This window comes from Thermocatellispora tengchongensis (assembly GCF_014202315.1).
Taxonomy (GTDB): domain Bacteria; phylum Actinomycetota; class Actinomycetes; order Streptosporangiales; family Streptosporangiaceae; genus Thermocatellispora; species Thermocatellispora tengchongensis.
This window is the reverse complement of the sequence record NZ_JACHGN010000011.1, coordinates 1-230,686: the sequence shown is the minus strand read 5'-3', so window position 1 is coordinate 230,686 and position 230,686 is coordinate 1. Positions and strand designations below refer to the sequence as shown.

At 72.7% G+C, this 230,686-nt stretch carries 183 protein-coding genes (1 of these 183 cut by a window edge); 105 read left to right on the top strand and 78 right to left on the bottom strand.

The window, feature by feature from the left end:
* Both HNP84_RS25905 and HNP84_RS25900 read left to right on the top strand, forming a co-directional pair.
* Nucleotides 1-689, top strand: the 3' portion of a protein-coding gene (locus HNP84_RS25905; protein ID WP_185052501.1) for an NADP-dependent oxidoreductase. 343 nt of this gene lie to the left of the window's left edge; 689 of the gene's 1,032 nt are visible here — the last part of the coding sequence; the start codon falls outside the window, past its left edge; its stop codon occupies nt 687-689.
* Nucleotides 686-1,540 (top strand): NAD(P)H-binding protein, encoded by an 855-nt coding sequence (locus HNP84_RS25900; protein ID WP_185052500.1) that lies wholly within the window; start codon nt 686-688, stop codon nt 1,538-1,540. Before HNP84_RS25905 ends, HNP84_RS25900 begins: the two co-directional genes overlap by 4 nt.
* 67 nt (nt 1,541-1,607) lie before the next feature.
* Here HNP84_RS25900 and HNP84_RS25895 read toward each other — a convergent pair whose 3' ends face one another.
* The gene (locus HNP84_RS25895; protein WP_185052499.1) at nt 1,608-1,859 is read right to left on the bottom strand and encodes an Atu4866 domain-containing protein; all 252 of its coding nucleotides are present in this window, start codon (nt 1,857-1,859) and stop codon (nt 1,608-1,610) included.
* A 140-nt stretch (nt 1,860-1,999) separates the two neighbouring features.
* Between HNP84_RS25895 and HNP84_RS25890 the strand changes: the two genes are divergently transcribed.
* Nucleotides 2,000-2,842, top strand: coding sequence for a helix-turn-helix transcriptional regulator (locus HNP84_RS25890; RefSeq protein WP_185052498.1), 843 nt, complete (start codon nt 2,000-2,002; stop codon nt 2,840-2,842).
* A 52-nt stretch (nt 2,843-2,894) separates the two neighbouring features.
* Here HNP84_RS25890 and HNP84_RS25885 read toward each other — a convergent pair whose 3' ends face one another.
* Nucleotides 2,895-3,848 (bottom strand): LacI family DNA-binding transcriptional regulator, encoded by a 954-nt coding sequence (locus tag HNP84_RS25885; protein WP_185052497.1) that lies wholly within the window; start codon nt 3,846-3,848, stop codon nt 2,895-2,897.
* A gap of 122 nt (nt 3,849-3,970) precedes the next feature.
* On the opposite strand from HNP84_RS25885, the gene HNP84_RS25880 reads away from it, so the two are divergent.
* The 4 genes from HNP84_RS25880 to HNP84_RS51285 are packed head-to-tail and all read left to right on the top strand — an operon-like array spanning nt 3,971 to nt 7,789.
* Nucleotides 3,971-4,780, top strand: coding sequence for an MFS transporter (locus HNP84_RS25880; RefSeq protein WP_185052496.1), 810 nt, complete (start codon nt 3,971-3,973; stop codon nt 4,778-4,780).
* Nucleotides 4,759-4,986 carry a hypothetical protein gene (locus HNP84_RS25875; RefSeq protein WP_185052495.1) on the top strand — a complete coding sequence of 76 codons (228 nt, stop codon included), beginning with the start codon at nt 4,759-4,761 and terminating at the stop codon, nt 4,984-4,986. The genes HNP84_RS25880 and HNP84_RS25875 overlap by 22 nt, the downstream gene beginning before the upstream one ends.
* 26 nt (nt 4,987-5,012) lie before the next feature.
* Entirely contained in the window at nt 5,013-7,496 is a 2,484-nt protein-coding gene (locus tag HNP84_RS25870) for a glycoside hydrolase family 2 TIM barrel-domain containing protein (protein WP_185052494.1), read from the top strand.
* Complete coding sequence (locus tag HNP84_RS51285; RefSeq protein ID WP_221336744.1) at nt 7,493-7,789, top strand: hypothetical protein; 297 nt, start codon at nt 7,493-7,495, stop codon at nt 7,787-7,789. The genes HNP84_RS25870 and HNP84_RS51285 overlap by 4 nt, the downstream gene beginning before the upstream one ends.
* A 4-nt stretch (nt 7,790-7,793) precedes the next feature.
* Here the strand turns inward: HNP84_RS51285 and HNP84_RS25860 are convergent, their stop codons facing one another.
* From HNP84_RS25860 to HNP84_RS25850, 3 genes are all read right to left on the bottom strand, one after another.
* Complete coding sequence (locus tag HNP84_RS25860) at nt 7,794-8,306, bottom strand: DinB family protein (protein ID WP_185052493.1); 513 nt, start codon at nt 8,304-8,306, stop codon at nt 7,794-7,796.
* Between the two features lie 117 nt (nt 8,307-8,423).
* On the bottom strand, nt 8,424-10,253 hold the full coding sequence (locus tag HNP84_RS25855) for a carbohydrate-binding module family 20 domain-containing protein (protein WP_185052492.1): 1,830 nt from the start codon (nt 10,251-10,253) through the stop codon (nt 8,424-8,426).
* A 442-nt stretch (nt 10,254-10,695) separates the two neighbouring features.
* Complete coding sequence (locus tag HNP84_RS25850) at nt 10,696-11,259, bottom strand: dihydrofolate reductase family protein (RefSeq protein WP_185052491.1); 564 nt, start codon at nt 11,257-11,259, stop codon at nt 10,696-10,698.
* Between the two features lie 352 nt (nt 11,260-11,611).
* On the opposite strand from HNP84_RS25850, the gene HNP84_RS56200 reads away from it, so the two are divergent.
* From HNP84_RS56200 to HNP84_RS25835, 3 genes are read left to right on the top strand one after another with little or no spacing between them, the layout of a single operon-like run.
* Nucleotides 11,612-12,586, top strand: coding sequence for a 2Fe-2S iron-sulfur cluster-binding protein (locus HNP84_RS56200; protein ID WP_185052490.1), 975 nt, complete (start codon nt 11,612-11,614; stop codon nt 12,584-12,586).
* On the top strand, nt 12,583-13,566 hold the full coding sequence (locus tag HNP84_RS56195) for an FAD binding domain-containing protein (RefSeq protein ID WP_185052489.1): 984 nt from the start codon (nt 12,583-12,585) through the stop codon (nt 13,564-13,566). The genes HNP84_RS56200 and HNP84_RS56195 overlap by 4 nt, the downstream gene beginning before the upstream one ends.
* Nucleotides 13,563-15,737 (top strand): xanthine dehydrogenase family protein molybdopterin-binding subunit, encoded by a 2,175-nt coding sequence (locus HNP84_RS25835; protein WP_185052488.1) that lies wholly within the window; start codon nt 13,563-13,565, stop codon nt 15,735-15,737. The genes HNP84_RS56195 and HNP84_RS25835 overlap by 4 nt, the downstream gene beginning before the upstream one ends.
* 52 nt (nt 15,738-15,789) lie before the next feature.
* On the opposite strand, the gene HNP84_RS25830 is transcribed toward HNP84_RS25835, so the two are convergent.
* Nucleotides 15,790-16,491: a TetR/AcrR family transcriptional regulator gene (locus HNP84_RS25830; RefSeq protein WP_185052487.1), complete on the bottom strand. Its 702-nt coding sequence runs from the start codon at nt 16,489-16,491 to the stop codon at nt 15,790-15,792.
* Between the two features lie 48 nt (nt 16,492-16,539).
* Nucleotides 16,540-17,343, bottom strand: a complete 804-nt coding sequence (locus HNP84_RS25825; protein WP_221336743.1) for a helix-turn-helix domain-containing protein — start codon at nt 17,341-17,343, stop codon at nt 16,540-16,542.
* Between HNP84_RS25825 and HNP84_RS25820 the strand changes: the two genes are divergently transcribed.
* A complete protein-coding gene (locus HNP84_RS25820) occupies nt 17,312-18,244 on the top strand; it encodes an oxidoreductase (protein ID WP_185052486.1) in 933 nt (310 codons plus the stop codon). The two genes, HNP84_RS25825 and HNP84_RS25820, sit on opposite strands and share 32 nt — an antisense overlap.
* 113 nt (nt 18,245-18,357) lie before the next feature.
* On the opposite strand, the gene uidA is transcribed toward HNP84_RS25820, so the two are convergent.
* From uidA to HNP84_RS25795, 5 genes are all read right to left on the bottom strand, one after another.
* Nucleotides 18,358-20,145 carry a beta-glucuronidase gene (gene uidA, locus HNP84_RS25815; RefSeq protein ID WP_185052485.1) on the bottom strand — a complete coding sequence of 596 codons (1,788 nt, stop codon included), beginning with the start codon at nt 20,143-20,145 and terminating at the stop codon, nt 18,358-18,360.
* Nucleotides 20,145-21,344, bottom strand: coding sequence for a family 1 glycosylhydrolase (locus tag HNP84_RS25810; RefSeq protein WP_185052484.1), 1,200 nt, complete (start codon nt 21,342-21,344; stop codon nt 20,145-20,147). The genes uidA and HNP84_RS25810 overlap by 1 nt, the downstream gene beginning before the upstream one ends.
* Before the next feature lie 67 nt (nt 21,345-21,411).
* Nucleotides 21,412-22,221, bottom strand: coding sequence for an SDR family NAD(P)-dependent oxidoreductase (locus tag HNP84_RS25805; RefSeq protein WP_185052483.1), 810 nt, complete (start codon nt 22,219-22,221; stop codon nt 21,412-21,414).
* Nucleotides 22,222-22,241: 20 nt separating this feature from the next.
* Complete coding sequence (locus HNP84_RS25800; protein ID WP_185052482.1) at nt 22,242-24,929, bottom strand: alpha-L-rhamnosidase; 2,688 nt, start codon at nt 24,927-24,929, stop codon at nt 22,242-22,244.
* A gap of 2 nt (nt 24,930-24,931) precedes the next feature.
* Entirely contained in the window at nt 24,932-26,131 is a 1,200-nt protein-coding gene (locus tag HNP84_RS25795) for an MFS transporter (RefSeq protein ID WP_221336742.1), read from the bottom strand.
* Nucleotides 26,132-26,386: 255 nt separating this feature from the next.
* Here HNP84_RS25795 and HNP84_RS25790 point away from each other — a divergent pair, with 255 nt between their 5' ends.
* The gene (locus HNP84_RS25790; RefSeq protein WP_185052480.1) at nt 26,387-27,364 is read left to right on the top strand and encodes a LacI family DNA-binding transcriptional regulator; all 978 of its coding nucleotides are present in this window, start codon (nt 26,387-26,389) and stop codon (nt 27,362-27,364) included.
* A 34-nt stretch (nt 27,365-27,398) separates the two neighbouring features.
* On the opposite strand, the gene HNP84_RS25785 is transcribed toward HNP84_RS25790, so the two are convergent.
* The 4 genes from HNP84_RS25785 to HNP84_RS25770 all read right to left on the bottom strand — a co-directional run bounded on the left by HNP84_RS25785 (nt 27,399) and on the right by HNP84_RS25770 (nt 31,967).
* Complete coding sequence (locus HNP84_RS25785) at nt 27,399-28,139, bottom strand: aspartate/glutamate racemase family protein (RefSeq protein ID WP_185052479.1); 741 nt, start codon at nt 28,137-28,139, stop codon at nt 27,399-27,401.
* A gap of 94 nt (nt 28,140-28,233) precedes the next feature.
* Nucleotides 28,234-29,538, bottom strand: a complete 1,305-nt coding sequence (locus tag HNP84_RS25780; RefSeq protein ID WP_185052478.1) for an MFS transporter — start codon at nt 29,536-29,538, stop codon at nt 28,234-28,236.
* A gap of 14 nt (nt 29,539-29,552) precedes the next feature.
* Nucleotides 29,553-31,103, bottom strand: coding sequence for an acetate--CoA ligase (locus HNP84_RS25775; protein ID WP_185052477.1), 1,551 nt, complete (start codon nt 31,101-31,103; stop codon nt 29,553-29,555).
* Nucleotides 31,104-31,157: 54 nt separating this feature from the next.
* Nucleotides 31,158-31,967 (bottom strand): enoyl-CoA hydratase/isomerase family protein, encoded by an 810-nt coding sequence (locus HNP84_RS25770; protein WP_185052476.1) that lies wholly within the window; start codon nt 31,965-31,967, stop codon nt 31,158-31,160.
* Between the two features lie 155 nt (nt 31,968-32,122).
* Between HNP84_RS25770 and HNP84_RS25765 the strand changes: the two genes are divergently transcribed.
* Nucleotides 32,123-33,070 (top strand): LysR family transcriptional regulator, encoded by a 948-nt coding sequence (locus HNP84_RS25765; protein WP_185052475.1) that lies wholly within the window; start codon nt 32,123-32,125, stop codon nt 33,068-33,070.
* Nucleotides 33,071-33,127: 57 nt separating this feature from the next.
* On the opposite strand, the gene HNP84_RS25760 is transcribed toward HNP84_RS25765, so the two are convergent.
* Together HNP84_RS25760 and HNP84_RS51270 are read right to left on the bottom strand one after the other, a co-directional pair.
* The gene (locus HNP84_RS25760; protein WP_185052474.1) at nt 33,128-33,715 is read right to left on the bottom strand and encodes a transglutaminase-like domain-containing protein; all 588 of its coding nucleotides are present in this window, start codon (nt 33,713-33,715) and stop codon (nt 33,128-33,130) included.
* Nucleotides 33,709-33,864 carry a hypothetical protein gene (locus HNP84_RS51270; RefSeq protein WP_221336741.1) on the bottom strand — a complete coding sequence of 52 codons (156 nt, stop codon included), beginning with the start codon at nt 33,862-33,864 and terminating at the stop codon, nt 33,709-33,711. Before HNP84_RS51270 ends, HNP84_RS25760 begins: the two co-directional genes overlap by 7 nt.
* A gap of 275 nt (nt 33,865-34,139) precedes the next feature.
* Here HNP84_RS51270 and HNP84_RS25755 point away from each other — a divergent pair, with 275 nt between their 5' ends.
* Both HNP84_RS25755 and HNP84_RS25750 read left to right on the top strand, forming a co-directional pair.
* Nucleotides 34,140-34,547, top strand: coding sequence for a hypothetical protein (locus tag HNP84_RS25755; RefSeq protein WP_221336740.1), 408 nt, complete (start codon nt 34,140-34,142; stop codon nt 34,545-34,547).
* Nucleotides 34,544-38,989: a cation-translocating P-type ATPase gene (locus HNP84_RS25750; RefSeq protein WP_221336739.1), complete on the top strand. Its 4,446-nt coding sequence runs from the start codon at nt 34,544-34,546 to the stop codon at nt 38,987-38,989. Before HNP84_RS25755 ends, HNP84_RS25750 begins: the two co-directional genes overlap by 4 nt.
* A 77-nt stretch (nt 38,990-39,066) precedes the next feature.
* On the opposite strand, the gene HNP84_RS25745 is transcribed toward HNP84_RS25750, so the two are convergent.
* Nucleotides 39,067-40,428, bottom strand: a complete 1,362-nt coding sequence (locus tag HNP84_RS25745) for an ROK family protein (RefSeq protein ID WP_185052473.1) — start codon at nt 40,426-40,428, stop codon at nt 39,067-39,069.
* A 169-nt stretch (nt 40,429-40,597) separates the two neighbouring features.
* On the opposite strand from HNP84_RS25745, the gene HNP84_RS25740 reads away from it, so the two are divergent.
* Together HNP84_RS25740 and HNP84_RS25735 are read left to right on the top strand one after the other, a co-directional pair.
* Nucleotides 40,598-41,326, top strand: a complete 729-nt coding sequence (locus HNP84_RS25740) for a FadR/GntR family transcriptional regulator (RefSeq protein WP_185052472.1) — start codon at nt 40,598-40,600, stop codon at nt 41,324-41,326.
* 363 nt (nt 41,327-41,689) lie between these two features.
* Complete coding sequence (locus HNP84_RS25735) at nt 41,690-44,422, top strand: glycosyl hydrolase family 95 catalytic domain-containing protein (protein ID WP_185052471.1); 2,733 nt, start codon at nt 41,690-41,692, stop codon at nt 44,420-44,422.
* 665 nt (nt 44,423-45,087) lie between these two features.
* Here the strand turns inward: HNP84_RS25735 and HNP84_RS25730 are convergent.
* On the bottom strand, nt 45,088-45,474 hold the full coding sequence (locus HNP84_RS25730; RefSeq protein WP_185052470.1) for a tautomerase family protein: 387 nt from the start codon (nt 45,472-45,474) through the stop codon (nt 45,088-45,090).
* Nucleotides 45,475-45,536: 62 nt separating this feature from the next.
* On the opposite strand from HNP84_RS25730, the gene HNP84_RS25725 reads away from it, so the two are divergent.
* Complete coding sequence (locus HNP84_RS25725) at nt 45,537-45,800, top strand: hypothetical protein (protein WP_185052469.1); 264 nt, start codon at nt 45,537-45,539, stop codon at nt 45,798-45,800.
* 580 nt (nt 45,801-46,380) lie between these two features.
* Entirely contained in the window at nt 46,381-48,207 is a 1,827-nt protein-coding gene (locus HNP84_RS25720) for an AfsR/SARP family transcriptional regulator (RefSeq protein WP_185052468.1), read from the top strand.
* 204 nt (nt 48,208-48,411) lie between these two features.
* Here HNP84_RS25720 and HNP84_RS25715 read toward each other — a convergent pair whose 3' ends face one another.
* Together HNP84_RS25715 and HNP84_RS25710 are read right to left on the bottom strand one after the other, a co-directional pair.
* A complete protein-coding gene (locus HNP84_RS25715; protein ID WP_185052467.1) occupies nt 48,412-49,662 on the bottom strand; it encodes a serine hydrolase domain-containing protein in 1,251 nt (416 codons plus the stop codon).
* A 179-nt stretch (nt 49,663-49,841) separates the two neighbouring features.
* A complete protein-coding gene (locus HNP84_RS25710) occupies nt 49,842-50,504 on the bottom strand; it encodes a TetR/AcrR family transcriptional regulator (RefSeq protein WP_185052466.1) in 663 nt (220 codons plus the stop codon).
* A 98-nt stretch (nt 50,505-50,602) separates the two neighbouring features.
* Between HNP84_RS25710 and HNP84_RS25705 the strand changes: the two genes are divergently transcribed.
* Entirely contained in the window at nt 50,603-52,081 is a 1,479-nt protein-coding gene (locus HNP84_RS25705; RefSeq protein WP_221336738.1) for a carboxylesterase/lipase family protein, read from the top strand.
* Between the two features lie 216 nt (nt 52,082-52,297).
* On the opposite strand, the gene HNP84_RS25700 is transcribed toward HNP84_RS25705, so the two are convergent.
* A complete protein-coding gene (locus HNP84_RS25700) occupies nt 52,298-53,164 on the bottom strand; it encodes a TetR/AcrR family transcriptional regulator (RefSeq protein WP_185052464.1) in 867 nt (288 codons plus the stop codon).
* 64 nt (nt 53,165-53,228) lie between these two features.
* On the opposite strand from HNP84_RS25700, the gene HNP84_RS25695 reads away from it, so the two are divergent.
* Nucleotides 53,229-54,983, top strand: coding sequence for a right-handed parallel beta-helix repeat-containing protein (locus HNP84_RS25695; RefSeq protein ID WP_185052463.1), 1,755 nt, complete (start codon nt 53,229-53,231; stop codon nt 54,981-54,983).
* A gap of 118 nt (nt 54,984-55,101) precedes the next feature.
* On the opposite strand, the gene HNP84_RS25690 is transcribed toward HNP84_RS25695, so the two are convergent.
* The 4 genes from HNP84_RS25690 to HNP84_RS25675 form a co-directional block, all read right to left on the bottom strand.
* Nucleotides 55,102-55,485, bottom strand: coding sequence for a sensory rhodopsin transducer (locus HNP84_RS25690; RefSeq protein ID WP_185052462.1), 384 nt, complete (start codon nt 55,483-55,485; stop codon nt 55,102-55,104).
* A gap of 29 nt (nt 55,486-55,514) precedes the next feature.
* The gene (locus tag HNP84_RS25685) at nt 55,515-56,294 is read right to left on the bottom strand and encodes an SDR family NAD(P)-dependent oxidoreductase (RefSeq protein ID WP_221336737.1); all 780 of its coding nucleotides are present in this window, start codon (nt 56,292-56,294) and stop codon (nt 55,515-55,517) included.
* Between the two features lie 42 nt (nt 56,295-56,336).
* Nucleotides 56,337-57,791, bottom strand: a complete 1,455-nt coding sequence (locus tag HNP84_RS25680; protein ID WP_185052461.1) for a sugar porter family MFS transporter — start codon at nt 57,789-57,791, stop codon at nt 56,337-56,339.
* Between the two features lie 89 nt (nt 57,792-57,880).
* Nucleotides 57,881-59,017 (bottom strand): mandelate racemase/muconate lactonizing enzyme family protein, encoded by a 1,137-nt coding sequence (locus tag HNP84_RS25675; RefSeq protein WP_185052460.1) that lies wholly within the window; start codon nt 59,015-59,017, stop codon nt 57,881-57,883.
* Between the two features lie 355 nt (nt 59,018-59,372).
* Here HNP84_RS25675 and HNP84_RS25670 point away from each other — a divergent pair, with 355 nt between their 5' ends.
* The 3 genes from HNP84_RS25670 to HNP84_RS25660 all read left to right on the top strand — a co-directional run bounded on the left by HNP84_RS25670 (nt 59,373) and on the right by HNP84_RS25660 (nt 61,170).
* The gene (locus tag HNP84_RS25670) at nt 59,373-59,993 is read left to right on the top strand and encodes a GntR family transcriptional regulator (protein WP_221336736.1); all 621 of its coding nucleotides are present in this window, start codon (nt 59,373-59,375) and stop codon (nt 59,991-59,993) included.
* Between the two features lie 108 nt (nt 59,994-60,101).
* Entirely contained in the window at nt 60,102-60,923 is an 822-nt protein-coding gene (locus tag HNP84_RS25665) for an MOSC domain-containing protein (RefSeq protein WP_185052459.1), read from the top strand.
* 70 nt (nt 60,924-60,993) lie between these two features.
* Nucleotides 60,994-61,170, top strand: a complete 177-nt coding sequence (locus HNP84_RS25660; RefSeq protein ID WP_221336735.1) for a dihydrofolate reductase family protein — start codon at nt 60,994-60,996, stop codon at nt 61,168-61,170.
* Between the two features lie 168 nt (nt 61,171-61,338).
* Here the strand turns inward: HNP84_RS25660 and sbnB are convergent, their stop codons facing one another.
* From sbnB to sbnA, 10 genes are all read right to left on the bottom strand, one after another.
* Entirely contained in the window at nt 61,339-62,337 is a 999-nt protein-coding gene (gene sbnB / locus HNP84_RS25655; RefSeq protein ID WP_185052458.1) for a 2,3-diaminopropionate biosynthesis protein SbnB, read from the bottom strand.
* A 26-nt stretch (nt 62,338-62,363) separates the two neighbouring features.
* The gene (locus HNP84_RS25650; protein WP_185052457.1) at nt 62,364-63,050 is read right to left on the bottom strand and encodes a DUF6182 family protein; all 687 of its coding nucleotides are present in this window, start codon (nt 63,048-63,050) and stop codon (nt 62,364-62,366) included.
* Nucleotides 63,031-63,870, bottom strand: a complete 840-nt coding sequence (locus HNP84_RS25645; protein WP_185052456.1) for a hypothetical protein — start codon at nt 63,868-63,870, stop codon at nt 63,031-63,033. The genes HNP84_RS25650 and HNP84_RS25645 overlap by 20 nt, the downstream gene beginning before the upstream one ends.
* Complete coding sequence (locus tag HNP84_RS25640; RefSeq protein WP_185052455.1) at nt 63,851-66,262, bottom strand: hydroxymethylglutaryl-coenzyme A reductase family protein; 2,412 nt, start codon at nt 66,260-66,262, stop codon at nt 63,851-63,853. Before HNP84_RS25640 ends, HNP84_RS25645 begins: the two co-directional genes overlap by 20 nt.
* Nucleotides 66,255-68,030, bottom strand: coding sequence for a GH3 family acyl-acid amido synthetase (locus HNP84_RS25635; protein ID WP_185052454.1), 1,776 nt, complete (start codon nt 68,028-68,030; stop codon nt 66,255-66,257). The genes HNP84_RS25640 and HNP84_RS25635 overlap by 8 nt, the downstream gene beginning before the upstream one ends.
* A 22-nt stretch (nt 68,031-68,052) precedes the next feature.
* Complete coding sequence (locus tag HNP84_RS25630) at nt 68,053-69,195, bottom strand: hypothetical protein (RefSeq protein ID WP_185052453.1); 1,143 nt, start codon at nt 69,193-69,195, stop codon at nt 68,053-68,055.
* Nucleotides 69,192-71,840, bottom strand: coding sequence for a non-ribosomal peptide synthetase (locus tag HNP84_RS25625; protein WP_185052452.1), 2,649 nt, complete (start codon nt 71,838-71,840; stop codon nt 69,192-69,194). The genes HNP84_RS25630 and HNP84_RS25625 overlap by 4 nt, the downstream gene beginning before the upstream one ends.
* 22 nt (nt 71,841-71,862) lie before the next feature.
* On the bottom strand, nt 71,863-72,687 hold the full coding sequence (locus tag HNP84_RS25620) for a mycofactocin-coupled SDR family oxidoreductase (RefSeq protein ID WP_185052451.1): 825 nt from the start codon (nt 72,685-72,687) through the stop codon (nt 71,863-71,865).
* On the bottom strand, nt 72,678-73,391 hold the full coding sequence (locus tag HNP84_RS25615; RefSeq protein ID WP_185052450.1) for a thioesterase II family protein: 714 nt from the start codon (nt 73,389-73,391) through the stop codon (nt 72,678-72,680). Before HNP84_RS25615 ends, HNP84_RS25620 begins: the two co-directional genes overlap by 10 nt.
* 62 nt (nt 73,392-73,453) lie before the next feature.
* Complete coding sequence (gene sbnA / locus HNP84_RS25610; RefSeq protein ID WP_221336734.1) at nt 73,454-74,497, bottom strand: 2,3-diaminopropionate biosynthesis protein SbnA; 1,044 nt, start codon at nt 74,495-74,497, stop codon at nt 73,454-73,456.
* Nucleotides 74,498-75,041: 544 nt separating this feature from the next.
* Here sbnA and HNP84_RS53430 point away from each other — a divergent pair.
* From HNP84_RS53430 to HNP84_RS25575, 6 genes are read left to right on the top strand one after another with little or no spacing between them, the layout of a single operon-like run.
* Entirely contained in the window at nt 75,042-75,263 is a 222-nt protein-coding gene (locus HNP84_RS53430) for an MbtH family protein (protein WP_185052448.1), read from the top strand.
* Nucleotides 75,264-75,298: 35 nt separating this feature from the next.
* Complete coding sequence (locus tag HNP84_RS25600; protein WP_185052447.1) at nt 75,299-79,879, top strand: non-ribosomal peptide synthetase; 4,581 nt, start codon at nt 75,299-75,301, stop codon at nt 79,877-79,879.
* Nucleotides 79,876-86,229, top strand: coding sequence for a non-ribosomal peptide synthetase (locus HNP84_RS51260; RefSeq protein ID WP_221336732.1), 6,354 nt, complete (start codon nt 79,876-79,878; stop codon nt 86,227-86,229). The genes HNP84_RS25600 and HNP84_RS51260 overlap by 4 nt, the downstream gene beginning before the upstream one ends.
* Entirely contained in the window at nt 86,226-93,221 is a 6,996-nt protein-coding gene (locus HNP84_RS51255) for a non-ribosomal peptide synthetase (protein WP_221336731.1), read from the top strand. The genes HNP84_RS51260 and HNP84_RS51255 overlap by 4 nt, the downstream gene beginning before the upstream one ends.
* Nucleotides 93,222-93,232: 11 nt before the next feature.
* Nucleotides 93,233-94,030 carry a CPBP family intramembrane glutamic endopeptidase gene (locus HNP84_RS51250; RefSeq protein ID WP_221336730.1) on the top strand — a complete coding sequence of 266 codons (798 nt, stop codon included), beginning with the start codon at nt 93,233-93,235 and terminating at the stop codon, nt 94,028-94,030.
* Nucleotides 93,913-95,448: an MFS transporter gene (locus tag HNP84_RS25575; RefSeq protein ID WP_312925696.1), complete on the top strand. Its 1,536-nt coding sequence runs from the start codon at nt 93,913-93,915 to the stop codon at nt 95,446-95,448. The genes HNP84_RS51250 and HNP84_RS25575 overlap by 118 nt, the downstream gene beginning before the upstream one ends.
* 24 nt (nt 95,449-95,472) lie before the next feature.
* Here HNP84_RS25575 and HNP84_RS25570 read toward each other — a convergent pair whose 3' ends face one another.
* Genes HNP84_RS25570 through HNP84_RS25555 form a run of 4 tightly spaced genes read right to left on the bottom strand, consistent with a single transcriptional unit; the run spans nt 95,473 to nt 101,000 of the window.
* Nucleotides 95,473-98,205, bottom strand: a complete 2,733-nt coding sequence (locus HNP84_RS25570) for a family 78 glycoside hydrolase catalytic domain (protein ID WP_221336729.1) — start codon at nt 98,203-98,205, stop codon at nt 95,473-95,475.
* Nucleotides 98,202-99,110: an alpha/beta hydrolase gene (locus HNP84_RS25565; RefSeq protein ID WP_185052445.1), complete on the bottom strand. Its 909-nt coding sequence runs from the start codon at nt 99,108-99,110 to the stop codon at nt 98,202-98,204. The genes HNP84_RS25570 and HNP84_RS25565 overlap by 4 nt, the downstream gene beginning before the upstream one ends.
* A 34-nt stretch (nt 99,111-99,144) precedes the next feature.
* A complete protein-coding gene (gene cnbZ / locus HNP84_RS25560) occupies nt 99,145-99,924 on the bottom strand; it encodes a 2-amino-5-chloromuconate deaminase CnbZ (RefSeq protein ID WP_185052444.1) in 780 nt (259 codons plus the stop codon).
* The gene (locus HNP84_RS25555) at nt 99,921-101,000 is read right to left on the bottom strand and encodes an LLM class flavin-dependent oxidoreductase (RefSeq protein WP_312925694.1); all 1,080 of its coding nucleotides are present in this window, start codon (nt 100,998-101,000) and stop codon (nt 99,921-99,923) included. Before HNP84_RS25555 ends, cnbZ begins: the two co-directional genes overlap by 4 nt.
* 154 nt (nt 101,001-101,154) lie before the next feature.
* Here HNP84_RS25555 and HNP84_RS25550 point away from each other — a divergent pair, with 154 nt between their 5' ends.
* Together HNP84_RS25550 and HNP84_RS25545 are read left to right on the top strand one after the other, a co-directional pair.
* Entirely contained in the window at nt 101,155-101,685 is a 531-nt protein-coding gene (locus HNP84_RS25550; protein ID WP_246518615.1) for a MarR family winged helix-turn-helix transcriptional regulator, read from the top strand.
* Nucleotides 101,686-101,726: 41 nt separating this feature from the next.
* Nucleotides 101,727-102,128 carry a hypothetical protein gene (locus HNP84_RS25545; RefSeq protein WP_185052441.1) on the top strand — a complete coding sequence of 134 codons (402 nt, stop codon included), beginning with the start codon at nt 101,727-101,729 and terminating at the stop codon, nt 102,126-102,128.
* Nucleotides 102,129-102,164: 36 nt separating this feature from the next.
* Here HNP84_RS25545 and HNP84_RS25540 read toward each other — a convergent pair whose 3' ends face one another.
* Complete coding sequence (locus HNP84_RS25540) at nt 102,165-102,785, bottom strand: TetR-type transcription factor C-terminal domain-containing protein (RefSeq protein ID WP_221336728.1); 621 nt, start codon at nt 102,783-102,785, stop codon at nt 102,165-102,167.
* Nucleotides 102,786-102,988: 203 nt separating this feature from the next.
* Between HNP84_RS25540 and HNP84_RS25535 the strand changes: the two genes are divergently transcribed.
* Nucleotides 102,989-104,323, top strand: a complete 1,335-nt coding sequence (locus tag HNP84_RS25535) for an MFS transporter (protein ID WP_185052440.1) — start codon at nt 102,989-102,991, stop codon at nt 104,321-104,323.
* Nucleotides 104,324-104,360: 37 nt separating this feature from the next.
* Nucleotides 104,361-105,236, top strand: coding sequence for an SGNH/GDSL hydrolase family protein (locus HNP84_RS25530; RefSeq protein ID WP_185052439.1), 876 nt, complete (start codon nt 104,361-104,363; stop codon nt 105,234-105,236).
* A 61-nt stretch (nt 105,237-105,297) separates the two neighbouring features.
* Here the strand turns inward: HNP84_RS25530 and HNP84_RS25525 are convergent, their stop codons facing one another.
* Nucleotides 105,298-105,885 (bottom strand): TetR/AcrR family transcriptional regulator, encoded by a 588-nt coding sequence (locus tag HNP84_RS25525; protein WP_185052438.1) that lies wholly within the window; start codon nt 105,883-105,885, stop codon nt 105,298-105,300.
* A 148-nt stretch (nt 105,886-106,033) separates the two neighbouring features.
* Between HNP84_RS25525 and ureA the strand changes: the two genes are divergently transcribed.
* From ureA to HNP84_RS25490, 7 genes are all read left to right on the top strand, one after another.
* Complete coding sequence (ureA, locus tag HNP84_RS25520) at nt 106,034-106,711, top strand: urease subunit gamma (protein WP_185052437.1); 678 nt, start codon at nt 106,034-106,036, stop codon at nt 106,709-106,711.
* On the top strand, nt 106,711-108,354 hold the full coding sequence (locus HNP84_RS25515; RefSeq protein WP_185052436.1) for an urease subunit alpha: 1,644 nt from the start codon (nt 106,711-106,713) through the stop codon (nt 108,352-108,354). The genes ureA and HNP84_RS25515 overlap by 1 nt, the downstream gene beginning before the upstream one ends.
* A gap of 18 nt (nt 108,355-108,372) precedes the next feature.
* A complete protein-coding gene (locus tag HNP84_RS25510; protein ID WP_185052617.1) occupies nt 108,373-109,371 on the top strand; it encodes an agmatine deiminase family protein in 999 nt (332 codons plus the stop codon).
* Between the two features lie 27 nt (nt 109,372-109,398).
* A complete protein-coding gene (locus HNP84_RS25505; protein ID WP_185052435.1) occupies nt 109,399-109,932 on the top strand; it encodes a hypothetical protein in 534 nt (177 codons plus the stop codon).
* 121 nt (nt 109,933-110,053) lie between these two features.
* Nucleotides 110,054-111,319 (top strand): FAD-dependent monooxygenase, encoded by a 1,266-nt coding sequence (locus HNP84_RS25500; RefSeq protein WP_185052434.1) that lies wholly within the window; start codon nt 110,054-110,056, stop codon nt 111,317-111,319.
* A 196-nt stretch (nt 111,320-111,515) separates the two neighbouring features.
* Complete coding sequence (locus tag HNP84_RS25495) at nt 111,516-111,989, top strand: CHRD domain-containing protein (protein WP_185052433.1); 474 nt, start codon at nt 111,516-111,518, stop codon at nt 111,987-111,989.
* Between the two features lie 320 nt (nt 111,990-112,309).
* The gene (locus tag HNP84_RS25490) at nt 112,310-113,560 is read left to right on the top strand and encodes a serine hydrolase domain-containing protein (RefSeq protein WP_312925689.1); all 1,251 of its coding nucleotides are present in this window, start codon (nt 112,310-112,312) and stop codon (nt 113,558-113,560) included.
* A gap of 19 nt (nt 113,561-113,579) precedes the next feature.
* Here the strand turns inward: HNP84_RS25490 and HNP84_RS25485 are convergent, their stop codons facing one another.
* Together HNP84_RS25485 and HNP84_RS56735 are read right to left on the bottom strand one after the other, a co-directional pair.
* Nucleotides 113,580-114,206, bottom strand: coding sequence for a VOC family protein (locus tag HNP84_RS25485; RefSeq protein WP_185052432.1), 627 nt, complete (start codon nt 114,204-114,206; stop codon nt 113,580-113,582).
* Entirely contained in the window at nt 114,203-114,814 is a 612-nt protein-coding gene (locus tag HNP84_RS56735) for a thiolase family protein (RefSeq protein WP_376771954.1), read from the bottom strand. Before HNP84_RS56735 ends, HNP84_RS25485 begins: the two co-directional genes overlap by 4 nt.
* Before the next feature lie 95 nt (nt 114,815-114,909).
* Between HNP84_RS56735 and HNP84_RS25475 the strand changes: the two genes are divergently transcribed.
* The 6 genes from HNP84_RS25475 (at nt 114,910) to HNP84_RS25450 (ending at nt 118,589) form a co-directional block, all read left to right on the top strand.
* Nucleotides 114,910-115,380 (top strand): MaoC family dehydratase N-terminal domain-containing protein, encoded by a 471-nt coding sequence (locus HNP84_RS25475; protein WP_185052431.1) that lies wholly within the window; start codon nt 114,910-114,912, stop codon nt 115,378-115,380.
* Nucleotides 115,377-115,799 (top strand): MaoC/PaaZ C-terminal domain-containing protein, encoded by a 423-nt coding sequence (locus HNP84_RS25470; protein WP_185052430.1) that lies wholly within the window; start codon nt 115,377-115,379, stop codon nt 115,797-115,799. Before HNP84_RS25475 ends, HNP84_RS25470 begins: the two co-directional genes overlap by 4 nt.
* The gene (locus HNP84_RS25465) at nt 115,796-116,620 is read left to right on the top strand and encodes an SDR family NAD(P)-dependent oxidoreductase (protein WP_185052429.1); all 825 of its coding nucleotides are present in this window, start codon (nt 115,796-115,798) and stop codon (nt 116,618-116,620) included. The genes HNP84_RS25470 and HNP84_RS25465 overlap by 4 nt, the downstream gene beginning before the upstream one ends.
* Entirely contained in the window at nt 116,620-117,147 is a 528-nt protein-coding gene (locus tag HNP84_RS25460; protein ID WP_185052428.1) for a pyridoxamine 5'-phosphate oxidase family protein, read from the top strand. Before HNP84_RS25465 ends, HNP84_RS25460 begins: the two co-directional genes overlap by 1 nt.
* A 77-nt stretch (nt 117,148-117,224) precedes the next feature.
* Nucleotides 117,225-117,782, top strand: a complete 558-nt coding sequence (locus HNP84_RS25455) for a TetR/AcrR family transcriptional regulator (RefSeq protein ID WP_185052427.1) — start codon at nt 117,225-117,227, stop codon at nt 117,780-117,782.
* Between the two features lie 51 nt (nt 117,783-117,833).
* On the top strand, nt 117,834-118,589 hold the full coding sequence (locus HNP84_RS25450) for an enoyl-CoA hydratase/isomerase family protein (protein ID WP_185052426.1): 756 nt from the start codon (nt 117,834-117,836) through the stop codon (nt 118,587-118,589).
* A 39-nt stretch (nt 118,590-118,628) separates the two neighbouring features.
* On the opposite strand, the gene HNP84_RS25445 is transcribed toward HNP84_RS25450, so the two are convergent.
* Nucleotides 118,629-119,096, bottom strand: a complete 468-nt coding sequence (locus HNP84_RS25445; protein WP_221336726.1) for an SDR family NAD(P)-dependent oxidoreductase — start codon at nt 119,094-119,096, stop codon at nt 118,629-118,631.
* Between the two features lie 175 nt (nt 119,097-119,271).
* Here HNP84_RS25445 and HNP84_RS25440 point away from each other — a divergent pair, with 175 nt between their 5' ends.
* Entirely contained in the window at nt 119,272-119,874 is a 603-nt protein-coding gene (locus HNP84_RS25440) for a TetR/AcrR family transcriptional regulator (protein WP_185052425.1), read from the top strand.
* 58 nt (nt 119,875-119,932) lie between these two features.
* Here the strand turns inward: HNP84_RS25440 and HNP84_RS55200 are convergent, their stop codons facing one another.
* On the bottom strand, nt 119,933-120,952 hold the full coding sequence (locus tag HNP84_RS55200; RefSeq protein ID WP_185052424.1) for an Lrp/AsnC family transcriptional regulator: 1,020 nt from the start codon (nt 120,950-120,952) through the stop codon (nt 119,933-119,935).
* 135 nt (nt 120,953-121,087) lie between these two features.
* On the opposite strand from HNP84_RS55200, the gene HNP84_RS25430 reads away from it, so the two are divergent.
* From HNP84_RS25430 to HNP84_RS25400, 7 genes are all read left to right on the top strand, one after another.
* On the top strand, nt 121,088-122,362 hold the full coding sequence (locus HNP84_RS25430) for a metal-dependent hydrolase family protein (RefSeq protein WP_246518613.1): 1,275 nt from the start codon (nt 121,088-121,090) through the stop codon (nt 122,360-122,362).
* A 101-nt stretch (nt 122,363-122,463) separates the two neighbouring features.
* Entirely contained in the window at nt 122,464-124,041 is a 1,578-nt protein-coding gene (locus tag HNP84_RS25425) for an FAD-dependent monooxygenase (protein ID WP_185052422.1), read from the top strand.
* Between the two features lie 50 nt (nt 124,042-124,091).
* Entirely contained in the window at nt 124,092-125,546 is a 1,455-nt protein-coding gene (locus HNP84_RS25420) for an MFS transporter (RefSeq protein WP_185052421.1), read from the top strand.
* 388 nt (nt 125,547-125,934) lie between these two features.
* On the top strand, nt 125,935-126,489 hold the full coding sequence (locus HNP84_RS25415; protein ID WP_221336725.1) for a sigma-70 family RNA polymerase sigma factor: 555 nt from the start codon (nt 125,935-125,937) through the stop codon (nt 126,487-126,489).
* Entirely contained in the window at nt 126,473-127,576 is a 1,104-nt protein-coding gene (locus HNP84_RS25410) for a hypothetical protein (RefSeq protein ID WP_185052420.1), read from the top strand. Before HNP84_RS25415 ends, HNP84_RS25410 begins: the two co-directional genes overlap by 17 nt.
* Nucleotides 127,573-128,562: an ABC transporter ATP-binding protein gene (locus HNP84_RS25405; protein WP_185052419.1), complete on the top strand. Its 990-nt coding sequence runs from the start codon at nt 127,573-127,575 to the stop codon at nt 128,560-128,562. The genes HNP84_RS25410 and HNP84_RS25405 overlap by 4 nt, the downstream gene beginning before the upstream one ends.
* A complete protein-coding gene (locus HNP84_RS25400; RefSeq protein ID WP_185052418.1) occupies nt 128,559-129,416 on the top strand; it encodes an ABC transporter permease in 858 nt (285 codons plus the stop codon). The genes HNP84_RS25405 and HNP84_RS25400 overlap by 4 nt, the downstream gene beginning before the upstream one ends.
* Before the next feature lie 32 nt (nt 129,417-129,448).
* On the opposite strand, the gene HNP84_RS25395 is transcribed toward HNP84_RS25400, so the two are convergent.
* Nucleotides 129,449-129,850, bottom strand: coding sequence for a Fur family transcriptional regulator (locus HNP84_RS25395; protein WP_312925684.1), 402 nt, complete (start codon nt 129,848-129,850; stop codon nt 129,449-129,451).
* Between the two features lie 160 nt (nt 129,851-130,010).
* Here HNP84_RS25395 and HNP84_RS25390 point away from each other — a divergent pair, with 160 nt between their 5' ends.
* The 6 genes from HNP84_RS25390 to HNP84_RS25365 all read left to right on the top strand — a co-directional run bounded on the left by HNP84_RS25390 (nt 130,011) and on the right by HNP84_RS25365 (nt 135,961).
* Nucleotides 130,011-130,904: a class I SAM-dependent methyltransferase gene (locus HNP84_RS25390; protein WP_185052416.1), complete on the top strand. Its 894-nt coding sequence runs from the start codon at nt 130,011-130,013 to the stop codon at nt 130,902-130,904.
* Nucleotides 130,888-131,082, top strand: a complete 195-nt coding sequence (locus HNP84_RS25385; protein WP_185052415.1) for a ferredoxin — start codon at nt 130,888-130,890, stop codon at nt 131,080-131,082. The genes HNP84_RS25390 and HNP84_RS25385 overlap by 17 nt, the downstream gene beginning before the upstream one ends.
* Before the next feature lie 67 nt (nt 131,083-131,149).
* Complete coding sequence (locus HNP84_RS25380) at nt 131,150-132,715, top strand: ABC transporter substrate-binding protein (protein ID WP_185052414.1); 1,566 nt, start codon at nt 131,150-131,152, stop codon at nt 132,713-132,715.
* Nucleotides 132,712-133,665 carry an ABC transporter permease gene (locus HNP84_RS25375; RefSeq protein WP_185052413.1) on the top strand — a complete coding sequence of 318 codons (954 nt, stop codon included), beginning with the start codon at nt 132,712-132,714 and terminating at the stop codon, nt 133,663-133,665. The genes HNP84_RS25380 and HNP84_RS25375 overlap by 4 nt, the downstream gene beginning before the upstream one ends.
* On the top strand, nt 133,662-134,456 hold the full coding sequence (locus tag HNP84_RS25370) for an ABC transporter permease (RefSeq protein WP_185052412.1): 795 nt from the start codon (nt 133,662-133,664) through the stop codon (nt 134,454-134,456). Before HNP84_RS25375 ends, HNP84_RS25370 begins: the two co-directional genes overlap by 4 nt.
* A complete protein-coding gene (locus HNP84_RS25365) occupies nt 134,453-135,961 on the top strand; it encodes an ABC transporter ATP-binding protein (RefSeq protein WP_185052411.1) in 1,509 nt (502 codons plus the stop codon). The genes HNP84_RS25370 and HNP84_RS25365 overlap by 4 nt, the downstream gene beginning before the upstream one ends.
* On the opposite strand, the gene HNP84_RS25360 is transcribed toward HNP84_RS25365, so the two are convergent.
* From HNP84_RS25360 to HNP84_RS25340, 5 genes are read right to left on the bottom strand one after another with little or no spacing between them, the layout of a single operon-like run.
* A complete protein-coding gene (locus HNP84_RS25360; protein WP_185052410.1) occupies nt 135,962-137,704 on the bottom strand; it encodes an ABC transporter ATP-binding protein in 1,743 nt (580 codons plus the stop codon).
* Nucleotides 137,701-139,455, bottom strand: coding sequence for an ABC transporter ATP-binding protein (locus tag HNP84_RS25355; RefSeq protein ID WP_185052409.1), 1,755 nt, complete (start codon nt 139,453-139,455; stop codon nt 137,701-137,703). The genes HNP84_RS25360 and HNP84_RS25355 overlap by 4 nt, the downstream gene beginning before the upstream one ends.
* The gene (locus HNP84_RS25350; protein ID WP_185052408.1) at nt 139,452-146,039 is read right to left on the bottom strand and encodes a non-ribosomal peptide synthetase; all 6,588 of its coding nucleotides are present in this window, start codon (nt 146,037-146,039) and stop codon (nt 139,452-139,454) included. The genes HNP84_RS25355 and HNP84_RS25350 overlap by 4 nt, the downstream gene beginning before the upstream one ends.
* A gap of 40 nt (nt 146,040-146,079) precedes the next feature.
* Nucleotides 146,080-146,283 (bottom strand): tautomerase family protein, encoded by a 204-nt coding sequence (locus tag HNP84_RS25345; protein ID WP_185052407.1) that lies wholly within the window; start codon nt 146,281-146,283, stop codon nt 146,080-146,082.
* 21 nt (nt 146,284-146,304) lie between these two features.
* Nucleotides 146,305-147,534 (bottom strand): DegT/DnrJ/EryC1/StrS family aminotransferase, encoded by a 1,230-nt coding sequence (locus HNP84_RS25340; RefSeq protein ID WP_185052406.1) that lies wholly within the window; start codon nt 147,532-147,534, stop codon nt 146,305-146,307.
* Nucleotides 147,535-147,815: 281 nt separating this feature from the next.
* On the opposite strand from HNP84_RS25340, the gene HNP84_RS25335 reads away from it, so the two are divergent.
* Nucleotides 147,816-148,955: an LLM class flavin-dependent oxidoreductase gene (locus HNP84_RS25335; protein WP_185052405.1), complete on the top strand. Its 1,140-nt coding sequence runs from the start codon at nt 147,816-147,818 to the stop codon at nt 148,953-148,955.
* 76 nt (nt 148,956-149,031) lie between these two features.
* A complete protein-coding gene (gene solA, locus HNP84_RS25330; RefSeq protein WP_185052404.1) occupies nt 149,032-150,177 on the top strand; it encodes an N-methyl-L-tryptophan oxidase in 1,146 nt (381 codons plus the stop codon).
* Between the two features lie 7 nt (nt 150,178-150,184).
* On the opposite strand, the gene HNP84_RS25325 is transcribed toward solA, so the two are convergent.
* A complete protein-coding gene (locus HNP84_RS25325; RefSeq protein WP_185052403.1) occupies nt 150,185-151,771 on the bottom strand; it encodes a (2,3-dihydroxybenzoyl)adenylate synthase in 1,587 nt (528 codons plus the stop codon).
* 115 nt (nt 151,772-151,886) lie between these two features.
* Here HNP84_RS25325 and HNP84_RS25320 point away from each other — a divergent pair, with 115 nt between their 5' ends.
* Genes HNP84_RS25320 through HNP84_RS25290 form a run of 8 tightly spaced genes read left to right on the top strand, consistent with a single transcriptional unit; the run spans nt 151,887 to nt 165,063 of the window.
* Nucleotides 151,887-157,382, top strand: a complete 5,496-nt coding sequence (locus HNP84_RS25320; protein WP_185052402.1) for a non-ribosomal peptide synthetase — start codon at nt 151,887-151,889, stop codon at nt 157,380-157,382.
* A complete protein-coding gene (locus tag HNP84_RS25315; protein ID WP_221336724.1) occupies nt 157,379-158,461 on the top strand; it encodes a saccharopine dehydrogenase NADP-binding domain-containing protein in 1,083 nt (360 codons plus the stop codon). Before HNP84_RS25320 ends, HNP84_RS25315 begins: the two co-directional genes overlap by 4 nt.
* Nucleotides 158,461-160,344 carry a Gfo/Idh/MocA family oxidoreductase gene (locus HNP84_RS53415; protein ID WP_185052401.1) on the top strand — a complete coding sequence of 628 codons (1,884 nt, stop codon included), beginning with the start codon at nt 158,461-158,463 and terminating at the stop codon, nt 160,342-160,344. Before HNP84_RS25315 ends, HNP84_RS53415 begins: the two co-directional genes overlap by 1 nt.
* Nucleotides 160,341-161,534 (top strand): cytochrome P450, encoded by a 1,194-nt coding sequence (locus HNP84_RS51235; protein WP_221336723.1) that lies wholly within the window; start codon nt 160,341-160,343, stop codon nt 161,532-161,534. The genes HNP84_RS53415 and HNP84_RS51235 overlap by 4 nt, the downstream gene beginning before the upstream one ends.
* Nucleotides 161,531-162,301: a thioesterase II family protein gene (locus HNP84_RS51230; RefSeq protein ID WP_312925678.1), complete on the top strand. Its 771-nt coding sequence runs from the start codon at nt 161,531-161,533 to the stop codon at nt 162,299-162,301. Before HNP84_RS51235 ends, HNP84_RS51230 begins: the two co-directional genes overlap by 4 nt.
* Before the next feature lie 8 nt (nt 162,302-162,309).
* Nucleotides 162,310-163,038, top strand: coding sequence for a class I SAM-dependent methyltransferase (locus tag HNP84_RS25300; protein ID WP_185052400.1), 729 nt, complete (start codon nt 162,310-162,312; stop codon nt 163,036-163,038).
* Entirely contained in the window at nt 163,035-164,570 is a 1,536-nt protein-coding gene (locus HNP84_RS25295; protein WP_185052399.1) for an MFS transporter, read from the top strand. The genes HNP84_RS25300 and HNP84_RS25295 overlap by 4 nt, the downstream gene beginning before the upstream one ends.
* Nucleotides 164,551-165,063 (top strand): flavin reductase family protein, encoded by a 513-nt coding sequence (locus HNP84_RS25290; RefSeq protein WP_185052398.1) that lies wholly within the window; start codon nt 164,551-164,553, stop codon nt 165,061-165,063. Before HNP84_RS25295 ends, HNP84_RS25290 begins: the two co-directional genes overlap by 20 nt.
* 112 nt (nt 165,064-165,175) lie before the next feature.
* Here the strand turns inward: HNP84_RS25290 and HNP84_RS25285 are convergent, their stop codons facing one another.
* Nucleotides 165,176-165,898, bottom strand: a complete 723-nt coding sequence (locus HNP84_RS25285; RefSeq protein WP_185052397.1) for an SDR family NAD(P)-dependent oxidoreductase — start codon at nt 165,896-165,898, stop codon at nt 165,176-165,178.
* A gap of 342 nt (nt 165,899-166,240) precedes the next feature.
* Here HNP84_RS25285 and HNP84_RS25280 point away from each other — a divergent pair, with 342 nt between their 5' ends.
* The 11 genes from HNP84_RS25280 to HNP84_RS25230 all read left to right on the top strand — a co-directional run bounded on the left by HNP84_RS25280 (nt 166,241) and on the right by HNP84_RS25230 (nt 179,859).
* Nucleotides 166,241-167,626: an amidohydrolase family protein gene (locus tag HNP84_RS25280; protein ID WP_185052396.1), complete on the top strand. Its 1,386-nt coding sequence runs from the start codon at nt 166,241-166,243 to the stop codon at nt 167,624-167,626.
* Between the two features lie 47 nt (nt 167,627-167,673).
* Nucleotides 167,674-168,615: an allantoinase PuuE gene (gene puuE, locus HNP84_RS25275; protein WP_185052395.1), complete on the top strand. Its 942-nt coding sequence runs from the start codon at nt 167,674-167,676 to the stop codon at nt 168,613-168,615.
* A complete protein-coding gene (locus HNP84_RS25270) occupies nt 168,612-169,625 on the top strand; it encodes an NAD-dependent epimerase/dehydratase family protein (RefSeq protein ID WP_185052394.1) in 1,014 nt (337 codons plus the stop codon). The genes puuE and HNP84_RS25270 overlap by 4 nt, the downstream gene beginning before the upstream one ends.
* A 117-nt stretch (nt 169,626-169,742) precedes the next feature.
* On the top strand, nt 169,743-171,419 hold the full coding sequence (locus HNP84_RS25265) for a 5-guanidino-2-oxopentanoate decarboxylase (RefSeq protein WP_185052393.1): 1,677 nt from the start codon (nt 169,743-169,745) through the stop codon (nt 171,417-171,419).
* A complete protein-coding gene (locus HNP84_RS25260; RefSeq protein WP_185052392.1) occupies nt 171,416-172,843 on the top strand; it encodes an aminobutyraldehyde dehydrogenase in 1,428 nt (475 codons plus the stop codon). The genes HNP84_RS25265 and HNP84_RS25260 overlap by 4 nt, the downstream gene beginning before the upstream one ends.
* 91 nt (nt 172,844-172,934) lie before the next feature.
* The gene (locus tag HNP84_RS25255; protein ID WP_185052391.1) at nt 172,935-173,990 is read left to right on the top strand and encodes an extracellular solute-binding protein; all 1,056 of its coding nucleotides are present in this window, start codon (nt 172,935-172,937) and stop codon (nt 173,988-173,990) included.
* A 16-nt stretch (nt 173,991-174,006) separates the two neighbouring features.
* Nucleotides 174,007-174,960: an ABC transporter permease gene (locus tag HNP84_RS53410; protein WP_185052390.1), complete on the top strand. Its 954-nt coding sequence runs from the start codon at nt 174,007-174,009 to the stop codon at nt 174,958-174,960.
* Nucleotides 174,957-175,748 (top strand): ABC transporter permease, encoded by a 792-nt coding sequence (locus tag HNP84_RS25245; protein ID WP_185052389.1) that lies wholly within the window; start codon nt 174,957-174,959, stop codon nt 175,746-175,748. Before HNP84_RS53410 ends, HNP84_RS25245 begins: the two co-directional genes overlap by 4 nt.
* Complete coding sequence (locus HNP84_RS25240; RefSeq protein ID WP_221336722.1) at nt 175,745-176,893, top strand: ABC transporter ATP-binding protein; 1,149 nt, start codon at nt 175,745-175,747, stop codon at nt 176,891-176,893. Before HNP84_RS25245 ends, HNP84_RS25240 begins: the two co-directional genes overlap by 4 nt.
* 122 nt (nt 176,894-177,015) lie before the next feature.
* Nucleotides 177,016-178,611 (top strand): zinc-binding metallopeptidase family protein, encoded by a 1,596-nt coding sequence (locus tag HNP84_RS25235; RefSeq protein ID WP_185052388.1) that lies wholly within the window; start codon nt 177,016-177,018, stop codon nt 178,609-178,611.
* A 6-nt stretch (nt 178,612-178,617) separates the two neighbouring features.
* On the top strand, nt 178,618-179,859 hold the full coding sequence (locus HNP84_RS25230; protein WP_185052387.1) for an MFS transporter: 1,242 nt from the start codon (nt 178,618-178,620) through the stop codon (nt 179,857-179,859).
* Nucleotides 179,860-179,879: 20 nt separating this feature from the next.
* Here HNP84_RS25230 and HNP84_RS25225 read toward each other — a convergent pair whose 3' ends face one another.
* Nucleotides 179,880-180,815 (bottom strand): Lrp/AsnC family transcriptional regulator, encoded by a 936-nt coding sequence (locus tag HNP84_RS25225; protein WP_185052386.1) that lies wholly within the window; start codon nt 180,813-180,815, stop codon nt 179,880-179,882.
* A 400-nt stretch (nt 180,816-181,215) separates the two neighbouring features.
* Between HNP84_RS25225 and HNP84_RS25220 the strand changes: the two genes are divergently transcribed.
* From HNP84_RS25220 to HNP84_RS25180, 9 genes are all read left to right on the top strand, one after another.
* A complete protein-coding gene (locus tag HNP84_RS25220; RefSeq protein WP_185052385.1) occupies nt 181,216-182,373 on the top strand; it encodes an MFS transporter in 1,158 nt (385 codons plus the stop codon).
* A gap of 209 nt (nt 182,374-182,582) precedes the next feature.
* Nucleotides 182,583-183,365, top strand: coding sequence for an FCD domain-containing protein (locus HNP84_RS25215; protein WP_185052384.1), 783 nt, complete (start codon nt 182,583-182,585; stop codon nt 183,363-183,365).
* 53 nt (nt 183,366-183,418) lie between these two features.
* Nucleotides 183,419-184,348, top strand: a complete 930-nt coding sequence (locus HNP84_RS25210) for an amino acid ABC transporter permease (RefSeq protein ID WP_185052383.1) — start codon at nt 183,419-183,421, stop codon at nt 184,346-184,348.
* Nucleotides 184,345-185,163, top strand: a complete 819-nt coding sequence (locus HNP84_RS25205) for an amino acid ABC transporter ATP-binding protein (RefSeq protein WP_281396254.1) — start codon at nt 184,345-184,347, stop codon at nt 185,161-185,163. The genes HNP84_RS25210 and HNP84_RS25205 overlap by 4 nt, the downstream gene beginning before the upstream one ends.
* Before the next feature lie 37 nt (nt 185,164-185,200).
* Nucleotides 185,201-186,109 (top strand): transporter substrate-binding domain-containing protein, encoded by a 909-nt coding sequence (locus HNP84_RS25200; RefSeq protein WP_185052382.1) that lies wholly within the window; start codon nt 185,201-185,203, stop codon nt 186,107-186,109.
* Nucleotides 186,110-186,119: 10 nt separating this feature from the next.
* A complete protein-coding gene (locus tag HNP84_RS25195; RefSeq protein ID WP_185052381.1) occupies nt 186,120-186,926 on the top strand; it encodes an SDR family NAD(P)-dependent oxidoreductase in 807 nt (268 codons plus the stop codon).
* Nucleotides 186,927-186,952: 26 nt separating this feature from the next.
* Complete coding sequence (locus HNP84_RS25190; protein ID WP_185052380.1) at nt 186,953-187,795, top strand: polysaccharide deacetylase family protein; 843 nt, start codon at nt 186,953-186,955, stop codon at nt 187,793-187,795.
* A 13-nt stretch (nt 187,796-187,808) separates the two neighbouring features.
* Nucleotides 187,809-189,263, top strand: coding sequence for an amidohydrolase family protein (locus HNP84_RS25185; RefSeq protein ID WP_221336721.1), 1,455 nt, complete (start codon nt 187,809-187,811; stop codon nt 189,261-189,263).
* Nucleotides 189,260-189,727: a RidA family protein gene (locus HNP84_RS25180; protein WP_185052379.1), complete on the top strand. Its 468-nt coding sequence runs from the start codon at nt 189,260-189,262 to the stop codon at nt 189,725-189,727. Before HNP84_RS25185 ends, HNP84_RS25180 begins: the two co-directional genes overlap by 4 nt.
* A gap of 156 nt (nt 189,728-189,883) precedes the next feature.
* On the opposite strand, the gene HNP84_RS25175 is transcribed toward HNP84_RS25180, so the two are convergent.
* Together HNP84_RS25175 and HNP84_RS25170 are read right to left on the bottom strand one after the other, a co-directional pair.
* Complete coding sequence (locus tag HNP84_RS25175) at nt 189,884-190,621, bottom strand: SDR family NAD(P)-dependent oxidoreductase (RefSeq protein ID WP_185052378.1); 738 nt, start codon at nt 190,619-190,621, stop codon at nt 189,884-189,886.
* A gap of 34 nt (nt 190,622-190,655) precedes the next feature.
* Nucleotides 190,656-192,041, bottom strand: a complete 1,386-nt coding sequence (locus HNP84_RS25170; RefSeq protein WP_185052377.1) for an amidohydrolase family protein — start codon at nt 192,039-192,041, stop codon at nt 190,656-190,658.
* Nucleotides 192,042-192,194: 153 nt separating this feature from the next.
* Here HNP84_RS25170 and HNP84_RS25165 point away from each other — a divergent pair, with 153 nt between their 5' ends.
* A complete protein-coding gene (locus tag HNP84_RS25165; protein ID WP_185052376.1) occupies nt 192,195-192,851 on the top strand; it encodes an isochorismatase family protein in 657 nt (218 codons plus the stop codon).
* Between the two features lie 36 nt (nt 192,852-192,887).
* Here HNP84_RS25165 and HNP84_RS25160 read toward each other — a convergent pair whose 3' ends face one another.
* Nucleotides 192,888-193,703, bottom strand: coding sequence for an FCD domain-containing protein (locus HNP84_RS25160; RefSeq protein ID WP_221336720.1), 816 nt, complete (start codon nt 193,701-193,703; stop codon nt 192,888-192,890).
* A 196-nt stretch (nt 193,704-193,899) separates the two neighbouring features.
* Between HNP84_RS25160 and HNP84_RS25155 the strand changes: the two genes are divergently transcribed.
* Nucleotides 193,900-195,783 carry a DUF2339 domain-containing protein gene (locus tag HNP84_RS25155; protein ID WP_185052374.1) on the top strand — a complete coding sequence of 628 codons (1,884 nt, stop codon included), beginning with the start codon at nt 193,900-193,902 and terminating at the stop codon, nt 195,781-195,783.
* A 30-nt stretch (nt 195,784-195,813) separates the two neighbouring features.
* On the opposite strand, the gene HNP84_RS25150 is transcribed toward HNP84_RS25155, so the two are convergent.
* Nucleotides 195,814-196,389 (bottom strand): helix-turn-helix domain-containing protein, encoded by a 576-nt coding sequence (locus HNP84_RS25150; protein WP_185052373.1) that lies wholly within the window; start codon nt 196,387-196,389, stop codon nt 195,814-195,816.
* Between the two features lie 117 nt (nt 196,390-196,506).
* On the opposite strand from HNP84_RS25150, the gene HNP84_RS25145 reads away from it, so the two are divergent.
* The 4 genes from HNP84_RS25145 to HNP84_RS25130 all read left to right on the top strand — a co-directional run bounded on the left by HNP84_RS25145 (nt 196,507) and on the right by HNP84_RS25130 (nt 200,842).
* Entirely contained in the window at nt 196,507-197,343 is an 837-nt protein-coding gene (locus tag HNP84_RS25145; protein ID WP_185052372.1) for an EamA family transporter, read from the top strand.
* Nucleotides 197,344-197,387: 44 nt separating this feature from the next.
* Nucleotides 197,388-198,035, top strand: a complete 648-nt coding sequence (locus HNP84_RS25140; RefSeq protein WP_185052371.1) for an FMN-binding negative transcriptional regulator — start codon at nt 197,388-197,390, stop codon at nt 198,033-198,035.
* A gap of 171 nt (nt 198,036-198,206) precedes the next feature.
* The gene (locus tag HNP84_RS25135; RefSeq protein WP_185052370.1) at nt 198,207-200,090 is read left to right on the top strand and encodes a sensor histidine kinase; all 1,884 of its coding nucleotides are present in this window, start codon (nt 198,207-198,209) and stop codon (nt 200,088-200,090) included.
* Nucleotides 200,091-200,236: 146 nt separating this feature from the next.
* On the top strand, nt 200,237-200,842 hold the full coding sequence (locus tag HNP84_RS25130) for a response regulator transcription factor (protein ID WP_185052369.1): 606 nt from the start codon (nt 200,237-200,239) through the stop codon (nt 200,840-200,842).
* 38 nt (nt 200,843-200,880) lie between these two features.
* On the opposite strand, the gene HNP84_RS25125 is transcribed toward HNP84_RS25130, so the two are convergent.
* From HNP84_RS25125 to HNP84_RS25115, 3 genes are all read right to left on the bottom strand, one after another.
* A complete protein-coding gene (locus HNP84_RS25125; protein WP_185052368.1) occupies nt 200,881-202,725 on the bottom strand; it encodes a DJ-1/PfpI family protein in 1,845 nt (614 codons plus the stop codon).
* Between the two features lie 194 nt (nt 202,726-202,919).
* Nucleotides 202,920-203,645, bottom strand: a complete 726-nt coding sequence (locus HNP84_RS25120) for a methyltransferase (protein WP_221336718.1) — start codon at nt 203,643-203,645, stop codon at nt 202,920-202,922.
* 395 nt (nt 203,646-204,040) lie between these two features.
* On the bottom strand, nt 204,041-204,718 hold the full coding sequence (locus HNP84_RS25115; protein ID WP_185052367.1) for a DUF2306 domain-containing protein: 678 nt from the start codon (nt 204,716-204,718) through the stop codon (nt 204,041-204,043).
* Nucleotides 204,719-204,974: 256 nt separating this feature from the next.
* Here HNP84_RS25115 and HNP84_RS25110 point away from each other — a divergent pair, with 256 nt between their 5' ends.
* The gene (locus HNP84_RS25110; protein ID WP_185052366.1) at nt 204,975-206,015 is read left to right on the top strand and encodes an amidohydrolase family protein; all 1,041 of its coding nucleotides are present in this window, start codon (nt 204,975-204,977) and stop codon (nt 206,013-206,015) included.
* A gap of 45 nt (nt 206,016-206,060) precedes the next feature.
* On the opposite strand, the gene HNP84_RS25105 is transcribed toward HNP84_RS25110, so the two are convergent.
* Nucleotides 206,061-206,960, bottom strand: coding sequence for a helix-turn-helix transcriptional regulator (locus HNP84_RS25105; protein WP_185052365.1), 900 nt, complete (start codon nt 206,958-206,960; stop codon nt 206,061-206,063).
* A gap of 188 nt (nt 206,961-207,148) precedes the next feature.
* Between HNP84_RS25105 and HNP84_RS25100 the strand changes: the two genes are divergently transcribed.
* From HNP84_RS25100 to HNP84_RS25075, 6 genes are all read left to right on the top strand, one after another.
* On the top strand, nt 207,149-208,009 hold the full coding sequence (locus tag HNP84_RS25100) for an SDR family NAD(P)-dependent oxidoreductase (protein ID WP_185052364.1): 861 nt from the start codon (nt 207,149-207,151) through the stop codon (nt 208,007-208,009).
* Nucleotides 208,010-208,426: 417 nt separating this feature from the next.
* Nucleotides 208,427-209,875 (top strand): MFS transporter, encoded by a 1,449-nt coding sequence (locus HNP84_RS25095; RefSeq protein WP_312925668.1) that lies wholly within the window; start codon nt 208,427-208,429, stop codon nt 209,873-209,875.
* A complete protein-coding gene (locus HNP84_RS25090; RefSeq protein WP_185052363.1) occupies nt 209,872-210,705 on the top strand; it encodes a carbohydrate deacetylase in 834 nt (277 codons plus the stop codon). Before HNP84_RS25095 ends, HNP84_RS25090 begins: the two co-directional genes overlap by 4 nt.
* A 71-nt stretch (nt 210,706-210,776) precedes the next feature.
* Complete coding sequence (locus HNP84_RS25085; protein ID WP_246518610.1) at nt 210,777-211,166, top strand: YybH family protein; 390 nt, start codon at nt 210,777-210,779, stop codon at nt 211,164-211,166.
* Nucleotides 211,167-211,405: 239 nt separating this feature from the next.
* Complete coding sequence (locus HNP84_RS25080; protein ID WP_185052361.1) at nt 211,406-211,852, top strand: MarR family winged helix-turn-helix transcriptional regulator; 447 nt, start codon at nt 211,406-211,408, stop codon at nt 211,850-211,852.
* A gap of 169 nt (nt 211,853-212,021) precedes the next feature.
* Complete coding sequence (locus tag HNP84_RS25075; RefSeq protein ID WP_312925666.1) at nt 212,022-213,470, top strand: MDR family MFS transporter; 1,449 nt, start codon at nt 212,022-212,024, stop codon at nt 213,468-213,470.
* A gap of 73 nt (nt 213,471-213,543) precedes the next feature.
* Here the strand turns inward: HNP84_RS25075 and HNP84_RS25070 are convergent, their stop codons facing one another.
* The 12 genes from HNP84_RS25070 to HNP84_RS25015 all read right to left on the bottom strand — a co-directional run bounded on the left by HNP84_RS25070 (nt 213,544) and on the right by HNP84_RS25015 (nt 226,548).
* On the bottom strand, nt 213,544-214,353 hold the full coding sequence (locus tag HNP84_RS25070; protein WP_185052360.1) for an ABC transporter ATP-binding protein: 810 nt from the start codon (nt 214,351-214,353) through the stop codon (nt 213,544-213,546).
* On the bottom strand, nt 214,350-215,321 hold the full coding sequence (locus HNP84_RS25065; protein ID WP_312925664.1) for a FecCD family ABC transporter permease: 972 nt from the start codon (nt 215,319-215,321) through the stop codon (nt 214,350-214,352). The genes HNP84_RS25070 and HNP84_RS25065 overlap by 4 nt, the downstream gene beginning before the upstream one ends.
* Before the next feature lie 110 nt (nt 215,322-215,431).
* Nucleotides 215,432-216,199, bottom strand: coding sequence for a class I SAM-dependent methyltransferase (locus HNP84_RS25060; RefSeq protein ID WP_185052358.1), 768 nt, complete (start codon nt 216,197-216,199; stop codon nt 215,432-215,434).
* 82 nt (nt 216,200-216,281) lie between these two features.
* Nucleotides 216,282-217,283, bottom strand: coding sequence for an ABC transporter substrate-binding protein (locus HNP84_RS25055; protein ID WP_185052357.1), 1,002 nt, complete (start codon nt 217,281-217,283; stop codon nt 216,282-216,284).
* Nucleotides 217,284-217,616: 333 nt separating this feature from the next.
* Nucleotides 217,617-217,931, bottom strand: coding sequence for a sigma-70 family RNA polymerase sigma factor family protein (locus tag HNP84_RS25050; protein ID WP_185052356.1), 315 nt, complete (start codon nt 217,929-217,931; stop codon nt 217,617-217,619).
* Between the two features lie 262 nt (nt 217,932-218,193).
* The gene (locus HNP84_RS25045) at nt 218,194-221,193 is read right to left on the bottom strand and encodes a 3-keto-alpha-glucoside-1,2-lyase-like domain-containing protein (RefSeq protein WP_185052355.1); all 3,000 of its coding nucleotides are present in this window, start codon (nt 221,191-221,193) and stop codon (nt 218,194-218,196) included.
* Nucleotides 221,194-221,558: 365 nt separating this feature from the next.
* Nucleotides 221,559-222,716 carry an erythromycin esterase family protein gene (locus HNP84_RS25040; RefSeq protein ID WP_185052354.1) on the bottom strand — a complete coding sequence of 386 codons (1,158 nt, stop codon included), beginning with the start codon at nt 222,714-222,716 and terminating at the stop codon, nt 221,559-221,561.
* Nucleotides 222,717-222,824: 108 nt separating this feature from the next.
* A complete protein-coding gene (locus HNP84_RS25035; RefSeq protein WP_185052353.1) occupies nt 222,825-223,508 on the bottom strand; it encodes a DJ-1/PfpI family protein in 684 nt (227 codons plus the stop codon).
* 175 nt (nt 223,509-223,683) lie between these two features.
* Nucleotides 223,684-224,070 (bottom strand): VOC family protein, encoded by a 387-nt coding sequence (locus HNP84_RS25030; protein WP_185052352.1) that lies wholly within the window; start codon nt 224,068-224,070, stop codon nt 223,684-223,686.
* Entirely contained in the window at nt 224,036-224,359 is a 324-nt protein-coding gene (locus HNP84_RS25025; protein WP_185052351.1) for an ArsR/SmtB family transcription factor, read from the bottom strand. The genes HNP84_RS25030 and HNP84_RS25025 overlap by 35 nt, the downstream gene beginning before the upstream one ends.
* Before the next feature lie 54 nt (nt 224,360-224,413).
* Nucleotides 224,414-225,337 carry an RNA polymerase sigma-70 factor gene (locus HNP84_RS25020; RefSeq protein ID WP_185052350.1) on the bottom strand — a complete coding sequence of 308 codons (924 nt, stop codon included), beginning with the start codon at nt 225,335-225,337 and terminating at the stop codon, nt 224,414-224,416.
* A complete protein-coding gene (locus tag HNP84_RS25015) occupies nt 225,334-226,548 on the bottom strand; it encodes an NAD(P)/FAD-dependent oxidoreductase (RefSeq protein ID WP_221336717.1) in 1,215 nt (404 codons plus the stop codon). Before HNP84_RS25015 ends, HNP84_RS25020 begins: the two co-directional genes overlap by 4 nt.
* 279 nt (nt 226,549-226,827) lie before the next feature.
* On the opposite strand from HNP84_RS25015, the gene HNP84_RS25010 reads away from it, so the two are divergent.
* Entirely contained in the window at nt 226,828-228,219 is a 1,392-nt protein-coding gene (locus tag HNP84_RS25010; protein ID WP_185052348.1) for a cytochrome b, read from the top strand.
* Nucleotides 228,220-228,362: 143 nt separating this feature from the next.
* Here the strand turns inward: HNP84_RS25010 and HNP84_RS25005 are convergent, their stop codons facing one another.
* Together HNP84_RS25005 and HNP84_RS25000 are read right to left on the bottom strand one after the other, a co-directional pair.
* On the bottom strand, nt 228,363-229,184 hold the full coding sequence (locus HNP84_RS25005; protein ID WP_185052347.1) for a DeoR/GlpR family DNA-binding transcription regulator: 822 nt from the start codon (nt 229,182-229,184) through the stop codon (nt 228,363-228,365).
* Nucleotides 229,181-230,494: a family 4 glycosyl hydrolase gene (locus HNP84_RS25000; protein WP_185052346.1), complete on the bottom strand. Its 1,314-nt coding sequence runs from the start codon at nt 230,492-230,494 to the stop codon at nt 229,181-229,183. Before HNP84_RS25000 ends, HNP84_RS25005 begins: the two co-directional genes overlap by 4 nt.
* Nucleotides 230,495-230,686 lie beyond the last annotated feature (192 nt).

Genomic DNA, 230,686 nt, shown 5'->3' with positions numbered 1-230,686 from the left:
TCCCGATCGACACCGACGATCTGCCCGCCGAAATCCATCTCGGTGTGCTCGGCGCGACGGGCCTGACCGCATGGCTGGGCATCACCCAGGTGGCGTCGGTGCGACCCGGCGACACGGTGTTCGTCACGGGAGCGGCCGGGGCGGTCGGGAGCATCGCCGGTCAGATCGCCAGGCTGCGGGGCGCCAAGCGGGTGATCGGCAGCGCGGGGTCCACCGCCAAGGTGCGGCACCTGGTGGACGACCTCGGTTTCGATGCCGCCTTCGACTATCACGACGGCGCGATCGGTGAGCACCTCGCTCAGGCCGCGCCCGACGGCATCGACGTGGTGTTCGACAACGTCGGCGGCGTCCAGCTGGAGGCCGCGATCGACCACCTCCGGATCGGCGCCCGGCTTGCCCTGTGCGGGATGGCCAGCCAGTACGACGGCCGGGAACCACACGGCCTGCGGAACCTGTACCAGTTGGTCACCAAGCGGGCGACCGCGCGCGGCTTCCTGGTCACCGACCACCAGGACCAGATGCCCGCCTTCCGCGCCGAGGTGGGGCCCTGGGTACGCTCCGGCGAGATCCGTCACCGCCAGACGGTGCTGGACGGCATCGAGCGGGTGCCCGAAGCACTGCTGGGCCTGCTGAACAGCGCAGCGCCCACGGTCGGCAAGGTCGTCGTCCGGCTCCGGGAGCAGGCATGACCCGGACGGTGCTGGTGACCGGGGCCCGAGGCAAGACAGGACGCGAGGTGACCGCCCGGCTAGGCCGCTCCGGGATCCTCGTCCGCGCCGGGTCGTCGCAGCACGCCGCGACGCCGGCCACCGGGATCGATCCCGTCCGGTTCGACTGGCACGACCGGGCGACCTGGCGCGAAGCGGCAGCAGGCGTGGACGCGATCTACCTGATGCGTCCCGACCTTCCCGCCGCCCCCGAACTCGTCGCCGGTCTGATCGAGATGCATCCGGACGCGCATGTCGTCCTGCTGTCCGAGCAGGGAGCCGGAACGCTCGCACCGGACCACTGGGCGCGCCGGGTCGAGGACGCGGTCGTCACTCGGGCCGCTTCCTGGACACTGCTCCGTCCGTCCTGGTTCCACCAGGTCCTGACCGACCCTAGGTTCTACCGCGACGCCATACGGGACGACCACGTCCTGAGCCTGCCCTCGGGCGGCGCCCCGATCGCGTGGGTGGACGCGCGCGACATCGCCGAGGTCGCCGTGGCCGCCCTCATCGCGCCGGAAGGGCATCGCGACCAGGCGTACACGATCACCGGTCCGGAGCCGGTCACGGTCGCGTCCGTCGCGCAGGAGCTCTCCGCGCGCCTCGGCCACCGCATCCGCGCCGAGGACCCCGCCCCGCAGGAGACCCTCCATGGGCTCGACCCCTGGACAGCGGACATTCTCGACGACCTCTACCGTCGCGTCCGGCACGGCGGCTTCGGCGAACTCTCGGCGGCCGTGAAGCAGATCACCGGACGTGAGCCCACGTCGATACACGAGTTCATCGACGCCCACCTCGACCAGTGGAGGACAAGCCCGATGCCGGCCCCATAGCCGCGTGCCTGCCGGGCTGGTGATCCTCAGGGCGCCCGTAGGGCTCGCGCTGAGCCGCACGGCTTGTCTACTCCCGGTAGAGCACGAGGTGTTCGTGATAAAGCACGCCGTCGCGGATGTCGCCCGTCGCGGTGAACCCGGTGTCGTCTACATAGTCGATGTGGCTGCCGGTCACCGTGTAACGGCCGGTGTACGCGCTGCGCCGGTTGCCGCGGGCCTCGTCGTACCGGCCGTCCGGGCGCAACTCCTGGCGGATGTGACCGTCGGCGGTCACCCACATGCCCACCACATCGACAGCGTCCTCAGTGGTCTTCGCCATGCCGGACTCCTTCTAGGGGTACGTGCGGATCTGTCCTGCACCACCGAGTCTGCGCGGTTCGGTGACCGTCAACCAGGACGCGTGCTGCCTGGGTGAGATACACCCAGGCAGGATGCCGCTCCCACGGATAGCCTGCATGCATGCCTGACAACCAGCTGGGAGAGTTCCTTCGCGCGCGCCGGGCGGGGCTGCTCCCGCAGGACGTCGGTATGGCCGCCTACGGTACGCGCAGAGTCACCGGGCTGCGGCGTGAGGAGGTCGCCGTCCTGGCGGGTGTCAACGCCGACTACTACACCCGCCTCGAACAGGGGCGTGAACGCCACCCGTCACCGCAGGTCCTGGACGCGCTCAGCCGCGCCCTGCGACTCGACACCGACGCCCGCGCACACCTGTACCGGCTGGCCGGGACATCGCCGAGTGACCGGTTCACCCACACCACCGACCGGGTCAGCCCCGCCCTGCGCCAGCTGATGGACGGCTACCCGGGCGCCCCGGCCTTCGTCATCAACCTGACCTTGGACATCCTGGCGGTCAACACCCTCGCCGCCGCCCTGTACTCACCCTTCGAGCAGGCGGACAACCTGGCCCGCATGACCTTCCTCGACCCGGCAGGCCGGCAGTTCTACACCCAGTGGAGCTGGACGGCACAAGCCGTCGTGGCCAACCTGCGCCAGGCGGCCGGCCTCGATCCCGGCAGCCCGCGGCTGCGCGAACTCGTCCGTACGCTCACCGAGCACAGCGCGGACTTCGCCCGCCTGTGGAACACCCACACCGTCCGCGGCAAGACCCAGGACGCCAAGCACCTCCTCCACCCGGATGTCGGCCCCCTGACCCTCACGTACCAGGCCTTCGACGTACGGCACAGCCCCGGCCAGCAGCTCGTGATCTACCAGGCCGAACCCGGCAGCCCCAGCGCCCAGGCTCTCAACCTGCTCGGCTCCATCCACGCCACCTGGAACCAGACCGAACCTCGTCCCAGCTAGTGGCCGTCCGGTGCGTGCGCAAGCCCTTGCACACGCCGCTGCAACAGGGGCTTTATGTAGATTCGCCCTGAATGAGCCAGAACTCGCCTGTTTCGGCGAAGTCGGCGTCGGTGGGCTCGGGGTGCTGGAGGAGAACCCGGGCCAGGCGATCCCCGGCATCGGACAGGCCGAAGCCGATGGTGGTGAGCCGGGGACTGGTCTGGGTGGCCACCGGTGTGTCGTCAACGCCCACCACTCCCAGCTCCTGCGGCACCGTGCGGCCGATGACCCGCGCGGCCGCCAGCGCCGCCGCGGCGGTGTCGTCGTTGTAGCAGGCCAGGCCCGTACCGGCGGGCAGCGAGGCGACGGCGTCCAGGTCGGCGTCCGCGCGGAGCGCCACGGTGATCACCTGGGGCTCGTCCATGCCGGCGGCCCGGCACGCCTCGCGCACACCCTGCTCGCGGGCGCGCAGCAGCACGTCGTCGCGGGCTTCGATGAGGCGGGCATAGGCGATGCGCCGGTATCCGCGCTGCATCAGGTGCTCGGCCTGCATCCGTCCCACGGTCCAACTGTGCCCGCCGGGCTGGGAGATCGCGTGGGCGATGTCGAGGACGCGTACGCCGGCCGAACGCAGGACGGCTCGCTTGGCCTCGCTCAGCTCGGACAGTGCGATGACCGCTCGGGGCCGGGTGGTGGTGATGACCGCCGCGAAGGACTGCGGGGAGGCGGTGGCCGAGCACATGAGCAAGGACAGGCCGTGTTCGGCCAGCGCGTCGGTCAGGCGGTCGGCCATCTGGCTGAACTGGCCGTTCGGCGAGATCGGCAGTACGAGCAGCACCAGGTCGCTCTGCCCGCGCGCGAGCGCGCGACCGGCCGAATGCGGGCGATAGCCCAGTTCGGCCACCGCCCGTTCGACGGCCTCTCGGGTGGCCCGGCTGAAGCGGTCGCCGTGCCCGTTGAGGATGTAGCTCACCGTCGAGCGGGACACACCCGCGCGCTGGGCGACGTCTTCGCTGCTGACCCTCATCGGCACTCCCGTTCACATTCGGAGCTGTTCGCCCCGGATAGATGCTAGACGGGACGGCAGGCCAGAGCCTACGCTCTCCATTCACGCGCGTGAATCACGCGCGTGAACTGATGGGAGAACTCATGCCCGCCCAGGATCCAAAGGTCGCCCCCCACGAAAGCGACGCCCCCACGTTGCCGCCACCTGCTGCCGAACCGGCGATAGGACGCTGGCTGTGGGTGATCTACCCGCTCGCCATGGTCGCGATGAATGCCGTGTGGGGAGGTGTGATGCAGGTGCTGCTCGGCAAGCAGATCGCCGCGATCGTGCCGGAGCAGGCCGCCTCCGCCGCGGCGCTCGGGATGGCCCTGAGCGTCTCCGCCGTCTCAAGCGTGGCCTCACAGCCGATCGCAGGGCTGTTGTCGGATCGCACCCGCACCCGTTTCCTCGGCCGCCGCAACGTGTGGATCTTCGGCGCGGGCATCGTCGGTGCGCTGGGGCTGGTCGCCATGTCCCAGCTCACCTCGACGGCCGCGATCGCCATCGCGTGGGCGGCGATGATGTGGCCGCTCAACGCCACGCAGGCCAGCCTGACGGCGGTGCTCCCCGAGCGTGTGCCGCAGCGGCTGCGCGGAAGCATGTCCGGCGTGCTGGGGGCGGCCGGCATGATCGGGGCGTACGCCGGTGTCGCCCTGGCCGGGCTGTCGCAGGACCTCTTCATGGGCTACCTGCTGGTCGCAGGGCTCTTCCTGCTGCTGACCCAGATCTTCGCCCTGACCACCAAGGACCGCCCGGCGCCGGAACCGGACGCCCGGTCAACACGGAAGAACAAGGCCGTCGGCGCGATCTCCGGTCTGCGCGGCGCGCCGGACTACTGGTGGGCCTTCGCCGGGTGGCCACGGCCGTCTCCGGAGCGGCGTTCGGCGTCTACATGGCGGTCGACCAGGCACTGATCACGCGGGTCCTGCCGAACGTCGACAACGCCGGCCGGGACCTGGGAATCATGAACATCGCCAACGCCGGCCCGCAGATCATCGCCCCGAGTGTCGCCGGCGCCATAGTCGGCGTCACGGGCGACTACCGGCTGGTCTTCGTGATGCTGATCGCCTGCACCGCATTGGGCGCCCTGTCGGTGCGCCTCATCAAAGGCGTCCGCTGACGCCCCCCTGCGAGGAGAGGACAACCATGATCCGCGAACCCTTCAACGACGGCTGGCGCGTCTGCGGCCGCACGTCCATCTTCGAGCAGATGGCGACGGGCGGCGCAGCCGAGGCGGTCGCCGTCACGCTGCCCCATGACGCCATGCTCGCCGGCGGCAGGTCGCCCGACGGCTCGGACGGCTCGCACACCGGATACCACCGGCCCGGCGCCTGGCGCTACGACAAGGACTTCGAGGTGCCCGCCTCATGGGCGAGCAAGCGGGTCACCATCGAGTTCGAGGGCGTGTACCGCGACGCCATGGTGTACATCAACGACGCCTTCGCCGGTCAGTGGGCAGGCGGCTACTCCACCTTCCACATCGCCGCCGACCCCTACCTGCGCTACGGCCAGGCCAACACCATCAGGGTCGAGGCCCAGGCGCACAAGGACTCGCGATGGTACAGCGGCGGCGGCATCCACCGGCCGGTGCACCTGCTCATCGGCGACCTGCTGCACATCACCCCGACCGGCCTGCGGGTGACCACGCCGCAGATCGACGACGAGCTGGCCGTCGCCGCGGTCGCCGTCGAGGTGATCAACGAGGGCACCGGCACCCGCACCGTGGATGTGCTGGTGGAGGTGCGCGACGGCGACGGCGAGATCGTGGCCACCGACCACGCCCCGCTGACCGTACTGGCCGGGGAGCGCGCGACCGTGCGCAAGCGCGCCTACATCCGCCACCCCGCCCTGTGGAGCGTCGAGGAGCCGAACCTGTACACCGCGACGGTCCGGCTCACCGGCGCGGACGGGCAGGTCGACGAGGCCCGCACCACGTTCGGCATCCGCAGCGTGTCGGTGGACCCGATCCGGGGCCTGCGCATCAACGGCGCCACCGTCAAGCTGCGCGGCGCGTGCGTGCACCACGACAACGGCCCCCTCGGCTCGGCCGCCATCGCCCGCGCGGAGGAGCGGCGGGTGCAACTGCTCAAGGACGCCGGCTTCAACGCCATCCGCTCCGCGCACAACCCGCTCAGCACCGCCATGCTGGAGGCCTGCGACCGGCTCGGCATGCTCGTCATGGACGAGACGTTCGACATGTGGACGATCGGCAAGACCGACGACGACTACGCGCGCCGGTTCCCCCAGTGGTGGGAGCGGGACGTGGACGCCCTGGTGGCCAAGGACTTCAACCACCCCAGCGTGATCTTCTACTCCATCGGCAACGAGATCCTCGAAGCGGGCACCCCGCACGGCGCCCGCTGGGGACGCCTGCTCGCCGAGCGGATCCGGGCCCAGGACCCCACCCGCCTGGTCACCAACGCCCTCAACGGCATGATGGCGATCCTGGACCAGATCCCCGCGCTCATGGCACAGGCTCAGGTGAGCGGCGAACCGGCCGCCGAGGGCGGCTTCAACGACATGCTCGACGGCATGGGCGCGCTCATCGCCCTGCCCGAGGTGGGCGAGCGGATCGCCGAGTCGGCCGCGGTGCTGGACGTCGTCGGGCTCAACTACGGTGACTCCCGCTACCTCATCGACCAGGAGGCCTACCCCAACCGGGTCGTGGTCGGCTCGGAGACCTTCCCCACCCTCATCGACCGGTACTGGAAGCTCGTCACCGAGCACGGCCACATCATCGGCGACTTCACCTGGACCGGCTGGGACTACCTCGGCGAGAGCGGCATCGGCCGCCCCACCTACCCCGGTGAGCCTGCCTCCTTCGGCGCTCCCTATCCGTGGCTCACCGCCTCCACGGGCGACCTGGACATCACCGGCCGCCGCCGCCCCGTCTCCTACTACCGCGAGATCGTCTACGGCCTGCGCCCCACCCCCTACCTGGCCGTGCAACGCCCCGAGCACCGCGAGCACCCCTTCCAGCCCAAGGGATGGGCCTGGAGCGACTCCATCGCCAGTTGGACCTGGGACGTCCCGGCCGGCACCCCCGTCCGGGTGGAGGCCTACGCCGACGCCGACGAGATCGAGTTCGTGCTCAACGGCACCACCGCGGCCAAAGTGCCCGTCGGCACCGGCAAGGCGTTCCTGGCCACGGCCGACCTGCCGTACCAGCCCGGCACGCTGGAGGCGGTGGCCTATCGAGGCGGGGCCGAGAGCGGCCGCTGCCGGCTGCTCACCGCCGCAGAGCCCGCGCGGCTGCGGCTCACTCCCGACCGGCCGCACATCAGCACGGACCCGCAAGACCTGGCCTACATCGACATCTGCCTCGTCGACGAGCACGGGACGATCAACCCCATAAGCGACCGCACCGTGACCATCCACCTCGACGGCCCCGCCACCCTCCAAGCCCTGGGCACGGCCAGGCCATCCACCGAGGAACCCTTCCAAGCCGCCTCCCGCACCACCTACGAAGGCCACGCACTGGCCGTGCTGCGCCCCACCGGTGCCGAAGGCCCCGTCACGGTCACCGCCCGCGCCGACGGCCTCCCGCCGGCCACCGTCACCATCGACCTGCGTCACCCCGGCCACACCGTTTCCGCCACCACCACACGCCACGAACCGGCACGTTCATGAACCGTCACAGGGGCCTGCCGCTGCCGGACGCCGATCCATCGGCTGGGTGCTGCTCCCTCGCGGAGAGGGACGCCTCCGGGTCGGCCGGCCAGCGGGACGTGCCACGCCGGGGCCACGTCGATGACGAACCGTGCCTCGCCGGGCTCGGCGCCCGCGCCCTGGACACGGCCCCGACCGGCGGCCGGATCGACCGCGCCGACCAGCCCAGCCCCACCGGCGGCTCGCTGCCGGTCCTGATCGAGCTGACCGGCGACCCCGACCGCGTCCTCACCGTTGTCTATGAGCTGGGCTGATTCGTCAGGTGTGATGGGCGAGTGTGCGCTCGATGTCCCACTGGTGGTGGAAGACGTCGTGGGCGTTGGTCCGGGCGACCTGGGACCACGGTTGGGGGCCGCGTTCGGGATGAAGCAGGACGACGTCGGTTCGGGCCGCGAGTTCCATGGCTTGGCCCCACGCGGCGACGGCCAGCCTCAGTGACCAGAGGGCGCCCGAGATCGGCACCTGGTTGTAGGCGCGGGCGCGGGCGAGGAGGACGTCGTCGTAGCCGGTGATGTCTCTGTCGCCGGTCAGTGCGGCGCTGACGAGCCGCTCGGCCCAGATGCGCAGGTTGTCGGTGACGTGGCACACGTAACCGCCGGCGGTCCAGTCGAGATCGGGATGCCGGCGCCTGGCGTCGTTGCCGGTCAGCAGCTCGGTGTATCGCTGCGGGATGGCGGCCACCAGGTCGATGGCCTGTTCAGGTGTGATCGACCAGTTGTAACCGCACTCGCGGCACGGGTCCCCGTACCGGGTCGCACCCCAGTTGTTCACGGTGGGGGAGTCTAGAGCCACTCGCCTGCGCCGCGCGGGCGCGCCCGCCGATGCCCACGCCGCCGCCGGGGCGGCCGGACCCCGCCGGGTCCGGCCGCCGGTCTGGGCTACGGCCGGTCACCTCCAGGTGTCGTTGTTGGTACGGGTGCCGGTGGACGGGGTGGTGAAGGTGCGGTTGCCGCCGGATTCCCAGGTGACCGAGCCGTCGGGGTTCTTCTTGATGTACTTGTACTCGACGGCGGTGGCGGGCGGGAGGTTCACGGTGGCGCGCCAGATCGGGTAGTCGGCCGGGGACAGCGGGACCGCCGCGGCGGGGTTCCAGCCGCCGAGGGCGGCGATGTTCCCGACGACGTAGACGTTCTGGCCGTAGTAGGTGGTGACCGTGGCGTTGAAGGACGTGGCGATCTTGGCGGTGCTGGTGGTGGCTCTGGCGTTGGCGTGGAGCGCGACCGCGTTGTTGGCGGGGATCGTGACGGTGGCCTTGCCGCCGGAGACGGTGACCGTGGTGCCGGTGCAGCCCGATCCCGTGGCGGTACCGGAGATGACGTCGCAGTAGTCACCGTCGGCCAGGCCGGTGACGAACTCGGCGGTGGCGGCGCTGCCGGAGTCGTTGATGCCGATCCAGCCGCGGTCGCCGCGCCGGAAGCCGATGACGTTGCTGTTGACGGCCTTGAAGTCCGAGACCGTCTTGACGGACCTGGTGGTGTTGGCCCAGCCGACCATGCCCTTGATCCCGGTGGACTGGGTCAGGCAGGTCCAGTTGCTCCCGCACACGGTGTCGGTGACGTACCCGTTGCCGTCGGCCGGGGGCGACTGGTTGCGGTTGGACCAGGTGAAGCTGTCGTAGACCGAGGGCTTGCCGTGCGGGTAGGCCAGTATGAAGTAGTTGGCCAGGACGTAGTCGCTGCCGTTCTTGTAGGACAGCACGACACCGTCGCGTTCCAGGTCGTGGTTGGTGACCATGGCGAAGACGTTGGCGCTCGGGGCGTCGAGGTTCCAGCTCGGCAGGGTGGCGAGGTTGGCGATCGAGCCCTGGAACTGGGCCTTGACGCCCTTGGCATAGGCGAAGTCCAAGACGTCGCCGTTGCCGATGTAGGCACGCGCCTTGAGGGCGTCGTTGGCGGCGCCGTCGAAGATCTCCTGGGCGACGTAGGGGCGCCTGCCCTCGGCGACGGTGTTGTTCACCTTGGCGAGGATCGCGGCGAAGTCGTCCTTCTTCATGTGCTTGACCGCGTCCACCCGGAACCCGTCCACGCCGAGCCCGACGAGGTCGTTCAGGTAGGCCGCGATCTTGTTGCGGACGGAGTCCTTCTCGGTGTACAGGTCGGCCAGTGACAGCAGTTCGCAACTGGTCACCTGGGCCTCGTTGTTCCAGTCTTCGATGCCGCCGGAGGTCGGGCAGTTGTCACCCGGGCGGTGGAAGTCGCCGGCGCCGTACGGGACGGCCGGGAAACTGTAGCCGGGCCCGTTGAACTCGGTGCCGGCGTAGCCCCTGGTGCCCGCGGGGTTGTTCACCCCGGCCATGTGGTTGACGACGGCGTCCACGTACACCCGCACACCCGCGTTGTGGCAGGCCGTCACCATGTCGGCGAACTGCCGGCGGGTGCCGAAACGGCTTTCGAGCTTGTAGGAGACGGGCTGGTACACCTCGTACCACGGGTGCACGCCGTCGCTGCTGTTGGGGAGGCTGACCGACTCCTGCGGCGGCGCGACCTGGACCGCGCCGTACCCGGCCGGCCCGAGATGGTTCGTGCACGCCGCGGCGACGGACTTCCAGTTCCATTGCCACAGGTTGGCCGTCACCTCGCTGTCGTTCAACGTGACGGCGGCATTGGCGGGGGCCGCGGTCGGCACCACGGCCAGGGGGGTGAGACCGGACGCGATGACCGCGGCGGCGAGGAGGATGCGGCGGATTCGGCTACGTAGGGGCGGCTTGGGGTTGTGCATGGGGGATGAAGCCCCCTTCCGAGAATCGAGGTGGTTGGGGGACGGTTGTCCGCGTAGCCAGAAGAATGCTTGATCACCCAAGGGACGGCAAGACTTTTCCGCAAATTCATGAAACTTGCCGGTAATGTGTCGGTCATCTACCTCACCGGGCGAGCGGTCGCGCAGCCATGCGGCGCCCCGATCTCGGACGGCAAAGCCCTCAGGTGGCGAGCGTCGGCAGGGCGAACGCGCTGCCACTCCTGGCGCCGGCCTGTCGCCGCGACGCGCCAATCGCGATCATTGCAAGATTTCATCATCCGCGGAAAGCAATTTCAGCTTGTCGCGGGGCATATCCCCTTCTGCGTGGGAGAAGTCTTTGCAAGGCCGTTGACAGCCCGCGCGCCGCCGAGCAGTCTTTCCGTCATCAGCCCCGGCGAGTCACCGATCTCCCGGCCGAGTACAGCTAGCGCGCCACGCGGTAGCGGAGGTAGACGACTTTGGAGCTGAAGGTGCGGGTCTCGGCGAGTTCGAGATCCACCCGGCGCTCGCGCTGGGGAAAGAACGGAATGCCGCCGCCGACCAGCACCGGGTAGACCCTGGCCCGGTACTCGTCGATCAGACCCGACGCGGCCGCCTCGGCGGCGAGGGTCGCGCCGCCGATCGCGATGTCGCCCTTCCCCGGCTCGGCTCGCAACCGCTCGATCTCCTCCGCCAGGCCGCCGGAGGCCAGGCGGGCATTGCCCTGCACCGCCGGCAGCGTGGTGGAGAACACCACCTTCGGGAGCGACTTCCAGAGCGCGGTCCATTCGAGCTTCGAGTCGTCGAGCGATGGATCCTGGTCGGCGGTCTCCCAGTACAGCATCGTCTCGTACAGCCGTCGCCCCAGCAGGTGGACGCCGACCTCGCGGATCTCGTCGATCCAGGAGCGGAAGACCTCCTCGGTGGGGGCCGTCCAGTCGAAGCCGCCGTCCGGCCCGACGATGTAGCCGTCAAGTGAGACGTTCATCGAATAGGTGACGCTGCGCATCAGGAGTCCTCCTCGGTCGCGGGCTTCGACAGTACGACCTCCGGACGCCGCGGGACTCATCGCTCGCGAACGATTCAGCGCTAACGCATTTCTGTTAGCGTCTGTTGACACGTGACTGGCGTTAACGGAATACTGCTACCAGCGCTAGCGGGCAATGGGGGCGGCACCGGCGTCAAGCCGGTCGCCGTCTGGCCGGCCACCGGTCGCCATCAGGACGTCGAGCGGTCGTCCTGACCGCCTTGCCGCTCGCCGAGAAGGCATACGAACCCGGCTGATCGATACCACCCCACGCGCCCGATCCGCCCGGGCTTTCGCATGTCGCCAGACGTTCGCAGGAAGAAGGAGGGGCGAGATGATCTATCACGGCAGCCGGTTGACCTTCAAAGCGGATACGACACCGCGACAGCGGATGGAGGCCCTCGACAGCCTGCGTGAGCAGGGCAGGACCATCCCGTCGGTGAGATCCTTCGCCGTCGGTCGTGACCACAGCGGTGAGTACGAGTGGGGCGCCATCTTCGTCATCGAAGATCTGGACGGCTACCGCGAATTCCTGACGCATCCCGCGCGCCGCCGCGCCGACCGGATCGCGCTGCCGCTGGTCGAGGACATCGTCTCGTTCGACCTGACCGACGACACCGATCCGGAGACGGGCGCGAAGATCGCCGAACTGCGGCGACTCCTCCTGGAGGCGCCGGTGGAACCCGATCCCTTACCTGACAGACCCGCGCACACCCGCCGTACGGTGCTCAAGGCCATCGCGGTGACGGCGGCGGGGACGGCCGCGGCCGGGACGGGCGTCGCCGCCGCGGCCCCCCGGACCGCCGCCGCAGCTCAGGCGTACGCCGTCGCTCCCGGGGCGTCGGTGGAGGTCGCCATGACGGTCAACGGGCAGCCGCGCAAGATCGTCCTGGAGCCGAGGGTGACGCTGCTGGACGCGTTGCGCGAGCGACTGGGCCTGACCGGCACCAAGAAGGGCTGTGACCGGGGCGAGTGCGGCGCGTGCACGGTGCTGGTCGACGGTGAGCGGGTCAAGTCCTGCCTCACGCTGGCGGTGATGCGGCAGGGGGCCGAGGTCACCACGGTGGAGGGGCTGGCGCGGGGCGAGGAGCTGCACCCGGTGCAGGAGGCGTTCATCAGGAACGACGCGTTCCAGTGCGGGGCGTGCACTCCCGGTCAGATCATGTCCGCCGTGGCCTGCATCAACGAGGGGCACACGGGTTCCGAGGCCGAGATCCGCGAGTGGATGAGCGGCAACCTGTGCCGGTGCGCGGCGTACCAGAACATCGTCGCCGCGGTCGCCGACGCCGCGAAGGAGGTACGACGGTGAGGGCCTTCGGATACACGGTCGCGGGCAGCCCGGCCGAGGCGGTACGGATCGCCGCCAGGACACCGGACTCGACGTTCGTCGCGGGCGGCACCGACCTGCTGAACCTGATGCGGGACGGCGCGGAGGCCCACGACCACCTCATCGACGTCAACCGGCTCGGCATCGGGGAGGTCGCCCTCGACCGCAGGAGGCTGCGCCTCGGCGCGACGGCCCGGATGCGCCGGGTCGCCGAGCACCCGGCGGTACGGCGGGAGTTCCCGGTGTTGTCCGAGGCGCTGCTGGCCTCGGCGTCCCCGCAGGTGCGCAACATGGCCTCGATCGGCGGGAACCTGTTGCAGCGTACGAGGTGCGGCTACTTCCGCGACTCGGCCTCGCCGTGCAACAAGCGGGTGCCGGGCAGCGGCTGCCCGGCGATCACGGGGCACAACCGGGGACACGCGATCCTCGGCGGCGGCGACCACTGCATCGCCACGCATCCCTCGGATCTGGCGGTGGCGCTGACCGCCCTGGACGCGACCGTGGGCCTGCTCGGCCCCGGCGGCGAGCGCGCCGTCCCCATCGCCGACTTCTACCTCCTTCCCGGGTCCACCCCGGAGCAGGAGACCGCGATGCGCCCGGGCGAGTTGATCACCTGGGTGGATGTGCCGCGCACATCCGTCGCCGGGCATTCGCGCTACCTGAAGCTGCGCGACCGGGCCACGTTCGAGTTCGCGGTGGTGTCGGTGGCGGCGGCGCTGCGCACCCGGGGGCGGGTGGTGCAGGACGTACGGCTGGCGTTCGGCGGCGTGGGCACCCGCCCGTGGCGGGACCTTCGGGTGGAGGCGGCGCTGCGGGGCCGCCCGCTGACGGGGCAGGCGATCGCCGAGGCGGGGCGGCTCCTGGTCGCGGACGCCAAGCCGTACGAAGGGAACAGGTTCAAGGTCGAGCTCGTCCAGCGGGCGCTGGTGAGCATCCTCAGCGATCTGGGAGGGCTTCGATGAGCGGGCTCGTGGGGCAGGGCGTGGCGCGGGTGGACGGCCGGGCGAAGGTCACCGGCGCGGCCCGCTACGCCGCGGACAGCGAGGTGCCCGGGGTGTTGCACGGCTTCCTGGTGATGAGCACGATCGCCCGCGGCGAGGTCGTGGAGATCGACACGAGTCAGGCTCTGGCGCATCCCGGCGTCGTCGCGGTCTACACGCACCGGGACATGCCGCGGCTGGTGCTGCCGGACTTCCCGTACAACAGGCGGTTCATCCCCATGCAGGACGCGCGGGTGCACCACAACGGGCAGCCGGTCGCGTACGTCGTGGCCCAGACCCTGGAGCAGGCGCAGGAAGCCGCGAACCTGGTGAAGGTCCGCTACCGGGCGGAGGCTCCGGTCGCGCGGATGGAGGATGTGCTCGACGAGGCGTTCCTGCCGGACATGTTCCGCAACCGGCCCAACGAGATCGCCCGGGGCGACGCCGCCGCGGCGCTCGAACGGGCCGAGGTGCGCATCGACCGGACCTACAGCAGCCCGATGCAGCACCACAACCCGATCGAGCCTCACACCAGCACGGCCGTCTGGGACGGCGACACGCTGACCCTGTACGAGAGCACACAGGGCGTGGTGTTCACCCGTAACGTCGTGGCGCACGCGTTCGGCATGGGGCGGGACAAGGTCAGGGTCATCTCGCCGTACCTGGGCGGGGGGTTCGGCGCCAAGGGCCCCACTTATCCGCACACGCTGCTCACCGCGGCGGCCGCGCGGCTCGCCGGCCGGCCGGTGAAGCTGGTGCTGTCGCGCGCGCAGATGTACACCTCCAACGGTCACCGTGCCGAGTACCGCCGCCGTCTCCAGCTCGGCGCCACCCGGCAAGGCGTCCTGACGGCCATCGTGGACACCTCGACGGCGCAACTGACCCGCATCGACGAGGGCATCTACAACGGCAGCGACTCCACCCTCCACCTGTACGCCTGCCCGAACGTCCACGTGCGGCAGATGGGGGTACGGCTGGACCTGCCGACGTCCAGCTACATGCGCTCGCCGGAGACGACCGCGCACTTCGGCCTGGAGACCGCCATGGACGAGCTGAGCTACGAACTCGGCATCGACCCGGTGGAGCTCCGGATACTCAACCACAACACGGTCAACCCGCGGACCGGCGCGGCCTACGCCGGCAAACACCTGCTGGAGTGCTACCGGGCCGCGGCCGAGGCGTTCGGCTGGGCCCGGCGCCACCCCAGGCCGGGCACGATGAGGGACGGCGACGAGTACGTCGGCTGGGGCATGGCCACCGAGACCCACACCTACGGCTGGATCGAGTCCGAGGTCGGCCTCACCATCGGCCTCGACGGGCGGGCGACCCTGCGGGCCGCCACCCAGGAGATCGGCACCGGCACCTACACCGTGCTCAGCCAGGTCGTCGCCGATGAGCTCGGCATGCCGCTCGACCAGGTCACGACGCTGCTCGGCGACACCACGTACCCGAGCGCGTCCCTGTCGGCGGGCTCGTCCACGATGCCCAGCGTGGTCGGCCCGGTGGCCCAGGCGGCGCGGAGCGCGCGCGAGGCCGTGATCGCGCTCGCGGTCGCCGACCCGCGCTCCCCGCTCCACGGCGTGCCCGCCGAGCAGGTCGTGGCCGAGGGCGGCCGTCTGTTCGCCCGCGGCGATCTCGGCCGAAGGGAGGGCTACCGCGACGTCATGGCCCGCCATGGCCGTGCCGTCGAAGTCCTCGGCCGAGGGCCCAACACTCCCGGGCACTCCTTCGGCGCGGTGTTCGTAGAGGTCCGGATCCAGCCGAGGCTGGGCAGGTTGCGCGTGAGCCGGGTCGTGACCGCGCACGACCCGGGGCGGGTGCTCAACCGCCGGACCGCGCGCGGACAGGTCATCGGCGGTGTGACCTGGGGCATCGGCTTCGCCCTGATGGAGCACACCCTGGTGGATCCGGACACGGCGCGGGTCGTCAACCCGAACCTGTCCGGCTATCTGGTCCCGGTCTGCGCGGACGCGCCGCCGGTGGAGGCCCTGTTCGTGGACCGGCCGGACCCTGAGAGCGAGATCGCGCTCGGCGCCCGCGGCTTCGGCGAGACACCCGGCACCGGCGTGCCCGCGGCCATCGGGAACGCGATCTACCACGCCATCGGCCGCCGCCTCCGGGACGTCCCCTTCACGCGGGACAAGCTGCTCTGACCCTGCGAGCCGGCGGACGGGCACCTCCGGGGCGTGCCATCCGCCGGCGACCTCAGGACGCCGGGGTGTGGTTCGCGGCGCGGTCCAGGAGCTCGTTCAGGAGGGCTCGCTCGCCCGGCGTGTACAGGCCCGGCACCTCGTCGAGGACGGCCTTCAGGCCCACCGCCCGCTGGGCCACGCTCGGGGTGCTCGCCGGGGCCGCCGTGGTGATCGCCGCGAGGACGGCCTCGCGCAGGCGGTCGGGGAGGGCGGGGTCGCGCTCCTCGGGAGGTGTGCCGATCAGGTTGAGCGTGAGACCGACGCCCGCGGCGTGCACCATGCCGACGGCGGTCTCGACTCCGACGGAGAGCCGGCCCGCGACGGCGATGCGTTCGACCAGCATGTGAAGCCGCTCCATCGCCTTCTCGACGGCGTGGCCCCGGCCCCCGGGAGCGGGCTGGCCGTACATCAGCAGGTATTGCGCCGGGTTCTCCAGGCCGAAGCCGATGTGCGTGTCCCAGCCGCGGCGCAGGTCGTCCACGGGGTCGTCGGAGAGCGGCTGGCTGTGCTTGTGCGCGAGGTAGCGCGCGAATCCGTCGGCCGCCACCGCTTCGAACAGCCCGTTCATGTCGGTGAACAGGCGGTAGAGCGTGGGGGCCTGGACACCGGCCGCCGCGCTGACGGTCCGCGTCGTCACTCCTTCGCGGCCTTTGGCGCGGAGCAGTTCGGTCGTGGCGTCGATGATGCGCTGGCGGACCTTTTCCCGATCACCCATGAATCAATGGTAACGGAATTCTGATATCGGCGGTTGCATCTGGTCCGCCTAGACCAGGCCGAGGTCGCGGGCCCGGACACCGGCCTGGAACCGCGATTCGGCGCCCAGCGCGGCCATCAGCTCGGCGACCCGACGCCGATAGGTCCGCACGCCCAGGCCGAGCCGGCGGGCGGCGGCCTCGTCCTTGACCCCTTCGCTGAGCAGGTCCAGCACCGCGGGCGCGAGCCGGCGGATCTCGGCGACCTGTGCGTCGTAGACCGCGAGGTCGGTCGCCGACCGCCACGCCGTCTCGAACAGCGACATCACACCCTGGACGGTCTCCGGCTGGGTGATCACGCTGTAGCTGCGCCGACCGGCTCTGCGGTCGCCAGCCAGGATCACGACCCGGCGGTCGATGATGATCGTCTCGTTGATCTCCTCGGTGGTGATGCGGATCTGCGCACCGAAGCGGTCGCGGTGCCGCGCGAGTTCGCGTGCGGACACCGAGTCGAGCAGCACCCCGGACCGGTAGATCTTGCGGATGCGTATGTCGCCCAAGCGCCCCGCCGTGGCCGCGGCGAGCTCTTCCGACCTGCGCTCGGCCATCCAGGTCGCGAGGTCGTTGGCCGCGCACGTGAGGTCGGTGACGGTCGCGAACAGGTGCGCCGTCCGCCGGAACAGCTCCTCCTCGCCCCGCACGATCGTGACCGCGTCGCTCACGCGCGCGAGACCATCGCTCATTCGCACACCACCGATTCTGCCCGAACCGAACGGCTGCGGTGCGATCGGCAGCTTGTTGCCATTTCCGGACGTGCGGCGAGCGTGTCCGCACGCTGGAGGCATGACGATCGACAACACCAGCGCGAACAGCACCCCGACCGCCGACGCCGCGGGCACCTGGCGGCTCGGCGACCGCACGGTCAACCGGATCGGGTTCGGCGCGATGCGCCTGACCGGCATGCCATGGGACGAGAAGCCCAGGGACCGCGCCGCCGCGATCGCCGTGCTGCGCCGCGCCATCGAGCTCGGTGTCAACCACATCGACACCGCGGCCTTCTACTTCCTGCCCACCCGCTCGGCCAACGAGCTGATCTGCACGGCGCTTCAGCCGTACCCCGACGACCTGGTCATCACCACGAAGGTCGGACCCGCTCGATCCCGTGACGGCGCGTTCGAGTACGCGCGCCCGGACCAGTTGCGCGCCCAGGTGGAGGAGAACATCCGCCAGCTCGGACTCGACCACCTGGACGTCGTCAACCTGCGCTGGGGCGCCGGACTGGACAAGGAGCCCGGCTCCCTGGCCGAGCACTTCGGCGCCCTCGCCGAACTGCGCGAGGCGGGCCTGGTCCGCCACCTCGGCGTCTCCAACATCGGGGCGGAGCAGTTGATCGAGGCGATGGCGATCGCGCCGGTGGTCTGCGTGCAGAACCGGTACGGCCTGACCGAGCGGCAGGACGAAGCCCTGGCCGAGTTGTGCGCCGAACACGGCGTCGCGTTCGTGCCCTTCTTCGCCGTCGCGACCTCGGTCCCCGGCGCCACCCCGCATGGCGGCCACGACGAGACGGGCCGAGCCGAGGTCGCCGAGGTCGCGAAGGCCCACGGCGCCACCCCGGCGCAGGTCCGGCTCGCCTGGACCCTCCACCGCGGCCCCCACGTCCTCGCCATCCCCGGCACCGGCGACCTCGCGCACCTTGAGGAGAACATCGCGGCCGGCGCCCTCCGGTTGAGCGACGACGAGCTGACACTGCTCGACGGCATCACCACGACCGGCTGAGCCCCGCCCGGCCACCGGGCGGGACCGGCTGCACCGGCACCGCCCGCCGTGTCAGTGAGCGCACGTGTGATGCCCGTCGCGCGAAGGCCCGGCGGCGGAGCGGAAAGGGTTCCCTACGCGTCGCTCTGCGGTTTGCGGCCGGCGAGCGGCTTCCAGCGTGCCCGCAGCGCGTGGGCGGCGGCCTTGGGCCTGCGGTCGCGGGTGAACACGCCCTTCTTGTTGCCGTCCACCCGGTGGATGCCGTTGGCGGTCTGGAAGTCGGCGAAGTTCCACACGTGCTCGCCGGCGAACGCCTCGATCCGGTCGAACACGCGGTGGTTCATCTCCAGGTAGGACTGCTGGTACTCCTCGGTCCACGGCGTGTCCCACACCGAGTGCAGGCCGGGCATGGTGTCGGCGCCGTACTCGCTCATCAGGATCGGCTTGCCGTGCTTGTCGGCCCAGCCGCGCAGGTCGCGCTCCAAGAAGGTCTCGGCCGTGGCGAGGTCGCCGGTCGCGATGTACCAGCCGTAGTAGCGGTTCAGGCACAACACGTCGAACAGGTCGGCGATGCGGTCGTTCTCATGCGTGGCGAAGATCACCGCGGCGTAGGTCACGGGGCGGGTGGGATCGAGCTTGCGGGTGAGCTCGACCAGCGGCTCGAAGTACTCGCGCGCGCCCTCCTCGGCGGAGGACGGCTCGTTGGCGATGCACCACATCACGATGCTGGGGTGGTTCTTGTCCCGGGCGATCAGCTCGCGGATCGCCCGGGCGTGCGCCTCGCGGGTGGCCTCGCCGAAGGTCTCCGGTGAGAAGGTGGGCTTCGGCGGCACGCCGGTGAGCCCTCCCTGCACCGCCAGGTTGAGCCCGACGGCGGCGGTCTCGTCGATGACGACGATGCCGTGCCGGTCGGCGAACTCCATCACCTCTTCGGCGTAGGGGTAGTGGGAGGTGCGGAAGGAGTTGGCGCCGATCCAGTCCATGAGCTGGAAGTCGTGGACGAGGTAGGCGTTGTCATGGCCCTTGCCGCGCACGGGGGTGTCCTCGTGCTTGCCGAAGCCGGTGAAGTAGAACGGCTCGCCGTTGATGAGGAACCGTGTGCCGCGCACCTCCACGGTCCGCACGCCGAACGGTTCGGTGTAGCTGTCGGCCACCCGGTCGCCGTCGAGGACCTCGACCAGCAGGTCGTAGAGGTACGCGGCGCCCGGCCGCCACGGGGTCACGTCGTCGATCCGCAGGACGCCTTCGGCGCCGTCCGCCGCCGCGACCTCGGCGCCGGTGGCGTCGAGGGCGCGCACCCGCACCGGCGCGGGCTCGCTGGTCCGGACCGAGTACCGGACCGTCCCGGTGCCCTCTTCGAGGCCCGTCACGATCGTGATGTCCTCGATGTGGACGGCGGGGCGGCTGTAGAGCCACACCGAGCGGGCCAGGCCGGCGTAGTTGTAGAAGTCGTGCAGGTACGTCTGCCGGCGCCGCCCGCCGGCGTCCACGGTGATCGTGCCCGGCGGGATCGTCGTGTCGGTCAGCTCGTTGTCGACGCCGATGGTGAGGCGGAACTCCTGCCCGGCGCGCACGTGTTCGGTGATGTCGGCCTCGAAGGGCGTGTAGCCGCCCGCGTGCTCGGCCACCAGGACGTCGTCCACGTACACCCGGCCCCGATGGGTGGCGGCGTCCACGCGCAGGACGACGCGCTCGCCGGCCCAGCCGCGCGGCACCCGCACCTGGCGCTGGTACCAGGCCCAGCCCACGTGGTCGCGGATCGCGCTGTCGGTGAACAGGTCGTTGTAGCTGGCCGGGACCGCGGCCTCCAGCGTGGTGTCCAGGGGGCCGGCCCACGGCCGGTCCGCCTGCTCCACCGAGAAGCGCCAGAGCCCGTCGAGGTTCACCAGCTCACGGGTGGGAGTCGATCGCGGTCTCAGCATCAGATCCCCCCGCGGCGGGCGACCTCGCCGAGCCAGGCCAGGCTCGGCTTCGGGTGGCGGGCGAACGTCGTGCGATCGACGGCGATGAGCCCGAAGGTGGGCTCCCAGTGGCCCCACTCGAAGTTGTCCAGCGCGCTCCAGTGGAGGTAGCCCCGGACGTCGATGCCGTCGCCCATCGCGGCGGACAGGTGGCCGAGGGCCTCGGAGGTGTAGGCGATCCGCCGCGAGTCGTCGGCGGTGGCGATGCCGTTCTCGGTGACGAGGATCGGCGTGCCGCCGGTCGTCTCCCAGGCGTGCCGGACGGCGATGCCGAGCGCGTCGGGCCTGTAGGCGTTGCCGGTCTGCGTGTTGTCCGGGCTCTGCGGGTGCGGGACGACTCCGTTCTCGTCCACGGCCTGGCTGGAGTAGGACTGCACGCCGATGAAGTCGTCGCCGCGGGCCGCCTCCAGGTAGAGGTCCTCGCGGACGTACCGGACCTCGCGCAGCTTGTCCTCGTTGCCGGGCGTCGGGGTGAGCGCCTGGCAGGCCACCGTCCAGCCGACGGCCGCCCCGGTGTGCCGCTTGAGGACCTCGCGAGCCGCGTCGTGCGCCTCGGCCAGCCGCGCTCCGATCTTCGGGTCGGGGTCGGGGAGCACGGGCCGCGCGGCGCCCTCGACGGTGGGGCTCATCCAGTCCTTGGTGGAACGGCCGGTCTGCGCGTCGCGGGCCATGCCGATCATGAGGGCGAGCATGTTCGGCTCGTTGATCGTGCACACCCACTCGACGCCGTCGAGAATGCCCGCGGCCTGCCGGACGTAGGTCTGGAAGCGCTCGACCGCCTGGTCGCCCAGCCATCCGCCGGTCTCGGCGAACCACCGGGGGTTGGTGAAGTGGTGCAGGGTGACGACGGGGGTGAGGCCCAGGCCGAGGGCGGTGTCGATCATCCTGCGGTAGTGGGCGAGCTCGGCCCGGGAGAACTCCCCGGGTACCGGTTCGACGCGGGCCCATTCGATGCCGAAGCGGTAGGCGTTGAGCCCCGCCTCGGCCAGCAGGCGCATGTCCTCGGCGTAGCGGTGGTAGCTGTCGATCGCGTCGCCGCTGCGCTGCATGCCGGGCATCCGCTGTTCGAGAGCCCACCAGTCGCTGTTGACGTTGTTGCCTTCCACCTGGTGCGGCGCGGTCGCCGCACCCCAGAGGAAACCGGAGGGGAACTGGGGCATGGTCGGAGTACTGCCTTTCTCAGGGGCTCGACTGATCATTCGTGGAACCGGAGGCCCGCTCAGACGGTCACGCGGTGTCGCCGCCGTCGGCGAGCAGGGTGCTGCCCGTCATGAAGGCGGACAGGTCCGAGGCGCAGAACAGGACGACACGCGCGATGTCGTCGGGAACACCGGCACGGCCGATCGGGCTGTTCAGCATCAGGGGGGTCGGCGGTGTGCCGCCGGTCGTCACGGCCGCGGCCGCCGCCATGTTGCCTTCCGTGGGGACATAGCTCGGCGCCACCCCGAGCACACGGATCCCCAGCGGGGCGAGTTCGAGGGCCAGCTCGCGCGTGAGGCCGCGTACGGCGTGCTTCGAGCCGACGTAGGCGGCCAGGCCCGGCGCGCTCGCCCGGAAGCCGGCGGTCGAGACGATGTTCACGATGACGCCGCCCGTGCCCGCGGCCGCCATGCGGCGTGCCGCCTCGCGCGCACCGGTGAACACGCCGCGCGCGTTCACGGCGAACACCTGATCCCAGGTCTCCTCGCCCATCTCCAGCAGGGGGACGCTCGGGAAGACGCCCGCGTTGTTCACCCAGACGTCCAGGCCGCCGAGCTCGGCGCCCACACGGTCGGCGGCCGCGGCGACCGACGAAGGGTCGGTGACGTCCATCGCGGCGCCGATCGCGCGTACGGCGTGGCGTTCCACGAGCTGCTTGGCGACGGTGACGGCCGACTCCTCGTCGATGTCGCCGATCAGCAGGTCGGCTCCCGCCTCGGCGAGGCGCCACGCGATCGCCTTGCCCAGTCCTCGGCCCCCTCCGGTCACGACCGCGCGCCGGCCTGCCAAGGAGACGAGTTCGGCCAGGGACCTGCTCGATACGTCGGCGGTGGACATGATGGTCTCCTTCTGCTGTGTCAGACCCGGGCGGAAGCGCCGCCGGGGATGGTGGTGCGGCCGGGAACCGGGCGTCGTGCGGAGAAGCGGCCCGGCCCGGTACGGAAGGTGCTGCCGTCGGGGAAGCGGATACGCGCCTCGGAGCCTCCGGGCACGTCGACCGAGATGGTCAGGTGGTCGTCCTGGACGCGCCATTCGACGGCGATCCGCCCCTGCGGGCCGTCGAAGGTGCCCGTGGCCCAGGTGATCGCGTCGTTGAGCACGGGCGCCACGAGGAAGGACTCCCAGCCGACGGAGCCGGACGCCTGCCGCAGGCCGAGGGTGTGGGTGTGCAGGAAGCGGATGACCGCGCCCTTGCTGTAGTGGTTGAGGGACGCCGTGGCGGTGCCGTCCTCGGACACTCCGTCCCAGTCCTCCCAGATGGTGGTCGCGCCCCGGTCGAGCATGCCCAGCCAGGACGGGGAGGTCCGCTGGTACAGCACCGAGTAGGCGACGTCGGGGTGGCCGGTGTCGGCGAGGACGGGCAGCAGGTCCGCCGTGGAGAGGAAGCCCGTGCCGAGGTGCCCGCCGGCCGCGTCGATCAGGTCCACGAGATGCCGGGCCGCCTTCTCACGCAGTTCCTCCGGCACGAGGTCGAAGGCCAGGGCGCGCACGTAGCCGGCCTGGGTGCCGGACTTCGTCCGGCCCTCGGCGTCCAGGAACTCCGTCTGCCAGGCGTGCCGCACCTTCTCGGCCGTCTCGCGGTAGCAGGCCGCGTCGTCGTCGTGGCCGAGCACCTGCGCGACGGCGGCGAGCGTGCGGACGGAGCGGAACAGGTACGCCGTGCCCACCTCGCCCTTGTCCGCCGCGTACCACGCCATCGGGTCGCTCATCACGGGATCGACCAGGGACCCGTCCGCCGCGCGCTGCTTCGGCTCCAGCCATTCCCCCCAGTGGAAGGAGCCGTCCCAGACGAACTCCTCGTGTGTGAGCGGCTCGGGCGAACGCTCGGCGCGGGAGGGATGCCGGGCGGTGCGCGCGGTCGCGAGCGCCCATTCGACCCACCGCCGCATCGCCGGCCAGTTCTCGGCGAGGGCGGCCGTGTCGCCGTAGGTCTCGTACAGCACCCACGGGACCAGGACGATGGCATCGCCCCATCCGGCGGAGCCGGTGATCGCGTCCGCCATCGGGTCGTCGCGGACCTTGAGGCGGTTGGCGTCCGGTGAGGAGTTCACCACGCGGCCGTCGTCGAGCTGGTCGTCGCGGACCGAGCGCAGCCACTTGCGGCTGAAGCCGTCGATGTCGTACAGCCGCGCCGCCGTCGGGGCGAAGACCTGGTAGTCGCCCGTCCAGCCGAGGCGCTCGCGCGTGGGGCAGTCGGTCGGGATGTCCACGGCGTTGCCGCGGAAGCTCCAGCGGGCCGCCTCGTGCAGGCGGTTGAGGTCGTCGTCGCTGCAGGCGAACGTCGCCGTCGGCCGCAGGTCGGTGTGCACGACCCGCATGACGATGCCCGCCGGGTCCAGGCCGGCGCCGGTGCGGCGCACTCGCGCGTAGCGGAAGCCGTGCACGGTGTGCCGGGGCTCGAACACCTCGCCGGGTCTACCCGAGGAGACGACCTCGTCGCGCTGCACGAACGGGATCGGGGGCTCGCCCGGCCTCTGGCTGTCCAGGTGGGCGGTGGTCAGGTCGCCGGCCGGGTCCAGGTGCTCGCCGTGGTCGATCACGGTGCGGGTGCCGGCCGGGCCCAGGTCGGTCAGGGCGACCCACCCGGAGGCGTTCTGGCCGAAGTCCACGATCCACACCCCGTCGCCGTGCCGGGTCACCGAGCGCGGGGCGAGCCGCTCGACCCGGCGCACCGGCGGGGCCGGCGACCAGTCGATCGGCGGCGCGGCGACCGCGTCCACGAGGACGGGCCGGACGCGGCCGGGCTGGGCGGTGAAGTCGGTCGTCTGACCGTTCATGAGGTCGGCCGCCACGATGTGGCCACGGCGCGAGGTCCAGTCCGCGTCCGTGCCCGCGACCGCCTCGGCGCCGTCGGCGTAACGTACGTGGAGCTGGAGCCGTGCGGCGGTCGTCGTGCCCCAGCAGTCGCGCTTGCGCCAGGTGCCCACGCTGCCCCGGTACCAGCCGTCGGAGAGCACGATCTCCAGGTCGTTTCGGCCGCCGTGCAGCAGCGCCGTCACGTCCGCGGCCTGGGCGTAGAGCGTGTCGGCGTAGGAGGTGCAGCCGGGCGTCAGCTCCGCCGTCCCCACCCGTACGCCGTTGACGAACGCCTCGTAGACGCCGAGGGCGGTGGAGTAGAGCCGGGCCTGGACGATGTCATCACGCAGATCCACGCCGCCGGCGAGAACGTACGCGGGGCGGAACTCCGTGCCGTCCTCCCGGGGGGAGATCCATCGGGCCCGCCAGTCCCCGTCCAGCAGGCCGGCCTCGAACGCGTGCCACGGCGACCACGCCGAGGATCGCCCGCCAAGGTGGGTACGGACCCGCCAGGCGACGCGCTGCCGGCTCCGCAGCGGCGGCAGCGGCCACTCGACGAACAGGTGCCGGGCGGTGGTGACGTTGTGCAGCGTCTGCTCGGTGCCCTCGACACGGACCTGAAGGTCGTAGCCGTCCTGCCCGCTCCACGTACGCGGCAGCTTCCAGGACAGCAGCGGCCGCTCTCCGGTGACCGGGAACCGGTCGTCACCGCCATCGACACGAAGATCGTACGGGCTGTGCTCGCTCATCCTCATCGCACCGACTTCACGCGGGTGAACACCAGCAGCCCGCCGATGAGCGCCAGCGCCGCGCCGCTGAGATAGAGCAGTGTGTAGTTCTTCTCGCCGCCGCTCGCGCCGATGGTGATGATGAACGGGGCGATGAGCGGCGCGATCGCGCTCGGGAGCTTGTGCGCGAACGCCACCACGGCCATGTACCGCCCGGCCTCCTCCCGGCTGGGCAGCACGGCCAGGACGATCGCCTGGTCTACGGCGCTGAAGAACGCGATCGCGAGCTGCATCAGGACGGACCCGATCAGAAGGGTCGGGAACGACTGCGCGAAAGCCTCGACGATTCCGCCCGCGACGAAGAAGAGGGACCCGATGAGGGCGAACAGTCTCCGCCGGCGCAGCTTGTCCGACAGGAAGCCGCCCCCGATCGCGCCGAGGGCCGCCGCGGCGACGCCGACGACTCCGATGACGGCCACGGCGCCCGCCACCTCGCGCACCGGCAGGTCCAACCGCTGGGCGTAGAAGAAGGTGGCGAACGTCGTGTTGAAGTACAGCCCCATGAAGAAGACCAGACGTCCCAGCCAGTTCCAGCCGAAGTCCGGGTGCTTGCGGGGGTTGAACACGTAGCTGGACGCCAGCGTCCGCGGCGACACGGCCGCCGGGTGGACGGCGCCGCGCGTGTCGTCCTCCTTGCCGACGACGAGGAAGACCGCCAGCAGCACCGCGCCGATGAGACCGGGCAGGACGAAGACGAGGAAGGTGTTGCCCGTCACGGCGGACGCGATGCCGATGCCGGCGATGGGGGCGATCTGGCCGGTCAGGCCGGTGAAGCCGGAGATCCTGCCGCGCTGCTCCTCCGGGATGCGATCGGCCTGCACGTTGAGTATCGCCTGCGCGGCGGTCGCCCAGCCCAGCATCGCGAGCATCCAGCCGGCTCCCACGAGCAGCAGGTTCGGCGCGAACGCGATACCGACCAGGGCGGTGAGGCCCAGCAGCAGGCCGGCGATCATGAAGGGGCGGCGGCGGCCGAGGCGGCTGCGAGTGCGGTCGCTCCACAGCCCGAGCAGGGGACTGAGCACGAGGTAGACCGCCTGCGCGGTGCCGGTGACGTATCCGAGCACTTCCTCGTGCCCGGGGGCCAGTTCCTCGATCCGCACCGCCAGCGAGTAGGACAGCGGGACGACGAAGGCCATGGAGATGCCGAAGTTGGCGGCCATCATCCAGAAGATGTAGCTCGCGCGTGCTCTCGGCAGAGCGTCGGACGCTTGGGTGTCAAGGGGTCCGAGTGAGGGGGGAGTGGCCATGGGAACCCTTCCCTAAGAAGTCAGGGTCGGAGGAAACTGCAGCTCACTACTTAAGCGCATTAGTAACCTACCGTTGACCGTCGCCGGGATCGCAAGACATCTCCCGGTAACAACTGGGCAACGGAGACGCCGGTCGCCGACGTGCCCGGCCATCTCCTACGATGGGCCGACATGACGCGCCCAGCGAAGCGGACCACCATCGCCGATGTCGCCCGAGCGGCCGGCGTTTCGCCCGCGACCGTGAGCTTCGTGCTCAACGACACGCCAGGGCAGTCGATCCCCGAAGAGACCAGGAGCCGCGTCCTGGAGGCGGTCAGGCGGCTCGACTATCGCCCGCGCGGCTCGGCCCGCTCCCTGGCCGCGGGGCGAAGTGACGTCGTTCTGCTGTCGATCCCGCACCTGTCGATCGGCCCCGGGATCACCCGCTTCGTCGAGCAGTTCGCCGCCTCGCTGGCCGACGCCGGCCTGACCCTGGTCACCCACCTGGCCGGCGCGCCCGGACGTCCGCTGCCCGATGTCTGCGCCGCCGTGGACGCCTCGGTGGTCGCCGGCCTCGACCCGTTCGACGAGGACACCGCGCGAGGTCTGCGCCGGGCGGGGGCGGATGTCGTCTTCACCACCGACGTGGAGGCTCGTCCCACCCTGCGAGGCATGGGGCGCCTCCAGGCCGAGCACCTCATCGCCCTGGGCCACCGGCGCCTCGGCTACGCCATGCCCGAACACCCGCTGCTCCGTAAGATCGCCGATGAGCGGCTGCTCGGGGTCGCCGACGCCTGCGCGCAGGCCGGCATCGACCCTCCGCTGGCGCTCGACACCAAGCTCGACCTCACCGCGATGGCACGTGCCGCCCGGCGGTGGCGACGGGAGTCGGTGACGGCCGTGTGCGCCTACAACGACGAAGTCGCGATCGCTCTCCTGGCGGGCATGCGCCACGCCAGGATGACCGCCCCCGGCGATCTGGCGGTCATGGGCGCCGACGACATCCCCCTCGCACGGCTGACGGATCCACCGCTGAGCACGGTCGCCTTCGACCTGGAGAAGGTGGGCCGCTCCTTGGCCGAGGCGGTGGTGGCCACCCTGTCAGGCGGCAAGCCCCGTGTGTCGCCCGCCTCGTTGTCGCCGCACGTCATCCACCGCGCGTCGACCTGAGCGAAGGGCCGGCACAGGTCCATCGCGGGTACGGTCAGGGCCGGATTCCGTGCTGGATCCACTTGATCATGGACGTGATGTCCCACACCGGCAGGCCGGTGCGGTCACGGAGAGCTTGTGCATAGGGGGGCAGATTTGTGCACTCAAGGACGAAAGCCCGGATATTCGGGTGTGCTGTCACTGCCGTAGTTGCGGCGTCGAGTACTTCGTCGGCGGCGAGATCCAGATCGAGGTCGCCTGTTCCTCTTACGAGCACGTTGTACAGGTGGTCGGTGTTCTCCAGCCCGATCAGATGCAGACGGCGGCGGTCATGGGCACTCACCCCAACGGCTTCGAGATGCCGATCGGTAAGGGTGGTCGCATTCGCTGTGATCACCCCGAGCTGGGCGTCCGAGGCGAGCATTCGCAGGATCAGCGGTATCTGGAGAAGGGCAGAGGTGGCGACGACGCCGTTGAGCCGGTCGGCCATCTCACGCTGGTGAATCGCGGTGAACCCGCACGACGTGGAGATGGCTCGCACGCCTTGGGAGACAAGCGTCTTGCCGCTGTGGACGAATTGGGGAAGCAGCCCTTCGGACGCGTTCTCGACGACGCTGATCGCGTCGGCGCCGGCGGCCGTGGTGTAGGCGACGGGAAAATCGAACGTGCGGGCGTTGCCGATGTCGCCGACGGCCCGTGGCGCGTCGGAGTCCATCAGGATCACTCCGATGTCGACCCCGTAGAACGACTGTCCGCGGGTCACGGTGTTCGGTGACGACGGCTTTTCCACGTTCACTCGGCGTCCTTTCGATGCTGTCCGTTGTCCGAGGTTGTCCAAGGTCATTGCCTTGCCGCCTCCACTGGGGAGGCGGCAAGGCGGTCGCCCGATCTCACGTGTTGGGCACTGCCGCGGCATTCGGCGATGGGGCCGGCGATCGAGGCAGGCTGCGCGGCAGCCCGATCGCCGCGGTGCACGCGCCGATGATCGCCGCGCCCGTGAGATACACGGCCGGGGCGACGGGAGCGTTCGTCGTCGCGACGAGCCAGGTGGCCACGTAGGCGGCCGTGCCGCCGAACGCGGTGTAGCACAGGTTGTAGGACAGGGCCGCCGCGCTGTAGCGAATGTGAGCGGGAAAGAGCTCGACGGTCAGCAGACAGGTGGTGCACGAGATCGCACCGAGGCAGAAGCCGATGATCCCCTGGCCGAGCAGGACCGCCACTAGGTGATCCGTCCCGATCAAGAGGAAGGCCGGAACCGCCAGGGCCGCGAGCGTGATCGTGGCGGCCACAGCGACGGGTACGCGGCCATATCGGTCCAGCAGACGGCCGCCGATCGCGGCGGACGCGGCGAAGACGACGAGGGCGATCGTCGATGACCCCAGCGCGAGCTGAGGCGACCTGCCGAGTTCCTTGATGATGTAGCTGGTGAGGTAGCTCGCCATGAGGTAGAAGCCGACGGCGTTGGCCATGGCGAATCCGAACAGCACCAGCATCCGGGCTTTGGCGGTGCGGACCGCTTCACTCAGCGGTGCCTGGGCGATCTCCCCGGCCTGCTGCACCGCGCGGAACTCTGGGCTGTCTTCGATCCGCAGGCGCAGATAGAGGCCGATGACTCCCAGAGGGCCGGCAAGCAGGAACGGCAGTCTCCAGCCCCATTCCGGCGGCAGGAGTTGGGCGGTGCCGAATGCGACCAAGGCGGCGCTCGCCGTGCCGGCGGCGATCCAGATCGGGATGGTCGACGCGTACCGGCCGCGTTGTCCGTGGGGCGCGTACTCGATGATGAACGTGTTCGCCCCGACCTGCTCGCCGCCGGCCGAGAACCCCTGTGCGAGGCGACAGAGCGTCAGCAGTACGGGAGCAAGCAGCCCCACGGCCCCGTACGAGGGCAACAGGCCGATCACCAGGGTGGCGACGCTCATCAGGATGATGGCGGCGGTCAGCGCGGCGCGACGGCCGATCCTGTCACCGAGACGGCCGAATACGATGCCGCCGGCCGGCCGGATCAGGAATCCCACGGCGAACACGGCGAAGGTCGCCAGCAGTTGGGCAGTGGGGTCGTGGCCGGGGAAGAACTGCGTGGCGATGGTGGTCGCGAAGTAACCGTAAAGGCCGAAGTCGTACCACTCGACGAAGTTTCCGATTCCGGCTGCTCGCACGGCCTTGCGGCGGGTTGCGGCGGCGGTGTCGATGGTCATGGCGCCCACCCCTGTCATGATGCGCCGGCGCGCAGGACGCCGCGTTGGATCTTGTTGGTCGTCGAACGGGGAAGCGAGGCGACATAGTCGACCCGCCGCGGGTAGGCGAAACGCGAGTGTGTGGTCTTCACATGGTTCTGGATGTCGCGCGTCAATTCCGCTGTGGGGCGATACCCGGAACGGAGAACGATGTAGGCGTGGACGACCTGTCCCCGATCCGGGTCGGCGTCGCCAACCACCGCCGACTCTGATACGGCAGGATGAGTGCTGAGAACGGCCTCGAGGTCGTACGGGCCGATCCGATAACCGGAGGAAATGATCACATCGTCGTTCCTGCCGAGGAAGTAGTAGTGCCCCTGCTCGTCCCGCGTAGCGGTATCTCCGGTGCGGAACCATTCGCCTCCGAAAACCGCCTCGGTTTCTTCTGGCCGGTTCCAGTAGCCGAGCGGGTACTGCGGGTTCGTGCGGGCGCGTAGACAGATCTCGCCCGGAGTCCCGGGAGGCACGGGCTGGTCATCGCCGTCGAGCAGTGTCACCTGCCAGCCGGGTAGCGGCCGTCCCATGGAGCCACGCGGCGGCGTGCTACCAGGGAGCGACCCGATCATCGGGTAGGACTCGGTCAACCCGTAGTAGTCCTGGAGGGGCACGCCGAACTGTTGCGCGAACCAGTCGGCCAATTCCGCCGGCAACGGTTCTGACGAAGAGTAGGCGCACCTGAGGCTCAGGCCGAGGCGTACGCCGGCGTCCGGCATGACCGATCGGAGCCGGCGCACCACGGTGGGGTTGAGCAGCACGTTGGTCACCTTGGCCTCGGCGAGTGCCGCGAACAGGGCCACCGGATCGAACGGGCCGTCATTGCCGAAGACGAACGGGACCGCACGGTGCCGCCATGGCCCCAGCAGTTTCGCCAGGGACCAGGCCCAGTCGCCGGCGCCGTGAAAGAGCTCGCCGGGGCGTAGCCCATGACAGACGGCGAACTCGTTGTGCCCGAGCAGCCACCGGTGAGCGTGCACGATTCCCTTCGGCGGACCTGACGTACCCGAGGTGTAATAGATCGCGGCGGGCGCGTCCGCAAGAGTCTCCTCCGCCGGGCAGTGTGGCGAGATGCCGTCGAGGAGGCCGCGGTCAACGGCCACGACGCGCGCCTCCGTCAGTTCCCGGATCTCGGTCACGCGTTCGCCGGTGGTCAGGACGATGGCCGGCGCGCTGTCGGTAAGCCGGTATTCCAGCGACTCGCCGGTCCACAGCGCGCTCGCGAGCACCAGGACCGCGCCTATGCGGAGTGCGCCCAAGATCGCGGCCGCGGTGTCCGGCGAGGGGGGAAGCACGCACGCCACCCTGTCGCCGGGGCGCACGCCCTGACCGCGAAGGTAGGTGCCGAACCGCCCGGCGCGATCTCGCATCCACTGCCACGACACGTACTCGGCCACGTCGCCGTCAGGCCGATATACCATCGCCAGACCACGGGGATCTTGGCCGTCGCAGACGTCAACGGCGATGTTGTATTTCTGCGGGATGAGGCCCCATTCCGAGGAGTAGGTCATTCGTGCGTCGATTTCTTGCATAGCGGCACTTTCGATTGGTTCTGACTCACGAGAGAGAAGGCATGGACGGTCCCGCTATGGGCGGCGCGTTTCCTGAGACCGCCGAGCCGACCGGCTCTCCAGGAATTCGGACATCATGTTCTGCGGCCCTCCCGACCCGAACGCCTCACGGTGCTGGGCCCGCGCGAACGCGAAAGCGGCTTGGTAGCCGCTCTCACCCATCGCCCGGAGCCACGACTTCGTACGTGCGATCGCGTCCCGAGGCTGGGCGGCGAGCCGGCGCGCGCGTTCCACTGCCATTTTCACGACATCGCCGTCGGTGACCTCGTGAACCGCCCCCGCCGCGCGGGCTTCGTGCGCGGTCATCAACCTCCCGGACAGCACGAGTTCAGCCGTACGCGCCGGCCCCAGCGCGGTGGAGATCAGGTATGTGCCCGTGATGCTGGGAATCCCGGAGTTCACCTCGGGCTGCCCCAGCCTGGCCGTCGTGTGCGCGACGCGGACGTCCATGAGAAGGGCCACCTGGAAACCCGATCCCGCCGCGACGCCGTTGATCGCGGCCACCGTCGGCTTGTCCATGCCGCGGATCAGGTCGTAAAAGTCCTTGATCCGATCAAGCCACTCCTCGGTGCGTGCCTGATCTGCGACGTCGAACCGGCTGGCCTCGGCGAAATCCTGACCTGCGCAGAACCCGCGCCCCGTGCCTGTCAGCACGACCGCGCCCACACCGTCGTCGCCGCGAGCCCGGCGGAAAAGCTCCGCCAGCTCTGAACGCATGGCCTCGGTCCACGCGTTCAGCTTCTCCGGCCGGTTCATCACAATGACCTCGACCTCGCCGGAGCGGTAGCTGTGAGCGAATCCGCCAACAGCGGATGTCGCGCCCACTGAAGCCGTACTTCCCGACATTTCACCTCACCGCCATGCGCTACTCCACGGAGCCTCTTTCGGAGTTCCTTGTCCCGATATGAAAAGCCCGGCCTGCACCGCAGGTCCAACACCGATTCCGACCTGCGTCGATACCAGGTTGGTATCGTGCGGGGATGGAGTTGAGGCACCTGCGCTACTTCCTCGCCGTAGCCGACGAACTGCACTTCGGGCGGGCGGCGCGGCTCCTGCACATGAGTCAGCCCCCGCTGTCCGCCAGGATCAAGGACCTGGAACGAGAAGTCGGAACAGCCTTGTTCGAGCGCTCGTCCAAGGGGGTGACGCTCACCGCGGCGGGGATCGAGCTGTTACCGGCGGCCCGGCAGGCGGTCGAAGCCTTCGACCGCGCTCAGCGGATCGCGCACCACCTGCGACCGGAAGCACGCCACGTGCTACGGGTCGCGATCACACCCGACACGTCGGCCGCCGCCCTACAGACCTTCCTGGAGTCCGTGCGTGAGTTCCAGCCGGACACCAGGGTGGCGATCACGGAGGCCAGCACCGGGGAACAGGTGCCCGCGCTCCAGCACGGGCAACTTGATCTCGGCTTGCTGCGCCATCCCTTCCCCGAGGTGGGGTTGCACGTGGAGCCTGCTCTCTCGACCCCCGCCGGTGCCTTGATGGCCACGACGCACCCGCTCGCGAGGCAGTCCACCATCCGGGCCGCCGACCTCGCCCACTACCCGTTGGTGCTCTTCCCGCGCGCCATGGCACCGGGCCTGTACGACGAGACGCTCGCCAGCCTCATGGCGGCCGGCCTGCACGTTCGCGCGGTCAAGCAGATCACGCGCCTGCTCGGTGGACTGCTGACGACCGACAATGCCGTCGCGATAAGACACCCCGGAATGAGCTTCACCGGCGACCTCACGTGGCGGCCCATCGCCGACATCCCGCTGACGTGGCGCACCTCCGTGGTCTGGACGATTCCGCCCGCGATCCCCGCCGTCGATCGCTTCGCCCGCGCGCTCGCGGAGGCCCTGATCCGCCACGACCAGTGGACGCCGCCCGAGAGCGGGAAAGATCACTCCACCGGCACGGCGCCCACATCCCGCCCGCCGCGCTGAACGATCTCGGCGCAGGCGTCCTGGCGAACGGCGGAAGATCGAACCTGCGCGCTGCCCCTAATCATCCAAGGCGGAAGGCAGGTGCCCGTTCTCGCACATCGCCACGCTGTCGTCGTGAGCCGTAAGCACCTCCAGGACGACCGGGTGCGGCGTGGCGTACACGGTGAAGTAGTCGGCTTCGCCCACGCTGGGGTCGGGCCGGTACGCGAGGCTGTCCTCGGTGGCGGAGAACCGCACGTCGATGCCGGGCCTGTTGCCGCGCGGATCGAGCCGAACCCACCGGTCATCGACGAGCGCGGCGGCCAGCCCGTGTACGAAGAACCTGTCGTTACTGCGAATACGCTGGTAGCACAGGCCGGACCGGATGCCGCCCGCGCGCAGCAGCGCGACGAACGCGTGGGCCTTGGCGTAGCACAGGCCGGTCCCCTCACTCAGCACGTCGGACGCGCGCCAGGTGACGCGGTGGTCGCGGACGTCCAGGGAATGGGTCACCCGGTCACGGACGTACTCGAACGCGGCCCGCGCATAGGCGACGTCGTCACCGGTGCGCAGTTCGGCGGCGACCCGCTGGACGATCGGGTGCTTGTGGTCGATCGCCTCATCCTCGGCGAGGTAGTCCCACGGGCCGGCGGCGAAGCTCAACATGTCACGCCACTCGGGGACTCGGCACTCATGGTGGGCCGGTCGGGCATGCCCGCGACCGAGCGCACGCCCGGCGGCACTTCCTGGCGTGCGATCGCCCCGGCGAGCGGGACAGGGCGCACCCGTGCGCCGAGCACCTCCTTGATAGACATGTCCTCCTCCTGCTCCGACGAGTGAGCGAGCCTATCTCACGACCCGGCCCAACGGGGCGATGTGCGGCGAAGGCGGCCGGCCCCTTGCCGGTTGGTACTGCCAGTGGCGCCAGGGCGTAAACGGCGGCCGATTCGTCGGCCGTGGTGTCGGGTTCTCTCTCTGATGTCCGTATGCGCGGCGTTGATTCCACATGACGACGGGGTTCGGCGGCTCCGTTCCCAGGAATGCCTAGATGCCTATGTGAACCAGCTCCTTGGAAAGGAGGGCCGTGACAATGGCCCGAACCACGGCTCGTCGGCCCGCCACGCCCGCGGAGGACGAGGTCGCGAAGTCCCGTACGGCGGCCCCGGAGTCCGTCGAGAAGGGGGCCGGCGGCGACGCGTTCACGTTGAATCTCCCCATGGTCACCATCCGGGCGCGCAAGCCGGAACTGCCGAGCGTGCGCCTGCCCGATGTGCGCCGGGAGCTCGGCCACGCCGTGGACATCGCCCGTACGTTCCTGCCTCCGCCGGAACGCATGGTGTACTACGGCGGGCTCGCCGCGCTCGCGGCCGTGGGAGTGATCGACTGGCCGGTCGCGGCCGCGATCGGCGTCGGCACGATCGTCGTGCAGCGTGCCCGTCAGCAGGGCGGGAACGGGGAGTCCGCCGCCCGTGGTCGCCGGGAGGCCGCGTCCAGATGAGGGTGTCCCTTCCGCGCGTCCTGACCTGGTCCACGCAAACCCTGCTCGGCGTCCTGCCCGGGGCGTTTCGCACGTCCGTCCCCGGCGTACGGGGGGTGCGGTCCTGTCCCGGCGGTCTTCGCATCGACCTGAGGGAGATCGGGAGTCCGGGCACCGAGGAAGCTGCCCGGCTTCTCGAAGCGCGCCTGTGCGAGGTGGAGGGCGTCGAACGGGCCGAGGTCAACGGCGCACTCGGCGGCGTCTTCGTCGGAATCGACATGACGCACGCCATGGACGCCGAGACCACCGGCACCGAAGCAGCGCCGGGGTCGGCCGCCGGGGTGGTCGATGTGGACGAGCTCGTCTCGATCGTGGAGGAGTTCGACACCGGGCACGACCACGCTCAGGTGTCTTCGGCGGCCGGCCTGGTGGAGCAGGACTCCCGGGCCCTGGTCCGCCTCGGCGCGGGCGTCGCGGGGGCGGGCCTGGCGCTGGCCGGCCGCGTGCTGCGGGTGCCGGCCCTGTTGCCGGTGCTGCCCCAGGCCGTGCCCACGCTGCTGAATCTGGTCGACAACACGCCGCGGTTGCGGGCGGGGCTGGAACGCCGCCTCGGCCCCGCGGCCACCGACGCGCTGTTCGCCATGTCGAACCTCGTCGCCCAGACGCTCGCGCTGCGGTCGGTCGGCCTGCTCATCGACTCGCTGTCGGCCGTGGGGCGCCTCGCCGAGGCGTCCGCGGGCCGGCGGGCCCTGGCCGTGCGGGAACGGGAGCTGGGCACGAGGCAGGGCGCCTACCGGCACATCAGGACGGCCAGGACGGCCAGGCCGGTGCCGCTCCCGTACGGTCCGGTGCAACGCTTCGCCGACACCATGGGCCCCGCGGCGCTGGGCGCCTACGGTGTGACGGCCGCCGTCCGCCGCGATCACGACCTGGCGCTGGCCGCGCTGATCTCGGCCTCGCCCAAGGCGGCCGGGCTCGGCCGTGAGGCGTTCGCGAGCGCGATCGGACGCGCCCTGGCACGGCGGGGCGCGCTCGTGCTCGACCGCGGCGCGCTGCGCGACATGGACCGCATCGACACCGTCGTGCTGGACGCCGACGCGTTCACTCTGCCGTCCTGGACGATCGACCGCGTCCTTCCCGCCGATCCGGGTCTCGACGGGGGCGCCGGCCGGGACGAGCTGCACGCGCGGCTGTACTCGCTCATCGACCTGACCGACCCGGCGTCCACACGGAAACGGGACGGCTGGCGCGTCGAGCCGATCGCGGACCTGGACGCCGTCGTCCCGGCGGAGGCCGCTCAGTGGCGGGAGCGGGGACTGCGCGGCGTCCGCGTGCTCAGCCGCGACGCCGTGGTGGCGGTGGTGGGGCTGGCCCGGGAGGTCGATCCGGTGGCGGTGGCCGTCGCCGCCGCGGCCACCGCCACGGGGTGCGCCGTGGTCCTGGCCGGGGGTGACCCCGCACTCGCGGGCCGGCTGGGCGTCGAGCGGGTCGTCCCCGGCGGTGACCGGCTCGCCGAGTCGGTCACCGCGCTGCAGGCGGACGGGCACGGCGTGGCCCTGGTGTCGGCACGCCCCGGCCCCGCGCTCGTCCAGGCGGACATCGGTGTCGGCGTGCTGACCCGCTCCGGAGGCGTCCCGTGGGACGCGGACGTGGTCGCCGAGCTTGAGGAGGCGCACCTGCTGCTCGCCTGCCTGGCCGAGGCGAGGAAGGCGAGCGAGCGGATGGTGCGGCTCAGCCTGGCGGGGACGGCCGCCGGGGCCGCCCTGGTGTTCGCGGGAAGGCCGGCGGCGTCGGTACGCCGGGCGCTGCTGGCCGGCGACATCGCGGGGCTGGCCGCGCTGGCGGCGGGGGAGTGGGCGGGGCGGCGCGCCGGGCGCACCCCGCCCCCGGACCGGCCGGACGTCACGCCGTGGCACGCGATGACGGCCAAGGACGTGCTTTCCCGGCTCGGCTCCTCACGGCGCGGGATCAGCGAGGAAGAGGCCGTACGGCGGCGGGCCGCGGCCAGGCCGGCCGAGACACGGCGCCCCGCGTCTCTCATCCGCCTGTCCGCGGAGGAACTGGTGAACCCGCTGACCCCGGTCCTGGCGGGCGGCGCGGGCATATCCGCGGTCGTCGGCTCCGTCCTGGACGGGGTCCTCATCGCCGGCGTGATGGTCGTCAACGCGCTGGTGGGCGGCGCCCAGCGGTTCGACGCCGACCGCGCTCTCAACCGGCTCAGCGAGGCGACGGTGGTACGGGCACGGGTACGGCGCCCCGGCGGAACCCAGGACGTGGATGCCGATGACCTGGTCCCGGGAGATGTGGTCGAACTGCGCGCCGGTGACGCCGTGCCCGCCGACTGCCGCGTGCTGAAAGCCGTCGGCCTGGAGCTGGACGAGTCCGGCCTGACCGGCGAGTCGCAGCTCGTCACCAAGTCCTCCGCCCCCACGGCCGCGGCGGCCGTCGCCGACCGGACCTCGATGGTCTACCAGAACACCACGGTCGCGGCCGGTCACGGCCTGGCCGTCGTCGTCGCGACCGGGAAGGCGACCGAGTCGGGCCGGGCCGCCGCGGTCCGAGGGCCCCGTCCGCCGACGGGCGTGCAACTGCGGCTGCGGGAGCTGGGGCGGCGGATCCTGCCCCTCGCCCTCGGATCGGGCGCCGTCCTGATGGTCACCAACCTGGCTCGGGGCAGACCGCTGTCGGCGGCGCTGACGCCGGCGGTGAGCCTGGCCCTCGCCGCCGTACCCGAAGGGCTGCCGTTCGTCGCCACCGTCGCCGAGCTGGCCGCCGCCCGGCGCCTGTCCACCCGCGACACGCTGGTGCGCACCCCCTCCACGATCGAGGCGCTCGGCCGGGTGGACGTCCTGTGCTTCGACAAGACCGGCACGCTCACCGAAGGCCGCATCACCCTGGGCAAGGTCTCCGACGGCCGGATCGAGCGCCCGGTGGAGGAACTGACCCCGCGGTTGCGGCGGATCGTGTGCGCCGGGCTCCGCGCCGGTCCGCGGTACGGCGACGGGCGGGTCATCGCGCACCCGACGGACCGCGCCGTGATCGAGGGAGCCCAGCGGCTCGGCCTCGCCCCGGAGGAGGGGACCGGCTCGTGGGAGCGCATCGACGAGCTGCCCTTCGAACCGGGCCGGGGCTACCACGCCGTACTGGGCCGCGACGAGTCGGGTCACCTGCTCAGCGTCAAGGGCGCCCCCGAAGTGGTCCTGCTGCGCTGTACGACCATGCGCCGTGACGGGCGGACGCTGCCGCTGGACGAGGCCACGCTGCGCGAGCTGGAGAAGGAGGTGGACCGGCTCGCCTACCAGGGCTCCCGCGTGCTCGCGGTGGCGGAACGGCCCGCGTCCGGACGCCGTGACCTCGACGAGTCGCGCATCGAGGGACTGTGCTTCCTCGGCTTCCTGTGCCTGGCCGACTCGGTCCGGCCGACGGCGGCCGAGAGCGTCCGCAAGCTGACGCGGGCCGGCGTCAGGGTCGTGATGATCACCGGGGATCACCCGAGCACCGCGGAGGCGATCGCGGTCAAGCTCGGCGTGCTGAACGGGATGCGCGTGATGACGGGCCCGGAACTGGACGGCCTCGACGACGACGTGCTGGCCAAGGTGCTGCCCGAGGTGGCGGTGTTCGCCCGGGCCACCCCGGCCCACAAGGTACGCATCGTGGACAACCTGCGCCGCGCCGGGAGCGTGGTGGCCGTCACGGGCGACGGCGCCAACGACGCCCCGGCGATCCGCATGGCGGAGGTGGGCATCGCCCTCGGCTCCCGCGCCACCGCCGCCGCCCGCGCGGCCGCCGACGTCGTCGTGACCGACGACCGCATCGAGACCATCGTGGACGCGATCGTCGAGGGCAGGGCGATGTGGGGCTCGGTCCGCGACGCCCTGAGCATCCTGCTCGGCGGCAACCTCGGCGAGATCGCCTTCACGATCGGCACCAGCCTGTTCGGGGGCCGCAGCGCGCTCAACGCCCGTCAACTGCTGCTGGTCAACCTGCTCACCGACATGGCGCCCGCGATGGCGGTGGCGATGCGCCCGCCCGCGGCGACCAGTCCCGAACGCCTGCTCGCCGAGGGCCCCGAGGTCTCCCTCGGAGCCTCCCTGACCAGGGACATCTGCCTGCGCGCGGCCACGACGGCAGGAGCGGCCACGCTGGCCTGGGCGCTGGCGCGGATGACCGGCACACGGAGACGGGCCGACACGGTGGGGCTGGTCGCCCTGGTGTCGGCACAGCTCGTCCAGACCCTGACCGCGGGCGGCCGTGACCGCGTGGTCGTACTCGCCGGCCTGGCGTCCCTGGCCGCGCTGGCCCTGGTCATCATGACGCCCGGCCTCAGCCAGTTCTTCGGCTGCCGTCCCATAGGACCCGTCGGCTGGGCGATCGGCTTCGCCGGCGCCGCCGCCTCGGCGCTTGCGGCGGCCTGGCTGGAGCCGCTGACACGGCAGAAGGTCCTCACCCCTGCAGCGAGGTGACCTGTCAGGTGTCTCCAGGTGGCGACGCCGTGCGATCAGGCGGTGGCCGCCCTCGTCTCGGGCGCCCGGCGCGTCGATCAGGCGAAGGCGTTCGACAGACGTTGCAGGTCGGCGGCGTGGCCGAGCGGCGAGGCGTCCTCGACCCAGCGGGGGAGCGTCGTGGGGCTGAACAGGTGCTCGATGGCGAGCAGCGCCGCGCCTGTGACACCCTCCATGTGGTTCATCGACGCGGCCCGGATCTCCAGGTCCTGCCCCGCGAGGTCGGTGACGCGCTGCAGGACGACCTCGCGGAACACGTCGAGAAAGTAGCGGCCGGTCCGCAGGACGCCTCCGCCGAGCACGAGCGTGCCGGGGTTGCAGAAGTTCACCAGGTTGGCGGCCACCGTGGCGATGGTCCGCGCCGTGCGGCCGGCGACCTCTCGCGCGAGATCGTCACCGGCGACGACGGCGGCGCCCACGTCCGCGAGGACCAGGTGGCCTCGCCGCCGGATCGCCGAGCTGAACGCGGGACTCTCGGCGGCCCGCTCCGTCAGCTCGATCAGCAGTGCCCAGCCGCTGGCGACCGCTTCGAGACATCCAGGCCTGCCGCATCGGCAGATCTTCGCCGGGTCGTCGGTGATGTGCGTGTGCCCGATGTCTCCGGCCGCGCCGCGCTGCCCGCGAAGGAGCCGCCCCCGCACCACCAGGCCGGCGCCCACCCCGGTGCCGACCTTCATGAACAGCATGTCGCGTCCGTCGGGCTCGGCGCCCCGGGTCCACTCGCCGAGCGCCATGAGGTTGACGTCGTTGTCCACCCAGACGGGGGCGTCGTAGTGGTCGCGCAACCAGGATCGGACGCTGAAGCCGTCCCACCCGGGCATGATCGGCGGTGCGACGAGCCGTCCGGTGGAGAAGTCGACCGGCCCCGGGACACCGACGCCGATGGCCCAGGGCCGTCCCAGCCGCGTCTTCCGGGCCAGATGCTCGAAATGCCGCCGGACGCGTGCCATCGTCTCGTCCGGGCCGTTCTCGACACTCCAGTCCTCGTGGACGTCCTCGATCAGCCGTCCGTCGAGATCGGCGACGGCCACTCTCATCTCGGACGCGCCGAGGAGGGCGGCGTACACGTATCCGGCGTCCGCCCTGAACCGCAGCAGGCGCGGCTGGCGGCCTCCAGAGGAGGGCGCCAGCCCGTCCTCGGCGAGGAGACCGGCGTCGAGGGCCTGCTCCACGCGCTGAGTGACGATCTTCCGGCTGAGACCGCTCGCGGTGACCAGCTCGGGGCGGGTCCTGGCCCGCCCCGAGCGGACGAGGTCGACGACCACGGCGAGGGGCGCGGTTTCGAGAGAGGCGAGCGAACCCTCGAACGCGGTCAGGTGCGGCTTGAGGTGGACGCCGCCTGCCGGAGTCGGCTCAGCCTGTGGTCCGACGGGCCTCTTCGGCGCGGCGGCTGACGGCATCGTGGGTCCTTCTCGCGGTGCGGGGCCGGTGGAAGCCCATACTCTCACGGCCGGGCACGGCGCGGCCCCGGGCCGGCGAGCCCATTCACGGGACCGGCTGCCGAGCCAGACGCCGGGGTGGATGGGAGGAGCCGCCACAGCACCCGCGCGCCGAGCACATACTCGTGTTATGTCCCGCACCGAAGAAGTCGTAGACGGCATCAAGCGGATGATCCTCGACGGGGTGCTCAACCCCGGCGACCGCCTGCCGGTCGAGAAGGAACTCGCCGAGACCCTGGGGGTCTCGCGCGGCCCCTTGCGCGAAGGGGTGTCCGCGCTGTCCATCCTCGGCATCCTCAACACCCGCCAAGGTGACGGGACGTACGTCACCAACCTCGATGCGACCCGGCTGCTGGCGCCGATGGGCTTCGTGGTGGACCTCCAGGGCCAGGGCGCCGCGCCGCATGTCCACGCCGTCCGCCGCGTGCTCGAATGCGAGGCGGCGCGGCTCGCCGCAACCAAGATCACCGACGAGGCGCTGCGCGAAGCGCGAGACGTACTGGACGACGCCACGCGGATCCTCCAGCAGACAACGCCGGACCACGAAAGGCTCATCGAGACCGACATCGCCTTCCACCGCATCATCGCCGCCCATAGCGGCAATCCGGTGCTGATCGGCCTGATCGAGGCGTTCGCCGGACGCACTGTCCGCGCACGGCTCTGGCGAAGCCTCCACGAGGAGGGCGCCGACCTTCGTGCGCACGCGGAGCACCTGGCGATCTTGCAGGCGCTCCGGGAACGCGATCCGGAAGCCGCGCGCATCCGGATGGCCAATCACCTGATCGGAGTCGAGCAGTCACTGCGAGGACTGCCCGATGGGGACGACGCCCCTTCCGGAGCGGAGGGTGAGGCGAGCTGACCACCTCCGGGGCGCGGCGTGCGCCCCCGTTCGGGATCGCACGCCGCCCTCTTGTGGCGTCCATCCCTCCGGTTCCCCTCCGTCGCTCACCGCGACCGGGGATCAGTGCGTGCCAGGTGGCAAGGGCTCTGAGCAAAGGTCAGATGATTGTCGGTAGCAGAGGGGCTGGATAGCTCCTTTCGGGCGGTTCATTAAGAACCATTGACCGATACATCAAATCTTTGTAGCTTTGCCATCACCCCCTACACAGCCTCGTCACGCAGCCGGTCCCCCTCGAACTCCGCCCGTCTCCTCGATGCCGGGTGCGCAGTCCCGTGGCGCGGCGCCGGCCGCCGGCAAGGTCGCACTGCGTTTGGAGAGCGAATGCCACATCTGACGCGAAGGCAGTTGATGACGATCGGCACGGTCGGAGCCGGGGCTCTGATGCTGCCGATGCAATGGACGGCGGTCGCCCGGGCCGGATCGGTGGCGCCTGCGGAGGTACGCGCCGCGAACGACCTGGCGCTGTGGTACGACAAGGGCGCCGGCACGGACTGGCTCCGCGCCCTCCCCATCGGCAACGGGCGCCTCGGCGCCATGGTGTTCGGCAACGTGGACGCCGAGCGGCTGCAGCTCAACGAGGACACCGTCTGGGGCGGAGGACCGTACGACCAGAGCAACCCCAAGGGCCTGGCGGCGCTGCCGGAGATCCGGCGCCTCGTCTTCGAGGACAAGTGGACCCAGGCCCAGGACCTGATCAACCAGAACATGCTGGGCAGACCCGCGGGCCAGCTCGCCTACCAGACGGTCGGCAACCTCAGGCTGAACTTCCCCGGCACCGGCGGGTTCTCGGAGTACCACCGCCGGCTCGACCTCACCACCGCCACCACGTCCGTCAGCTACCTGCTGAACGGCGTGCGGTACGAGCGCGAGGTGTTCGCGAGCGCGCCCGACCAGGTCATCGTGGTCCGCCTGACGGCCGACAAGCCCGGCTCGATCACGTTCACGGCGACGTTCGACAGCCCCCAGCGCACGACACGCTCCAGCCCCGACGGCACGACGGTGGCGCTCGACGGCGTCTCGGGAAACTTCGAGGGCATTCCCGGCTCGGTCAGGTTCCTGGCGCTGGCCCGCGCCCTCGCCGAGGGCGGCACCGTCACCAGCTCCGGCGGAACGCTCCAGGTGTCCGCCGCCGACAGCGTGACACTGCTGATCTCCATCGGCTCCAGCTACGTGAACTACAAGGACGTCAGCGGCGACTACCAGGGCATCGCGCGACGGCACCTCGAGGCCGCCCAGCAGACGCCCTACGACACGCTGCGCAGCCGGCACGTGGCCGACTACCAGGCACTGTTCAAGCGGACGACGCTCGAACTGGACCGCACCGACGCGGCCGACCAGCCCACGGACGTCCGGATCGCGCAGCACTCGGCCGTCGATGACCCGCAGTTCTCCGCGCTGCTGTTCCAGTTCGGCCGGTACCTGCTGATCAGTTCCTCGCGTCCCGGGACCCAGCCGGCCAACCTCCAGGGCATCTGGAACGATTCCCTGACCCCGGCCTGGGACTCGAAGTACACCATCAACGCCAACCTGCCGATGAACTACTGGCCCGCCGACTCGACGAACCTGTCCGAGTGCTACGAGCCGGTGTTCGACATGATCCAGGACCTCACGGTGACCGGCGCCCGCACGGCCCAGGTGCAGTACGGCGCCGGCGGCTGGGTCACCCACCACAACACCGACGCGTGGCGGGCCACCTCGGTGGTGGACGGCGCCTTCTGGGGCATGTGGCAGACCGGTGGCGCGTGGCTGGCCACCATGATCTGGGACCACTACCTGTACACCGGCGACGTCGAGTTCCTCCGCAAGAACTATCCGGCGATGAAGGGCGCCGCCCAGTTCTTCCTCGACACCCTCGTGGAGGAGCCGAGGCTGGGGTACTTGGTCACGAACCCATCGAACTCGCCCGAGCTCAGCCATCACCCGAACGCCAGCGTGGCCGCCGGTCCGACGATGGACAACCAGATCCTGCGTGACCTGTTCGACGGCTGCGCCGAGGCGAGCGAGGTTCTCGGCATGGACGCCGGCTTCCGGGCACGGGTCCTGGAGGCCCGCAAGCGGCTGGCTCCGATGAAGATCGGCTCGCGCGGCAACATACAGGAGTGGCTGTACGACTGGGTGGAGACCGAGCCGGCCCACCGGCACATCTCACACCTCTACGGTCTGCACCCCAGCAACCAGATCACCAAGCGGGACACCCCCGAGCTGTTCGACGCCGCACGCCGGACGCTCGAACTGCGCGGCGACGACGGCACGGGCTGGTCGCTGGCCTGGAAGATCAACTACTGGGCGCGGATGGAGGAGGGCAAGCGGGCGCACGACCTGGTCCGCCTCCTCGTGACGCCGGCCCGGCTCGCCCCGAACATGTTCGACCTGCACCCTCCATTCCAGATCGACGGCAACTTCGGCGCGACGTCCGGCATAGCGGAGATGCTGCTGCACAGCCACAACGGCGAGCTGCACCTGCTGCCGGCCCTCCCCGAGGCGTGGCGGAACGGACGGGTCACGGGCCTGCGGGGCCGCGGGGGTTACACCGTCGGCGCGGCGTGGAGCGACGGACAGGCCGACGAGTACCTCATCACGCCCGACCGCGACGGCGTCGTCAAGGTACGCGGCGCGATCTTCGCCGGGCGCTACAAGGTGGTCGACACACGCGGCGGCAGGGCCCAGACCGAGAAGGCCGGCTCCGACCTGATCGAACTCACCGCGAAGGCCGGGCACACCTACCGCGCGTACGCCCTGCAGAAGGTCACGATCAGCGCGCCCGCCGAGGTGAGCCCGGGCCAGGCGGCGAAGGTCGGCGTCACCGTCCGCGCGGTCGAGATGCCGCTGGCGCCCAGGACGATCGTGACCGTCGAGGCCCCGGAAGGGTGGACGGTCTCACCGGAGCGGGTCGAGCTGCAGCCCTTGCGGCCTGGGGCGGAACGCGCCGTCACGTTCACCGTCACCCCCGTCCAGGGCCAGGCCGCAGGTGACGTGGTCCTGATCGGCAGGGCGAGCGGCACCCAGGCCGGCAGCGACTGGAGCGCGTCCGCGAAGGCCACGGTCCGGGTATAGGACGGCCGGCACCGGTAAGCCGCCCGGCTTCCTGCTGTCCGGCGGGCGGTGTCCGGCCCGGCCACCGCCCACGCCGGGGAGCCGCGGGCGGCTCGGTGGAGGAGCCGTTCACCACGACGACCCGGGAGAGTCCGTGCCGCTCCCGGAATTCCACCAGGTCGCCGATCAGCCGATGGGCCGGGACGTTCCCGGGCCTGATCTCGACGCCGAGGACATCAGCCGATACTCGCCCGATTACCGACCGATCAGCACAATCACCGTCCGCCGCGCCGCCCACCTCCGCAACCCTCCCGTCCCCGACCCCGCGTCGGCAGGGAAGGGGACGCTGAACATGCGTGGCATCGGCGACCCGGCCTGGCGCTCCCCGGCGTGGCGCTCATCTATCAGGAGTTCAACCTGCTGCCCGAGCACAGCGCGGCCGGAACGTCTTCCCGGACCGGGGCCCACGGCCGGCCTTCCGCCGAGCGATGCGGACCGTGTCCTGGTCACCTCACCTACATGCGCCAGGTTTATCCCAGAAAGTCCTGTGGTCACCAGCCGGATGCGCCTCACCCAGACCCTGTCCACACCCTGACCGGTCACCGCCCGTCATCCCGCAACCCGCCGGCCTTCAACTCCATCGATCCACGAGACCTCCGCCGAAATGACTCAGGGCGGAAACAGGGCTAGTCGTCGACGAGCACGCCTCCGATCGCGGTGCGGCCGGCCGGGGTGGCGACGAGCTCGACGGTGATGGTGTCGCGCAGGTGTGCTCCGAGGACGCCGGCGACGGCGTCGGTGACGGTGCGCGTGAGCTTGGCAACGAGTTCGCCGCTGTCGGGACGGGCGAAGGCCGCCTCGCGGATGCCGAACATGATCACGGGTGGGGCCTCGTCCACCGGCTTGCCCCGCAGGCCCCATCGTCCGGCGGGTATGCCGTCGAGGTGGATGACCGCTACGTCGCGCGCCCATTCGCCGTACACATCGACCACCGCGTCGGTCAACGCGGCGATGAGGGCCGCCTCGTTGCCCTGAAGCTGCGGCTCCAGGACTCGAACCGTCAGGTGCGGCACTGCAGACCTCCTGTTTGTTGTCAAAGTAGCTTTGATGTCAAAGCTACTTTGAGAAGTATCGGATGGTCAACAGTGCGGACGGCATGAGCACCGACCAGGTGGTGCCGTCCATGCTGCTGCGACCCGGAGCCTTGGCCGTCCCGCGGCTCGCGCAGGCGGTTGTGTTCAAGCACCCCGGCGCGCTGGCCGGCCGTGCTCGGCTCGACTTCGGCAGGGCCGCGCCCTGCGGCGCAGCTCTCTCGCCTCGCTCTCCTGCACGCGGGCAGACCACGTTCATGGACGGGCTGTCGCACGCCGGGCTCGACCGAACGGTGACCTCGATGTAAGGCGTTCACCTGACAGCGGCCCGCCTTGCGCCTTCGTACACTGGCGATCAATCGCGGCGAGGCCGCGCGGGTCATCCCTTTGCTCAAGACCGGATGTGAAAGCCACGGGGAAGGTTCCTGTCGTGCTGTTGCTCTTCGTGATGGATGCGTTCACGATCGCGCGGGGATTCGGTGAGCACTCGTGAGTGAAGTGATCGGCTCGTTCTGGCCGGCGGCGCGCTGGATGGCCAGGGTCATCCGGTAGGCGCGCGGCCTGGTCCCAAGCCCGGCAGTTTCTCGGGCGTGGGAGCGGCCGGGCGGCGGAGACGGGCACCAGCACCTTGACGGGGGCCGACGGTGGCGTGCGCGACGACTGCGCCGCCGCCGGGCGATGACGATGTTCCAGCAGTTCAGGCTGTTGCGCCGGCACGATCGCCGGAGCCGGCGGACGGCGCTTCGGCGCTCGCGTGCCGCGCCGGCTCACCGGGCAGGGTGGGCCGCCGCCGCGATCCCGGGTCCGTCCTGGTGTCACACGCAAGGGTCTCCTGTCCGCCCTCCGCGCAGCACGCCGGCGTCGGATACTCACAAGACGGGGAGAGCCTTGACAGGACTGGAGATCAAGATTCTGGGGCCATGCGAGATCACGGCGAACGGCGAGCCGGTGAGGATGGCCGGCGAGCGGCGGATCGGGCTCCTGGCCAGGCTGGCGCTGAGCGCCGGCCGGCCGGTCTCCGCGGAACGGCTTCTCGCCCAGGTGTGGGGCCACAGCGCGGCGACGACGGCGGACAAGCAACTGCACATCGTGGTGTCGAAGCTTCGTGGCCTGCTCGCACCGCACCACGACGGCGAAGTCATCACCACGGTCCCCGGCGGCTACCAGTTGAACCTCGCCCAAGAGCGTATCGACGCCCACTTGTTCACGCTGCTGGCCGGTCAGGCGCGTGCCGCGCGGGCCCAGGGTGAGATCGCGACGGCGAACACGCTGTTCCAGCGCGCCCTGACGCTGTGGCGGGGGAACGCGCTGGCCGACATCACGACCCCCTGGGCACAGGTGGAGGCCGCCCGCCTGGAAGAGGAGCGCCTGGCCGCGCTGGAGGACCACATCGACCTGCGCCTGACAGCGGGTGAACACCACGCGGTGGTGCCGCTGCTCACCGCTCATGTCAAGGCCCACCCGCTACGGGAACGTCCCCGCGCGCAGCTCATGCTGGCGCTGTACAGGGCCTCCCGATCCTCTGAAGCCCTCGCGGTGTACCAGGACACGCGCCGCGTCCTGGTTCATGAGCTGGGCATCGAACCGGGAGCGGCACTGCGCCGGCTGCACATGGCGGTGCTCCGCCGCGATCCCGCGCTCGACCTCGCCCGTCCGTCGAAGCCGGCCCCGCTCACGCAGGCCGTCACCCCGATCGAACTCCCCGCCGGCACCCGGGCGTTCACCGCCCGCGCCACCGAGATCGCCTGGCTGCACAAGACGCTGGGCGACACCGCGCCCGGCACGCCCGCCCTCGCCGCCGTGCACGGTCCCGGCGGAACCGGCAAGTCCGCGCTCGCGATCCACGCCGCGCACGCCGTCGCCGACCGCTTCGCCGACGGCGTCCTGTACATCGACCTGCGCGCGGCGACCCCCGGGCTCCAGCCGCTGTCACCGTTGCAGGCCCTGGGCCGGCTGCTGCGCTCACTCCTGCCCGGCGGCGACGCCGTACCGACCACCCTGGACGAGGCCGTCGCCCGCTACCGCTCCCTCACCTCGACACGTAACCTGCTCGTCGTCCTTGACAATGCGCTCGACGCCGGCCAGATCCGGCCGCTCATCCCCTCCGGGCCCGCGTGCGCCGTCATCGTCACCAGCCGCCGGATCATGGCCTCACTCGACAGCACGAGCCATCTGCACCTGACCGGGCTCGACCACACCGACGCCACCGCGTTGTTCGCCCGCGTCTGCGATCCCGCCCGGGTCCTCGCCGAGCCGGAGGCGGCGCAGCGGATCGTACGGCAGTGCGGCGGCCTCCCTCTCGCGCTCCGCATCGCGGCGGCACGCCTGGCCGCCCGGCCCGATCGGACGCTCGCCTCCCTGGCCGACGAGCTGACCGACGACACACGCCGCCTCGACGCTCTCGAACACGCCGACCTGACGATCCGCGCCAGCGTCGAGATCGGCCTGCGGCACCTGCCAGGGGAGCCCGACGCGAGCGACGCGGCCCGCCTGTTCCCCCTGCTGGGCCTCCTGGACACCGCCACCTTCACGGCGGCCGCCGCGTCCGCACTCGCAGGCTGGCCGGAGGACACCGCCGAAGCCGCGCTGAACCAGCTCCTGGACGCCCGCCTCGTCGAACCCGCAGGGCCCGGCCGCTACCGGATGCACGACCTGGTCCGGTTGTACGCTCGCGAGCGGGCCGCCCGCCGGACGCCCGTATGCGTGCCCGCGTGACCGCCACCAGCCGCGCCTCCCGCCGCCGGGCAGCGGAGAGGACCTTGGGCGGGCTGACGTCCCGCGCGGGTCACCGCCACGAGCTTCCGCTACAGCCGAAGGGACTGCGGCACGCTCGGGGTGGCGGGCGGACCTAACGCCCGGGGTAGGGCGGCGCTGCGGCGGGCCGCCGGTCGGTGGCCCGCCCGCGTGGCGCGCCGCCGGTCACGGTGTGGCCGTGCCCCCGTCCACGCCGATCGGCGGGAGCGGTCGCGCCGCCCTGGTGGCCGCCGCCACGTCAGGTCCGCACGCCGCCTCCAGCAGGTGGCTCCCGATCGCGGAGTCGATGGCGTGCCGGACAGGATTACCGTTCTCGTCGAGCTGCTGGTAGTTCCTCAGGTTGGTGCCGAAGGCGAACTGGTGGCCGCCGCCGGCGTCGGAGAACGCGAAGGTCTGCATGCCGGGGACGCTCCCGTCGTGCCCCCAGAACCTGCCGCACGGCAGGTCGAGGGGGTAGATCCCGAGACCGTAGTCGAGCACGGCGCCCGAGAACGAGCGGACGGGAACGGTCTTCTGCATCTCGGCGAGGAGTGTCGCGTCGAGCAGCTCGCCGCGCAGCAGCAGCCGGAAGAAGCGGTTGAGGTCGGCCATCGTCGAGGCGACCGCACCCGACGTCCAGGCCCAGGACATGTTGTAGACGCTGTAGTCCTTGGGCGGGTCGAAGTACCCGTACAACGCCTCGTACGCCTTGGAGTTCGGCCCAGGGAGGTACGGCGTACGCGGGAACGACGTGTGCCGCAGCCCGGCCTTCCGGAAGACGTGGTCGGTGATGTACCGCTCGGCGCTCGTGCCCGTCACCTTCTCCAGCAGCAGGCCGGCGATGACGAAGTTCGTGTTCGAGTACGCCCCGGGCGTCGCCCCCGGCTGCCCGGTCGCGGGGGCGCCGAGCCCCGCGCGCGCCAGCTCCTCCGGCGTGAAGGCGCGGAAGCGGTTGGAGTCCAGGCTCTCGATCGTCGGGAAGATCACGTCGGTGTGGTTGGCGATGTGGCTGGTGTGGTTGAGCAGCATGCGTACGGTGATCCGCTGCCCGCGCTCACCTGGGATGAGGTCCGGCAGGTAGCGGCCGATGGGGGCATCGAGCTCGATCCTGCCCTTGCCGACCTGCTGTAACACGGCCACGGCGACGAACGACTTGGTGATGCTCCCGGCCCGGTGCACCATCTCGGGACGCACCGGGCGGCCGGTCTCGACGTCGGCGACGCCTGCGGCGCCCTTCCAGCTCCGCCGGCCGTCCACGACGTTCGAATAGATGCCGTACATGCCGGCCTCGTGCACGGCGTCCAGCGTCTGGCGCAGCCGCTGCCGGTCGAGGCCGCCCTCCTCGGCGGCGGCCACGGGTCCCGCCGCGAGCAGCGTGGCGGCCAGAGTCGCGGCTCCCAGCCGCAGAACGAACGTGCTGCATCGACGAATGGTCATGGCGCCCAGCATGAGCCTTCCGCTCGGCGGGGGCCAGTGGGCTGTGTCACAGGTCCCGCATGACAGAAGTCAGCTCTCGTGCCAGGCGGGCGTGGGCGTCGTCGGCCAGGCCGGACGATGTTCGATCGGTCGGGAGCGCTGGCGTGGCGGTCGCGGACGGACCTTCACTCCCAGGCTGATCAGAGATTCCAGGGTGAAGCCGGGTAGCCGGAGCCGCGCCGCGCGCGGGTCGCCGAATGGTAGGCCCTCCGGGCGAACAACCTGTCCAGATGGTGATCGATGGCGGCGAGCGCGTCGCGGGGCTCGATCACGTTGAGTTCGAGGAGCGTGGTGAAGCCGGTGAGGGCGAGCAGTAGGTCGGTCTCGACCGTCGCGTCGCGATCCGGATCGATGTGCCCGTCGGCGATCGCCTGGCGGACCAGAGCTTCGAGCATGGCCCGGCCCTGGAGGAGTCCTTCGCGCGCCCGCGCGTGGAGACCTTGGTCGTGCAGCGCCTCCAGGACGTAGGCGGCGCTCATCCGGCTGGTGGCCCGGGCGTCGGGATGCAAGGGGAGCATCTCGATGAGCATCAGCCGCAGAACGTCGCGAGGGTGCGGGAGGTGGCCGAGGTCGCGGAGTCCTTCCCCCACACGTTGCGAGGTCTGCTCCGAGGCGAACTCCATGGCGAAGGTGAGCATCGCCGTCCGGGAGGAGAAATAGTGCTGCAACTGCCCGAGGGAGATGTTCGCCTCCTGCGCGACTTCGCGCATGGTGGCATGGGCGAGCCCGCGCTGCTCCACCACCCGCCACAGAGCTCGGGCGATCGTTTCGCGGCGCTCTCGGTGATCGACCTTCTTCGGCATCCCGCCCCCCTGACCTTTCCAATACACATGACATAATACACCTGACTTGAAACAGCGGCGAAGGGAGCGGCATGCCTGACATGACCCAAGGGCCTCGGGTGCGAACGACCGAGGGTGTGGTGGAGGGGCGGTGGCGGTCAGGGCTGGCGGAGTTCCGCGGAATCTCCTTCGCCGAGCCCCCGGTGGGGAAGCTCCGCTTCGCCGCGCCCGCTCCGCCGGCGCGCTGGGAGGGGACGAGGCGGGCGACGGATTTCGGCCCTCCGCCGCCGCAGTCCGGGCCGGTCCAGGTGGAATCGGCGCGCGACCCGGACTGGCTGACACTCAACGTCTGTACCCCGGACCTCGGCGCGGCGGGGCTGCCGGTGCTCGTGTGGATCCCCGGCGGCGCCTACATCACGGCTGTGAGCAGTGACCCGATGTACGACCCGGCGAGGCTGTGCGAGGCGGGGCTCGTCGTGGTGAGCCTCAACTACCGGGTGGGGGTGGAGGGGTTCGCCCTCTTGGACGGCGCTCCACCCAACCGGGGGCTGTTGGACCAGATCGCCGCTCTGGAGTGGGTGCAGCGTAACATCGGGCGCTTCGGAGGCGATCCCGCCCAGGTCACGGTGGCCGGGCAGTCGGCCGGAGCGGGGTCGATCGCCGCCCTGCTCACGATGAGGCGGGCGCGTGGACTGTTCCGCCGGGCCATCACCCACTCGGTGCCGGGAAGTCATTGCACGCCCGCCCTCGCGGAGCGGGTCGCGGCCACCCTTGCGAACCGGCTCGGTACGAGCCCCACCGCCGCGGCCCTGAGCGACGTCGATCCCTGGCGTCTGGCCGACGAGCTCACCGCGCTCAACGCCGACCTGCCCGCCGATCGCAAGCAGTGGGCACGGCTCGCCCAGGTGGGAGTGGCCGTCTGCCCCGTGATCGATGGAGAAGTCCTGTCGGAAACCCCCTGGTCCGCCTTGACCGGTGGCCGCGCGAGCGGAGCCGAACTGCTCATCGGCCACACTCGCGACGAGTTCCGGCTGTTCACCGTCATGGCCGGGCGGATGGGCACCTTCACCGACCACGACGCCCGAACCGCGCTTGACCTGTTCGCCCCGCAACCGCACGGCGCCGACGCCTACCGCGCCGCCCACCAACGGGCCACCCCGGAGGAACTGCTGGAAACCGTGTACTCCGACGCTCTGTTCCGAATGCCGTCGCTGCACCTGGCCGAGGCGAACGCGGTGGCAGGCGGCACCTCGTTCCTCTTCGAGCTGTGCCTGGCCGCACCGGCTTCCGGCGGGGTCCTGGGCGCCTGCCACAGCATCGACGTCCCCCTCGCTTTCGGCACGCTGGACAGCCCCACGGGCAGGCAGATGTTCGGCGACCTGCCCGGCCCCGAAGCTGTCCGGGTCTCGCACGAGCTCCAGCAGGCGTGGACCCGCTTCGTGGCCACCGGCGACGCCGGATGGGTCGCACACCGCCCCGATCAGCGGCTTACCCGAGTCCTGGACACCGAGTCGAAGACCGTTCCCTACCCCGAAGAGGTTTCGCGCCGGATCTGGGAGAACCACACCCCGGCCCCGTTCGACCTCGAAACGACCTGAGGACCGGTTGCCGCCGATGGCCACCCCGTCGTCCTGCGCGGTGGCGTGGCCATCCGGTCGCCTCGTCATCGACGCACGCGGTGCGGGGTCAGGACGAGGTGGACCCGGCCGCTGCCGGGCGGCCGGCGCGGCTGTTCGCCACGGCCGCGGACCGGTGCCGGGCTCACCTTCCCGGCCCTGGTCGCGTACGGCCTGTGCGAGGTGGTGGCCGGCCGGTCAGGCGCGTTTGCGGTACGCGCGCTGGCGGCAGGCGGGGGAGCAGTAGACGCGGGGGCGGCCCGACGGTGACGGTGCCAGGGGGCGGCCGCACTCCTCGCAGGCCCTGGTTTCGGCACGCATTTCGTAACGGGTTTCGTCACGGCGGTTGATGAGGACCTCGATGCCGTCCAACAGGCGGCGCAGGCCGAACTCGAAGGAGTCCTCGGGGGAGTCCCAGCCGCCGGCGGACCAGAGGTGGGAGATCGCGGGGTAGCGGTCGAGCCGGTCGTACAGGGTGTGCCGGGCGCCCCACCACTCGTTCTCCGTGACGCCGCTGCGCTGCTCCTCGCGTCGCGTCTCCAGCAGGTGCAGGGCCTCGGCGTCGATGAAGCGGCCGACCAGGTCCACGACGGCGATCACCTCGGCGGGGGTGAGGGCGGTGCCGGTGAGGGCGCCCAGCATCAGGTCGTACTGGGCGACGGCGTTGGGGCCCGGCAGGTGGCGGGTGCCGCGCACCTCGGCCAGCCAGGGGTGGCGCCGGCGCGTCGCCCAACCCTGCCTGGCGTGCCGCTCCAGGCGGTCCCGCCAGCCCCGGGGCGTCGTCTCGTCCGTGTCGCCGTCGGAGGGGGCGCCCAAGACCTCGTCCACCATCAGGTCCACCAGTTGGTCGCGGCCGGGCACGTGGCGGTAGAGGGACATGGTGGTGAAGCCGAGGCGGTTGGCGATCTTGCGCATGGACAGGCTCGCCAGGCCCTCGGCGTCGGCCAGGTCGATCGCGGTGCGGACGATCCTGTCCAGGCTCAGACCGGGACGGGGCTCGGGCTCGCGCGGACGCCACAGCAGCTCGATCCCGTGGTCGGGGTCGCCGGCCTTGCCTCGCGTCATCGGCCTCCTCCTTGTCTATGGTGTATTACTATGTGTACGCCGTAAACAACAAAGGGAGTCCCCGATGTTCCACTTCCACGTCGCCCCCTCTGGTGACGACGCCGGGCCGGGATCGGCCGAGCGGCCCTTCGCCGGTCTCGAACGCGCCCGCGAGGCGGCCCGAGAGGCCGGGAAGGCCGTCGTGCACCTGCGGGCGGGCACGTACGTGCTGGACCGGACGCTGGAGCTCACCGAGGCCGACTCCGGGGTGGTCTACCAGGCGTACGGCTACGGCACCTCCGGTCAGGAGGAGGTCGTGGTGAGCGGGGGCCGCCGGATCACCGGGTGGCGGGAGCGGGACGGGGTGTGGATCGCGGAGGTGGGCGGGCTCGACACCCGCCAGCTCTACGTGGACGGGCGCCGGGCGGTCCGCGCGGGCATCGAGGGAATCCCCGGCGCCGCGACCGCGACCGTCACGGGATACGTCACCGACAGCCCGGAGCCGCGCGGGTGGCGCAGCCCCGCCGACGTCGAGTTCGTCTACCGGGGCGTCTACCCGTGGACCGAGGCGCGGTGCGCGGTGGCGGGCGTCTCGGCCGACGGCGGCTCGACGGTGATCACCATGGCCCAGCCCGCGTACGGATGGGCCGCCGAGCTGTACAACTCGACCTGGGAGGGCCAGACGTCGCGCGGCCCTGGGCTGCCGACCCGGATCGAGAACGACGCCGCCTTCCTCCGCGAGCCCGGCACCTTCGTGCTGGACCGCTCGCGTCCCGGGCGGCACGTCCTGCTCTACCTGCCCCGCCCCGGCGAGGACCCCGAGCGTACGCGGGTCGTCGCGCCGGTCCTGGAGACGCTGCTGCGCGCTGTAGGCACCCGGGACGCCGCGTTCCGGGGGCTGACGTTCGCCGACGCCACCTGGCTGCGTCCCGGCCGCCCGGAGGGGTTCGTGCACTACCACGGCGGCGACTACTACGAGGGCGGCGGCGTCGAGACGGCCGTGCTGGGGGAGGGGGCGTCGGTGACGTACCCGGCCGCGTCGGCGGCGATCCCGGCCTGCGTGACGTTCCACGACGTGGCGGACGTGGAGATCGAGGGCTGCCGGTTCACCCGGCTCGGGGCGTACGGGCTGGGGGTGTCCGGCGGGGCGGGCGTCACCGTGCGCCGGTGCGACCTCGACACGCTCGCGGGCGGCGGCATCACCGTGTCGGGCGGGCGCGACGTCACGATCGAGGACACCTGGGTGCACCATGCCGGGCTCGACTACAGCGGATCGCCCGGGATCTCGATCCGGGGCGTGCACCGGTGCACCGTCGCGTCCAACGAGGTCGGCGACGTGCCGCACTGCGGCATCGTCGTCGATTCCGGCACGGGCGTCCGCGTGCTGCGCAACCTCACCGCCGACACCATGCAGGTGCTGGCCGACGGCGGCGGGATCTACGTGAGCGGGGCCCAGGGGTCCTCGCCGCAGGACGCGGGGCTGGTGCTGGGCAACGTCGTGGAGGACACGCGCACCCCGTACAACTTCGGGCTCTACACCGACTACGGGGCCTCGTGGCTGACCGTGGAGGGCAACCTCGTCAGGCGGTCGGACAACACGGCGGTGCTCACGGTGGCGCCGCCGCTGGAGAACGTCGTCTACCGGGGGAACTTCTGGGACGCCGACCCCGTGGGGCTCGACAGCCCGCCCGATGGCGTGACCTACGAGGGGAACGCGACCATCGAGGACGGACAGGAACTGGACACGGTCACGGCCGGCATCCGGGCGCGGGCCGGGCTCGCCAGCCCGCGGCCCGGCTCGCGTACGGAGGGGTACCGGGCGGCGCCGCAGGCGATGTAGACCTCATCGCCTGCGTAGACCTCATCGCCTGCGTAGACCTCATCGCCTGCGTAGACCTCATCGCCTGCGTAGACCTCATCGCCTGCGTAGACCACATGGCCTGCGGCGCGGCCCGGTCTCAGGCGGGGAAGGCGATGGTGCTCATCAACGCGTTGGCCTCCTGCCTGGAGTCCAGGCGCGTGTGCTGGACGACGATGGGCACGTCGCTGGTGACGACCAGGCAGTAATCGGTGCCGGCGGGGATCGGCTCCGGGTGCCTGAGGTCGTTGACGCGCTGGTGGAAGGCCCGCCGCGGGGCGACGGTGAGGACGAAGGGGCCTGCGGGGTCGCGGTCGGTGAAGTAGACGTGCACCTCGACCCGGGCCTCGGTGTCTCCCGAGTTCAGCATGCAGATGCTGTCGTGGCTGGTCATCTCCGGCTCGGGCCCGTTGCTGCGGGGTGGGATGTAGCCGTCGGCGACGACCCAGGTCGTGGATCCGAGGGCGGTCGGGCGTGGGCGCATCGGCTTCCTTTCGAATCAGGAGGAGGGTGTCAGAAGTCGTTCGCGCCCCGGGCGGTCAGACCGCCGTCCACGTGCAGATGGCTGCCGGTGACGTAGCTGGACTTGGGGCCGAGCAGCCAGTCCACGGCCTCGGCGATCTCCTCGGCCCGCGCGAGCCGGCCGAGGGGGATCTGGGTCCGCGCGCGCTCCGCGATGTCGTCGCGCCCGCCCGCGGCGACGTCGAGCAGGGGAGTCGCCGTGGCGCCGGGGACGACGCCGTTGACGCGGATGCCGGATCGCGCGTAGTCGATGGCCAGGGCCCTGACCAGCGCGGAGATCCCGCCTTTGGAGCTTCCGTAGGCGCTGTTGGATCCACCGGCGAAGCCCACGAACGCCGACGGTGACGAGACGCAGACGACGGACCCGCAGAGCCCTTCGTCCAGCAGGAGCCGGATGGCGTCGCGGCAGGTGAGGAAGGTGCCGGTGAGGTTCACCCCGATCACGTGCGTCCATTCGGCGAGCGTGGTCTCGTGCGCCTTCCGGGCGATCTCGACGCCGGCGTTGGCGACGATCCGCGTCGGGACGCCGAGGGTGGCGCGGCACCGCGCGAAGGCGTCGGCGACGTCGGCCTCGGAGGAGATGTCGGCGGTGACGGCCAGCACGTGCGGGGCCCCGCGTTCCTCCGCCTCCGCGGCGGCCCTCGCCACGGCGGGCCCGTCGATGTCCAGCAGCGCGAGGGGCCGCCCGGCGGCGGCCTGCGACAGCGCCACGGCCCGCCCGATGCCGGAGCCCGCGCCGGTGACCAACGTGATGTCGTTGCGCATCGTCATCTGTCTTTCGGATGGAAGGGTGTGCGGGTGGGACATGCCCGGTCAGGGGTGGGTGACCCGCTGGACCTCGCCGTCCATGTCCTCGAGCTCGCGGTTGGTCGTCTCGGGCACGCCGAAGTAGACCAGGAGCCAGGACAGCACCGCCATGACCGCGTACACCGCGTAGCTTCCGGGCAGGGAGACCTCGCGCATGGCCGGGAAGGAGAGGTTGAGCGCCACACCGGAGAACCAGTTGACCGACGCCGCCAGCGCGAGCGCGACCCCCCGGATGGCGTTGGGGAACATCTCTCCCAGCAGCACCCACACGACCGGGCCCCAGGAGACGGCGAAGCACACCACGAACGCGTTCGCGCCGATCAGGGTCAGCGGCCCCCACGCTCCGGGGAGCGTCAGCTCCCCGCCGGCCGTGACGGACATGGAGAACCCCACGCTCACCAGGACGAGGCTGGCCGCCATGCCGGCCGAGCCGGCGAGCAGCAGGCGGCGGCGGCCGACCCGGTCGATGAGCACGATCGCGGCGATCGTCGCCACCACGTTGACGACCGAGCTCAGGACGGACAGGCCGAAGGAGGCGGATTCGCCGAATCCCACCGACTTCCACAGGGAGCTGGAGTAGTAGAAGATCACGTCGATGCCGACCAGGGCCTGGAGGGCGGCGATGCCGGCGCCGACCCAGACGATCGGGAGCAGCCCGGTCCGGCGGGAGAGCAGGTCCCGGAATCGGGGACGGCGCTCGCGGCGAACGGTGGCGTCCATGCGATCGACGTCCTGCCCGGCCTGGTCGAGGGGGATCCCGTGCAGGCCGGCCAGCACGCGTACCGCCTCCTCCCGGCGGCCACGGGCGGCCAGGTAGCGCGGCGACTCGGGGATCCGGAGGGAGAGGATCCCGTACAGGAGCGCCGGGACCACCCCGGCGATGAACATCCACCGCCATGCCGGGAGTCCCAGGAACAGCTCGGCGTCCGCTCCGCCGAGCACGGCGGCGATGAGGGAGTCGGACAGGAGCGCGGCGAAGATCCCCAGGACGATCGCCATCTGCTGGAGCGAGGAGAGCCTGCCGCGGATGGAGGCGGGGGCGATCTCGGAGATGTAGAGCGGGCCGAGGACCGTGGCGTACCCGACGGCGATCCCGGTCAGCAGGCGCCATGCCGTCAGATCCCAGAAGCCCGAGGACAGCCCGCACCCGATCGCGGAGACGACGAAGACGAGGGCGGCGACCCCCATGACCCTGGTTCTCCCGATGCGGTCGGCCATCCAGCCGGCCAGCAGTGCTCCGGTGGCGGCGCCGAACAGGGTGATGGCCACGACCACGCCGAGACCGACCGAGCTGAGCCGGAAGTTCTCCGTGATGGCGTCCACGGCGCCGTTGATGACGGCCGTGTCGAAGCCGAAGAGGAAGCCGCCGACGGCCCCCGCGGCGGATATGACGACCACCCGGCGGGGCGATCCGCCGGTCGTGGAGCCGGGAACGGCGGCAGCCGTGTGCTGGCCGGACATACGCTTTCCTTACTTCTCGCGCGGTCGGGGTGGATCAGTGAGGGCCGGTGCCACCGCAGGCCGTACGGCCCGCGGCCCCTTCCGGCCGGTCACGGCCGGAGCAGGGCGGCGGCGTCGGTGTAGCGGGCCAGCGCCTCCGGGTCGAGGCGGATCCCGAGGCCCGGGGCGTCGGGGATGGCGAGCATCCCGTCGGCGTCGAGCCGCCAGGGCTCGGTGGTGATGGCGTCGACGTACGGCGATCCGGTGACGTACTCGACGAGGTCGGTGCCGGGCAGCGCCGAGGCGAGCTGCAGGTCGGCGGCGAGCCCGACGGCGGTGTTCCAGCCGTGGGGGATGAGCCGCACCCCGTGGTCCTGGGCCGCCCACCCGATGCGGCGCTGTTCGCTCAGGCCGCCGACCTTCGTCACGTCCGGCTGGACGATGTCGAAGGCCCCGGCCTCCAGCCAGGGGTGGAAGCTCTGCCGTCTGGTCAGCACCTCCCCGCCCGAGATCGCCACCGGGGCCTCCCGGCGCAGGTGCACGTAGTCGTCCAGAGCGTCGGGGCCGAGCGGCTCCTCGAACCAGGCGACGCCGTAACGGTCGAGCATCCGGGCGGTGCGCAGCGCCCACTTGTAGCCGTTCGACCAGGCGCTGTCGCTGCCGCCCGCGTCCACCATGAGCATGGCGCCGGGCCCCACGGCCTCGCGGGCGGCGGCGACGATCCGCTCGTCCAGGTCCTCGCCGACCCGCCCGAAGGGGCCCCAGCCGATCTTGAAGGCCGTCCAGCCCTGTGCGGCCAGACGCCCCAGCCGTTCGGCCAGGACCTCCGGCCGGTCCATCAGGAGGGACGCGTACGGGCGGACGCGCTCGCGGTACCGACCGCCCAGCAGGCGGCCGACGGGCTGGCCGGTGACCTGGCCGAGCACGTCCCACAGCGCGATGTCGATCCCGCTGATCGTGTGCGTGACCGTCCCGCCGCGGCCCAGCCAGAACGTGGCCCGGTGCAGGCGCTCCGACACCCGCTCCGGCTCCGTCGCCTCCTCGCCGATCAGCAGCGGGCGCAGCACCTCAAGGGCGCCGCGGACCAGCGCCTCGCTGGTGAACACGCTGCCGATGCCGATGGGCCCCTCGTCGGTGTGCACCGCGACCAGGGTGTGGACGACGTCGTCGCTGGTGAGTTCCTCCTGCCACCCGCCCGCCGGGGTGGCGCCCCGCAGGCCGGCTGCACGGATGTCACGGATCTTCATGGGTTCCTGATTCGTTCGGGAAGGGCTCCGGAGCGGCGGCTCGGGCCGCGCCGGTGGATGGTCGGTGAGCGGACGGCCCCTGATGGCCGGGTGCCGGGCCCTTCTAAAGGATGTGCGTCGATGGCGCGGCTCGGGATGAGCCGGGCCTCTCCCCGGTCGCTCTTCGGCCGAAGGGCCGGGGAGGTGATGTGGACCATAATCCGGCGGATGGCAGATGGTCAACCATCTGCCATCTGGATCGGCTATCGTAGGGGCTCGACGCCCGCACCCGGCGGGCCCCGCGTCCAGGGATGGGAAGCACGTGACGAGCTCGATGCCGACATCGACGCCACCGGCGTCACGGCGGGAGTGGATCTTGAACTGGCTCCGGCAGGCCATCGCGTCCGGCGAGATGAAGCCGGGCGACCGCCTGGTCGAGCGAGAACTGTCGGCCCGCTCCGGAGTCAGCCGCGGCCCCGTCCGAGAGGCGATCATGATCCTGGAGCAGGAAGGGCTGGTGGTGACCCACCCCTACCGGGGCGCCGAGGTCGCCGGGATCTCCCAGCGCGAGGTGCGCGAGGTGCTGGTGCCGATCCGGCTGACCATCGAGCGCTTCGCGTTCCGCGAGATCGCCGAGAGCCGCCCGCCCGAACTGCTCGCCCGTCTCGAACGGCTGGTCGAGCAGATGGCCGACGCCGCCGCCAGCGGGGCGCCCCCCGAGCGCCTGGCGGACCTCGACGTGGCGTTCCACGAGGCCGTCATCGCCGCGAGCGGGCACACCCAGGCGCTGCAGATCTGGCGCACGATCCAGCCCCGCGTGCGCGCCTACTTCGTCCGGGACGCCCCCTCGCACGCGTCCCCGCAGGAGATCCCCAGGCAACACCGGGCGCTGCTCGACGCGTTGCGGTCGGGCACGGCCGAGGAGGTGGACCGCGCCGCCATGGAGCACATCGAGACCTATCTCGGCGACGACCCGCCGCCGAACGCCCCCGCCTGAGGGGCGGGAACCGTCGCCTTCCCGCGAGAACCACGCCTGGGTGCCGGCCGGCTCGTCCGTGGGCGCGCTCCCATACCCGAAGAGAGCGCTTTCTCCTATCCTTGGGGAATGGAGCTAGCGGAGATCCGCACCTACCCCATCAAGTCCACCAAAGGCATTCCCCGTCCATCCGCCCAAGTCCTCCCCTGGGGCCTGGAAGGGGACCGCCGCTGGGCCGTGGTGGACCCGATGGGAGAGGTGATCTGGGGGGGCGAACACCCCCGGCTCCTCTCGGTTTCGGCCGTCGAGACCCCCGAAGGCGGCCTCCGCGTGTCGGCGAAGGGCATGGGCGAACTCAAGGTCCCCCCGGCCACCGGCGACTGGATCCCCATGGGTTCCTCCGCCCTCCCCCGAGGAGCCGTGCTCGCCCACGCCGACGCGCATGAATGGTTCACCCGCCTGCTCGGCAAGCCCGCCCGCCTCGTCCGGCTGGACGACCCCGGAGACCGGGCCATCACCGGGGAACAGGGCGGCCTCTGGGACGGGCCCCTCCTGCTCGTCTCCCGGAGCTCGCTCCGGCGCCTGGACGACTGGATCGCCGAAGGCGCCATGGAACGCCAGGAGCACCCCCTGGACCCCCTCGACATCGCCCGCTTCCGGCCCAACGCCGTCATCGACGGCGCGGAACCCTTCGCGGAGGACGCCTGGACGTCGGTCCGCATCGGCGAGATCGACTTCCGGGTCTCGGAGTTGTGCGACCGCTGCGTCGCCACCGTCTGGGACCCGGCCACTCAGGAGCGCGGCGCGGAACCCCTGAGAACCCTGGCCAGACACCGCCGCTGGGACGGGAAGACCTGGTTCGGCATCCGCCTGGTGCCCAGGAACCTCGGCGAGCTGAGAGTCGGCGACGAAGTCCGGCCAGGCTGGACCGCCAGGGAGCGGCCGGGCTGACGCGTACGGCGGCCTGGCGGGCCCTGCGCGCATCGGCGATGCTGTGACGCGTGCAGTACGTGTCCATAGTGTGCCGCGACCGCCCGCGGGGCTCGTGGACGAGGTCGCCATGGACGTCGTGCCCGTGGTGTTCGGGGCCGGCAAGCGCTACTTCGGATCGGTCGGCACACAGCACCTGCTGGAGGACCCCGATGTGGTGATCCAGGGCAACCGGGTGCTCCACCTGCGCTACCGGGTACGCCGATGACCGATCCGAGCGAGTGCGCGGGGCACATGCCGGTAGGGGGACCGCCTGCGGGCGGCCCCCGTCACGGAACGGCTTCGCCGGCGCCCGAGCCCGCCCGGGGCCGCGGCGAGATAGCAGCCGGTGGCCGGCGGGCCCTCCTCGCGGCGTGCACCGCCGCCTCGCCGTCGGCTACCAGCGGCGCGTTTCGGCGAAGAAGCCGGGGACGGCCACGGCGGTGCCCGCCTGGCGGGCCTGCTCCAGCGCGTACGCTCCCACCGCGATATCGAGGACGCCGAGGCCGAACGGCGAGAAGATCACCGGACGGTCGCCGCCCAGGGCGACCGTGCCGTCCAGGACGTCGGCCAGGGTGCCGGTTATGAAGTCGCGGTTGCCGGTGGCCTGCTCGGCCAGGTGGGGAGAGGTGTTGGCGTTCAGGCAGTGGTCCACGTCGTCGAGGATGTTGGCCGACTCGCAGATCACCTCGGGGGAGATGTCGCGCAACGAGATGTTGAGCACGACCTGTCCTGGCTTGAACGGCGTGTGCACGTACGGGACGCTCGCGGTGGTGGTGAACACGACCGTGCCGGCTGCCAGCGCGGCGTCCAGGTCCGGGGTGAAGGACGCGTCGGCGCCCAGCTCCCGGCGCAGGTGGCCGACGAGCGCGTCACCGGACTCCTCGTGCAGGTCGTGCACCAGGTAGCCGTCCGGCCGTACGCCGGCGGCGTGGAGGTAGTCGCAGACGTTGCGGGCGATGACGCCCGCGCCGATCACCGAGACGGTGGTGCCCTCGTAGCCGGCCGGCCGCAGCGCGGTCGCGGCGACGGCGGCCGACGCGGCGGTGCGGGCCGAGCTGATGGTCGCCGCCTCCAGGCAGGCCACCGGGTAGCCGGTCCGGTAGTCGTTGAGGATGAGCACCGCCGACGCCCGGGGCAGCCCGGCGGCCGTGTTGGCGGGGAAGCTGGAGATCCACTTGATCCCGGCGAGTTGCGTGTCGCCGCCCAGGAAGGCGGGCAGGGCGATGATCCGGGCGTCCGGCTTGTCGGGGAAGCGGAGGAAGTAGCTGTTGGGGTTGATCGTCTCACCGGCCTTGTGCTGCTCGTAGGTACGGCGGACCAGGTCGATGACGGGCGCCCGGTTCTGGCGCAGGATCTCGTGCACGACCGGGCCGGGGACCATGGTGAATTCCATCGGGCGACTCCTTGATCGGTTCGGGGTCAACTGGCGACGGTGAGGCAGGCGTGGGCGCGTAGCAGGCCGGGGGCCGACGGGTCGGGCGCGACGCGTACGGCGTCGTGGCGGCCGGGGGGTGCCGGGAGCCGGGGCGCGTGCCGGACGACCAGGGCGGCGACGTCCGCGAGCAGCCCGTCCAGCACGGCCTCCGCCAGCAGGTGGTTGACGTGCACCAGGTAGTCCCGCAGCGTCAGCCCGGCGGTCGCGACGTGCACGTACGCCGTTCTCGTGCCGCCGCCGCCCAGCGGCACGCGCAGGGCGCCCGCACCGGTCACCGGGGTCGTCCCGGCGAACGGGCGCAGCATCCGCCGCAGGGTGGCGTGCCCGGCGAGCCGGCCGGGGCCGTACCAGGCGATCGCCCCGTCCGGCGCCACGACGTCCGGCGGGTGGCGGACGGCGAGGTTGCGCGGGTCCCCGGCCAGGAAGACGGTCCGGGTGAAGTTGCCGTACCAGAGCGGCCCCGCGGTCCCGGCGGCGGCCCGGCGCGCGAACGCGACCGCCGACCGGATGAACGTCTCCGGGGCGGCGTCGCGCACCACCGCGACCGCGCCGAAGCCCGGGTCGCCGCCGCCGGGGGGCAGCAGGCGCACGGCCCGGCCGATCCGCTCGTCGAACCGGGCGCGCAGGTCGGACTGGGTGAGCACGGCGGCCTCAGCCGGGGATGAGCGCATCGAGTTCCGCCCTCAGCTCGGCCGGGGACGCTCCGCCGGCCGCGATCCGGTGCACCCGCACCGGTCCCAGCGCCGCGAGCGCCGCTTCGTACCCCTCCCGGATGCGGGCGAGGGAGCCGTGCCGCTCGTGCAGTTCCGGCGCCCCGTCCCGGGCGCGGACGCGGCGCAGCGCCTCGGCGACGTCGATGTCGAGGAAGACCGCGATGTCGGGCAGCGGCGTGCCGAGGCGTGCGGCCAGCGCGGTGGCGCGGTCGCCGGGCGGCAGGTCCAGCAGCGCCACCAGCTCCCCGGCCACCGTGGCGAGGTCCGGGACCCGACCGAGGCGCCGGCCCAGCGTCTCGCACCAGGCCAGCGCCGCGGCCACGGCCTCCTGGTCGAGCCCGGCGAGCTGCTTGCGCACCTGCTCGGGCCGGTCCGGGCCGGCGACGCCGGCGATGGCGCGGCGGTAGAGGGGCAGGTAGGCGAGCCCGTCGATCACCGGATGCCGCTCGCTGATGACGACCCGCGCCCCCAGCTCGCCGGTGAAGAAGCGCTCGGTGACCGCGTACGTGCACATCTGCAGGTACAGCACGGCGAGCTTCAGGTCCGGGCCGCCCAGCCGGTCCGCCTCCCGGGACAGGAGGTCCAGGTGGCGCGACAGGCGGTGCAGCGGGCCGTCGGGGTTCTCGTGGGCGCGCAGGCAGGACAGCACGGCCCGGCCCTCGCCCGCCTGCTCGCCGGACGGACCGCCGGCGAGCAGGCGGGCGAGGGTGGACTTCCCCGACCCGTCGATGCCGACCAGGGCGACACGGCGGATCGGGCTAGGCGGGTGAGCGGACACCTACGGCCTCCCCGGCATGGTCCTCGATCTCCAGCAGGCGCAGGACGGTGGGCACGACATGCCTCAGGAACGGCAGCTCGCGGTGGGTGTGCGCCATCAGGTAGAGCTGCAGCCGGGTCACGGCGAAGTCCCACAGGGCCAGCCGGAACCCCTCCCGCCAGACGGCGGCGTCGGGCGCCGCGCCGCCCGCGGCCACGACCGCCTGGCGGTGCAGGGCGACCAGCTCCGCCACCTCGTGCTCCCCGGCGTCGCCGGGCAGCACGTAGGCGAGCAGGTCCACCAGGTCGCGCTGGGGGACGTGCAGGGTCGCCAGCTCCCAGTCGTAGGCGACCAGGCTCAGGTCGCCGGCGCGCAGGGCGATGTTGCGCGGGTTGAAGTCGCCGTGCACCAGGGTGCGCGGCATCGCCTCGATCCGCGCCCACCACACGGGGATGTCGTCGATGACCCGGCGCAGCCTCCGGGCGGCGGTCTCGTCCAGCAGGCTCGGGTGCTCGGTACGGTTGTGCTCCAGCAGCGCGTGCCACAGCTCGCGCATGGCGGCCATGCGCGCCGCGGTCTGGCACTGTCCCACCAGCCCGGAGCCGAGCAGGTCGGCCTCCCGGCCGAGCCAGGCGGCGTGCACGGCGGCGAGCCCGCGTACGGCCGCCGCGACGTGCCCGGGTTCCCAGAGCCCGGGGTCCTCGGCGGTGTCCTTGAGGATCACGTCCGGGCCGAGCCGCTCCATGACCAGGACGTACAGCTCTCGGGACGGGTCCTCGTGCACGCCGTACGCACGGGGGAGCACGCGGCGCAGCGCCGGGTCGGGCGAGCGGTAGACGGCGAGCTCGCGGGTGTGCAGGTCCCGGAACCCGGTCCAGTCGCGCCAGCGGGGGTAGACCTCGGCGAGGCGCCCGCCGCACAGCGAGGCCAGCTTGGCCGCCTCGATGATCACTTCCTGGTCCAGGGGCTTGACCTTGAGCACCAGATCCAGCGTGCCCTTCCGCCCGCCGGCCTCCCACGAGGCGCGCACCGGCAGCACGCCGAGGAGCTTGCGGCGCTCGCCCTGGGCGGTGAGGTCGGTGATGATGCTCGGCCCCGCGGCCTCCTCCGGCCAGGTGACACCGGTGACGGCCAGGTCCGGCGCGTCCAGGGAGGCGGCGAGCAGCGGCTGCAGGAGCGGCGCGCCGAGATCGGCGCGGGTGGCCCAGGCGACCCTGCGGGGGCGGCCCAGCCGCTCGTGGGCGTCGGCGAACTGGCCACTGGCGACGGCGGCCAGCGTGGACAGGTCGAGCGCGAGCGCGAAACCGCACACGATCTCGGCGAAGCGGCGCGCCCCGGCGTCGCCGCGACACCCCAGGGCCTCCAGGTAGTCGCGCTGGTGCGGCAGCCCGGTGCCGCCGCCGACGGTCCCGGCCACCAGGTTCGGCAGCACCAGGGTCGCGCGCAGGCCGGCGCCGTCGGGGTCCACGGAGAACTGCGCGGCGCCGGACTCGTACACGCTGGCGATGTCCTGGCCGGTCGCCACGAACATCGCCGCGATGACGTTGGCGGCGTCGATGTCGAACCCCGGCATCCCGGCGTGCTGGGCGGCGACCACCCCGATCCGGTAGAACCGGTCCATCGCCTCGGGGGTGGTCTTCAGGACGGCGCGCAGGGTGTCCGGGTCGAGCACGCACTCGGCGATCACCCGGATGCCGCGGCCCGCGGTCATGTTCAGGTGGCTGAACTTCTTGTCGCCGCTCAGGTTCCCCTCGACCCCGAACAGGGTGGGGCTCGGTCCGGGCGGCACGCAGAGCCGGTCGAGTATCCACCGGCAGGCCCGCCAGGTGGCTGCGGTGGTCATGTTCTGCCCGCCGGCGTCGGCAGTCTCGTACACGAACCGCACGTGCACGGTACGGCCGAGCTGCACCGGGTCCAGCTCCACCAGCCGGGAGTGCGCCGACACCCGGGCGGCCTCGGCGGCCAGCTCCGCGTGGTGGCCGGTGATCCGGTGGGCGAACTCGGCCGCCTCCCCGAGCCCGGCGAACTCGAAGAAGGGCGCGCGGACCATGCGCTGCCCGACGGCCCGGGTGACCACGCCGCCCGCGCGGGTGATCGCCCGCGCGCCCCGCGCCGCCGACGCGACCAGGGCGCCCTCGGTGGTGGCCAGGGGCGCGGTGACATGGCCGCGGGCGTGCTCCCCCGCGAACAGCATCGGCCCGGCCAGGCCGACGGGGACCTCCACGCAGCCGACGAAGTTCTCCAGGTTGCCCGGCAGCGACCGCGCGTCGATCGAGGTGGCGTCGAGGGAGCGCAGGGCGGCCCCGGTCGTGGCGCGGAACCAGCCCAGCCTGGCCCGCCTGGCCCGCTCGGTGTACTCGCCGCGATACGGCATCTCCGGCATCTCCGGCGGCGGCTGGGGCACCTCACTCATCGTCGGCTCCTTCCGTGATGCGCGCCCACAGGCCGGGCGACGAGGGGAAGACGCGGTCCTTGACCCGGGGAGGCCGCTCGCCCGCCTCCACCCGGCGGCGGAACTCGGCCGAGAAGGCGTCGAGCGGCACCGGGCGCAGCCGGGGCGCGGCCAGCGCGCCGTCCTTCCGCGCCCGCGCGTAGCCGGGCGACTCCCGGCCCAGCTCGGCGTCCAGGGCGCGGGCGAACGCGGCCAGGTCGGGGGCCGGGGGCCGGTCGCGGAAGGCGACGGCCGCCTCGTGGGCGGGCGGGCCGTCCGGCTCGGGGGACACCCGGACCATCAGGTTCGCCGGGGCCGTGCCGGTCGCGGTCGCGGCGGCGGCCGTCGCCCGCAGGACCTGCGACTCGCGCAGCCGCTCCCCGGCCGCGGAGAGCACGCCGTACCGGCAGGAGTACTCGATCCGGGGGGTCGCGCCGGCGAAGCCGGCGACCCTGACGACGTCCCGGGTCGCGCACCGGTACAGGCCCCCGGCGTGGGAGAGCACCACGTGGTACTCGCGGCCGTCCTCCAGCTCGTGCGCGAGCAGGGTGGGCCCGGTGGGGTCGATGTCCTCCTCCGCCGGGACGAACTCGTAGAAGCAGGAGGTCAGCATCAGCGGGCCGCCCGTCGGATAACCGTCGGCCGGGACCGCAAGCGGCCCCTTCGAGCCCCCGGCCGGGACCGCAAGCGGCCCCTTCGAGCCCCCGATCGGGACCGCAAGCGGCCCCTTCGAGCCCCCGATCGGGACCGCAAGCGGCCCCTCTGAGGACCCGATCGGGGCCGGGAGCAGTCGCGCGCCCGGCCCGTAGTCGGACAGCAGGCCGGGCAGGTACAGCCGGGCGACATAGGTGGTCCAGGTGAGCAGCACCTCCAGCCGGGGCCACACGTCACCCGGGCGCAGCGTGCCGCGCCGTGCCGCGATCTCCTCCAGCTCCTTGGCACGCGCCGGGTTCGGCTCGCGGAACGGCACCCCGCCCAGCGTGCCGTCGTGGATCTCCTTCACCATGCGCGGCCACCACAGGCGGAGCTGGTACGGCAGCGCCGCCGCGATGGCCGGGTTCACCGTGAAGACCGCGCGTACGTCGTGCTCCGCCGCGAGCCGCACCCGCAGGTAGGTGCGCTCCCAGGGGCCGGAGTCCCGGAACCGCTCCGGCAGGTCGCTCCACGGGGCCCGGTTGCCGAGCCCGACGGCCAGCTCCTCGCCGATCCGCCCGTAGTCGAGCTGGCTGGGGCCGATGTGCGGGCGTCCCGAGGCGGTGCGGGCGGTCGGCGAGTGCGGGTCCTGCCACAGGTTGAGCACGGCGTCGTCCCGCTCGACCAGGGTCCGGTGCCGTTCGGCCACCTGCGCCAGCCCGGCGAAGTAGAAGGGCAGGAAGCAGCGGAACAGGTAGCCGCGGGTGACGGGGATCTCCTTCTCGGCGCCGGTGGTGCCGCTGCTGGCGAAGAAGGCCATGGGCTCCTCGGCCGTGAGCACCCCCTGCTCGCCGGCCGCGATGCGCCGCAGCCAGGGCGCGAACTCCTCGTGCCCGCGGATGGGCGTCGCCCGGCGGTAGTCGTCCGCGTCGCGCACCCCGGCGAACCCGTGCTCGCGGCCGAACGCCGTGTCCCGCGCCGCCGCGACCAGCTCGCCGAGCACGGCCGCCTGCGCGGCGGCGGGCGCGTCCAGCGCGCTCAGCAGCGCGTTCTTCTCCTTCAGCACCCGCCGCAGGTAGGCGTCGGCGCGCTCTGCGGGGGATCGGTCGGTGCCCATGTGCAGCCCCGTTCGCTAGGTCTCAGAGGTAGATCGAGCGCAGCAGGTCGCCGCGGGCGGGGTTGTCCCGCCGTGCGAACAGCGCGTCGGTGAGCCGGTACGGGCTGACCCATCCGGCCGGTGTGGCGTACCGGCGCAGGACGCCGGGGCCGCCGGGGGCCGCGTCGCCCGCCGCGCGTACCAGCCGCTCGGCCCGCAGCAGGGCGCGGCGCAGCAGGTCGAGCCGGAGCGGCTCCCCGGCGGTCCGCTTCAGCATCGCGATGAAGTACAGCCGCATCCCCAGCCGGTAGGCCGTCTCGTCGAACCGGTCCAGGCACAGCGCGGCGATCCGCTCGATGGTGAACCCCTCCCAGCCCCCGTGCCTGCTCGATCTGTGCCTGCTGGACCGCGGCGTGCCGCCGAGCGGCACCCGGCCGAGCGCGAGCCGGGACGCGGGCGTGCCCAGCTCCCGCAGGACCCGTTCGATGAGCGCGAAGTCGTGCGCGGCCTCCTCGTCGTGCACGAGCAGGACCCGGTCGTGGCCGGGGGCGTGGGAGATGACGTCCCGCAACGCGACCAGCACGTAGTTGGCGTGCCCGTCGGCGCCCATCACCGTGCGCAGCGGCATCCCCCAGCGGGTCCCGTCGAGGTAGACCGGGCCGCCGTAGCGGCGGTGGTCCAGGCACAGGCGGCGGCGGGCGAGCAGCTCGACGACCTCGTCGATGGGCAGCCCCTGGGGCCGGTCGGTCAGCAGGTCCGGGTTCCTGACCCCCAGCAGGGTCAGGTGGCGGGCCCAGTCGCGGGACATCCGCAGGCCGGCGGGGTGGGTCCAGCCCTCCCGCTCGACCCGCTCGGCCAGCGGGCGCAGCTCCTTCAGGGGCCGCGCCCGGCCCGAGGCGTGGCATTCGACGTACAGCTTGCCGATCTCGTCGGCCGAGAGCCCTTCGTAGTCGACATCGCCCAGTTCCCGGTCAAGGTAGTCCCAGAACTGGATCGTCTGGCCGGTGAGGTTCGGCGTGCGCGGGTTCCACAGGCACTCCGCCTCGCCGCCGATCGCCCGGGTGGCGCGGAGCAGCACGTCCACCCAGAGGAACCCCTTGATGTGGGTGGGCAGCAGGGGCTTGGTGGCCGTGATGGTGACGGGGGCGATCAGCAGCCGCGGCGGTCGTGGCACGGTCTCGGTCATCGTGTGGTCATCGCCGCCTCAAGCCCCCTGATGGTCGGGTTGAGGTAGAAGTCCCGCAGCGTGATCTGGGGCAGCCCGGCCTCGCGCATCGCGGCGGAGATCCGGATGGCCAGCAGCGAGTTGCCGCCCAGCTCGAAGAAGTCGTCGTCCAGCGACACCGGGGCGCCGAACGCCCGCCGCCAGATCTCCAGCATCGCGGCGGCCGGTCCCTCGCCCCGAGCCGGCGCGGGCTCCTCCTCCACCAGGGCGGCGCCGGCGGACGGCGCGGGCAGCCGCGCGGTGTCCACCTTGCCGTTCACGGTGAGCGGCAGGTCGTCCAGGACGGTGATCGTGCCCGGGATCATGTAGTCGGGCAGGATCCTGCCGAGCCTGCCGCGGATCTCGGCCGGCACGGCCGGTCCGGGGCCGGCCGGCACCACGTACGCGTCCAGCCGCGGGTCGCCCTCCTCGTTCAGCACCACCGCCGCCGCCCGCACGGCCGGGTCCTCCACCAGGGCGGCGCGGACCTCGTCCAGCTCGATGCGGAAGCCGCGCAACTGCACCTGGTTGTCCAGGCGGCCGAGGTGGTCGAGCCGCCCGTCCGGGCGCAGGCGCCCGCGGTCGCCGCTGCGGTACAGCCGCCCGCCGCCGTACGGGTCGTCCACGAACCGCTCGGCCGTCAGCTCCGGGCGGTTCAGGTAGCCCAGCGCCACGCCCGCGCCGCCGACGTAGATCTCGCCCGCCGCCCCGAACGGCACCGGCCGGCCCTCGGGGTCGCGGACCGAGACGGTCCAGCCCGGCAGCGCCCCGCCGACCGAGCGGGACCGCTCGACCATCTCCCGCGCCGTGACCGTCTGGGCGGTGACGTGCACGGTCGTCTCGGTGATGCCGAACATGTTGACCACGCGGCAGCGCGCGGGCGGATGGTCGGCGAACCATTCCTTGAGTATCCGCACGTCCAGTGGCTCGCCGCCCAGGATCACCAGCCGCACCGCCAGGTCCGCCGAGGTCCCCGCGTCGGCGTGGATGAGCTGGGCGAAGGCCGAGGGGGTCTGGCTGAGCACGGTCACCCGCTGCTCGGCGAGGAGCCGGTGGAACTCGTGCGGCGCCCGCGAGACCCAGTACGGCGTCATGACCAGGCGGCCCCCGGTCAGCAGGCAGCCCCAGATCTCCCACACCGAGAAGTCGAAGGCGGCGGAGTGGAACCAGGTCCACACGTCCTCGGGGCCGAGCCGCATGTCGTCCGCGACGGCGGCGAGGAGGGCGGGGACGTTGCGGTGCGGGATCACCACGCCCTTCGGGCGGCCGGTGGAACCGGAGGTGAAGATGACGTAGGCGGGGTCGTCCGGGGACGCCTGCGGCCCGTCGGCGTGCCCGGCCTCGGGGGCGGCGTCCAGGTCGGCGGGGCGGACCAGCGTGCGGCCCTCCGCCGGCGGGAAGTCCTCGGCGACGACGATCCGGGCCCCCGCGTCCTCGACGGTGGCGCGCAGCCGCTCACGCGGATGCCGGACGTCCATCGGCAGGTAGGCCGCGCCCGACTTGAGCACGGCCAGCAGCGTGACGACCAGGTCGGCCCCCCGCTCCAGGCACACCCCGACCAGCTCGCCGGGACCCGCTCCGAGCCCGCGCAGCGCCCGCGCGCGCCGCTCGGCCCGGCGGTCCAGCTCGGCGTAGTCCAGCGTGGCGTCCTCGCCGGTGTAGGCCACCGCGCCGGGCCGCGCCGCGGCCACCTTCTCGAACGCGGCGTGGATCGTGGTGGGGGCGTGGCCGGCGAGCGGCGCGCCCGCGCCCACGGCCAGCAGCTCCGCGATCTCCTCCGCGTCCGGCTCCACCGCGCCGGGCAGCCCCGCCGCGAGCCGTTCCGCGGCGCGGGCCACCTGCCGGGCGAACCGGGAGGCGATCTCGGGGGCCACCGCGTCCTCGTCGAACCGGCACTCGCCGCGCAGCGTGCCGTCCTCCTGCCGCTCGGCCCACAGGGTCAGGGGGAAGTACGGCGCGGCGCACGGCTCGTACTCCTCGCCCGCGCGGCGCTCGCTCAGCACCACGCCCACGCAGGCCCGCTCCGCCTCGGCGTCGTCGTCGCGGAGCACGCCGACGGCGTCGTCCTCGCCGCCGGTGTAGCGGGACAGCACCAGGGACGCCGCCCGGACCAGCTCCTCGCCGGACGCCCGCACGGGCCCCAGCGCCACCGCGGAGTGCCGCCCGGCCCGTGCCGGGTCTCCCAGCCCCCAGGCCGGCGTACGCGCGCCGGCGTCCTGGGCGGGGGCGGGCGGGCCGGCGGGGGTGGGCGGCTCCCCGGCCGGGCCGCCGGAGCCCGTGAGCACGCCGGCCAGCCCGCGCAGGCCGTCCCGCGTGAGCACCGCGCGGTGGGCCACGATCACGAGCTCGGCCGGGCCGTCCGCGTATTCCAGGAACACCGCGCGCAGCCCCGGCCCTTCAGGCGCCGGCGCCCGGCGCAGCTCCGTGGCGCGGCGCCGGGCGGACCGCGCGTCGCCGGCGGGGAACGCGACGGGCTCGGCCCACACCCGCAGGCTCTTCAGGGCGGGCACCTGGCCGGCCGCTCGCGCCAGGTTCGCGCGGACCTCCTCCATCTCCGGCATGCGCGGCAGGCGCACGGCGATGCCGTGGCACATCCGGGCGAGGTCCCCGGCAGCACTGTTGGACATCGGATGTCTCCTCGAAGATCCGTCACCGGACGGTGTAGCCGCCGTCCACCGTGATCACCGCTCCGGTCACCCGCCGCGAGTCGTCGCCGGCCAGCCACAGCGCGGCGGCGGCGATGTCGTCCGGCTCGACCAGCTCGTTCGCCGGCTGGCCCTGGGCGAACGTCCCCTCGTGCTCCTGGACGGGCACGTCGAGCGCCCGCGCGATCTCCACGAGCATCCGCCCGTCCACGAGCGGGTCGTCGCGCACGGAACCCGGGCAGATGGCGTTGACCCGGATCTTCAGCGGGGCGTAGTCGAGCGCCGCCGCCCGGGTGAGGCCGATCAGCCCGTGCTTGGAGGCGACGTATCCGGCGAAGCGCCGGTAGCCGACCAGCCCGGCGGTGGAGGCGACGTTGATGATGCTCCCGCTCCGCCGGGGCAGCATGCCGGGCACCACCGCCTTGGTCATGCGCCAGGCGCCGGTGAGGTTGACGTCGAGCATCACCGCCCACTCGCGCTCGTCCACCTCGTGCAGGTCCTTGCCCGAGGGCGCGACGATCCCGGCGTTGTTGACCAGCACGTCGATCCGGCCGAAGCGGTCGGTGGCCGCCTCCACGGCCCGCGCCACGCTCTCCTGCGAGCGGATGTCGCCGGTGGCCGTGACCACGGCGGCGCCCAGCTTGCGGCACAGCTCCGCGGTGTGTTCGAGCTGGTCGGCCCCGCCCAGCGGGTAGGGCACCTCGTCGATGTCGCCGCCCAGGTCGAACAGGGCCAGGTCCGCCCCCTCCTCGGCGAAGCGGAGCGCGCACGCCCGGCCCAGGCCGCGGGCCGCGCCCGTGATCAGCGCCGTCTTGCCGCTCAGACGCACAGGGCCGTCGCCTCCAGCGAGCCGGCGATCAGCTCCAGCAGCGGCCGGGCGCCGTCGGTCAGGTACATGTGGCCGCCGGGCAGCTCGGCGGTGGCGAAGTCGAGGCGGGTGGCCTCGCGCCACTGCGCGACGTCCCCGGCCGTCACCAGCGTGTCGTCACCGCCCCGGATGGCCGTGACGGGAACCGCGATCGGCTCCCGGCTCACCGGGCGGTAGTTCTCGTGCATCTCCACGTCCGCCCGCAGCGTGGGCAGCAGCAGCTCGCGCATCTCGGGCTCGTCGAACGCCTCGTGCCGGTACCCGGCGAACTCCTTGACGCGGGCGAGGAACGCGTCGTCGTCCAGTCCGGTGGCCCGCCGCTCGCGCTGCGTCCACGGGCCGGGGCTGCCGCTGACGAACAGCCGCGCCACGGGGACCGCGCCCTCGGCGCTCAGCCGCCGCGCCAGCTCGTAGGCCAGGACCGCGCCCAGGCTGTGCCCGAACAGGGCGACCTTCTCCGCGCCGGAGACCGACGCGAGGACTCCGGGGAGCAGGCCGTCGGCCGCCTCGTGGACGTCGCGGTACGGCGGCTCGGCGAGGCGGCGCTCGCGGCCGGGAAGCTGGACCGGCACCACCTCGACGCCGGGCACGCCGAGCCGGCACCAGGGGTGGAAGAAACTCGCCCCCGCTCCCGCGAAGGGCAGGCAGAGGACTGGAGTGGACATGGACAGGCCCTTTCGTCGCGCATTCCGAATGTGAGCCGGGCTCAATTGACCGTGCGCCGCCCTCAGACGCCGGCGATCATTCCGCTCTCCGCGCCGAGGGCGTCGCGGACCCATTCCGGGTTGTAGAGCGTGTCGGCGTAGGCGACACCCCGATCCGCACAGATAAAGGCCACCGCGGGGCGCCCGGATGCGGGACCCTGAAAGCTTCCAGGATCGGTCAGGCGTTCCGCCGCGGCGAAGCTTCGAGTATCCGTGAAGCTTTCAGGAACGGTGAAGTCTTCGTAATCGGCGAAATAACGGGTGATGGCCGCGTAAACACTGCCCGTCGAACCGCCGGCGAAAATTCCGTGCTCCGAGAGCAAACGATGGCACCCGGCGACCGCGTCCGCCTCCTCGACGATGACGACTTCGTCGATGAGCGCCGAATCGAGCAACGGCGGCACGATGCTGGAGCCCAGCCCCGGAATTCTCCGCCGCCGCGGCGGATTTCCGAAGATGGCCGATCCCGCCGAATCCACGGCGACCACGCGAACGCCGGGAAAGGCGCGTTTGGCCTGCCTGGAGAGCCCGGCGATCGTGCCCGCCGTGCTCACGCCCACGAACAGGTAGTCCAGGCGCTCCAGGGCGCGGCACAGCTCGGCGCCGGTCAGCCGCTCGTGGGCCTGGCGCGCGTCGGCGTTGGCGTACTGGTTGGGCCAGTACGCCGCGGGCAGCTCGGTGAGGAGCCGGCGGATGCGGGCGAGCCGTACCTGCAGGTAGCCGCCCGCCCCGTCGGCCTCGGTCACCTTCTCGACCCGCTCGCACAGCAGCCGTAGCTGCATCTCCGTGGCCGGGTTGGTGTTGGGGTCGATGACCGGGACGAACGTCAGGCCCAGCAGGCGGCAGAAGGACGCCATCGACAGCGCGAAGTTGCCCGAGGAGGACTCGATGACGGTGGTCTTCTCGGTCACATCGCCGCGCTCGATCGCCCGGCGCAGGATCCAGTAGGCGGACCGGTCCTTGGAACTGCCGTGGATGTTGCAGTACTCCAGTTTGCAGAACAGGTCGAGCCGGGGATGGAGCAGCCGGATCACCGGGGTCTCCGGAAGTGCCTCGCCCAGATCCATCACGCGTGCCAGTAATGAATTATCGACTCCCATAAGCCCCCCCTACTTCGGGTATGTCGAATCGCACGTCCGAAAACGTTCGCAGATGCGGTCGTCCGGCCCTGGCCGATGCCGGTTATTCGTCGGGTGTGACCGATGTCACTTCATGGCCGGGCGGTTCACTGTGGACCCTATGCGTGATTGCGGTCCCAAACTGAAGCATGGACCGTTTCGACCTGTCAAGAGGGCCCGGTGACCGGGCCGCATCACAGGCGCCACAATCGACATACCCGCTTGACACTCGCCGGAGGCCGGTGCAAGTCTGATAACGCCGCGATTTCACCAGGAGCCGACGGGGGTTGTGCACGGTGAGTGAGATTCGCAGGTCTCCGGCCCTTTGGGCCTCGGTTCCCGAGATCCCGCGGGCGATTCCGCTCCGCGCCGTCTCGGCTGCCCTGACACCTGCACCGCCGAAGTAACCGGCATTTCACCTGGATTTCGTTCGCCTGTAGACCTTGTTGAAGGCCGCGCTGCCGCGTGCCGTCCAAACGAAAAAGGACTTACAGTGGTCAACCCATTCGATGACGAGTCGGGAACGTTCGTGGTGCTGGTGAACGACGAGGGCCAGCACGCGCTGTGGCCGGCCTTCGCCGACGTCCCCGCCGGTTGGCGGACGGTCCACGGCGAGGACACCCGGGCGAGCTGCCTGGAGTACATCGAGCGCAACTGGACCGACATGCGCCCCGCGAGCCTGGTGCGGGCCATGGAAGCGGCGGCGGGGAGCTGACCGGCATGCACCAGCGCTCGGCCGCGTCCCTTCCCATGTCGACGGCCCAGTCGGAGATGTGGCTCGCCCAGCAGATGGACCCCGGCGCGTGGGCGTACTCCGTCGCGCAGTACTTCGAGGTCCGGGGCGGTCTCGACGTCGCCCTGCTCGAACGCGCGGCGCATCGCACCGTGGCCGACATCGAGTCGCTGCGGGTGCGCGTGCTGCCCGGCGACGACGAGGCCCGGCTGGCGATCCACGACCTGGCCGGCTTCGACTTCCCCGTGATCGACCTCCGGGCGGCCGGCGACCCCCGGGCCGAGGCCGAGCGGATCATGCACGAGGACCTGCGCACGCCGTTCGACCTCACCCGGGCCCCGCTGTTCCGCTCGATCGTCTTCGTCGCCGGGCCCGAGCTGTACTTCTGGTACCACCGGTGCCACCACCTGGCCCTCGACGGCTACGGCGCCGCGCTGTTCGCCGCCCGTACCGCCGAGCACTACAACGCGCTGGCCGGGACCGGACCGGCCCCGCAGGAGGTCTTCCCGCCGCTCGCCGAGGCGGCGGCGGAGGAGGCCGCCTACGTGGAGTCCGCGCGGTTCCGCGAGGACCGGGCGTTCTGGCGGGAACGGTGCGCCGGCATGCAGGGCGCCGTCAGCCTGGCACGGCAGCCCGCCGTCGCCGCGGGCGGCCTGGTGCGCAGCACCGGCGCGCTCGGCCCCGGCGTCGCCGCCGGGCTGAGCGCCGCGGCGCGTACGGCCCGGACCGGCTGGACCGCGGCCGTCATCGCCGGCGCGGCCGGGTTCCTGCACCGGATGACCGGCGCCGAGGACGTCGTGCTCGGCCTCGCCGTCACCGGCCGCGGCACCCCCTCCCTGCGCCGCCTGCCCTGCACGCAGTCGGACGTGCTGCCGCTGCGCCTGGACGTGCGGCCCGGCATGCCGTTCGCCGAGCTGGTCGGCCAGACCTCGCGCCGCGTCCGCGAGGTGCTGCGGCACCAGCGCTACCGCTCGGCGTTCCTGCGGCGCGACCTGGAGGCCATGGGCCTGGCCGGCAGGTGGGCCGGCCTGGAGATCAACGTCATGCCCTTCGAGCAGGAGCTGACCTTCGGCGGCCACCGCGCCGTCGTGCACAACCTGCTCAACGGCCCGGTCGAGGACCTGGCCCTCACCGTGTGGGGGCCCTCGGCCTCCGGCGGCATGCGGGTGGACGCCGACGCCGACGAGAACCTCTACACCGGCGAGGACCTGCGCGCGCACCGCATGCGGTTCGAGAGGTTCCTCGGCGAGGCCGTGGCCGGACCGGACCTCCCGCTCGACCGGCTGGAACTGACCTGGCCCGAGGAACGCCGCCTCCTCCTGACCGGCTGGAACGACACCGCGCGGGCCACCGGCGTGGACGACCTGGTGGCCGAGGTGCGCCGGCACGCCGCGACCACCCCGCACGCCGTGGCCGTCGCCGACGACGAGACCTCCCTCGGCTACGCCGAGCTGGCGGGCCGGGCCAGCGCGCTGTCCCGCAGGCTGGTCGCGGCCGGCGCGCGGCGCGGCTCCGTCGTCGCCATCCTGGCCGGCCGCGGCAGCGCGGTCGCCACCGCCATGCTCGGCATCCTCGGCGCCGGCGCGGCCTTCCTGCCCCTGGACCCCGCCGTGCCCCGCCGCGCGGAGGCGGTCCTGGCCGACAGCGGCGCGGCCGTGCTGCTCTGCGACACCGCGCACCGCGACCTGGCCGCCCGGCTCGCGGCGTCCGCCGGGGCCGCCCCGGCGGTCGTCGCGCTCGACGACGCCGCCGACCCCATGGACGACCTCGCCCCGCTGACCGGCGGGCCGGGGGACCTGGCGTACGTCCTGTTCACCTCGGGCTCGACCGGGCGTCCCAAGGGCGCGATGGTGGCGCGCGGCGGCATGGTCAACCACCTGCTGGCCAAGGCCGAGGACCTGAAGCTGACCGCCGACGACTCCGTCGTGCAGAACGCGCCGCTCACCTTCGACATCTCCATCTGGCAGCTCCTCGCCCCGCTGCTGGTGGGCGGCCGGGCGCGGGTGGTGGACGACGCGTGCGCCGCCGACCCGGAGCGGCTGTTCGGCATCGTCGAGCGCGAGCGGATCACCACGCTGGAAATGGTCCCCTCGCTGCTGCGCGCCGCCCTGGAGACCTTCGACTCCGGCGCCCCGGCCCCGTCGCTGGAGGCCCTGCGCTGGATGCTGGTCACCGGCGAGGCCCTGCCGCCCAGCCTGTGCGCCCGCTGGCTCGACCGCTTCCCGCACGTCCCGATGGTCAACGCGTACGGGCCGACCGAGTGCTCCGACGACGTGACCCACGCCTTGATCACCCGGCCGCTCGCGCCCGGGGAGCCGGTCACCATCGGCCACCCCATCCGCAACACCCGGTTGTACGTCCTGGACGGCCGGCTCCGCCCGGTCCCGCCGGGCATGCCGGGCGAGCTGTACGTCGGCGGCGCCGGGCTGGGCTGGGGCTACGTGCGCGATCCCGTGCGCACCGCCACCGCGTTCGTGCCCGACCCCTTCTCCGGCCGGCCCGGGGCCCGGCTGTACCGGACCGGCGACCGGGCCCGCCACCGTCCGGACGGCAGCCTGGAGTTCCTCGGGCGCACCGACCACCAGGTCAAGATCCGCGGACAGCGGATCGAGCTCGGCGAGGTCGAGTCGGCCCTGCGCGCGCTGCCCGGCGTCCGCGACGCCGTGGCGAGCGTGGTGGACGGGCCGGGCGGCGCCCCGGTGCTCGCGGGCTACCTGGTCGGCCCCGAGGAGGTCGCGGGCCTGCGCGGCATGCTGGCCGAGGCGCTGCCGGAGGCCATGATCCCGGCGGCGCTGGTGCGTCTCGACGCCCTGCCGCTGACCCCCAACGGCAAGGTGGACCGCAAGGCGCTGCCGGCCCCCGACTTCGCCGCCGCGACCGGCCGCCCGCCGGGCAACGAGCGCGAACGGCTCCTGCGCGACATCTTCCAGCAGGTGCTGGGGGTCCCGTCGGTCGGCGTCGAGGACAGCTTCTTCGACCTCGGCGGCAACAGCATCTCCTCGATCCAGCTCGTCAACCGGGCCCGCCGCGAAGGGCTCGTGCTGACCCCGCGTGAGGTGTTCCAGCACCGCACGGTGGCGGAGCTGGCGCGCGTCGCGCGTACCGGCGCCGCGGCGGCCAGGGAGCACCCCGACGCGGGCATCGGCCCGGTGCCGCTGACCCCGGCCGTGCACGCGCTCGCCGAGGCCGGCGGCCCCATCGACGGCTTCCACCAGACGGTCCACCTCACCACGCCCCCGTCGCTCACCGAGGCCGCGCTCACCGCCGCCCTCCAGGCCCTGCTGGACCACCACGACGCGTTGCGCCTGAAGCTGGACCGCGGGCCGTCGTGGCGGCTGCACGTACGGCCCCGCGGCGCCGTCCGCGCGGAACGCTGCCTCACCGTCGTCGCCGACGACGGCGAGGACGCCGCCCGCCCGGCGCGGGAGGCGGAGGCCGCGCGGGCCAGGCTCGCGCCCGGGGAAGGGATCATGCTCCAGGCCGTGTGGCTGAACCGGGGGCCGCGCCGGTCCGGCCACCTCGCCCTGGTGCTGCACCACCTGGCCGTGGACGGCCTGTCGTGGCAGATCCTCCTGCCCGACCTCGTCACCGCCTGCCGGTCGCCCGGCGATGCCCGCCTGGAGCCGGTCGGGACCTTGTACCGGACCTACGCCGGCCTGCTGCACCGGGCCGCGCTCGACCCGGCGCGCGCCGCCGAGCTGCCGCTGTGGTCGGGCATCCTTCAGGCCGCCGACCCGCCGCTGGGCCCCCGGCCCCTGGACCCGCGGCGCGACACCGCGCGGACCGTGCGCACCCTGGCCGTCACGCTGTCCCCCGGGCAGACCGCGCCGCTGCTGGACGCCGTGCCGTCCGCGTTCCACGCCGTGACCGAGGACGTCCTGCTCACGGCGCTCGGCGTCGCGTTCGCGCACTGGCGGCGGACCGGCGGCGTCCTGGTGGAGGTCGAGGGGCACGGCCGGGAGCCCTTGGGGGCCGAGGTGGACCTCTCCCGTACGGCCGGCTGGTTCACCAGCCAGTTCCCGGTCCGGCTGGAACCGGCCGTGGACGACTGGGAGGAGCTGTGGTCCGGCGGGCCGGCCGCCGGGCGCGCGCTGAAGCGGGTCAAGGAGCAGCTTCGCGCCCTGCCCGGCAACGGCATCGGCTTCGGCCTGCTGCGGCACCTCAACCCCGAGACGGCCGCCACGCTGTCGGCCCTGCCCGTGCCGCAGGTCGGGTTCAACTACCTCGGCCGGATCGCCGATCCTCCCGGGTTCGCCGCCGCGGGCTGGTCCCTCAGCGGGACCGGCGAGCTGGTGGACGGGCTGGACCCGGAGGCGCCGGTCCGGCACGTCCTGGCCGTCAACGCCATGACGCGCGAGACCCCCGCCGGCCCGCGGCTCACCGCGGTCTGGTCCTGGCCCTCGCAGCTGCTGGCCGAGGAGCGGGTGCGGGAGGTCGCCGGCCTGTGGGTGCGCGCGCTCGACGCGCTGACGGCGCACGCCGAGAGCCCGGACGCCGGCGGCCACACGGCCTCCGACTTCGGGCTGCGCGGCCTGGACCAGGACGAGATCGACGAATTCGAGGCCGAGTTCCAGACGGAGTGGGGGAGTGGAACGTGAAGCGATCGAACATCGAGGACATCCTGCCGCTGACCCCGTTCCAGGAAGGTCTGCTGTTCCACTCGCTCTACGACGAGCAGGCCCCCGACGTCTACACCGTCGAGTACACCCTGGAGCTGACCGGCGCCCTGGACGAGCACGCCCTGCGCACCGCCGCCGAGGCCCTGATCCGCCGGCACCCGCCGCTGCGCGCCTGCTTCCGCCAGCGCAGGAACGGCGAACCGGCGCAGATCATCCCCCGCGAGGTGCCGCTGCCCTGGGAACGGATCGACCTCACGGCCCTGCCGCCCGCCGAGCGGCGCGCCGAGGCCGACCGGCTGCTCGACCGCGCCCGCTCGCGCCGGTTCGACCCGGCCACGCCGCCGCTGCTGCGGTTCACCCTCATCCGGCTCGAACCGGAGCGGCACCTGCTGGTGCTGCTCAACCACCACATCCTGGTGGACGGCTGGTCGATGCCGGTGCTGTTCGAGGAGCTGTTCACGCTGTACGCCGCCGGCGGCGACGCCTCGGCCCTCGGGCCGGTCGCGCCGTACCGGGACTACCTGGCGTGGCTGTCGGCACAGGACCGGCAGGCCGCCGCGGACGCCTGGCGGCAGGCCCTGGCCGGGATCGAGGAGCCCACCCGTGTCGCCCCGGCGGGCCACCAGGTCAGCGAGCTGCCGCGGCGCGTCACCGTCGAACCGGACCCCGAGCTGGCCGAAGGGCTCGCGCGCGCCGCCAAGCGGCACGGGGTGACGCTCAACACCCTCGTGCAGGTGGCCTGGGCCGCCGTCGTCGGGCACCTGACCGGCCGCGAGGACGTGGTGTTCGGCGCGACGGTCTCCGGCCGGCCCGCCGAGCTGCCCGACGCCGAGCGGATGGTCGGCCTGTTCATCAACACCGTCCCCGTACGGGTGAACCTGCGGCCCGGCCGCACGCTCGCCGGCGCCCTCCGCGAGGTCCAGGCGGAGCAGAGCGCGCTCATCGCCCACCACCACCTGGGCCTGACCGACATCCACGCCGCCGCCGGCGCCGGCGAGCTGTTCGACACCTGCGTGGTGTTCGAGAACTACCCCCTCGACCCGGCCGCCCTGCGCCTGACCGGCGACGACGGCCTCCAGGTCACCGGGCTGAGCATCCGCGACGCCGCCCACTACCCGCTGCGGCTGGCGGTGATGCCCGGCGACCGGATGCCGCTGCACCTGGACTACCGGGCCGACCTGTTCGACCGCGACGCCGCCGAGGCCATCGCCGGCCGGCTGCTGCGGGCGTTGCGGGCGCTCGCCGGCGAGGGGGACCCGCGGGTCGCCGACCTGGACCTGCTCGCCCCCGAGGAGCGTTACGGCGTACTGGAGGGGTGGAACGACACCGCCCGGCCCGTGCCGCCCGCCACGCTCGCGGACCTGCTGGAGGCGCAGGCCGCGGCCACTCCGGACCACACCGCGCTCGTCTTCGAGGACCGGTGGCTCACCTACGCCGAGCTCAACGCCCACGCCGACCGCCTGGCCCGCCTCCTGCGCGACCACGGCATCGGGCCCGAGCAGCGGGTCGCGGTGCTGGTGCCCCGCTCGGTGGAGCTGGTGACGGCGCTGCTCGCCATCGTCAAGGCCGGCGCGTCGTACGTCCCGGTGGACCCCGGCTACCCCGCGGACCGCATCCGGTACCTGCTTCAGGACGCCGCGCCCGCGCTGGTGCTGACCACCGAGGCGACGGCCGGGGCGGCGGGCGACGCCCGCGCGTGCGTCGTCCTGGACGCCCCGGCGACCCGAGAGCGGCTCGCCCGCTGCCCCGCCGTGCCCCTGGGCGACTCCGAGCGCACCGCCCCGCTGTCCGCCGACCACCCGGCGTACGTGATCTACACCTCGGGCTCGACCGGGCGCCCGAAGGGGGTCGTCGTCCCGCACCGCGGCATCGTCAACCGGCTGCTGTGGATGCAGGCGCAGTACCGGCTCGGCCCGCAGGACCGGGTGCTGCAGAAGACCCCGGCGGGCTTCGACGTGTCGGTCTGGGAGTTCTTCTGGCCGCTGATCACCGGCGCCACCCTGGTCGTCGCCCGGCCGGAGGGGCACAAGGACCCGGACTACCTCGCCCGCCTCATCCAGCGCGAGGGCGTCACGACGGTCCACTTCGTCCCGCCGATGTTGCGGGTGTTCCTCCAGAGCCCGGCGGCGGGGGGCTGCACCACGCTCCGCCGCGTCATCTGCAGCGGCGAGGCCCTGCCGGTCGATCTGGAGCGGCTGTTCTTCGCCACGCTCGACGACGCCGAGCTGCACAACCTCTACGGTCCCACCGAGGCGTCGGTGGACGTGACGTACTGGCCGTGCCGCCGCGACGCGCCGCCGGCGGCGTCCGTGCCGATCGGGCGGCCGGTGTGGAACACCCGCGTGTACGTGCTCGACGGCGCCCTGCGCCCGGTGCCGCCGGGGGTGGCCGGGGAGCTGTACCTGGCCGGCGTCCAGCTCGCCCGCGGCTACCTGAACCGGCCGGGCCTGACCGCGGGCCGGTTCGTGCCCGACCCGTACGGGCCGCCCGGATCGCGCATGTACCGCACCGGCGACCTGGTCCACTGGAGCGACGACGGCCACCTCGTCTTCCACGGGCGGGCCGACCACCAGGTCAAGATCCGCGGGTTCCGCATCGAACCGGGGGAGATCGAGGCCGCGCTCGCCGAGCACCCGGACGTCGGCCAGGCCACGGTCCTCGTCCGCGAGGACCAGCCGGGCGATCCGCGCCTGGTGGCCTACCTCACCCTGCGCGGCCCGGCCGGCGCCGAACGGCTGCACGACCACCTGGCCGGGCGGCTGCCCGACTACATGGTCCCCTCCGCCCTGGTCGTGCTGGAGGAGTTCCCGCTCACGCCGAACGGCAAGCTCGACCGCCGCGCCCTGCCCGCGCCCGGCACCCCGGTCTCGCGGGGCCGCGCGCCGCGCACCCCGCAGGAGGAGAAGCTGTGCGCCCTGGCCGCCGAGACCCTGGGGCTGGAGCGCGTCACCATCGACGACGACTTCTTCCACCTGGGCGGGCACTCGCTGCTCGCGGTCCGGTACGCCTCCCGCATCCGCGCCGAGCTGGGCGTATCGCCGGACATCCGGACCCTGTTCGAGGCGCCCACGGTCGCCGAACTGTCCCGCAGGCTGGCCGCCACGAGGGACGCGCGCCCGGCGCTGGTCGCGGGGCCGCGGCCCGAGGACGTCCCGCTGTCGTCGGCGCAGCGGCGGCTGTGGTTCCTGGACCGCTTCGAGGAGCCCGGCGCGGCGTACGTCATGCCACTGGCCCTGCGCCTCACCGGGCCGCTGGACGTCGAGGCCCTGCGCCTGGCGCTCCGGGACGTCGTGGTGCGGCACGAGAGCCTGCGCACCGTCTACGAGGAGAAGGGCGGCGCCCCCCGCCAGCGCGTCCTGGCGCCCGCCGAGATCGAGGTGGAGCTGAACGTCCACGAGGTCGCCGAGGCGGAGCTCCAGGCGCGGGTGGACGAGGCCGCCCGCAGGCCGCTTCCGCTCGGCGACCGCGCCCTTCCGTTCCGCGCCTCGCTGTTCCGGCTCTCGCCCGAGGACGCGGTGCTGCTGGTGGCGCTGCACCACATCGCCGGCGACGGGTGGTCGATGGGCCCGCTGGCCGTGGACCTCACCACCGCGTACGCCGCCCGCCGCGACGGCCGCGCGCCCGGCTGGGAGCCGCTGCCCGTCCAGTACGCCGACTACACGCTGTGGATGCGCGACCTGCTCGGCGACGAGGACGACCCCGGCAGCCTGGCGCACCGGCAGCTCGCCCACTGGCGGGCCGCGCTGCAGGACCTCCCCGAGATCCTGGACCTGCCCTACGACCGCCCCCGGCCCACCGAGGCCACCTACCGCGGCGCCACCGTCCGCTTCCGCCTGGAGCCCGAACTCCAGCGGGACCTGCTCGACCTGGCGAAACGGCGCGGCGTCACCCTGTTCATGATCCTGCACGCGGCGCTGGCGGCGCTCTACACGCGCCTCGGCGCGGGCACGGACATCCCGATCGGCAGCCCGGTCGCCGGGCGCACGGACGCCGCCCTGGACCCGCTCGTCGGCTGCTTCGTCAACACGCTCGTGCTGCGCGCCGACACCTCGGGCGACCCCACGTTCGCCCGGCTGCTGGAGCGGGTCCGCGACACCGACCTGAACGCCTTCGCCAACCAGGACCTGCCCTTCGAGCGGCTGGTCGAGGCCCTCAACCCGTCCCGGTCGCTGGCGCGCCACCCGCTGTTCCAGACCATGCTGGTGCTGCAGAACACCGAGACCGCCCCGCTCCGGATGGCGGAGATCGCGGCCGAGCAGTTCCCGGCCGATCTCGGCATCGCCAAGTTCGACCTGCTGTTCAACTTCGACGAGCACTACGGGCCCGGCGGGACCCCGCAGGGCGTGGACGCCTTCGTGGAGTACAGCACCGACCTGTTCGAGGCCGGGACGGCCGAGGCGCTGGCCGCCCGGCTGGTGCGCGTGCTGCGCGCGGTCGCCCGGGACGAGGACCTGCGGATCGGCGAGATCGACCTGCTCACCCCGCAGGAGCGGCACACCGTGCTGGAGCGGTGGAACGACACCGCGCGCCCGCTGCGCGCGGCCACCCTCGCCGGCCTGTTCGAGGAGCAGGCCGCCGCCACCCCCGACCGCACCGCCGTGGTCTTCGGGGACCGGCGGCTCACCTACGCCGAACTGGACGCGGGCGCCGGCCGCCTCGCCGTCCTGCTGAACCGCCACGGCGTCGGCCCGGAGGACTTCGTCGCCATCGCCATGCCGCGCTCGGCGGACATGATGATCGCGGTGCTGGCCGTGCTCAAGGCGGGCGCGGCCTACCTCCCGCTCGACCCCGGCTACCCCGCCGACCGGATCGCCTACATCCTCGGCGACGCCGCCCCGGCGGCCCTGCTGACCGACCGCGAGACCGCCGGCCGCATCCCGGCCTTCGCCGGCACGACCGTCCTGGTGGACGACGACAAGACGCTCACCGAGCTGGCCGAACTGGCCGGGCTCACCGGGGCGGCCGATCGGGCCGGGCGCGCCGGCCCGGCGAACGCCGCGTACGCCATCTACACCTCCGGCTCCACCGGCAGGCCCAAGGGCGTGGTCGTGCAGCACGGCAGCGCCGTGGACCTGGTCGCCTGGGCGATCGAGGAGTTCGGGACCCAGCGCCTCGGGTACGTCGCCGCCTCCACCTCCCTCAACTTCGACGTGTCGGTCTTCGAGATGTTCGCGCCGCTGTGCTGCGGCGGCACGGTCGAGATCGTCCGCGACCTGCTCGCGCTGGGGGAGGAGCCCGGCCGCCGCTGGAAGGGGACCCTGGTCAGCGGGGTGCCCTCGGCCGCGCGCCAGCTCTTCGCCCCTGGCGCCACCGCCCCGGACGCCGAGGTCGTCGCGCTCGCCGGCGAGGCGTTCCCGCTCCACGACGCCCTCGCCGTGCGCGACGCCCTCCCGGACGCGCGCATCGCCAACATCTACGGGCCCACCGAGGCCACGGTCTACTCCACCGCCTGGTCCGCCGACGGCCCGATCACCCAGGCGCCGCCGATCGGCCGTCCCATCCGCAACCGGCGCGCGTACGTGCTGGACGCCGCGCTGCGCCCGGTGCCGCCCGGGGTGACGGGGGAGCTGTACCTCGGCGGCCCGGGGCTGGCCCGCGGCTATCTGGGCCGGCCCGGGCTGACGGCCGAGCGCTTCGTGCCCGATCCGTACGGGCCGCCGGGCGCGCGGATGTACCGTACCGGGGACCTGGTCCACTGGGACCGCGACGGCCTGCTCGTCTACCACGGCCGGGCGGACCACCAGGTGAAGGTGCGCGGGTTCCGCATCGAGCCGGGCGAGATCGAGACCACCCTCGCGGGCCACCCGGACGTCGCGCAGGCCGCCGTCGTCGTCCGCGAGGACCAGCCCGGCGACCCCAGGCTGACCGCGTACGTGACGCTGCGCGCGCCCGTGGACACCGCGGAACTGCGCGCCCACCTGGCCGCCCGGCTCCCCGAGTACATGGTCCCCTCGGCGCTGGTCACCCTCGACCGGCTGCCGCTCACGCCCAACGGCAAGCTGGACCGCCGCGCCCTGCCCGCCCCCGAGGCCCGGGTCTCGGCGGGACGCGCGCCGCGTACCCCCCAGGAGGAGACGCTGTGCGCCCTGGCCGCCGAGACCCTGGGGCTGGAGCGGGTCACCATCGACGACAACTTCTTCGACCTCGGCGGGCACTCGCTGCTCGCCACCCAGTTCGTCAACAAGGTCCGGGCGACGCTGGGCGCCGAGCTGAGCCTGCGCGCGCTGTTCGAGACCCCGACCGTGGCCGGGATCGCCCCCAAGCTGAACGGCAGGGCGCGGGTCCGGCCGGCACTGCGGCCGATGCGGCGGCCCGGAGGTGAGCGATGATCCCCCTGTCGTACGCGCAGCGCAGGCTGTGGACCCTGTGCAACCTGATGGACCGGTCGAGCGCGTACAACATGCCGCTGGCGCTGCGCCTGACCGGGCCGCTGGACGCCGCCGCGCTGCGCGCGGCCCTGCGCGACGTCGCCGAGCGCCACGAGAGCCTGCGCACGGTGTTCCCCACCGGCGCCGACGGCGAGCCGTACCAGCGCATCCTCGGCATGGACGAGGTGACCGTCGAGGTCGCGGTGGTCCACACCGACGACGGCGGCCTTCGATCCCGGCTGTCCGCGGCCGTGGCCGAGCCGTTCGACCTCACCCGCGACATCCCGTTCCGGGTGACGCTGTTCCGGCTCGGTCCCGAGGAGCACGTGCTGCTCCTGCTCGTCCACCACATCGCGGGCGACGGGTGGTCCATGGGGCCGCTGGCGGTGGACCTCACCACCGCCTACACCGCGCGCCGCGACGGCCGCGCGCCGGAGTGGGAGCCGCTGCCCGTCCAGTACGCCGACTACACGCTGTGGCAGCGGGAACTGCTCGGCGACGAGGACGACCCCGGCAGCCTCGGCAACGAGCAGCTCGCCTACTGGCACGCCGAGCTGAAGGACCTCCCGGAGATCCTGGACCTGCCCTACGACCACCCGCGCCCGTCCGGGGGCGCCTCCGAGGGCGGCACGGTCGCGTTCACCCTCGACCCGGGGCTCCACCGGCGGCTCGCCGCGCTGTGCCGCCGGCGCGGGGTCAGCTTCTTCATGACCCTTCACGCCGCCCTCGCGGCCCTGTACACCCGGCTCGGGGCCGGCACGGACATCCCGATCGGCAGCCCGGTCGCCGGGCGCACGGACGAGGCGCTGGACGACCTGATCGGCTTCTTCGTCAACACGCTCGTGCTGCGCACCGACACCTCGGGCGACCCCACCTTCGCCCGGCTGCTGCAACGGGTGCGCGACACCGACCTGAACGCCTTCGCCAACCAGGACCTGCCGTTCGAACGCCTGGTGGACGCGCTCAGCCCCACCCGGACGCTGTCGCACCACCCGCTGTTCCAGACGATGCTCACCCTGCAGAACAACGCCGCGCCCGACCTGACGGTCCCCGGCCTGGCGGTGCGCGCCGAGCAGGTCGCCCTCCCGGCGGCGAAGTTCGACCTGTCCTTCGACTTCACCGAGCACACCGACGCCGGGGGAGCCCCGGCGGGGGTGACCGCGACGCTGGAGTACGACACCGGCCTGTTCGAGCGGGCGACGGCGGAGGCCGTCGCGCGGCGGCTGGTCCGGCTGCTGGAGGCGGTCGCCGCCGACGACGAGGTCAGGATCGGGGACATCGACCTGCTCACCCGGGAGGAGCGGCACGCCGTACTGGAGGGCTGGAACGACACCGCGCGGCCGGTCCTGCCGGCCCTGCTGCCGGAGCTGTTCGAGGCGCGGGCCGCGGCCGTGCCGGACCGCACCGCGGTGATCTTCGAGGACCGGCGGCTCACCTACGCCGAGCTGAACGCCCGCGCCAACCGGCTCGCCCGGACCCTGGCCGCGCGGGGCGTCGGGCCCGAGTCCGTGGTGGCCGTCAAGCTGCCGCGCTCGGCCGAGCTGGTCATCGCGCTGCTCGCCGTCGTCAAGACCGGCGCCGCCTACCTTCCGGTGGACCCGGACTATCCCGCCGAGCGGGTGCGCCTGATGCTGGACGACGCCCGGCCCGCCGCCGTGCTCGACGACCTCGCCGAGATCCCCGGGCCGCCGGCCGAGCCGGTCGCGAACCTGACCAACGCCGAGCGCGTCTCGCCGCTGCGCGGCGCGCACCCCGCGTACGTGATCTACACCTCCGGTTCCACCGGGACCCCCAAGGGCGTGATCGCCACCCACCGCGGCGTCCTCAACCACATGCTGTGGATGGCCGAGGCGTACCCGCTCGGCGCGGACGACGTGGTGCTGGCCAGGACCGCGGTGAGCTTCGACGCCTCCACCTGGGAGCTGTGGCATCCGCTGCTCGCGGGGGCCGCCGTCTGCGTCGCCCCCGCCGGGCTCGCCCGCGACCCGGCCGAGCTGATGGCGTACGCGGCGCGGCACGGCGTCACCGTGGCGCAGTTCGTGCCCTCGCTGCTCGCCGCCCTGCCCGAGGACCTGGACGGCGGCGGGCTGCGGCTGGTCTTCTCCGGCGGCGAGGCGCTGCCCGCGGCGGTGGCCCGGCGGGTCGGCGACGCCTGGCGGGCCGCGGTGGTGAACCTGTACGGCCCGACCGAGACCACGATCCAGGTCACGTCGGCGCCCTTCGACCCCGACGACCCGTGGCACACCGTGCCCATCGGCACCCCCATCTGGAACACCAGGGCGTACGTGCTGGACGACCGGCTGCGCCCGGTCGCGCCGGGGGTGACCGGGGAGCTGTACATCGCGGGCACCGGGCTGGCCCGCGGCTACCTGGGACGCCCGGCCATGACCGCCGAGCGGTTCGTCGCCGACCCGTACGGGCCGCCGGGCTCGCGCATGTACCGCACCGGCGACCTGGCCCGATGGCTGCCCGACGGGCGGCTGTGCTACACCGGGCGCGCCGACCACCAGATCAAGATCCGCGGAGTCCGCATCGAGCCGGGGGAGATCGAGGCGGCCCTGGAACGGCACCCGGACGTGCGGCAGGCCGTCGTACGCGCCCACCGGGCCGATCCCGCCGCGGCGCCCCGCCTGGCGGCCTGGGTCACCGGCCGCCGGGGCCGGGTCCCCGGCACCGAGGACCTGCGCGCCCACCTGCGCGCGGCGCTGCCGGAGCACATGATCCCCTCGGTCGTGGTCGCGCTGGAGGAGTTCCCGCTGACCGCGAACGGCAAGCTGGACACCGCCCGGCTGACCGTGCCCGCCACCCGGCCCGCGCCGGCGTCCCAGGCCCCGCGCACGGCCGCGGAGAAGGCCCTGTGCGACCTGTTCGCCCAGGTCCTCGGCCTGCCGGAGGTCGGCGTGGACGACGACTTCTTCGGCCTCGGCGGCGACAGCATCGGGGCGATCCAGCTCGCCGGGCACGCCCGCAAGGCCGGGCTGTCCTTCTCCCCCCGGGACGTCTTCCAGTGCCGTACGGTCGCGGCCCTGGCCGCCAAGGCCGGCGAGATCGCCCTCGTCCCGGCCGAGGAGCCCGGCGCCGGGATCGGCCCGGTGCCGCTGACGCCGATCATGCACTGGCTGGCCGAGCAGCGGGGGCCGATCGACGCGTTCCACCAGTCCGTGCTGCTGCGCAGCCCGGCCGACGCGAGCGAGGACGCCCTGCTCGCCGCCCTCCAGGCGCTCCTGGACCGGCACGACATGCTCCGCTCGCGGCTGCGCGCCGAGGACGCCGGCTGGACGCTGGAGACCCTGCCGCCCGCCGGCATCGACGCACGCTCCCTGTTCCGCCGCGTCGAGGTGCGCGGCGCGACGCCGGAGGCCCTGCGCGACGCGGTGGCCGAGCACACCCGCGCCGCCCGCGACCGGCTCCGCCCGGCCGACGGCGTGATGGTCCAGGCCGTGTGGTTCGACGCCGGCGCGGAGCCCGGCCGGCTGCTGCTGCTCGTCCACCACCTCGCCGTGGACGGGGTGTCCTGGCGGGTGCTGATCTCCGACCTGGCCGAGGCGTGGCCGCAGGCCCTGGCCGGACGGCGGCCCGAGGTCGCGCCCGTCCCCACCTCCTTCCGCACCTGGGCCCGGCGGCTCGCCGAGGCCGCCGAGGACCGCGCCGGCGAGGCCGAGCTGTGGACCGGCGTGCTCGGCGACGGGCCCGGCACGGCGCTCTGCCCGCCGCTCGACCCCGCCCGCGACATCGAGGCCACCTCCCGCTCCCTGACCCGTGAACTGCCCGCGGCGCAGACCGAGGCGCTGCTCACCCGGGTCGCGCCCCCGTTCCACGCCACCCCCGCCGACGTCCTGCTCACCGCCCTCGCGCTCGCCGTGGACCGCTGGCGGCCCGCGCGGGACGAGGCGGCGCTGCTGGTGGACCTGGAGGGCCACGGCCGGGAGGAGATCGTGCCCGGCGTGGACCTGTCGCGCACGGTGGGCTGGTTCACGACCGTGTTCCCGGTGCGGCTGGACCCCGGACGCGTCCCGTGGGACGAGGTCGTCGCCGGCGGACCGGCGGTCGGCCGCGCCCTGAAGCGGGTCAAGGAGGGCCTGCGGCTCCCGCCCGACCGCGGCATCGGCTACGGGCTGCTGCGCCACCTCAACCCGCGTACCCGCGAGGTCCTGCGCGCCCTGCCCCGGCCCCGGATCGCCTTCAACTACCTGGGCCGCGTGGACGCGGACCCCGGCGACGCCGGCGCCGGCTGGGGGCTCGCCCCCGAGACCGCCGCCCTGGGCGCGGGCCGCGACCCCGGCTTCCCGATCAGCCACCCGCTCACCGTGGACGCGGTCGTGCTGGACGGGACCGAAGGCCCGGTACTGTCCACGACCTGGGCCTGGCCGGACCGGCTGTTCACCGCCGAGGAGATCGGGGAACTCGACCTGCTGTGGCGGCAGGCCCTGGCCGGGCTCATCCGCCACGCGGAACGCCCGGACGCGGGCGGGCACACGCCCTCCGACTTCCCCCTCGTCCGGCTGACGCCGCAGGAGCTGGACGCGATCGAGGCCGCCCACCCGTCCCTCGCCGACGTCCTGCCGCTGTCCCCGCTCCAGGAGGGCATGCTCTTCCACTCGCTGTTCGACTCCTCCTCTCCGGACGTGTACGCGGTGCAGATCTCCCTCGACCTGGAGGGCGAGCTGGACGCGTCCGCGCTGCGCCGGGCGGCCCGCGCCGTGCTGGATCGGCACGACGCCCTGCGGGCCGGGTTCCAGGCGCTGCCCACCGGGCGTACCGTGCAGGTCGTCGTGGCGCGGGCCGAGCCGCAGTGGGACGAGATCGACCTGACCGCCACGCCCCCGGCGCTGCTGGAGGAGGAGCTGGCGCGCATCGCGGCGGCCGACCGCGGGCGCCGCTTCGACCTCGCCGCGCCCCCGCTGCTCCGCTTCACCCTGGTGCGTACCGGAGCGCAGAGTCACCGCCTCCTGGTGACGAGCCACCACATCCTGTTCGACGGCTGGTCGCTGTCGCTGCTCCTGCGGGACCTGTTCACCTTCGATTCCGGCGAGGCGCTGCCGCCCGGCCCGCGCCCCTACCGCGACTTCCTCGCCTGGCTGGGCGGCCAGGACCGCGAGCGCGCGGCACGCGCGTGGCGGGAGGAGCTGGCCGGGCTGGACCGGCCGACCCTCCTGGCGAGCGAGGACGACACCCGCGACCCGGTGCCGGGCGAGAGCGTGCTCACCCGGTTGCCCGCCGAGCTGAGCGACCGGCTCACCCGCGCCGCCAGGCAGCGCGGCCTGACCGTCAACACCTTCGTCCAGGCCGCGTGGGCGCTGCTGCTCGGCCGCCTGACCGGCCGCTCCGACGTCGTCTTCGGCGCGACCGTCTCCGGCCGGCCCCCCGAACTGCCCGGCGCCGAGGACATGGTGGGCCTGTTCATCAACACGGTCCCGGTGCGCGTGCGCCTGACGCCGGACGAGCCCCTGGACGCCCTGCTGCGCCGCCTCCAGGACCGGCAGGCGGCGATGTCGGAGCACCACCACCTCGCCCTGATGGAGATCCACCGCGCGGCCGGGCTGCCCACCCTGTTCGACACGGTGCTGGCCTTCGAGAACTACCCCTTCGACCCCGCCGCGCTGGACCTGTCCCCGATGGGGCTGCGGGTCCGCGACGCCGGAGTACGCGACGGCGCCCACTACCCGCTCGCCCTGCTGGTGACCCCGGGGGAACGGCTCATGGTCCGCGTGGACTTCCGGCCGGACCTGTTCGATCCGGGCGCCGCCGAGATGCTGGTCGGGGAGCTGGCCCGCGTCCTGGAACGGCTCACCGCCGAACCGGAGCGCCGCGTCGGCGACACGCCGGTGGACCCCGAGGACCGCCTGCGCGCCCTGGTGAGCGCGGAGCGGCGCCGCCCCGCGCCCGCGCCGCGGCCCGCCTTGAGAACCCTGCCCGCAGTGAGAACCGCGCCCGCGGACCCGCGCCGGGACGAGGCGCTGCGCCGCATCTTCGCCGAGGTCCTTGACGTGCCCGAGGTCGGCGACGACGACGACTTCTTCGAGCTCGGCGGCCAGTCCACCCTCGCCATCCGGCTCATCCACCGGGTACGCGCCGAGCTCCGGGTGCGGGTCGACATCCGCAGCCTCTACCTCGCGCCCACCCCCGCACTGCTACGCGAGCACCTGGAATCGGCCGAACCCGGCCCCGCCTCCTTCGGCGTCATGCTCCCCCTGCGCACCGAGGGAGACGCCCACCCGCTGTTCTGCCTCCACCCCGGGGCCGGCCTGAGCTGGAGCTACCAGGGGCTGCTGCGGCACCTCGGTCCCGGCCGCCCCATCTACGCGCTCCAGTCGCGCGCCATCGGCGAACCCGGGGTGCGCTACGCCACGTTCCAGGACATGGCCGCCGACTACGTACGGGAGATCCGGGCCGTCCAGCCGGCCGGGCCGTACCACCTGCTGGGCTGGTCCTTCGGCGGGGTCATGGCCCATGCCGTGGCCGTGGAGCTGCAACGGCAGGGCGAGCGCGTCGGCCTGCTGGCGATGCTGGACGCGTACACCGGCGACAAACTGCCCGCCCGCACCGACGCCGAGGCCGAGTCGGAGGTCCTGGAAACCCTCGTCCAGGGCATCGGGCTCGACGTGGCCGAGGCCGGCGGGAGCCCGCTGACGCGCGCGCGGGTCCTGGCGTACCTGGACGGCCGTCCGGACCTGCGCTCGCTGGTGAGCAAGGAGACGCTGGAGGCGATCCTCGACGCCGCCGCCGAGAACACCCGGCTGCTGCGCGGCCACACGCCGGAGGTGTTCCGGGGGGACGTCGAGTTCTTCTCCGCGTCCCACGACCAGCCCGCGGACGGCCCGGTCGTGCGCGTCTGGGACCGCTACGTGGACGGCCGGGTCGCCGACCACCCGCTGCCCTGCGCGCATCTCGAGCTGATGGACCACAAGGCCCTGGCCGAGATAGGTGCGGTCCTGAACCGGAAGCTGGGATGATGACAGGCACGATGCCTCCGACACTGACGTCCTCGGCACTGGCCGGGGGTCTCGCGGCCACCGTGGCGGCCTTCCTGGCCGGGGTGGCGATCATCCCCGGCTCCGCCGCCACGTCGGTCTCCGTGGCCGGCGCCCTGATCGTGGCGAGCGCGCTCGCCTGGAGATCCGGCAGCGCGCCCGCGCTGCGGACGGTGATCGTGGTCGATCTCGTCGTGCTCTTCGCGCTGGCCGGCGCGCACCTCCTCGACGGCGCGGTGCTGGTGTGGCCGGTGACCGTGCTGCTGGCGCTGGGCGTCGCCCACCTGGTCAACCGCCGCGCCCCCGCGCCGCACCCCACCTCCGAGTGGCTGCGGCGCGGACGCCTCACCCCCGAACTGCCCTGGCTCATGGCGCTCACCGTGGTGGCGAGCGCCCTCGCCCTCGTCGCCTGGGCCCGCGTCGCCGACCCGCCGCCCCCGCCGTTCGTCGCCGGCCTGGGCGACCGCCCGGCCTGGCTGCTGGTGCTCGTCATCGTCGCCTTCGCCGCGGTGAACGGCCTGGCCGAGGAGTTCCTGTACCGCGGCGTGGTGCAGACCGAGCTGACCGCGCTGCTGGGGGTGGTCCCCGCCGTGGTCCTCCAGGCCGCCGCCTTCGGCGTCGCCCACCTCGGCGGCTTCCCCTCCGGCTGGGTCGGAGCGGCCATGGCCGGCATGTGGGGGCTGGTGCTGGGCGTCATCCGTGTACGCACCCGCGGCATCCTCGCCGCCTACCTCGCCCACCTCGCCGCCGACGCCACGATCGGCGCGATCGGCGTCACCCTCCTGTTCTGACGCCCTCACCTCGCCCTCAGGAGGCACCCGTCGACAAGTACGGATGGACGCTGACCGTCGTCGCCGTCAGCGCATTCATGATCACCATGGACAACACGGTGGTGGTCAACGCCGTCCCCACCATCAGCGCCGACCTCGGCATGTCGAGCGACGACGCCGCCTGGGTGACCACCGGCTTCATCCTGGCGTTCTCCTGCCTGATGCTCGCGGGCGGCCGGATGACCGACGTCTACGGCTGCCGCGCCACGTTCGCCGCCGGGATGGTCGTCTACACCGCCGCCTCCGCGCTCTGCGGCCTGGCCTGGAACGCCCCGGTGCTGATCGCCGGCCGCCTCCTCCAGGGCGCGGGTGCGGCCATCGCCCTCCCCGCCAGCCAGGTCATGGTCACCATCGCCCGGACCGACCGCCAGCGCTCCCGCGGCCTGATCGTGTGGAGCGCCGCCAGCACCGCGGCCCTCGCCCTGGGCGGCCCCATCGGCGGCGCGATCGTCGAGTACGCCCCCTGGGGCTGGATCTTCCTGATCAACGTCCTCCCCGGGGTGCTCGCGGTGATCCTGAGCCTGGTCCTCGTCGAGGACACCGGCCCGCGCACCCGCCGCCCCCTGGACCTGCCGGGCGTGCTCGCCTCGGCCGTCCTGGTCTTCGCGCTGTTCCACGCCCTGGAGTCCGGGCCGGCCGCGGCCCCCCTGACGCTCGCCGCCGTCGCCCTGACCGCCCTCGTCCTCATCGAGCGCCGCACCCGCGACCCCATGCTCGACCTGCGCCTGCTCCGCAACGGCGTCTTCGTCGGCGGCCTGCTCGCCCAGACCCTCAACGGCATGGGCTTCGCCGCCCTGCTGTACTACTCCGCCTCGTTCATGCAGATCTACCTCGGCTTCAGCCCCACCAAGGCGGCCCTCGTCATGCTCCCCGCCGCGGGCGTGGTGCTGATCCTGACCCCCGTGGCGTCCTGGCTGGCCACCACGATCGGCCCCCGCCTCACCGTCGGCGGCGGCATGGCCCTGATGGCGCTGGGCGTCTCCCTCTTCTCCGGCCTGACCCGCGCCCACGACTTCGCCGACCTCATGCCGGGAGTCCTGACCGTCGGCGCCGGCGCCGCCCTGTGCATGCCCCTGCTGATGTACGTCCTGAAATCCGTCCCGGAGCAGACGGCCGGCGTGGCCAGCGGCGTGATCAACATGTTCCGCGAGATGTCCGCCGCCTTCGGCATCGCGATCGTCGGCCTCCTCATCCACCACATCCCCGCCCCCGGGGCCGGCACCGCCACCATGGAGGCCTTCCGCGACACCGCCTCCTCCGGCTACCTCCTGACCGCCGCCCTCCTCCTGCTGGGCGCCGTGGCGGCCGCCCTGACCCTCCCACCCCGCACCTCCCGGGCACGCGTGACCCGGCCGGACGTGCGATCGTCGTCCGCCTGACGCACGGCCGCGCCGTCCACGGCGTCACATGGCCGCGCTCACGGGCATGGCGCAGGTGAGGACGGACGTGCCGGGGCCCGCCTCGGCGCGGGTGCCGTCCGGCAGGGTGACCTCGGCCGAGGTGCCCGGCGGCACGGTGACCTCAAGGGTGAAGGCGTCCCGCTCGATCCGCCAGGACGACTCGATCCGCCCGTACGGCGACTCCAGGCTCGCGCGGGCCCAGGTGATGCCGCCGCCGGGCTCCGGCGCGACCGTGAAGCGGCGGTAGGCCGGCGTGTCGCCGGAGAGGCGGATGCCGGCCATGTACCCGTACAGGAACTCGACCACGCTGGCCCGGGTGGGCAGGTTGAGCGCCTGGTGGGTGGAGCCGTCGGCGGCGATGCCGTCCCATTCCTCCCAGAACGTGGTGCCGCCGCGTTCGATCACGGTCAGCCAGGACGGCGGGGTCTCGCGCAGCAGCAGCTCGTAGGCGACATCGGTGTGGCCGGTCTCGGCCAGGACCGGCAGCAGCAGGTGGGTGGAGGGCAGGCCGGTGCCGGGGTGGGTGCCGGCCGCGCGGATCAGCTCGACCAGGCGCCGCGCGGTGCGCTCGCGCAGCTCGTCCGGCACCAGGCCGAAGGCCAGCGCCCGTACGTGGGTGGCCTGGGTGTCCACGGTCAGCGCGCCATCGGCCCCGATGAACTCGGCCTGCCACGCGGCGCGGACGTCGTCCGCCAGGCACCGGTAGCGGGCGGCGTCCTCCGTCCGGCCGAGCACGGCCGCGGCCCGTGCCAGCAGGTCCGCCGAGCGGTGGAAGTAGGCGGTGGCGAAGACCGCGTGGTCGCGGGCCTCGGCCTCGGCCACCGCGGTCCTGATCCACTCCTCGAACCCCGAGGGGTCGCCGAGATCCGGGTCGCCCGACTCCGCGTGACCGGTGCCCGGTTCGAGGTGCTCGCCGAAGTGGTACCCGGTGTCCCACAGGAACTCCTCGTGCGGTGCGGGCTCCGGCCGGCGCGCGGCCCGGGTGGGGTGGCGCTTCTCCCGCGCGGTATGGGCGACGTACTCCACCCAGGCCGACATGGAGGGGTACTGCTCGGCGAGAACCGCCTGGTCGCCGTAGGCGCGCCAGATCTCCCACGGCACGGCGACCGCGGCGTCGCCCCAGCCCGCCTGGCCGTGCGGGATCGCGTACGGCGCGGTGAGGCTGTCCGGGCCCAGCGGGTCGGGGGAGTAGTTGGTGATCTTCCCGTCCGGCCACTGGTCGGCGGCGAGATCGCGCAGCCATTTGACGGTCAGGCCGGACACGTCGTGCAGCAGCCGCGCGGAGGGCAGGTTGAACCCCCAGTCGGTCCACCCGGCGCACTCGCGGGTGATCTCGGTCTGCGGGATGTCGCACTGCTGGTTGCGCAGGGTCCAGAACGCGATCTCGTGCAGCCGGTTCACCCGCCGGTCGGAGCACTCGAACCAGCCTGTTCGGGGCAGGTCGGAGCCCAGGACCACGGCGGTCACGTCGTCCGGCGTCAGGTCCCCGGGGTGGCCGGTGACGCGCACGTACCTGAAGCCGTGCCTGGTGTGCCGGGGCTCGAACACCTCGCCCGCCCGGCCCGCGGCGATCACCCTGTCCCCCTGGACGCCGCGCGGCGGCTCGTACCAGGGGATACCCGCCTTGGCGCTGGCGGTGTCCACGTCCCCGGCGGGGGTGACGGCCTCGGCGTGGGTCAGCAGCAGCGAGGTGCCGCGCGGGCCGAGGCCGGTCAGCCGCACCCGGCCGTTGACGTTCTGCCCGAAATCGGCGACCTGCCGGTCCGGCCCGATCCGGGTGATCGCGACCGGCCGCAGCTCCTGGATCGCGCGCACCGGCGGGGCGGGGGAGGAGACCAGGCTCGCGCCGGTGGCCTCGGCCAGGGCCACCGGCGCCCAGCCGGCCTCGAGGTCGCCTGGAACGCTCCAGCCCGGCCGATCCTCGCGCAGGTCGTTCTCCTGGCCGTCGAACAGGTCGGCGGCCCTGATCGGCCCGGTCGCCCAGACCCAGTCCGGTCCCGTGCCGAACACGGTCTCGGTGCCGTCGTCGTGCTCGACGTGCATCTGGGCCAGTAGGGCGGTGCGGTCGCCGAACCCGTCGGGCAGACGGTGGTAGGAGGTCCTGCCGCGATACCAGCCGTCGCCGAGCACCGCCCCCAGCACGTTCTCACCGGGCCGCAGCAGCCCGGTCACGTCGTAGGTCTGCACGTGCAGCCGGGTCCGGTACGCGGTGAAGCCGGGCGCCAGCTCGATGTCGTCGGCGCGGGCGCCGTTGAGGTGCAGCTCGTACAGGCCGCGAGCGGTGGCGTACACCCTCGCCCGCGCGACCGGGCGGGAGAGGACCACCTTGCCGCGCAGCAGGTACGCGGGCCGGTGACCGGCGGGCGGGATCCGCTCGCCCTCGCCGGGGCGGATCCACGAGGCGGCCCACTCGCCCGGCTCCAGCAGCCCGGTCTCCCACCGTCCCGGCTCCGACCAGTCGCTCTCGCCGAGGTCGGTCCACACCTTGACCGCCCAGGTGGCGCGCTGCCGGGAGGCCAGAGGCGGCCCGCCGTACGGGACGAACAGGGTGCGGCCGGACTCCACCCGGCCCGTGTCCCATTCCGTGCCGCCCGCCTCGCCGCGGATCCGGTACGCGACCTGGGTCCGGGCCCCGGCGGGCAGCCGCCAGCTCAGCCTGGGCGCCCGCGTGGTCATGCCGAACGGTTCGGTCAGGTGCTCCACCCGCAGCCCGCCGGGTCGGCCCGGCCCGTTCACGCCGCGCTCCTTGCCCCGGTCCGCCGCAGGACGAACTCCGCCATGGTCTGCACCGCGTGCCGCCCCTCCGGGAGGAAGGAGGCGAACAGGTGCCAGTAGTGGAACATCCCCTCGTAGACGCGCAGGTCGGCCTGGCCGCCGGCGGCGCGCAGCGCCTCGGCGAAGCCGCGCGAGTCGTCCAGCAGCGTCTCCTCCCCGCCGACCATGAGCAGCACCGGCGGCAGGCCGCGCAGGTCGGCGAACAACGGCGACACCAGCGGGTCGCGCGGGTCGTGCCCGGCCAGGAACCGCTCGGCCACCTGCCGGTAGACGTCCTTGGTGGCGACCGGTTCGAGGTGCAGGTTGGTGGTGTGCGAAGCGCCGGTGAACGTCCAGTCCAGGGCGGCTGAGGTGGGGATGGCGCCGGCCGGCAGTGGCAGTCCCCGCTCGCGGGCGGCCAGCATGGCGGTCACGGCCAGCCCGCCGCCGGCGGAGTCGCCGCCGAGCACGACGTTGCCCGCGCCGAGCAGGTCCGCCGCCCACGCGTACGCGGCGACGGCGTCGTCGAGCTGCGCCGGGAAGACGTGCTCGGGCGCCAGCCGGTAGCCGGGCAGCAGGACCCGGCAGCCCGCGGCCCGCGCCAGGTCGGCGCCGAAGGCCCGGCGCCCGGCGGGAGAGCCGATCATGAACCCGCCGCCGTGGAACCACACCACGGCCCGGCCCGGGTCGCTCCCCGGCACGCTCACCCACAGCGACGGCACGCCCGCCGCGTCGACCGCCTCCACGATCGCGTCCGGCGGCACGAACCGGGCCCACAGCGCGTCGTCGCGGGCGCGCAGGTCCTCCACGGACGATCCCCCGGGGTCTTCCCCGGCCGCCCGGAACAGCTCCATCGCCCGTCGCTTCAGTTGATCGTTCGCCATCATCTGCTTCCTCGGTGCTTACTTGGCCGGTCCGCGCTTACTTGGCCGGTCCGCGCTTACTTGGCCGGTCCGCGGCGATCTCGTCGCGGTGGCGTCGGACGTCGATCTCCATCTCCAGCCCCGTGACCGGCGGCCGGGCGCGGTGCCACACGATGCCGTGAGCGGGCGCGACCCCGGCGAGCCCGGCGATCCCGTCGAAGGCCGCCGTCGCGGCGGTGGTGTGCGGCGAGTACAGGTGCACCTGGGCGGCCGGGGTCCACGGGACGCCCAGGCCGGCCAGGCAGTCCAGGATGTCGCCGACGATCGAGGCGGTCTTCGCCGCCATCGCCTCCTGCCCGGTCTCACCCGGCCGCACGATCCCTTCGGGGTATCCGGCGCCGGCGGGCACCTCGGCCGCGCCGGACACGACGTACGCCGGGACGTCGCCGCCGTCCGGGACGGTGTAGGAGAAGGCGAGGACGCCGGTCTGCGGCGGTGGATCGGCCACGGGGATCACGTTGGTGCGGGCCAGCGGCGGCGCGCCGTCGCGCAGCAGGCCCCAGGCGCGGAGCTGCGCGACGTAGGCGGAGTTGAAGTCGATGAAGCCCTGGCGGTCCAGCGCCCGCGGCATGCGCAGTTCCATGCCGCACAGCGCCTCCAGCGGCCGGCCCGCCTCCTTGAGGTGCCGCTCCACCGCGGCGAACCCCTCGCCCAGGGGCACGGGTCCGGGCAGGACCGCCCGGACGATCGTGAACCCGGGCAGCGCGGCCACCCCCCGGGCGGCGAAGGTGAGGCCGGGCAGGTAGGCGTAGCCGCCCGCGGCGTTCGGCGTGCTCATGCGCGGCTCCCCCTGGTGAGGGAGGAGAAGAACGTCTCCGGCCACGGCGGGATCGAGGGGTCGGCGAGAGGGCGGCTGGGCAGCTCCTTGCGCAACACGGGCGCGATCTCGCTCTGGAACAGCTCCAGGGTCTCCAGATACTCGCGCGGGCTCAGCAGGTCGCCGTCGACGTGGATGTGCAGCACCTCGTGCCCGAACCGCTCGTGGTAGCGGTGCACCTTCTCGATGATCTGCTGCGGGCTGCCCACCAGCGCCGAACTGCGCTCGACGAAGTCCTCCAGCGAGGTGAAGGTCAGGTAGTGGCCGTAGCGGTTGTTCACGGCCAGCCGTTCCTCGAAGATCGGCCGGTAGCGCTCGATCGCCGTGCGGCTGTCGCGGTGGCCGTAGTAGCCGGCCGTGCCCGCGCCGACCAGGGCGTCGGCCGGGTCGTGGCCGTGCAGCGCCCACTGCTCCCGGTAGTGCCGGATGAGCTCGGCGTACGGCTCGATGGGCCCTCCGCCGTTGGAGGAGAACAGCGGGTCGCCGTGGCGCGCGGCCAGCTCCACCGACTCCTTGCTGGTCGCGCTGCCGTGCCAGATCCGCAGCGGCCGCATCGGGCGGGGGCGCACCTCGGCGCCGGTCAGCGGGGGCCGGTGGCGGCCCTGCCAGGTGACGCTGTCCTCCTGCCACAGCCGCCGGAACAGCTCGTAGTTCTCCCGGTGGCGTTCTCGCTGGTCGTCCTTTGTCACGCCGAACATCGCGGCCGACTTGGGGCCGTTGCCCTTGCCGATGATCAGTTCGAGCCGGCCGCCGGAGAGGTGGTCCAGGGTGGAGTAGTCCTCGAAGGCGCGTACCGGATCGAGCAGGCTGAGCGTGGCGACCGTCGTGAACAGCCGGATCGTGGAGGTGCGCGCGGCGATGTTGGCCAGGATGACGGGCGGGGCGGACTCCTCGAACGGCCGCTCGTGCCGTTCGCCGATGCCGTAGCCGTCGAAGCCGAGCCGCTCGGCCAGCACCGCGTTGTCGACCTGCTCGGCCAGGCGCACCGTCGGCGGCTTGCGCTCGCTCGACAGGTGCGGCAGCACCAGGAACTTCACCGCGGGCTCCCCGCCGCGGGCGGCACCGGCCTCCCGCGGCCGGTGATGGTGAGGATGGTCACGACGACCTGCTTCCACATTAGGGGTTGATGTGTCACCTCGACCGTAGCCCCGCCCGAGATGACGCGTCAACCGGCTGGGGTAGGATCGCGGCGTGGCACACCTTGAGCGCGATGACGACCGAGGCGGAGACGAGCCAGGGGCGCTCTCCGCGCGCGAGGAGCGCGCGTGGAACGCCTTCTTCGAGATGCAGGTGCACTTCTGGCGGCAGATGGCCCAGCAGTTGCAGCGCGAGACCGGCCTGTCCGAGCCCGACCTCGCCATCTTGACGGCGTTGCTGAACGCGCCGGGCGGACGGCTGCGGGCCTACCAGCTCAGCGGGGTCACCCAGTTCGAGAAGAGCCGCCTGCACCACCACCTCACCCGCATGGCGGGCCGGGGCCTCATCACCCGCGAAGCCTGCGCCGACACCCCCCGAGGCACCGAGATCGTGCTCACCCCCGAGGGACGCCGGGCCATCGCCGCCGCGCTGCCCAGACGGGTCGCCCACATCCGCCGCTGGCTGATCGAGCCTCTCGGCGAGGACGAGCTGGAGGCGATCACGCGCGCGTCCGCCAGGATCCTGGCCAACCTGCGCGCGAACGCCCCCGAGACCGCCTACCCCCGGCCCGGCTCGTCCTGCTGAAGCGTGGCCAGGCCCAGCCCGGCACCGCGATGATCCCGGTGATGATCGCCGCGACCGGGACCGACGTGCTGGCGGCGTCGATGGCCCTGCTGGCCCTCGGCCGCCTGTATCAGGGGCGTGGCGACGACCAGGAGGCCCGGTCGGCGTTCGACGAAGCCGTCTCCCTCGGCCACCCCGTGCACGCCCCGCGGGCGCTGCTGGAACTCGCGCGCCTGGAGGGACGGGCGGGCGACACCGCCGCTCAGGAGCGCCATCTCGTCGAACTCGTGGAGGCCCGGATCGAGGACGTCATCGAGGCCGCCGCTCTGGACCTGGGCGCACTGCGGGCCCGGGCGGGCGACGTACCCGGCGCCGTCCCCATGCTGGAACTCGCGGCCGGCTCCCTGGACGATGAGATCGCGGACGCCGCCACCGAGTTGCTGAGCCGGTTGCGCGCACAGTAGGCCGGGCCGGTCGCCCGCTCCGGGCCGCCCGTCGGCTCACGCCGCGAGGCCCCCGATGAGGAGGTCGACGATCCGGTGAGCGAGGGCGCGCAGCTCGTCGGCCGGCTGGCCCTCGGTCTTGCGGTACCACATGTCGACGGCGTTGAGGTTGCCGAGCAGGATTCTCGCGGCCAGGGACGCCTCGACCGGGCGCAGCGACCCGTCGTCGATGCCCTCCTGGACGACGCGGCGGAACATCAGCTCGTACTCGCGCCGGAGCCGGTTCAGGGCCAGCAGGGCCTCGCGCTGGCGCTCCTTGAGCGCGGTGGACACCTCGCCCCGCACCGCCTGGTGGATGACGTGGTGGTAGGCGGGGTTCTCCATCAGGTTGAGCTCGTGCGCGACCGACATGGCCGCGAGCCGGTCGCGGCCGGCCCCCGGGCCCTGGGCGTGTGGTTCGACCTGCTCGCGGACGCGGCGCATGCCCTCCTCGTAGACCGCGAGCAGGATGTCGAACTTCGAGCGGAAGTGGTAGTAGACCAGGCCCTTGGTGGCCCCCACGTCGCGCGCGATGTCGTCCACCGTGGCGTTGGCGAACCCGCTGCGCATGAACGCCTCCGCCGCGGCGTCGAGGATCCTCCACCGCACCTCGGGCACCGATCCGGGGCTCGCACTCACCGACTTCTCCTCCTCGCCGCGACCGGGTTCATCGTCGCACGGGCTGACTGGGGCGGTTGACACCGCAGTGAGCCAGATTTAACGTGATACTCGGTAGTATCGCACGTCAGAGAGTCGCACGACCTGTTCGCTTCCCCCGGCCGTTCCGGTCCGGACGCCCCGGACACCCCCCTTGAACCTGGCCACCTCCGGAAGGGCGCCCCATGACGAACGCGAAAGATCTGCTGCACGAACTCGCGACGAGGAAGGCCGTCAAACGGCTGCTGCCGGTGCTCGGCATCGCCTACTTCATGTCCTACGTCGACCGGACCAACGTCGCCCTCGCCAAGACGGCGCTGGAGGCCGACGTCGGGATCAGCGCGGCCGCGTACGGGCTGGGCGCGGGCCTGTTCTTCGTGAGCTACGCCCTGCTGGAGGTGCCGAGCAACCTGGTCCTCTACCGTGTCGGCGCCCGCGTGTGGATCACCCGCATCGCGGTGACGTGGGGCGCGGTGTCGGCCGCCATGATGTTCGTGCAGAACGAGCTGTCGTTCTACATCCTGCGGCTGCTGCTCGGCGCCGCGGAGGCGGGCCTCTTCCCGGCCATGATGTACATGGTCACGCTGTGGTTCTCCCAGAAGCACCGCGTGACGATCGTGGGCCTGATCTACACCGCCCCCTGTATCGCGATCTTCATCGGGTCGCCCATGGGCGGCGCGCTCATGGAACTGGACGGCCTGGGCGGCCTGCACGGCTGGCAGTGGATGTTCCTGGTCGAAGGGCTCGTCACGGTCCTCGTCGGAGCGCTGGTCTGGTTCGCCCTGCCCGCGCGGCCGGCCGACGCGCGCTGGCTCACCCAGGAGGAGGCGGCCGTGCTCACCGAGCGGGCCGTGAACCAGGGCGCCCCGGCGCAGTCGCGTACGCACGGGAGGCTGCGCCTGGCGTTCGGCCACCCCACGGTGCTCCTTCTCGCCGGGATCTACTTCATCAACCAGGTGATCGGCGCCGGCGTGGGCTTCAACTTCCCCGCGCTCCTGCAGTCGCTCGGCCTGGAAAGCCCCTTCCTCATCGGGGTCGTGGCGGGCGGCGGCGGCATCTCGGGCCTGGCGGGCGTCCTGCTGTTCCCGTGGCTCAAGCGCCGTTTCGGCCGCGAGGTCACGCTGATCGGGCTGTGCGCCGCCGCGGGCACGGTCATCCTGATCGGCTTCATCGCCTCCACGAGCGCGGTGCTGAGCATCGGCCTGGTCTTCGTCGCCAACTTCTTCGCCCTCGGCACCCTGCCGCTGTTCTGGTCGGTCGCCATGTCGCGGATGTCCGGCCTGGTGGCGGCGGTCGGCCTGGCCTTCATCAACATGATCGGCATCACCGGGGGGTTCGTCGGCCCCTACGTCTACGGCCTGGTCGAGGAGGCCACCGGAAGCCTGGTCGCGCCGTACTACGTCCTCGCCGCCGCCTCGCTCGTCGGCCTCGCCCTGGTGCCCATGCTCGCGTTGTCGATCCGCCGGCAGGCCGCGGACGAGGCGACGCCGGGGGAGCGGCGTACGGCGGCGCCGGCGTGACTGCCCCGCGCGACGTATCGATCGATGAGGAGGTCCGATGCGGGTCCGACGTCTGGGACTGTCACTGGCTCCGGTGCTCGCCGCCGGCCTGATCGCGACGCCGGCCGCGGCGTCCGCGCCGCCGCTCCGGTACGTGGCACTCGGAGACTCCTCGGCCGCGGGCCCGCTGATCCCCCGCGAGATCGACGCCACGTGCCTGCGCTCCGACCGGAACTGGCCGCACGTGCTGGCCGGGCTCCTGCGTGCCGCGCTCACCGACGTGACCTGCTCGGGGGCGAAGACGACCGACCTCGCCGGACGCCAGTTCGGCGAGGTCGCCCCGCAGTACGACGCACTGCGCCCCGACACCGACCTGGTCACGCTCGCGATCGGGGCCAACGACATCCTCCTGGGGTCGGCCTTCGTGACCTGCGCGAACCCCCAGCCCCCGCCCACCGGGCCGACCTGCCGGGAGCGCCACACCGTGGACGGCGTCGACCAGTACGCCGCCCGGATCGACGCCACCGCGCCGAAGGTGGCCGCGGCGCTGGAGGAGATCCACCGCCGGTCTCCCCGCGCCGACGTGGTCGTGGTCGGCTACCTGACGTACTGGCGCCGAGGCGGCTGTTACCCGGCCGACCCCTTCACGTCCGCCGACGCGGACTATCTGCAGGCCACGTTCGACCGCCTGATGGCGATGCTGGCCCGGCAGGCCGCCGCGCATGACGCGATCTACGTGGACATCCGCCGGCCCAGCGCCCGGCACGGCCTGTGCGAGCCGCCCGCGCGGCGCTGGCTGGAAGGCGCGGTGCCGGCCTCTCCCGCGTACCCGTACCATCCCAACGCCGCCGGCATGGCGAGGGCGGCCGGGATCATCGCGGAGGCGGTGCGGGACCGCGGGAGCCACGGTCCGCGAACGCCCGTCAGGCGGTGAGCACCCGGCCTCGCGTTCTGTGGGACCTTGAGGCGATGCCGGGCCGGGGCCCGGCGCGGCGTCACCCGAGCTCGCGGCGCATGGACGCGAGCACGGCCTTCTTCGCCCAGGCCGCGTCGTGGCCGGGTATGCCGAGCAGGACCTCGTTGCTCAGGCCGTCCATCAGGCGGCAGTGCCTGACCGCGAAGTCCTCGGCGGCCTCCGCGCCGAGGTCCGACAGCCGCCGCACGATGGCGGCCAGCTCGGCCGCCCAGGAGCGGAAGAAGCCGTCGAGCCTGAGCAGCGTCTCCTCGTCCTCGGGCGGCCGGGCGATGACCTGGGCCCACAACCGCCAGCGCACGTCGTGCGGTCCTTTCGGCAGGTAGAGCTCGACCAGGCGGTCCAGTGCCGCGTGCGCGTCCAGGTGGGCCAGCTCGGCCCGGCGGCGCTCGTCGAGGTCGGCCTCGCTCATGAGCAGGGTGGAGACGAGGATGCGGTCGCGGCTGCCGAAGTAGTAGAGAACGTGGCCGGTGCTCATCCCGGCCCGGTCGGCGATGTCCCTGATCCGCAGGCGGGCGAAGCCGACCTCCTCGATCGCCAGCAGGGCGGCCTTGAGCACGTGCGCCCGCATGTCGGGCCGGTCAAGGGCGATCTTCGACTCCCGCGCCATGCGGACCACCGTAGTGCCTTTCGCCTGATTCGTGGTCAAATCTAGATCTGCGCTCAAACTTTGAGTACGGTTCTAACTCTGTCGGGCCCCGACGTTTCGAAGCGCACGCGGCGCCGTGCCGCCCCCTTGAGCTGATCCGGAGGAAGACGTGAGACTGACGCCGACGGAGCGGGATCGGCTGCTGTTGTTCACAGCGGCCGAGCTGGCCCGTTCGCGGCGGGCCAGGGGCCTGCGGCTCAACGTCCCCGAGGCGACCGCGCTGATCTCGGACGCCGTCTGCGAGGCGGCCCGCGAGGGCGCCCGGCTGGCCGAGGCGATCGAGGCGGGCCGTGCCGTACTGGGCCCGGACGACGTGCTGCCCGGCGTGTCGGACATCGTGACCGAGATCCACGTCGAGGCCGTCTTCGACGACGGCACCCGGCTCGCCGTGGTCACCGACCCGTTCGGCGGCGGCTCCCTGGGCCCCGAGGCCCCCGGCGCGGTCATCGCGGCCGACCGGCCCGAGCCGGCGCCCGAGACGGCCGAGATCGAGGTGGTCAACACCGCCTCCGTGCCGATCAGCGTGACCTCGCACTTCCACTTCTTCGAGGTCAACCCGCGGCTGAGCTTCGACCGCGCCGCCGCCTACGGCCGCCGCCTGGCCGTGCCCGCGGGCTCCACCGTCCGCTTCGATCCCGGCGCCGCGCGTACGGTGCGGCTGGCCGAGATCGGTGGCGCGCGTGTGGTCGTCGGCTTCGCCGGGCTGGTGGACGGGCCGCTGGACGCGCCCGGCGCGTTCGAGGCCGCGATGCACCGGGCGCGTGCCTGCGGATATCTGGGGGCGTGATGAGTCTGTACGGCTACCGCGAGGGCGACCGGGTGCGGCTCGGCGACTCGGGCCTGGTGGTGGAGGTCGAGCACGACTCGCAGAAGCGGGGAGAGGAGTTCCTGGCCGGGTTCGGCAAGACCGCCAGGGACGGACTGCACCTGAAGGCCGCCTCCGTACGGGAGACCTGCGACCTGGTGATCAGCAACGTGCTGATCCTGGACCCGGTCCTCGGCGTGCGCAGCGCCTCGATCGGCGTGCGCGAGGGACGGATCCATGCGATCGGCCGCGCCGGCAACCCCGACACGCTGGACGGCGTCGAGGTGGTGGTGGGCACCGGCACCACGATCGTGTCCGGCGAGGGCCTGATCGCCACCGCCGGGGCGATCGACACGCACGTGCACCTGCTGTCGCCCCGGATCATGGAGGCGTCGCTGGCCTCCGGGGTGACCACGATCATCGGCCAGGAGTTCGGCCCCGTCTGGGGGGTCGGGGTGAACTCGCCGTGGGCGCTGCGCCACGCGTTCAACGCCTTCGACGCCTGGCCGGTCAACATCGGCTTCCTGGCCCGCGGCTCCTCCTCCCACCCGGCACCGCTGGTCGAGGCGCTGGTCGAGGGCGGCGCCTCGGGCTTCAAGGTGCACGAGGACATGGGGGCCCACACCCGTGCCCTGGACACCGCCCTGACCGTCGCCGAGGAGCACGACGTGCAGGTGGCCCTGCACACCGACGGCCTCAACGAGTGCCTGTCGGTGGAGGACACCCTCGCCGTGCTGTCCGGCAGGACGATCCACGCCTTCCACATCGAAGGCTGCGGCGGGGGCCACGTGCCCAACGTGCTCAAGCTGGCCGGGGTGCCGAACGTGATCGGCTCGTCCACCAACCCGACCCTGCCGTTCGGCCGGGACGCCGTCGCGGAGCACCACGGAATGATCGTCTCGGTGCACGGGCTCAAACCCGGCCTGCCCGGCGACGCCGCGCTGGCCCGAGACCGGATCAGAGCGGGAACCATGGGCGCCGAGGACGTCCTGCACGACCTGGGCGTCATCGGCATCACCTCCTCCGACGCCCAGGGCATGGGCCGGGCCGGCGAGACCGTCAGACGCACCTTCGCCATGGCGGGGAAGATGAAAGCCGAGCGGGGCGCCGCCGGGCGGCACGACAACGAACGCGTCCTGCGCTACCTGGCCAAGCTCACCGTCAACCCGGCCATCGCGCACGGCCTGTCCCACGAGGTCGGCTCGCTGGAGGTGGGCAAGCTGGCCGACATCGTCCTGTGGTGGCCGGCCTATTTCGGCGCCAAGCCGCAACTCGTGCTGAAGGCCGGCTTCCCCGCCTACGGCGTCACCGGCGACCCGAACGCCTCGACCGACACCTGTGAGCCGCTCGTGCTCGGCCCGCAGTTCGGCGCGCACGGCGCGACCGCCGCCGACCTGTCGGTCGCCTTCGTGGCGCAGGCCGCCGCGTCAGGCGACCGCCTGCCCACGCGCAGGCGCCGGGTCGGCGTGCGCGGCACCCGCGGCATCGGCCCCGCCTCCATGGTGCGCAACACCCGGCTCGGCCATGTGGACGTCGATCGGCACGGCCGCGTCTCGCTCGACGGCGAACCGGTCGAGTCGGGGCCGTCCGACTCCGTCTCGCTCAACCGCCTCTACTTCCTCTGAGGAGCGATCGTCGTGTTCATGCCGCCGGAGTGGCACCCGCACAGCCGTACCTGGATGTCGTGGCCCGTCGGCTATGCCCTCCAGCGGGCGGAGGCGTCGTACCGGGCGTGGTCGTCGGTCGCCAACACGATCGTGCGGTACGAGCCCGTCACCATGCTGGTCGATCCCGGCGAGCGGGAGTCGGCGGCCACCTGGCTCGACCCGCGCGTCGAGGTGGTCGAGCAGCCGCTCGACGACTGCTGGATGCGCGACAACGGCCCCACCTTCGTGTTCGACGACGGGCGGCTCATGGGGATCGACTGGACCTTCAACGGCTGGGGCTGGGCCCCGCACGAGAAGGACGACCTGGTCGCCTCGTTCGTCCTGGACCGGGTGGGCGCTCCAGGCCACCGCACCGCGCTGGTCGGAGAGGGCGGCGGCGTCCACGTGGACGGCGAGGGCACCGTCATCGTCACCGAGACCGTCCAGCTCGACCCCCGCCGCAACCCCGGCTGGACGAAGGCCGAGGTGGAGGCGGAGCTGCGCCTGCTGCTCGGCGTGCGCAAGGTGATCTGGCTGCCCCGCGGCCTGACCGCCGACTACGGGGGCTACGGCACGAACGGGCACGTCGACCTGCTGGCCTCGTTCGTACGGCCGGGCCTGGTGCTGTGCCACGTACAGCCCGACCCGCTGCATCCCGACCACGAGGTGACCCGGGAGAACCTGGCGATACTGCGCGCCGCCACCGATGCCAGGGGACGCCCGCTGGAGGTGATCGAGCTGCCCGCCCCGACCGTAGGGGAGGTGGACGGCGAACCGGTCGACTACTCCTACATCAACCACTACCTCGCCAACGGGCTGGCGCTGCTCTGCGCCTTCGACGACCCCCGAGACGCGGAGACGGCCGAGCTCTTCGCCAAGCTCTTCCCCGGCCGCACGATCGAGTCGATCGACGCCCGCGACATCTTCGCACTCGGCGGTGGCATCCACTGCATCACCCAGCAACAACCGCGCCCTGCCGGGACGTACGGCGGATGACCGGCGGCCCGCCGGAATACTGGCGGCATGATCAGTCACTTGTCGCTGGCGCGCCGGGTGCGGCCCTGCGAACGGCTCGGGCGCCACATGTCACGTTCCGAGGTCCGCTTCCTGGACTTCGTGGTGGACGGCAGACCGCTGCTGGACACGCTCACCGAACACGCTGCCGGATACATGGACATGGTGTCGGTCCTCTGGCTGGCCCCGGCCTTCGACGGGGACGACGACGCGCGCGGTCTTCTGATGGGACAGGGGGAGTCCCCCCTGCCTGACGGCAGGACGCCGCTGTACGTGTGCCCCGAGTGCGGCGATCTGGGCTGCGGGGCGGTGACCGCGGCCGTGGAGTTCTCCCCCGGGCAGGTGGTATGGCGGGATCTGGGCCGGCAGACGGACTACTGCGACCAGGTCGATCACGACGCCTTCTCCGGCATCGGCCCGTTCGTGTTCGAGCGGGCCCCGTACGAGGACGTGCTCGCGACGGTGCCCGGACTGCGTGCCCGGGAGCGGCACACGGCTCCGGGGCAGGGCGAACGCCGACGGAGGCGGCTGTGGCGTCGCTGACGTGCCGGTACGTCCCCATCCGCAGGCAGGTCTTACAGGAACGATGGTGGTCAGGAGAGACGATGCCGGGAATATGGGCCCCGTTATCAAGTAACCACTTTGCGTAATAACGGGAGTTCGTGTGAAGGTCTCCTGCGTCGGGGGCGGGCCCGCCGGCCTGTACTTCTCGATCCTGATGAAGCGGCAGGACCCGGCCCATGACATCACCGTCTACGAGCGGAATCCCGCGGGGTCCACGTACGGCTGGGGGGTGACCTACTGGGGCGGCCTGCTCGACAAGCTGCGCGGCGGCGACCCCGAGTCCGCCCTCGCCATCGCCGCCGAGTCGGTGCGATGGAGTGACGGCGTCGCGCACGTCGGCGACCGCACCACGGTGCACCACGGCGACCAGGGCTTCGGCATCGGACGGCGCCGTCTGCTCGAAATCCTCGCCGAGCGGGCCGTCTCCCTCGGGGTGCGCCTTGAGTTCGAGCACGAGATCGCCGGTGACGGCCCGTTGCCCGACGCCGACCTCGTCGTCGCCGGCGACGGCGTCAACAGCGCGCTGCGCGAGCGCCACGCCGGACACTTCGGCACCAAGATCACGGTCGGGCGGAACGTCTACATCTGGCTCGGCACCGCCAAGGTCTTCGACTGCTTCACCTTCGCCTTCGTGGAGACGCCGCACGGCTGGATCTGGTGTTACGGCTACGGCTTCAGCGACGGCCACAGCACCTGTGTCGTCGAGTGTTCGCCGGCGACCTGGAGGGGTCTCGGACTGCACCAGGCGAGCGAGGCCGAGGGCCTGGCCCTGCTGGAGCGGCTCTTCGCCAGGGTGCTCGAGGGGCACAGCCTGATCGGCCGGTCGCGGACCGACGGCAGCGCGCGGTGGCTGCACTTCCGTACCGTGACCAACCGGACGTGGCACCGCGGCAACCTGGTCCTGATCGGCGACGCCGCGCACACCACGCACTATTCCATCGGGGCCGGCACCACGCTCGCCCTGGAGGACGCCATCGCCTTGGCCGGCGCGCTGCGCGGGTGCGGCGGGGAGCTGCGGCCCGCCCTCGCCCGCTACGAACGGGAACGAACGACCGCTCTGCTCGCGGTCCAGAGCGCGGCCCGCTACAGCGCCCAGTGGTACGAGAACCTGCCGCGTTATATCCGCCTGGCGCCCCCTCAGATGTTCGCGTTGCTCGGCCAGCGGCATTCCCCGCTGCTTCCGCACGTTCCGCCGCGGCTGTACTACCGGGTCAACCGGGCGGCCGAGCAGTTCGAGTCGCTGCGCAGGTTCAAGCGCTGGCTGGGCCCGAAGGTCGCGCGGACGCTGCAGGCCCGCTCACGGGAGGCCGGCCCTCGCGCGGCTAGCGGGTCCCCGCAGGCGCGGGCACCGGTCCGAGCACGATGACCTCTACGTCGTTGCCGCGGATTCCGGCATTCACCCAGTCGAATGGGTCAAATTGGACATAGAGCCGAAATTCAGCGGCAATCACATGTCCTTGACGATCCCCGTCATAACAGCGCGGTTTCAACCCGGTAGGCCCCGGAAAGAACGACTACGCACAGTGATGAATCACTACTTATAGTTATCAAGGAGGCTTGCCGTGATCAAGTCAATCATCCTGATTCCGGCATTCGTCGCAGCAACGGCCGCCTTCGCCGGCACGGCCGGCGCGACCGCGAGCGACACGGCGCCCCACCGGTTCGTCGAGATGACCGGAGAGCAGGAGGTTCCCGGTCCGGGCGACCCGGACGGCGTGGGAGTCTTCGCCTGGAAGGTGAGGGGAGCGTCGCTCTGCTACGTCATCACCGCCCACAACATCGCCCCCGCGACCGCCGCGCACATCCACGAGGGCAGGGAAGGGGAGGCGGGTCCGATCGTGGTGACCCTGAGGGCGCCCAGCGAGGGCTTCGCGAGCGGCTGCATCCGCGCCGAGAAGCGCCAGACGCCGGAAAATGCCGAGACCACGCTGACCTTCGGGGAATTGAAGGCCATTGCCCACAATCCGCGTCAGTTCTACGCCAACGTCCACAACGAGGAGTTCCCTGACGGCGCAATCCGCGGCCAGCTCGCCTGACGCCGGGAAAGGATGACCCGAAGGAGAGGCAGTGAGCCGGTGACCGTCCACGACGGTCACCGGCTCTCGCGTTTCACCCTTTATGGCCGACCTGCTGAAAGGTCTCGGATCGCCGGTAACGGCGCTGTCTTTCTCGTCCATGGAGGCGGCCTTTGACGCGCGAGGAGCCGTCGTGGCGGTCACGGCCGGCGGGCCCGTACCCGCCGGCCTGCCCGAACCCGCGCTCGGCCGCCTCCGCTTGCATATGCGAGCAATCGCTCATATATTCGTCTCGCCACTTCGGTCACACCAGCCACGTCCGTACCGCCTGGGAGATTCATGTGCTGAATCGCAGAAGCCTGTTGAAGGGGGCGCTCGCGGCGCCGATCGGCCTGGTGGCGACGGCGCGGCCCGCCTCCGCCGTGCCCACCGTGGCGGCCAGGGGCCAGGCGCCCACGGCGCTCGCGGGCTTCGACAGGCTGATGAAGGACTTCATGCTCAAACGTGGCATCACGTGCGGGCAACTCGCGATCGCGCACAAAGGCAAGCTGGTCTTCGCGCGGGCGTACACGCTGTCCACGCCGGAGAAGTACGTGCCCGCAGTGACCCCGACCTCCCTGTTCCGGCTGGCGAGCGTGGGCAAGCACATCACGGCGACGGCCATCCTGCGGCTGGCGCAGGATGGCCGGCTCAACCTGGGCGACCCGGTCACCAAGTGGCTCGACCTGGAGCCGGTCGCGGGCAAGAGCGCCGACCCGCGGCTGGCGAAGGTGACGATGTGGCGGCTGCTTCAGCACACCGCGGGCTGGGACAGGGAGGTTTCGAGCGCGACGACGACGCACGAGACCGTCATCGCCAGGGCCCTCGGCAAGTCGCTGCCGCTCCGCCATGCCGACATCATGCGGTACGTCACGGGCTATCCGCTCGACTTCGACCCGGGCACCAGGATGGCCTACAGCAACTACGGCTACCTGCTGCTCGGCCGCGTCATCGAGAAGGTGACGGGCCGGAGCTACGAGTCGTACGTCCGGAGCGCACTGCTCACCCCGCTCAAGATCGCCCGCATGAGGGTGGGGTCCTCCCTCCCGGCCGCCGGCGAGGTGCGCTATGAGTCGGCCTACACCTCGACGACGGTGCTGGACGACTCGGGCGACATCGTGCCCACGCCGTACGGCGGCTTCAGCATGGCCAACCGCGACTCCTACGGAGGCTGGGCGGCCGCGGCGGTCGATGTCGTGCGCTTCGCCCGGATCTTCGACCTGCCCACCGCCACGGGCCTGCTGAACTCGACGTCCCTCAGCCGCGCCTTCGCCAAGCCGGAGATCGGCGTCAGCGGCGACGGCTGGTGGTACGGCGCCGGCTGGTACGTCCGGCGGGTCACCGGCGGGCTCAACACCTGGCACGTCGGCGAGATGGCGGGCACCTTCACGTATCTGTGCCGACGGTACGACGGCGTCACGTACGCCGCGCTGTTCAACCGCCGCCAGGAGGAGGGCACGCTGTCCTACGGGGACATCGACCCTCTGCTGTACCGGGCCGCCGACGCCGTCACCACCTGGCCCACCACCGACTACACCTCCCTGTACTTCTGACCGCCACCCGGCCGAGGGTTCACAGCGACGCGGTCTCCGATGCGGTCGCCCACGTGAACCCGTCCGGGTCGGTGAAGACCCCGGCGTCGCCGCCGATCGTGAGCCGGTGCGATCCGGAGCCGTCGGGAGAGACACCGGCGACCTTGGCCAGGGCGCGGCGCTTGTACAGCGCCAGCTTGACGGGACCAGGGCCGGTGGCGAACTCGACGTACTTGCCGCCGAAGCTCCTCGCCACGGTGAGGCCGCGATCGACGTAGAACCGCTTGCTCTCGGCCACGCTCGCGACTCCCAGCAGGAGCACGAACTCGTCGAACTGACGGCCGGCCGGGCCGGTGTCCTTCTTCGACGACGACGCGACCTGCCAGATCGTCCCGTCCGGGGCCTGGATGACGCCCCCGTAGCCCCAGAGCGACTTGGCGGCGGGCTTCAGCGTCGTGGCGCCGGCGTCCACGGCGGCGTCGATGAGGGCGTTGACATTGGCCGGCTGGGACACCACGAGCGACAGCGTGAACCCGCGGAAGCCGGTCGCCGGCGCCTCCGAGGCCCGCAGGCGTATCTGACCGCACGGGCCGAAGGCGGTGGAGTAGAAACGGTCGGCGGCCGCGGGGTCGGCCACCTCAAGGGTCACGAATTCGATGGAGGTCATGACGATGACGCTAGTTGCGGCTCCCGGACCCGCGCTTCTCGATTCCTGACCAGAACCGATGCCCCCGCTACGAGCGGCAGACCGAGTGCGCCCGGCCCGCCCCGCCGAAGAGCCGGGCGGCCAGGGGCACGCCCTCCTCGGTGCCGTACAGCTCGTCGAGGCGGTCCAGGTAGCGGGAGGCGGGGCCGAGCCGGTCGGGTCAGTGCTCGACGAGGGGCGCCGCGCCGCATCTGCTCGAAGCCGAACGCGAGCGCCACGTCGGTCTCGCCGCCGGCGACGGCCTGGCGGGCCGGCCGCAGCGCCGATGAGCCGCTGTCGCAGTTGTTGTTCACGTTGACGACAGGGACCCCGGTCATGCCGACCCCGTAGAGCGCCGCCTGGCCGCAGGCCGAGTCGCCGTAGACGTACGAGGCGAAGGCGGGCCCGACGTCGTCGAGCGCAAGCCCGGCGTCCGCCGGCGCGGACCGGATCGCGTCGCGGGCCAGGTCCTCGTAGCGCCTGCCGGCGGCGTGGCGAACGGAGCCATCCCGACGCCGGCGACACGCACGTCCGCGTTCACTGGAACCTCCCGGGAGATGAACAGTCAACTGTGACTTACAGTAGGACACTGCTAAGCCGGGAAGCAATGACTGGTTTGGTGAGCAGTAGCGGTCTATCTTGACTGTAATCAGCCGACCGTGTCGCAACCGTTGGAGGTCGCACCGTGCCGATTCCCCCCTCCGTCATCGGGACCTCGGGGCCCCCGGTGACCATGACCGTCGAGCGTGGCAGGCTCCGGTTGTTCGCCAAGGCCACCGGCCAGACCGATCCCGTGTACGTCGATCTGGACGCCGCCCGCGCGGGCGGCCACCCCGATCTGCCCGTCCCGCCGACGTTCCTGTACGGCATCGACCTGGAGGTTCCCGACCCGTTCGAGTGGATCACCTCGCTGGGCGTGGACCTGAACACCGTGCTGCACGCGACCCAGACCTTCACCTACCACCGGCAGGCGTACGCCGGCGACGAGCTGACCGCCCACAGCACGATCGCCGACGTCTACACCAAGAAGGGCGGCGCGCTGGAGTTCGTCGAGCGGCGCACCCGGATCACCCGGGGAGAGACCCCGATCGCCGACCTCGCCCAGACCGTGGTGATCCGCGTGACCGGCGGCGAGGAGCGGGGAGGCGAGGCATGACCGTCACCTGGGAGGCGCGCGGCGCGCGGGTGGGCGACAAGCTGCCCCCGCTGGCCCTCGGCCCCATCACCCGGACCACCCTCGCGCTGTTCGCGGGCGGATCCGGCGACCACAACCCGATCCACCTCGACCTGGACGTCGCCCGCCGGGCCGGCCTGGACGACGTGTTCGCGCACGGCATGCTCAGCATGGCCTACCTGGGCCGCCTGCTCACCGACCACGCGCCGCAGGCCGCGCTGCGCGAGTTCGGCACGCGCTTCGTGGCGATCACCCCGGTGAACGCGGAGCCGACCTGCCACGGGGAGGTCACCCGGGTCGAGGACGGCCTCGTCACCGTGGACCTGCGGGTCGAGCTCGCCGACGGCACCGTCACGCTCACCGGCCAGGCCGTCTTCTCCATGGAAGGAGCGAAGTCATGACCGTTCTGCAGGGCAAGACCGCGCTGGTCACGGGCGCCGGCCGCGGCATCGGGCAGCAGATCGCGCTCAAGCTCGCCCGTTCCGGCGCGAGCGTCGTGGTCAACGACCTCGACCCCGCGCCGGCCGCCGAGACGGTCGAGAAGATCACCGCATCGGGCGGCAGCGCGGTCGCGGTCGCCGGCAGCGTGCTCGACGACGACTTCCCCGGGCGGTTCGTCGCCGCCGCCGTGGACACCTTCGGCGGCATCGACATCGTCGTGAACAACGCCGGGTTCACCTGGGACAACGTCATCCAGAAGATGACCGACGAGCAGTGGGACGCCATCCTCGGAGTGCACCTGAAGGCGCCGTTCCGCATCCTGCGCGCCGTCCAGCCGGTCATCAAGGCCGCCGTCGCGGCCGAGCGGGCCGAGGGGAGGACGGTCTGCCGGAAGGTGGTCAACATCAGCTCCCTGGCCGGTGTCTTCGGCAACGCCGGGCAGGCCAACTACAGCGCCGCCAAGGCCGGCCTGGAAGGGCTGACCCGGACCCTGTCCAAGGAGTGGGGCCGGCTGAACACCACCGTCAACGCCGTCGCCTTCGGCCTCATCAGCACCCGGCTCACCCAGCCCGTCGTGAGCGGCGCGACCATCGACGTGGAGGGCCGGGACATCAGGGTCGGTGTCAATCCCCACCTGCTGGAGCGGATGGAGACCATGATCCCGCTCGGCCGCGCGGGCACGCCCGAGGAGGCGGCGGGCGCGGTCTACCTGCTGTGCCTGCCGGAGTCCGACTACATCAGCGGGCAGACGCTCCACTGCGCCGGAGGGTTCGTCGGCTGATGGGGACCAACCGGCGCGCGCAGGTCGAGATGAGCGCGGACGAGGTCAGGCAGTTCGTCGCCGCGTCCAGGACCGCGAGCCTGGCCACGCTGGGCCCGGCCGGTCACCCGCACCTCGTCGCCATGTGGTACGCGATCGTCGGCGGGCGGGTGTGGTTCGAGACCAAGGCCAAGTCGCAGAAGGCCGTCAACCTCCGCCGCGAGCCCCGGGCGAGCGTCCTGATCGAGGACGGGCTCACCTACGACACGCTGCGCGGCGTGTCCCTGGAAGGCCGCGCCGTCCTCGTCGAGGACCGCACCGCGCTGTGGGCGGTCGGGGTCAGCATGTGGGAGCGCTACTTCGGCCCGTACACCGAGGAGGCGCGCCCCGAGGTCGAGGCGATGATCGGCAACCGGGTCGCGGTGCGCTTCGACGTCCAGCGGATCAGATCCTGGGACCACCGCAAGCTCGGGCTGCCGCCGGCGTCGCCGGGCGGATCGACCGCCCAGGCCGGTCCCGTACGATTGAACAGTCAAGGAGGACTGTAGCAATCGGCGCGAGGAGGCAGTCGGTGGTCGCGCAACCCGCGCGGAGTGGCCGCCCGTCCGGCGATCGAGCGGCGACCATGCGACGGCGCCTGCTCGACGCGACGGTCGCGGTGCTGGACGAGAAGGGCTACAGCGGGACGACCACGCTGGAGGTGCAGCGCCGCGCGGGCGTCTCGCGCGGCGCGCTCCTGCACCACTTCGCGTCCCGCACCGAGCTCATGCTCGCCGCCGTCGATCACCTGGCGCAACTCCGCCTGGACGAGATCCTGCGGCTGGTGCGGACCCAGGCTCCGGCCACCGGCCGGATCGAGTGGGCCGTGCGCGTGCTGTGGGCGCAGCACGAGGGGCCGCTGTTCGGGGCCTCCGTCGCCATGTGGCTGGCGGCGCGCGCCGACAAGGAGCTGCTCGACGCGCTGCTGCCGCAGGAACGCGTCATCGGTCACTCGATCCGGGGCGTCGCGGCGGAGCTGTTCGGCCCGGAGGTGAGCGGGGCCGAGGGCTTCGCCGACGCGCTGGACATCGTGCTGGACGCGATGCGCGGCGCCGCGGCCCGCGGGGTCCTGCGGACGCCCGGCTCGGACGAGCGGCTGCTGGGGCTGTGGGCCCGCCTCATCGCCGATCGGGTCGGCCAGTGACAGTCAACTCTGACTGAAACCTGCTACGCTCGAGCCACGAGCCGATCGAGCGTGGACGGCCTGCGGGTCGAGCGCCGCGACGCCGGGATGTGGGTGGTCCTCGACCGCCCGCATCGCCGCAACGCGCTGACGCTCGATCTCGCCGGCGCGTTGATCGACGCCCTCTCCGGCCCGCCGGACGACGTCAGGGCGGTGGTGCTCACCGGGACGGGGCCGGCGTTCTGCTCCGGCGGCGACCGCGCCGACCTCGTCGCGGTCGCCGCCCAGGGGCCGATCGCGGTCACGGACGTCGTGTACGCCCGCTTCCAGGGGCTCGTCAGGGTGATCGCGGCCGCGGAGGTGCCCGTGATCGCGGCCGTTAACGGCCCGGCCCTCGGCGCCGGATTCGACCTGTCCCTGGCCTGTGACCTGCGCGTCGCCGCCGCGGAGGCGACCTTCGACTGCTCGTGGGTCGTCAAGGTGGGGCTCGTGCCCGGGATGGGCGGCGCGCACATGCTCACCCGTACGGCCGGCGCGACCCGCGCCGCCGAGCTCGTCCTGCTCGGCCGGCCGATCGGCGCGCGGGAGGCGCTGGAATGGGGGCTCGTCCACGCCGTCGTCCCGGCGGACGATCTCATCGGGCACGTCTCCGGCATGGTCGCCGCGCTGGCCGGGCGGCCACGGCCGGCCCTCGCCCGCGCCAAGGCGGCGCTGCGCCGCGCCCGGGACGCCGGGATGGCCGAGGAGTTCGCGACGCTCGGCGCCGTGCGGAGCTCGCTGGCCGCCGGGCTGGACCTGGAGCGATGGGCCACGGTCAGACATGACTGAATCGGCCGCGTTTCGGGCTTGCCGCGGCGAGGGGGCGGTTCAGAGGGGCAGGGCCGCGGGAAAGGCGACCCCCGTCAGTTCTTCGGACACCCGCCACAGGCGGCGTGCCGCCTCCGTGTCCTGAGCCTTCGCCGAGCGGCCCACCGGTTTCGGCGCGCCACGGCCTTCCGTGAATCCGCCCGGGCCGACGTAGCCGTTGCCCGGGACGTCCGCCACGGCCGCGTACAGGGTGGGCAGCGCGCCGTCCTCGTCGCTCTTCGCGAGCAGGCCGGCGGCCGCCCCCAGCACGAGGTGAAGCGCGCCCCGCCGGCCGTCGGACCGCAGCAGGTTCGTCGCCGCCATGCCGGGATGCGCGGCGGTCGCGATCACCGGCGAGCCGGCCTCGGTGAGCCGTCGCTGAAGCTCGCAGGTGAACAGCAGGTTGGCGAGTTTGGACTGCGCGTAGGCGGCCATCGCCCGGTACGGCTTGCGCTCCCAGTTGAGGTCGTCGAAGTCGATCGAGCCCACCCTGTGACCGCTGGACGAGACGGTGACGATCCGGCTCCGGATTCGCGGCAGGAGCAGGTTCGTGAGTGCGAAGTGCCCCAGATGGTTGGTTCCGAACTGCGACTCGAAGCCGTCGGCCGTGCGGGACAGGGGCGGGGAACAATGTTGTCAATGTAAACATCGATATCGTGTGATCGTGCCAGATGTGACCGACCGCCGGCCCTACCATCACGGACGGCTTCGCGCCGCACTGCTCGACGCGGCCGAACGCGGCCTGCGCGAGCACGGCTCCGACCAGCTCTCGCTGCGCGAGCTGGCCAGGGAGGTCGGTGTCAGCCATGCCGCGCCGCGCCGGCATTTCCCCGACCGCCAAGCGCTGCTGGACGCGCTCGCCGAAGCCGGATTCGTCCGGCTGGACGCCGCGCTGCGCGCGGCGCTCGCGGGCGCGGAGGAGAACTTCTGGTCGCGCATGCGGGCCACCATGACGGCCTACACCCGCTTCGCCACCGAGAACGCCGCGCTGCTTGAGCTGATGTACTCAAGCAAGCACCGGCCGGGCGCGACGCACATCGTCCAGGCGGCCGAAGCGCCGTTCAGGCTCATGGCCGACCTGATGAGGCAGGGGCAGGAGCGGGGTGCGCTTCAGGAGGGCGATCCCGAGCGGGTCGGGATGGTTCTGTTCGCCACCATGCACGGAATCGCCACGATCATCAACGGCAACATCGTCAAGCCCGAACTGCTCGAAGCACTCGTGGAGACCGCGGTCGAGCAGTTCATGCGTGGCGCCCGCCGGCAGTAGCGACGCCGTAGTCCGGCCTCGCCCCTGCCACCGGCCGCGTACAGGCCGAGACCTGAGATCACGTTCCCGAGTCGGTGTCATCGGCGATGAGTGGCACGGACCGTACCGATCTGCCCTCCGCGTCGAGAATGCGGCCGAGCACCTTGATCGTGCGCAGGACCACCGACCGGTCCTGGATCCGCAGCGCGGGCAGTGCCTGGCTCATCTTCCGTTCCAGGTCGTGCGCTTCGGCTGCCGTCCGCAGCCGGGCGTCGATGATGACGTTGTGGGGCCCTGCCACGAGGTTGATGGCCCGGACTCCCGGCAGCGTACGGATCAGCCCTTCGGCGCTGTCCAGATCGTGGACGTCGAGTGAGCCGAAGAAGACGGCGGCGACGGGACGCCCCGAAAGGTGGCGTGAGGTGTCGCAGCGGAAGGTGATCAGCCTCGCGTCCTCCAGGCGGGCCAGCCGGCGCCGCACGGCGACGGGGCCGAGGCCGACGTGTTCGGCGAGCCGCTCGAACGACATCCGCCCGTCGATGCCCAGCGCGCGGACGATGCGGAGGTCGGCGGGCTGGAGGACGGCGTCGTGGCCGGGGCGGGTTCCGGCGTCGGCGTGCAGGCGGCGGCGCTGCTCCGGGTTCAGCGCGCCCTCATGCCACCGGCTGGCGTCCAGGGCCGAGCGCGTCACGAGGTTGCTGCGCACGTGCGTGACCCCCTGGACGCGTCCCACACGGTCGAGAAGGTACCGGGAGAGCGCGTCGAGGTCCGGGGCCTGGGCCAGCACCAGTACGTCCCGCGCGCCGGAGGTCAGCTTGACGTTGGCCGCCTGCATGTCGGCGGCGAGGATCTCCGCCACCTCGGCCGATCGCCCCGGCGTGCAGTCGATCTCCACCAGTGCGCCCGTGGGCGTCGCGCCGCCCGACAGGTGGGCGGTGACCCAGGCGACTCCTTCGGACTGCATGCGCGCCCATCGTCGCCTGACGGTCGCCGGGTCCACTCCCAGGACGAGCGCCAGCTCCCGCCGGCTCGCGCGCGGCGCCGATCGCACAGCGTCGGCGATGGCGATGTCGAGTTCGTCGAAGGCCGAGGTCACCACGTGCCGATGGCCCCTTTCCGTGAAGTGAGGCCGCCCCTATGGAAGAAAAGCGGCAATTTCCCGGGCCGTCCGCAAGGTAACCGTAGCTTGGTGCCGGTCAAGGCGAAACCACACCATGAAACAGGGAGAAGTCGCTTGCAGATCGAGCACAAGGCGGCTTTGCGGGTGCACAACGTCCGGCTCATCGACGGTGCCGGCCCGACGGCGGTGGCCGATGCCGTGCTGGAGGCGGACGCCGACGGCCGGATCACCTACGCCGGCCCGGCCGGCCAGGCGCCTCCGCCACGCGACGACGTCCACGCGATCGACGGCCGGGGCGGGACCCTCCTGCCCGGATTCTTCGACTGCCACATCCATCTCGGCACCCCGTCGGACCAGTTCGTGGTGAACGACGTGCTCATGAACCCCCCCGTCACCCGTACGCTGCGCACGGCCGAGCGGCTGCGGCACACCCTGGAGGCCGGCATCACCTCCGCGCGCGACCTGGGGGCGCTGCCGGCGGCGTTCCGCGACGCCGTACGGACCGGGCTCGTCGAAGGCCCGCGTCTCCAGGTCGCCGTGGGCGTCATCAGCCACACCGGCGGGCACGCCGACGCCACGATGCCCGGCGGGATCGACATCGGCCTCGACTTCTGCGAGCTCGCCGACGACGCGCGGGAGGCGCGGAAGGCGGCGCGCCGGATGCTGCGCGCCGGCGCCGACATCATCAAGATCTGCACGAGCGGCGGGATGAGCAGCGCGGGCGACGATCCCGACGACGAGGGCCTGCGCGAGGACGAGGTCGCCGCGGTCGTGGACGAGGCGCTGCGGCACCGCGGACTCCCGGTCGCCGCACACGCCCAGGGCCGGGCCGGCATCCTCGCCGCGATCCGCGGCGGCGTCCGCTCCGTCGAGCACGGCAACGCCATCGACGACGAAGGGTGCGATCTGCTCGGCGAGCGCGGCGGCTTCCTCGTGCCGACCCTGGCGACCGTCTTCCAGCCGCTCGACCCGGCCAGGAACCCGCCATGGCGCTATCAGAAGAAGCTGCGCTGGAACGAGCGCACCAAGGAGAGCATCGCCGCCGCCATCGAGCGGAAGGTGAACATCGCGGTGGGGACCGACGCGGGGAGCACCCCGCACGGACGCAATCTCGCCGAGCTGTCCCACCTCGTGGAGCTGGGCATGAGCCCGATGGACGCGATCCGCGCCGCGACGTCCCACAGCGCCCGCCTGCTGGGGGTCGAGGACCGGCTGGGCACGCTGCGTCCGGGCATGCTCGCCGACCTCGTCATCTGCGCCGGCGACCCGCTGCGGGACATCGGCGTCCTGTCGGCGCCGGAGAACATCGTCGTGGTCGCGCAGCAGGGGGTCGTCCGCAAGAACCTGCTCCCGGCCTCCGGCCTCGCCGGCGCGGGACGGCTTCGATAGCGCCCGCCTCGCCGGCCGATCGCCCCGGCGGTGCCACGCCACCGGAGCGGGATCCTCGCCCCGGCACCGCACCATTCTCGTCCCACCCCTGGAAGGAATTCATGACCGACGTATTCGACACCGACGTCCTCATCATCGGAGCCGGGCCGACCGGCCTGACCCTGGCGTGCGACCTCGCCCGCCGCGGTGTCACCCACCGCATCGTCGAACGGGACCCGGTGCCGAACCGCGCCTCCAAGGGAAAGAGGCTCCAGGCCCGCTCCCTCGAAGTGCTCGACGACCTCGGCGCCATCGACCACATCCTGCGGCGCGGTGTCGCCGAGCTGCCCATGAGGTTCCACGAGCCGAACGGCGCGATCGTGGACAAGCCGTCGATCGGGGCCCGGGCGAAGGACTCGTTCCACACGCCGTACCCGCAGGCGCTGTGGATCGGGCAGTTCGACGTCGAGTACGCGCTGCGGCAACGGCTCGGAGAACTCGGCGGACGCGTGGAGTTCGGCGCCGAGGCGATCGGTCTCGAACAGGACGACGACGGCGTCACCGTCACCCTGCGGACGCCGGACGGGGAGCGGGCCGTCCGCGCCCGCCTCGTCGTGGGAGCGGACGGCGGTAAGAGCACCACCCGGAAGCTGATCGGGCTCCCCCTGGTCGGCGAGACCTACGACGAGCAGCGCTGGTACCTCGGCGACGTCACCGTGCCGGATCTCGACCGCGGCCACATGCACATCTGGCCCTCCGAACGCGGCATGCTCGGCCTCACTCCGCTCCCCGGCAGCGACCTGTGGCAGTTCCAGAGCCCGATCCTGCCCGGCGAGGAGCCGGGGACCCCGTCGCTGGAGTTCTACCAGCGGTTGTTCGACGAGCGCGCAGGCAAGGGCGCCGTGGTGCTGGCCAGCGCGTCCTGGCTGTCGGTGTACCAGGTGAACGTCCGCATGGTGGAGGACTACCGCAAGGGCCGGGTCCTGCTCGCCGGCGACGCCGCCCACGTGCACCCGCCCGCCGGCGGCCAGGGCATGAACACCGGCATCCAGGACGCCTACAACCTCGGCTGGAAACTCACCAGCGTCGTGGACGGCGCCCGGATCGGCCTGCTGGACACCTACGGCGCCGAACGCATCCCGGTCGCCCGCACCGTCCTGGAAATGAGCTCGGACAAGATGACCAGGACCTTGGAGCAGGTGGGCCGCGGCAGCGAGGACGGACTGGGCTCGGCGCTCGCCGGCATGGTGGACGAGTCGATGACCACCGGGCTGGGGATTCGCTATCGCACCAGTCCCATGGTCTACCGCAGCGGCAACGAGCCCGAGTCCGGCCCGATGCCCGGGGACCGGGCTCCGAACGCCGGCGGCCTGGAGGGCCCGGGGTTCAGCGGCGACCTCTTCGACCTCACGCGGGGACCGAAGTGGACGCTGCTCGCCTACGAGCACACCGATCCGGTCATCTTCGACAACGCCAAGCCGACCCACATGTACGTGTGCCGGATCGGATCGGCCCCGGACAGCGCCATCGTGGACGCCAAGGGCGAGTTCCGGCGCATCTACGCGCCTTATCCCGGCGAGCTCATCCTCATCAGGCCCGACGGGCACATCATCGCCCGGCTCCCGGCCGGCCAGGAGGCGGACCTCATCGACCACCTGGCCCCGTTCCGGTCGCACGGCAACCAGGTCAGGCCCTACTAGGACCGCCGCCCACGGCAGCTCGGCGGTCCGGAAAGGACAAAAGGGGCCTCATGCACGACAGCAGCATCAGCAGTACCAGCACCGGACGGCTTGAAGTGCACACCCGATGGAGCGTGGCGCTCGCCGGGCAGGTGGCCGTCCTGATCTTGGTGAACGCCATGGTCGACACGGTCATCTCGTCGCCGCTCCTCGTCCTGGAGCAGATGCTCGACCACTTCGACACCGACCAGGCGGCATGGCTCAACGCCAGTGCGATGCTGGCGGGGGCGATGTGGGCGCCGCTGCTCGGAAAGAGCGCCGACATCTACGGCAAGCGCAAGATGCTCGTGATCACGCTGCTCATCACCTGCGCCGGCGGACTCCTGTGCCTCCTCGCCCCCAACATCTGGGTGTTCGTCCTCGGGCGCATGGTGCAGGGAGCGGCCATGGGAGCCGTCTTCCTCACGGTCGCCCTGATCCACGACATGTGCGCGCCCCGCATCGGAATGGTCATCACGGGCATCGTGACCTCCGGGAACGCGATCCTCAGCATCGTCTTCCCCATCCTGTTCGAGGTGCTGGCCGAGGAGTTCGGCTTCCGGATCGTGTTCATCGCGTCGGTGGTGTTCGCGGCCGTCGCGGCGGTCCTCGTGCGCGTCTTCGTCGCCGAATCCTCGATCAAGACACCGGGCAGGATCGACATCGCCGGGGCCCTTCTCCTCGGCGGAGGACTGGCGGCGGTGCTCAGCTATGTCAGCCTCGGGTCGGAGTTCGGCTGGCTGGCCGCAGGCCCGCTCGCTCTCCTCATCGGCGGCGCCGCGGCACTGGCCCGGTGGGTTCTGGTGTCGAGCCGCGTTCCCCAGCCCGTGATCGACATCAGGAACCTCGGCAGGCCACTGGTGCTCACCCTCCTCGTGGTCGTCCTCGGAAACGGCGCGTACCTGAGCATGCTCCAGCTCTTCGGCCTCATCGCCGAGGTCTCGCCGGATCAGCGGCTCGGGTACGGGATCGGCGTCCCGGCGGGCCTGCTGTTCAGCGGCGTGTCGGTCGGGGCCGTGCTCGGCGGCACCCTGGCCGGAGCGCTCAACACGCGCATAGGACCGGCCGCGACACTGGCCGTTGGGGCGGTGCTCGGAGCCGTGGGGATCGCCGGGCTGTTCGTGGGGGCCTCCCAGCTCCCCCTCGCCGCCGCCTGCGGCTTCCTGCTGGGTCTCACGGCGGGAACACTGACGACGTCCGGCTTCAACATGGCGGTGACCCTCGCGCCCGCCGAACGGCATGGCGTCGTGTCCAGCCTGGTCATGGTCGTGATCGCGATCGGTTCGGTGACCTTCAACTTCGTGGGCGCGGCCGTGCTCAAGTCCACCAACCGGGTCGTCGGCGGGGAAACGGTGAACTCGGCCACGGGCGTGTACGGCTACATCGGGATCGGGACCGCGGCGTGCGTGATCGCCGTGGTGCTGGCCGTCATTCTGGTACGCACGCAGCGCACCGCACGTATGACGCCCTCGCCGGCCTCGTCGTAACCCGCGTCTCCGCCACGGCCAGGCCCCGGAACACGGCCAGGCCCCCGGAACACGGCCAGGCCCCGGAACACGGCCAGGCCCCGGAACACGGCCAGGCCCCGAGATGTGGCGTTCTTGTGTGGGTCGTGGGCATCTCGTGAGGATCCTGTGCCGGTGTGGCAGACAGGCCCGTCCCGGTCGCCGGCCGGTGATTCGATCCCGGCATGCGGAAGTCCTCGAAAGCACCCGTCCGCGCGTTACGCGCGTGGCGTCCTGACGGACGCGGTGACCGCCGGTGTCACATGTGGGACCCCGGCGGTGCTCTACAGATGTGGACGTCGCAGGGCATGGTGGGAGCGCACCGGTCGCCGCGCCGCCGGCCGCACGGTCCGGTGAGGAAAACGGCGCGGTGACCGGGCGAGCCGAGCAGAAGGACGGCGTGGCGGTGCCGGGTCCTCCGGGACGAAGGGCCGTCCGGGCCGACCTCGAACAGGTCTTCCGGGCGGCCTATCCGCGGGTCGTCGCCGTCGCCGCCCGGGTGCTGGGCTCCCGGGACGAGGCCGAGGACGTGGCGCAGGAGGTGTTCCTGGCGTTCGGGCGCTCCTCGGTCCCGGCGGGGGAGGCGTTGCGATGGTTGTCCGTCGCCGCGGCGCACACCGCGCTGAACCACCTGCGCTCCGGCCGCCGTCGCGCCTTCCGCGAGGAGGCGGCCGACGGCGGCGATGCCCTGTGCCCGGACGTCGCCGACGCGGTGGTGGCCCGCGACGAGCGCCGCCGCGTACGGGCGGCGCTGGCGCGGCTTCCCCGCAAGCAGGCCGTCGCCCTCGTCCTGCGCCACAGCGGCCTCAGCTACGCCGAGGTCGCCGACGCTCTCGATCTGTCCCCCGGCAGCGTCGGCACCACCGTCCGACGCGCCGAGTCCGCCTTGCGCAAGGAGTTGAACCGTCATGCGTCATCCGACTGACGGCACGCTGCGCCGGCTCGTGGACGAGCCGGCCGGGGTCGCCGACGCCGACCGCGAGCACGTCGCCGGCTGCCCGGTGTGCCTGTCCGGGCTCGCAGCCGCCCGCGAGGACGCGGCCGTCACGGGCGCGGCGCTCGGCGCCGGGTTCGCCACGGACGCGGACGTGGACGCGGACGTGGACGCGGCATGGCGCCGCCTGTCCGCCGCGATGGCCGCCCAGGAGCGGGGCGCCGCCACGGCCGCCCCCGCCCGCCGATGGCGTGCCGCGCTGCGCAGCCCGGTGGTCGCCGCGTTCGGCGTCGCCGCCCTCCTGACCGGGGCCGGTGCCGCGGCCGCGGCCGACTGGCTGCAGATCTTCCGGACCGAGCAGATCGCACCGGTGACCGCTCCCCGGGCCGACCTGGTCAAGCTGCCCGACCTGTCCGCGTTCGGCGAGCTTCAGGTGACCGAGGAGGTCCGCGTACGCGAGGTCGCCGGCGCGGCCGCCGCGCAGCAGGCCAGCGGTCTTTCCATCCCGCAGGTGAGCGAGCTGCCTCGCGGGGTCACGGGAGAGCCCGCCTACCACGTCGGCGACCGGGTGAGCGCGGTGTTCACCTTCTCGGCCGGCAAGGCGGCGCAGGCCGCCGCCGCGGCCGGCAAGACCGCCCCGCCGCCGCCCCCGGGCCTGGACGGCAGCCGGTTCCGGTTGGCCGCCGGACCGGGGCTCGCCGCGGTCTGGTCGCAGGGCCGCCCGGTGCCGGCCCTGATCGTGGCGCGCGTGGTCCCGCCCACCGCCGAGTCCTCGGGCATCTCGTTCGAGACGGCCCGCGACTACCTGCTGTCCTTGCGGGTCCTGCCCGAGAACGTCGCCTCGCGGCTTCGCGGCTTCTCCGGCGAGGGGACGACGCTGCCCCTGTTCACGGCGGCCGAGCGGGTGACGAGCACCGCCGCCGACGTCGGCGGGGCGCCCGCCACGGTGCTCACCTCGCGGGACGGCACGATGGCGGGCGTGGTCTGGATGCGCGACGGCGTCATCACCGCCGTAGCCGGCTCGCTGAGCGCCGACGAGGTGCTGTCGGTGGCCCGCGGACTGCGGTGGGACCGGTGATCGCCGGCGCCCGGCAGGACCGGCCCCTCCTCGGCGAGGCGGAGGCGCCGGCGCCCGAACCGGCCCCCGCGGCGGCGGTGTGGTGCTCGGGCCTGCGCAAGCGGTACCGGCGGCGGACCGCGGTGGACGGCGTGTCGCTCACCGTCGGCCGGGGCGAGGTGGTGGGCCTGCTCGGACCCAACGGAGCCGGCAAGACGACCGTCATCAAGATCCTTCTCGGTCTGGTCCGGCCCGACGCGGGGGAGGTGATGCTGCTCGGGCGGCCGGCGCGGGACCCGTACGCGCGGGCCCGCGTCGGGTACCTGCCGGAGCTGTTCCGGTACCAGCCCTGGCTCACCGCCGCCGATGTGCTGGCCCTGCACGCCCGGCTCGCCGGCGTCGCCGTGCCGGACCGGGAGCGGCGTGAGTTCCTGGCCGCCGTGGGGCTCGCCGATCGCGCCGGCGACCGGGTGGGCGGCTTCTCCAAGGGCATGCAGCAGCGCCTGGGACTGGCCGTCGCCCTGGTGGCCCGCCCGGAGCTCGTCGTCCTCGACGAGCCGACGAGCGCCATGGACCCGATCGGGCGGGCCGACGTCCGGGACCTGCTGCTGTCCCTCAAGGCCCGCCGGGTCGCCGTCCTGCTCAACTCGCACCTGATCGGCGAGGTCGAGCGGGTGTGCGACCGTGTCTTCATCCTGGACAAGGGCCGGGTCGCCGCGTCGGGCACCCTGGCGGAGCTGCTCGGCCGGCGCGAGCTGCGGCTGCGGCTCGACGAGGTGAGCGCGGAGGCGGAGGCGCGGCTGGCCGAGGCCGGGCGGCTCACCCGCAGCGGAGACGCCTTCACCGTCGCGCTGCCCGCCGGTGAGGACACCACCACCGTGCCGGACCTGGTGGCCGACCTGGTCGGCCTTGGCGTGCGCGTCCACGCGGTCGAGCCCGGGAGGATCAGCCTGGAGGAGCGGCTGCTGGACATCCTCCGCGGCGACTCGGACGGTGAGAGCCGATGACGGTGGTGCTCACCCTCGCCGCCCTCACGCTGCGGGAGGCGGTGCGCCGGCGGGTGCTGCGCGCGCTCGCCGTGCTGACGGTCGCGCTGCTGGCGCTCAGCGCCTGGGGGTTCTCCGTACTGGTCCGGGTCGAGTTCGACGGCAGCGCGCTCACCAGCGGGGAGGCCGCGCTGGTGGCCTCCCAGATACTCAACCTGGTGATGTTCGGCCTGAGCCTGATCGCCGCGCTGGGCACGGCGTTCCTCGCCGGCCCGACCCTGGCCGGCGAGATCGAGTCGGGGATCGCGCTGGCCGTGCTGGCGCGGCCGATCCGCCGCTCGGCGGTGCTGCTGGGCAAGTGGCTGGGCCTCGTGGTCTTCGGCAGCGGCTTCGTGGTCACCGCCGGACTGGCCCAGTTCGTCATCGTGCGGGCCACCGCGGGCTACTGGCCACCGCAGCCGGCGGCCGCCCTGGCGCTGCTCGCGGCGCAGACGGCGGTGCTGCTCACCCTGGGCCTGCTGCTGTCCACCGTCATCTCGCCGATGGCGTCGGGCATCGTGTCGGTCGGCCTGTTCGGCGCCACCTGGATCGCGGGCGTGGTCGGCGGGGTCGGCCAGGCTCTCCACAACGAGGGCGTGGCCCGGGTCGGCACCGTCTCCCGGATGCTGCTGCCCACGGACGGCCTGTGGCGCGGGGCCATGCACGCCTTGCAGGACCCGATCGCCCTGGCGCAGTTGGGCGGCCCCGCGCTCGAAGGCGGCTTCCCGTTCCTGAGCAAGGCCCCCCTCACCCCCGCCTACCTGGCCTGGACCGGCCTGTGGGTCGTCCTGGCGCTCGGGCTCGCGGCGCTGGCCTTCCACCGCCGCGACCTGTGAGATCCCCCGTGGGGGAGCGGGGCGGGCCGGCGTCAGGCGGCGCAGGCGGGGCAGGTGCCGTAGATCTCGACGGTGTGGCTGACCTCGGTGAACCGGTGGGTGTCGGCTATCTTGCGCACCTGGTCGGTCCAGGCTTGGAAGACGGACTCCTCGATCTCGACCGTGGTCCCGCAGGAACGGCAGACCAGGTGGTGATGCCGTTTCGGGCTGCACCGCCGGAAGAGGGCCTCGCCGGTGGGCGGGTGCATGACATCGACCTCGCCGGTTTCGGCGAGGGACTGCAGGGTGCGGTAGACGGTGGTGAGGCTCACCTTCGCGCCGCGCTCGCGCAGCAGGAAGTGGAGGTCCTGGGCGCTGCGGAACTCGTCGACTTCGTCCAGGAGCTCGCGCACCGCGATCCGTTGACGGGTGACCCTGGTCGGCGTCTCGGCCACTGAGCTCCCTGCGGGCATTGCACACGAAGAACGCCCATGACCTTATCACGTGCCGCGTGACCTGCGGACTTCCCTTTCGCGCCGGGCCGGTTGAAACGAATTCGGTTTTCATTCTAGTCTGTGCCGTGCTCACAGTTCCGGCGTGGGGAGGGGCACCCCTGTGATCTCCGATCGGCGCGCGGCTCTCAGGCGGGTGGAGGCGGCGCTCGGCGGCCACCCGTCGGTGGGGGCGGCGGTGGCCGCGTACGAGGGAGAGCGGACGGTCGTCGCGTACGTGCAGGGTGCGACCCCCGTCACCAAGGCGGATCTGCGGCTGGCGGAGGCGGCCCGGGAGATCGCGGCGAAGGCCGTGCGCGAGCCGGGCGAGACCGGCTCCTCCGGGCCGGTCGGCCGCTACGCGCTGGCGGTGGCCGCCGCGGCGGTGGCGGATTTCGCGCGCAGGCGCGGCCGTGCCGGGGCCCTGCGCGTGCTGGAGGCGCGCGCGGGCGAGGGCGAGGTGACCGCCGTGCTTGTCCCGGCCCTGTCCGCGTACGAGGCCGAGTACCTGTGCACCGAGGCCACCGAGTCGTGCCTGGCCGTGCTGCGCCGCAGGTTCGCGGGCCGCCCGGGGGTGGGCTTCGGGCTGCTGGACGTCGAGGAGGACGTCCGCGGCCAGGGGTACGCGCCGCACTCCCACCACCTCGTCGTGGTCTCGGGCCCGGATCGTTGCTCCGGGCCGGTCCTGGCCCGGCTGCGCGAGCTGGTGGCGCCGGGCGGGTGGCTGGTGTCCGTCGCCACGTCGGCCGACGGGCGGGGCCGCGCCGAGTGGCTGGAGCGGGCGGCGGGGGCCGGTTTCGCGCCCCTGCTGAGCCTGCCGGACGAGGGCGATCCCGTGGCCGGGCTCGGTGCGCACGTCTTCGTCGGGCGCTCTCCGGTGCGCCCGAACGCCCGGCACCTGATCGAGTACGCGGCCCGCCGGCTGCCGCCCGAGCTGGTGCCCGCCTCGATCCATGTCGTCGATCGGGTCGAGGGCCGCGAGGAGAACGGAGGAGGGCCGGATGCGGGTCAGGGTTGAGGTCGAGCGGTGCATCGGCGCCGGGCAGTGCGTGCTCTCGGCGCCCGGGGTCTTCGACCAGGACGACGACGGCGTCGTGACGCTGCTGCGGCCGGAGCCCCCGGCCGGGGAGGCCGGCGCGGTGCGGGAGGCGCTGCTGCTGTGCCCGTCCGGTGCCCTGCGGCTGGAGCAAGACTAACGATATTGACAATCATTTTCATTAACGGGATGCTGATGGGGTTCGCCGGTCCAGAGGAGAGGAACCCGTGTCCCACAGCATTCACCGTCGTGACTTCCTGGCCGTCGCGGCGGGTCTCCTTGCGGCTCCCGTGCTGTCGGCCTGCTCGTCCAGCGGCGGGCAGAGCGCGGCGCAGCAGGCGTCCGCGTCCCCCAAGAGCGGCGGCACGCTTCGCGCCGCGTTCCCCGGCGGCGGCGCGGCGGAGACGCTCGACTTCCTCAACGGCCCGACGGCGCTGGACTACGTCCGGGCGCGCGCCATGCACGGGGCGCTCGGCGCGATCGACCCCGGCGCCCCCGACGGCGTGCGCTACGGCGTGCTGGAGCGCATCGACATCAGCGACGACCTGTCCAGCTACACCCTGAAGGTACGGCGCGGCGTAAAATTCACCGACGGCTCCGCCCTGACCGCGCGCGACGTGCTGTACTCGCTCAACGCGCCGGTCACGCTGGGGTCGCTGCCCTTCCTCAAGCCGCCGTCGCAGAACTTCGACCTCGCCAAGGCCAGGGTCGAGGACGACCTGACCCTCGTGCTGCCCACCAAGCGGCCCATCGCCGACGGGCGGCTCATCCTGTGCCAGAGCACGCTGGTGTTCAAGGACGGCACCACCGCCTTCACCGCCGGCATGCCGACCTGCGGCCCGTTCAAGCTCACCGAGTTCCAGCCCGGCCAGGGCGCCGCGTTCGTCAGGCACGACGAGTACTACGGCCTCGCGCTCGGCGGCGGGCCGTACGTGGACGGCCTGGAGTTGCGCTCCATCGCCGATGCCACCGCCCGCGTCAACGCGCTCACCGGCGGGCAGGCCGACTTCGCCGCCGACATCGGCCCCGTGGCCTCCCGCACCCTGGCGGCGAACGGCCGCTTCGCCGTGGAGACCTCCGAGCTGCCGTACGCGACGTCGCTGTCCTTCGGCCTCAACCTCGCCCACGCTCCGTTCAGGGACGTCCGGGTGCGGCGCGCCTTCAAGCTCGCCGTGGACAGGGAGGCGATCGTCAAGACCGTGCTGTTCGGCCACGGGTTCGTCGGCAACGACCTGCCCTCGCTCGGCTTCCCCGACTACGCCAAGGAGATCGAGCAGCGGCCGTACGACCCCGGCCAGGCGCGGTCGCTGCTGCGCGACGCCGGCGCCGACGGCATGAAGATCACCCTGACCACGGGCTCGGAGGTGGCGGGGCTGGCCGAGACCTCCACGCTCTACGCCGAGAACCTCAAGGCGATCGGTGTGGACGTCACCCTCGACCAGCGTCCCCCGGGCCGCCTCTTCGCCGACGAGGGCTACTTCAAGCTGCCGTTCGCCGCCTCCTTCAGCCCGCCCACGCCTCCTTTGTCGCAGTACGAGTCCACGCGGACCGCCGGGGCGCCCTCCGCCTTCGGGTTCGACCGTCCCGACATCGACGAGCTGGTGGCCAAGGCGAGGGGCGCGCGTGACGCCGGGGAGCGGCGCGAGGCCGCCGTCCGCGCCCAGCGGCTGATGTGGGAGGAGGGCAACCAGGTCATCCCGGTCTTCGTGCCCTCGATCAACGGTCAGGCCAAGACGCTGGGCGGGGTGCGGTACGAGCCGTTCGCGAGCTTCAGCGAAGCCCGCCTGGTATGAGATGGGTCGCGTTCCTGGCGCGGAGGATCGCGGGCGCCGCGGCGGTGCTCGCGATCCTGTCCGGGCTGATCTTCGCGGCGACCGAGGCGCTGCCCGGCGACGCGGCCGGCGTGCTGGCGGGCGCCGACGCGTCCGCCGCCGAGCGCGCGCAGTTGCGCGCGGATCTGGAGCTGGACCGGCCGCCCCTGGAGCGGTACGGCGACTGGATCGCCGGCGCGGTGGCCGGCGACCTCGGCGTGAGCCTGGTCGGGCGCCGTGACGTGGACGCGGTCCTGTTCGACCGGCTGCCCAACAGCCTCCTGCTCACCGCGCTCGCGCTGGGCGCGGCGGTCCCCGCGGCCATCGCCCTCGGCCTCGCCGCCGGCCTGCGCGAGGGCCGCCCGGCCGACCGGATGGTGTCGTCCGCGGCGCTGGTCCTGGTCAGCCTGCCGGAGTTCCTGACGGTGACGCTGCTCATCGCGGTGTTCGGCACCTGGCTCGGCCTGCTGCCCGAGGTGTCGCTCACGCCGCTGGGCGGCAGGCCGTGGGACACCCCGCAGGCCATGGTGCTTCCCGTGCTCAGCCTCGCGGTGGTGGGCCTGGCGGTGATGACCCGGCTCGTCCGGTCCTCCGTGGCCGAGGCCGCGGCCTCGCCTTACGCGGAGGCGGCCCGCCTGGCGGGTGTGCGCGGCGTCAGGCTCGCGCTCCGCCATATCCTGCCGAACGCGCTCGGGCCGGTCGTGCAGGTGTTCGCCGTCATGTTCGGCGGGCTGCTGGGAGGGGCCGTCGTCGTCGAGACGATCTTCAACTACCCCGGCGTGGGCTTCGAGCTGCAGCAGGCGGTCGCCAACCGCGACGTGCCCATGGTGCAGGGACTCGCGCTGGCCCTGGCCGCCCTGGCGCTCGCCGTGCTGCTCCTCGGCGACATCGTCGGCACGCTGGTGAACCCGCGGCTGCGGAGCGCCCCATGACCCGGCGGGCCCTGTTCGCGGCGCTGTGCGCCGGGGTGATCGTCCTGATCGCGCTCGCCGGCCCCCTGCTCACCGACCGCTCGCCGACCGCCCAGGCCGGCAACGCGCTGCTGGCCCCCAGCCCGGAGCACCCGCTCGGCACCGACGTCGTCGGGCGGGACGTGCTCGCCCGCGTGCTGCACGGCGGCCTCGCCGTGGTCGCGCTGTCCGCCGGCGCGACCGTCCTGGCCGGGGCGGCGGGCCTGGCGCTCGGCGTGCTCACCGGCCTGGCCGGGCGCAGGACGGGCGAGCTGGCGGTGCGCGCGGTGGACGTGCTCGGCGTCGTTCCGCCGCTGCTCGTCATGCTCCTCCTCGCCACCGGGTTCCCGGCCGGCGACCTCGCCGTGCTGGTCGCGGTCGCCCTGGTGAGCCTGCCGTTCTCGGTACGGGTCGTCCGGGCGGCCACCCAGCAGGTGGCCGGGTCGGGCTTCGTGGACATCGCCCGCGCGCGCGGGGACGGTCAGTGGCGCATCCTGCGCCACGACATCGTGCCCAACATCCTGCGGCCCGTGCTGGCGGAGACCGGGCTGCGCCTGTCGGCCTCGATCCACCTCACGGCCACGGCGGGCTTCCTCGGGCTGGGCGCGGGCGCGCCTGCCCCCAACTGGGGGCGCATGGTGGGCGAGAACGCCGTCGGCTTCGCCCTGACCCCGTGGCCGTTCCTGGCGCCGGCGCTGCTGCTCGTCGTCTTCGCGGTCTCGGTCAACCTGCTCGCCGACGAACTCGGCCGGGCCCTGGGGGTGCGGTCGTGAGCGAGCTGGCCCGCGTCAGCGGCCTGGTCATCGGGCCGGCCTCGGGCGGGGCCCCGACGGTGGACGGCGTCGGGTTCACCCTGGACAGCGGCGAGGTGCTGGGGCTGATGGGGCGGTCGGGATCGGGGAAGACCACGACCGCGCTGACCCTGCTCGGCCACATCCGGCCGGGGCTGCGGCTGCGCGAAGGGTCCGTACGGGTGGCGGGGCTCGATCCCTTCGCCCCCGCGGACGTCCGCCGCCTCCGCGGACGCGTGGTCTCCTTCCTCGGCCAGGACCCCGCCGCGGCGCTCAACCCCGCCCGCCGCATCGGCGGCCAGATACGCGAGGCCGTGCGCCTGCGCGCGGCCTCGGCCGGCCCGGACCAGGTGGACAGGCTGCTGGACGCGGTGCGCCTGCCCGCGGGCCGCGACTTCCTGCGCCGCTTCCCGCACCAGATCTCCGGCGGGCAGGCCCGCCGGGTGGCCTTCGCCATCGCGCTCGCGGGCGCGCCCGAGTTGCTGATCCTCGACGAGCCGACCGCGGGGCTGGACACGGTCCTGGCCCGGGAGACGCGCGACCTGCTCCGCGAGCTGGCGGAGGGCAGGGGAGTGGTGCTGGTCAGCCACGACGAGCACCTGGTACGCGCACTGGCCGCGGACCGCGTGCTCGTGCTCGACGCCGGACGGCCGGTCTCCGCCCCGCCGCGCGCCGCCCGCGTCACACCGTCTCCCCCGCCCGGACCGCCGTCCGAGGGACCGGCGGCCCTGCGCGCCGAGCGGCTGAGCGCCGCGCACGACCGCCGCCCCGTCCTGCGCGAGGTGTCGCTCGCCGTCGGCCGGGGGGAGTGCGTCGCCGTCGTGGGCCCCTCGGGCTCCGGCAAGACGACACTGGCCCGCTGCCTGGTCGGGCTGCACCGGCCGGCCGGCGGGGAGATCTCGCTGGAGGGGACCCGGCTGGCGCCGGACGTGCGCCGCCGCACACCCGATCAGCGGCGCGCGGTCCAGCTCGTCGCCCAGGACAGCATGGGCGCCCTGAACCCGCGCGAGACGGTGACCGCGGCGCTGACCCGGCCGCTGCGCGCCCGCGGCCTGCCCAGGACCCGCGTCCCCGGCCTGGTCGCCGAACTGCTCGGCCGCGTCCACCTGCCCGCGTCGCTGGCCGATCGCAGGCCGCCGGCGCTGTCCGGGGGCGAGCGCCAGCGGGTCAACCTGGCCAGGGCGCTGGCGTGCGCGCCCCGGGTCCTGGTGTGCGACGAGGTGACCTCCGCCCTGGACGCGGAGATCGGCGAGGCGGTCCTCGGCCTGCTCGACGAGCTGCGCCGCGACCTCGGGCTGGGCGTGGTGCTGATCACCCACGACCTCGCGGCGGTCGCCCGGTCGGCCTCCCGCGTCCTCGTCGTGCACGAGGGGGAGATCGTGGAGCGGGGCCCCACCGCGTCGGTGCTGTCGGGGCCGCGGCACCACGTCACCCGCATGCTGGTGGAGCACGCCGCGGACCAGGGCTTCGGCGCGCCCGCGCCCTGATCACCCGCCGCCCTGCCCCGCGGCTCCCGTCAGGTGCCAGCCGCGCGTCCGGCTGCGCTCCTGCCAGAAGCGGGAGTAGGTGCCGCCGGCGTCGAGAAGCTCCTCGTGCCGCCCCCGCTCGGTGATCCTGCCCTCGTTCAGCACCAGGATCTGGTCGGCGGCCTGCACGGTTCGCAGCCGGTGCGCGATCACCAGCAGGGTGCGCCGGCCCGCCAGCGAGGCCACCGCCGCCTGCACGACGGCGTCGTTCTCCGGGTCCAGGGCGGCGGTGGCCTCGTCCAGGACCACGATCGGGGCGTCCTTGAGCAGGGCGCGCGCGATCGAGACCCGCTGGCGCTGGCCGCCGGACAGCAGCGTGCCCGCCTCGCCCACCGGCGTGTCGATCCCGCGCGGCAGCGCCGCGACGACCTCGTCCAGGCCCGCCGCCGAAGCCGCCCGCAGCACCTCCTCGTCCGAGGCGCCCGGCCGGCCGACGCGGATGTTGTCCGCCAGCGAGCCCTCGAACAGGTAGACGTCCTGGAACACGAAGGACACCAGCGCCATCAGGTCCTCGGTGGCGATGTCCCTGACGTCCACGCCGCCGATGCGCACCTGGCCGCCGGAGACGTCCCAGAACCTGGCCAGCAGCCGGGCGACCGTGGTCTTCCCCGCCCCCGACGGGCCGACCAGGGCCGTCATCGTCCGCTCCGGCATCGTGAAGCTCACCTCGCGCAGCACCGGCCCGTCGCCGTAGCCGAACGTCACCGCACGGAACTCGACGTCCGCCGAGGCGGGCACGACGGGCCGGGCGGGCTCGGGCAGGGGCTCCACGGCCAGAACCCGGTTGATGCTCGCCAGGCTGTTGGCCGAGATCCTCATGCTCGCCCCCAGCCCGGCGGCGGCCGACAGCGGCTCGGCGAACCGGGCCGTCAGGATCAGCAGGGCCGGCAGCGCGGGCGCCGCGAGCGAGCCGCCCAGGGCCGCGTGCACCCCGACGATCAGGACGGCCGCGAACACCGCACGCACCGCGAACCCGAACGCCACCAGGCCGGGCACCGCCCGCCACAGCATCGCGCGGTCCGCCGCGCCCTGGCCCGCCAGCGCCCGGTCCAAAGCGCCGTCGCCGCCGGCCCTGCCGAACGCCCGCAGCACCGGCTGGGCCTGGGCGAACTCCACCACGCGGCCCGCGGCCTCGTCGATGCTCGCGTGCCGGTCGCGGTCGGCCCGCTCCACCATGCGGTTGCTCCACCTCAGGATGACGGCGAGCAGCGGCAGCGAGACCACCAGGGTCAGCGCGATCCGCACGTCGAACAACGGCATCACGGCGACCACGGTCAGCGGGGTGAGCACGGCGGTGACGGCCGGGCGCAGCAGGTGGGCGGGCACGTTCATCACCTGCGGCACGCTCTGGCTGTTCATCCGGCTCAGCTCGCCGACCCGGGTGCGGTCGAACCAGCCCAGGGGAAGCTGGACGATCTTGTCGCCGAGCCGGTGGTGCAGCACCCGGGCGAGGTCGGAGCCGGTACGGAAGGCCGCGGTCTGCGCCGTCCAGGTGGCCGCCGCCGCCGACAGGCCGCTCACGGCGACGACGCCGAACCAGGGCCAGGCCGATCCCGGGCCGGGTCCCAGTATCGCCTCCATGAGCGGGACCAGCAGGGCGTACGTGACGCCCTGCAGCACCGACGAGACGGCCAGCAGGGCGAGCAGGCGGCGCAGCGGGCCGGAGTTCTCCGGGCCGAGCGCGGTGAACAGTGCGCGGATCACGGGGTCTCCACAACGGTGTCGGTTCGTCGGCTTTCCTGCGCGGGCTCCTGCGCCCGCCACATGCGGGCGTAACGGCCGCCGCGGGCGAGCAGTTCGGCGTGCCGCCCCTTCTCCACCACCCGCCCGGAGTCCAGGACGACGATCTGGTCGGCCTCCCGGACGGTGGCCAGCCGGTGGGCGATGACCAGCAGCGTGCGCCCGGCCGCGACCGCGGACAGGGCCTGCTGGATCCTCGCCTCGGAGTGCGGGTCGGCGTACGCGGTGGCCTCGTCCAGGACGAGGACGGGCGTGTCGGCGAGCAGCGCGCGGGCGATCGAGATCCGCTGCGCCTCGCCGCCGGAGAACTCGGCGTCCACGCCGACCTCCGAGTCGTAGCCGCGGGGCAGGGCCTGGATCCGGTCGTGGATCTGCGCGGCCCGCGCCGCCCGCTCGACCTCCTCCAGCGGGGCGTCCGGCCGGGCGAGGCGGATGTTGTCGGCCACCGTGCCCCGCAGCAGCGCCACCTCCTGGAAGACGAACCCCACCGTGCGGTAGAGGGCGGCGGGGTCGATGCGGCGCACGTCCACGCCGCCGATGGTGATCGACCCCTCGGTGACGTCGAAGAACCGGGCGACCAGCTTGGCGAGCGTGGACTTGCCGGCTCCGGAGGGCCCGACCAGGGCGGTCACCGTGCCCGGCGCCAGGTCGAGATCGACGCCGCTGAGCACCTCCGCGGCGCCGTCGTAGGAGAACCCCACGCCGCGCAGGCGCACCCCGCCCTCCCCGGGCGCCTCGGGGTCCGAGGGGCGGGGCATGACCGGTTCGGCGAGCAGCGCCGTGACGCTCTTCGCCGCCGTGTCGCCGCCGCGCAGCGCCTGGATCCGGGTCCCGATCCCGGAGACCGGGGCGGGGATCACCGGCGCGAGCAGGGCGAAGGGCACGATGTCGGTGGCCGGCATCCATCCGGCGCCGATCATGGCCAGGCCCGTGCCGAGCACGACGATCAGCACCACGACCGGCGACACCGCGAGCTGGGAGGCGGTGGTGACCCCGGTGGTCCGCCGCGACCAGCGGGAGAAGAAGTCGTGGAAGGCGTCGGCGGCCCGGATGAACCTCTGGTGCGCGCCACGCGCCCCGCCGAAGGTCTTCACCACGGCGATGCCGTCCACGAACTCCACGACGCTGCTGTTGATCTCGCCGGCGGCCCGGCCGTACTCCGCCATCAGGGGGCCCGCCCCGGACATCGCGCGGGCGAACAGCGCGAGGCCCGCGGCGAGCGGGAGCAGGGTCACCAGCGCCAGCCGCCAGTCCACGCCGAGCAGGTACGCCAGCGCCGTGACCGGGGTGAGCACCACGGAGGTGACGTCCAGCAGCGTGTGCGCGACCAGGTAGTGCATGGAGTGGATGTCGTCCTGCACGACCTTCTTGACCTGGCCGGAGTTGGTGGCGGAGAACCAGCCCAGCGGGACCCGGGCCAGATGGCGGACCAGGTCGCGCCGCAGCCGGAGCTGCAGCGCGTTGTCCGCCACGTGCGCGACCGTGCTCGCCGCCGCCGCGCACAGCAGGCTGACCAGCACGGCGGCGGTGCCGGCCGCCACCAGCCACCACACCCGCTCGGGCCGGGCGCCGCCCCCCAGCAGCGCGGCCGCCACTTCGGACACCGCGATCATGGGCACGACCCCGGCCACGGCGGCCAGCGCCTGGAGCAGCACGGCCACCGCCAGCCGCCCGCGCACGGGGGCCAGCATCTGGGCGAACACGGGGGGTTTCATATCGTTCCGGTCTCCTCGTCGTCGGTGCCGCCGTATCCCAGCCGGGCCATCTCGGCGGCCAGGGCGGCGACCGTGGGATCGGTCAGGAAACGCCGCGCGGTGACCTCGACCCCGAAGCGGTCGCGCAGCGTGGTGATCAGCCGCAGCGCGTCCAGGCTGTTGCCGCCGAGGGCGAAGAAGTTGGCCTCGCGGTCCGCGACCGGCTGCTCCAGCAGCTCCGCCCAGAGCGCGGCGACGGCGGCCTCCACCGGTCCCCGCGGCGGGGACAGCGCGCCGGCGGGCTCCTCGGCCGCCAGCGACTGCAGCGCGGCCCGGTCGATCTTGCCGTTGCCGGTCAGCGGCAGCGCGTTGAGCACCGTGAACCGGCCCGGCACGGCGTAGCCGGGCAGCCGCGTGGCCAGGAAGTCCCGCAGGGACGCCACCAGGCCGGCGTCCGCGGGCGAGCCGGGGACGGGCTCCAGGAACCCGCACAGGCCGCGCCGCCGCCGGTCGCCGACGGCCACGACCACGGCGCGGGCCACGCCCGGATGGGCCTCGGCCGCGGCCTCGATCTCGCCCAGCTCGATCCGGTGCCCGCCGATCTTGACCTGGTGGTCGGCCCGGCCCAGGAACTCCAGCGTGCCATCGGGCCAGTAGCGGCCGAGGTCGCCGGTGCGGTACCAGCGCCGGCCCTCCACGACGGGGAACTTGGCGGCGGTCAGCCCGGGGTCGCCGCGGTAGCCCCTGGCCACGCCGTCACCGCCGATCCACAGCTCCCCGGGCACCCAGTCCGGCCGGTCCCGGCCGCGCTCGTCCACCACCCGGTAGCGCTGACCGGTCAGCGGGAAGCCGTACGGGATCGACGTCCACTCCGGCGCCACCTGCCCGGCCTCGAAGGCGTTGGACCAGATGGACGCCTCGGTCGCGCCGCCGAGCGCCACGAGGCGGCACCGGCCCTCCGACTGGGCGGCCAGGCGGGGCGGCAGGTCGAGACCCACCCAGTCACCCGACACCAGGGCCAGCCGCAGGCTCGGCGGCAGCGCGCCGCCGCCGGCCGCGACCAGCAGCATGTCGAGCAGCATGGGCACGCTGTTCCACAGCGTCACGTCATGGGCGGCGGCCAGCTCCAGCCAGCGCCGCGCGTCGCGCCGCTCGTCCTCGCCGGGCAGCACCAGCGCCCCGCCCGCGCCCAGCAGGCCGAACACGTCGTAGACGGACAGGTCGAAGTCGAGGGCGGAGACGGCCAGCACCCGATCGTCCGGTCCGACGCCGTAGCGGCGGTTGACGTCGGCGACGGTGTTCGCCGCCGCGCCGTGCGTGATCTCCACGCCCTTCGGCACGCCGGTGGACCCCGAGGTGAAGATCACATAGGCGAGGTCGTCCGGCGAGAGCGCCACCGGCTCCGGCAGCGGCGCCGCCGTCTCGGCCTGGGGGAGCGCGAGGACGTCCACGTCCGTGGCCGCGCCGGGGCCGCCGAGCACCAGCCGCACCCCGGCGCCCTCGTAGATCCGGGCGCGGCGCAACCCGGGCTGCTCCACGCCGACCGGCACGTACGCCGCGCCGGCGGCGAGCACCCCGAGCACGGCGACGATCTGCTCGGGCCCCTTGGGCAGCGTGACGGCGACGGTGTCGCCCGGCCCGACGCCGCGTGCGGCGAGGGCGCCGCCGACCCGCAGGGCGCGCTCCGCCAGCTCGCCGTGGCTCACCCGCCGTCCGTCGGAGGCGATGAGCGCCGGGCGGCCCGGGTCGCGGCGCGCCGCGTCGAAGACGGCGGTGTGCAGCAGCCGCCGCGGCAGCGGCTCGGCGGTGGCGTTGACCCGGTCCCTGACCCGCCGCTGCTCCGGCGGCAGGGGGGCGGGGAGCGGCCGGGACCAGTCCTGGGCGGCGAGGTGGTCCAGCAGCCGGTTGTAGGCGTCGAACATCGCCTCCAGCACGCCGTCGCAGAACAGCCCGTCGATCGCCTCCCACGTGACCAGCAGGCCGCCCCGGGACTCCAGCACCTGGTTGTCCAGGCACACCTGGGGCGACTGGGAGATGCCCCAGACGCGTTCGGGGAACTGCGGCGACATGTCCATCGACACGCCGTCGCCCACCCCGATCGCGCTGGTGAACACGACCGGCACCGCCTCCATCGTGCCGGTCGCCCTGGCCAGCTCGCGCAGCAGCCACGACGGGGAGACCTCCCGGTGGTCGAGGTCGGCGCCCATCTGCCGCTGCAGCCGGCGGGCCGCCTCTGGCCATTCCTCCCCGGGCCGGGGCCGGTAGTCGGCCAGCGAGAGCGTGGTGAAGTCGCCGAGCACCCGGCCGATGTGCGGGTGCACGTCGCGCCGGTTGAACAGCGTCAGGGTGACGGTGAGCTCCGGCGAGCCGCTCCAGGCTCCGAGGATCTCGGCGTAGCAGGCCAGCAGCGCGGTGGAGGGGGTGAGGCCGTGGCGGCTCGCCGCCTCCTTGAAGGCGCGCCACGGGCCGGGCGGCAGCCACCGCTGCCGGCGGGTGAACCGGGGCCGGGCCACCTGCGCGGGGTGCCGGGTGAGCGGGAGCCGGGGAGTGGCGGGCAGGTCCGCCACCCGGGACCGCCAGTACTCCTGGTCCCGCGCCGCGATCTCCGGGTCCGGGCGGACCTGGAGCACGTAGTCGCGGAACGACATCTCGATGGGGGCCAGGGCGGCCCCCGGGTCGCGGTAGAGGAGGTCCAGCTCGGAGAACAGCGTCATGATCGACAACGCGTCGAACAGGATGTAGTCGAGCCCGATGGCGACCCGGGTCCGCACCTCGCCGCCGCGCCGGTAGCGTACGGCCGCCACGTCGAACAGCGGCCAGCGGGTGAGGTCGGCGAGGCGGTGGGACTTGTCCCGCCGCAGTTCCGCCAGCGCCTCGTCCGCGTCGGCGTCCGTGCCGCCGGTCGCGTCGCGCACCTCGATCCGGAACTCGGGCACCTCGGCCAGGATGCGCTGGTCTCCGTCCTCGTCGAAGACCGCGCGCAGCATCTCGTGCCGGTCGATGAGCCGGCGCCAGGCGGCCTCCAGCCGGTCCAGGTCCACGCCGGTCCCGTCGAACTCGGCGTACTGCCAGGTGCCGACGCCGCCCAGGGGGAGCCGTTCGTCGCGGCCGATCCAGTAGACGCGCTGCACGTCGGTGGGCGGGAACGGCTCGTGCCGGTTCGCGGGGTCGGCGACCAGGGCGGGCACGGCCTCGGGCGCCCCCGGCTCCTCCGCGCCGAGGGTGAGCGTCGCGGCGAAGCCGGCCAGCCGCGGTGAGGCGAACAGCGCGGTGAGCCGGCATCCGGACACCCCTTCGGCCCGCAGCAGGCCGACCAGCCGGGTGGCGAGCAGCGAGTCGCCGCCGAGCTCGAAGAAGCTGTCGTGGCGCCCGACCCGGTCCACGCCCAGCAGCTCCGCCCAGACCTTCGCCACCAGCGACTCCAGCTCTCCCTCGGGCGGCTCGGCCGTTTCGGCGCGGTCGCCGGCCTCCTCGGCCAGGACGCGCAGCACCGCGGCGCGGTCCGGTTTGCCGTTGGCGGTCAGCGGCAGCGACGGCCGTACGGCGATGTGCTCGCACACCATGTAGCCCGGCAGCCGCTCGGTCAGCCACCCGATCAGCTCCTGCTCCGTCACGGGCTCGCGCGCGGCGACGGCGGCGGCGAGCCGCTGGGAGGCGCCCCGCAGCACCGCCGCGACGGCCCGCCCCACCGCCGGATGCGCCTCCAGGGCGGCCTCGATCTCGCCCAGCTCGATCCGGTGGCCGCGCACCTTCACCTGGTGGTCGGCGCGCCCCAGGAACTCCAGCACGCCGTCGGGACGGTAGCGGGCCAGGTCGCCGCTGCGGTACCAGCGCAGGCCGTCGTGCTCGACGAACCGCTCCGCCGTGCGCGCGGGGTCGCCGCGATAGCCGTTCGCGACGCTCGCCCCGCCGACCCACAGCTCGCCGGCCACCCAGTCGGGGCAGTCGCGGCCCCGGGCGTCCACGACCCGGCAGCGTACGTTGTCCAGCGGCGTGCCCCAGGGCATCGACCGCCAGGCGTCGTCCACGCGGTCCACCTCGAACACGGTGGAGTGGATGGCCGCCTCGGTCATGCCGCCCAGGGCCGCGAACCGGCATCCGGGGGCCACGGCGCGCAGGCGTCCCGGCAGGTCCAGGCCGACCCAGTCGCCGCCGAGCAGGACGACCCGCAGCGCGGGGCTCGCCTCGTGCGGGGTGTACCCGGCCGCGGTGAGCAGCATGTCGAGCAGCGCGGGCACGGTGTTCCACACGGTCACCCCGTGCCGGGACACGAGCCGCCACCACGCGGCCGCGTCGCGCCGCGCGTCCTCCGGGACGACGACCAGGGCGCCGCCCGCCGACAGCAGGCCGAACACGTCGTAGACCGACAGGTCGAAGTCGAGCGCGGACACGGTGAGGACCCGGTCGTCCGGCCCGATCCCGAAGCGGGCGTTCAGCGACTCGACGGTGTTGACGGCGGCCCGGTGGGAGACCTCCACGCCCTTGGGCTCGCCGGTGGAGCCGGAGGTGAACAGCACGTACGCGGGCGCGTCCGCCTCGTGCGCGACGGGCGCGGCGAGCGGCTCGCAGGCGTCCGCGTCGCCGAGCAGCAGCACCGGCGCCGTCCCAGCGGCCTGGCGTACCGCCTCGGCCACGGCCTCGGCATGGTTCTCGTCGGTCAGCACGGCCCGCGCGCCCGCGCGTTCGTGGATGCGCGCGCGCCGGGGCGCCGGCTGATCGACGCCGATGGGCACGTAGCAGGCGCCCGCCGCCAGGACGCCGAGCACCGCGGCGACCTGGCCGCCGCCCTTGGGCAGGGTGATCACGACGGAGTCGCCGGGCCGCACGCCATGGGCCCGGAGCAGCGCGGCGACCCGCAGGGCTGAGGCGGCCAGCTCCCCGTACGTGAGCCGCCCGCCGTCCTCGATCAGGGCGACGCGGCCGGGCGCCTCGGCGGCCCGCAGGAAGAACCCCTCGTGCAGCAGGCGCGACGGCAGCGCCCGCCCGGTGTCGTTGACCGCCGCGCGCACCGCCGCCTGCCCGGCCGGCAGCAGCGGGCCGACGGGCCGCCGCCACGCCTCCGCCGAGGCCAGCAGACTCTCGATCAGGTCCCGGTACGCGCCGAACGCCGCCTGCGCCACGCCCGGGGCCAGGACGTCCTCCCGGACGTCCCAGTTGAGCAGGAGCCCGTGGTCCAGCTCGGTGACCTGGGCGTCGAGCCACACCTGCGGCCCCTGCGAGATGATCCACACCGGCCGGCCGAAGCGGCGTTGCAGCGGCTCGTCGTAGATCTCGCCCAGGCCCAGGGCGCTGGTGTAGACGACGGGCGCGAGGGCGTCCCTGCCTTCGCGCCGCAGATCGCGCAGCACCTCCACGCCGCCGTACGCGCCGTGCGCGATGGCCGCGCGCAACCGGTCCTGCAGCAGCCGGGCCCGCTCGGCGAACGGGACCGCGCCGCTGACGTCGGCGTCGAGCAGGACCGAGCCGCTGAAGTCGCCCACCAGCAGGTCCACGTCCGGGTGCAGCCGCTCCCTGTCGAACAGCGGCAGGTTGAGCAGGAACCGCTCATCGCCGCTCCACGCCCCGATGACCTCGGCGAACACGGTGGCCAGGGCGGCGGCCGGGGTCACGCCGTGCTGCTGGGCCAGGGCGAGCAGCCGCCGCTTGGCGGCGGCGTCGATCCAGTGGTGCAGGCGGACGGTTCGGGGCCGGTCCGCGTGGCCGGCCTCGGCGCGGGTGGGCAGGCGGGGCGCGGACGGCAGGCCGGCCATCCGCTCCCGCCACCACGCCCGCGCGCGTTCGCGCTCGGCGGCCCGGCGGGGACCGCGCTCGGCCAGGTACCGGGGGAAGGAGTAACCGATCGGCGGCAGCTCGCCGCCCTCGTACAGGGTGCGCAGGTCGCCGAGCAGCACGCGCATGCTCAGCGCGTCCGCGACGATCATGTCCAGATCGACGTGCATGCGGGTGGCGCCGCCGGGCAGCAGCGTCAGCGCGACCTCGAACACCTCGCCCCGGTCCACGTCCATCCGGCGGTGGGTGTAGTGCTCGCGCAGCTCCTCCAGGCGCGCGGCGGCCTGCTCGGGCGTCAGGCCGCGCAGGTCGCGCACGGTCACGTGCGGCAGGGCCGGCTCCTCGGCGATCCGCTGGCGGCCGTCGTCCAGGAACCGCGCCCGGAGCATGGCGTGCCGGGCGGCCAGCGCGCCCAGGGCCGCGTCCAGCCGTTCCGGGTCCACGCCCGAACCGTCGAACTCGACGTAGAAGTGGGCGGCGACCTCGCCGAACGGCTGCCCGGGGCGGCGGCCGACCCAGTACGCGTGCTGCATGGTGGCCAGGTCGAACGGCGCGCGCTCGTCCACCTCGGGCGCCGCGGCCTGAAGGGGAGTCCCGGCCTGTGCGCGGCCGGCGAGCAGGGAGCGCCAGTGGCGCAGGGTGGCCTGCTCGGCCAGGTCCTCGAAGGTGACCGGCAGGCCCATCCTGCGCCAGCCGCCGGCGAGCCGGATCAGGCCCAGCGAGTCCAGGCCCTGCCGGAACAGGTCTTCGTCCTCGTCGATCTCCTCCGCGTCCAGCCCGAGCACCGCGGCGACGGTCTGCCGCAGCTCGGCGTCGTCAACGGGGGTAACGGTCATGGAACGGCCTCCCAGGCGGGTGCGTGGTTCGGGCGGACGATCACTGAGGCACCTCCGGGGCCCGGCCGCGCTTGCCGGCGACGCCCCAGCGGGCGGCGGGGGCGCCGGTGAGCACCACCCAGGTCTGCTCGCGGGCGGGCTCGCCGAGCACCGACGCCACCGCGTCCGTCAGCGCGCCGATGAGCCGCTCCTCCGACTCCGGCGTGAGCCGCTCCTCGAAGATCCGTACGTCTATGAATGGCATGGGGGAATTCCTTCCGGGAAATCAGCGGAGACGCAGCGCCTCGCCGAGGCTCTCGTGCAGCGCCTCGGTCATGTGGGCGACCTGCCGGTCGGACAGGCCGGGGTGGCAGGGCAGATTGACGAGCCGGCCGAACCAGGAGTCCTCGGCGACCGGGCATTCGCCGAGCCGGTGCCCGCGCCAGCGCCATTCCGGCGTCAGGTGCAGCGGGAAATAGCGCAACTGCACCTCGACGCCGCGCTGGTCGAGCGCTTTCACGAGATATTCGCGCGCGTCGGGCCCGGCATCGACGAAGAACGTGTAGAGGTGATAGGCGTGCTGCGAGCCGGGCGGCGCCTTGTGCGGGCGTACGCCCTCGAATCCGGCGATCACGTCGTCCAGCCGGCCGGCTATCTCGCGCCGCCGCGCGCTCAGTTCCGGAAGCCGCGCCATCTGCACCACCCCGACCGCCGACGCGGCCTCCGAGAGGGTGGCGTTCGTGCCGGCCCTGCGCACCCCGGTGCACGTCCGCTCGTAGACCTCCTCGGAGAACTTCATCCACGGCAGCAGCGGATGCGGCGGCGGCATCTCCCCGGCGCCCGGGGCGAAGGTGGCGTCGACCTGGTTGGAGCGCAGCCGTTCCAGCCGCTCGGCCCAGTCGTCGCGGGCCAGGGTCACCATGCCGCCCTCGCCGAGCGTGGTCAGGTTCTTGGAGTTGTGGAAGCTGAAGCAGCCGATGTCGCCCAGCGCGCCCGGCCTGCGGCCGTGGTAGGTGGCGCCGAGCGCGTGCGCGCAGTCCTCGATCACGATCGCGCCGTGCCGGTGCGCCGCGGCCGTGATCCGGTCCATCTCGGCGGGACAGCCGCCGTAGTGCACCAGCACGACGGCGGCGGTGCGGTCGGAGACGAGGTCTTCCAGCAGCGCCGGGTCGAGGTTGAGCGTGTTGGGATCGACGTCGCAGAAGGTGACGTCCACGGGATGGCCGAGCAGGGGCTGGATCGACGCCTGGAAGGTCTGCGGGGTGACGATCACCTCCGCGCCCGGCCGCAGGTCCGCCAGGTGGATCGCCAGCTCCAGGGCGACGGTGCCGCTGGTCACCGACATGGCGTGGCGGCTGCCGGCCCAGTCGCGGAAGAGCCGCTCGAACCGCTCCCGCCATCGCCCCGCCGACAGGACGCCGTCGGAGCGCAGCAGGCCGGAGATCTGCGCCAGCTCGTCGGCCCCCACGATGCTGCCCCGGGTCGGGAAACCTACCTCATAGCTCCGCACCGGCATTCAGATCGACTCCTCGACAGCATGGAAAAGGCGCTCGACCACGAACGCTCCCGGCGGCTTCGGTGGTGAAGATAGCACTTTACGTCCCGTCGTGTAAATGAACTCCGATGGCCGCTGAATTAATTTGCGGGCATGCCTGATAATCCGTCCGGCCGGTGCCGGGACGGCTTTATGGAAAGGTGTTTTATTGGGTCGCAGAAGGCTTACGGCTTGACATTCTCGGAGAAGGCGTTATTGACTGTCCGTGTGCCTTCAATTCGTTTTCGACGGAGGTTGTGCCGATGAGGTTCGGGGTCGCCTTCTTTCCGGTTATGGGTCCCGAGGAGAAATCCGCGGAATCCTATTTCGACGAGAGCCTCCGGCTTTCCGTGCTCGCCGACGCCCTCGGTTTCGAGCACGTGCAGATCGTGGAGCACCACTTCACGCCGTACGGCGGCTACAGCCCCGACCCGGTCACCTTCCTCGCCGCCGTGGCGGCGCGGACCCGTGAGATCCGGGTGGTGACCGGCGCCGTGGTGCCGGCCTTCGTCCACCCGCTGAAGCTGGCCGGCAAGCTGGCCATGCTGGACAACCTGTCGCACGGGCGGCTGGACGCCGGCTTCGGCCGGGCCTTCCTGCCCGACGAGTTCGCCGCCTTCCAGGTGCCGCTGAGCGAGAGCCGCAGGCGCTTCGCCGAGGGCGTGGAGATCTGCCGCAAACTGTGGAGCGAGACGGAGGTGAGCTGGCACGGCGACTGGGTGAGCTTCGGGCCGGTCACCCTGCTGCCCCGGACCGTGCAGCGGCCCCATCCGCCGATCTTCGTCGCCGCCACGACCAGCCCCGAGTCCTGCGCCGCCGCCGGCCGGGCCGGCCACCACCTCCAGGTCGTCCCCACCGTCACTTCGCGTGAAGGACTGCAGGAGATGCTGGCCGCCTACCGGGAGGCCCGGCGCGCGGCCGGACACCCCGGCGAGGGCAGGATCCAGCTCAAGTACACCTGCTACCTGGATGAGGACCGGTCGCGGGCGCTGGAGCGGGCGCGGCGCTTCGAGCACAACTACATCGCCAAGATGACCGGCGCCGTGGCCGCCTGGGGCGGCGTCCGCAGCGACGACTACCCGGGCTACGAGCAGCTCGTGGAGAAGGTCCGCCGCTACGACTTCGAGGCGTCGCTGGCCGGGAACAAGGTGCTCGCCGGGACCCCCGCCGAGGTGACCGAGCAGATCGCGACCGTCCGGGAGTGGTTCGGCGCCGGCCTGTCGGTGTGCCTGCAGTTCAACCCGGGCTGCATGCCGTACGAGGACGCCGAGCGGGCCGTGCGCCTGTTCGCCGCCGAGGTGGCCCCCGCGTTCCCCGCCACGGAGATTGCCGCGGAGGCCACCCCAGAGACCAACGCGGAGACCGCAGCCGGGACCGGCGCGCAGCAGGCGGTCGCGCGATGACACCGCATCCGACGGCACCGCATCCGACGGCACCGCATCCGACGACACCGCATCCGACTCAGGAAGGGAGCGGCTGATGGCCGCATTCGACGCCGGCGTCGCCGTGATCGGCCTGGGCGCGTGGGGCTCGGCCGCGTTGTGGAGTCTGGCCCGGCGCGGCGTGCGCGCCGTCGGCATCGAGCGGTTCACCCCGGGCCACGCCTTCGGCTCCTCGCACGGCGGGACCCGCATGTTCCGCACGGCCTGCCTGGAGCATCCGGACCTCGTCCCGCTGGCCCAGCGGTCGGCACGACTGTGGCGGGAGCTGGAGGCGGAGACCGGGCGCAGGCTCTTCGAGCCGACCGGCGGCGTCCTCATCGGGCCGCGCGACGGGCACATCGTGTCCGGCACGCTCGCCGCCGCGCGGGAGCACGCGCTGCCGGTGGAGGTCTGGGACGCCGGCCGCCTGCGGCGCGAGCTGCCGCAGCACGGCGAGCTGCCGGACCACCACTGCGGCGTGTGGGAGCCCGCCGCGGGGCTGCTGCGCCCGGAGGCCGCGATCCGCGCGGCCCTGGACGCCGCGGCCGGGGCGGGCGCCCAGGTGTATCCCGACACCCGCGTGACGGGGATCGAGCCGGTGGACGGCGGTGTCGTCGTCCACACGCCCACCCGCGACCTGCGGGTGGAGCAGGCGGTGGTCACCGCCGGGCCGTGGCTGCCCGCGCTCGTGCCCGGCCTGCCGCTGGAGGCGGTGCGCATGCCGGTGACCTGGTTCCGGGCCGGCGACTCCCGCGCCGCGGACTTCGCGCTGGCGAGGCTGCCGGTGTTCATCCGCGAGCTGGACGACGGGCAGTGCGTCTGGGGCCACGGCGCGGAGGACGACGGGCTGGTCAAGGTCGGCCTGGAGGACTCCGGCGGCAGGTTCGAGGTCATCGACCCCGACGCCTGCGACCGGTCGGTGCGGCCGGAGGACTGGACGCTCCTGGCCGACCGGCTGACCACGGCGCTGCCCGGACTGGGCGCGCTGCCGTCGAAGGCGGCCGTGTGCATGTTCACCCGATCGCCCGACAAGCAGTTCCTGGTCGGCAGGCCGCGCGGTGACCGCCGGCTGGTCATCGCCGGCGGATGCAGCGGGCACGGGTTCAAGCACGCCACCGGCGTGGGGGAGATCGTCGCCGACCTGGTGACGGGCAAGCCCCCCTCGTGCCCGGCCGCGTTCATGGACCCCGACCGGTTCCTGTGAGCCGCCCTCACGGGTGCAGGCCGGCCACGAGGGCCTTCTTGTCGATCTTGCCGACCGGGGTGAGCGGGAACGCGGCGACCGCCTCGATCCGCTCCGGGAACTTGTACGGCGCGAGCCCCCGGTCGCGCAGGAACCCCGCGATTTCCTTCACGCTCGGCGCGTCCCCCTCGCAGACGAGGAACGCGACCGGGCGCTCCCCCCACTCCGGATCGGGCATGCCGGCCAGCGCGGCGCCCTTCACGCCGGGATAGGCCAGCAGGTGGCCCTCCACCTCGGTGGCCGCGATCTTCTCTCCGCCCCGGTTGATCTGGTCCTTGACCCTGCCGACCACGTTGAGGTGTCCGGAGGGGAGCCTGCGGACCAGGTCGCCGGTGCGGTAGAAGCCGTCCGGGGTGAAGGCCGTGGCGTTGTGCTCGGCTGCGCGGTAGTAGCCGCGCAGCGTGTAGGGGCCGCGGGTGAGCAGTTCCCCGGTCTCCCCGTCGGGGACCGGCCGGTCGTGCTCGTCCACCACGCGGATCTCGTCGGCGGGGGAGAGCGGCCTGCCCTGCGTGGTGCAGACGATCTCGTCCGGGTCCTCGTCGCGGGTGTAGTTGAGCAGCCCTTCCGCCATGCCGTACACCTGCTGGAGCCGTACCCCGAGGGCCGGGCCGACCCGCCACGCCAGGTCGTCGGCGAGCCGGGCGCTGCCGACCTGGAGCAGCCGCAGGCTCGACAGGTCGGGCTTGGCCGCCGCGTGCTCCTCCAGCCAGTACGGCACCAGCGGCGGGTTGATCGCGGTGATGGTGACGCGTTCCCGCTCGATCAGCTCGAAGGCCGTCACCGGGCTCGGGTTGGGCGCGATGACGACCTTGCCGCCCGCGAAGAACGTGCCGAGCACCCCCGGGCACGCCCAGGTGAAGTTGAACGCGATGGGCAGGATGGCGAGATACGCCGACTCGGCGGTGAGGCCGCACACCTCGGCGCTGGCGCGCGCGTTGTAGGCGTAGTCGTCATGGGTCCTGGGGATCAGCTTGGGCAGCCCGGTCGTCCCCCCGGACAGCAACAGCAGCGCCAGGCCGGACGCGTTGGCCGGGCCGGCGCCGGTCTCGGGGGCCGCGCCGGCCAGCTCGTCGTAGGCGGTGAAGCCGTACGGCCCGGGGTCGCCCACGACGACCACGCGCTCCACCGGCAGCCCGGCCGCGAGCTCCCGGTAGTCGAAGCGCGCGTGCACATCGGGGATGACGTACGCGGCCGCGCCGGACAGCTCGACGAGGTGGGTGATCTCGGCGCGCCGGTGTGCGGGCATCGCGTGCACCGGCACGGCGCCCAGCCGCTGCAGGGCGAACCACAGGCACACGAACGCGGCGCCGTTCGGCAGTTGCAGCACCACGCGGTCGCCGGGCTTCACGCCGATCCGGCGCAGCCCGGCGCACAGCCGCCCCACCTCGGCGTCGAGCTCGGCGTACGTCCAGCGCCGTGGGCCGTCCACCAGCGCGGTGCGCGGGCCGTACCGCCGCGCCCAGCCGGCGAGCAGGCCGCCGAACGTGTCCCCGGTCCAGTAGCCCGCGGCCCGGTAGCGCGCCGCGTCCTGTTGCGGCCATCCCGGCCAATCCATGATCGCCCCCTCTCCCCGCCGGGTCTGGCGGGGGCCCGCGAACGTGTGCTTAGATACCGATATCGCACATGATAGTCATTTTCAATAAGCTCTCCGGCGAGCTGAACGGGGCTGTATGAAGATCGGCACGCTGATCAACGATCTTGAACGGGATGGCGTCAAACTCTGGGCGGAAGGGGACGAGCTGCGGTTCCGCGCTCCCCGCGGCGTCCTGACCGAGGAACGGCGCGCGGTGCTCCGCGCGCACCGGGACCAGATCGTCGAGCACCTACGGCGTGGCGAGGACGTGACGCTCACACCTCGCCCCGAGGAACGCCACGAGCCCTTCCCGCTGTCGGATCTCCAGGCGGCGTACCTGCTGGGCCGGGGGGACGTGTTCGACTACGGGGGAGTGGCCTGCCACGCCTACGTGGAGCTGGCCTATCCCGAGCTGGACCCGGCCCGCGCCGAGGAGGCGTGGAACGCCCTCGTCGCGCGGCACGACATGCTGCGCGCGGTGGTGCACTCCGACGGCTCCCAGGTGGTGCTGCCGCAGGTGCCGCGCTACCGCGTCGAAGTGGCCGCCGACCCCGCCGAGGTACGCCGCGAGCTGGCCCAGCGGGTGCCGCGGCCCGACCGGTGGCCGCTGTTCGACCTGCGGATCACGCGATCCCCGGAGCACGCCCTGCTCCACCTCTCGCTCGACCTGCTGATCGTCGACTACGCCAGCGTGCAGATCCTGCTGGCCGAGTTCGACTCCCTGTACGCCGACCCGGCGGCGCCCCTCCCGCCGCTGGAGATCACCTTCCGCGACTACGTCCTGGCCCGCAGGCGGATGACCGACACCGCCCGCTACGACCGCGACCGCGCCTACTGGCTGCGGCGGATGGAGGAGCTGCCGCCCGCGCCGGAACTGCCGCTCGCCGGCGCCCCCGCCGGCGGCGAGACGGGGGAAGGCCCGCGCTTCCGCCGCCTGGAGGCGGTGCTGTCCCCGGCGCAGTGGGCGTCGCTGCGCGAGCGCGCCGCCCGGCACGGCGTCACCCCGTCGGCGGCGCTGCTCACCGCGTACGCCGAGGTGATCGGCCGGTGGAGCCGGTCCCCGCGCTTCACCCTCAACCTGCCCGCGTTCCAGCGGCTGCCCCTGCACCCCGACGTGCCCGGTCTCGTGGGCGACTTCACCTCCGTCGAACTGCTCGGCGTGGACCTGTCCGCGGAAGTGCCGTTCGCCGGCCGCGCCGCGCAGATCAGCGGGCAGCTCCTGGACGACCTGGCGCACCCCCTGTTCACCGGGGCGGAGGTGCTGGCCGAGCTGTCCCGGCGCGGCGGGGAAGGGCCCGTGCTGATGCCGGTGGTCTTCACCAGCACCCTCGACGCGGCGCCGGCCGCCCCCGGCCGGGGCCGGGTCGCGTACGCGGTCAGCCAGACCCCGCAGGTGTGGATCGACTGCCAGGCGATGCCCAGAGGGGAGACCCTGGCCGTGTCCTGGGACGTGCGCGAGGGCGTCCTGCCCGGCGGGCTCGCCGACGACGCGTTCGCGTCCTTCGCCGGCCTGGTCCGCCGGCTCGCCGAGGACGACGACGTCTGGGGGTTGCCGGGCCCGGTGGAGCTGCCGCCCGCGCAGGCCGAGCGCCGCCGCCGCGTCAACGACACGGCCGGGCCGCTCCCGGACGGGCTGCTCCACCAGGGCGTGGTGGAACAGGCCCTGCGCACCCCCGACGCCGTGGCGGTGCAGGCCCCGGGCCTGTCGCTCACCTACGCCGAACTGCTCGCCCGCGCCCGCGCGGTCGCCGCCAGGCTCACGGCTGAGGGCGTACGGCCCGCCGAGCCCGTGGCGGTGCTCATGGACAAGGGGGCCGAGCAGATCGCCGGCGTCCTCGGCACGCTGCTCGCCGGAGCCGCGTACCTGCCCGTGGACACGACGCAGCCCGCCGCCCGGCGCAACACGATCATCGGCGACGCGGGCGCGCGGGTCGTGCTCACCCAGTCGTGGCTGGCCGACGCCGCCGCGCCGCCCGCCGGATGCGTGCCCGTCGCGGTGGACACGCTGCCGCCGGCGCCGGACGGGCCGGTCCCCGCGTCTCCCGCGGCCCCGGACGACCTGGCGTACGTCATCTACACCTCCGGCTCGACCGGCACCCCCAAGGGCGTCATGATCAGCCACCGGGCGGCCCTGAACACCGTCCAGGACGTCAACCGGCGTTTCCAGGTCACCGCGGACGACGCGGTGCTGGGGGTGGCCAGCCTCGGGTTCGACCTGTCGGTGTACGACGTCTTCGGCCTGCTGTCGGCCGGCGGCCGGCTCGTGCTCCCCGACGCGCACCGGCGCGGCGACCCCTCCCACTGGGCGGAGCTGATCCGCCAGACCGGCGTCACCGTGTGGAACTCGGTGCCCGGGCAGATGCAGATGCTGCACGACTACCTGCGCTCGGCCCCCGAGCCGGACCTCCCCACGCTCCGCCTGGCCCTGCTGTCGGGGGACTGGATCCCGGTCACCCTCCCCGGTCAGATCCGCGAGCTGGTCCCCGGGCTGCGGGTGATCAGCCTCGGCGGGGCGACCGAGGGGGCCATCTGGTCGATCTTCCACCCCGTCGCCGAGGGCGACGCGTCCCGGCCGAGCATCCCGTACGGCACGCCGCTCACCAACCAGAGCTTCCACGTGCTCGACGCCGCCATGCGGGACCGCCCCGACTGGACGCCCGGGGAGCTGTACATCGGCGGCGCAGGGGTGGCGCGGGGCTACTTCGCCGACGAGGCGCGCACCGCCGAGCGCTTCGTGACCCACCCGGTGACCGGCGAGCGCCTGTACCGCACCGGCGACCTGGGCCGCTACCTGCCCGACGGGACCATCGAGTTCCTCGGCCGGGAGGACTCGCAGGTGAAGATCCGCGGCTACCGGATCGAGCTGGCCGAGGTGGAGGCCGCGCTGGTGCAGCACCCTTCGGTCGCCGCCGGCGCGGTCGTGGTGGACGCCGCGCACCCGGCGGGCAAGCGCCTGGCCGCCTTCGTCGAGCCCGAGCGGCGCGAGCGGGCCGAACGCGCCGGAGACGTCCCCGGCCCGCTGATCGCCGAGGCCGCGGAGGCCGCGGCCTCCGCGGCGGCCCCGCCGATCGATCCCGCCGCGCTCGGCGACCTCCTGCGGGCCCTGGACGAGGCCGCCCTGCTGGTCATGGAAGGCGCGCTGAGCCGGGCGGGGCTGTTCACCGACGGCGCGGGACACGGTGCCGCCGGGCACAACGGCACCGGTTACGGTGCCGCCGGGCACAGCCTTGACGAGGTGTGCGACGCGCTGCGCGCCACCGCCCGCAACCGGCACATCGTACGGCGCTGGCTGCGGGCGCTGACGGCCGAGGGCCGGCTCGGCGAGGACGCCGGCCGCTACACCGGCCGCCTCGCCGCGGACCCCGGCGCGCTGGAACGCGCCTGGCGGCGGGTCGAGGAGACCGAGCGCCGGGTGAACTGGAGCCCCGACCTGGTGGAGGCCATGCGCGCCTGCGGCGAGCGCATCGACGAGCTGCTCAGCGGCGAGCTGGACATCCGGGCCCTGCTCTACCCGGGAGCGCCCTCGGACGCGATGACCGCCGCCTACCGCGACAACCTGGCCGTGCACCGGCTCAACAAGGCCGTCGCCGCCGCCGTGCGCGCGGTGGCCGAACGGCACGTCGGCGAGGAGCGGCTGCGCGTGCTGGAGGTCGGCGGGGGAGTCGCGGGCACCACCACCGAGCTGGTCCCCGTCCTGGCCGAGTTCCCCGTCGAGTACACCTTCACCGACCCCTCGCAGTTCTTCCTCAACGAGGCGAAGGAACGGTTCGCCGACTTCCCCTGGGTCCGCTACGGCAGGTTCGACCTGAACGCCGACCCCAGGGCGCAGGGCTACCTGCCGAACTCCTTCGACGTGATCGTCTGCGCCAACGTGCTGCACAACGCCACCGACGCCGCCGCGGCGCTGGCCCGGCTGCGCGAGCTGGCCACCCCCGGCGGGCGGCTGATCTTCATGGAGAACACCGACGACGAGAACCGCCCGCTGCTGGTGTCCATGGAGTTCATGGAGGTCATGAGCGGCCCGTACCAGGACGTGCGCGCCGAGGGCGGCCAGTCCTTCCTCACCGACGAGCAGTGGACGCGGCTGCTCGCGGAGGCGGGCGCGGAGCTGGAGGCGTGCCTGCCCGGCCCCGCCGATCCGCTGCGCGCCACCGGCCAGCGGCTGTTCGTGGCCAGGTTCAAGCCCGACCGCGCCCGCCTCACCGCCGGGGAGCTGACCCGGCACATGGCCACGCGGCTGCCGGAGTACATGGTGCCCGCCCACTGGCAGGTCGTGGACGCCCTCCCCCTGACCGGCAACGGCAAGGTGGACCGGGCCCGCCTGCTGTCCTGGCTGCCCCGCCCCGGCGAGACCCGCGACGCCGCCGCGCGGTCCGGCGAGCCGGCCGACGCCCTGGAACGGCAGCTCGCCGCGCTGTGGGCCGAGCTCCTGGACCGCGAGCACATCGGCCGCCACGACGACTTCTTCGACCTCGGCGGAGACTCCCTGCTGGTCGCCCGCATGGTCGGGCGGATACGCGAGCGCATCCCCGACGCGGTCAACCTCGAATGGGAGGTGGTGCTGCGCCACATGCTGCGGCACCCGACCGTGGCCGCGCTCGCCGCGTACCTGGGCGGCGTCACGGCCGCCAGGCAGGAGCGCACGACGGCCAGATCCTCGCCGCTGGTGCGGCTGCACGGATCGGGGGAGGACCCGGTCACCGTGCTGGTGCACGCGGGGACCGGCACCGTCATGCCGTACCGGGCGCTGATCACCGAGATCCGGCGGCGCTCGGCCGGCAACGCCACCCTCACCGGCCTGGAGATCCCCGACCTGCGGGAGTACCTGGACGCCGAGCCCGAGGGCCTGATCGAGCGCCTCGCGGCCGGCTACGTCGAGGCCCTGCTCGGCTCGGGCGCCTCCCGCCTGCACGTCGTCGGCTACTGCCTGGGCGGCCTGATCGCCACCGAGGTGGCCCGGGGGCTGGCCGAGGCGGGCGCCGACGTGGCCACCCTCACCGTGATCAGCAGCCACAGCCCGCGCTTCCGCCTGGACGACGAGCTGCTCTCGGAGTACTCCTTCTCCGTCATGATGGGCATCGACCCGGCCGCGCTCGGCTTCCCCGCCGACGAGAACCGCGTGGCGGCCGCGGCCGACGAGGTGCTCGCGGCCAGCCCCGGCGTGATGCGCGACGGCGGCTTCGCCGAGCTGACCGGGCAGTACGCCGACGTGGCCGCGTGCTTCCAGCGGCTGGCCGCGGTGCCCCGCGAGCAGCGGGTCGCGCGGATGTGCGAGGCCGTCCCGGCGTCGGCCGGCATGTACGAGCCCGAGCACATGATGCGGCTGTTCCGCACCTTCCGGCAGAGCGTGTTCGCCATCACCAGGTACGACCCCGAGCCGTACGCGGGCGACATCACCTTCCTGCGGCACAGCGGCGCCTACCCCTTCCCCGGCAGCAAGGAGGCGGTCACCCAGCACTGGGAGGAGTTGTGCCTCGGTGACCTGCGGATCGTGGACGTGGCGGGCGACCACTTCAGTTGCCTGTCCGTCCAGCACGCGCCCGGGGTGCTCAAACTGCTCTCCGAGATCACCGAGGGGGCGGTCGTCCGATGATCGGCGTGCTCGGCGCCTCCGGCCGGGTCGGGCAGGGCGCCGTCGCCGCCCTGCGCCGGATGGGATTCACCGGCCTCCGCCTGGGCGCCCGCCGGATCGCGGCGCTGCCGCCCGCCGACGGCGAGGCGGTGCGCGTGGACGCCGCCGACCCCGAGAGCCTGGCCGCCTTCTGCCGGGGCTGCGAGATCGTGCTGAACTGCGCGGGCCCGAGCTACCGGCTCAAGGACACGGTCGCGGTGGCCGCCCTGGAGGCCGGGGCCCACTACGTGGACGTCTCGGGCGACGACCCGGCGCTCGACGGGCTCCGCGCCAAGGGGCTGGCCGGCACCGAGCGCTCGGTGCTGCTGTCGGCCGGGACCCTGCCGGGGCTGTCCAGCCTCATCCCCCGCCGGCTCGCCGCCGACGTGGGGCGGCCCGTCTCGCTCACCGCGTACGCGGGCGGGATGGAACGCTGCTCACCGGTGGTCGCCGTGGACATGCTGCTGTCGCTGGAGAGCGGCACCTCCTTCGGCGAGCCGCTGGCCGCCTGGCGCGAGGGCCGGGCGCGGTCGCGGGCGCTGCGCGCCCAGGAGAAGGCGGAGGCGCCGTACTTCCCCGGTACGGTCGCCCTCCAGCCCTTCCTCAGCACCGAGACCGCGCGCCTGGCGCGGGACCTGCGGCTCGACGAGGCCGAGTGGTTCAACGTCTGGCCCGGACCGCGGGTGTGGGACGTGCTCAACGAACTGCCCGCGTACACGCTGGACGGCGCCGACCGGTCCGGCATCGCCGAGCGCATGATCCGCGCCGCCGACCTCGACCTCGCCGGGCGCAGGCCGTACTACCTGATGGTCGTCATCCTGCGCGGGGAGAAGGGCACCCGCACCGCGGTGCTGCGCGCGCCCGACAGCTACCGGCTCACCGGCACCGTCGGGGCGCTCGCCGTCGAGGCCGTGGCCGACGGGCGCACGCCGCCGGGCGCGCACTTCGCCGCGGGCGCGCTGGACCCGGCCGACCTGCTGGAGCGGGTCCGCGCCTCGGAGACGGTGGACTCCCTCACCGTGCACGACGGCGAACCCGACAGCGAAGAAGGGGTGCTGTGATGCGCGTGGTGGTGTGCGGCACGAACTTCGGCCGCCTCTACGCGCGGGCCGTACGCTCGCTGGAGCCCCGCCTCACCCTGGCCGGGATCGTCAGCCGGGGCAGCGCGCACTCCCGCGACCTCGCCGCCGGGCTGGGCGTGCCGCACTACGACTCGGTGGACGCCCTGCCGGACGACGTGGACGCCGCCTGCGTCGTGGTCGGCTCCACCATCTCCGGGGGCGAGGGCACCGACCTGGCCAGAAGGCTGCTCGCACGCGGCGTGCACGTGCTGCAGGAGCACCCGGTGCACCACGACGAGATGACCGAGTGCCTGCGGCTGGCCAGGAGGCACCGCGTCCAGTACCGGGTCAACTCCCACTACCCCCACGTGGGCCCGGTGCGCGAGTTCATCGAGGCGGCCCGCCGCCTGGCCGAGCGCCAGCGCCCCCTGTTCGTCGAGGCGATCAGCCCGGTCCACGTGCTCTACCCGCTGATCGACGTGCTCGGCCGGGCACTGGGCGGGGTACGGCCGTGGCGGTTCGCCGACCCCGCCGAGCCGCCGGACGAGCTGCGCACCCTCGCCGGCGGACGCTCGCACCCCCTGCGCGGCCTGTACGGCGTGCTCGCCGGCGTCCCGGTCGGCCTGCGCGTGCAGAACCAGCTCGACCCGGCCGACCGCGACAACCACGCCCTGCTGTGGCACCGCGTGGCCATCGGCGCCGAGGGCGGGGTGCTCACCCTGGCCGACACGCACGGGCCGGTGCTGTGGAGCCCCCGCTTCCACGCGCACCGCGACTCCGGCCACCGGCTCGTGCTCGACGGATCGGCGCACCTCGGCCTGGACAGCACCACCGTCCTGACCGAGCCGGTCGGCACCTTCCGCGACATCCTCACCACCGCCTGGCCCGCCGCGATCGAACGCGCCCTCCTGGAGTTCGCCCAGGCGATCGACGAGGCCCCGGACCCGCTCCAGGCCGCCCAGTACGACCTGACAATCTGCCGGATCTGGGCGGACATCGCCCGGAGACTGGGCCCACCCGAGATCATCAGACCGGACCCGCCACGGGTGCTGTCCCCCGCCGAGATCGGCCCGCCCGCCGCGCCCCGGACTCCCCGGACTCCCCGGGCTCCTCGGACTCCCCGGACCTCCGGCGGCTACGACTTCTCCGGCCCCTACACCCCGACGGCGGAGTTCTTCGACCTGGCGGCGAGCGGCCACGTCACCGGCGGCACCGCCCTCGCCGTCGTGGACGCGCTGAAGGGCATCGACCCCGGCCGCGGCCCGATCGTCGAGATCGGAGCGGGAACCGGCCTGATCACCCGGGCGCTGGCCAAGGCGCTGCCCGACGCCGAGATCGTCGCGGCGGAGCCCGCGGCCGGGATGCGCGCCGTGCTGACCAGCCGCGTCTTCAGCGACGAGGACCTGCGCCACCGGGTCACCGTCACCGACCAGTCCGCCCCGGACCTCGACCTCCCCGGCGTGATCTCCGCGGCGGTCGTGTGCGGGGTGGCGGGCCACCTGGACGCGTCCGGGCGGGCCACGCTGTGGCGCCGCCTCGCCGAACGCCTGGCCCCCGGCGGCGTCATCGTCGTCGAGCTGATGAGCATGGACCGGCCCGGCTCCCTGCCGCCCACCCGGCTGGCCCGCGAGAGCGTGGGCCGGCAGACCTACGAATGGTGGTTCTCCGGCGAGCCCGCCGGCGGCGACCTGATGCGATTGCGCACGACCTGGCGGGTCTACCGCGACGGCGAGCTGGTCCGCGAGGTCGGCGACGCCTACGACTGGCACGCCTTCGGCCTGGACCGGGTCGAGCGGGAGTCGGGGCTGACCCTGCGGACGCTGCCCCGCGTGTCGTCCACCCCGATGGCCGTGCTCACCAACGATGGGAAGGCTTCCGCATGAACGCGACGACCCCGTTTCCGATCGACCGCGAGTGCCCCTTCGCCCCGCCCGCCGAGTACGCCAGGCTGCGGGAGGAGGAGCCGGTCAAGCGGGTGACCCTGCCGACCGGCAAGCAGGCGTGGATCGTGACCAGGTACGCCGACGTGCGCAGGCTGCTTGCCGACCCCCGGCTCAGCTCCGACCCGCGCCGCCCGAACTTCCCCGCCCTGGGCATCGGCGAGCAGGAGGCGGCGGCCAGATCCCGCCCGTTCATCCGCACCGACCCGCCCGAGCACACCCGCCACCGCCGCATGCTCCAGGCCGAGTTCACCGTCAAACGGGTCAAGGGGATGCGGCCCGCGATCCAGGCGACCGTGGACCGGCTCATCGACCGGATGCTCGCCGACGGCCCGCCGGTGGACCTCGTCCCGGCCTTCGCCAACGCCGTGTCCACCTCGACCGTGCTGAACCTCGTCGGCGTGCCCGCCGACGACCTGGAGTTCTTCCGCGACGTCACCCGGGTGTCGGGCGGCCGCGGCAGCGACGCCCGGGAGATCGGCGAGGCGCTGGGCAACATGTTCCGCATGCTCGGCGAGCTCATCGCGGAACGGAAGCGGAACCCGGGGGAGGACCTGCTGTCCAAGCTCGTGGTCAACCACCTCGCCCAGGGGGTCGTGACCGAGCAGGAGCTGCTGTCCACGATCGGGATCACCATCATCGCGGGCCGCGAGACCACCACGAGCATGATCTCGCTGGGCACGCTCATGCTGCTGGAACGCCCCGAGACCCTGGCCGAGCTGCGCAACGCCCCGCACCTGCTGCCCGCCGCCGTCGAGGAGCTGCTGCGCGCGCTGTCCGTCGCCGACTCCATCCCGCTGCGGGTCGCCACCGAGGACATCGAGGTCGCCGGCACGGTCATCCCGGCGGGCGACGGCGTCATCTGCCTGCTCGCCGCCGCCGACCACGACCCCGAGGTCTTCCCCGACCCCGGACGGCTCGACCTGACCCGGGTCAACCGCTCCCACATGGCCTTCGGATACGGCATCCACCAGTGCATCGGCCAGAACCTGGCCCGGCTCGAACTGGAGATCGCGCTCGGCACGCTCATCGCCAGGATCCCCGGGCTCAAGCTCGCCGTCCCCTTCGACCGGCTCGACTTCAAGCACGACTCGGCCACCTTCGGCATCGAGTCGATGCCGGTGACCTGGTGAGCGCGGTGACGGGAGCCCTCGGCCCGTGGCTGCGCCGCTTCGAGCCCCGGCCCGCGGCGAGCTACCGCCTCATCTGCTTTCCCCACGCGGGCGGGGGCGCGGGCGCGTACCGGAGCTGGAACGCGCTGCTGCCGCCGTCGGTCGAACTGCTCGCGGTGCAGTACCCGGGCCGCGAGGACCGCTTCCCCGACCCGCTGGTGGACGACATGGACGAGCTGGCCGGCGCCGTCGCGGCGGCGCTGCGCGGGGCGCTCGACCGCCCCTACATGGTGTTCGGGCACAGCATGGGCGCCGCCGTCGCGTACGAGACCGTGCACCTGCTCCGCCCGCACGAACCCGCCGCGCTGTTCGTCTCCGGCCGTCCGGCTCCCGACCGGTTCCGCGGCGGCGACGTGCACCGGCGGGACGACGAAGGGCTGATCGACGAGCTGACCCGGCTGGGCGGCACGGACCGGGACGTGCTGGCAGACCCGGCCCTGCGCCGGGCGGTGCTGGCCTACGTCAGGAACGACTACAAGCTGATCGAGAACTACCGCCCGCGCTCCCGTCCGCCGCTGACCTGCCCGCTCACGGTGCTCACCGGCGCCGACGACCCCGAGCTGCCCCCGGACCAGGCCGGCGGCTGGGCCCGCCTGACGAGCGGCCGCACCGAGGTCCTGACCTTCCCCGGCGGGCACTTCTACCTGGTGCCGCGGCGGAGCGAGGTGGTGGCGGCCATCGTGCGCAGGCTCGACCCCGCCCTCGTCCACACCTCCCCATGGCCGTAAGGACAAGGATGCGTGACTACTACTCGCCGGCGGCCGAGTTCTACGAGATGGTCGCCACCAGGCACATCGTCAGCAGCGGCCCCCCGCTGAGCGCCGTGCTCAAGGAGCTGGACCCGGCCGGGGGGCCGATCCTGGAGATCGGAGCGGGAACGGGCCGGGTCACCGAGGTCATCGCGGCCGCCCTGCCCACCGCCGAGATCGTCGCGATGGAGCCCTCCCCTCCGATGCGGGCCATTCTCACCAGCCGCGTCGCCGACGACCCGGGCCTGCGCGAGCGCGTCACCGTCGTGGACACCGCGGCCCCCGACCTGCCGCCGCTCGACCGGATCTCGGCGGCGGTGATCTTCGGCGTGGCCGGGCACCTCACCGAGCCCGAGCGCCGCACCCTGTGGGCCCGCCTGCGGGAACGGCTCGCGCCCGGCGGGGTCATCGTCGTCGAGCTGATGGGGGTGCGCACTCCCAGGACCATCCCACCGACCCTTTCGCTGCGCGAGACGATGGGGCGCCAGGTCTACGAGTGGTGGCTGGCGGGGGAGCCGCTCGGCCCCGGCCTGATGCGCTTCACCACCACCTGGCGGGTGCTCCGGGACGGCAGGACCGTGCGCGAGGTGAGCGACGGCTACGACTGGCACACCCTCGACACCGCCCAGATCGCCCGCGAGGCGGGCATGACGAGCCGCCGCATCGCCCACGCCGGCGGCGAGGTCACCCCCGAGATCGCGGTGCTGACGCCATGACCGCCCCCCATGCGTCACCGCCTCAGGCATCGCCGCCCCGCGGATCGCGGCGCTGGACCCTGGCCCTGGTCAGCACCGCCGGGGCGCTGCTGACGCTCGACATCACGATCGTCAACATCGCCGTGGAGGACATCGCGGCGGACTTCCGGGCCGGCCTCGCCGATCTGCAGTGGGTCGTCGGCGTGTACCCGCTGGTGTTCGCCGCGCTGCTGCTCCCGGCCGGATCGTTGTCGGACCGGCTCGGCAGACGGGAGGTGTTCCTCGCCGGCGTGGCCGGCTTCACGCTCGCGTCCGGCCTGTGCGGGATCGCGGGCAGCCCCGAGATGCTGATGGCCGCGCGGGCGATCCAGGGCATCGGCGGCGCGGTGACCTTCGCGCCCGCCATCCCGCTGCTGGTGTCGGCCTTCCCCGCCGAGCGCAGGGCGTCCGCGATCGGCGTGTTCTCCGCCGTGGGAGCCGCCTCCGCCGCGCTCGGGCCGCTGGCCGGCGGCGCCCTGGTCGAGGTGTTCGGCTGGCGGTCGATCTTCCTGGTGAACCTGCTTCCCGGGGTGATCCTGCTCGCGGGCGCGCTGCTCCGCATCACCGCCCCGCCGCGCGAGTCCTGGGGCGGCCCGCTCGACCTGCCCGGCGCCGCGCTCGCGGCCGTGGCCCTGTTCGCGATCAACTACGCCGTCGTGGCCGGAGCCGACCACGGCTGGCGGAGCGCCGACGTCGCCGTGGCGGCGTGCGCCGGCCTCGCCGGGCTGGCCGCGTTCGTCCTGGTCGAGAGGCGCGCCGCGCAGCCGCTGCTCGACCTGCGGCTGTTCCGGATCGCGTCCTTCGCCGGCGCCGCCGCCCTCAGCTTCCTCACCCGGGTGCTGCACCTGGGACCGCTGGCGTACCTGGTGCTGTGGCTGCAGGGCATGCTCGGCTACTCGCCGCTGGAGACGGGAATCCGCTTGGTGGCACTGTCCGCGGCGGTCATCGTGACGAGCCTGGCCGCCGGACGGCTCCTGGGACGCACCGGCCCGGCCGCCCTGGTGACCGCGGGCTTCGTCGTGATCGCGCTGGGGTTCGTGTTCCTCGCCCAGGTCGGCGCCGAGACGCCGTGGACGGTCGCGCTGCCGGGCCTGGTGCTGCTGGGAGCCGGAAGCGGCCTCCTCTACGCACCCCTGATGACCGTCTCGGTGTCGGGCGTGCCCCCGGCGCGGGCCGGCATGGCCAGCGGCCTGGTGAACGCGTTCTTCCCGCTCGGCACCGCGATCGGGGTCACGGTGTTCGGCGCGCTGCTGTCCGCCCAGGTCGGCGCCGCCCTCGCCGACGAGCGCCTGCGTACGGCGGTGGAGGCCGGCCGTTTCGCCGAGGTGCCCGCGACGTCCCTGGCCGCCGCCAGGACGGCGTTCGCCGACGGGATCGCCGCCATCGGCCTGGCCGGAGCGGCCCTCGCACTCGTGGGCGCGCTGACCGCCGCGGCCACCCTGCGCAGGCGTGCGAGCCCCGCCACGCCACCCGTCCCGGCGGAGGAAAAGGCCGATGGCCGTCACGGCCGATGAGTTCCGCCGGTTCATGGCCCAATGGCCGTCGGGCGTCGCCGTCGTCACGACGGCCAACAGAGGCGTCCCCGCCGGCTGCACGGTGAACGCGGTCATGTCGCTGTCGGCGGCACCCCCTCTGCTCGTCGTCTCGCTGAGTGAGACGAGCCGCACCCTGCCCGCGATCCGCGAGTCCGGGCGCTTCGGCGTCAGCCTGCTCAGCCGCGACCAGCGCGACCTGTGCGAGAGATTCGCCCACCGCCCCCCGCACGAGCGCTTCGGCGACGACCTGGCCGTGGAGACGAGGCACGCGATCCCGATCCTCGCCCACGCCTGCGCCGCCGCGGTGTGCCGGGCCGTGGATTACCTGTCGTACGCCGACCACACCCTGATCGTGGGCGCCCCCCTGTGGCAGTCCGCCCACCGGGAACGCTCCCCGCTGGTGCTCCAGGCCCGCGCGTACCACGACCTGGCATCGACCAGATCACCGGCTATCTGCGACAGGCCGAGGTGAAAGGGGAGCACACCCAGCACATGACCATCGACCTGCCGGTGAACATCGACGGCGACCAGGCGGCCACCTCGGCCGGCTCGCTGGGTGCACTTCCACCGCGACGACCGCGGGGTCAGCGGGCGGTGTAGCCGCCGTCGGCGGTGAGTACGCTGCCGGTCATGAAGGAGGAGTCGGCCGACAGGACGAACTCCACGACCGCGGCGATCTCGGATGGCTCGGCCAGGCGGCCCAGGGGGATGTTGGCCGCCGCGTCCGCGAGCGTCCTGCCCAGGCGCTGCTGTTCCCGCTCCATCATGGGGGTTCTGGTCCCGCCGGGCGCGACCGCGTTGAACCGGACGCCCTGCGCGGCGTGCTCCAGCGCGAGTACGCGCATGAGGTTGATCACCCCGGCCTTGGACGAGCCGTACGCGCTCAGGCCGGGGGCGCCCACGGTGCCGAGTTCGGAGGCGATGGCCGCGAACGAGGGTGTCGGTGATGCCGACAGCAGTGGCACCGCGGCGCGGGCCAGCACGAACACGGCGCGCAGGTTGACGCGCATCACCTCGTCGAAGATCTGCGGTGTCGTGTCCGTCGCGGGAGCGGTGTAGCCGATCCCGGCGCAGGCGGCGACGCCGTCGAGCCGGCCCTCGGCGCGTCCGAGGTCGTCGAGGAGGGACTGGACGGCGACCTCGTCGGCGACGTCCAGCGCCCGGGTGGTGATCCCCGGGCTCAGCCTTCGCAGGCCGTCCTCGTCCAGGTCGGCCGCCCAGACCCTCCAGCCGTGGTCGCGGAGACGTTCTGCGGTCGCGGCGCCGATCCCGGACGCGGCGCCGGTCACCAGGGCGATCCCAGGCAAGGCGGGTTCCTTTCAGTGGACGCGGTGAGGGTCGTTAGTCATGGATGACTGATGATCCTTGTTGGTGACGAATCTGGATGAGGGTCAATCTGACCCCGCGTGTGGGCGGATGTCCAGGGCCGTGGCGGTCAAGGTTCGATAACGCCCTGAAGGGGGCGGGTTCCTCGTCTTGTGGTCCGGATGTGAAATCGGCGTGAACAGGTCGCCCGCTCTGGACAAGTCTGGAAGACCTCTGTCACATTTGACGAACTCCCGCCGAACGCGACAGAGCGCCCCTCCCGCGGGCTTCCCAGCGGGCCGCCGATCTCGGAATGCCGATCTCGGAACACGGAGAGGACACCAGTGGATCTCAGCTCGGACCAGTGCTTTCTTCGGGCGGCGCGGGTGTTCCCCGCCCTGGGCGACGGCGCGGGGGATGTCCTGCACGACGCAGTGGTGGAGCTCCGGGGCGAGCGCGTCGTGCGGGTGTGCACGGCCGCGGACGCCGCGGAGGATCTCGCCCGCCCCGGAGTCCGGGTGATCGACTACGGCGACGCCACCGTCGTCCCGGGGTTCGTGGACGCCCACTGCCACATCACGCTGACCGGGGACGGCACCCCGTACGAGCGGCAGGTCCTCGACTCCGACGAGATGATGGCGTTGATCGCGGTCAGCAACCTGCGCCGGCACCTCGCCTCCGGCGTGACCACCATCAGGGACAACGGCGGGCGCAACCGGGTCGTGTTCGAGGTCAGGGAGGCCGTCGAGCGGGGCTACGTCAACGGCCCGCGCATGCTGCTCGCCGGCCGTCCGATCACCCACTCCCACGGGCACTTCTACTGGTGCAACGGCGTCGCCGACGGCGCCGACCAGATCCGTGCGGCCGTGCGGCGCCTGGTGGCCGAGGGCGCCGACCACATCAAGATCATGGCGTCGGGCGGGGCGACCGCGGGCAACATCCCCTACTACTCCTCCTACACCGCGGCCGAGATGCGGGTCGCCGTGGAGACGGCGCACGGCCTCGGCCGGCCCACCACCGCCCACTGCCGCGCCACGTCCTCCATGCTCAACGCGGTGAAGGCGGGCCTGGACTGCATCGAGCACGCCGAGTTCCTCGTGCCCGGGGAGATGATGGAGTTCGGCGGCGGCGTGGCCTCCAGCGGGCACATGGTCTACGACCCGGCGGTGGCCCAGAGCGTGCACGAGGCGGGCACCTTCATCAGCTTCACCGCCCAGACCGGCGGCTGGGAGACCCTCGTCGAGCTGCGGCGGCGGGCCGGGCACGGCGCGCTCGGCCCCGCGGACAAGGGCCGGGTCTCCGCCCTTGAGGCCTACTTCGACATGAAGCTCGGCATCCTGTCCTCGATGCTGGCCGACGGCCTGGGCCCGCGCATCGCGATCAGCACCGACGCGGGACCGTACGACGTCTCCTTCGGCGGCCTCCAGCACGGCATCGAACTGGCCGTGGCGGCGGGCATGGCGCCGCTCGCGGCCATCCGCGCGGCGACCGCCGTCGCCGCCGAGGCGTGCGGGATCGGCGACCGGGTGGGCACCCTGGCCCCCGGCCGCCTCGCCGACATGGTCGTCGTCGCGGGCGACGCCACCCGTGACGTGTCCCGGCTGTGGGACGTGCGGGCCGTCTACCAGGGCGGCCGTCTCGTCGCACCGCTGGTCGCCAGCTCGGGCGTGGACACCGGGCCGGTCCCCCTCCGGCCCGTACGCCGCGCCGCCCCCGTCCCCGACTGCTGACGCGCCGACCCAGGACCACCACCCTCTGCCGGGAAGTGAGCGGAACGATGTACCCACGAGACCTCAGGGGATACGGCCCCCGCCCGCCGCACGCGGACTGGCCGGGCGGCGCCAGGGTCGCCCTGCAGTTCGTCGTCAACTACGAGGAGGGCGGCGAGCGCTCGGTCCTGCACGGGGACCGGTGCTCGGAGGCGTTCCTGACCGAGGAGCCGACGCGCGAGCTGCCCCACATCCGCAACCTCAACGTGGAGTCCCAGTACGAGTACGGCACCCGGGCCGGCTTCTGGCGGCTGCGCCGGCTGTTCACCGAGCGCGGCATGCCGGTGACCGTGTTCGGCGTCGCGACCTCCCTGGAGAGGAACCCCGAGGCGGTGGCCGCGATGAACGAGGCGGAGTGGGAGATCGCCTGCCACGGGCTGCGCTGGATCGACTACGCCGAGATGCCCGAGGAACTGGAGCGGGAGCACGTCCGCCAGGCCGTAGAGCTGCACACCAGGGTCACCGGCCGCCGGCCGGAGGGCTGGTACACCGGCCGGACGAGCCCTCACACCCGCCGCATCGTGGCGCAGGAGGGCGGCTTCCTGTACGACGCCGACTCCTTCGCCGACGACCTGCCCTACTGGGAGCAGGTCGGCGACCGGGCCCACCTGGTCGTCCCGTACACCCTCGACAACAACGACGGCCGGTACCTCAACACCTACGGCTTCCAGTCCGAGAGCTTCTCCGCCTACCTGCGCCGGGCCCTGGACCTGCTCCGCGCCGAGGGGGACGACCGGCCGAAGATGATGAGCGTCGGGCTGCACACCCGGATCGCGGGACGCCCGGGCAGGGCCGCCGACCTGGTGCGCTTCCTCGATCACGTGGCCGAGGCCGGGGACGTGTGGGTCGCCCGGCGGGCCGACATCGCCCGCCACTGGCGCCGTACGCACCCGGCCGCAACGTGGCTGCCGGGCCTGCCGGACTCCGCCGGCGCGGTGGGGCGGGCATGAGAGTCGTCGTGACCGGGGCCTGCGGCTTCGTCATGAGCGTGTTCGCCCGGCGCTTCCTGCGGGACCACCCGGAGGCCACGGTCCTGGCCCTGGACGCCGGCGAGCCGGACGACGTGTGGCGGGCGTACCTGGCGGACGTGGCCGGGCGGGTGGAGTTCGAGGTCTGCGACGTGCGCGACCGCGACCGCCTCGCCGGCCTGTTCGACCGGCACCGGCCCGCCGCCGTGGTGCACGGCGCCGCCGTGACCCTGGTGCCCGAGTGGGAGCGGGAGGACCCCGGGCGGTTCCTGGACGTCAACGTGATGGGCACCGCCGCCGTCCTGGACGCCGCCAGGCGCACGCGCTCGGTCCGCCGCGTCGTCCACCTCAGCAGCGCGGCCGTCTACGGCGCCGGCGACCCGGGGCGTACGGAGCCGCAGGACGAGGACACCGCCCTGGAGCCGGACGAGATGTACGGCGTCAGCAAGGCGGCCGGCGAGCTGGTGGCCAGGAGGTTCGCCACGCTCTACGGGATGAGCGTGCCGATCGTGCGCTGCGTCAAGGTGTTCGGCCCGATGGAGCGGCCGACCGCCACGCGCGCGGTCATGTCGGTGCCCTACCACCTGGCACGCGCCCGCGTCGCCGGCACGCCGCTCGCGGTGACGCCGAGGACGCTGCGGGCGGCCGGGGACTGGATCAGCGCGGCCGACGTCGCCGTGGCGCTCGGCCTGCTGTGCACCAGGGCCGGCGTGGAGAGCGCCGCACTCAACCTGTCCGGCGGGGTGCTCACGCCGGTGCCGCGGCTGGCGGAGCTCTTCGGCGTGGAGCTGGTGGGCGACGCGGAGCGCGCGGTCCTCGACGCCGGCCCCTCGTCGCGGTCCGGCAAGAACGGGGCCTGTCACGCCGGACGGGCGGCCCGGCTGCTGGGCTGGCGGCCGCGCGGCCTGGCGGAGCAGGTGGCCGAGTACCGCGACTGGGCCCTCGCGCACCCCCACCTGTTTCACGATCACGAGCTGGAAAGGCGGAAATAGTGAACTTCACTCGTCAAATATGGCCAGATAGTCAAATTTACCGGAATGAAACCGGATGTGTTGGTCAATCGCAATCTCTGAGGCGTGTTCTGGTCGCACAACCGTCTGGAGGAGCACATGGCATCGGAACGCTCCCACCCGCTCACGCCCTCGCCCGACGGGCCCGGCCCGTCGGCGCGGCCGGCCCTCGGTGATCCCGTGACCGGCGCGCGGCGCACGACCGGGACCGCCATGGCCGAGGCTCTCGCCGCCAACGGGGCGGACCTCGCGTTCGGCATCCCCGGCACGCACAACCTGGAGCTCTACCGGGGGATGGCGGCCTGCGGGATCCGGCACGTGGTGACCCGGCACGAGCAGGGCGCCGGCTACGCCGCCGACGGGTACGCCCGCGTCACCGGCCGGCCGGGCCTCGTCGTCACGACCAGCGGCCCCGGCCTGATGAACGCCATGGCCGCGATGGGCACCGCCTACGCCGACTCCGTCCCGCTCCTGGTGATCTCGCCCGGCGTGCCGACCGGCCGGGAGCGCGCCGGCTACGGCTGGCTCCACGAGATGAAGGACCAGCGTGCCGCCGCTGACGGCGCGGTGGCGCGCAGCGTACGGCCCGGGACGCCGGCCCAGGCGGTCGAGGCGATCCACGAGACCTTCGCCCGGTGGGCGGTCGAACGCCCCCGGCCGGTGCACATCGAGGTGCCGCTGGACGTGCTGGAGGCCGGCTGGGACGGCGAGGTGCCGCGGCCGTGGCGCCCGCCCTGCCCGCCGGCCCCGTCCCCGCGGGCGGTGGCCGAGGCCCTCGGCCTGCTCGCGGGGGCCGCGTCCCCGGTGATCGTCGCGGGCGGAGGCGCGGCCGGCGCCGCCGCGCCGCTGCGGCGGGTCGCCGAGGCGGTGGGCGCCCCCGTCGTCACCACCACTGCCGGCAAGGGCGTGCTCGACGAGGACCACCCGCTGGCCGTCGGCGCGTTCCCCGGTCTTCCGGCGGCGCGGGACCTCATGCGCGAGGCCGACGTGCTGCTCGTCGTGGGCAGCGAGCTGGGCGACGCCGAGGTGCCGGAGGGCCTGGCCCCGCGCGGGGCGGTCATCCGGATCGACCTCGATCCGGCCCAGTCGCACAAGAACGTCCGCGCCACGCTGCCCGTCCACGCCGACGCCGGGGAGGCGCTGACCGCGCTCGCGGCCGGGCTCGCCCCCTCCTCCGCCGCGCGCCGCGCAGGGGAGCGCAGGGCGGCCGGCGTCCGCGCCCGGTGCCTGGAGCAGGCCGCGGTCCACGGCGGACGGTGGCGCGCGGTGCAGGACGCGCTCCGGGACGCGCTGCCCCGGGACATCGTCGTCGTGGGGGACAGCTCCCAGGTCTCCTACCTGGGCACCACGCCGTTCTGGCGGTTCCCCGCGCCGCGCGCCTACCTGATGCCGGTCGGCTACTCGACGCTCGGCTACGCCGTGCCGGCGGCGATCGGGGCGCGGCTGGCGGACCCGGCGCGGCCGGTCGTGGCCCTGCTCGGCGACGGCGCGTTCATGTTCAGCGCCCAGGAGCTGGTCACCGGCGCGGAGCTGGGGCTGCCGCTGCCCGTGGTGATCCTGGACAACCACGGCTTCGCCGAGATCCGGCAGAACATGCTCGACCGCGGCATCGCGCCGTACGCGGTGGACCTGGCCCGCCCGGACTTCGCGGCGCTCGCCCAGGCCATGGGCTGCCACGGCGTACGCGCGGCGGACGCCGCCGAGGCGGCCAAGCAGGCCGCCGTCGCGCTCACGGCCGACCGGCCGACGGTCATCGTGATGGAGGTGGGACCGTGATCGACGTCCGCAACTTGATCGACGGGCAGTGGCGCGAGGCCGCCGACGGGCGCCGCGCCGAGGTGGTGGACCCGAGCACCGAGAAGGTGATCGCCGCCGCGCCTCTGTCCGCGGCGGCCGACGTGGACGCCGCCTGCCGCGCCGCCGAGCGCGCCTTCGCCCGCTGGGGCCGCACCACGCCCCGCGTACGGCAGGACGTGCTGCTGCGCCTGGCCGGCGAGGTCGCCGCCCGCGCCGCGGAACTGGCGGAGACCGAGTCGGCGAACACCGGGAAGCCCCTGGCCGCCGCCCGTGCCGAGGTCGCGGAGTGCGTGGACGTGCTGCGCTTCTTCGCCGGGGCCGCGCGCCTGCTGGAGGGCAGGTCGGCGGGGGAGTACCTCGACGACCACACCTCGATGATCAGGCGCGAGCCGGTCGGGGTCTGCGCGCAGGTGACGCCGTGGAACTACCCGCTGATGATGGCCGTCTGGAAGATCGCCCCGGCGCTGGCGGCGGGCGACACCGTGGTGCTGAAACCGGCCGAGACCACTCCGCTCACCACCGTGCTGCTGGCCGGGATCGCCGCGGAGATCGTGCCACCCGGCGTGGTGAACGTGGTGTGCGGCGACCGCGAGACCGGGCGCGCCCTGGTGGCCCACGAGATCCCCCAGATGGTGTCCATCACCGGGTCGGTGACGGCCGGGATCGAGGTCGCCAGGGCGGCCTCGGCCTCGCTCAAGCGCCTGCACCTGGAGCTCGGCGGCAAGGCCCCGGTGCTCGTCTTCCCGGACGCCGAACTGGACGCCGCGGTGCGCACGGTCGCCGAGGCGGGCTACGCCAACGCGGGCCAGGACTGCACGGCGGCGACCCGGGTGCTGGTGCACCGGAGCGTGCACGACGAGTTCGTCGCCGGGCTGACCGAGGCCGCGGCCGGCGTACGCGTGGGGCCGCCCGCCGACCCGGAGGCGGTGTTCGGCCCGCTCAACAACGCCGCCCAGCTCCAGCGGGTGGCGGGGTTCGTGGAACGGCTCCCCGGGCACGCCACCGTGACCACGGGCGGCACCCGCGCCGGCGGCGCCGGCTACTTCTTCGCCCCCACCGTCGTCTCCGGCGTGCGGCAGGCCGACGAGGTGGTGCGCGAGGAGATCTTCGGGCCCGTGGTGACCGTGCAGACCTTCGACACCGAGGTCGAGGCGGTGGCGCTCGCCAACGACACCGTCTACGGCCTGGCCTCCAGCGTGTGGACGCGCGACAACGCCCGCGCCCTGCGCGTCGCCGCCCGGCTCGACTTCGGGGCGGTGTGGCTCAACACCCACATGACCCTGGTCTCGGAGATGCCGCACGGGGGCTTCAAGCACTCGGGCTACGGCAAGGACATGTCGGCCTACGGGTTCGACGACTACACGCGCGTCAAGCACGTCATGAGCTTCACAGGGACGCGCTGAGCGGATCGGACCGGATCGCGGCGGGGGCCGGCGGCCGGGATCGGCCGGATGGACGACCATCCGGCATCGGTAAGGAAAGGTAAGTGAGCACGTGAAGGTTTCACGCACTTTGCGGGCCGTCACCACCCTGGCGCTGGCCCTCGCCGTCACCGCCTGCGGTGGCGGCGACGACGGCGGCGCGTCCGGCGGCGGCACGGTCACGTTCGCCGGCTACGGCGGCACCGGGCAGGAGGCGCTGGCCAAGGCATGGCTCGACCCGTTCGCCGGTCAGAGCGGCGTCCGGGTGGTCCAGGACAACCCGGTCACCTACGCCAAGATCCACCAGATGGTCGACGCCAGGAACGTCACCTGGGACGTGGCCCAGGGCGGCGTGGACTTCGGGCTGGAGGACAACCCCCGCCTGGAGGACATCGACTGCTCCGTCGTCGCCTGCGATGACTACGCGGACGGGCCGTTCAAGATCTACAAGCAGGGTGTGCCGCTGTTCGTCTTCTCGATCGTGCTCGCCTACAACACCGACAAGTTCGGCGCCTCCCCGCCGCGCAACTACGCCGACTTCTTCGACACCGCGAAATACCCCGGCAAGCGGGCCATCGACGGCACCGCGGGCTTCCAGGGCATCCTGGAGGCGGCGCTGATGGCCGACGGCGTGGCCCGCGACGAGCTCTACCCCCTCGACGTCGGCCGGGCGCTGAAGCTCCTGGAGCCGATCAAGGACGACCTGATCGTGTTCAAGGACGCCGGGGAGTGCATCAACCTGATCTCCTCCGGCGAGGCCGTCATGGGCAACTGCTACAACGGGCGGGTCAAGCTGGCCAAGGACGAGGGCCGGCCCATCGACAACGCCTGGGGCCAGCAGATCTACCTGTGCGACTACCTGTTCGTGCCCAAGGGCGCCCCGAACAAGGCCAACGCGATGAAGCTCATCGCCCACATCGCTGCCGCGGCCAACAACGGGAAGATCACGCAGTTCATCCCGTACGGCCCGGCCAACCCCAAGGCGACGGCGTCCGGCGAGTACGCCGCCGACGCCCCCACCGCCCACGTGCTGAAGGGCGAGGACGCCCCGATCATCATGGACAGCGCGTGGTGGAACGCCAACATGGAGAAGGCGATCGAGCAGACCACCGCCTGGCTGGCGGGCTGAGGATCGAGGAGCACAGGTGAGTGCGCTCTCCCAGATCCCCGCTCGCGGGCTGGAGCGTGACCCCGTGACCGGCCCCGGCGGCCGGGCCGGCGACGGCGGGGGCACACCGGCCCCCGCGCGGCGCCGTTTCCCCCGGCCCGACTACTGGAGCGGCGTGGGCCTTCCCGGTCTGCTGTTCGTGATCGCGGCCTTCGCCGTCCCCATGGTGGTGGTCGTGGTCAAGAGCCTGACCGACCCCTCCCCGGAGAACTACGCGGCGATCTTCAGCAGCGCCGTCTACCAGCGCTCGGTCTGGGACACCCTGCGCATGGCGCTGGTGGTCACCGGGCTGTGCCTGCTGATCGGCTACCCCTACGCGTACGCCATGGCGCGCTCCGGCCGGGCGATGCGGACGTTCCTGACCGTCGCGCTGATGCTCGCGTTCTGGACCAGCCTGCTCGTGCGCACCTACGCGTGGCAGATCATCCTGAACGACACCGGCATCGTGAACACCGTGCTGCGCGAGTGGCTCGGCCTCGTCTCCGAGCCGGTCCGCCTGATCAGGACCCCGTTCGCGGTCTACATCGGCATGGTGCACGTCCTGATGCCGTACGCCGTGCTCGCGCTGTTCGCCCAGCTCCGCTCCATCGACCCCGACGTGGAGCGGGCGGCGCGGGGGATGGGGGCGCGGCCGTGGCGCGTGTTCGCCCGCGTGACGCTGCCGCTGTCGCTGCCCGGCGCGGTGGCCGGCGGGGTGCTGGTGTTCGTGCTCGCGCTGGGCTTCTACATCACCCCGCAGCTCCTCGGCGGCGCCCGCCAGATCTACGTGGGGCAGGCGATCATGCAGCAGATCGAGCAGTTCCTCAAGCCCGGCGTCGGCGCCGCGATGGCGGTGCTGCTGTTCGCCGCGGTGCTGGCCGTGCTCGCCGTCGCCGCCCGCTTCGTGGGGCTGGGCAGGATCCTCGGCGTCGGCATGGGCAGGCGGCGATGAGGGCCGGGCCGGGCGTGCGGGTGTTCGCCTGCCTGGTCGCGCTGGTGTTCGTCGCGCCCACCCTGATCGTGGCGGCGACCGCGGTGACCTCCGGTTCGATGGTGGCCTTCCCGCCCAACGGGTTCTCCCTGCGCTGGTTCGAGGAGGTGCTCACCGACCCGGAGTGGCTCACCGCGCTCGGGAACAGCGTCCAGGTGGGGCTGCTGGCCGCGGTCCTGGCGATGGTCGCGGGCACCTCGCTCGCCTTCGCGGCGGCGCGCGGGCGCTTCCTCCCGCCGAGCCTGGTCACCGGCCTGGCCGTGCTGCCGATGACCGTGCCGCTCGTCGTCGCGGGTATCGGCTTCTACCTCGTCTACATCCGCGTCGGCCTGTCCGGGAGCGTGCTGAGCCTGGGCCTCGCGCACGCGGTGCTCGGCCTGCCGTTCGTGTTCGTCAACGTCCTGGCCGCGCTCACCGGGGTGGACCGCCGCGTCGAGGAGGCCGCCCGGGTGTCCGGCGCGACCGAGACGGTCACGCTGCTGCGGATCACGCTGCCCCTGGTCGCCCCGGCGGCGCTGGTCGGCGGGGTGCTGGCGTTCGTCTCCTCCTGGGACGAGGTCGTCGTCGCCCTGTTCCTGAACACGCCGCAGTTCCGCACCCTGCCCGTCGTGATGTGGAGCCAGGTGCGCTCCGGCGTCGAGCCGTCCATCTCCGCGGTGGCGACGCTGATCACCCTCGTCTCGCTGGTCATGGCCGCGCTGGTGCTGCTCGGCCCGGCCCTGCTGAAAAGGATTAGGAGGAGGACGTGACCGAGACCGAGACCGGGACCGCGCCGACCGGGACTCCGCCGACCGGGATCGCGCCCCGGACCGGGTCCGGGGCGCGGGTCGAGCTGGCCGGCATCGTCAAGACGTACGGGGACGTGCGCGCGGTCGATGACGTGTCGCTGACCGTCGAGCCCGGCCAGTTCCTCACGCTGCTCGGCGCCTCGGGGTCGGGCAAGACCACGCTGCTGCGCATCATCGCCGGGTTCGTCGAGGCCGATGGGGGACGGGTGGTGCTGGACGGCCGGGACATCTCCCAGGTGCCGGTGCACCGGCGCGAGATCGGCATGGTGTTCCAGAACTACGCGCTGTTCCCGCACCTGTCGGTCGCCGCCAACGTCGCCTTCCCGCTGGAGATGCGGCGCGTGCGCCGCCGCGACCGCGCCGCCCTGGTCGAGCGGGCGCTGGAGGCGGTGCAGCTCGCCGGATACGGCAGGCGTTCGCCCAAGGAGCTGTCCGGTGGGCAGCAGCAGCGGGTGGCGCTGGCGCGGGCCATCGTGGCCCGGCCGCCCCTGCTGCTGATGGACGAGCCGCTCGGCGCCCTGGACCGGCGGCTGCGCGAGGCCATGCAGATCGAGATCCGCCGGCTCAGCCGCGAGCTGGGGCTCACCGTCATCAACGTCACCCACGACCAGGAGGAGGCGCTGACCATGAGCGACCGCATCGCGCTGCTCGCCGGCGGGCGCCTGGTCCAGTACGGCACGCCCGAGGAGCTGTACGGCCTGCCCAACAGCGAGGTCACCGCCCGCTTCCTCGGCGAGTCCAACCTGTTCCGCGGACCCGTGCGGCACGAGGGCTCCGAGGCCGTGCTCGCGCTGCCGCACGGGCGGATCCTCGTCCCCGGCGACGCGCGGGGGGAGGGCGAGGCGGTCGTCGTGGTGCGGCCCTCCGCCATCCGCATCCGGCCGGCGGGCACGGGCCCGTCGCGGCCGGCCGTCTCCGAGATGCCCGGCGTGGTCAGCGCCGACATCTACGCCGGCGACTCGCGCAAGGTCCTCGTCGCGGGCGCCGACGGCGCGGAGCTGGTCGTCAGGTGCGAGTCGGGCGCCCCGCTGCCGTGCGCGGTCGGCGACGAGGTCGTCCTGGAATGGGACGCCGACTCCTGCCACATCATCCCCGGGGCCGCCTGACCCCGGCCGTCCCGCCCGCGATCCAGGGGCGCCGCCGCGGGCGGCGCCCCGTACGGGCCTGCCGCCAAGTCCTGGCGACGAGCCGCGAGAAAGACACGAGAAGAACGAACGAGGAGTCAAGCATGGGACTGACCGAGCGCCAGCGCGCCGGAGTCGCCGCAGTGGAGGAGCTCGGCAAGGAGCTCTCGGAGTTCCACCGCCTCATCTGGTCCTACGCCGAGCCCGCGTGGCGGGAGTACCGCTCGGCGCAGGCGTACGCCGAGCTGCTGCGGGCCGAGGGGTTCGAGGTGGAGGAGGGGTCGGGGGACATGCCGACCGCCTTCCACGCCAAATGGGGCGACGGCGGCCCCGCGATCGGCATGTACGCCGAGTACGACGCCTCGCCCGGCTACTCGCAGGACACCGTCCCCTACCGGCAGCCCCGCCCCGGCCTGCACCCCTGGGCGCCCGGCTTCACCGACGCGCACTCCGCCCTCGGGGTCGGCGCCCTCGCCGGGGCCATCGCGACCAAGCGGGCGATCGAGCGCACCGGCGGCCGGGGCGTCGTCCACCTGTTCGGCGAGCCGGCGGAGAAGGTGTGCGGGTCCAAGGCCGTGCACGCGGCCAAGGGCTACTACGACGGGCTGGACGCGGCGATCAGCTATCACCCGCTGTTCGAGAACACCGCGCTGTGGGACATCACGAACTGCCTGTACTGGTCGGTCGTCTTCACCTTCCAGTGCTTCGAGGCGCAGCGCGACGACGCCCCGCCGTGGATCACCGGCGACCCGCTGGCGGGCTCGGGGATGGGCGCCCACAACAGCGTGCGCTCGCCGGGGGCGCTGGACGCGCTGGGCCTGATGCTGACCTCGACGAAGTACGCCAAGGAGAACATGTTCCCCCGGACCGGCCTGTGGTCGCTCAACGAGGCGGTCCTGGGCGCGGCCAACGCGACGGCCGACAACCTGCCGCCACGGATCACCCAGATCCAGTTCAGCTGGCGCTCGCCGCTGATCGGCGTGCAGCGGCAGATCCTGGAGGTGCTCCAGCGCAACGCCAGGCACGTGGCCGGGCTCGCCAACTGCGAGGTCTCCATGCGCTGGGTGACGCGTACCCGGCCCGGCCTGAAGAACCACGTCATGGCCCAGGCGACGTACGAGAACCTGCTGGAGCTGGGGCCGCGCGAGTTCGCGCCCGAGGCGTACGAGTTCGCCCGCGAACTGGAGCGCACGCTCGGGCACGAGCCCTCCGATGACCCGTTCCGGCCGATGCTGCACCAGGTCACCGACCCGCGCGAGCAGGACGCCGCCACCCGCGCCACCCTGCCGCCCTGGCAGGACTGCACCGGGGCCGACGACTACACCGAGTACACCTGGCACACCCCCACCGTGCGCTTCTTCACCGCCAAGCCGCTGCTGCGCGTGGTGGGCGAGGACCTCAACCACTGGGCCAACAACGCCATGAACGGCCTGGCCGCGGCGATCGACCCGGTGTGGAGCTACGCCGGCGGCGTGATCGCCGCGACCGCGCTGCGGCTCATCGACGACGCCGATCTGCTGCGCGCCGCCAGGGAGGAGTTCGAGCGCAACCGGGAGGCCGCGCCGGAGGAGCTGCGCGCCCCGCTGCTGCCGGCCGACTTCGCGCCCCCGGTGGAACTGCCCTGGCCCGAGTACGTCACCACCGCCCGCGGCTTCGAGTGGCAACTGCCCACGACCACCGACTTCGGCGAGAAGCTCTGAGCGGACATGGGGACGCTCTCCCGCCCCTTCCGCGGCTCCGCCCCGGCCGCGGAGGGGGCGAGCGGGACCGCGCTGGCGGTGGCGATGGTCGTCACGCTGTTCCTCACCGAGTCGCTGGCCCAGATCCTGCTGCCGGTCGCGCTGGAGGCGAGCGGCGTACGGTCGGGGCTGCTGATCGGCGTGCTCCTCGCGCTGGCCCAGGGGCTCGGCCTGCTCATGGCGCCGCCTGCGGCCGTGCGCACCGACCGCGCCGGGCGGGGCGGGGTGCTGTCCGCGGGCGGCCTGGCCGTCGCCGCCTGCGCCGCCGGGATGGCCCTGGCGGCGCAGGGCGCCCCGGTGTGGGCGTGGGCGCTGCCCCTGGCCGGGTACGGCCTGGCCCGCGGCGCCGTGGTGACCACGACGCTGGCGGTCGTCGCCCGATCCGGCGAGCGTTACCGCACGCAGGGCCTCAACGGCGCGGCCCAGCGCCTGGCCGCCGCACTGGCGGCGGTCGTCTCGGTGTCGCTGCTGGCCGGATCGGGCGCCGGCGCCGCCGGGCCGGGACTGTGGCTGGTCGTGCCGCCGGCCCTGGCCTTCGCACTGCTCGCCAGGCGGGTGCGGGGCCGGGCGGACCGCGACGACCCCGCCGCACTCACCGCGACGGCCGGGGCGCGCGGCGGATACCTGGCCTCGTTGCGCATGCTGCGCCGCGAGCCCGCGCTCCAGGCGTCGTCACTGATCAACCTCAACCTGAACACCGTGGTCCTGCTCGGCAACTCCTTCTACCCGATCGCGCTCGACGTGCCCGCCGACCGCCTGCCCTGGCTGGTGCTGACGCTGCTGCTGTGCCGCGACCTGACCTCGGTCGCCGCCGGGCCGTTCTTCGGCCGGGTGGTCGCCCGCGTGGGGCTGCGTGGCGCGGTGACGGTGTCCGGCGTGTGCGCGGTGGCCGGCCTGGCCGCGGTCGGACTGGCGGGCAGCGGCTTCGCGGGCGCCGCGCTCGGCGCCGTGCTGCACGGCCTCGCCGGGGCCACCGGCATCGGGGCCACCAACCTGCTGGCGACGGGGGAGGGGGCCGCGGGCGGCACCGGCCTGCGGCTGGCCGCGACCAACCACCTCAACGGCGTGGGCATGCTGGTGCTGCCGGTGGTGTTCGGGGCGCTGCTCGACCTCTCGGGCCCGCGCGGGGTGTTCCTCACGGGCGCCGTGGCCTCCGCCGCGATGCTCGCCGGGATGCTGGCGCTGACCCCGCGCGCACGCACGCGGTGAGCGGGCCCCGTCCGGCCGTCTCACCCGGCGGCCGTCTCGAACCTCCACGCCCGGGGCAGCACCAGGATGCGCGCGTAGGTCAGCACGCTCAGCCCGCTCACGCCCTCGGCCGCCAGGACCCGGCGCATCAGCGCGGCCAGGTCCTTCGGCGAGCCGCACGCGGCCTCCCCCATCACCTGGTACCTCCCCGCCGTCACCGTGACGATGGGCAGGTCCGGCAGCGCGACCAGGGCGGCCAGCGCGGCGTCCGGCGAGCCGCCCAGGGTGATCCCGAGGGAGGCCATCGTGACCGGGTCGGTGGACACCCGGTCCACCATCGCCGTCGCCTGGATCGTGCCGTCGCGGAACAGCGCCTGGGTCCGCTTGCGCACCATCCAGTACGGGGCGTCCAGCGCCGCCTCCAGCTCGCGGTAGCTGGCCCTGGGGTTGTCGACGAGCAGGCGCAGCAGCGCCAGATCCAGGTCGTCGAGGTCGGCCCGCCTCGGAGCCGAGGCCGAGCGCCGCGGCCTGCCCTGGCTCTCCCACTTGACCACGTCGAGCTGGCGCCAGATCTCGTAGTCGCGCACTCCGTCGATCGTCTCGGCCAGCCGCCACACCACGTCGGCGAGGTCGGCGTCGTCACGGGCCCCGATCTCGCACACGGCGTCGTACGCGCCGACCGTCTGCGCGGCGAAGGTGACCTGCGGGTGCGCGCTCAGCCCGGCGCGGAGCCGGTCCACCGGCCCGCGGTAACGCAGCCCGGCGGTCCCGAGCACGTCATAGCCGAGGACGGCCGGATCCACCAGCCCGATCACCCGCAGCACCCCGTCGCCGGCCAGCCGGGACATCCGCGCCCGCACGGCGTCGGCCGACAGCCCCACCTGCTGCCCGATGCGGGCCAGCGGCGACCGCCCGTCCTCCCGCAGCAGGTCGATGATCGCCTGGTCCTGCGCGTCAAGTTCGTATCGCTGCGTCAAGGATCCGCTTCACGCTCCCGCCCCGCACGCCGTGTCCCGGCCAGTCTGGCACAGCCTCCGGGATCGCATGAACGCGCGTGGAAAGGGCCGGATCGATGAACAACCCCGAGCAGCCGTCCCGGAAACGGAAAACATTGCGCACCAACAGCGAGCGTCCCGCATGACCGCCCCACCCCCCGGCACGCCACCCTCGCCACCGGAGGACGCCGCACCCGGGCGGGAGGCGGATCCTCCGCCCAGGGCCGCCGGGGACCGGGCGGCGGGGGATCCTCCGCGACGGCCTGCCGAGACGCACGCCGCCGGGAGCCCGGCGCCCCACCGGCCCGTGAACCCGGTGCCCGGCCCATTCCGCGCAGCCGGGAGCGCTCCGCCCGGGGAGAGGGCGGCCGGACCGGCGGGGTTGCTGGGTCACCGGCCGTGGCGGTTGTGGATCGCCGGCTCGCTGCTCGCCCGGCTGCCGACGTCCATGGCGGGGCTGGTGCTGATCCTGGTGGGGGAGCGGGCGAACGGGTCGCTGGCGGAGGGGGCCGTGCTGGCGGGGGTGCTCAGCCTCTGCTCGGGGCCGCCGGGGCCGGTCATCGGCCGGCTCCTCGACCGGCTGGAGATGCGGCGGGCCATGCGGGTGACCGTGGCGCTGTCCGGAGTGGTCACCCTGGGGCTGGCGGTGGCCGCGGAGATGAGGGCGCCCGCCTGGGCGCTGTACGCCCTCAGCGTCCTGCTCGGGCTGGCCACCGCGGGCATGTGGGGCGGCATGCGGGCCCTGCTCGTGGTGACCGTTCCCGCGGCGCAGCTCCGTCGGGCCCACTTCGCGGAGTCCTTGCTCGTCGAGCTGTGCTCGGTGGCCGGGCCGGTCCTGGTCAGCGTGCTGGTGGTGGCAGGGGGACCGGTCGCGGCGCTGGCCGGGATGGCGGCCCTGTCGCTGCTCGGTGCGTTGCTGATGCGGGCCGTGCCGCCGCTCCGCCCGGCGCCCGTCCGTCCGGCCGGCCTCCTGCCGCCGCGCGACACCCAGCTCGTCTCGCTGCTGGTGTTGTGGGTGGGCCTGGCGTACGGGCTGCTCATGGCGAACGTGCCGCAGCGGATGGCGGAGTACGGGCTGGACTCCGGGGCTTCCGGCTGGTTCACCGCGGCCCTGCCCGCCGGGGCCTGTCTCGGCGGGCTGGTGGTCAGCGCCCGGCCGCTGCCCCGGCACCGCGCGCTGCGCACCACGCTGGCTCTGCTGCTCGTCTCCGCCGTGCTGGCCGTGCCGTCCGGGCTGGCCGCCGACGCGCTCGGCTACGCCGTGGGCCTGTTCGCGGCCGGTCTGCTGATGGTGCCGCTCAACGGCCTGATGGCGACCGAGATCGAGGGCCGGATGGGCCTGCGCCGCCGGGCGGAGGCGTTCTCCTACTTCGGGTCCGCGTCCGTAGCGGGCGGCGCGGGGGGCTACTTCCTGGCCGGGGCGCTCGACGGGCGGCTCGATCCCGCCGGCATCGGGCTGCTCTCGTCCGTCGCGTTCCTGGCGCTGGCCCTGGTCGTGGGCGCCGCGCTCGTCGCCCGTGCCGGCCGGAGGAGCCGGTAGGAGTGTCCCTCATATTTGAGGGACGTTATCAATTCTTAACAGGAAGGATCTCGACAGGACACCCCATACCGGTGAACTCTTCCTCATGTGGCCGGATAGCTCAACGAAAGACGACGGTCATGCCTCAAAGTTGATGTACTTATCGTCCCTCTGACTGATGCTCGCCCGCGGCGAGCCCCCGAACCCGTTCCGGAATGGATTCCTGACCCGTGAGCGACCCCGCCGACCCGATCTCCCCGCACCTGTCTCACCAGGAGCTGCTGCTTCTCGACATCGTCGCCGAGTCGGCCGACCCCGTCGGCGCGCGCATCGCCACGCGCCGGCTCGGAGACAGCGGCATCGCGCTGAGCGAGGCCAGCACCTCCCGGCTGCTGGCCCGGCTGGACGAGCTCGGGCTGACCGTCTCCTCGGGCCGCAAGGGCCGTACGGTCACCGACGCCGGACGCCGCCTGGCCAGCTTCACCCGGCGTACACGGCGGCAGGCGAAGGGGCTGCACCAGGCCCTGGACATCCAGGACGCCCGCCAGCTCCTCGACCTGCTGTACGCCCGGCGCGGCGTGGAGCGCGAGGCGGCGCGCTGGGCCGCCATACGGGCCACGGCCGAGGACATCGAGCGGCTGGAGGAGCTGGTGAACGGGCACCGCGAGGCTCTCGACGTCGGCGGCGACGCCCGCCTGTGCGGCATGCGCTTCCACCGGGAGATCTTCCGCATCTCGCGCAACCGCCTGCTCCAGGCCATCGGCGACGTCGTGCTCGACGAGTCGCTGGAGCCCCTGGAACTGGTCCTGGACGTCATCACCGGCGGCCACGGCACCTTCGCCCAGTCCGCGCCCGAGCACACCGACGTCCTGGCGGCCATCCGCGCCGGAGACCCGGACGCGGCGGAGCGGACGATGCTCGCGCACGTCGATCGGCTCATCGAGGAGGCCGAGCGCGCCGCGACCGACCGCGGCGCCGACGTCGTGAAACGCCTGATCGAGCTCACGCTCTGAGCGCACCTGCCCCCCGGCGGCCACTGATCGCACGAAGAAGAAGGTGATAGGAGATGGGATGGTCGACGTCCTCCGCTCCGGTCGTCCATCTCGGCTCCCCGGCCGAGATCCCGCCTGAGGACCGCCTGCATCCGCGGCCCCACCCCCTCAGATGGGTGACCGGCGCGGTCGTCCTGGCCGTCCTGGGGTTCCTCGTGCTGTCGTTCGCCCGCGGCCGGATCGACTGGGCCGTGGTGCGTGAGTTCCTCACCGCCGAGAAGATCCTGGCGGGCCTGGGGCAGACGATCCTGATCTCGGTGCTCGCCATGCTGATCGGCATCGCGCTCGGGACCTGCTTCGCGGTGATGAGGCTCTCGGCCAACCCGGTGCTGTCCACCGTCGCCTGGCTGTACGTGTGGCTGTTCCGGGGGACGCCGGTCCTGCTGCAGCTCATGATGTGGTTCAACCTCGGCCTGATCTTCCCCACCCTGGGCGTGCCGGGCCTGTTCGAGGAACCCACCATCAACGTCATCACGCCGTTCGCGGCGGCCCTGCTCGGCCTGGGCATCAACGAGGGCGCCTACCTCACCGAAGTGATCCGGGGCGGCATCCTCTCGGTCGACTCCGGCCAGGCGGAGGCCGCCTCGGCGTTGGGCCTGTCCCGCCGGACCGCGCTGGCCAAGGTGGTGCTCCCGCAGGCGATGCCGGCGATCATCCCGCCGATCGGCAACGAGGCGATCGGCATGCTCAAGACGTCCTCCCTGGCCGCCGCCATCTCCTACACCGAGATCCTGACCAACGCCCAGCAGATCTACTACGTCAACGGCAAGGTCATGGAATTGCTGATCGTGGCCGCCGTGTGGTACCTCGCCGCCACCTCCGTCACCAGCGTCGGGCAGTACTACCTGGAACGGCGCTTCCAGCGCTCGGCCGTACGCAGGCGCAGCGTCGCCGACCGGATCATCACAGCCGCCGTGGCCCGGCTGAGGAGGGGAGCGCGATGAACGCCGCGAACGCCGCGGACGCCGCGAGCACCACGAACACCGCGAACGGCGCGGACGTCATGGTGCGCATCGAGAACGTGCACAAGTCCTTCGGCGGCCTGCCGGTGCTGCGCGGCGTCAGCGCCTCCTGCGCCCGCTCGGAGGTGGTCTGCCTGATCGGGCGCAGCGGATCCGGCAAGAGCACGCTGCTGCGCTGCGTCAACCACCTGGAGAAGCCCGACGCCGGGCGGATCACGGTGGACGGCGAGCTGATCGGCTACGAGGACCGCGGCGGGCGGCTCGTCGAGCGCCGCGAGCGCGACGTCGAACGCCAGCGCCGCGACGTCGGCATGGTGTTCCAGCGGTTCAACCTCTTCCCCCACCTCACCGCGGCCGAGAACATCGCGCTCGCCCCGAGGAAGCTGCGCGGGCTGTCCCGGGCCGAGGCCCGGGAGCTGGCGGTCGCCTCGCTGGAACGCGTGGGCCTGGCCGACCGGCGCGACGCGTACGCCCGCCACCTGTCGGGCGGCCAGCAGCAGCGCGTGGCCATCGCCAGGGCCCTGGCCATGGAGCCGAAGGTGCTGCTGTTCGACGAGCCGACCTCGGCGCTGGACCCCGAGCTGGTGGGTGAAGTGCTCGGCGTCATGCGCGCGGTGGCCGAGCAGGGCATGACCATGATCGTCGTCACGCACGAGCTGCATTTCGCCCGCGAGGTCGCCGGCCAGGTGCTCTTCATGGAGGACGGCGTGATCGTCGAGGCCGGCCCGCCCGAGGACGTGCTCGTACGGCCCCGGCACGAGCGCACCCGCGCTTTCGTCTCCCGGACCCTGCGATGACCCCAGCCAGAGCCCAGCCAGAGATGGAGTTCCCGACATGAGCGACAAGACGGCCCGCGGCCTTCTCGCGGCGGCGCTGCTCGCCCTCACCGCCGCCTGCGGAGGGCAGGCGGAGGCCCCCACCGCGGCGACGGCGCCCACGCAGAGCGTGCCCGTCCCCAGCGTGAACCCCGAGATCCACGCGATGCTGCCCAAGGAGATCCGGGACCGCGGCTATCTCGCCAACCTCGTTCAGTCGCCGAACGCCCCGATGGAGTACACCGAGGCGTCGGGCGGCCCGCTGATCGGCGTGGACATCGACCTCGTCCAGGCCCTCGGCGCGGTGCTGGGCGTGGAGATCAGGACCAGTGTGGTCAACGACTTCACCCAGCTCATCCCCTCGGTGCAGACCAAGCGCACGGACATCGTGATGTCGGCGGTGAAGGACCTGAAGGAGCGACAGGCGTCGGTCGGCTTCGTCGACTACTTCGTCACCGGCGACCAGTTCATCACCACGGCCGCGCAGGCGCCGTCGTTCAAGAGCGTCGCCGACCTGTGCGGCAAGACCGTCGTCGCGGCCAACGGCACCAGCTACTTCAGCGTCATCGAGAAGCTGTCCGCCGAGAACTGCGCCGGCAGGCAGCCCATCGAGACCCTCGGCGCGGTGTCCGCCGCCGAGCAGCTCATGCAGGTCAGGCAGGGCCGGGCCGTGGCCAACCTGACCGGCCTGGAGCCGCAGGCGTACCAGATGAAGGTGGAGCCGGGCGTCTGGGCGCCCACCGCGGGCGAGCCGATGAACCGCGCGCTGTACGGCGTGGTGTTCGCCAAGGACGACGAGCAGCTCGGCAAGGCCGTCCAGGCCGGGCTCAACGAGCTGATCAAGACCGGCGTCTACCAGAAGATCCTGGCGAAGTGGAACCTGTCCGCCGCCGCGGTGGACGAGGCGACGATCAACGGCGGGAAGTAGGAGCGGTCCCATGACGATCACGCACGACTTCAGCGGTGCGACCGTGGTGATCACCGGCGCGGCCGGCGGGATCGGCGCCGCGAGCGCCTCGGCCTTCGCGGCCGCGGGCGCCTCCGTCTGGGTGCTCGACGTCGACTCCGGCCGCGGCGAGGCGGTGGCGGCGGACATCGCCGCCGCGGGCGGCCGGGCCCGGTTCCAGCGCTGCGACGTTACGGACGACGCGGAGGTGGAACGTGCCATCGGCGCGGTCCTGGCCGGGGACGGCCGCATCGACGTGGCCTACTGCAACGCCGGCGTCGGCTGGACCAAACCGGTGTCCACCACCGAGCCGGACGAGTGGCGCAAGGTGCTCGACATCGACCTCACCGGCGCGTTCCTCACCTCCCGCAGGGCCTTCCTCGCCATGCGGGACGCCCGGTCCGGCGTGATCCTGTTCACCGGCTCGCCGCACGGATACCGCACGATGGCCGAGACCAGCGCGTACGCCGCCGCCAAGGCCGGCGTCGGCGGCTTGATGCGGGCGCTCGCGCTGGAGGCCGCGCCGTACGGGATCAGGGTCAACTCGCTGCTCCCCGGGGCGATCGACACGCCCGCGCTGCGCGCCGAGGCCGAGCTGTCCGGCGACCCCGAGGACGCCATCCGCCGCTGGGGCGCCGTGCGGCCCCTCGGCAGGATCGGCCGGGCCGAGGAGGTGGCCGATCTCGCCCTGTTCCTCGCCTCGCCGGCGGCGTCGTTCATCACCGGGGCCGAGCTGCTCGTGGACGGGGGCGCGATGGCCGCGCAGCCCGCCGGCCTCGCCACCGTCGCGCCCAAGTGATCCACACCCACCTCAGGGAGACAAGGATGCCCCTTCCGCAGGACAAGCAGTTCGCCCTCGCCGTCACCGTCGACTTCGACGCCCACGCGGCCTGGCTCGCCAAGGGCAGGAACGACCCCGCCATCCTGGCGCGCGGGGAGTTCGGGGCCGAGGTGGGCGTGCCGCGGCTGCTCGACATCTTCGACCGCTACCGGATCCCGACCACCTGGGGCATCCCCGGCCACTCCATCATGACCTGGCCCGACGCGTGCAAGGACGTGCTCGCCCGGGGCCACGAGGTCTGCGCCCACGGCGTCTACCACGAGAACCTCACCGACATGCCAGAGCCGATCGAGCGCAAGCTCATGGCACACCAGATCCAGCAGCACCTCGACGTCCTCGGCACCCGCCCGCGGGGCTACCGGGCGCCCTCGGGGAGCCTGAGTTACAACACCTTCGAGATCCTGGAGGAGTTCGGCCTCGACTGGCACAGCAGCCTGTCCGGCCGGGACTTCGAGCCGTACCACCCCCGGGAGATCGTGGAGGTCAACCCGCACGGCGCCACCGTCTACGGGCGGGAGTACCGGGTGCTGGAGTTCCCGACCTCGTGGTTCCTGGAGGACTGGGTGGCCTTCGAGTACGTCGGCGGCTACTCCATGGGCCTGTCGTCCACCGACGTGGTGCTGCGGCGCTGGACCGACTCCCTCGACTACGGCATGAAGTACGTCACGCCGGGCGTGATGACCCTCGTGCTGCACCCGCAGTCGATCGGGCGCCCGCACCACATGATGATGCTCGACCGCTTCCTTGAGTACGTGACCTCGCTGCCGGGCCTGTGGATCGCCACGCTCAGCGACATCTACGACGCCTGGACCACCCCGGCCGAGTGAGGGGAGGGTCATCATGGCGATCCTGCGCATCGACGCCCGCTACGTGGTGGCGTACCAGGACGGTGAGCACCGGCTGCTGGAGAACGGCACCGTCGTCGTGGACGGCGACCGCGTCGTCTTCGCCGGCCGCGGCTACCAGGGGCCGGCCGACGAGCGCGTGGACGCCGGGGAGACCCTGGTCACGCCGGGCTTCATCAACACGCACGCGCACCTGGAGACCGCCCCGCTCGACAAGTCCTTCCAGGAGGATGTCGGGGCGCGGCAGTTCTTCTACACCGGCCTGGTCGAGACCCTTCTGCTCCAGGAGGCGTCCATCGACGAGGAGGGCGTCGAGACCTGCATCGAGTTCTCGATGTCCGAGCTCATCCGGACCGGCACCACGACGGTGATGCACCAGGGGGTGCGGGGCAGGCGGGTGGCCGAGGCGTGCGAGCGGGCGGGCCTGCGCGCGTACGTCGCCGACGGGTACAAGTCCGGCCGCTGGTACACGCCGGACGGCAACCGGGTGGCGTACGAGTGGGACGAGGACGGCGGGCTGGCCGGTCTGGAGCGGGCCGTGCGGCTGGTGGAGGAGCTGCGCGGCCGCGGGTCGGGCCGCGTGCAGGGGTTCCTGTCGCCGTGGCAGGCCAACACGTGCACGCCCGAGCTGCTCAAGGAGTCGCGGCGCCTGTCCGACGAGCTGGACGTGCCGCTGACGATCCACGCCGCCCAGGCCGTGTTCGAGGTGATGGACATCATGGCGGCGCACGGCATGACGCCCATCGAGTACCTGGAGTCGGCCGGGTTCCTCGGTCCCCGGGCCGTGCTCGGGCACGTGATCTTCACGACCGGCACGTCCTGGCTCAACCTGCCCGGAGACGACCTGCGGCGCATCGCCGACTCCGGCGCCTCGATCTCGTACAACGCCTGGACGTTCGCCCGGCGCGGCATCGTGGCCGAGTCCCTGCCCCGCTATCGGGAGGCCGGGGTCAACATCACCCTGGGCACGGACACCACGCCGCAGTCCATGATCGAGTCCATCCGCTGGTCGGCGATCCTGGGCAAGGTGGCCGACCGGCGCGCCGACTCCTGGGTCGCCCGCGACCTGCTCGACGCCGCCACCGTCAACGCGGCCCGGCTGCTCGGCCGCGAGGATCTGGGCCGCATCGCGCCGGGCGCGAAGGCCGACCTGCTGCTGTGGCGGCTCGACGGCCCGGCCATGTCACCCGTGCGCGACCCGATCAGGAACCTCGTCTACTACGCCACCCGCGAGGACCTGGCGTCGGTGATCGTGGACGGCCAGTGGGTCATGCGTGACGGAGCCGTACTGACCGTGGACGAGGAGGGGCTCACCGAGCGCCTCCAGCGGGCGGGCGAGCGGTCCTGGGCCCGCGTGCCCGCCGGCGACCGGCTCGGCCGGACGCTGGAGGAGGTCGCCCCCGCCTCCCTGCGCCCCTTCCGCACCACCGACACAAAGGAGTTCCCGTGAGCGTTGTCGAGACCAGGCTGGCCTCCATGGGCATCGAGCTGCCCAGGAGGATCCGGCCGGGCGGCGGCCTCGTACCGGTCGTCGAACACGGCGACCTGCTGTTCGTATCCGGTCACGGCCCCGAGGACAACGAGGGCAACCTGCTGTACCGCGGCCAGGTGGGCGGCGAGGTGAGCCTGGAGGACGCGATCCTGGCGGCGCGCGCCACCGGGATCCAGCTCCTGCGCACGCTGCGCGACCACCTCGGCGACCTCGACCGGATCGACCGGATCGTCAAGGCCCTGGGCTTCGTCAACAGCGCCCCCGGCTTCCACGACCAGCCCAGGGTCATGCACGGCTTCTCCGACCTCATGACCGAGATCTTCGGAGCCAGGGGACAGCACGCCCGCTCCGCCATCGGCACCTCCAGCCTGCCGTCCGGCCAGCCGGTGGAGATCGAGCTGATAGTCGCCGTCCGTCCCTGACCCTGCCGCGGGCCCGCGCGACCGGCACGGGCCCGCCCGGCACGCGTCTGACGCGACCAGCGCGCTCTCCCTGGCGCCGTTCCGGACACGCGCGAACGCCAAGGCGCCCGCCACCGGCCCTCTCGCAGTGGCCGGTGGCGGGCGCCCTGACAGGTGTCAGATGCCGCGGTGTTCGCCGCCGCTGACGTTCATCACCGTGCCGCTCACCCAGTCGCCCGAGGGGTGCACGAGGTAGCGGACGGCGGCCGCGATCGGCTCGGGGCCGCCGTATCCGAGCGGGAACCGGCGCTGGTACTCCGCGCGCTCCTCCTCCGTGGGCGGGGTGCCGGTGCTCCCGGTGGGGCCGGAGGAGATGGCGTTGACCCGGATGCCGAACTGCTCCAGTTGCGAGGAGAGCGCGACGACCAGGCCGGACAGGGCGGCCTTGGCCGCGGAGTAGGCGGGGGAGTGGCCGATGCCGAAGCCGCCCAGGCGGGCGGCGTTGGAGCCGATGAAGACGATCCGGCCGCCGCCCCTGGGGATCATGTGGGGGAGGGCGGCGCTGGTGCACCACCAGGCGCCGTTGAGGTTGACGTCGATCACCCGGGACCACTCCTCGGGCTGCTGGTTCCAGGTGTCCTGCCGGGCGATGTCCATGCCGGCGTTGTTCACGAGGATGTCGATCCCGCCGAACTCCGCGGCCGTCGCGCGTACGGACTCGGCGATCTCCTCGCGCGCCGCGACGTCCGCGCGGTGGACGCGGGCGATTCCGTCGTCGCCCACGCCGACGCCCTCCGTGTTCCTGTCCGCCACGACGACCGTGGCGCCGTCGGCCGCGAGCGTCGCGGCGATGCGACGGCCGATGCCGCGGGCGCCTCCGGTCACGAAGGCGACCCGTCCCTCCAGTTCCGGCATGCCGCTCCACTCGCTTTCTCTCGGTTCACTCGATTCACGGCCACAGGCGGGTGTCTATCCGCTGCGGGACGAAGCGCCCGGTGGCGCCGTCGCCGGTGAAGCGGCCGTCGCTCGCCACCACGCGGCCGCGGGAGATCGTCAGCTCGGGCAGGCCGGTCCCCGTCATGCCCTCGTACGGCTCGTAGTCGCTGCCCCAGCCGGAGGGGAAGGCCGGCCAGGTCCACTCGCGCCCCGGGTTCCACAACACCAGGTCGGCGTCCGCGCCCACCCGGATGACGCCCTTGCGGGGATACAGGCCGAACGTCCGCGCCGGGCCCGTGGCCGAGACCTCCGTGAACCGGCGCAGGCCGAGCCGTCCTTCGGTGACGCCGTGGTGCCACAGGAAGGGGATGCGCGCGTCGAGGCCGGGGGCTCCCGGCGGCAGCGCGGTGAAGTCGGCGGCGCCGGGGAGCTTGTGCTCCAGACCGTACGCGCAGTGGTCGGAGGCGACGCTGCCCAGCACCCCGGCGCGGAGCGCGTCCCAGAGCCGGTCGCGGGCGGCGGCGTCGCGGATGGGAGGGGTGATGACGTACTTCCACCCGTCCTCGCGGGCGTACACGCCGTCGTCGAGGACCAGGTAGTGGGTGCACGTCTCCGCCTGCACCAGCACGCCCGTCTCACGGGCCGTCTCGATCGCGGACAGCGCTTCGCCCCCCGAGACGTGATAGACGAACACCGGCGCGCCGAGTTCCCGGGCGAAGTGCGTCACGAGCCCGATCGCGGCGCTCTCCGCGCTGCCGGGCCGGCTGCCGGGGAACCCGCCGATGACCGCGCCCGACTCGGCCAGGACCGCGGACTTGGCCCGTTCCAGGATGGAGTGGTTCTCCGCGTGGAACCCGGCCAGGCCGCCGGCCTCGGCGACGGCGCCCATGACGGCCCTGATCTCGGCGTCGTCGAGCCGGTCGTCGTAGGTGGTGTAGATCTTGAACGAGGACATCCCGGCGTCCACCAGGGCGGGGATCTCGCCGAGCCGCCGCGGGGTGATCCGGGCGATCACCGGGTGGAAGGTGTAGTCGACCACAGAGGACTCCGCCTCGGCCAGGCGGGCCTCCGCGGCGGCCGTCAGCGACCCGTCGGCGGCCGGCACGAAGTCGATCACGGTCGTCGTGCCGCTGACGGCGGCGGCCCTGCTCGCGGAGGCGAAGTCGTCGAGGCTGCGCACACCGTCCGCGATCGGCCACGCGATGTGGGTGTGGGTGTCGATCCCGCCCGGCACCAGCACCGAGCCCGGACGCGCCTCGATGGTCCGCCTCCCTCGCAGGGTGCCGGGCGCGGCGAGGGCCGCGATCTTCTCACCCGCGATGCCGAGGTCGGCGGCCTCGATGTCGTGCTCCGCCACGACGACGGCGCCGCTCACGACGAGGTCAAAGTCATCACGCACCAGGCAGCTCCCGCGCACATATCTATCAATTCATCATGATGTCTATCGCAATGGCCGCTTTCATGTCTAGATCTATCAAGAATGAGGAATCTGTGGTTACGATGAGGAGCGTAAGGCAACGATGACCGTCTCCGCCGTGAAAGGTGATGTCGCATGACCGCTGTGCAGATCCATGGCCTGGGCAACCAGGCTCTGCTCGACCAGTACCTGGCGGCCGGGTTCGCCGGGCGCGTCGGGTGGGGGGAGCGCGCGGCCCTCCTGGTCATCGACATGGCCGGGGCCTGGACGCGGCCCGAGGAGATGATCGGCTCGGACCTCGGCGCGGTGCTGGGCAATATCAGGCGCCTTCTGGACGTCGTGCGTCAGCGAGACGACGTCCCGGTGGTGTTCACCACGATGGCCTACGACGCGAGCTACTCCGACCTGCCCGTCGTCACCCGGCTGAAGACCCCGCACAGCGAGCGGATGATCCGCGGCTCCGAGCGCGTCCGGCTCGTCCCCGAGCTGGAGCGCCGCCCGCACGAGGCGCTCATCGAGAAGCCGCGGGCCAGCGCGTTCTTCAACACCAACCTTCTCGGCATTCTCATCGCCCAGGGGATCGACACGGTGGTCGTCACCGGGTGCAGCACCAGCGGATGCATCCGCTCCACCTGCGAGAGCGCCCTCGACTACGGCTTCCGCGCGATCGTGCCGGCAGAGGCCGTCGGCGACCGCTCGGCCTCGGCCCACGAGGCCGGCCTCTTCGACATCAACGCCCGCTACGCCGACGTGCTCCCCATCGAGGAGGTCATCGCCCACCTGCGGCGCTGACCGCCCGCGGTCCTCAGGACCGCCCGCCCGCCGCCCTCAGGACTGCCGGGTGAACATGAGCAACCGGTCGAAGATGCGCACCTGGTCGCTGCGCGCGAAGTCGTTCACCTCGTCGATGAGCCGGGTGAGGTGCCGCGCCATCGCCTCCTCCGCCGCCGCCGGGTCGCGGCGGCGGATCGCGGCGACGATCTCCACGTGCTCCGGAACCGAGCGCCCCACGGTGTCGTGGCCTCCGGTGATCACGTCGAGCACCTTCTCCAGCGGGATCAGCGACTCGTTGAGCACCGCGTTGGCCAGCGCGCCCAGCAGGTCGCTGCCCGCGATGCGGGCGATCACGCGGTGGAAGTCCATGCCGACCTGGCGGGCGTCCTCGTCGGCGGCGAGCCGCCGCTCGTGACTGCGCAGCAGCTCCTCCAGCCGCGCCACGTCCTCGTCGCTCGCCCTGCTCGCCGCCCGCGCGGCCAGCTCCCGCTCGACGCCGCGCCTGGCGTGCAGGAGGTCGAGAAGCTGCTCCACGGTCCGGATGTCGAACGCCCGCGCGAACTCCTCCTCGTGGCGCTGGCGCGCGGACAACGCCTCGGCGCACCGCCGCCCGTGCTCGGTCAGCGTGCGGCCCTTGCGGCCCGCCGGGACGGTGAGCCCGAAGTCGTCCAGGCGCTTGAAGATCCGCGACACGGTGGCCTCGCTGATGTCCAGCCCGGCCTCGCGCAACTGCCGGCCCGCGAGGCGCGCCCCCACGGGGCCGTCGGAGCGCAGCACGATGGCGAGCAGCCGCTCCTCCTCGGGGTTCAGCTCCGGAACGGTGCCGTTCACCGGGACGTCCGAGGCCGACGGTCGCGCTCGCCTGCTCACCGTGCGAGCCTCCCCATCGTCAAGGACCCAAACCGAGGCGCCCATAATATCGTTCTGGCCGGTCCCGCCGTCCCGTCACGGACGCCGATTCCACCCGGGACCGCGACCTGATCGGCTTCTGCGGGCCGATCACCCCGCCGGCGGGTCCCCGCTACCATCGATCTTTCTTTGCCGAAGTCGAAAAGACGGGTTCGTCGTGCGCCGATACCTACTGGGCCGGGTGGCGGTCGCGGTCACCGCGCTGTACCTGCTGTACGTGGCCGTGTCCGCCGTCGTCACCGTGCTCACGCGGGACGTAGGGCATGCCTGGCTCGCCGTGACGGGGACGTCGTTGCGGTACGGCGCCGAGGCGGAGATCAACGCGGACTGGTTCCACGGTGAAGGCGGCGGGGAGCTCAGAGCGTTGATGTACCCGCCGGCTCACGGCGCCGACGCGGCCCTGATCGTCCCCGGGCTGGTGCTGGTCTGCTGGCTGATGGCGTGGTCCACATGGCAGATCCTGCGCGGGCCCGCCGCGCCGGCCGGGCCGGCGGCCCCGCAGCCGCGGCGGGTGGTGTGGTGGCGGCGGCTCGTCTACTTCCACATCGCCTTCGCCCTGGTCCTGCCGGCGTTCGAGGACGACTTCGCGTACCTGCTGGGGTACCTGCTGAGCAACACGCCGCTGATGGTTCTGTTCTGCCTCGTCATGGCCTGGCGCGGCAGGTGGCTGCGGGCGCTCGCGCTGACGTTCGCCGTCCTCGACGCCGCCGACACGGTCCTGCTCGCGGCCGGGGAGGTGGCCGGGGACTTCTGGCCGGCGTACGACCTGGTGAGCGAGCTGCTGAGTGACCTGGGCCTGCCCGCGCTCGCCTGGCAGGCGGCGATCCTGCTCGGCCAGCGGCACGACCCCCGCTGGAGCGCCACGACCGTGCGCATCGGCTGGTGGTCGCTGGGGAGCACGCTCGCGCTCACCGTCGCGAGGACGCTGGTGGGCGTGCTCGCCGGAGGCCAGATCGTCGCGCTCGCGCTGCTCGACGGGCTGTGGGTGCTGTACCTGGTGTGGCTGGCGCGCTCGGCGTACGAGACGATCCGGCCCTACGAGGAGGCGGGACGGGCCGTGCGGCGCGGGCCGTCGCCGCTCGCGCGCACCGCCGCCGCGACGTGCGCGCTGGTGCCGCTGTTCGGCCTGGTCCAACCGGAGGAGACCCCGCGTCTCACCTTCGACCGCTGGCGGGACGAGTGCCTGGAGGAGCGCCGCTTCGCCGACACGCCGCCGCGGCACAGGGAGCGCGTGTTCCTGTGCGGCACGATCGACGTCTGGCGTACCGGGGTGGACGGGTTCCCCGACCACCTGCCCGACCAGTACCTTCTCGGCTACGGCAGGGAGCTGTGCGCCACACCCGACCGGGCCGGGCAGGACGCGCTGCTGCGCCGGGTGGGCGCCACGACCTCCATGGACAGGCTGTACGACGATCTCGTCTTCCTCTGCCCCGAGGTGGTCGGCCGCGTCCACCCCGAACTGCTGCGCTCGGAGGCCGAGGAACGCCGGTCCGTCACCGACTACTACACAAAGGTCGGTTCCCAGTGCTCCGATCCGTGGCCGGCACTGCGGGGCGTGCGGCAGCGCACGGTGGCGTACTGGCTGTCCGAGGGCGGGGGCTACGCGATCTACGACCCCGACACCGAGGACGAGGAGTCGCCCGATCCCGGACGCGGGTTCGTCGGCGCCGCCGGTGACACCGTTTTCGTCCACACCTACGGCGAGAACGAGCCCATCTGCCTGACGGCCAAGGCGCTGCGCTTCACTCCGCCGCTCCGGCTCAAGGGCTGGGAGCAGGTGGAGGAGGTCGGCGTCGGCAGCCGCGGCGGCAAGCTGGAGCTGCCGGTCTACTACGAGGGCAGCGAGTACGACGACCTCCAGCCGACCCTGCCCGACCTCGCCGCGGCGGGCCCCGGCCGCTACCGCGTACGGGTCTACATCCGGGTGCGCGATGCCGAGGGCCTGGCCGAGGACGCGCCGTGGGAGGAGCACCTGGTCCTGGTCTTCCCCGGCCGCTCGGCCGAGAAGGTCGTCCACGCCCACTCCGAGGAGTACGGATGAGACGCGCTCAGTGCCCCGCGGCGCGGCGCGTCAGGCGGGGCCGGGCGGCAGATGGACGGTCATGATCAGGTCGCAGGTCTCGGCGCCCGAGCCGCGGTAGGTATGCGGGACGTCGCCGTCGAACGTGGCGGTCTGCCCGGCTTCGATGACGTGCTCGATGCCGTCCACGAGCAGGGTCATCCGGCCGGAGGTGACGCTGATCGTCTCCACGACTCCGGCCTGGTGCGGGTGGCTGGGGTACTCCTCGCCCGGTTCCAGCCGCCAGCGCCACACCTCGACCGGGGCCGGGCCTGAGGTCGTCAGCATGAGCCGGGCCTCGCCGCCCCGTTCACCTGTCCACAGTGGCGCCACGGCGTCGGCGGCCACGACCCGGACGCGGCCTTCGGGCGGCCCCTGCATCAGGGCGGACACCGAAATGCCGAGGGTGTCGGCCAGCCGGACCAGGGTCGCCAGGTTGGGGTTGCCCTGGGCCTTCTCCAACGCCACCAGGGCGCCCTTGCTGACCTGGGCACGCCGGCCGAGTTCCTCCATGGACAGGCCCGCGCGGATACGGGCCGCCCGGACGTTGTGCGCGACCGTCCGCAGGGCTGCGGCAGTCTCGGTCATCTGATCACCATCCTCGCCGCCGGGACAGTTCAATGCACCGTCCGGTCGTTCGATTAGCCATTGCCGGTCGATCCGTTGTACGGTTTGGTCGTTGTATTGAATAGTAAGGGATATGTCGTGATCGCTCTGCTGCTGGCCCTCGGCAGCTCACTCGCCTACGGATGCGCCGATTTTCTCGGTGGCCTGGGCGCCCGCAAGGCGCATGTGCTGCGTACCGTGATGATCGCAGCCCCGGCCAGTCTCGCGGTCGAGCTGGTGCTGTGGCCGTTGCTCGGCGCCTCGTTCAGCACCGCGGCCCTCGGCTGGGGCGCCGCGTCAGGGGTCGCCTCGGCCGCCGCGTTCGCCCTCCTCTACCGCACCCTGGCGATCGGCCCGATGAACGTGCTCTCGCCCGTGACCGCGCTGGTGTCCGCCGCGCTGCCCGTCGGTGTGGGCCTGCTGCAGGGCGAGCACCTGTCCGTCGCCGGGCTGGTGGGCCTGCCGCTCGCGCTGGTGGCGGTGGTGCTGGTCAGCACCGGCCCCGGCACGGGCTCGGCGCGCCTCTCCCGTGCCGCCCTGCTGCTGGCGTTCGGCGCCGGCGCCGCCATCGCCCTGCAACTGATCTTCTTGCACCAGGCGCCGTCCGACAGCGGGGTGGCTCCGCTGATCGTGGGGCGGGCGGTCTCCTCGGCCATCACCCTGGCCGCGGCGGGGCTGATGCGCCGCAAGCTCGGCCCCGAGCGGCCCGCGTACGCGATCTCGGCCGCCGCGGGTGCGCTGGACTCGGTGGCGAACCTGCTGTTCCTGCTCGCCGCCCGCAGCGGGGATCTCGCCGTCGTCGCCGTGATCGTCGCCCTCTATCCGGCGGGCACGGTCCTGCTCGCCCGCGGCGTGCTCGCCGAACGCATCCACCGCGGCCAGCTCGTCGGCCTGGGCACCGCCGCCGTCGCCGTCAGCCTCCTCGCCCTGACCTGAGCGAGCCCGCCTCCACCACACCACCGCCTCGCAAGGAGAACCGCATGTTCATCCAGCCCTGGGACACCGGCCTGGACGACGCCGAATGGCACACCTGGATCGCCGAAGGCCACGACTTCGGGCTGTTGAGCGTCAACGGCCTGCCCGGCCACCCGCCCGTCGCCGTCCCCACCCACTTCACCTGCGACGACCACCACCTCCTGGTCCACCTCGCCCGGCCCAACCCGGTCTGGAAGGCGATCGAGCACGACCCGCACGTCCTGTTCACCGTTTTCGGCGACTACGCCTTCATCCCCGGCCCCTGGCGGGCCAAGGCCGGCACCCCGCCCACCGACGGAGTCCCCACCAGCTACTACACGGCCGTCCAGTTCATCTGCCGGGCTCACATCATCGACGATCCCGAGGCCAAGGCCGAGCTGCTGCGCCGCCAGCTCGCCCATTTCCAGCCCGATGGCGACCACGCCCCCGTCGCCGTCGGCCGGCCCCCCTACGGCCGGATGCTGCCCGGCATCCGCGGGCTGCGCCTGGAGGTGACCGAGGTGCGGGCCAAGTTCAAGTACGACGACCACAAGCCCGTCGAGCACCGCGCCGCCGTGGCCGGCCGCCTCACCGAACGCGGCCAGGGCCTCGACGTGGCCACCGCACGCCAGCAGCGCCGCCGCCTGGATCGCATCGGCCCCTGGAAGCCCTGACCTCACTGACCACCCACTGACCGCCCCAGTGACCGCCCCGTGCAGGCATCGGGCGTCGCGGGCCGCCTGTCCTGGGGTACTCGCCGCCCACCGTGGAAAAATGTCGTCATTCGGTATGTCATGCGGGTGGCCGATCGCCTTCGGCCGATGGGCGCGGCCTGGAGGCGCGGGATGAGCGGTGCGGCGCGGCAGGGCGACCCTGCGCCGGGGCCCGCCTGGATGTTCGCCGTGGCCTTCCTGTGCCTGGTGCTGCCCGCCAGGTCGGCGATAGCGGCGTACGGGGCCGGGCCGGCCGGGATGGCGGTGGTCCTGGCCCTGTTCGTGCTGCCGTTGCTGTACGCCGTGCCGCCCGGCCGGGCGGTGTGGGCCCGTCACCGCGTCCCCCTGCTCGTCGTGCAGGCCGTGCTGACGTACGTGCCGTTCCTCGTGTTCGGTCAGGACTGGGTCGTGGGGTTGTCGGGGCTCCTCGGCGGTCTGCTGCTTCTCACGGTGAAAGCGCCGGCCTCGTGGGTCCTGTTCGGCGCCGTTCTCCTGCTCGAAGGAGCGCTGCGAGTCGGCGACTCGTTGCCGTTGACCGCTTGGGCCCTCACGGCCCCGGTGAACCTGGCCCTGGCGTTGTTCGGCCTGGCCCGGCTGGCCGACCTGGTCGCCGACCTGCACTCGACCCAGGCCGAACTCGTGGCCGTGACCGTCGCCCGGCAACGTCTTCGTGCGGCCGGCCTCCTGCGTGAGGCCATCGGCGACCGGCTCGAAGCCGTCACCGCACACGCCAAGGCCGCCCTGCCGATGCTCACCGACAACCCCGGCCGGGCGCGCGACCGGCTCACCGAGGCGGCCGGCATCGCGCGACAGGCGCTCGACCAGGTCCGGGTGGCGGTCGCCGCCCACGCCCACGGCCCTTCAGAAGCCGGACGGGCGGGCGGCAGCGAGGGGGACACCGCGGGCGGCGGCACAGGGGACACAGTGGCGCCGCGGGTGGCCCGGCTCGTGCTGGCGGTGGTGCTGTGCGCCTTCTCGACACAGGTGCTGGTCAACATAGTGGGATCAGGGGCGGCCGCGCCGGTCGAGATCGGCGCGGCCTGCGTCATCGTCGCGATCGTGGCGCTGCAGCTCCGGCACACCCCGGCACGCCGTGACGGCGGCCGCCCCCGGGGCTGGGCCTGGACTCTCACCGCTCAGACGCTGCTGAGCGTCGTGCCGGTCTGGGTCTTCGACGAGGTGGACCTGCTCGGCATGGCGGGGTTCGCGGCGGGTTCGGCGCTGCTGCTGCTTCCGGGCCGGTGGGCGTGGGCGGCGTTCGCGGCCATTCTGCTCGGCGCCGGGACGATGATGGCCGCCTACAGCACCTACGGCATGTACGACGCGGTGTACGCCGCGACGGGGACGGCGGCGTACGGCCTGGTGGTGTACGGGCTGTCGCGCCTGACCGACCTGGCGCGCCGGGTGGAGGCCGCCCGCCGGGAGCTGGCCCGGATCGCCGCGGCGCGGGAGCGTACCCGCGTCGCCAGGGACACCCACGATCTCCTGGGCCTGGGCCTGTCGGCCGTCGCGCTCAAGTGCGACCTGGTCATACGGCTGATCGGCCGCGACGACGCCAGAGCCGGAGACGAGTTGCGGCGACTCCTGGAGATCGCCGCCAGGGCCCGTGACGAAGTGCTGTCGGTGACCGGCGAGGGGCGTGAGCGCCTGTCCCTTCGCCAGGAGCTCGCCGCGGCCCGCGACGCCCTGACCGCCGCCGGCGTCGTGGTGCACGCCGACCCGCCTGCCGGGCCGGTCCCGCCTCCGGTCGATGAGGTGCTGGCCACCGTGCTGCGCGAAGCCGTCACCAACGTCCTGCGCCACGCGGCGGCCGAGCGCTGCACCATCCGCATGTCCACCGCGGACGGGGCCGTCCGGCTGCACGTCGCCAATGACGGCGCCCGCTCGTCCGGCCCGGCCGGCACCGGCCTCGCGAGCCTCCGCGCACGAGTCGACGCCCTCGGCGGGCGCCTCACCGCCGGCGGCGACGGGGCGGGCGGGTTCGAGCTGGCCGTGGAGATCCCGCTCCCTCCGTGACCAGGTGCGCCGGTGACGGCGGGTGCTACGTTGATGGACGGCCGGCGGCGGGGGACGGTGATGGTGGCGCCGGCACCGGTCGCCAGGTGCCGCCGCAGGTCGCCGAGGGTCGCCTGGGTCACTGCGGTCGATGCGGGGAGGAAGAGATGATTCGGGTCCTGATCGCCGAGGACATGCGCATCCTGCGCGACACCCTGGTCGCCCTGCTGGAACTGGAGGACGACCTTGAGGTCGTCGCCGAGCTGGGCTCCGGCCAGGACATCGTGCCCGCCGCGCTTGAGCACCGCCCCGACGTGGCCCTGATCGACATCGACCTGCCCGGCACCGATGGCCTCACCGCCGCCGCCGACCTGCGCCGGCGGCTGCCGGAGTGCCGCACCTTGATCCTCACCGGCCTGGGCAGGCCGGGGACTCTCCGCCGCGCGCTCGCCGCGCAGGTGTCCGGGTTCCTCAAGAAGGACGCGCCGGCGCAGGAGTTGCTCGACGCGGTACGCCGGGTGGCCGCGGGCGAGCGAGTGATCGACACGAAGCTGGCGCTGGCCGCGCTGGAGACGGCCGACAACCCGCTGTCCCCCCGGGAGGCCGAGGTTCTCAGGCGCCACGCGACCGGGGCCTCGGCGGCCGAGATCGCCGCCGAGATGCATCTGACGTACGGGACCGTGCGGAACTACCTGGCCGCGGCCGTCACCAAGCTGGGCGCGCGCAACCGGGTGGACGCCGCGCGCATCGCCGACGAGGCCGGCTGGCTGTAGCCGGCCCCGTCGGCCCCGTCGTTCACGTCGTCCCCGGGTCAGGTGGACGGCGCCGCGTTCTCCACCGGCCGGCGAGTGCGGGCCCGCCGGATCAGCCAGGTGGCGCCCAGGGCGACGGCCAGTCCTGCCAGGCCCAGGAGGAGCGGGCGCAGGGCCAGCGTCCACGGCCACCCGGGGCCGGACAGCCCGAGCCCGTCGGCCGGGTACTCCAGAACCTTGGCGGCCCATCGCGCCGTCGGGACGTCCATGGTGCGGGCCACATCCCGCAGCGCCGCGTCGAAGGCGAAGCCCGGCCGGGATCGAAGGAACTCCACCGGCACGCCGTCGCGGCGGGCGGCGTCGATGGCCGGGTGCGGGCTCGCGGCGGCGCCGGGCACCAGCAGCCGGTCGAAGCGGTCCGAGGCGTTCGCCAGGGTGTCCCGCGGGACGAACGTCAGTCCGTGGCGGGAGCGGACGGCGGCGCCGTCGGGTGTGACCGCGACGGTCCGGGCGGCCATCGAGTGCTCGGCGTACGGATCGAACGCGGCGGCCAGTTCGAGCTCGCCGACGCCGTCGGTGAGCACCACGCCCACGGTGGGGGCGTCCCAGCGGAAGCCGATGTTGAGCGTGTAGAGAACGGCGTCGCCGAGGGTCAGCTCCGACTGGGGGAGCGTCGCGGCCCTTCCGGGCGTGTAGTACCGCCAGCCGACGGCCTGGGCGGCGGCCCGTGCGGCGTCGGCGCCGACGAGCCGCTCGACCACGCGCAGTGTTCCGTCCACGGCCGACAACAGCCCTCCGGTGCTGATCACGTCGCCGTCGTCGATGTAGCGGATCCCGCGCCGCCAGTTCACCTCGGGATGGTCGTGTTCGAACCCGGAGATCCGATACCAGTGCGAGGTCGCGTCGCGCCCGTCGAGCAGCCCGGCCTCGGCGGCCAGTTGCGCGCCGGCGCACACGCTCAGCAGCAGCCCCTCGCTCGCGGTGTCCCGGATCCACGAGGTCACCATGGCGCGGTCGGACGCGTCGGAGTCGGGCATGGCGGGCACGACGGTCACGTCCGGGTCCGAACCGCTCAGCCGCTGCTCCAGTTGCGCGAAGCTGAGGTCGGGCACCAGGTCCAGCCCGCCGAGCAGGGGCAGCGGGCGGCGTTCCGGCGCGACGGTGTAGACGTTGAACGCTCCGGTGACGGCCAGGACCTCGTACGAGACGAGCGCGTCGGCGATGTTGGCGCCGCTGTTGCCGACGACGACCACGGCGGTGGGCTTGCCCGGATCGTGCACCGGCGGTGTGGCGGTGGCCGTGGTGATCTCGGGCGGGCTGTACTGGTTCCTCGCGTAGGCCGCGGAACCCGCGGCGTACACGGCGCCGGGAACGAGGAGGAAGACGAGCAGGACGGCCAGGCCGCGGCCGAGCGCCCGCGCGGCCGGCCGGACCGGGCCGTGGGCCCTGGTGTACTCCTCGCGGCGGCGGAGCATGACGATCAGCATGGCCGGCAGCATCAGGACGTGCAGCAGGGCCATCGTCGTCGCGCCGGAGACCGCCCCCGCCCACAGCAGCGGCACCAGCACCACGAGCGGGGCGAACATGGCCGCCACCATCTCCAGGATGCTCACCCGGCTGTGGCGGCGGTAGCGCATCCACGCGGCCATGCCCAGCGACATGGCGAGCACCATCTCCAGCGAGCCGAGCACCGGATGCTCGGCGTGCGAATAGTCCCACCCGACGGCGCCGAGGACCGCGCTCAGCGCCGCCCCAAGGACCAGCATCCCGGCCAGCATCGCCACGACCATCTCCAGGAAGTGCCAGGCGAAGCGCCACCAGCTCCCGCGGCCGGCGGTGTCCGCCTCTCCGGCGGCCGGCACACGGCTGTCCAACGTGTCATGGCCGAATTTCGTGTGAGTCAACGTGCAGCTCCTCTACCGGGAAGAAGTCGCTTCTTTCCCCGGATTGTGGGCTGACCTGGCTGAACCCGGCCAGTGCCGAGCGCAGGACCTGAGTATGAGATCCGCAGCGGCGGGGGGCTGCAAAATGCACCCCCTGCGAACCGGCCTCCGTCAGCCGGAAGAGGCGCGACCCCGGCGAATCGGACGCCTGCCGCTCAGGTGAGGCGGAACGTGAAGTAGGTGACCGTCCAGCCGTCCCTGACCAGAGCCCGCTGGGCGAGGACCTCCGCCCGGAAGCCTTCCGCGTCGATCAGGTGCCTCAGGTACGGCAGATCTCCGGAATCACCGAAGAAGACCAGCATCCTGCCTCCGGGGCTGAGGTGCCGCCGGGCCTGGCGGAAGAAGGTGGTCATGGCCCGATAGTTCTCGTCCGTGGTGGCGGCCTCAAGCAGGTCGCGCGGGGCGAACCAGCGGAACGGCGGGTCGAAGACGATCAGGTCGAACCGCCCCTCCACGTTGGCGAACACGTCACTCTGACGCACTTCGACGCGGTCGGCGACCCCGTTGCGCCGGGCGTTGCCGCGGGCGGCCTCGACCGCGACCGGATTGATGTCGACCGCCAGGACCCGCTCCGCCACCGAGGCGGCCAGGATCGCGTTGACGCCGCTGCCGGTGCCCATGTCCAGGACCCGGTCCCCGGCCCGCACCTCGGCCAGGACGGCATTGCCGAGCAGGTGCGACATCCCGGTGATCGGCTGCACCTGAGGCGGGACGACCAGGGTCAGCCCCAGGTAGGAGAACGTCTGCTCCGACACGGCGCCGGCCTTGGCGGCCTGGTAGGCGCGCTCGTGCCACTGACGGATGCGCTCGGCGTGCTCAGGAGCGACCATCGGGACGTGGCCGCCGGAACCGGCGCCCACCCCGTCGGCGAACTGCTCCATGCCCGGCAGATTACTACCGTTCGCACCGCCCGGGGTCGCGGGTTCTACGGGGTCCGGTCCTGGGCGGCCGCCTGGTACGCGGCGGCGGCAAGGGCCCTGATCTCGTCGGTGTCCGCCTCCAGCAGGAAGCCTTTCGATCAGGCCGTCGCCGGGGCTGATCCCGGTCAGTACGGCGGTCGGCGCGTCCATCCAGGGGTGCGGATGCCGCCGAGCGCGTTCCCCGGCTCGGAGAGGCGCTGGGGGTGTCGCGCCAGGCCGCGTGGGACCGGTTCGCGGCCGACGTCGCCGACGGCGACGGGGCCGGCTGACGCGCCGGCCCTGTCGGGGCGGAGGCGCATCGCGAGCCTGATGGCCGGGCTCGGCGTCCGCGAGCCGGCCGAGATCGCGAGGTGGGCCTACGCGGCCACGCGCGCCCGCGTCCGGCCCCTGCGGGCGGCGCGCACGATCCGCTCCGCGACGGCCAGGTTGATCGTCCAGGCCGCGGCGTGCAACAGGGCCAGGGCGGTCTCGCCCGGAGCGCCGAGGCCGGCGGGGGCCGTGACCAGGTACCACAGTGCGATGACCAGGGCCTGTGTGCCCGCGCCGAGCCCGATCGCGTAGCCGCGGATCATCCAGGCGCGGTGCCGGGCGACGTCCCGCCGCAGGATCGCGGCCAGGCCGAGCAGCAGCGACAGGGCCATGATGGAGCCGAACCCGAGCCGGAACGCGGCGAGCAAGGGGCCGTCATGCGCACCTCCGGCGGAGAACAGGGCCAGCCATATCCCGGACAGCGCCGCGAGGAGCCCGCACGGCACGAGCAGCCGCCCGGCGGCGCGGTGCCGGCCGGGCCTGCGCCGGCGGAGCCCGGGCGCGAACTGGAACGCTCCGAGCAGCGTGTACGCCATGACGCTGACGATGTGCAGCACGAGGGGCAGGGCCGCGGTGTGGACGCGCGGGTTGTCCGGCATGACCTGCGCCCCGAGGGTCAGCTCGGTCAGGCGGAGTGCGCCGGCCACCATGGGCACGGCGCCGAGGGCGATCAGCAGGACGGGGACGTGCCATCCGGCGCGGGCGGAGCCGCCTTCATCGGTCATGCCCCGATGGTCGCGGGCGGGCCCGCAGTGGCACATCGCCCGGCGGGCCCGGCCCGAGGGGGCCGATCGGCCGGTGAAGCCGTCGTACTTTCGGCCCCCGCGCCGGACTAACGGAAGACGCCGGGCGTATCACTGATACCCGGTTGGGTGTACCAGTGCCAATATCGGTGATAGCGTTGTGCTGTTTCCAGTGGAACAAGAACTGGTGCGGGCCGGCCTGCACGGACGGCCGGTACAAGGACCGAGGGAGTGACCAATGTCGGAGAAGATCCGCATCGTGGGGCTTGAGGAACACGTCGCGCTGCCCGTGATGCTCGACGCCTGGGCGCGGGCGGGGGTGCCGCAGACCCCGCAGCTCGGCTACGGCGACGATCCGGTCGCGCGGCGACTGCGCGACGTCGGTGAGCTGCGCCTGGCGGACATGGACGATCAGGGTGTGGACGTCGCGGTGCTGTCCCTGAACACGCCGGGGGTGCAGAACCTCGCGCCGGCGGACGCCGTGTCCCTCGCGCGCGAGGCCAACGACGCGCTCGCCGAGATCGTCGCGGGCAACCCGCGGCGGTTCCAGGCGCTCGCGGCCATCCCGACCCCGGCGCCGCAGGACGCGGCGGCAGAGCTGGAGCGCGCGGTCACCCGGCTCGGCTTCCGCGGCGCGATGCTGTACGGACGCACGGGGGACGTGCTGCCCGACGCCCGGGAGTTCGACGACCTCTACGCCACCGCCGCGCGACTCAGGGCGCCCCTGCATTTCCACCCGCAGATCCCCGCGCGGCCGGTCCTCGACGCGTACTACTCGGGGCTGGGCGAGGTCGGCATGTTCCTGGCAGGGCCGGGGCTGGGCTGGTACTACGACCTGGGCGTGCAGTACCTGCGGATGATCCTCTCCGGCGTCTTCGACCGTCACCCCGAGCTGCAGGTGATCGCCGGCCACTGGGGCGAGGTCGTCCTGTTCTACCTGGACCACGCCGGGATCATGGCACCCGCCGCCAAGCTGGAGCGGCCGCTCATCGACTACTTCCGCCAGAACTTCTGGGTGGCGGGCAGCGGCACGGTCAGCGAGCGCTACCTGCGGTGGACGGCGGAGGTCGTCGGCACCGATCGCATGCTGTACTCCACGGACTATCCCTACACCTATGGCACCCGGACCGGCGGCTTCCCGTTCCTCGACACCAGCGGCGGAGTCGCGCGTACGTTCCTGGAAAAGGCGCCGTTCACCGAGCAGGAGAAGATCGCCATCGGCTCCGGCAACTGGGACCGCCTGACCGGCCACCTGGCGGTGAGCCACGCCGGCCGGTAGGGGCCGCCGCGGCTCGGTTCACGAACCGGCAGAGGCCGCGGCCGGTCACCGATCGGCGGCGGAACCGGGCCGGTGACTCTGGTGCCGCGAATCGGTGCCCGGACCGGAAGCAGTCCAGCTCGCGAGCAGGTTCATGGCCCGCCGCGAGGGCGATCCGGCCTCGGTGGTGTAGATGAACAGGGTGGTGTCAGGGTCACCGGGCAGGGTGAGGGTCTCGTACTCGACGGTCAGCTCCCCCACGAGCGGGTGGCGCAGCCGCTTCGAGCCGTGCGTGCGCTGGTGGACCCGGTGCTGCTCCCACCACTGGTCGAACTCGCGGCTCTGTTCGCGCAGCTCGGCGACGAGGTCGGCCGTGGCCCGGTCATCGGGGTCGCGGCCGGCCTCGAACCGCAGGTTCTCGACCGCGGCGCGGGCCTGGTCCTGCCAGTCCACGAACAGCGACCGGGCCTCCTCGTCGAGGAACATCCAGCGGGCGTAGTTGCGCCGTGCTGGAGGCAGCGCGTCGAAGTCGGCGAACAGCGCCTTGGCCATCCGGTTGGCGGCCAGGACGTCGGTGCGGCGTCCGAGGATGAGCGCGGGCTCGCCGTCGAGCGCGTCCAGAAGCTGGTAGAGCCCAGGACGTACGCGCTGGACGTCACGGGCCCGCCGGCGAGCCGGCGCCGTGGTCAGTCCGACGAGGTCCTCAAGATGGGCGCGTCCGGCGGCGTCGAGCCCGAGAGCACGGCCGATCGCCGCGATCACGGCCGGGGAGGGGGTGATGCGCCGGCCCTGCTCAAGACGGGCGTAGTAGTCGGTGGACACTCCGGCCAACCGCGCGACCTCCTCACGGCGCAGGCCGGGCACGCGACGCACGCGCCCGTCAGGCGGCAGGCCCGCCCGTGACGGGTCGATCTGGCTCCGGGCCCGCCGCAGGAAATCGGCGAGTTCGCGATTGGTCTCAGCCATGGCACCCATTGTCCCCGATGCGGTCCCGTTCGTACCTGGACCTGTGCGTCCTAGGTTGCCGAGGCCGAGGTCGCGCAGGGCGCGAGATGAGCCCCCGAAGCGGGGTCTCGGTGAGCGACGCTGGAGTCGCGCCACCACAGGACATGCCCCGGCGGCGCACTCCGTGACCTACGAGTAAGGGGACGACCATGAGTCTTCCGTCGGATCGGCCTTCGACCTGGTTCGTGACCGGCACCTCCCGCGGCCTGGGCCTGGAACTGGTCAGGCAGCTCCTCCAGCGCGGTGACAACGTCGCCGCGACGACGCGGTCCACCGAGCGGCTGCTGTCCGCGCTCGGTGACGGCGTGGACACGTCCCGGCTGCTCCCGCTCGCCGTCGATCTGCGCGACGACGAGGCCGTCCAGCGGGCCGTCCGCCAGACCACCGAGCGGTTCGGAGGACTCGACGTCGTCGTCAACAACGCCGGATACGGTTTCCTGGCCGCGGTGGAGGAGACCAGCGACCGCGAGGTCCGTGACATGCTCGACGTCCAGGTCGCCGGCGTGTGGAACGTGTTGCGCGCCACGCTGCCGATCCTCCGCGAGCAGAAGAGCGGCCACATCGTCAACGTGTCGTCGATCCTCGGGCTGACCGCCGTCCCGGGCTGGGCGCTCTACTGCGCGGGCAAGTTCGCGCTGGAAGGGCTCAGCGAAGCCCTCGCCGCCGAGGTCGCCGGCTTCGGCGTCAAGGTCACCATCGTCGAGCCCGGCTACTTCCGCACCGACTTCCTGACCAGGGACTCGCTCGCGCTGCCCGCCGACACCACCGAGCACTACCCGGCCATCCGCGAGATGACCGCCAACCACCTGAACCTCCAGGGCGGCCAGCTCGGCGACCCGGTCAAGGGGGCCGGCGCGATCATCGACCAGGTCGTCCGCGGTGATGGCCCGCTGCGCCTGCTGCTCGGTTCGGACGCGCACTCCTACGCCACCGCGAAGGTAGACGCCCTGCGCGCCAACGTCGAGGCCGCGGCGCAGACCGCGGGCGCCACCGACTTCCCCGCGGCCTGAGATCCCGGGGAAGCGATCGCGAGCAAGATCCTGATCGCCATATCCGGCGGGCGCCCGCCGGATGCGGTGAGCGCGCGGAGGATCGCGCGCGGCCGATCGCCGCGGCCTCGCGTGCCGGCCACCCGGCCCATGATGAGCACGCCCAGCGGGCGCGCTCGCGGTGCCGGTCATCGGCGGCCGGCACGAGGGAGCCGCCCGCCGAAGCCGGTCGATGAGGCCCGCCGATGAAGCCCGTCGCTAAGCCGGCCGATGAAGTCTGTCGCTAAGCCGGTCGATGAGGCCGTCGTCACGCCGGAGATCGGCGTGCCCGCGCGGTTACGATGCTCTCGTCGAAGGCGATGCGCGGCGGGCGGTCGGCTTCCGGCGCGGCGGACCTCGCTTCACCCGCTGTTCTCCTTCGGGTGCGAAGGTGGCGCCGTGCACGGCGCCGCGCACGGCTTCGGCATCGGCGAGGAAGGTGATCGCGTGTCCCAGCCCGGTACGGCCCTGGCCCCGGCGCGGACTCCCGCGTGGCGCTACGCCATCGGGATGCTGGGCACCTCCATCCCGATCAACATGATCAAGGGATCGATGATCCTCTTCTACGTCGACATCCTCGGGCTCGACGTACGCGCGTACGGCGTGGTCATGGTGATCTACGCCGTCATCGACGCGATCGACAACCCGCTGCTCGGCCACCTCTCCGATCGCACCCGGACCCGATACGGCAGGCGGCGGCCGTGGCTGCTCGTCGGCGCGCCGATGCTCGCGGCCTGCATGATCGCGTTCTTCTCCGCGCCGGCCTCCTTGGAGGGCATCGGCCTCGTGCTCTGGTTCGCGGTGTTCGCGATCCTGTGCGAGGCCTTCGACTCGATGCTGAACGCGAACTACGGCGCGCTGCTCCCCGAGCTGTACCCGCGCGAGCGCGACCGCGCCGTGGCCAACGGCCTGCGCCAGGGCTTCCAGCTCGTGGCGCTCGTGATCTCGCTGGCGGTCACCCCGCTGCTCACGACGAGCGTGTTCGGCACCGAGGACTCCACCCAGGGCTTCCGGACCACCGCGATCATCTACGGCGCGGTCGCGCTCGTCGTGATCGTGTTCATGGCGCTCGGCGCGCGCGAGAGCCCCCGCTACTCCACACGCGAGCGGCCGCGGCTGCTGCCGAGCGTATGGTCGATCGTGCGCAACCCCATGTTCTGGACGGTCGGGCTCACCGGCGCCTGCTACGGGATCGCCATGGCGCTCGTGCTCTCGGGCATCCAGCTCTACGTGCGCTACTCGCTCGGCCTCCCGGTCGAGAACGCGCTCTACCTCCAGGGCATCGTCATCCTCGTCTCGGCGGGCGGCCTCGTGGTCTGGACGCGCGTCGTCGCACGCCGCGGCGCCCTGTGGGCCTGGCGGCTCGCCTTCGCGGTCCTCGCGGCCGGCTTCGCGGCCCTGTTCTTCGCCGCCGGCCTCGTCACCGCCGTCGCCGCCGGGCTGCTCGTCGGCGCCGGATGGTCGGGGATGCTGGCGACGAACGACCTCATCGTCGCGCGCGTGCTGGACGCCGACGCCGCGCGCAACGGAGAGCACCGCGAAGGGCTCTTCCTGTCCGCGTTCGGGTTCTTCGGCCGGCTCAACGGGATCGCGACCGGACTCGCGCTCACGTCGCTGGGCGTGTTCTTCGGCTACAACTCGGGCGACGACCCCGGCGCCGACCCCGGGCTCGCGTTCCGGATGTACCTGTGCGTGTACCCGTTCGTGCTGACGGCGATCGGCGCGGTCGCCGCGCGGGTCATCTCGGTCCCGATCGAGACGCCGCCCGAGGCGGCCGAGCCGGACGAGCCGGGCGAGCCGCCTCCCCCCGGCCCCGTGGACGAGCCCGGCGTGGAGCACCGCCCGTGACCCGCCGTGTCGTGATCACGGCCGACGATCTCGGCAGGGAACCCGGGACGACGGAGGTCATCGCCGAGCTGCTCGCCGAGGGACATGTCAGCGCGACGACGCTCATCTGCGTCTCGCCGGTCGCGGAGCAGGCCGCGAAGCGGGTCTGGGAGCTGGGCGTCGTGCCACGGCTGCACGTGACGCTCACGAGCGAACGCGGGCTGCCGCGCTGGCGGCCGCTCAACGGCGCGGCGAGTCTCGTCGATCCGGACGGTACGCTCAGCGACGATCCGTGGACGCTCGGCGCCCGGGGCGAGGCCCCGGATGTCATAGGGGAGGCGGACGCGCAGTTGCACTGGATGCGCGACCGGGGCCCCGCGCCCGAGGCGGCCGACTCCCACGCCGGCACCCTCTACGGCCTGCACGGCAGATCGTGGCTCGCCGAGGCGCTTGAGTGGTGCGCGCGCCACCGCCTGGCCTTCCGGCTGCCCCGTGACCCGGAGCCGTACTTCGGCGGGCCGCTCCCGCCGCCCCTCACGGCGGCGCACGAGCGCGCCGTCGCCCTCGCCGACGCCCTCGGCGTGCCCATCCCGGCGACGATCGCGACCAACCGGCGCACGGCCCGCGAGCTCGGTTCCTACGAGCGGCTGCGCGACGACTACCTCCGCCGGCTCGCGGCCCTCCCCGAGGGCACGAGCGAGCTGTTCCTGCACCCGTCCCGCGAGGACTCCGTCACGGGACCGGACGGCATCGTACGCACCTGGGAGACGCGGCTGCTCCGTGACCCGGCGTGGCACAACGCCCTGGAGAGCGAGGGCATCGAGGTCGTCGGAGGCTGGTGGCCATCCTGAAGCCGCTGCTATGCCACAGGCCGAGGGATGATGAAATGTGATATGATCATTTTGTCATGAATAGTCATGACATGTCGCGGCCTCGCATGGTCCTCTCCGGCGATCCCGCCACCCCCGCCGCCCGTTTCGTCGCGGCCATGAACACCGGCGATTCCACCGCCCTCGACCACCTCTACGAGGACGACGCCATCCTCGTCCCCGTGCCCGGCCACCCCGTCACCGGATCGGCCCGCCTCGCCGCCAACCGCCATCTGCAGAGCTTCGGCCTGCCCATCGAGGCCCGCCCGCGCCACGCGTACGTCGCGGGCGACATCGCCCTGCTCATCGTGGACTGGGCGATGCGCGGCACGGCCCGCGACGGCAGCGAGATCGACATGAGCGGCACCGCCACCGACGTCGTCCGGCGCGGGCCCGACGGCCGATGGCGGTACGTCATCGACAACCCCCACGGCACGGCCTGACGAGCTCGGCACGGCAAGGCGCCCACGGCCGCACGCCCCACCCGGCGCGGACCGCCGTGGTCGCCCCCTCGCGGTCAACCCGGCCGGCGCCAGGGGACGACGGCGCCGGCCGGGCCGGAGGCGCTCAAGAGGGAGGGAATGGCGCTCCGGCGGCGCCAGTTGAACACACTGGCGAAAATGATTTGCGATTAATGGGGTGACATGTCATGGTTGCCCGGAGGCAACAAATGTGAGGTGTCATGGACGCGGTGGAGGCGATTCGGGGTGAGCTGAGCACGCTCTTCGACCTCTGGCGCCGTGACATGCGGGTGGTGGCGGCGCACATCGATCCCTGCCTGGAACTCAACGGCCTGATGATCCTGGCCTGGCTGACCGACACGGGCCCGGCGCGGCTCACCGATATCGCCTGCCACTACGGTGTCGGCAAGGGGACCATGAGCCGCCAGCTCAAGGCCCTGGAGGAGCTCGGGCTCGTCGAACGCCGTACGGCTCCGGACGACGCGCGCGCCGTCCTGTTCGGTCCCACGGAAAGGGCACGCAAGACCCTCACCGAGGTCTGGAACGCCGAATGGGAGTGGCGCCGCGCGCATTTCGCCTCCTGGGATCCTGAGGAGGTCAACGCCCTGGGAAGGCTGCTGCGACGGTTCAACGCGATGTCGTCCCCCCTGACCGCGCCGCTCGGGTGAGCCTCCTGCCGTCTCCGGGCATCCGCTGACGGCGAAGAGATCCCCCTGACCTCTGTTCTGTCTCGACTGTTCTGCGCCGCCACGGACGGCTCTCGCCGTGCCCCGTCGGCGGCCCCTTCTGCTTGCGAGGTGCACTATTTCCGCGTCTGTCCAATCGACCACCGACCCTGTGACCGAGGAGTCCAAGGGCAGCGGTGACGAGGTGGCTCCCCGGGGAGCCACGATGATGATCGCCGTGCTGGTCGTATCGGCCTTCGTGATGATCCTCAACGAGACGGTGCTGAGCGTCGCGCTGCGCGACCTCGGTGTCGACCTCGGCGTTTCCACCACCACCGTGCAGTGGCTGACCAGTGGCTTTCTGCTGACCATGGCGGTGGTCATCCCCACCACCGGTTTCCTGCTGGAACGTTTCACCCCCCGGCAGATCTTCCTGGTCTCGATGACGCTGTTCAGCGCGGGCACCCTGCTCAGCGCGCTCGCCCCCGGGTTCGCCGTGCTGCTGGCCGGGCGCGTCGTGCAGGCCTGCGGTACCGCGGTCATGCTGCCGATGCTGATGACCACGGTGATGCGCCTGGTCCCCGCGTCCAGGCGCGGCGCGACCATGGGCACGATCACCATCGTCATCGCGGTGGCTCCCGCCGTCGGCCCGACGATCGGCGGTGCGGTGCTGTCCTCCTTGGGCTGGCGCTGGATGTTCTGGTTCGTCCTGCCGCTGTCCCTGCTGGCACTGGCCTTCGGCGCCGCCCGGATGCGGCTGGGCGGCGAGACGCGCATGGTGCCGCTGGACGTGTTCTCCGTGCTGCTGTCGGCCGTCGGTTTCGGTGGCATCCTCTACGGCCTGTCCACTGTGGGTGAGTCGGGTGGCGGCGGCCACCTGGTGGCGCCCTGGATCCCCATCGCGGTCGGCGCCGTCGCCCTCGCCGGCTTCGTGGCACGCCAGCTCCGCCTGCAGCGTCAGGACCGGGCGCTGCTCGACCTGCGCCCGCTGACCCACAGCACCTTCGTCGTCGCGCTGGCCCTGACCGCCCTGATGTTCATGTGCCTGCTGGCGGTCGCGGCGATCCTGCTGCCGCTGTACCTCCAGACGGTGTTGCGCACGAGCACGTTCGTCAGCGGGCTGGCCGTGCTCCCCGGCGGCCTGGTCCTCGGCCTGCTGGGACGGCCGGTGGGGCGGCTGTTCGACCGCTTCGGCGCCCGCCCCCTGGTGATCCCCGGCGCGCTGGCCACGGCGGTGTCGCTGTGGCTGTTCACCGCCCTCGGTCCGGACTCGCCGCTGGCCCTGGTGATCGGCATCCACGTGCTGCTCATGACCGGGCTCGGGACGATGATGACCCCCCTGATGACCGAGTCGCTCGCCGCGCTGCCCGGCCACCTCTACTCGCACGGCAGCGCCATCATGGCCACGCTCCAGCAGGTCGCGGGCGCGTTCGGCACCGCCGTGTTCGTCACGGTGGCGTCCCTGGGCACCACCCAGGCGTCCGGCGCCCCCGACGCCGCGGGCCTGCACACCGCTTTCATCGTCGCGGGCGTGCTCGGCGTGCTCGTGTTCGTCATGGCGCTGTTCGTACGCCGCCCCAAGGCCGCGCCGCAAGCCGTCACGGAAGGCGGCGCCGCCTGAAGACGCCTGCTGGATCGCAGGCCAGGAGATGAAGGGCCCGGGGCCGTTCCGGCCCCGGGCGATGAACGCCGCCTCAGCGGCCGTCGCCGCTGGTGAAGGCGGGAGAGGGGTCGTCCAGTGAGGTGTAGCGCAGGTGGGGGCGGCCGTCAGGTGACAGGGTGACCGTCGCCCGGACGCGGTAGACGCGTTCCAGCCACTGCTCGGTCAGCACCTCGGCCGGAGGGCCGGAGGCGACCAGGCGGCCGGCCTCCATCAGGAGCAGATGGTCGCAGTACTGGGCCGCCAGGTTGAGGTCGTGCAGCGAGGCGACGACGGTGGTGGGGGCGTCGGCCAGCATTCGCAGCAGATCGAGCTGGTGGTGGATGTCGAGGTGGTTGGTCGGCTCGTCCAGGAGGAGCTCGGTGGGCCGCTGGGCCAGGGCGCGGGCGATGTTGACACGCTGGCGCTCCCCGCCGGACAGCGTGGACCACCTGCGGTCCCCCCATCCTTCCAGGCCGCACCGGGCCAGGGCCTTCTCGGCCTCCAGGACGTCGCGAGGGCCGTCGCCGCTCACCCTGGCGAGTCCCGTTCTGTGCGGGATGCGCCCCAGCATCACGACGTCGGTGACGGTCATGTCGATGTCGGTGGACGTCTCCTGGGCCACCACGGCCAGGCGGCGGGCGACCTCGCGCCGCGGCAGCTCACCGAGCCGGCGCCCGTCCAGCAGGACCGTTCCAGCCCGGGGGCGGAGCAGCCCGGCCAGCAGCCGCAGCAGGGTCGACTTCCCGCTTCCGTTGGGTCCCAGCAGCCCGGTGAGACGGCCCTGGGGGAGCGAGACCGTGATCCCGTCGATGATGGGCGCGCCGTTGGCGCTCCAGGTGATGTCGTGGGCGTCCAGGCTCATCTCGCGGTGCTCCTCCGGCGCATGACGGCCGCGAAGGCGGGCACGCCGATCAGGGCGGTGAGCACGCCGACGGGTATCTCCCGCGGGGCGAACAGCGCCCGCGCGGCGGTGTCGGCCCACAGCAGGAAGATCGCTCCGTACAGGGCGCAGGCCGGCAGCAGCACCCGGTGGCGGGAGCCGGCCAGGAAGCGGACGGCGTGCGGCACGATCAGGCCCACGAACCCGATGGCTCCGCTCGCGGCCACCAGAGCCGACGTGCTCAGTGCGGTGACGATCAGCAGTGTGAGCTGCGTCCTCACCGGGGAGACGCCCATGGACTCGGCGGCTTCGCGCCCGAAGGCGAAGGCGTCCAGGGCGGGGGCCGCGGCCCAGCAGACGGCCAGGGCGATCCCGGCGGCGGCAGCGCACAGGGCGGCGCCGCTCCAGGTCGCCGAGGCGAGTGAGCCCAGCAGCCAGAACGTCACGCTGCGCGTGCTGTGCGCGTCACCGGCCCAGATGACGATCAGGCTGGTCACCGCGCCGAACAATTGCGACACCGCGACCCCGGCCAGGACGACGCGGACGGGACTCGCCATCCCCGCGCCGGCCAGCGCGAGAACGCAGCAGAAGGCGGCGACGCTGCCGGCGAAGGCCCCCACGGTCAGGGTGGCGGCGGACCCGAGGCCGAGGATCAGGATCGCGACGGCCCCGGTGGAGGCGCCGGAGGAGATGCCGAGCAGGTAGGGGTCGGCCAGCGGGTTGCGCGTCAGCGCCTGGAGAACCGCCCCGCACACGGCGAGGCCGCCGCCGACCAGCGCCGCGAGCAGCACGCGCGGCAGGCGCAGCTCCCAGACGATCGCGTCCTGCAGCGGGGGGAGCGCCGCCACCGGCAGGCCCAGGTGCGCCGCGACGCTCCGGAACATATCCCCGATCGACAGGTCCGCGGCGCCGACGGTCACGGCGAGCGCCACCGACAGCGGGAGCGCCACCAGGCCGGCGCCGCTAAGCGAGAGCGCGCCCGGCCACCGCCTGCCACGCCCGGCGGTACCGGGCACCGCCGGGCGTGCGGTGCCCGTGGTTCGCGAGGGTGCGTGGGAGGTCATCGCCTGGCGAAGACGACGTAGTCATCCAAGTACTGCCAGACGGTACCCACCTCCGTGAAACCGGCGGTCCGCAGGGCCGTGAGGTGGAACTCCAGCGGCGCGAGCGGCTGCGGCGGGCGGTCGGCGAAGCGCCGCTCGCGCTCGGGCAGCAGAGGGGCGAGCTCGGGGTGGCGGGCGGCCAGCCCCCACCACTGCTCCCAGGTCACGGCACCGCCGGTGAACGCCTCCCGCTGGACGGCGGTGTCGTGCTCGGCCGACAACCGCCGCAGGACCGGCCGGTCCTCGCCGAAGCGGAGGTGGTCGGCGTTGAACAGCACGGCCCCCGGCGGCAGCAACCGGGCCAGCTCGGTGTAGACGGCCAGCAGTTGCCCGGGAGACAGCCAGTGCAGCGCCGTGGAGCTGAGCACGGCGTCGAAGGTCCACGCCGACAGGGCCGATGACCAGTCGGCGCTCACCAGGTCGGCTTCGACCACGGTGGCGCGGTCGCCGTGGCGGGCGAGCACGGACCGGGCGATCCGGGTCAGGACCGGATCGTAGTCGGCGGCCACCGCACGCGCGTCCGGGAAGCGGCGCAGCACCCGGTCGGCGATCGACCCGGGGCCGCAGGCCAGGTCGAGCACCGTGAGATCGGCGGGGCAATGGAGGCCGAGCACGTCGAGCATCACCTGGAAGCGGTTCTCCCGGTGGGCCACGTAGGCGGCCTGCTGCCGCTCCCATTCGGACAGCAGCTCGTCGAAGGTCGGTGGGGTGAGGGAAACGGTCATCGGGGTCTCCTGAGAAGGCGAGGGGAGGGCGGGCCGCAAGTCGCGCGGGTCCGGCCCCGGGCGTGGTCAACCGAGCCGGAGATCAGCCGTAGAGGTCCTGCAGTCCCTTGCCGACCTGCTCCACGGCGCTGACGCTTCTGATCGAGGGGTCCATGGCCGAGCCGGGCACGACGATGAAGCGGTCGTTCTTGACGGCGGTGAGCTTGGAGGCGACGGGATCGGAGCGCAGGAACGCCTTCTTGGCCTCGGCGCTGTCGCCGTCGCCGCCCCGGGTGAGGTCGGCCAGTACGATCACGTCGGGGTCGCGCTGGGCGATCGTCTCCCAGTCGCCCTCCGCCCATTGCTGGGCGATGTCGGAGAACGCGTTGCCGGCGCCCAGGAGCGTGGTGATGGTGCCGGGGAGCCCGCCGCGACCGGCGATGGCCGGGGCCTTGGTGCCGGAGTAGTACCACATCAGGTCCACCTTGGTCCCGATGCGAGCGGTGGCCTTGGCGGTTTCGAGACGCCGGCGCAGGTCGGCCACCACACTCCGGCCGCGGTCCTCGACACCGAAGATCTTCGCGATGTCCCCGATCTCGGCGAAGATGGCGTCGAACGACACCGAGGCGGGGATCAGCGCGCGGTCCTCGCAGTCGTTGAAGGACAGGTACGCCGGCACTCCGAGCTTGGCCAGGTCCTGCCGCGTGCCGCCGGCGTCGGGGGCGTACGCGGAGGCGCGCATCGAGTAGACGAAGTCGGGGTTGGCGGCCAGCAGGGCCTCGCGGCCGGGGTACTGGTCGGCCAGGACGGGGACCTTGGCGTAGTCGCTCTTGAGCTCGTCGAGCACCGGGTCCGTCCGGTAGGCCGTGCCGGCCATCCGGTCCGCGAGGCCCAGCGTCAGCATGATCTCCGTCGCGTTCTGCTCCATGGAGACCGCCCGGCGTGGCGGTGAGGTGACGCGAAGAGGCAGGCCGCAGCTCGTCAGCACCGCGGCGGCGCGCGGTGAGGCGCCGGTGGTACCGCTGGAGGACGCGCCACCGGGGCTCCCGCAGGCGGCAAGAGCCAGGAGCAGGCATCCGACCACCCCGATGGGAATGATTTTCATAGTCGAGAACTGTACAGGAAGGGAAGGATGGTACGAAAGCGACGAAAGCTCTAGTTGATGCCCACCCGTCCGGAGTGAGGACCGTGGACAAGGGGCGGACCGAGGAGGCCGGGTGTCAGGGCTCGACGCGGGTGAGGCCGAGCCGGGCCGGCCGATCGGGGTCCGGCAGGATGTCGATCGGGGCGATCCTGCCGTCGGAGATGGTGCAGCTCACGACGGAGAACACCTGGCCGTCGATGGCGTTGACCAGGCCGGCGACCCCGCTGATCAGGGCGGGACGCGTGGTGGCGGCGGTGGCCGTGCCCCGGAAGGTGGCGAGCCGCCCGGTGACTTTCAGCCGCCGGTGAGCATCCCGCCGTCGGCGCGCGGCATCACGTCGGGGTCGAGGATGGGCACCAGGGCGGCGAAGTCGCCGCCGCGCGGCGGCCAGGAACGCGTCCACCACCCGGCGCTGATCGGGCAGGTCGGGATCGGCGGGCGCGGCCGGCGAGCTTCTTGATGGTCGCCGGGGGTGCGGTCCACGATGGGCGCGATCTGCTCGAACGGCATGCCGAACATGTCGTGCGACACGAACGCCGGCCGTTCCGCCGGGGACGGCGACTCCGGCACCACCGGCAGCGCCGGCCCCACCGAGTCGGCCGGCAGCACTTCCGGCTTCGGATCGGCGACGTCCTCACGGCCGCACGCCGGGCCTCGCGGGCGGGGAGCATGTCCAGGCGGACCCGGCCGACCACGGTGGTCAGCCAGCCGCCCAGATCGCCGATCTCGCCGCCGCCCGAGCACGCTTCGCCTGGTCCTACCCCGAACACGACCGCCGCGCCGCCGCCGGCCCCGCCGCCGCCTGAGGGAGGCGGGCGGCGGGTGGCCGGGGCGACCGCCGCCATGGGGGGGCGGCGGTCGCGGTCGCGGCTTATGCCGCCGGTTCGATCCAGATGTTGCGGTAGCGGACCTTGTTGCCGTGGTCCTGGAGGCGGATGGCGCCGGTCGATGCTCCTTCGGGGGCGCCGCCGCCGGTCGGCCCGTCGATGGCGACGTCGTCGTGGACGACGCGGCCGTTCCAGGTCACGGTGACGCGGGCGTTCTCCGTCTTGTTCCCCGCGCTGTCGAAGCGGGCGGCGCGGAAGGTGATCTCGTACGTCTGCCAGGTCCCCGGCGGGGTGGCCGCGTTGTGGTCGGCGGCCTTCTTGGCGTAGATCGCGGCCGCCTCGTTGTCGGCGAGCTTCGCCACACCGTAGGAGTCCAGGATCTGGATCTCGTAGCGGTCCTGGAGGTAGACCCCGCTGTTGGCGCGGTCCTGGCCGGTCACGTCCGGGGGCAGCGACGGCAGGTTGAACTCGACGTGCAGCTTGAAGTCGCGGAAGCCCTGCTTGGTGCGGATGTCACCGCAACAGACCTCCATCGCCCCGTCGGAGAGGGGCCACTGCACGGGACGTCCGTCCGTGTGCTGCCACAGCGCCGTGTCCTTGCCGTCGAACAGCGTGATGCGCTCGCCGGTGGGATGGACGGTGATCAGATCCAGGTTGACGTGGCCTGAATCGTCGTCATCGACCCGGTAGGTGATGGTGTTCACGCCGCGGCGCAGGGGCAGCGACTGCGTTTCCGTGGCCCAGGTCTCCCAGTTGCCGGTGCTGGGCAGGGCGACCTGCTTGATCTTCTCGCCGTTCAGGTAGAGGCTCACCGTCTTGACGCCGGTGAAGGGGTTGGGCCCGTTGGAGTATCGCAGGCCCACGTCGTAGGTGCCCTTCGAGCCGACCTCGACCTCGAAGCGGGCCGCGGCGCCCTTCGTGCCGAACGCGTCCACGAAGCCGCCGCCCGAGTAGCCCGTGTGATCGGTGTTGAAGCCCGCGCCGCCGGTCAGCGTCGCCTCCTCCGCCTCGTACAGGGAGGCCGGCGGTTCCTTGCCCGGCAGTTCGTTGAGGGTGTACCACGCCTCGGTGCTCCACAGCGTCTCACCGTCCTGGGCGCTGAACGGACGGGGTGAGCGCACGTGCACGACCCGGTTGGACTTCAGGCCGTCGATGGCCAGGGTCACCTTCTTGCCGTCGCGGGACACGGTGGCCGAGCGCACCTTCAGCGTCTCCTCGGCGATCTTGGGGCCGCCGTAGCGGGGGGTGGCGGCGTAGTGCCACTGCTTGACCTGGTAACGGCCGGCCAGCTCCGTCGCCGTCTCCTGCGACAGCGGCTTGGTGTACTCCAGCTCGAATCCCCCCGGCTTGGCGCGCATCGCCAGGATGTCGAAGGTCCTGGTCCCGTTGGGGGTCAGCTTCTGCAGGCCGTACGTCAGCTTGCCCTCCTGGCCCCAGTTGCCGCCCGCGCCCAGGCCGCCCGCGTAGAGCGCGCCATCCGGGCCCACGCTGATCCGGTTGACACCGGCCTCAAGCCCCTGCGTCAGGCGGAAGACCGCGCCCTGGTACTGGCCCTTCACCTTCTCCAGATAGGCGCGCTGGACGCCGCCGTACGTCACGTCGCCGAACAGCATCTGCCCCGCGTACGGCCCCTTGTCCAGCAGGAGCGGAGTGCTGGGGGAGTTCGCGATCTCGTTCTGGGGCAGCCACAGCACCGGCTTGGTGACCGGGTTGGAGTCGAACGGCCCCGGCGGGGTCGTGTAGTGGTTGAAGAAGCGGTCCTGCTTGATCTGGACGAGCTTCGAGGCCGGCAGCCAGCCGCCCTGGTTGTCGGTCACGAAGATGTCGCCCGCGGGCCCCCAGCCGATGCCGTTGGGCGTGCGCAGTCCGCCGGCGATGTAGGAGACCTTCCCGGTCCTCTTGCTGACCTTGATCGTGACGCCGCGGTCCTTGGCGGGCTGCGGAACGGTGGTCGCGCCGCCCTGGTCGATGGCGACCGACAGATTGAGGTAGAAGTGGCCGTCCCGGTAGAGCAGGCCGAAGGCGAACTCGTGGAAGTTTCCGCCGAAGGGCCAGGTCGCGACCGTCCTGCGGGTCTCCATGACGCCGTCCCTGTCGCGGTCCCGCAGCTCGGTCAGCTCGTGTTTCTGGGAGACGTACAGGTTGCCGTCGACGTACTTGATGCCCATCGGCTCTTTCAGGCCCTCGGCCACCTTCTTCACCGTGACCTTGTCCGGGCCGGTGGCCCCGGTGACGCCGCTCAGGATGTAGACCTCGCCGGCCGTGTTGTCGCTGCCGCCCCAGGTGGCCACGGCCAGGCGCCCGCCGGGCAGCCAGTCCATCGCGCTGACTTGCGGCTCGAAGCCGGCCGGCCTGAGGTCGGTGAGCGTGTAGCCGGGGTGCACGGCGTTCAGGGGCAGGCCGTCGCCGGGGGAGTCGTTGACGCCTTCGCACTCCTTGCGGCCGGGCGCGGTCACGCGTACGACGCCGGCGTCGGTGCTGAGCACGGAGTTCGGCACGACGGCGAAGCCGGAGGCGCCCGGCGGCTGCCAGGCGAGGGTGATCTGCTGGCCGCCGTCGCGCTCGAAGTGCTCGATGCGCAGGGAGTGGTGGCCCTCGGTCAGGGTGACGGTGCCGTCCTTGGCGTCGGGCCCGTGCAGACCGTCGTGATCGATGACCAGTTCGCCGTCGATCAGCAGGCGCGAGCCGTCGTCGCTGGTCAGGCGGAAGGTGTGGGCGCCGGCCTGCTGGATGTCGATGTTGCCGATGACCTCGCTCACGAAGTGGTCGTCGTGGCCGCCGAAGTCCTCGGGGGAGGACCAGTCGATGGTGGGCATGAGCTTGTCGGCGTTCGGGGTCTGCCCCGGCTTGAGGGTGCAGATCTTCTCCAGCGGCACCTGCACGTCGTAGACCCGTAAGGTGACGCCGGGCTCCTGCGGCGGCAGGTCGACGGCGGCCAGGTCCTCCGCCTCGGCGGGGGTCATGAAAAGGCCGCCGGCGAGGGCCGAGGCGGCGAGCAGAGCGATCAGGCGTTTACGCGGTAAGCGGTGCGATCTTCCAACCATGGACCCTCCTGGTACCTCGCGCACCGGGAGGCGCCCTGACGCCGGGCATGGCTCGACCACGGCGTACGGGCTCGACCCGGCTACGGATGTCCGGCATGCGACAGGACCCGGGCGTCATGCGTGCTGCGGAGTGCATTGAGCGCTCGGGGCGCCTCGGCCTTTCGAAAGACAACCCTTTCTGTCCGGTACTGACCGACCTTGATCGAGACGATAAGCACTCTCGCGCGAAACGTCCATAGATTGACATCAACGGTCAGCGGGCCTATAGGTCTCGGCCACGTCTGAGCGCCGAATGCCGGCGCGGTGGCCGGGTGGCCACCGCGCCGGGCATCAGCGAGCGCCGGGTGAGGGCGCCGCCGACGCTGTCAATCCTGGTTGACGGCCTCCCTGATGAAGACGATGCCGTCGATCATGCCGAGGTGGGCCGGGTCCAGCGGGAAGTAGGCGTAGTCCTGCGAGATGCGCGGGCTCGGCCGGGTGACCGCTTCGGCCAGGCGGCGGGCGTCGATGAGGGAACGGTCCCAGGGGAGCGCGGACAGGACGCCCTCCACGGTGTCAGGGGGCGGGACGTCGGCGCCGACCGTGCCGAGGGCCGAGGCCAGGAAGGCGTACCGGTCGCCCAGGTACGCCGCGGTGATCGCGCCCGCGCTCCACCACTCCAGCCGGTGATCCCCGAACGACATGGAGCTGCTGTTCCGCTGCAGGTGGAGGTTGTGGGCGAAGACCAGGGCCGGGCCCTGCTCGGCGATGGCACGCAGGTTGGCGGCCATCATCGCGTCCCGCAGGGCCGACAGCCGGGTCCACCGCGACGGGGACGTGTCGGCCATCCAGTAGTGGTAGCGGAGCAGGCCGGTCGCGGTCCGCCCGTACAGCGCCGCCCGCTCCCTGTCCGCCGCGCTCAGCCCTGGCGCCTGCGTGTCGAGCAGCGCCACCAGGTCGTCGGCGATCAGCCGCAGCCGCTGGGCCTCGGGGGACCGGCCGATCGACTGGGACGGATCCATGGCCGTGGCCTCGTTCGACCACGGCTCGTCCGGGCCGAGCAGCGTGTCGAGGGTTTCCCGGGTGCAGGGGAGCGGGCCGTCGAGGAGGGCGTGGAGGGCGGTGAGCGCCTGGCGCGGGCTCGCGGCCCAATACTCCAGAGGTCCGTCGAACCCGAAGAACCGCAGCTTTTCGTCATGCTCCTCGTTGTACGCCCGCATCCAGCGCACGAGCTCGCGGTTGCCCGGCGAGGCGCCGAAGCCGTGGCTGAAGCCGCGTTCCATGACGTCGTCGAGCGTGCCCGCGCCCGTCGTGATGTAGTCGTCCACCACGAGACCCATGAGGCAGTCGCTCTCGATGGCGAACGACCGGTAGCCCTCGTGCTCGACCAGGTGCCGGAAGATCTCGTTGCGCAACTCGCCCAGCTCCCCCACGAAGTGCCTGGCCTCGCCCAGGCCGAGCAGCAGGGGCCGGGCGGGCAGCGACCGGAGGAACGCCGAGACGCCCGCGCCGTCGAGGGGACGGGCTGTGTCCTTGATGTCCATGCCTTCGACGGTATCGTTGAACTTTCGCTGTAAACTTTTCCGGCGAAACGCCCGCTCCTGCCCTGGTGAACCTTCAATCGTGGATGAGACCGGCGGGCCCCGGGCCCGTCAGAAGGCGGTGGGCGCGGGGCCGATGTCGCGCCACACGACGCCGCGGCGCTCGTGGGCGAACAGCTCCTCGACGGCCTGCGCCACCCGCGGCCCGATCTCCCGTTCCAGCAGGTAGAGGCCCACATCGAGGCCGGAGGTGACGCCGGCGCCGGTGACGAGGTCGCCGTCGTCCACGATCCGGGCGCGAACCGCGTGGACCCCGGTGGCGGCGAGCAGCTCGACGCCCAGGTGGTGCGTGGTGGCGTACCGGCCCTCCAGCAGGCCGGCCATGGCGAGGACGAGCGAGCCGCCGCACACCGTCGCGACGGTCACCTCCGGGCGCTCCATCGCCGACTTCAGCAGGGCGGGCAGCCCGGTGTTCAGGGTGCGGGCCAGGAGCACGGAGATGTACTCGTCCTGCTGCCCCGGCCGCGTCTCGCCGCCCGGCGCCTCGCCGGGCTCGCCGGCCCGGCCCGAGGCGCCGGGCACCACCACCAGGTCGGCCCGTTCCGGGTCCAGCGCGGCGGTGGCGCGCAGCGGCATGCCACCGGTGCCGCTCACCACCTCACGCGGCCCCTCGGCGCTCACCAGCTCCACGGTCAGCGCCCCGCCGGCGGCCATGCCTCCGGCATAGAGCACTTCGTACGGGGCGATGGCGTCGAGCGGATCGAAACCATCGAAGAGGACGACCTGGGCGTGCATGAAACGTCCTTCATGTAGGGAGTCGGCCGGTTGCGGCCCCTACCGTACGGGCGCTCCGCAGCGGCTCCCAGTGGCATGAGTGACAGGTTCCATCGGAAAGTCGCCAAACCCGCGAGGGGTCTTCCGGCGGCGAGTCGTCGCGCTTCCCGGCCGGGCGGGCGTAGGCGCCGGGTGCCTACTTGCTGTGCACGATCTGGATCAGGTTGCCGCAGGTGTCGTCCAGGACGGCCGTGGTGACCTGGCCCATCTCCAGCGGCTCCTGGGTGAAGCGGACCCCGAGCCCGCGCAGCCGGTCGAACTCCGCGCGCACGTCCTCCACGGCGAAGGAGGCGGCCGGGATGCCGTCCTGGACCAGTGCCTCCTTGTACGGCCTCACGGCGGGGTGGCGGTCGGGCTCCAGCAGCAGTTCGGTCCCGTCGGGGTCTTCCGGTGAGACCACGGTGAGCCAACGGTCCTCGCCCACAGGGACCTCGGTCTTCTTCACGAAACCGAGCACGTCGGTGTAGAAGCGCAGGGCCTTGTCCTGGTCATCGACGAAGACGCTGGTCAGGTGGATCCTCATGGGGTGCCTCCGGCGTATCGGGCTTGAGCCACCGTGTGATGATGAGCTCAAGGGGTTCGGTGTTCAGATCGTGGAACTTGTAGCGGCCCTCGCGCCGCGAACGGACCAGACCTGCGGATTCCAGTACCGCCAGGTGCTGGCTGATCGCCTGGCGGGACAGTCCGAGACCGTGCTTGGTCACCAGCCGCGTGCAAATCTCGAACAAGGTCTGGCCGTCCCGTTCCACCAGCTCATCGAGGATGCGCCGGCGGGTGGGGTCGGCCAGTGCCTTGAAGACATCCTCCGCCATGACCCTCACCATAGGCAAGTCCCCACTTGCCTATCAACCCGGAAGGCGGGAGGCTCAGGTGGTGGCGCGGCGGGCCCTGCGTGCGTCCCGGTTGACCCGCCACACATCCGCCACGGGACCCACGTGCCGGAGCTTGTCCGGATTGACCACCGTCCGGATCGTCTGGATGCGACCGTCGTAGACGTCGAGGGACAACGCGTTGATGACCTTCCCGTCCCGGTCCCGGAAGATGGCCCCGGGCTGTCCGTTCACCTCGCGAGCCTCGATCGTGCCGCCGATGGCGAGGAGCGCGGGAACCATGGCGCTGAACAGCCGGGCGACGTTGTCCACGCCGGCGATGACGCGCCCGAAGACCGGGGCCTTGCCGCCGCCGTCACCGACCGCCTGTACGTCGGCCGCCAGCACTTCGCGCAGCGCGGCGACGTCACCTTCTCGTATCGCGTCGAAGAAGCGCCCGGCGAGTTCCTCACGCTCCCGCCGGTCCGCCTCGAACCGGGGACGGCCCTCGTTCATGTGACGTCGAGCGCGCACCGCGAGCTGGCGGCACGCCGCCTCCGATCGTCCCACGGCGGCGGCGATCTCCGCGAACTCGAAGGCGAACACGTCGCGGAGCACGAACACCGCTCTTTCGAGCGGGCTCAGCCGCTCCAGCATCAACAGCGCCGTCATGGAGACCGAGTCGGCCAGTTCCGCCGACCGTTCCGGGTCATCGTAGGGGTCGTCGAGCAGCGGTTCAGGGAACCACTCCCCGATGTACGCCTCCCGCCGCACCCGTGCCGAGCGAAGCACGTCGATCGCGACCCGGGTCACGACCCGCGACAGATACGCCTGGACCGAGACCGGCTCCGTCTCGGAGTTCGCGTAACGCAGCCAGGTCTCCTGGACCGCGTCCTCGGCATCCTCCACGCTCCCGAGGATCCGGTACGCGATCGAGAACAGCAGCGGACGCACCTGCTCGAACTCGTGAGCCCGGGTCATGGCGCCGGCGTCCTTCCAACGCCGAGGGGGCCGGGCTGAGCCGCCGGCGTGACGTGATGGCCGTCGCGGACTCGGGCGGCGCGGCTGTCGTCCTTGAGCCAGGTGTACCCTCCGGGCCTGCGCGCCTCGGTCGTGAGATGGCGGAAACCGGCCTTGCAGGCGATCTCCTTCAGCGTCGCCCCCAGCCGGCCGCTGACGTAGTAGCTCGTCGCGATGTCGTCCCGGCGGGCGAACTGGAAAACGCCGGCCCGCCGCCCCAGGCTCAGGCACTGGCCGGCGAACCCGGAGTCGATGGGCTTCGGGACACTCCCGGCGATCCGGCTGAGCACCGTGTCGGCGGCCTGCGCGCCCAGGGAGAACGCGACCTGGCCGCTCATCCGCAGGGGCCGGCCGGAGGGCGACACCGCGTCACCGGCGCCCACGACACGGTCGTCATCGACGCTCGTGAGCGTCTCGTCGGTCAGCAGCCGCCCCGCCGCGTCCGTGGTCAGCCCGCTGTCGCGGGCCAGTCCGGGGACGGCGAAACCGGCCGTCCAGATGGTCACCTCGCTGGGCGACCGGCGGCCGTCGGCGAGTTCGACGGCATCGGCGGTCACGGCCACCACCTTGGACTCCGCGCCCTCCAGCACCGTGATGCCCAGCTTGGCCAGCCGCTTGGCGACCGCGCGCCGAGCCTTCGGGTGAAGGTATGGGCCGAGGACCCCGCCGCAGACCAGGGTCACGTTCCGTCCCCCCTCGGCGAGCTCGGCGGCCGTCTCGATGCCGGTCGGGCCACCACCGACCACGGCGATCGGCGCCGAGGCCGGAACGGCGTCGAGCACCGACCGCAGTCGCCGCGCCTCCTCCAGGCCCGCGATGGGGTGAGCGAACTCGGCGGCCCCGGGCACCACCGGCTCGGCGCCGGCACTGCCCACCGCGTAGATCAGGTAGTCGTAGCCGATGGTGCTCCCGGAGGACAGGAGCACGCTGCGGCCGGCGGCGTCGATCCGGACCACCGTGTCGACGACGAGGCGTACGCCCTCGCCCAGAACGTCGCCGTAGTCGGCGACCGCGTCGTGCGAACCGCCCACGAGCTGGTGCAGCCGGACGCGATCGACGAATACGGGACGTGAGTTGATCAATGTCACCACCACGTCCTCGCGCTGCCTGAGACGGTTCGCCGCCATGACGCCGGCGTATCCTCCGCCGATCACCACTACATCGGTCCGCATCGTCACCCTTTCGGTTCTGAAAGCCCGGCGGCGTTCTCCGCGCCGCCGTCTCCACAGAAGACGAGACATGCTGCCCGGCCGTGACATGCGGGCGGGAGCAGGCCGATCCGGCGTCGCGGACCGCGGCCCGGACGACCGCGCAGGGGCGGGCCCGGCCACTCCGGCCCCCGGCGAAGGACCCGGCGGCAGTGACGTGAATCACCGTCGGCGGCGCCTCATCGCTGTCACACCCCGCGGCCCGATTCCGTCTTGTGAGTAGGCAAGGTTAGGGGGCCTCACATGCGTTCGTTGTCGGCCAGGCGCCGCTCGTTTCAGTTCTCCCACTGGTCGTTCATGTTCGCGGAAATCGCCGTCTGGTCGTTCGCCGTTCTGGTGGTGACCGGGGCGGTGCTGATGCTGTTCTACGACCCCGGCATGTCGCAGGTGGTCTATGACGGCTCGTACGGCCCGCTGCGCGGACTCCTCGTCAGCAGGGCCTTCGACTCGACCATGCACCTGAGCCTGGAGGTGCGCGGCGGCCTGCTCATCCGCCAGGCCCACCACTGGGCGGCGCTCGTCTTCGTGGCGGCCGTCGTGCTGCAGTTGCTGCGGATGTTCCTCACCGGCGCGTTCCGCCGCCCGCGCACCGGGCAGTGGCTGATCTGGGTGACGCTGCTGGCGCTGGGCATGGCCGCGGGCGAGACCGGCAACGCCCTGCCCGACGACAGCCTGTCGGGCGGGAGCCTGTGGCTGATCATGTCGGTGGTGCAGTCCATCCCCGTGGTGGGAACCTGGGCGATGTCGCTGCTGTTCGGCCCGGACTTCCCCGGTGATCGGGTCATCCCGGTCATGTACGGCGGGCACCTGCTGATCGCGGCAGTCATGGCCGCGCTGCTCATCGCCCGTGAAATGCTGGTGCGGCGGCACGGCCACTCCCGGTTCATCGCCTCGCTGCCGGCGCGGCGGAGCGCACGCCCGATGATGGCGCTCGCGACGATCGGCATGCTGATCGTCCTCGGGTTCGGGTTCCAGATCGCCCCCATCTGGCTGTACGGCCCCGCCAAGCCGACGCAGATCTCGGCGGGCTCGGTTCCCGACTGGTACATGGGCTTCCTCGACGGCGCGCTCCGCATCATGCCCGGGTGGGAGCTCACCATCGCGGACTACACGCTCAGCCTCGCGGTCCTCGTCCCCACACTGGTGGTGCCCGGGGTCTTCTTCGCCGCCCTGGCCGCCTATCCGATGGCCGAACGCCTCCTCCTGGCGCGGCGTGACCGCCGCGACGCGCTGGGCCGGCCCAAGAGCACGAGCCGAATGACCCGCGAAACGCGCGCGCATGACGTGCTCGACCGGCCACGGGACACGCCGGTGAAGACGGCCATCGCGGTCGCCGGCATCACGTTCTACGGCCTGCTGTGGGCGGCCGCGGCCAACGACCAGATCGCCCACCACTTCCACCTCACCGTCGAGGCCGTGACGATCTTCTTCAGGTTCGCCGTGGTCATCGGCCCTGTCATCGCCTTCGTCCTCACCCGGCGGATCTGCCTCGCACTTCAGCAGGCCGATCGCCACGTCGCCGAGCACGGGGTCGAGACCGGGATCATCACCCGGTCCCCGGACGGCGGATTCCACGAACGGCTGGCGCCGGCGCGGCAGGAGCGCCGGGAGCCGGCGATCCCCTCAGGCAGATGACCGTGTGACAGGCCACGGGCCGGACCCCGTCCCCACGATCGCGTGGGGCTTCGGGTCCGTCCCTCCTGCGGTTCGGATCGGGGAGTTCCTCTGGCGAGGGCGAGCGAGCGCGGGGCGTGGGCGATCTCCCGCGGCAGGTTCGCTCACCTCGCCGGCTCGACCTCGGTGCCCCGCTCCCGGGCGGCGGCCACGAAGCCGGGCGGTGCGTCGGCGTCGGTGACCAGGAGGTTCACCTCGGACAGCGCACAGATCGGCGCCAGCCCGGTCCGGCCCAGTTTGGTGGACTCGGCCAGGACGATCCGGCGCCGCGAGGCGCCGATCATGCGCCGTTTGACCTCGGCCTCCAGCAGGTTCGCGCCGGTGACGCCGGACTCCAGATGCACACCGTGGCAGTCGAGGAACACCGTGTCGGCGTGGATGCGCTCCAGCATGGGCGCGCCCAGCGGGTCCACCAGCGAGTGCGTGCCCGGCCGGAGCGTTCCGCCGGTGACCAGCACGGAGAACCGGGGAATGGCCGGCTCCAGCTCGACCGCGACGCGCAGGCTGTTGGTGAAGATCACGACATCGGACAGGTCGCCGCGGGCCACCAGGGCGCGGGCCAGGAACGTGGTGGTGGCGCCGGTGTCGATGATGATGCTCTCGCCGTCGGTCACCAGCGCGGCGGCGTGCCGGGCCAGCCGGGTGTTCTCGATGGCGGAGTCGCCCGGCGCGACCTCGTACGACGGCGCCGCCGGCGGCGCGGCCTTGGCGTGGATCGCGCCGCCGCGGACCCGGCGGACCGCCCCCTGACGGTCGAGCAGTTCCAGGTCGCCGCGGATGGTCACGCTGGACACGCCGAAGATCTCGGCCAGGTCGGTGACCCGGACGAACTCGTGCTCCAGCACCAGCTCCACGATGCGGTCGCGGCGTACCGCGGCCGCGGCGTCGGGGGCGGGAGGCGGCGCCGGGGGCACCCGGTCCGTCATCGGCCCGCCTCGCCGCGTGTGATGCCGGCCGGCAGGTACGCCGCGTGAGCCCGCAGGAGGTCGTCGCACACCGCCTCGATGGCCGCCAGCGGGAGGGTCGCCGAGGTGTTGGGGTCGAGCATGGCCGCCTGGTACACCGCCGATCGTCGCTCCTCCAGGACCGCTGCCATGGTCAGCTCCACCACGTTCAGGAACGTCCGGTTCAGCGCCGCGAGCTGCACGGGCAGTGCGCCGACCGGCACCGGGTGGATGCCCGTGCCGTCCACCAGGGCCGGGACCTCCACACAGGCGCCGGCCGGCAGGTTGGCGATCAGCCCGTCGTTGGGCAGGGTGAGCTGAACCTCGCGCGGTGTGCCGGTGAGCATCGAATGGATCACCTCGGACGCCATCTCGAAGTGCTTCCACCGGGCCAGCACCGGCTCCCCGGCGGCCAGCGCGCCGCGCAGCCGCTCGTAGGCGTCGAGCTTGCGGGCCCGGCGCCGCAGGCCCTCGTTGAGCGGCGGGTCGAGCCGGAGCACCTCCTTCTCGTGCGGCAGGAACCAGGGCACGTACTCGGCGGCGTGCTCGCTGGACTCGGTGGGGAAGTAGCCGAACCGCCGGTAGATCTCGGCGCGGGCGTGCCCGCGCAGTTCCGGGTCGTCCGCCATCACCAGGTCGAGGTCTCCGTACAGTGACCGGCCGCCGCTTTCGAACCGGAGCACGAACGCCTGGTGGTTCAGCCCGGCGGTGAGGAAGTCGATGTCGCGGAGCTCCCGCCCGATCAGGTCGGCGAGCAGCGCGTGGGTGTCGCGGACCGAGTGGCACAGGCCGGCCACCCGGCGCAGCGGCGTGCCCGCGACCACGGCCGCGCACAGGGTGGCCATCGGGTCGGTGTAGTTCAGCAGCCAGGCCTGCGGGCACAGCCGCACCATGTCGCGGGCCAGGCCGAGCAGCACCGGGATGGCGCGCAGCCCGCGGAAGATGCCGCCGAGGCCGAGCGTGTCGCCGACGGTCTGCCGCACACCGTAGCGGCGGGGGATCTCGAAGTCGGCCAGCGACGCCTCGTAGCCGCCCACGTCGATCTGGCAGATCACGAAGTCGGCGCCGGCCAGCGCCGCCTCGCGGTCGGCGCCGGCCTCGACGACCGCGCCCGCGCCCGTCTCGGAGTCAAGGCGGCGGGCCAGCGTCTCGGCGGTGGCGAGGCGGCCCGGGTCGATGTCGTGCAGTGCCACCCGCAGGCTGCCGACGAGCTCGGGACTGGACATCAGGTCGGAGAGGATCTTACGGGTCAGTTCGACGTTCCCCGCTCCTACGAAGGCCACCTTTGCCATTCGAACCTCCTGGAAGCAGGAGCTTACCGCTTCGAAAGCCTCCATTCACCGGCATCCGCCGTCCTTCGCGCCGGGCCGGGCCGGGGCGGCCCGCCCCGGCCGGCCCGGGGGGCACAAGAGGCGGGCCGCCGCCCACATTCGAAGCGGGGCACCGCGCGTGCGAAGGTGGGGTCGCCCCCCAGCCACAACCCC

Bases quoted from the DNA above. Each gene is read 5' to 3' on its own strand.
- HNP84_RS25400 (WP_185052418.1), top strand. From the start codon at position 128,559: ATGACGGTGGTGCTCACCCTCGCCGCCCTCACGCTGCGGGAGGCGGTG.
- HNP84_RS25700 (WP_185052464.1), bottom strand. From the start codon at position 53,164: ATGACGCGAGGCAAGGCCGGCGACCCCGACCACGGGATCGAGCTGCTG.
- HNP84_RS25640 (WP_185052455.1), bottom strand. From the start codon at position 66,262: ATGAGTGAGGTGCCCCAGCCGCCGCCGGAGATGCCGGAGATGCCGTAT.
- HNP84_RS25750 (WP_221336739.1), top strand. From the start codon at position 34,544: ATGAGGGTGTCCCTTCCGCGCGTCCTGACCTGGTCCACGCAAACCCTG.
- HNP84_RS25680 (WP_185052461.1), bottom strand. From the start codon at position 57,791: ATGTCCGGCCAGCACACGGCTGCCGCCGTTCCCGGCTCCACGACCGGC.
- HNP84_RS25755 (WP_221336740.1), top strand. From the start codon at position 34,140: ATGGCCCGAACCACGGCTCGTCGGCCCGCCACGCCCGCGGAGGACGAG.
- HNP84_RS25350 (WP_185052408.1), bottom strand. From the start codon at position 146,039: ATGACCGTTACCCCCGTTGACGACGCCGAGCTGCGGCAGACCGTCGCC.
- HNP84_RS25085 (WP_246518610.1), top strand. From the start codon at position 210,777: ATGTCGCGGCCTCGCATGGTCCTCTCCGGCGATCCCGCCACCCCCGCC.
- HNP84_RS25625 (WP_185052452.1), bottom strand. From the start codon at position 71,840: ATGTCCAACAGTGCTGCCGGGGACCTCGCCCGGATGTGCCACGGCATC.
- HNP84_RS25455 (WP_185052427.1), top strand. From the start codon at position 117,225: ATGCGACGGCGCCTGCTCGACGCGACGGTCGCGGTGCTGGACGAGAAG.
- HNP84_RS25800 (WP_185052482.1), bottom strand. From the start codon at position 24,929: ATGAGCGAGCACAGCCCGTACGATCTTCGTGTCGATGGCGGTGACGAC.
- HNP84_RS25810 (WP_185052484.1), bottom strand. From the start codon at position 21,344: ATGCCCCAGTTCCCCTCCGGTTTCCTCTGGGGTGCGGCGACCGCGCCG.
- HNP84_RS25210 (WP_185052383.1), top strand. From the start codon at position 183,419: ATGGGATGGTCGACGTCCTCCGCTCCGGTCGTCCATCTCGGCTCCCCG.
- HNP84_RS51250 (WP_221336730.1), top strand. From the start codon at position 93,233: ATGCCTCCGACACTGACGTCCTCGGCACTGGCCGGGGGTCTCGCGGCC.
- HNP84_RS51270 (WP_221336741.1), bottom strand. From the start codon at position 33,864: ATGTCTATCAAGGAGGTGCTCGGCGCACGGGTGCGCCCTGTCCCGCTC.
- HNP84_RS25130 (WP_185052369.1), top strand. From the start codon at position 200,237: ATGATTCGGGTCCTGATCGCCGAGGACATGCGCATCCTGCGCGACACC.
- HNP84_RS25685 (WP_221336737.1), bottom strand. From the start codon at position 56,294: ATGACGATGCGCAACGACATCACGTTGGTCACCGGCGCGGGCTCCGGC.
- HNP84_RS25055 (WP_185052357.1), bottom strand. From the start codon at position 217,283: ATGAAAATCATTCCCATCGGGGTGGTCGGATGCCTGCTCCTGGCTCTT.
- HNP84_RS25100 (WP_185052364.1), top strand. From the start codon at position 207,149: ATGAGTCTTCCGTCGGATCGGCCTTCGACCTGGTTCGTGACCGGCACC.
- HNP84_RS25870 (WP_185052494.1), top strand. From the start codon at position 5,013: ATGATCCGCGAACCCTTCAACGACGGCTGGCGCGTCTGCGGCCGCACG.
- HNP84_RS25335 (WP_185052405.1), top strand. From the start codon at position 147,816: ATGAGGTTCGGGGTCGCCTTCTTTCCGGTTATGGGTCCCGAGGAGAAA.
- HNP84_RS25385 (WP_185052415.1), top strand. From the start codon at position 130,888: ATGCGGGTCAGGGTTGAGGTCGAGCGGTGCATCGGCGCCGGGCAGTGC.
- HNP84_RS25805 (WP_185052483.1), bottom strand. From the start codon at position 22,221: ATGTCCACCGCCGACGTATCGAGCAGGTCCCTGGCCGAACTCGTCTCC.
- HNP84_RS25765 (WP_185052475.1), top strand. From the start codon at position 32,123: ATGGAGTTGAGGCACCTGCGCTACTTCCTCGCCGTAGCCGACGAACTG.
- HNP84_RS25325 (WP_185052403.1), bottom strand. From the start codon at position 151,771: ATGGATTGGCCGGGATGGCCGCAACAGGACGCGGCGCGCTACCGGGCC.
- HNP84_RS25190 (WP_185052380.1), top strand. From the start codon at position 186,953: ATGCCCCTTCCGCAGGACAAGCAGTTCGCCCTCGCCGTCACCGTCGAC.
- HNP84_RS25505 (WP_185052435.1), top strand. From the start codon at position 109,399: ATGATCAGTCACTTGTCGCTGGCGCGCCGGGTGCGGCCCTGCGAACGG.
- HNP84_RS25460 (WP_185052428.1), top strand. From the start codon at position 116,620: ATGGGGACCAACCGGCGCGCGCAGGTCGAGATGAGCGCGGACGAGGTC.
- HNP84_RS25265 (WP_185052393.1), top strand. From the start codon at position 169,743: ATGGCATCGGAACGCTCCCACCCGCTCACGCCCTCGCCCGACGGGCCC.
- HNP84_RS25245 (WP_185052389.1), top strand. From the start codon at position 174,957: ATGAGGGCCGGGCCGGGCGTGCGGGTGTTCGCCTGCCTGGTCGCGCTG.
- HNP84_RS25410 (WP_185052420.1), top strand. From the start codon at position 126,473: ATGCGTCATCCGACTGACGGCACGCTGCGCCGGCTCGTGGACGAGCCG.
- HNP84_RS25235 (WP_185052388.1), top strand. From the start codon at position 177,016: ATGGGACTGACCGAGCGCCAGCGCGCCGGAGTCGCCGCAGTGGAGGAG.
- solA (WP_185052404.1), top strand. From the start codon at position 149,032: ATGGCCGCATTCGACGCCGGCGTCGCCGTGATCGGCCTGGGCGCGTGG.
- HNP84_RS25465 (WP_185052429.1), top strand. From the start codon at position 115,796: ATGACCGTTCTGCAGGGCAAGACCGCGCTGGTCACGGGCGCCGGCCGC.
- HNP84_RS25795 (WP_221336742.1), bottom strand. From the start codon at position 26,131: ATGATGGCCGCCAACTTCGGCATCTCCATGGCCTTCGTCGTCCCGCTG.
- HNP84_RS25105 (WP_185052365.1), bottom strand. From the start codon at position 206,960: ATGGCTGAGACCAATCGCGAACTCGCCGATTTCCTGCGGCGGGCCCGG.
- HNP84_RS25675 (WP_185052460.1), bottom strand. From the start codon at position 59,017: ATGAAGATCCGTGACATCCGTGCAGCCGGCCTGCGGGGCGCCACCCCG.
- HNP84_RS25510 (WP_185052617.1), top strand. From the start codon at position 108,373: ATGCCGCCGGAGTGGCACCCGCACAGCCGTACCTGGATGTCGTGGCCC.
- HNP84_RS25025 (WP_185052351.1), bottom strand. From the start codon at position 224,359: ATGGCGGAGGATGTCTTCAAGGCACTGGCCGACCCCACCCGCCGGCGC.
- HNP84_RS25600 (WP_185052447.1), top strand. From the start codon at position 75,299: ATGTCGACGGCCCAGTCGGAGATGTGGCTCGCCCAGCAGATGGACCCC.
- HNP84_RS25045 (WP_185052355.1), bottom strand. From the start codon at position 221,193: ATGGTTGGAAGATCGCACCGCTTACCGCGTAAACGCCTGATCGCTCTG.
- HNP84_RS25320 (WP_185052402.1), top strand. From the start codon at position 151,887: ATGAAGATCGGCACGCTGATCAACGATCTTGAACGGGATGGCGTCAAA.
- HNP84_RS51255 (WP_221336731.1), top strand. From the start codon at position 86,226: ATGATCCCCCTGTCGTACGCGCAGCGCAGGCTGTGGACCCTGTGCAAC.
- HNP84_RS25485 (WP_185052432.1), bottom strand. From the start codon at position 114,206: ATGACCTCCATCGAATTCGTGACCCTTGAGGTGGCCGACCCCGCGGCC.
- HNP84_RS25470 (WP_185052430.1), top strand. From the start codon at position 115,377: ATGACCGTCACCTGGGAGGCGCGCGGCGCGCGGGTGGGCGACAAGCTG.
- HNP84_RS25850 (WP_185052491.1), bottom strand. From the start codon at position 11,259: ATGCGCAGCGTCACCTATTCGATGAACGTCTCACTTGACGGCTACATC.
- HNP84_RS25855 (WP_185052492.1), bottom strand. From the start codon at position 10,253: ATGCACAACCCCAAGCCGCCCCTACGTAGCCGAATCCGCCGCATCCTC.
- HNP84_RS25000 (WP_185052346.1), bottom strand. From the start codon at position 230,494: ATGGCAAAGGTGGCCTTCGTAGGAGCGGGGAACGTCGAACTGACCCGT.
- HNP84_RS25230 (WP_185052387.1), top strand. From the start codon at position 178,618: ATGGGGACGCTCTCCCGCCCCTTCCGCGGCTCCGCCCCGGCCGCGGAG.
- HNP84_RS25080 (WP_185052361.1), top strand. From the start codon at position 211,406: ATGGACGCGGTGGAGGCGATTCGGGGTGAGCTGAGCACGCTCTTCGAC.
- HNP84_RS25315 (WP_221336724.1), top strand. From the start codon at position 157,379: ATGATCGGCGTGCTCGGCGCCTCCGGCCGGGTCGGGCAGGGCGCCGTC.
- HNP84_RS25835 (WP_185052488.1), top strand. From the start codon at position 13,563: ATGAGCGGGCTCGTGGGGCAGGGCGTGGCGCGGGTGGACGGCCGGGCG.
- HNP84_RS25340 (WP_185052406.1), bottom strand. From the start codon at position 147,534: ATGCCGGTGCGGAGCTATGAGGTAGGTTTCCCGACCCGGGGCAGCATC.
- HNP84_RS25880 (WP_185052496.1), top strand. From the start codon at position 3,971: ATGCCCGCCCAGGATCCAAAGGTCGCCCCCCACGAAAGCGACGCCCCC.
- sbnB (WP_185052458.1), bottom strand. From the start codon at position 62,337: ATGGAATTCACCATGGTCCCCGGCCCGGTCGTGCACGAGATCCTGCGC.
- HNP84_RS25565 (WP_185052445.1), bottom strand. From the start codon at position 99,110: ATGATGGCGAACGATCAACTGAAGCGACGGGCGATGGAGCTGTTCCGG.
- HNP84_RS25010 (WP_185052348.1), top strand. From the start codon at position 226,828: ATGCGTTCGTTGTCGGCCAGGCGCCGCTCGTTTCAGTTCTCCCACTGG.
- HNP84_RS25015 (WP_221336717.1), bottom strand. From the start codon at position 226,548: ATGCGGACCGATGTAGTGGTGATCGGCGGAGGATACGCCGGCGTCATG.
- HNP84_RS51235 (WP_221336723.1), top strand. From the start codon at position 160,341: ATGAACGCGACGACCCCGTTTCCGATCGACCGCGAGTGCCCCTTCGCC.
- HNP84_RS25760 (WP_185052474.1), bottom strand. From the start codon at position 33,715: ATGTTGAGCTTCGCCGCCGGCCCGTGGGACTACCTCGCCGAGGATGAG.
- HNP84_RS25635 (WP_185052454.1), bottom strand. From the start codon at position 68,030: ATGGGCACCGACCGATCCCCCGCAGAGCGCGCCGACGCCTACCTGCGG.
- HNP84_RS25295 (WP_185052399.1), top strand. From the start codon at position 163,035: ATGACCGCCCCCCATGCGTCACCGCCTCAGGCATCGCCGCCCCGCGGA.
- HNP84_RS25425 (WP_185052422.1), top strand. From the start codon at position 122,464: ATGACCGACGTATTCGACACCGACGTCCTCATCATCGGAGCCGGGCCG.
- HNP84_RS25885 (WP_185052497.1), bottom strand. From the start codon at position 3,848: ATGAGGGTCAGCAGCGAAGACGTCGCCCAGCGCGCGGGTGTGTCCCGC.
- HNP84_RS25420 (WP_185052421.1), top strand. From the start codon at position 124,092: ATGCACGACAGCAGCATCAGCAGTACCAGCACCGGACGGCTTGAAGTG.
- HNP84_RS25270 (WP_185052394.1), top strand. From the start codon at position 168,612: ATGAGAGTCGTCGTGACCGGGGCCTGCGGCTTCGTCATGAGCGTGTTC.
- HNP84_RS25205 (WP_281396254.1), top strand. From the start codon at position 184,345: ATGAACGCCGCGAACGCCGCGGACGCCGCGAGCACCACGAACACCGCG.
- HNP84_RS25900 (WP_185052500.1), top strand. From the start codon at position 686: ATGACCCGGACGGTGCTGGTGACCGGGGCCCGAGGCAAGACAGGACGC.
- HNP84_RS25300 (WP_185052400.1), top strand. From the start codon at position 162,310: ATGCGTGACTACTACTCGCCGGCGGCCGAGTTCTACGAGATGGTCGCC.
- HNP84_RS25185 (WP_221336721.1), top strand. From the start codon at position 187,809: ATGGCGATCCTGCGCATCGACGCCCGCTACGTGGTGGCGTACCAGGAC.
- HNP84_RS25725 (WP_185052469.1), top strand. From the start codon at position 45,537: ATGGTCAACAGTGCGGACGGCATGAGCACCGACCAGGTGGTGCCGTCC.
- HNP84_RS25375 (WP_185052413.1), top strand. From the start codon at position 132,712: ATGAGATGGGTCGCGTTCCTGGCGCGGAGGATCGCGGGCGCCGCGGCG.
- HNP84_RS25035 (WP_185052353.1), bottom strand. From the start codon at position 223,508: ATGCACGCCCAGGTCGTCCTCTTCGATGGTTTCGATCCGCTCGACGCC.
- HNP84_RS25710 (WP_185052466.1), bottom strand. From the start codon at position 50,504: ATGCCGAAGAAGGTCGATCACCGAGAGCGCCGCGAAACGATCGCCCGA.
- HNP84_RS25535 (WP_185052440.1), top strand. From the start codon at position 102,989: ATGACGAACGCGAAAGATCTGCTGCACGAACTCGCGACGAGGAAGGCC.
- HNP84_RS25060 (WP_185052358.1), bottom strand. From the start codon at position 216,199: ATGACCGTTTCCCTCACCCCACCGACCTTCGACGAGCTGCTGTCCGAA.
- HNP84_RS25545 (WP_185052441.1), top strand. From the start codon at position 101,727: ATGATCGCCGCGACCGGGACCGACGTGCTGGCGGCGTCGATGGCCCTG.
- HNP84_RS25830 (WP_185052487.1), bottom strand. From the start codon at position 16,491: ATGGGTGATCGGGAAAAGGTCCGCCAGCGCATCATCGACGCCACGACC.
- HNP84_RS25020 (WP_185052350.1), bottom strand. From the start codon at position 225,337: ATGACCCGGGCTCACGAGTTCGAGCAGGTGCGTCCGCTGCTGTTCTCG.
- HNP84_RS25735 (WP_185052471.1), top strand. From the start codon at position 41,690: ATGCCACATCTGACGCGAAGGCAGTTGATGACGATCGGCACGGTCGGA.
- HNP84_RS25790 (WP_185052480.1), top strand. From the start codon at position 26,387: ATGACGCGCCCAGCGAAGCGGACCACCATCGCCGATGTCGCCCGAGCG.
- HNP84_RS25890 (WP_185052498.1), top strand. From the start codon at position 2,000: ATGCCTGACAACCAGCTGGGAGAGTTCCTTCGCGCGCGCCGGGCGGGG.
- HNP84_RS25515 (WP_185052436.1), top strand. From the start codon at position 106,711: ATGAGTCTGTACGGCTACCGCGAGGGCGACCGGGTGCGGCTCGGCGAC.
- HNP84_RS25530 (WP_185052439.1), top strand. From the start codon at position 104,361: ATGCGGGTCCGACGTCTGGGACTGTCACTGGCTCCGGTGCTCGCCGCC.
- HNP84_RS25745 (WP_185052473.1), bottom strand. From the start codon at position 40,428: ATGCCGTCAGCCGCCGCGCCGAAGAGGCCCGTCGGACCACAGGCTGAG.
- HNP84_RS25195 (WP_185052381.1), top strand. From the start codon at position 186,120: ATGACGATCACGCACGACTTCAGCGGTGCGACCGTGGTGATCACCGGC.
- HNP84_RS25110 (WP_185052366.1), top strand. From the start codon at position 204,975: ATGTCGGAGAAGATCCGCATCGTGGGGCTTGAGGAACACGTCGCGCTG.
- HNP84_RS25070 (WP_185052360.1), bottom strand. From the start codon at position 214,353: ATGAGCCTGGACGCCCACGACATCACCTGGAGCGCCAACGGCGCGCCC.
- HNP84_RS25875 (WP_185052495.1), top strand. From the start codon at position 4,759: ATGGCGGTCGACCAGGCACTGATCACGCGGGTCCTGCCGAACGTCGAC.
- HNP84_RS25740 (WP_185052472.1), top strand. From the start codon at position 40,598: ATGTCCCGCACCGAAGAAGTCGTAGACGGCATCAAGCGGATGATCCTC.
- HNP84_RS25780 (WP_185052478.1), bottom strand. From the start codon at position 29,538: ATGACCATCGACACCGCCGCCGCAACCCGCCGCAAGGCCGTGCGAGCA.
- HNP84_RS25115 (WP_185052367.1), bottom strand. From the start codon at position 204,718: ATGACCGATGAAGGCGGCTCCGCCCGCGCCGGATGGCACGTCCCCGTC.
- HNP84_RS25370 (WP_185052412.1), top strand. From the start codon at position 133,662: ATGACCCGGCGGGCCCTGTTCGCGGCGCTGTGCGCCGGGGTGATCGTC.
- HNP84_RS25355 (WP_185052409.1), bottom strand. From the start codon at position 139,455: ATGAAACCCCCCGTGTTCGCCCAGATGCTGGCCCCCGTGCGCGGGCGG.
- HNP84_RS51285 (WP_221336744.1), top strand. From the start codon at position 7,493: ATGAACCGTCACAGGGGCCTGCCGCTGCCGGACGCCGATCCATCGGCT.
- puuE (WP_185052395.1), top strand. From the start codon at position 167,674: ATGTACCCACGAGACCTCAGGGGATACGGCCCCCGCCCGCCGCACGCG.
- HNP84_RS25820 (WP_185052486.1), top strand. From the start codon at position 17,312: ATGACGATCGACAACACCAGCGCGAACAGCACCCCGACCGCCGACGCC.
- HNP84_RS25345 (WP_185052407.1), bottom strand. From the start codon at position 146,283: ATGCCATTCATAGACGTACGGATCTTCGAGGAGCGGCTCACGCCGGAG.
- HNP84_RS25525 (WP_185052438.1), bottom strand. From the start codon at position 105,885: ATGGCGCGGGAGTCGAAGATCGCCCTTGACCGGCCCGACATGCGGGCG.
- HNP84_RS25005 (WP_185052347.1), bottom strand. From the start codon at position 229,184: ATGACGGACCGGGTGCCCCCGGCGCCGCCTCCCGCCCCCGACGCCGCG.
- uidA (WP_185052485.1), bottom strand. From the start codon at position 20,145: ATGCTGAGACCGCGATCGACTCCCACCCGTGAGCTGGTGAACCTCGAC.
- HNP84_RS53415 (WP_185052401.1), top strand. From the start codon at position 158,461: ATGCGCGTGGTGGTGTGCGGCACGAACTTCGGCCGCCTCTACGCGCGG.
- HNP84_RS25775 (WP_185052477.1), bottom strand. From the start codon at position 31,103: ATGCAAGAAATCGACGCACGAATGACCTACTCCTCGGAATGGGGCCTC.
- HNP84_RS25140 (WP_185052371.1), top strand. From the start codon at position 197,388: ATGTTCATCCAGCCCTGGGACACCGGCCTGGACGACGCCGAATGGCAC.
- sbnA (WP_221336734.1), bottom strand. From the start codon at position 74,497: ATGGATCTGGGCGAGGCACTTCCGGAGACCCCGGTGATCCGGCTGCTC.
- HNP84_RS25665 (WP_185052459.1), top strand. From the start codon at position 60,102: ATGGAGCTAGCGGAGATCCGCACCTACCCCATCAAGTCCACCAAAGGC.
- HNP84_RS25615 (WP_185052450.1), bottom strand. From the start codon at position 73,391: ATGTCCACTCCAGTCCTCTGCCTGCCCTTCGCGGGAGCGGGGGCGAGT.
- HNP84_RS25630 (WP_185052453.1), bottom strand. From the start codon at position 69,195: ATGACCGAGACCGTGCCACGACCGCCGCGGCTGCTGATCGCCCCCGTC.
- HNP84_RS25690 (WP_185052462.1), bottom strand. From the start codon at position 55,485: ATGCGCCCACGCCCGACCGCCCTCGGATCCACGACCTGGGTCGTCGCC.
- HNP84_RS25290 (WP_185052398.1), top strand. From the start codon at position 164,551: ATGGCCGTCACGGCCGATGAGTTCCGCCGGTTCATGGCCCAATGGCCG.
- HNP84_RS56200 (WP_185052490.1), top strand. From the start codon at position 11,612: ATGATCTATCACGGCAGCCGGTTGACCTTCAAAGCGGATACGACACCG.
- HNP84_RS25695 (WP_185052463.1), top strand. From the start codon at position 53,229: ATGTTCCACTTCCACGTCGCCCCCTCTGGTGACGACGCCGGGCCGGGA.
- HNP84_RS25135 (WP_185052370.1), top strand. From the start codon at position 198,207: ATGAGCGGTGCGGCGCGGCAGGGCGACCCTGCGCCGGGGCCCGCCTGG.
- HNP84_RS25895 (WP_185052499.1), bottom strand. From the start codon at position 1,859: ATGGCGAAGACCACTGAGGACGCTGTCGATGTGGTGGGCATGTGGGTG.
- HNP84_RS25200 (WP_185052382.1), top strand. From the start codon at position 185,201: ATGAGCGACAAGACGGCCCGCGGCCTTCTCGCGGCGGCGCTGCTCGCC.
- HNP84_RS25715 (WP_185052467.1), bottom strand. From the start codon at position 49,662: ATGACCATTCGTCGATGCAGCACGTTCGTTCTGCGGCTGGGAGCCGCG.
- HNP84_RS25175 (WP_185052378.1), bottom strand. From the start codon at position 190,621: ATGCCGGAACTGGAGGGACGGGTCGCCTTCGTGACCGGAGGCGCCCGC.
- HNP84_RS25150 (WP_185052373.1), bottom strand. From the start codon at position 196,389: ATGACCGAGACTGCCGCAGCCCTGCGGACGGTCGCGCACAACGTCCGG.
- HNP84_RS25120 (WP_221336718.1), bottom strand. From the start codon at position 203,645: ATGGAGCAGTTCGCCGACGGGGTGGGCGCCGGTTCCGGCGGCCACGTC.
- HNP84_RS25165 (WP_185052376.1), top strand. From the start codon at position 192,195: ATGACCGCTGTGCAGATCCATGGCCTGGGCAACCAGGCTCTGCTCGAC.
- HNP84_RS25650 (WP_185052457.1), bottom strand. From the start codon at position 63,050: ATGCGCTCATCCCCGGCTGAGGCCGCCGTGCTCACCCAGTCCGACCTG.
- cnbZ (WP_185052444.1), bottom strand. From the start codon at position 99,924: ATGAGCACGCCGAACGCCGCGGGCGGCTACGCCTACCTGCCCGGCCTC.
- HNP84_RS25030 (WP_185052352.1), bottom strand. From the start codon at position 224,070: ATGAGGATCCACCTGACCAGCGTCTTCGTCGATGACCAGGACAAGGCC.
- HNP84_RS25040 (WP_185052354.1), bottom strand. From the start codon at position 222,716: ATGGACATCAAGGACACAGCCCGTCCCCTCGACGGCGCGGGCGTCTCG.